Source organism: Pseudomonadota bacterium, from assembly GCA_039193195.1.
Lineage (GTDB): Bacteria > Pseudomonadota > Gammaproteobacteria > Steroidobacterales > JBCBZW01 > JBCBZW01.
This window is the reverse complement of record JBCCWS010000002.1, coordinates 286420-486572: the sequence shown is the minus strand read 5'-3', so window position 1 is coordinate 486572 and position 200153 is coordinate 286420. Positions and strand designations below refer to the sequence as shown.

The following is a 200153-nucleotide window of genomic DNA, read 5'->3' as shown; positions in this document are numbered from 1 at the left end:
TTTTTACCTCGGTGACTGATCTGAAGCGTAAGCTCATGCGCTACGTACGCCAGTACAACAAGTCGCCAAAGACCGTGAAGTGGAAGTACTTCGACCCAACGCGCCGAATCGCTACTGAATCAGCTGTTACAGGACACTAGTGCTGTTTTTCTACGTGTTGGCCTCGGCAAGCCCGCCGCAACACGCGTCAGAGGACGTTTTCACGCCCATGATCTTGTTGATTTTCTTGTTTTTTCCAATTTGGCTATTCACTTTCCTAGCGGGTGTTTGGCCACGGGCAGGAGTCTTCATCGTCATGTTGCTTGCGTCGACGCTCTGCGGTGCTGCAGTGGCCGGCATCGTCGTCCATGCGCGCATCGGTCAGCTTTTCGACAATGAAAACTTCGTGGGATTCACTCTGCTGCTTTGCTACGGCGCGAGCATCATTGCCGCAGCATCTCATTACCTGAACGCCGTGTTGGGTTCACGGCTTGCGACGACCAGATGATTCGGTCCAGGCTGCCACCGATACGGGTAGGTGCCCTGCTGGGGACGCTATTGGCCTTCGTGTTCTGTCTCGTGGTCTGGGCGTTCGCCGCCTGGTTGCTGTTCACGCAGCATTCAACGCTCTCGCTTCACGACTTGGCAATGATCACCGCAGTAACGGCTGCCATTGGTGGCTGCACAGGCTTCTTCGTAGGCGCGCTCTTCGCGCTGTCCTTCAACTACGCGCAGCGAGGCGTCTGGGAAGACGCTTGAGCCCCGCCCACCCTGCAGATGCCCAGAGATAGGGGCCCTCTCGTACAGCTAGTCTGAGGTTCTGGAGAGCCTTGAGGGACAGAGGACGACGAGATGAAGCGTGAGCAGATCCAACTGCTGCTGTCCTTCCTGACCGCTGCCATGCTCGCCGGCATCGCAGCACTTCACGGCAGCGGGTTCTTCTACGCATCGAGCACTATCGCAAAATGCGACCTGCCCGACTTTCTTCAGCGGGTGCTGCCAGCACTGTGGCTCTACCCTTCGGCCTTGATGGTCATCCTCGCCAGCGTGGTGCTGCTCACGCTGCGGCGCCTGTCGGGGCGCTCACTGGTACTACGCATGATCGCCGTCATCGTGGCCGCAAACGCCGTGCTGGGCTTCGTCCTCGGCGGTTGGGTCCCCGGGGGCGTCTTAGTGCTGGTCGCAGGCCTCGTCTGGGCACTGGCCATGCTCACCCATGCCTAACGGTGGCTAGGACGCACGCTTCGGAGCAGTATGTGGAGACCCAAACGCCCGTCTGGGATTCGCTCCATATGCTCTTCTTGGACACCGACCCTCGGACGCTACGAGGGCATGGCGAAAGGGTGTGCACAGCGTCGCCGAACAACTCGCACGAACTTGAGGCAATTCTCTACAACGAACTGCTTTTAGCGCTGCGCGCCAACCTATCTTCCGTTGCCGGCGCCTGGTGCGGCTTTGACCCTAGCGGATTGATCGAGCACGTACCTGGAGAATCACGAACTCAGCAAGCGCCGCCCACCCCTTGGACGCTGAACGGTCAGCGGATACTAGTCTACGGTGTGCGCGAGATGATTGCAGACCGATGGGACAGCACAGTCGCCGGTGGATCAGAGCACCACCTGATATCCGTATTCAGCACCCACATACGCACTCTTTAACACTCCGGCACATGACATACCCAATTCTATTCCTGCGGATCAAGGCGATGTTTACGGATTCGCTGATCCTAAGCATCCTGGTGATTTTCCTCGCCTTCCTACCAGGGAAGCTCGGCATCAATGCTCCCGCGCTGGGTTGGCTCATCCTCATCGGACCGCTGCTGCTGTTCGAGCCGTTGATGATCTGGCGCACCGGTGGCAGCGTAGGGCACCACTACGCCGGCATTCGGGCCGTCAGCGAGCGCTCGGGCGAGAGCCTGTTCGTTTTGAACGGCATCGCTCGCCGGGCGGTCAAGCTCTTGCTGGGAGTGCCGTCAGTCCGCACGATGGTAATCACTAAACGACATCGATCCCTGCACGATTTGCTAAACGGATCGGTCGTGGTGTTCAAGGGCGCGGCACGCGCCCCAGAGCGACACAAGTTGGCGCCGCGGGACGTCAACTACGTCGGTCGAAAGCCCTCTGTGCGGAGGCGCTTGGCGCCCAAGAGATAGTCATGATCGTGCGGTATGCGTGATTTCGTACTGGCCCAGCTGAACATCGCCGAGCTGCTCGCGCCGATCGACTCGCCGCGCCTAGCCGACTTCGTCGGCAATCTCGAGCGCATCAACGCCCTCGCCGAGCAATCACCAGGCTTCGTCTGGCGCCTGCAAACGGACGACGGTGACGCCACGGCCCTGCGCCCCTTTGGCGAGAACTGCATCGTGAACATGTCCGTCTGGCAGGACGTGGAGTCCCTGCATCACTACGTCTTCCACACCGCTCACCTAGAAATCATGAGGCGCCGGAAGGAGTGGTTCGGTCGACTCAAGCAGGCCACGACGGTGATGTGGTGGATTCAGGCAGACCACATCCCTACGGTCGTCGAGGCGAAGGAGAAGTTAGGCCACTTGCGCGCTCATGGACCAACGGCTGAAGCGTTTACCTTCAAGCGCTCGTACCCGATGCCTGGCTCTGACACGCAAGGGACGGACGCCTTCGAGGATGCCTGCCCGGCGCTCTGAAGGCGCCGACCACACTGCAGTAAGCCACCCACCACTTCTTGCCTAGGCGCTGCAACTATCGAAACTTAGATCCATCAACTAACTTTTTATTTAGCTCAAAGACAGCACGCACCAGACCCGAACTATCGCTGAGTTGCAATCGGTAACCTCGGTTCTCCAAATGATAGGTGCGGACCGCAGGCAGCATCCTGAGGTACCGCTGCTCCAGCATATCGTTCGCACAGCCCATGCGGGTGCCGGCGAAGTGCGGGCCGAGCAGCAGGTGCTCACCGGCGAGCACATCGTAGGGACCCGTGAATCGGTTGCAGTAGGCGCTACCGAACGCTCTGCCATCCGCCAACGTCAGGTCGATAGTGCGCGTCCCCTCCATCGCGATGACGGCGCCCTCAAGCTGCACTAAGCGCCACTCGATGCCCTCGATCCGTGGATCCACCACGCCCTTCGCCAGCCGGTATTGCTCGGCCGAGGCACCGGCGATTCGCACGCCAGCGCCGTTTAGCTGGAACAGCGCGCTCTCGCCAACCTGATACTCCAGGGCGGTGCCGTCGCCGCCTACGTCTCTAAGCATCACGCGATCGCCCTCGGGCGACCAGGTGAAGGTACCGATCTCTACGGACCGTGCGTCTTCTGGCTTGAGGAACTGGAGGGCGTATTCGTAAGTGCCGTCCTCACGCAGGGTGATCGCCGTGTCGAGCGCCTCACCATCGGCAGCGAGAATCAAGCCGCGGTAGCGCCCCGCCCAATCCAAGGCATCGCGACTGCTTTGTCCGCTCGTAACCGTGGGCGAAGCCTCATCGACACCTGATTCAGAGTCGACGCAGCCGCCTAGGGTCGCCACGGTAACTGCGGCAACCCACCAGCGCCGCATCGGCAACGTGGATATCATTTCTATTTCCTTAGAGGCCGCCAGCCTGCGGGGTGCATCGTGCGGTGGCGCAGCCGCTGCTCATCTGCGCCGCCGCCGAGCGCATGGTACAACGCGACGTACCAGCATCGCCTGAACGCCTCCGGGACCGGCACCCAGGCTACCCGCTCGCGTGCGGGAGAGACAGGGAGGGCGCAGCGACGAAAACTCTGAACACGATGGCAAGCACCGCCCGTCTTCCGAAAAGGATAGCGGCTGTGTGTTACAGAACTCGCGGTAACCAACAGGTGCTGCGCAGCGACAGTATAGTCATCGTCTCTGGACGTTCTGTGCATGGAGTCCAGGGCATGATGAGCAGGTTGGATGCTCTCGCTCACCGGGGACGACGCTAGAACTGACGCTGGGGTCCGCGACAGTGCTCGACACCAGCTGATGCGAAGACTAGGCGAACGCACTGGACCTGTCGATGACGCGACCGGCGATGAGGAGTTGAGCTGATGAACGGAATTTTGGCGGCACTCGATGTCATGGCGACCCTCCTGGTGGCCTTTGTTGGCCTTGCGATCGTGGCCATTGCGGTGGTGTTCGTGCTCGACGTCACCCAGCGCAAACACGCCATTCGGCGCAACTTCCCCGTGATCGGTCACCTGCGCTACCTCTTCGAACACCTCGGAGAGTTCTTCCGCCAGTATTTCTTCGCCATGGACCGAGAGGAGCTGCCTTTCAACCGCGCCATGCGCTCTTGGGTGTACCGGGCGGCCAAGGGCGCGGACAACACCGTGGCGTTCGGTTCCACCCGAGACTTACGCCCGACCGGCACCGCCATCTTCGTCAACTGCCCTTACCCGACGCTCGACCGCGACGCGAGCCCCATCGGCCCCATCACCATCGGCCCCCACGCGGCACAGCCCTACACCACCCGCGCCTTGTTCCACATCTCAGCCATGAGCTACGGCGCCATCTCGCGCCCCGCCGTGACCGCTCTATCGCACGGTGCCCAGATGGCCGGGGTGTGGATGAACACCGGGGAAGGCGGCCTGAGCCCCTACCACCTTGAGGGCGGCGCAGACATCGTGTTCCAGATCGGCACGGCGAAGTACGGCGTGCGCAACGACCAGGGCGGCCTTTGCGACGACAAGCTGCGTGAGATCTCCGCCCACCCCGCCGTAAAGATGTTCGAGCTGAAGCTAAGTCAGGGCGCCAAGCCTGGCAAGGGCGGCATCCTCCCAGGCGCAAAGGTGAACGCGGAGATCGCTGCCATCCGCGGCATCCCAGAGGGCCATGACTCGATCAGCCCCAATCGCCACCCAGACATCGACTCGGCGGAGGAACTACTCGATGCCATCGAGCACATCCGCGAGGTATCGGGTAAGCCCATCGGCTTCAAGATGGTGCTCGGCGCCTATGGCTGGTTGGACGATCTGTGCGCCGAGATCGCCCGCCGCGGCGAGCGCTCGGCACCGGATTTCATCACCGTGGACAGCGCCGACGGCGGCACCGGCGCCGCCCCCATGAGCCTGATCGACTACATGGGCTTGCCCCTGCGCGAATCCCTACCGATGGTGGTTGATAAGCTCGACGAGTACGGCCTGCGCCCGCGCGTGCGCGTGGTCGCCAGCGGCAAGCTGGTCACCCCGGCCGAGGTGGGCCTGGCCATTTGCGTGGGCGCGGACTTCATCGCCTCGGCCCGCGGCTACATGTTCGCCCTTGGCTGTATTCAGGCTCTGCAGTGCAACCGCAATACTTGCCCCACGGGCATCACCACTCACGATAAGCGCCTGCAAGCTGGCCTCGACGTGACCGACAAGGCCGAGCGCGTGAAGCGCTACGCCGACTCCATCCACAAGGAGATTGGCATCATCGCCCACTCCTGTGGGGTCAGCGAGCCTAGGCGCTTGCGCCGCTACCATTGCCGGGTGATCGGCGACGACGGCCGCTCACGCGCCCTCCATGAGCTGTACCCCCCGGTCAGCCAGAAGCCTCAACGCGTTGCGTAGGCCTCGGAAGACTCGGGGACTGGGTGTTGAGGGCGCTGCAAGAATGGCGCGCCCTAGTGCGCCGCCTGCGGCCCCAAGGGCACAGCGTCGCACTGGAGAATATCCACCAACGCGTCCTGCGGCACCGGCGGAGAGAATAGGAAGCCTTGATACTCCAAGCATCCCCGCTCGCGCACCCAATCCAGCTGCGCTGCCGTCTCGATACCTTCGGCGATGATGTCCATCTTCAGCAGCTGCGCCATGGAGACGATCAGCTCGGTCACTGGTCGCGCCGCGTTAAGGCCGTTGATGAAGGAACGATCGATCTTCAGGCAGTCCAGCGGATAGCGGTGCAGGTAGGCGAGGTTTGAGTAGCCGGTGCCGAAATCGTCGATGGCGATGCGGAAGCCAACCTCACGAAGCTCCTTTACGCGCTCGGCCGTAGGCGCGTCGTGACCGAGCAGCACCGATTCGGTGATCTCGAGCATGATGTCCTTCGGACGGCGGTCGTAGCGCTTCACAAGCGCCAACAGATCTTCGATCAGGTGGTCGGTGCCCAGCTGCAGCGGCGAGAGGTTCAGCGACAGTCCCAGTTGATAGCCCATTCGCTCCCATTCGGCCTGGGCCTGAAAGGAGCGCTCCACCACGAAATGGGCCAACTCATCGATGTATCCCATGCGCTCGCAGGTGCTAACGAAATCATCAGGTTCGACAAGGCCGCGGGTGGGATGATGCCAGCGAGCGAGTGCCTCGACGCCACAGATCTGGCCATCGCTGAGGCGCACCCTCGGCTGGTAGAACACCTCGAACTCAGCCCGCTCGAAGGCGCGCCGGAGGTCGCGTTCGAGCGTGAGGCGGGCGTTGACCACTGCGCTCAGCTGTGGAGTGAAAAACACCAGCGTGTTGCGGCCACGCGCCTTGGCCTCGTACACGGCAAGATCGGCGTGGCGCATGAGCGTCTCCAGGTCCTCGCCGTCATCGGGGAAGAGACTAACGCCTAAGGTAGGCGTTACGCTCACCTCGCGACCGTCCAGAACGACCGGTTCCGATAGGGCTTGTGTGACCCGCGCGGAGAGCGCCTTGAGGTGCTCGCGAATATCTCGCGCGGAGGCCAAAATCAAAAACTCATCACCGCCAAGGCGAGCGATGAGATCACCCTGGCGCACGACGGCGCGGAGGCGGTCTGCAGTCTCCATGAGCAGGCGATCGCCGGCCGCATGCCCGAGGGAGTCGTTCACATCCTTGAAGTTGTCGAGGTCGATGAACACGATCGCGCCCTGCTCGCCACGCTCACGCACCTCCGCGAGCCGCTCGCCAAAGCGCTCGTTGACGTAGTTGCGATTGGGGAGCTGGGTCAGGGTGTCGTGGTTGGCGAGGAACTGAGCACAGTGCTCGGCGCTCTTCAGGCTGCTGACATCCACTTCGCTGAGCAACCAGGCGGTCTGGCCGCTGATCGGATCGTGGCATCGGCGCGCCGAGATGTCGTGCCAGCGTACTTCGCCGAAGGCATTGACCTGGGCCGTGATATTACCGACCCCCGTGCTGCGCAGGGCGAGCGTCAGCGAGCGGTAGTCAGCCGGCGAGGAAAAGTGCTCCTCGAGGGCGCTCGGACCGTCCTTGAGCGCGGCGCGCGATGCTGGGTTTCGGTAGATGGCGACACCGGCCTGGTCGTAGAGGGTGATCATGACTGGCGTGTGCACCAGCGCTTCGACGCTGCGTAGGCCGTCGGCATCCAACGGGTGATCCTGCAGGCCTTCCACCAGCATGGCCATGCGGCCGTCGTCGAGGGGAAAGGCCGAGTGCACGACGTGCAAAGTGGCCGGCTGTCCGTTGGGGTATAGGGTCCAGACGTCGTTGAACACTGCGCTCGGGTCCTCGCGCAGGTCGGCCCGATACTGCTCTAGGCGCGTCGCGATTTCGGGCGACATGTCTGCGCCCATATCCCTTGAGGAGAGCTCCTCCAGACTCTGCGCCTGCCAAATGATTAAGCCCGCCTCGTTTGCCCAATGCACGCGCAGGTTGTCCGGATCGAACACCCAGACTGGCTGGCGTAGCTGGTCAAGCACGCGAAATTGATCATCATTTGCCATCGACGGCATCGCCCTTTGGAGCCCACCAAAGCCCGCTAAGTGTGCCCCACTCGTCGACCCTTGTGGGCAAAAGAATGTTGTTCGGCGCGGCAGCAAACGGGCCGAATTGCTTGGCGAGGGCAGTCCCCTCAGCCACCGCTTCACTTCTAGGGCATTCGCCTTAGAGGACGTGCGAAAAACCGGATGAGTGGCACCTACTGCGGTGCCCGGCGCGACTTCGCCCCGGAGCGAATGATCATCATCCGCATCAATCCCGGAAAGTGGCGCGCAAACCACACGCTGCTGCGACCGTGGCGGGTGAAGACCTGCTCCGCCTTGCGCGTCTCCACGGCTCGCAACATGATCTGCGCCGCCTTCGGTGTAGGCATAACGAGCCACGTGGGCACACTGTCCTCTGCCTGCGGGTTGAAGGTGCCCTCGTTGTCGACGCGACGAATCTCGCTGGCCACGAAACCTGGGGCGAGATGGGTCACGGATATCCCATCGCCTTTGACTTCGGCCCGTAGGGAATCACACAAGGCGCGCACAGCGAATTTGCTAATGGAGTATGCCGACGTGCCCGGCAAGGAGATGTAGCCTGCCACGCTCCCGACGATACCGATGCGACCCCGCGATGCCTGCAGCGCGGGTATCGCCGCCTGCACCGTGCGCAGCACGCCAAACAGGTTGACGTCCAGCTGGCGCTGCAGATCCTCCGGCGCCAGCTTGGCTACCTTGCCCACGACACCGAAGCCCGCATTGGCGATCACCGCGTCGAGGCGCCCAAAGCGCTCCAGAGCTGGCGCTAGGACAGGTGATAAATCATTGCGTACGTCGCCTGGACAGACCATGACTCGGTCGCTCCCAAGCTCTTCGCGCAGCTTCTCCAAGCGATCCGTGCGACGGGCCGTGAGCACCAGCTGCGAGTGCGTCAAGCGCCTAGCCATGGTTTCGCCGATTCCGGAGGATGCGCCGGTGATCCAGACCACGGCACTGTTCAGTTCACTCACCGCCAAGCGCCTCCCGACGCACTCGCCGCCTGCTCGCGCGACCGAATGGATTCACTCGTCGACTGCCCCGTTCGAGGTGGCACTCAGCTCGCCAGATGCTCGCCGAAGAACTCCAGCGTACGTGACCAGGCGAGTTCCGCCGCGGCTTCGTTGTAGCGACCGGTGGAATCGTTGTGAAATCCATGATTCACGTCCGGGTACTCATGCATCACGTATTCGGCACCGTTGACTTCCAACGCTTGCTCGTAGGGCGGCCAGGTCGCATTCACCCGCTTGTCTAGGCCTGCGAGCTGCACCATCAGCGGGCCCTTGACCCGGGCACGAATCTGCTCAGCGGCAGGGGTCCCGTAGAACGGCACACCCGCATCGAGTTGCTCCGGGATGGCCGCGGCGAGCATGTTCACGATGTAGCCGCCAAAGCAGAACCCGACCGCACCAAGCTTGCCGCTCGACCGGGAGTGGGCCTTGAGCCAACCGGCAGCGGCGATGAAGTCTTGTTCGATCTTTCGATGCTCGAGGGACCGTTGCAGCGTGCGTCCCTCATCATCGTTTCCGGGATAGCCACCCTTGGGGTAAAGCGCGTCGGGGGCGAACGCGACGAACCCGGCCTTCGCCAACCGGCGAGCTACGTCTTTGATGTAGGGGTTCAAGCCGCGGTTCTCGTGTACCACCAACACGGCGGCAGCTGACCCCGCCTCGCGCAGGGTATCGGGGAGGACCAGATAGCCGCGACCTTCCCCGTGGCCACGCGGGGAGGAGAAGGTCTCATAGGTGGCGAAGATCGCAGGGTCGTTAAAGGAGACCTGCTCGGCCTGAGCGTAGCTGGGCATGAGCGCGGCGGTCAGCGTACTCAGAGACAAACCGGCCACGGTCGCCAGAGCAGCTAAGCGGCTCATGAACTCTCGCCGGGTCATCAGCCCGTGAGCGTACTCGTCGTACCAATCAAAGGCCTCTTGGGGAATAGGCAAGGTCGCAGTATCTTGGGCGGCACGGGCCATGGCAGCACTCCTTTGACGCGATGGATGCCAACGCTCCAAGTGCGTTGGCGGCACTCAAGGGTCCCAGCATAGCGCTGGATGCCGCTCAAGAGGTGGCGGAAGGGCCTTCGCCTTCTTGGTTGCGCATGGCGTCCGCCTCGCGCACGCCCGGCACCATGCGCCCGGAAAGGAAGATTCCGGCTTCGTACAGGAGGTACATCGGCACGGCGAGCAGGGTCTGGGAGATCACATCGGGCGGCGTCAGCAGCATGCCGATCACGAACGCACCCACAAAGACGTAGGCGCGCCACTGCTTTAGCTGCGAAGGCATTACGAGGCCTACCGACACGAGCAAAACCGTGGCCACGGGCACCTCGAAGGCAAGGCCAAAGGCGAAGAAGATGGCGAGGACGAAGTCGAGGTAGGCATTGATGTCAGTCATCACCGACACGCCCTCGGGCGCTACAGCATTGAAAAAACCAAACATCAACGGGAAGACCGCGAAGTACGCGAAGGCCACACCTGAGTAGAACAGCAGCGTGCTCGACACCATGAGGGGCATCACCAAGCGACGCTCTTGGCTGTACAAGCCCGGTGCGACGAAGGCCCACAATTGATACAGCACCATCGGCATCGCCAGGAATAGGGCGACGAACAGGGTGAGCTTGAACGGCGTTAGGAACGGCGACGCGACCTGGGTGGCGATCATGCTCGTCCCCTCGGGCAGGTGCACCAGCAGTGGCTGAGCTAGGAGGGTGAACAGCTTGCCGCTGAATGGGGCCAGGGGCAGGAACAGCACCAGCACCGCAATCACGGCCCAGAGGATGCGATTGCGCAACTCCACCAGGTGGGAGATCAACGAGGAGGCAGGCTCTAGCTCAGCCCCCGGCCCAACCTCATCGCGGGGCGCCTGCTCGCCGCTCGTCTTGGCGCCCTCAGCCTTTGGCGACATCGGCTGCACCTGCGCTGTCACTGGTGTCAGAGGACTCTTCCGCTTGCGTGCTGTCACCGGTTACCATCGTGGTCGTCTGCTTGGGCGATGGCGGCTTCACTGCGTCTTCCACCGACTTCAGCTCATCGCGAAACTGCCGCTCGCTCTCGCGCATCTTCGCCTCACTCTCTTCCTTGAAGCGGCGGATCTCCTCTAGGGCGAGCTCACGTTCGATCTCGTTGTTCATGCGCGTGACCGCCCGCCGCGCTTGGCCTACCCAACGCCCGACGAAACGCGCCACCTTCGGCAGCCGCTCCGGCCCGAGCACGAGCAAGCCAAGGGTGAAGATCACCAGCATTTCGAACAGGCCAGCGTCGAACATGGCGGACTCTACCGTCAGCGGCTAGTCGATTTAGGGAAGGCGGCGCGCGCGACGCCGGGCGAGCTTAGCGGGTCTCGCTAGGTTGCTTCTCAGCTTCCTGCGTGGACGCTTCGCTCGCGAGCGGCGGGTCGGCCTCGAGCTTCGGCGCCACCTCCGCATCCTTCTTCGCGGCGGCCTCGCCGTCGTCCTCACTCATGGCCTTGCGAAAGCCCTTAAGGGCGCCGCCAAGGTCACCGCCAATGGTGCGCAGCCTGCCGGTCCCAAAGATCACTACAACGATCCCGAGGACGATGAGAAGCTGCCAGATGCCGATGCCGCCGATTCCCATGGATCCTCCCAGAAACGAGTGCAGGTCTGAAGATTAGGCGCGGAGTATATCAGTTCAAAAGCGACGCTCAGTTGACACAACCCTCAGGGAAAAGGTCACCGGACCATCATTCACGAGAGACACCTGCATGTCCGCACCAAACTTGCCGCATGCGACCCTACCCTGGTGATTAAGTCGTGCCTGCTCAACAAGATACGCAAATAGGGCTTCACCCTCGTCCGGCGGCGCAGCCGACGTGAAGCTCGCTCGCATGCCGCTGGTGGTGTCGGCAGCCAGGGTGAACTGGGGAACCAGCAACAGGCCACCGGCCAGCTGCGTGAGGCTTCGGTTCATGCGTCCTTGGTCATCGGCGAATACCCGGTAGCCGAGGAGGCGCTGGAGCAGACGGTCCGCCTGTGGCTTTGCATCGCCACGCTCAACGCCCACCAGCACGAGCAGGCCAGCGTCGATCTGAGCGATGCACGCTCCGGCCATCTCCACGCCCGCGCAACTCACGCGCTGAAGCAGACCAATCAATGCAATCCTCTCCGCCCTTTGGTCCAATGTCGGCCATCACACCGCATGGAAGGCCCCGATGCAAAGACGTGACTTCATCAGCGCGCTCGCCGGTGGCGCCGCTGCCGCCGGTCTCGCCGCGTGCGCCGACAGCCCCGAGAGCGCGGGCGCCCCCGCCGTCATCACCCGGAAGAAGTACCGCTGGAAGATGGTCACCACCTGGCCGCCCAACCTGCCCGGCCTCGCTACCGGCGGTGCCAACTTTGTGGCCAAGGCGATCGAGCAGATGAGCGGCGGGCGCATCGAGGTCAGCATCTACGGCGGGGGTGAGCTGGTGCCACCCTTTGAAGTATTCGATGCGGTCTCCAGTGGCACTGCGGAGCTAGGTCACGGCGCGTCCTACTACTGGAAGGACAAGTCCGAGGCCGCCCAGCTATTCACTTGCGTGCCCTTCGGAATGAACCCGCAAGAGATGAATGCCTGGCTCTTCTTCGGAGATGGCCTGGATCTTTGGCGCGAGCTCTACGCGCCCTTCGACGTGGTGCCACACCCAGCCGGCAATACTGGCGTGCAGGCCGGCGGTTGGTTCAACCGTGAGATCAACTCCGTGGGGGACCTGAAGGGCCTGAAGATGCGCATTCCGGGCCTTGGCGGCGAGGTGCTGCGCCGCGCCGGCGGCGTGCCGGTCAGCTTGCCCGGCGGAGAGATCTTCACCGCGCTGCAGACCGGCAACATCGACGCCACCGAATGGGTGAGCCCCTACAACGACCTCGCCTTTGGCCTACACAACGCGGCGAAGTACTACTACTACCCCGGCTGGCACGAACCTGGTCCAACCCTAGAGTGCATCGTCAACCGCCAGGTCTGGGAGGCACTCCCTGCAGACTTGCAGGCGGTGGTGCACTACGCCTCCCAAGCGGCCAACACGGCGATGATCTCCGAGTACACCGCGTTCAACGGCCCGGCCCTTGGCACCCTGAAGGACGAGCACGGCATCGACGTGCGCCCCTACCCCGACGATGTGATCGATCGCATGCGCACCCTGTCACGCGAGGTGCTAGAAGAGCTCGCCAGCAGCGACGATGAATTCGCCAAGGTGTATCGCTCCTACGCCGACTTCCAGGCCCGCGCCGCCCGCTGGATCGCCATCTCCGAACAGGCCTACGTGCGGTCGCGCGATGGCTGAGCGCAAGGCGCGGGTGGAGATGCTGGTCGCGACCCTCGCGATCGCGGTCAGCCTCGCCGCCCTGTTCGTGTCCGTGCTCGAGGTGAATGTGATGCGTTCGGAGGTGCGCCTGATGCGCGCCCAGGAACGCGCCGCCGTGTGGCCCTACCTCGACTTTGGCATCAGCTACGACAGCAGCGGCTTCGCCCTTGAAGTCGTTAACAAGGGCATTGGGCCGGCGCTCATCAAGCACGTTGCGGTCACCGACGCAGGCGGAGGTAGCTACACCACCTGGGGCGATATCATCGACGCGAGCCTGCCTGCCGGTCACGGACTCACCTGGTCAAACTACCTCACCAGCGCCCTGGCCAGTACCGTACTGTCGCCGCAAGAAGAAATGCGCGCCTTCCGCTATCCTGCGGGCGACCTGGACCCAGCACAGGGGTGGAATGAGACGGCGCGTACCCTGGCCAGCGCCATGGAAGCCCTGACATGGCAGGTGTGCTACTGCTCAGTCCTGGACGATTGCTGGGTCCGTCAGCGCGGTGAGGAGCCGCAGCCCACCGCAGGCGCCTGTGCCGAGATTTCAAAGACTGCCTTCGAGAATTGACGCGGCCATTGAGTAAAATCTGGAGCCCCAGCGGAGCGGTTCCCTTCGCACTCCGTAGAACTACGTAGTTGAGTGCGATCGCCCGCCGCGCGATCATGCGCTTTCGCCGGGGCACTCCCGGCTACGCAACGGGCGGGCGAGCACTTGAACAGTCCGGAGAGTTCACCACAGGACGAGGGTCCAGACACCCTCATCGACATCGTCAACGCCACCGTGTGGCGGGGCGAGAACTGCGTGTTCAAAGACTTCTCCCTGAGCGTCCCGCTCGGTGAGAGCGCGGTCGTGTTGGGCCCGAACGGCGCCGGCAAAAGCACCCTGCTGAAGTTGCTTACGCGCGAGGTGTACCCCACCGTGAAGGCGAGCAGCCACGTGCACGTGCTCGGCCAATCGCGCTGGGTGGTGCACGAGTTGCGGCGCCAACTTGGCATCGTCTCCCCGGACCTACAGGCGAACTTCCTGCCGGAGACAACCGGCCGCAGCGTCGTGCTCTCGGGTTTTGCTGCCAGCATCGGCACCCACGGCATCAACTACCGATTCACGCCGGAGCAGCTACATCAGACTGATTCCACGCTAGAACGCCTGGGCCTTGCGGACCTGCAGCACACGCGCTTCGCAGATCTGTCGACGGGCCAGCAGCGACGCCTCCTGTTGGCCCGCGCATTGGTGCATGAGCCGCGCGCCCTGGTGTTGGACGAGCCGTGCACAGGCCTAGACCTTGCCGGCATCATCTCCCTGCAGCACACGCTAAACGGACTCCTGCGCGACGGTGTCTCGATCGTGTTGGTCACCCATCAGGTCAGTGAGATCCCGCCGGCGATCGACCGCGTGGTGTTGCTGCAGGCGGGCGCGATCGTCGCGGACGGGTCGAAGCACCGCGTGCTGACAGGCCCCAACCTAAGCACTCTGTACGGCACGCCGATCGAGGTGCACGGCATCGGCGGGCACTTCGTCGCCCTACCGCATCAGCCGTAGATCAACTCCGGCAGCCAGGTCGCAAGGCTTGGGAACACGGCCAGAATCCCCAGCATCAGCAGCTGCAGCAGCACGAAGGGCAGCACGCCGCGGTAGATCTGCTCCGTCTGCACGCTCGCCGGCGCCACCCCACGCAGGTAGAACAAGGCAAAACCGAAGGGCGGCGTAAGAAAGCTGGTCTGTAGATTTAAAGCGATCATCACGCCGAGCCACACGGGGTCCACCCCCATGGCCAACAGCACAGGCCCCACGATCGGCACCACCACGAAGGTGATCTCGATGAAGTCGAGGACGAAGCCGAGCACGAACATGAGCAACATGACCGCCACCAGGGCGCCCACCGTGCCACCGGGAAGATCCGCCAGCAGCTCACGCACGAGCTCATCCCCACCAAAGCCGCGGAACACGAGGGAGAAGATCGAGGCGCCTATCAGAATCATAAACACCATGCTGGAGACGCGCGCCGTCGACTGCACCACTTCGCGCAGCGTAGCGAAGGATCGCTCACCGCGGAGCGCGGCGAGCACTAGGGCGCCGACCGCCCCCACCGCCGCGGCCTCCGTTGGTGTCGCGATGCCCGCCATGATCGACCCCAACACAGCGACGATCAGGAGTAGGGGCGGCAGCAACACGAAGAGCACCCGCAACGCCAATGGGCGTGGGTCGCCAGCTCCTTGCGTCGTCTCCGCCCTCCCGGGCGGCATACTCCCCGGGCGCACAACCGTCAGCACCAACAGCCAGGCAGCGTAGAGTCCCACCAGCAGTAGGCCCGGGACCAACGCGCCGAGGAACAGATCCCCCACGGAGACCGACTCAGGCGAGAAGATCCCCATGTCCCGTTGAGCCTGCGCGTATGCAGTGGAGAGCACATCGCCCAATAGAACGAGCACGATCGAGGGCGGAATGATCTGCCCAAGCGTGCCCGACGCGCAGATCGTGCCCGCGGCCACCTCCGCGCTGTAGCCACGCTTGAGCATGGTCGGCAGGGCCAGCAGCCCCATGGTTACCACCGTGGCGCCAACGATGCCCGTGCTTGCCGCCAGCAGCATGCCCACGAGCGTCACCGCCAGGCCAAGACCGCCGCGAAGGCGACCGAAGCAATCCGATAGGGTGCCGAGGAGATCCTCCGCGATGCGCGCCCGTTCCAGCATCACGCCCATGAATACGAATAGGGGCACGGCCACGAGAATCTCGCTGCTCATCACGCCGCCATAGATGCGGTTTGGCGTGGCGCCCAGGAAGGTGGGATCGAAGGTGCCCGTGAGCGTGCCGATCAGGGCAAAGATCAGCGCCGTGCCTGCCAGAGAGAAGGCGACCGGGAAGCCAGCCAGCAGCACCAACACCACAGCGGCGAACAGCGCTAGGGCCATGCCTTCGCCTCGCCGGCGCAGCGCGCAAGCGCGTCACGACAGCACATGGGTGAGCACCGTCGGCGCCGCTTTGGGCCGTTCTAGGGGCCGCCCCTGCAAGGTCGCTACGGCCCGCAGGGCGAGCGCTAGGCCCTGAAAGATGACCAAAATCGCCATCAGCACGAGTGCGCTCTTCGCCAAGGGCACAAAGGGAAAGGGCAGTCCGTCCGTCGCCCGCGAACTCTCCTGGCGCACCCAGGAGGCCACCGCGTAGGGCCAGGTGCTCCACAGAACAAAGCCTGCGACGGGCAACAGCAGGGCGAAGACCCCGGAGAGATCCACCAGCGCCCGCTGGCGCTCGCTCATGCGCCGATAGAACAGATCCACGCGCACGTGCTCATCGAGCTGCAGCGTGTAGGCCGCCGCCAGCAGGAACACCAGGCCGTGCATCCAGGTGGAGAGCTCCTGCAACCAGATGCGACCGAACTCGAACTGATAGCGCAGCACCACCACGACGAAGGTGAGCAGCACCATCGCCAAGGTACACCAGGCCACTACCTGCCCAACGCCGGCGCACACTCCCTCGATCGCGCGCACGCTCCGAGCCAGCAGGTCCGATCGGCGCGCCGCCGACACCTCGTCCATCTCGTTATCGCCTCCAGAAGGTGGGCGTGAGTAGGACCAGCAGTGTAAAGATCTCGAGCCGCCCGAGCAGCATCGCGCCCACGGAAATCCACTTCGCCGCGTCGGGCACGGTGGCAAAGCTGCCCGCAACATCGCCCAGACCCGGGCCCAAGTTGTTGAGCGTGGCTGCCACGGCGCCGAAGGCGGAGAGGGGATCGAGGCCCGTGACCATCATCATCAACAGGAAGCTTCCGAATACCACCAGGTACACGGAGAAGAAGCCCCAGACGGACTCCACCACGCGCAAGGGGACAGCGCGATTGCCCAGCTTGACCGGCACTTCAGAGTGCGGGTGGACGAGGCGGAACACCTCGCGCATGCCTTGCTTGTAGATGAGGACCCAGCGCACCACCTTCATACCGCCGGCAGTAGAACCCGCGCAACCGCCGATAAAGCTCGCCAACACCAGCAGCACCGGCAACGCACCGGGCCATGCCGTGTAGTTGTCCGTAGCGAATCCGGTGGTGGTCGCGATTGAGACCGCGTGGAACACCGCCTGAATGATCGATTCCGTATTGGAGTCGTAGTACTCGGTGATGGCGAGGTAGGCCACGCAAATCAAGGCGAGCACCACCATGAAGCCGAAGTAGTAACGAAACTCCGGATCTCGGATATAGGTCCGCAGCTGCCCGCCGCTACGCACGGCGGCAAAGTGAAGGGAGAAGTTCACCCCAGCCAAAAACATAAAGACGATGCCGAGCACCTCGACCACCGGATTCTCGAACCAACCGAAGCTGGCATCGTGGGTGGAAAAACCGCCGATGGCCACGGTGGAGAAGCTGTGCCCCACCGCATCGAACACATTCATCCCGGCAGACCAGTAGCCGAGGAAACAGGCCAGGGTCATCCCCAGGTAGACTAGCCACAGGTATTTTGCCGTCTCGGTGATACGCGGCGTAAGCTTGCTATCTTTCATCGGGCCGGGCGTCTCCGCCCGGTATAGCTGCATGCCGCCCACGCCGAGCATCGGCAGCACCGCTACCGCCAACACGATAATGCCCATACCTCCGAGCCACTGCAGCTGCTGGCGGTAGTACAAGACCGACGGCGCTTGCGCCTCGATGTTGGTCAGCACCGTGGCGCCGGTGGTGGTGAGCCCTGACATGGACTCGAACACGGCGTCGGGAAGACTCATCACCGGCGTGACCAGCAGCAGCAGCGGTATCGCGCCGAACAAACCCAGCACGATCCAGAACCCGGCCACCACGACGAACCCATCGCGCAAGCGCAGGTTCTCTCGCTGGGCCGCGGACAAGCGCCGTACGGGCACGAACATGAGCAAGCCCGACAGCGCCGTTAGACCGAGGGCACGAGCGAAGCCGAGCGCGTTGCCGTCATGGTAGGCGACGGCGATTAGGGCCGGGGGCAGCATAGTGATGCTAAACAGCATCAGCAGCACCCCGAGGATCCACTGCACGACGCGGGTATTCATGCCGGCGGAGATTCGCTCACACGAAGGTCACACCCACTTGGAAAAGCTTCTCCACGGCCGCTGCCTTGGCTCGGTCGGTCAAGAAGATGATGACATGATCATCGGCCTCGATCACCGTGTCGTGGTGGGCCATGAGCACCTCGTCACCGCGCACGAGGGCCGCAATGCGCGCGCCCTGCGGCAGGCGAATCTCCTCGATGCGCCGCCCCACCACGCGGGAATTCTCGCGATCACCGTGGGCGATGGCCTCGATCGCCTCCGCCGCACCGCGGCGCAAGGAGTGCACCTTGACCACGTCGCCGCGACGCACGTAGCGCAGCAGCGAGCCGATGGTGATCTGCTGCGGCGAGAGCGCTACGTCGATAGAGCTCGCCTCCACTAGATCCACGTAGGCCGGCCGGTTGATCAACGCCATCACCTTGTTTGCTCCCATGCGCTTGGCCAGCATGGAGGAGAGGATGTTGGCCTCCTCCGCGTTGGTCACGGCGGCGAACACGTCGGCGCTATCGATGTTCTCCTCGAGCAGCAGCTCGCGATCAGCAGCATCTCCAGTCAGTACGATCGTTCGTTCAAGCTTCTCGGAGATCTCCCGGGCGCGGTCGCGATTGCGTTCGATCAGCTTCACCTGGTTGGTGCGTTCGAGTTTCTTCGCCAAGCGGAAACCGATATTGCCTCCGCCAGCGATAAAGACGCGACGCACGGGGCTATCCAGCTTGCGCATCTCCCCCATGACCACCCGAATGTCCTTGCGCGCGGCAATGAAGAACACCTCATCGCCTTTCTCCACAATCGTCTCGCCCTCGGGCGGGATGCTCTCGCCCTTGCGATAGATGGCGGCAACGCGAGTCTCAACATCGGGGATGTGGCTAGGCAGTTCCTTAAGAGGCAGACCGGTGAGCAATCCGTCGGCGTGGGCGCGGGCACCGACCAGCCGCACACGCCCTTCGGCGAAGTCCAGCACCTGCAGGGCGCCGGGATAGCGAATCAGCTGTTCGATGTACTCGGTGACCAACTGCTCGGGGCTAATGCGCACGTCCACGGGCAAGGCCTCGGGCCCGAACAGGCGATCTTCCACCATGTAGGAGTTGGCGCGGATGCGCGCGATCTTGGTGGGCGTGCGGAAGAGTGAGAAGGCGATCTGACAGGCGACCATGTTGGTCTCGTCACTGTCGGTGAGGGCGATCATCATGTCTGCATCCTGGGCGCCGGCCTTAGCCAGGATGGTGGGGTGGGCGGCGTGACCATGCACCGTGCGGATGTCCAGGCGGTCCTGCAGCTCCTGCAGGGTGTCGGCGTTTAGGTCGACCACCGTGACATCGTTGGTCTGCTCCTGCGCCAGGTGGCGCGCCGCCGTGGTGCCCACCTGGCCTGCGCCGAGGACGATGATCTTCATGCCCGCGCCCTGGTCCTACTACCGTGCATTGCTCGCAACACCCAGCACGATAGCTCGGTGCTCAGCCGAGCACCTCGAGGTTCGCATACGCCATCACCAACCACTTGGTACCTGCCTGCTCGAAGTTGACCTGAAGGCGGGCGTGAGGCCCGTCACCCTCGAAATTCAGTACCACACCTTCGCCGAACTTGCCGTGACGTACGCGCTGTCCTAGTTGAACGCCGGGCGTATCCTCCGCCAAGCGGGCTGGCGCGGGCCGCCCGTAGGGACGCGAGGCCTGAAAGGGCCGCGCCACACGCACCCGAGGTCTCACCTCTTCGATCAGCTCGCGCGGGATCTCGCGCAGGAACTGGCTGGGCGCGGCGCGGTGCTCGGCGCCGTGCAGCCTGCGCGCTTCTGCGTGCGTGAGGTAAAGCTCCTGCATGGCGCGGGTCATGCCCACGTAGCACAGGCGTCGCTCCTCCTCCAAGCCGTCCACATCTTCCATAGAACGCTTGTGCGGGAACAGGCCCGCCTCTAAGCCGACCATGAACACGAGCGGGAACTCCAAGCCCTTCGCTGTGTGCAGGGTCATCAGCTGCACGCAATCATCCCATTCGCTGGCCTGCTCGCCACCGGACTCCAGGGCCGCATGCACCAGAAACGCCTCGAGGGGCGGCAGTTCGTCCTGTTCATCAGGTTGGAAGGCCTGCGCGGCGGTGACCAATTCGTCCAAGTTCTCGATGCGTTGCTCGCCGCGCTCGCCTTTCTCCTGACGGTAGTGCTCGACCAGACCGCTGGCCCGGATCACCACGTCCACCTGCTCGTGGAGGTCGAGATCGGTGACCTGGTGTGCCAGCTGCTCTATCAGGGTCATGAACTCACGCAAGGCCCGGGCGATACGCGCCGACAGGCCCTCCTCTAGCAGCGTCAGGCAGGCTTGCCACAGGCTGCTGCCGTCGCCTCGGGCCCGCTCGCGAATGACTTCCATGCTGCGCGCACCGATGCCTCGCGTGGGCAAGTTCACCACGCGCTCGAAGGACGAGTCATCATCTCGGTTGTTCACCAGGCGCAAGTACGCGAGGGCGTCCTTGATCTCCTGGCGCTCGAAGAAGCGCAGGCCGCCGTACACGCGGTAAGGCATGCCGGCGTTCATGAGACCTTCTTCAAAGACGCGGGACTGAGCATTGGAGCGATACAGCACCGCCACTTCTTGGCGCTGACCGCCCTGCTCGTGCCAGGTGCGAATGCGGTTGATCACGAACTCCACTTCGTCGCGATCATTGAAGGCGCAGTAGAGGCGCAACATGGCGCCATCGCCGGAGTCCGTCCACAGGTTCTTACCGAGGCGTGAACTGTTGTGGCTGATGAGGCCGTTCGCGGCCGAGAGAATGTTGCCGGAGGAGCGGTAGTTCTGCTCCAGGCGGAACACCTCGGCGGTGGGAAAGTCGCGCGAGTAGTTCTGAATGTGCTCGACGCGGGCGCCACGCCAGCGATAGATGGACTGATCGTCATCACCAACCACAAAGGGCATGGCGCCCTTGCCGCAGAGCATTCGCAGCCAGGCGTATTGGATGGCATTGGTGTCCTGGAACTCATCTACCAGCACGCTCGCGAAGCGCTCCTGGTAGTGACCGAGCACCTGATCGTTGTCACGCAGCAGCTCGTGGGCGCGCAGCAGCAGCTCGGCGAAATCGACCACATTGCCGCGGGCGCAGGCTATCTCGTACTCGGCGTAGACACTGCGCATGGTCTGCCTGATGTCGTCGCCTTCCACGCTCAGGTGTTGCGGGCGCTGGCCGTCATCCTTGCACTTGTTGATGAACCAACGCACATCGCGCGGAGCCCAGCGCGAGTCCTCCAACCCCATCTCGCGCAGCGTACGCTTGATCAGGCGAAGCTGATCATCGGCATCGAGGATTTGGAAGTCTGGCTTCAAGTGCGCCTCCGCCGCATGGCGTCGCAGCAGGCGGTGGGCAAGGCTGTGGAAGGTGCCGATCCAGAAGGGCCCGGAAGGCTCGCCGAGCATCGATTCGATGCGCCCCCGCATCTCCGCGGCCGCCTTGTTGGTGAAGGTCACGGCGAGCAAGTGGTAGGTGGGGGTGTTCTCCACCTGCACCAGCCAAGAGACCCGGTGGGTCAGCACACGGGTCTTGCCGCTGCCGGCGCCGGCTAGCACAAGCGCCGGTTGCATGGGCGCGGTGACCGCCGCGCGCTGCGCGTCGTTCAGGGAATCGATGATGGAGGTGACGTCCATGGCCTCGCCGCTTAGCTGCCTACGTGCGCCGTCGCGCGTGCGGTTGCCGATCTCTCATCATCTCACAGCACGCCAAGGTGATCGGGGTGACTCTCTTAGGCGAAGGCAAGCATGGCGTAGTGATCCACCAGCAACAGCCCGAACAGCAGCGATAGATAGCTGATCGAGTACTTGAAGGTCTGCATGGGCAGAGCGCGCCGCGCCGGCTCGCGGTACATGGTCCACGCCAGGCGCATGAACTGAGCATTCAACAGTAGGGCCCCAATCAGGTATACCGGGCCGCTCATACCCGTCAGGTAGGGCAGCAACGTCACCAGCATGAGCAAGACCGTGTAGTACAACACGTGCAAACGCGTGAAGGCCTCGCCGTGGGTCACCGGCAGCATCGGGATATCTACCCTGGCGTACTCTTCGCGCCTGGCAATCGCAAGGGCCCAGAAGTGCGGGGGCGTCCAGATGAAGATGATCAGGAACAGGATCAGTGCGTGAGCGTGCACCTCGCCGGTCACTGCCGCCCACCCGAGGACAGGAGGTGCGGCGCCGGCCGCGCCGCCGATGACGATGTTCTGCGGTGTGGCACGCTTCAGCCAGACGGTGTAGATCACTGCGTAGCCAATCAGGCTGGCGAAGGTGAGCACAGCCGTTAAGGTATTCACGCCGATGGTCAGGATCAGCATCGACGCGATGCCGAGGCTGATCGCAAAGGTGAGCGCCTGACGTTCGTTGAGGGACCCCGTGGGCAAGGGCCGCCGCTCTGTACGCGCCATAAGCGCGTCGATACGGCTGTCGAGGACGTGGTTGAGCGCGGCGGCGCAGCTCGCCGCAAGGGCGATACCGAGGTTGCCGAGGATCAGAGGTTCCCAGCCGATCAGGCCCGGCGTAGACAGCAACATGCCGACGAAGGCCGTGAACACGATAAGGAATACGACGCGCGGCTTACACAGCTCGTAGTAGTCAGCGAGGCGCAGGGTGGCACGTCCATGCTCTCCGGCAGTCTCGTCAATCGTCTCGCTCTGCGGCCTCATGAAACGGCTCCCCTGCTCGCCAGGGCACCCATCGTCGCCAGCTCGTCAACCGTATGGGCTTGCTCGACGGCCAGGGCTGGGGCATGAACACGGACTCGCCACGTATGATGGGCCAGCGTGACCACGCTTAAGAAGAGCAGCGCCGCGGTGAGGTTGTGGCCTACCGCGAGCCCCAGAGGCAGCATCTTGAGGACGATGACGATGCCGAGCGAGAGCTGAGCTGCGAGCACCCCCAGGGTCAGCGCCGCGCTCGCTCGCACGGCGTGTGCGCGACCTCGCAGGAATAGGAACAGCGCGATCCCGCCCACGCTTAGCAGCGTAATCACCGCGCCGATCCGGTGAGCGAGGTGGATGGCGGTGCGGGCCGGGCCGTCCAGCACACCTCCCTCGTAGTTCACGCCGAGTCCGCGCCAGAGCACAAAGCCTTCACCAAAGTCCGCGTCGGGCCACCATTGGGCCTGGCAGGTGGGGAAGTCGGGGCAGGCCATGGCCGCGTAGTTGGTGCTGGTCCAGCCTCCCAGGGCGATCTGCATGAACACGACGGCCACGGCCACCAGCGATAGCTTGCGCAGCATGGGTGCCAAGGGCATACCGCTGCTCGCCTCCCTGGCGGGCGGCGCGCTGCGCAGGGCGAGCAGCCACAGGAGCACGAGAGTACTCATGCCGCCAAGCAGATGCCCCATCACCACTACCGGTTTGAGCAGCAGGGTCACTGTGAGCATGCCGAGGATGCCCTGGGCGATCACCAAAGCCACCAACGCCAGTGGCAGCAGGAGCGGATGCTGCGGATCGTGCCGGCGATGAGATACCGCCATGGCGGCGAGCGTGAGCACCAGCAGACCTAACGTCGAGGCCAGGTAGCGATGAATCATCTCACGCCAGGCCTTGCCCTGCTCCACCGGTCGCTCGGGGAACGCGGCGTTCGCCTGAGCCACCTCGTGCTCTGCCGTGGGCACGCCTATGAGGCCGTAGCAACCGGGCCAATCCGGGCAGCCTAGGCCCGCATCGGTCAGACGTACCCAAGCACCTAGCACCACCACTAGAAGGGCGAGGGCTGCGGCCAACTGGCTCAAGCGATGAAACAGCATACGAGCCCCCTCAGCCGATGCGCGACAGCTTCAGCAGTCGCTTCAGGTCGTGGAACAGGGCTATTCGGTCCTGCTCGGGCGGGTAGCGTAGCACCAGGTTGGTGAGTGGGTCGGTCACGTGGGCTACGCCCTCCGTACCATCCCAGGTCAGACGCGCGAGGGCGTCCGCCTGTGCTCCGAGGGCGCGGGCGTCCAGCACCACCAGGTCCGGATGCTGCGCGGAAAGCGAAGCCAGGTCGGGCAAGGTGTCACCGGTCACGATGAGCACGCGGCTCACGCGGTCGAGATACTTCGACAGCAGCGAGCGGGCGCGAGCGCTGCCCTCGAGGGCTTCGACACAGCCCACCGTGCAGCCGTTGCCAGTCACCTGGACCACGTTCCAGAACCGACGCAGGGGCTCCTCCGTCTGCAGGCGACCCTCCTGCAGCACAGGTAGCGCCGCTAGCGAAGGCATCGGGGCGGTCGGCTGGATCAGCTCCCCGTGGCTGACGTCACCGCCCGCGAGCTTCTCGCCGATGCCGCCGTAGTACATCACGAAGGCCAACACCACGGGCCCAAAGAACAGGGCCGCCAGGGCCGACAACTTCAGCTGGCCACTGCGCACGGCAGGATCCGGTGCTTGGCTCATCGAGGAGACCTCTGAAACGCTCATGTCGATTACCCCGCCGCGCGGCGAACGGCAGCGCTTTGCGCCGCCCGATCCGCGGGCTTGAAGTTAAGAATCAGATAGAGGACCAGCAAGGTACCGGCGAAGGAGAACCACTGCACGGCGTAGCCCATGTGTTTTTGCGGTCCATCGATCCGTGGCTGCCACTCCCGGACGAAGCCGTCCGGCGCCGCCGGATCGAGCAACACCATGCCGTCGTAGACTGGCTCACCGAGAACCTGCTGCAGATCGCCCGCACGGGGGTACAGCATAGCTAATGGGAAAGCTAGGTTAGCCTGGGAGGGCAAGGCTGAGGCAACGCGCAGCCCCGGCACGGGTAGGTCCTTCAAGAGGCCGCGCAGATCACGCGGCTCATCGTCCAGGGCCGGCAAGCTGGGCAGCGCGTCGTTGGCGTAGTCTCGCTCCACCCAGCCGCGATTGATCATCACCCAATGCGCGGGCTCGTCGGCGAGCCGCAGCGGCGTGAGCACGTAGAAGCCCGCTTTGCCCCCGTGATTCATCTGTTCCAACAGAATGTGGCGCGCGCCGGAGTCGTACGCGCCTTCGGCTGTCACGTGGCGCACACCGACACCGCTGCCCGCATCGTATTGCTCTTTAAGCACTTGCGACATGGATAGCACGTCACTGGGCTCCGGCGCTTCGAAGGCCGCCAGGCGCTCACGCTTGAAGGCCGCGCGATCGAGCTGCCAGCTGCCCAACCACAGGAAGGCGGGGAGCACCACAACGACGGCAAGCGTAGGCCACAAGCCGGGCGCGAAGCGTCGATTGCCGAGCTTCACCCCCACGCTATACTGCCTCGCCTTGTTTGTCGGAGACCGTCGCCATGCGCTTACTTGTCCTTATCATTCTGCTGGGCATCGTCGGCAGCTTGGGATCAGCGCTGTTCTCCCTTGCGCGGGACGCCGGCAAAACCGACGCCACCCTGAAGGCGCTGAAGATCCGCATCAGCCTGTCCGTTGGGCTGTTCGCACTGCTGTTTTTGCTCTACTGGGCCGGGATCATCCAACCCAATGCCAACGCGCTCGGTTAGTCGCGAGACGAGTTGCCGCTAGGGCAGATGGCAAGCGGCGGCCGACCCGCCTCGAAGGTCGCCGCCGCCTCGTCTCGAGGGGTCCCGAGGACCCCTCGAGTAAAAGTGGCTACCCGCCCGATCAGAGCCAGTAGACGAAGACGTAAAGGCCAAGCCACACCACGTCCACGAAATGCCAATACCAGGCCGCCGCCTCGAAGGCGAAGTGGTTCTCCGCCGAGAAGTGGCCCTTGAAGCAACGCAGAAGCACCACCAACAGCATGATCGCGCCGAGCGTCACGTGCAGGCCGTGGAAACCTGTGAGCATGTAGAAGGTGGATCCGTAGATGCCGCTGCCCAAGGTCAGGTTCATGTGCCCGTAGGCTTCCTTGTACTCGGAGATCTGCAGCGCTACGAAGATGAAGCCCAGGGCGACGGTGGCCGCCAAGGTCAGGTTCAATAGCTGGCGTTGACCGTGCTTCAGCGCGTGGTGTGCGATGGTCACGGTGACGCCGCTGGTGAGCAGGATCAGCGTGTTTATCGCCGGCAGACCGGTGCCGGCCATGGCCTCAAACTCACCGCCGACCACGCCTGGGCCGTTACTCGGCCATGCGTTCTCAAAGCCCGGCCAGAGCAACAGATTGGTGAAGAGGTTGTTGGCCTCGCCGGAGAGCCAGGGCAGCGACATCTGCCGCGCATACAACAGGGCGCCGAAGAAGGCCGCGAAGAAGAACACCTCCGACGCAATGAACCAGATCATCCCCTGACGGAAGGAACGGTCCACCTGCGCATTATAGAAATTGTTCACGCTCTCGTGGATCACGGTACCGAACCAACCGAACAGCATGCAGATAATGGTGGCGGCACCGAGATAGGCGAGCAGCGCACCTCCCGCGGCGTTGTTCAAGGCCATCGCCGAGCCGATGGCGAGGGAGAACAGTCCTAGGGACCCCACGATCGGCCAATGGCTGCCGTGGGGCACGTAGTATTTTTCCTGGTTAGCGGTGGCCATAGCTTTTTCCAAGTTAGCGGTTTTCTCTTGGGTGAGCGGGACTCTCTTATGTGGCCCGTCTCACAGCGAATTCAATGACTCGACGCCACCCGCGTCACGTCGAAGAACGTGTACGAGAGGCTTAGCGTATCCACGTAGTCCGGCAGTGCCGGATCGATGATGAAGCGAACGGGCATGACGAGCTCCTCGCCCGCCTGGAACTCCTGCTGTTCGAAGCAGAAGCACTCGGTCTTGCGCAGGTAGCGCGCCGCATGACCTGGCGAGACGCTGGGCACGGCTTGGCCGATGCGCTCCACGCCGGTGAGGTTCTCGGCGATGAAGTCTGCCGTGTACAGCTTGCCGGGATGGACCTGGATCTTGGCTTTCACTGGCTTAAAGCGCCACGGCGCCGACTGGTTGACGGACGCAACGAACTCCAAGGTAATCACGCGATTGAGGTCAGGCGCCTCGACCACCTGCTCGGCACGGTCGCCGGTCTTGCCGCCTAGACCCGTGATGTCGCAGAACACACTGTAGATCGGCACCAACAGATAGCCGAACGCGAACATGGAAACGACCATGAGCGCGAGCTTCGCCGTGAGCACGCGAGCGCTGCTAGCGTTCACGCGCGCGTCCTGTTGCTGGCTTCGCGGGTCCACGACGTTCGCTCAGCCGCCCGTGCGCAGCACGACGGCGGTGATGTAGGTGCCGTAGATCAGCAGCGCCACCACCCCGAGCGCCGCGGCGCTCAGGGCGATCTTCTTGCTGTCCGGCTGCGCCGGCGTGCGCTGACCAGCGCCGTCGTCGCCCGAACTGTGCTCCGTCGTTTCCACGCTCACCGGATTTCCGGCGCTTCTTCAAAGGAGTGGTAGGGAGGCGGCGAGGACAAGGTCCACTCGAGACTGGTCGCACCCTCCCACACCTGACTCGTCGCCTTCTCGCCACCACGGATGCAGCTGATCACGATGTAGGCGAACAGCAGCTGCGACAGGCCGAAGCCGAAGGCACCGATGGAGGAGATCACATTCCAGTCGGTGAACTCCGTCGGGTAGTCCGGAATACGTCGCGGCATGCCGGCGAGCCCCAGGAAGTGCTGCGGGAAGAAAAGCACGTTGACGAAGATCGCCGACAGCCAGAAATGCAGCTTGCCGAGTTTCTCGTTATACATGTTACCCGTCCACTTCGGCAGCCAGTAGTAGGCCGCCGCCATGATCGAGAACACGGCCCCTGGCACCAGTACGTAGTGGAAGTGGGCAACCACAAAGTAAGTATCGTGGTACTGGAAGTCGACCGGGGCGATGGCCAGCATCAGGCCCGAGAAACCGCCGATGGTGAACAGGAAGAGGAACGCCAAGGCGAAGAGCATCGGCGTCTCGAAGGTGAGCGAGCCCTTCCACATGGTGGAGATCCAGTTGAATACCTTCACGCCCGTCGGCACGGCGATCATCATCGTGGTCAGCATGAAAAACAGCTGGCCGGAGAGCGGCATGCCCACCGTGAACATGTGGTGCGCCCACACGATGAACGACAGGAAGGCGATGGACGCGGTGGCGTACACCATCGACTCGTAGCCGAACAGCTTCTTGCGCGAGAACGTGGGGATGATCTCGGACACGATGCCGAAGGCCGGCAGGATCATGATGTACACCTCGGGGTGCCCGAAGAACCAGAAGATGTGCTGGAACATAACCGGGTCACCGCCGCCAGCGGCGTTGAAGAAGCGCGTGCCGAAGTACTGATCCGTGAGCAGCATGGTCACGGCACCGGCCAGCACCGGCATGGCCAGCACGAGCAGGTAGGCGGTGATCAGCCAAGCCCAAACGAAGAGCGGCATCTTCAACAGCGCCATGCCCGGGGCACGCATGTTCATGATGGTCACGATGATGTTGATCGCGCCCATGATCGAGGAGAAACCGGCCAGGTGAACGGCGAAGATCAGGAACGGGAAGGCGTCACCGGTCTGCAGCACGAGCGGCGGGTACATGGTCCAACCGCCAGCCGGACCACCGCCGGGCATCAGCAGCGTGAGCAGGAGCGTGGAGAACGCGAAGGGCAGGATCCAAAAACTCCAGTTGTTCATGCGCGGTAGGGCCATGTCCGGCGCGCCGATCATCATCGGGATCATCCAGTTGGCAAGGCCCACGAAGGCCGGCATCACCGCGCCGAAGATCATAATGAGCGCGTGCATGGTGGTCATCTGGTTGAAGAAACCAGGGTCGACCAGCTGAATGCCCGGCTGGAACAGCTCGGCGCGAATGACCATGGCCATGGCGCCGCCGACGAAGAACATGACGAGGCTGAACAGCAGGTACAGCGTGCCAATGTCCTTGTGGTTGGTGGTGGTCACCCAACGCATGATCCCCTTGGCGGGGCCATGGTCATCGTGGTGATCGTGCTCGTGTGCGCCGTCGATGACGCCCGGGTTGCTGCTCATGGGAAGGACTCCTCGAACGTAATCGTTTATTCGGACGCAGCCGCCACGGTGGCGTCAGACGTGGGACGGGGCGGCAGGCCGGCGAGCACGCGGCGCTCGTTCACCCACTCGAGGTAGTCCTCGGGGGCGCGCGCGTCGACCACCACGGGCATGAAGCCGTGGTCGCGGCCGCACAGTTCGGCGCACTGGCCCCGGTAAACACCGGGCTGCTCCACGCGAAACCAAAACTCGTTGATGAAGCCAGGGATGGCGTCCTTCTTGCGCGCGATCTCCGGCACCCACCAGGCGTGGATGACATCGCTCGCGGTGATCAGCACGCGAACCTTGGCGCCAACGGGAACCACCATCGGCTCATCTACGTCGCGCAGGTAGTGCTCGTGCTGGCTCGGATCCATACCGGAGTCGAGCTGACGGATCTGGTTCGACAGGGCGTCGATGTTGCTGAAGTACTGAAACTCGTCATCGAGGTACTCGTAGGCCCACTTCCACTGATAGCCAGTGACCTTCACCGTCAGATCGGGGTCACGGGTGTCTTCCATCTTCACCAGCATGCGCGCCGACGGGATGGCCATGGCGACGAGGATGATGACCGGAACGGCGGTCCAGACGATCTCGAGCGTAGTGCTGTGGTTGAAGTTGCCGGGCACGGCGCCTTTGGCTTTCTGGAATTTGAAGATCGAGTAGAACATGGCGCCGAAGACGACCACGGCGATGGCGACGCACACCCAGAAGATCAGCATGTGCAGGTTCCAGATGTCGTCGCTGAGCTCCGTCACGCCCTTGGGCATGTTCAGGTCCCAGGCCGCAAAGGCCGCTGGCGCGACGAACAGAGCGGCCAGCGCGGCGAGCCCGGCGAGTAGACGAGCCAGGTGGCTCTTGGCGTGTGACATGCCGACTTCCTCGATCAACAGTTAGTAGATTCTTTAGCTGGGATGACTTCGTCAGGGCCCAGTGTTGTTGTGGCAGCTTCCGAGCGTGCTTGCGCCAGCAGCTCGCGAAGGCGTTTGTGCAGCGCGCGGCGCTCTTGCTCGGTGATCATTGCGGCGATCTCCGTTCGCTTGCCGGAAGACACGATGAGCAGCTGCGAGCGTCGCCGACTGCCCGGCGCGGATGCCGCCGCGAGTTCGACGCGCGTCCAAGGGCTCGGCCACTCGAGCACCTCGCGATCGCGGGGACGACCGCGTTCCAAGCGCACTTCCTGGGGCGAGATCACCACCAGCTCGCGGTAGCTGGCGCGCCGATGCATCAGGAACAGGGCGCTGCCGAGCAGGGCGAGCTCGAAGCCGGCGAAGGGCAGCACGGGCCAGTAACCCAGCAATGCCCAACCACCCGAAATTAAGGTCGTCATTCCCAAAACACTGCCGTAGAACAGGAGACTGTCACGGGCGGTCAAGGAGTTGTTGCCACTGATCACCAGCGAGGTGGTAGACGGCGGCGACGGACGGTCGGTCATTGCGGGCTCAGCTAACTTCCGAGGCCGAATGGTATGCCAAGAAGCGCCGCCACAGCAACAAACCAAGTCTTAGTAAACAGCTGAAATTACGTGATTTGCGCGGACGATCGACAGCTGCGCGGATCGCGTCTCGCGATGCACGCCGACGGCGGCCCGACGGTCTTCTGGGAGCAACTGATTACGTTGCGATTTTGGCCAGCTGAGGACGTCATTCTCACGATCGACGGGTGATATTGGCCAGCGGTATCGCGACTGCAGTATCCCCACTTGGAGCGACGCCCGAAGGCCCAGCGGGTGGGGGGACAGGGGATGCCCAGGCGTGGCCGAACACCAACTCCGCAGTGATGCGCAGGCGAGCGCTATCGTCCAAGCGCTCAGCGCAATGCGCGCGCAGGGCGCGCCAACGTCCTGCGCCAGTAAGCGACCGTCGGCGCGCCGCTAGGGCACAGGCAGCGCCCGCTCGCCGCAGTTCCTGGCCCAGCGCATCGATGGATGAATAGGTGAGTTGGAGACGGTCGACGTCGAGCACCGGGTCGCACAGGCCGGCACGCCCGAGCGCCTCACCCAAGTCGTGCATATCGACGAAGTCGTGCACGTGGGCGTCGCACGCGGGGTCGACGGCGCGCCAAGCCTCGCGCAGTTCGGTCAGGGTGGCGGGCCCCAGGGTAGCGAAGGTCAGCAGGCCGCGGCCCGGGCGCAACACGCGACGACACTCGCGCAGGGCAGCGTCCGGGGACGTGCAGTCCTGCAGCACCAGATTCGCGAAGATCAGATCCACGCTGCCGTCGGCAAACGGCAGCGCGTGCAGATCCCCACGCACCACCTGGTAGCGCCGCCGCCATCCACGAGCTCGCCGGGCTCTCGTGCAACGACCGGCGGCATGGTCCAGAGCGACCACCTGGGCCTTTGGATAGCGCCGCGCCAGCACCCGCGCCGCCTCCCCATCACCAGCCCCGAGGTCTAACACCCGCGAGGGCTCCAGGGTGATCAGCTCCAGCCGTTCGATCAGGTCTTCCCGTGTCCGCGCGCTAAGGGGATCGGCGCAGGCCGCTGTATCCGCATGGCGCTCGTGAAACTGGCGCTGGGCGCGCCGATCCACGGCTGCGGGCATTGGGGATTGGGTAGGGGCAGTCATCGGCCGCGCAGTATGCCGTGTTCTGCGCCGGTTCCAAATCCAGGCCTCCAGCGCAGAAAGTCGGGTCGTGAGCCGGCATTGCCCCCTGCAGGCTAGCCGAATGCCATCCCACCTCGATCGCTGCCGCAGGCTGCTCGAGCACGTGCTTGACGCTGTCCTGCCACGCAGCTGCCTGGTGTGCGGTCTGCCGCTGCCATCTGACTACAAGCCCGAGCGCACCGCATACGAGGCGGTCTGCGCGCCCTGCGCCGAGGAGCTGCCCTGGAACGCGCTGGCGTGCGCTCAATGCGCCGCACCGATTGATACTCGGGTGCCCACTGAGACCTGCGTGGCCTGCGAACTTGCGCCGCCTGCGTGGGACCGCGCGATCACCTCCCTGCGCTACGCGCCTCCGGTCGATGCAATGATCCATCGACTGAAGTTCGGGGGAAGCCTGAGCGACGGGAAGTTCTTGGCGAGCGCCTTGGCCCTCAGCCTGCGCGCGACGCGTCCCGCCCGCGAAGACTGGCCAGATCTGATCACCGCTGTGCCCATGCACCCCCTTCGACGCGCGCAGCGCGGCTTCAACCATGCGGCCTTTCTCGCGCACGCCCTGAGCCGAGAGCTACCCTGCGTCATCGACACCGACTTGCGCGCCCTGCGCCGTGCACGCTGGACCCCCGCCCAGGCCAAGCTGGACGCCGCTGCCCGCCTGCACAACCTCATCGACGTCATGCGCTGGCACGGCAGTGCACCCCCATCCCACGTCGCGGTCGTCGATGATGTGCTCACGACGGGGGCCACGTCCGCCGCGGTCACCGCAGCCCTTTACCAGGCGGGTGCCCAGCACGTAGAGATTTGGGCATGCGCACGAGCCGGTCGCTTCAGGCCTGGCGCCAAGTGACCGACACTTCAGGTAAAGAGGTAGTCCAAGGCCAGCCCGATGAACACGAAACGGCCGAAGGCATCGTTGGACAGAAAGGCCTTGAAACACCGGGCGGGCTCTCGTGTGCGAATCAGCTGCACTTGGCATAGGGCCTGACCGGCTGCGACCGCCACGCCGCCGTAAAACCACAAGCCGCGCCCGGCCAATCCGCCAGCGGCTAACAGCAAAGCGACCACCGCTACCAGTAAGGCGCTGACGATGGTCACATCGAAACGCCCGAACAGCACGGCAGTAGACTTCACACCGATCGCCAGATCGTCCTCCCGGTCGACCATCGCGTACACAGTGTCGTAGGCAGCCGCCCACAGCACGACGGCCGCGAATACGACCCACGCCAGGGAGGGCACCTGCCCCGTCTGTGCGGCGAACGCCATCGGCACGGCCCAGCCGAAGGCCACCCCGAGGTAGAACTGCGGGTAGTGCGTGATGCGCTTCGTGAAAGGATAGCTTGCAGCGAGAAATGCAGCGACTACGGACAGAGCAATAGTCAGTGAATTCATTAGCAAGACTAAGGCGAAGGCGACCAGGGTTAGCAGCACCGCGGTCCACAGCGCCGTCGCCGGCGTCAGCTCCCCCGTTGCGAGGGGCCGCCCTTGCGTACGGCTCACGTAACCGTCTATGCGGCGGTCAGCGAAGTCGTTGATCGCACAGCCAGCCGAGCGCATCAGAAAGACCCCAGCCATGAAAACGGCGAACACCAGCGGTTGCGGCTCGCCCTCACTCGCAAACCAGAGGCCCCACAAGGTGGGCCATAGCACCAACAGGGTGCCGATGGGCCTGTCGAAGCGGATCAGTCGCAGCCATGCTTGCCACCAGTTGCTGGAACCCGCGGGCGGAGGCGCGGCAGGCGCTACCATCGATCAGCGAGCAGCGCCCAAGGTGGGCGTTGACTGCACCAGGGCCGCGGCGGGCGGCAGAAACACCTCCATCACAAGCAGTGGGTGTTGGCCGACCTGGAAGCGCGAGCGACGGGCCCAGAGCGTGGGCTGCTCAGACGTCTGGACCGCCAGCGCTTGCGGCGAGAGGGACAGAATCCGCTGCACCACATCACCCTGGTAGGTGCAGGGAGCAAACTCGAAGGGCGAACGGCGCACATCATTCCTTTCGAAAAGAGCATGCCCGAGGGAGCGGCCTCCTAGCTCGCCGAGCCACCCCTGCGCGTGCGCCGTTGTGTCAGGAACAAGCGTGCGCGCGGCGACGGCCGCCAGGCCCGCCACGTACATCATTACCTCGCGACACAAACCAGGCAGCCAGCATTCAGCATCCTCATGGGTGAGAAGCGCGTCCTTGGCTTGCTCGGAAAACCTCTCCTGGGCGGTCAGCTGGAGATGGAAATCCCCATCTCCGAGACGCGTGAGCTCCTCCGTAAGGGAGCCCTCGAAGGTCAGCAGTTCGCCAAGGGGGCCGCCCGGAAAGCCTGTATGCTCCTGGGCCAATCGCCAGGGTGATGGAAGCTCGCTCGCCAAGGGGGTCTCCACGGTTGTCTGCGCCCATGATATCTCGCCGCCGCGCTCCAGAGGGATCAGACGGCCCCGTAGCGCGCGTCCTTCCCTACCCAGCGGTCAGTGAGCAGGGCGACCGTGCGCCGTGCCTCGCCATCGCCCGCCAGCAGTGTGTCCGCCAGTGCTCTGGCGTCGGGCAGCAGGTCCGCATCGCGTACCAGCTCGGCGACGCGAAAACTCTCCACGCCGGTCTGACGCGTACCGAGCACCTCGCCCGGGCCGCGAAGCTCCAGGTCCTTCTCCGCGATCTCGAAGCCGTCGTTGGAGCGGCGCATGATGTCTAGGCGCGCCCGAGACAGCTGGCCCAGGGGCGGTTCGTAGAGCAGCACGCAGCTCGACTGGGCCGTGCCACGCCCGACCCGACCGCGCAGCTGGTGCAGCTGCGCGAGCCCCAGCCGCTCGGCGTTCTCGATGATCATGAGACTTGCGTTCGGCACGTCCACGCCCACTTCGATCACCGTAGTCGCCACCAGTATGTCGCCACGACCCGCCTTAAAATCCGCCATAGTGGCCGTGCGCTCGGCGCTCGCCATCCGTCCGTGCAGCAGCATCACACGCAGCTCCGGCAAGGCCTGCGCAAGCGATTCGGCGCGGACCTGGGCCGCGCTCACGTTGAGGTGCTCGGACTCTTCGATCAGCGGACAGACCCAATACACCTGTGCCCCGCTGCGACACTGCTGCGCGATACGGGCCACCAGCTCGGCCCGGCGCGACGTAGGGACGGCAGCCGTGCGCACCGGGGTACGCCCCGGAGGCAGCTCATCGATTATCGAGGTGTCGAGATCCGCGTAGGCACTCATGGCGAGCGTGCGCGGGATCGGGGTCGCCGTCATCACCAGCTGGTGCGGGGCCAACCCTTGGCTGTCGAGACCCTTCTCGCGTAGCGCGAGGCGTTGGTGAACGCCGAAGCGGTGCTGCTCATCGATCACTACTAACCCCAAGCGTGCGAAGGACACCTGCTCCTGAAACAGGGCGTGGGTGCCCACCACCACCTGACCTTCCCCGCTGTCGAGGGCGGCGAGCGCCGATCGGCGCTCTGCGGCCTTGAGTCGCCCCGTAAGCCGCAGAGACAGTACGCCCAAGGGTCGTAACCAATGCTCAAAGCTGATCGCATGCTGCTCGGCGAGCAGCTCCGTGGGCGCCATCAAGGCCACCTGAAAGCCCGCTTCGACGGCGACCAGGCTGGCGGCGACGCCGACCAGGGTCTTGCCCGACCCCACATCGCCCTGCACCAACCGCAACATGGCCTGGCCATCGCCCAGATCCGTCACGATCTCCTCGATCACGCGCCGCTGGGCCTGCGTGGGGCTGAAGCTCAGGCTGGCGATAAAGCGATCGAACAGCGCACCATCGGCTCGAATTACGGGTGCCGGATCCGTGCGCAAGCTGGCCCTCAGCAAACGCTGGCTGAGCTGGTGGGCGAGCAACTCCTCGAAGACCAGCCGTCGCTGCGCGGGATGGCGCCCAGCCTCTAGGGCCTCCAAGTCAGCCTGCGCGGGCGGCAGATGCAGGAGACGAATAGCTTCATTAAGTGACGGCAGACCGACGAGCGTCCCCACCTGGGCGAGAGGATCGGGCAGCGGATGGCGCGCCAGTATGCGCAGGGCCTGTTCCACCAAGGATCGTAGGCGAGGAGCACCGAGACCGTCGGTCACCGGATACATCGCCGTCAGGTGCTCGGGCGCCTCTGGAACGGCATCTCCACGCAGCAGCTGATACTCCGGATGCACCATCTCCACGCCGCCACTGCCACTGCGCACGTCACCGAAGGCCCGCAGGCGCTGACCTCGGCTCAGACTTGCCTGCTGGGCGCGGGAGAAGTGAAAGAAGCGCAAGGTGAGGCGGACGCCGCTGCCATCGTCGAGCGCCACCAGCAGCGTGCGACGGCGTCGAAAGGTACTCTCCACACGTTGCACTTCGCCGTCCACCACCGCTCGCGCACCTGGCCTTAGGGAAGCGATAGGTACGACGCGCGTGCGATCTTCGTAGCGCGTCGGGAGGTGCAGTAGAAGGTCGATCAGGCGCTCTATGCCAAGGCGTGCCAAGCGTTCGGCCAGGGTAGGGCCAACGCCACGCAGGATCGTCACGGATTGCGCCGTGGCGTGGTTGGCATCGGGCGCTTTCATAGGACTACCGGCACCCTCGACCTAGATCGGACGGACTAGCGATCTCAAAGCGCCAGGATGGCGTCCATCTCCACCTGCGCCCCCTTAGGCAGAGCACTCACGCCCACGGCCGCGCGCGCCGGATAGGGTGCCGTAAAGAACTCCTCCATCAGTGCGTTGACGCGAGCGAAGTTGCTAAGGTCGATCAGGTACACGGTGACCCGCACCAGGTGATCCAAGCTCCCTCCGCTGGCACGAGCGACAGCGGAGAGGTTCTCCAGCACCTGGCGAATCTGCTGATCGATGTCGCCCTCCACCATCTCCATGGATGTGGGATCTAGGGGAATCTGACCGGAGAGAAACACCAGATCGCCGGTGCGAACGGCCTGTGAGTACGGCCCGATAGCGGCGGGGGCTTGATCGGTGTGAATGGGCTGACGACTGGTGGTCATGGCGCTGCGCTCCGCAAAGGGTGGAGAGTGGTTGGCGCAAGCGTAACCGGCGCGCGCACGCGCCGCCATGGCCCCTTTGGCGCAGGTCTCAGGGCATTTCCGGGGTGTCCCCAAGGCGCTGCTCGCGGGCGGCCTTCTCGCAAGAACGCGTCACCTTCAGCACCTCGGACATGGCGTGCACCCCTCGCATGACGCGCGCCAGCTGGCGCCGGTCGGTCACGTGGAGCAAGAAGACGAGCGAGGAGTTTTGCCCCTCCTGCTGAACCACGGCCACCTTCTCGATGTTCGAACCGTAGTCAGCGATGCGGGTAGCGACCTTGGCGAGTACGCCCGTGCGATTCGCGGCCTCGACCTGAATCTCAACGGCGAAGGTCACGCCGGATTCGGTCTCCCACTGGAGGGGTATCCATTTTTGCGGATCGCGTCGATAGCCAGCGACGCGACGACAACACTCCCGATGTACGACCACGCCGCGGCCGGCGCTCACATAGCCCAGGATGGGATCATCGGGGATGGGGAAGCAGCAGCGCGCGTACTCGACGACCAACCCCTCGGTGCCGTGAATTGCCAAGGTGCCTCGGCGAGCGTTCGCCACGGCCACAGGCACTCCGTCCGACAAACCCTCGTCGCTGCCCGCAACTGCCAAGCGGCTCGCCACCAGCGGCGCCAGCTGGCCGCCGATGCCGATCTGCTCGAATAGGGTGTCGCGATCGTCGAGTTCGAGCTCTTCCAGGACCTCGATCATTCGATCTTCAGGCACGCGACGCAAGGACAGGTCGATGTCAACCAAGGCCGCCTCGAGCAGGCGTCTTCCCAGGTTGATCGCCTCGCCGCGCTTCATGTCGCGCAGGAACATGCGTATGCCCGTACGCGCCTTCGCCGTCACCACGAAGTTGAGCCAGGACGCATTCGGCTTCGCGTTGCGTGAGGTGATCACCTCCACCGTCTGCCCACTCTGCAGCTCCGTGCGCAGCGGCACCAGACGACGGTCCACCTTCACTGCCGCGCATCGATTGCCTACGTCAGTGTGCACGGCGTAGGCGAAATCGACGGCGCTGGAACCCCGGGGCAAGCGCTTGATGTCGCCACGGGGAGTGAACACCAGCACCTTGTCCGGAAACAGGTCGAGCTTGACGCTCTCAAGAAACTCCTCCGAATCGCTGCGTTGCTGCAGCTCCATCAAGCCCTTCAGCCACTCTCGGGCCTTCGACTCACTGCCGAGATCACTGCCCTCACCTGTCTTGTAGAGCCAATGGGAGGCAACTCCAGACTCCGCCACCTTCTCCATGTCGCCCGTACGCACCTGAATCTCCAGCGGCTCGCTCTTGGGGCCGAACAAGGTGGTGTGCAGGGACTGGTATCCGTTTTCCTTAGGCAGCGCGATGTAGTCTTTGAAGTTACCCGGTACGGGTTTGTAAGTCTGGTGCAGCACGCCTAGGGCGCGATAGCAGTCATCGACCGTATCGACCACCACGCGGAATCCGATCACATCGGTAATGTCGCGCAGGGATCGGCTCTTCTTGCGCATCTTCTGATAGACGCTGTAGGGCGACTTCACGCGCCAGGTCACGGCAGCGGCGAGCCCGCTGCTCTTCAGCGCTTTCTTGAGGTCACCGGCAACGCTTCGCACGAGCTGCGTACGCTTGCTCGTGCGCTTATCCAGGTGGCGGGCAATCACCTCGTAGCGATACGGACTCAAGTGGCGAAAGCCCAGGTCCTCAAGCTCCTCGCGCACCGTGTTGATGCCGAGGCGATTCGCCATCGGTGCGTAGATCTCGAGCGTCTCCCGGGCAATGCGCCTTCGCTTCTCGGGCTTTAGCGCGCCTAGCGTTCGCATGTTGTGCAGGCGATCGGCGAGTTTGACCACGATCACGCGAATGTCGTCGGTCACCGCGAACAGCATCTTGCGCAGGCTCTCCGCCTGTTGCTCGGCCTTGGACTGGAAGCGGATCTGTTCGAGTTTGCTAACGCCGTCGACGAGGTGGCCGACCTGGCCACCAAAGCGCTCTTCGATCTGTGCCCGCGCGGTGCCCGTGTCCTCCATTGTGTCGTGCAGGAGGGCGGCGACCACGCTCGGCTGGTCTAGGTGCAGGTCTGCCAGGATGCGCGCGACGGCGACCGGGTGGGTGATGTACGGTTCGCCCGTGCGCCGGGTTTGGCCCCGGTGGGCGCTCGCCGCGAAGTGATAGGCATCGAGGACCGTCGCCACTTGGCTGGCGGAGAGGTACTTGCGGGTGGCCGCCAGCAGCTCGCGCAGACCGGCAGACTCGCGCCCACGCGGGATGGCGGTCAGCGGAGGCCTCCCCCGCGCGGCGGATGAGGCAGGGCGCGACCGCCGACGCCCCGCTGGCGCTGGGCGCCTGCAGGGCCTGGGGCACCGAAAGGTGCGGAGCTACGCCTCGGGGTCTGGCTGCTGGGCCGGGACATCGGCGGATTCCTGCGCGGCGAGCGCTTCGGCTTCCACCGGATCGGGCTCCACCACCTCTTGCTCGGCCAGAATCTCTGGCCCCACGTAGCCAAGTGCGATCTCACGCAAGGCGACCACCGTGGGTTTGTCGTTCTCGATCTCGACGAACGGCTCGGCGCCATTAGCGAGCTTGCGGGCGCGCTTTGACGCCACGAGCACGAGTTCGAAGCGGTTGTCGACGCTTCCCAGGCAATCCTCGACGGTTATTCTGGCCATGCAGTCCTCAGTCCAAGGTGGGATCCGATTCAGATGTGCTCACCATTCGAGCACCCGACCGCATAGCGTACCCGAATCAGCCAGCTTTGTGGCCCGCAGGTGACGGCGGTTGGGAAGGATCCGTGCGCAGCGAACTGCCCCTGCCGTCCAGCACGTCACAAAGCTCCGTCACCGCACGCTCGAAATCGTCGTTGACAATGACGTAGTCGAACTCGGCCCAGTGCCCCATGTCGCCCTCCGCCTCGCTCAGGCGACGGGCGATCACCGACTCATCGTCGGTCGCTCGGCTGCGCAGGCGCCGCTCCAGCTCCTCCCGCGACGGGGGCAAGATGAACACGAGACGACTCTCCGGCATCTGCTGGCGCACTTGGCGCGCGCCCTGCCAGTCGATCTCCAGGATGACGCGATGCCCCTCGCGCACCAACGACTCCACCTGCGTGCGGCTGGTGCCATAGTGATTGCCGAACACCTCGGCCCATTCCAAAAACTCGTTGGCCTGGCGCAGCTGGGAGAACTCATCCGCGGAGACGAAAAAGTAATCCCTGCCATGCACCTCACGAGGACGTTGCGCTCGTGTGGTGTAGGAAACAGCCGCGCAGGCGTTTGGATGGCGCTCGATCAGCGCCTTCACCAAGCTGGTCTTGCCCGCACCTGACGGCGCCGAGATCACGAACAAGGCACCTGGCGGCGCCGCGGAATCACTCAAGGTTCTGCACCTGCTCACGCATTTGCTCGATCAAAACCTTCAACTCCACAGCGGCGCGTGTGCCGTGCGTGTCTTGGGCTTTGGAGCCAAGGGTGTTCGCTTCACGGTTGAACTCCTGCATGAGAAAGTCCAGGCGTCGCCCTACGGGGCCCCCTTCGGCCAACACGTGACGTAAATCCTCGAGGTGGCCCTGCAGGCGATCGAGCTCCTCGTCCACGTCGATACGGGTCAGCCCCAACGCCAACTCCTGCTCCAAGCGGCCGTCGTCGAACTCGATGTTCAGGTTCACCAAACGTCGCTCCAGGCGCGCGCGCAGAGCATGGCGGACAGCTGGTGCTTGTTCGCGCACCGCAGCGGCCTGCTCACCGATAGCACCCGCCCGCTCCTCCAGCAGTTCACGAATCCGTTCACCCTCGCGCTGGCGCGCCGCGAGCAAATCGCCGAGCGTGTCGCGCAGCAAGCCCTCGGCCTTGGCCACCAGCGGTGCCAGATCGGGCGCAGGACTCGCGAGCACGCCTGGCCAAGCGAGCACGTTCATGGGGTCTACTGCGCCGGGATCGGCGACCTGGCGACGCACCTCACCGACAGCCCCCAGCAACTGCTTGAGCAGGTGCTGGTCGAGCTCCAGACGCTGCGCGCCGGCAGCGTCGACCGAGATCAGGCGCAGGGACGCCTCGACCTTGCCACGATGCAGCGACTCGCCGAGGAGCGCCCTGGTCTTCGCCTCTAGGGAGCGAAACTCCTCGGGCATGCGCAAAGAGAGATCGAGGTAGCGGTGGTTTAGCGAACGGAGCTCCCAGGCGATACCCAGCCCCTCGCCACGGAGTTCCCGTCGCGCGTAGCCGGTCATGCCACGAAGGGGCTTGGGAGCGGGTTTACTGGTCACAGAAAACGGGTCTTTCGCGGTGTGTGAACTGCGTTCGCATTGTTGCAGGAAATGAAGACGCCGTGCAGGATGTGACTCGCAAGTTAGCGCTAGACTCTGAGTTGAGCAGCGGTGTTCACAAGAGGTGACATGCCGCCGGTCAGCGTATCGCCCGCCGAGGGCCGCCTATCGATCGCTCGTTGAGCGGCGGCCGACAACCGAGCCAAAGCACCCGTTGCGAATTCAATCCGCGAAGACCAGCCACCCCGGTGAGCGCGAGACCAACCAGGACCGCGTCGCCATCGTCGCGGAGCAGGATTGCGTCCTGCTCGCCGTGCTCGACGGCATGGGGGGTCACGCGGACGGCGAGAAGGCGGCTCAGGTCGCCATCGATACGATCGTCGATGCCTTTCGTTCCAGCCCACGTCCCCTGGTCGACCCCATGGGCTTTCTGCGCCTCGCCATCAACGATGCACACGATGCGGTGGTCACCCTGGGCAAGTCGCTGCCCATGGCGTCCAAGCCGCGTGCTACCTGCGCCGCCTGCCTGATCCAAGAGGGCGAAGCGTGCTGGGCCCACGTGGGCGATAGTCGCATTTACCTGTTGCGTGGCGATCGTGTACTCCAGCGCACGCGCGACCACAGCCACGTGGAGCTGCTGCGCCGCGAGGGCTTGATCTCCGAAGAAGACATGCATACCCATCCCATGCGCAACTACGTCGAATTCTGCCTAGGGGGAGAACCTGAGTATCCAGGCATGGACGTCTCGCCCGTGCGCAAGCTGGAACCCGGCGACCGGATCCTGCTCTGTTCCGATGGCCTGTGGGGTGGACTGAAGGAGACCGAGGTGGCTGCGCTTGGAGCGAAGGAGTCTGATGACCTGCAGCAGCAGCTAGAGGCGCTGGCGACGATCGCCGTCGCTGCCAACTCTCCATACGCCGACAACACGACCGCGGCAGTGGTACGTTTGCTCTCTAGCTAGACTTCCTACACGCCACGGACGGATATCGAACGGATGCGCCCAAGCGGCCGAGCGCTGGATCAACTTCGCGAAGTCACTTTCGAACGCGGCTTCACCCGACACGCCGAGGGTTCGGTGCGGGTGCGCTTCGGCGATACGCACGTGCTCTGCACCGCTAGCGTGGAAGAGCGCGTGCCGCCCTTCCGTCGGGGTAGCGGCAGCGGATGGCTGACTGCCGAGTACGCCATGCTGCCCCGCGCCACTACGACCCGCAGCGCTCGCGAGACACGTGGCCAGGGCGGGCGCACCAAGGAGATACAACGCCTCATCGGTCGCTCCTTGCGCGCGGCCTGTGATCTAAGCGCCCTGGGCGAGCGTACGATCACTGTCGACTGCGACGTCCTGCAGGCCGATGGTGGCACCCGCTGCGCCTCCATCTGCGGCGGCTACGTGGCCCTCGCGGATGCCATCGACGGCCTGATCCGCGCCGGCGCCCTGAAGGAAAGCCCGCTGCATGGCAATCTGGCGGCGGTTTCCGTAGGCATCTACCAGGGTCAGGCCGTGCTCGATCTCGACTACGCAGAAGACAGCCAAGCCGAGACCGATATGAACGTGGTCATGAACGACGCCGGCGCCTTCATAGAAGTACAGGGCACGGCCGAGGGGCACGCGTTTCGGCGCGAGGAACTCGATCAAATGCTCAACTTGGCGTCCTTCGGCTGCCAAGTACTGATAGGTCTTCAGCGCACGGCGCTGGCGACCGACTGACGGCAGGCACGATCATGGAGCGCCTCGTACTCGCCTCCGGAAATGCCGGCAAGCTGCGAGAACTCACTGCGGTGCTTGCGCCGCTACAGATCGAAGTGGTGCCCCAATCGCACTTCGACGTGCCGACCGCTGACGAGACGGGCACGACCTTCGTCGAGAACGCCATCATCAAAGCACGCCATGCCGCACGCCTCTGCGGACTGCCCGCACTGGCTGACGACTCAGGGCTTCTGGTGGACGCACTCGGCGGCGCACCCGGCGTGCACTCGGCGCGCTACGCTGGCCCCTACGCTGGCGATGCGGATAACGTGGCACGCTTACTCGGAGCCCTAACAGACCTTCCCGCCGGCGAGCGCACGGCGAGCTTCTACTGCGTGCTGGTACTGATGCGCTCAGAAACTGACCCAATGCCCTTATTGGCTGACGGCAGGTGGCCGGGGCGGATCACGACCACTCCCAGCGGAGACGGCGGGTTTGGCTACGATCCTGTGTTCGTGCCCGATGGCTACGAGCAGACGGCCGCCCAACTCGGCGCAGAGCAGAAGAATCGTGTCAGTCATCGTGCCCAAGCACTCGCCAGCCTGGCCGAGCGAATGCGGGCAAGGCCAGGCGGCTGACAGACCCGTGGCATCACCGCCGCACGCAGGCATCGCGCCCGAGGGCTCGCGCCCTCAGCGCCCACAAGCGCCACCTGCGCACCTACCAACGACCCTGTACGTGCACATCCCATGGTGCGTGCGCAAATGCCCGTACTGCGACTTCAACTCCCACCATCTGCGCGGCGAACTACCCGCCACGGAGTACGTCGATGCACTCCTCGACGACCTTCGACTCGACCTAGAGCAGGCTCCCTGGCCAGGGGGAAACCTAACGAGTATCTTCATCGGTGGTGGAACACCGAGCCTGCTGCCCGCAAACGAGCTCGGCCGCCTTTTGGACGGCATCGCGCGCACGTTGCCCTGCCCCGAGCAAATGGAGATCACCCTAGAGGTCAATCCGGGGACCGTTGAACGCGGCACCTTTTCCGAGTTGCGTGCGGCAGGCATCAATCGCGTATCACTAGGAATTCAGTCTTTCCACGAAGGACACCTGCGCGACCTAGGGCGCATTCACGACGCGCAACAGGCCGATCGCGCGATTCGCGAGGCACAGGCTCACTTCGACCGCATCAATCTCGACGTGATGTACGCACTCCCCAGGCAAACTCTCGACGGCTGTCTAGAAGACCTTGCGCGAGCAATCGACTACGGGACTGAACACCTATCGCACTATGAGCTAACGATCGAGCCGAATACGGTGTTCGCACGCTACGAGCCAGCCGGGCTGCCCGAAGAAGACCTCGCAGGCGATATGCGTGAGGCCAGCGAAGCACGACTCGAGCGCGCCGGATTGCGCGCCTACGAGGTATCCGCCTACGCATGCCGAGACGACGCCCGCGCGCGCCACAACCTCAACTACTGGAGCTTCGGTGATTACCTGGCCATAGGCGCGGGCGCCCACAGCAAGCGCTCCAACCTCGATGAGCACTCCCATCGAGTCAGCAGTATCACCCGCACGCGCAAGGCGCGAAGCCCCCGCAGCTACCTGACGGCGGCGAAAACACCGCAGCGAGTGGCGCATTCAGAGACCATCCTGGGGCAAGCGCTCGCCGGAGAATTCATGCTCAACGCCCTTCGCTTGGTAGGCGGTTTCTCCGAGGAGATCTTCGAGAAGCGCGTCGGCGTTTCCCGGGAGCTGATCCGTCCGCGTCTGGAAGCCGCCGCGGTGGATGGCCTAATGCGTCAACCGGTTGACGGCCACTGGCAGCCAACCAGCCGCGGGCGCGCCTTCTTGAACGACCTACAAAGCCGATTTATCGATTGAGCCACCAGCCTAACTCGTCGTTATTCACACTAAGCAGCACAGAGGTGACATCGCGGGTTGACATCAGACTGTCATCTTCACGGATTTTTGCTGCACTCATAACTCACTGAAAAGAAAAGCTGTCAAGCTTTCGTCTAGAAAATTCCGCTGGGCTGTCTATAAATCTGAGACAAGCTGGTGAAGTTCTGACCAGTCGCGTAATCCACACAGTTATCCACAGCCCCCAGAAGCGGCGTAAAAGCCGTCACATTACCGTCACTTACGGCGATCACCGGAGTCGGTATGAGAAGACGGTGAGGATCGGATTGACGCGCGAGACTGGACGCTTGTTGAGCTGGCTGCGAGCATAGGGGGCTCGGTTCAAAGCCGCTAACTTCCCCATCCTCAAGGGATCGCCCCGCCATTTAAGTCTGGCGCCGAGCCGACGCAAGACAGCCGCACGCGTCGATAAGGTCCGCAGAAAATACACGGTTGAGGAAGAGCGCCTAGTCGGCCACAGGCAGGTCGGCAGGAGGCTCCGGTGGCTTGGCCACTAGAGCTTCCACCTCGCTTAGGCTCGCGCGACGCTCGGGCCGTCCATCCACCGGACTGGCGGGCGCCTCGCGAATCGCATCCACCGCCAACACCAAGACCTCATAGTCGAGACCATCAACCGAGAACTGGTGGCGTGGGCAACGTTGCGTTCGATCGCTGAGGTAGCGCAGGTGTACGTCCGAGGTGTCAAAGCTCATGTCGGCGTCGAGCAGACGCCGGGGCACGTCTTCCGCGGTGTCCGTGTGCAGATGCAGGGTGATCGGCGTGTGCTCGGACACGGCTCCGCTCAGTACGGCGCCAACCAGGCGAGGCGCATAGGCGGAGAAAAACCGCATAGCCTCTAGCGCGCCCTTGCGCAGCTCATGAAGCTGATCGAGCGCGGCACTCCCGCCGAACAAGCGACGGTGTTCGAGTACGGCTTGCTCGACCTCGCGGTTGCTCGGCAGCAATGCGGCCGACACTGCACCCAGGCGTTCCGCGGCCTTGCGCTTGGCCACTCCGTAATCGCGGATACCCTGATCGAGCACCAGGCGCGCTGCCTGCTGGGCGATCACCGTACGTTGCTGATCCGCCGCCTGCTGGCCGTGGGCCGACGCCCGGCGCGCGCTACCGCGGGCACCGCGCCCCCTAGAAGATCGGTTCGTCTTCCGCGTCGCCATCGCCTGTATCGTTAAAGAAGGAGGGAACTTGCTCATCCAGGGCCGCCTCCGGCGCGTTGCCCTGGCGGAAGATCTCCTGGACCCAGCCGCTCTCTCCAGCTCGGGCTAACTCGCCCGTGTCCGGACGGATCTTGACCCGCACTAACCCGTAGGGCTCGGATAGCGAATGCTCTGCCCGCCCTGTCAGCACGGACTCCATGTAGTCCGTCCACGCCGGCAGGGCCGCACGGCCGCCCACCTCGCCGCGCCCGAGGCGCGTGAACTCATCGAAGCCCACCCAGACCGTCGCCGTAAGGTCAGCGTTGAAACCGCTGAACCACGCGTCACGCTGCTCGTTGGTGGTTCCCGTCTTGCCTGCCAGATCGTTGCGCTGCAGGCGGCGGTAGGCCGCACGCCCAGTGCCCCGGCGCACCACGTCGCGCATCATGTCGGTGATGATGTAGACGTTTTGCGGGGACACAACGCGCGGCGCCATGCTAGCGATGGGATAGCCACCGGTGAAACCTTCTACGCGGCTGCAGGCCACATCGGCGCTCGGCCACTCGGCCGGAAGCATGTCACTCGCCGAGGTCGTCGCCGTTGCCACATCGGAGTCCAAGGACGCCAGGCGAGCGACTACGCCACGGTCGGCGTCGGCAGCCGCCGAAGCGCCGTCCGCCGCATCGAGGGCTCCCAGCTCCAGGGCACGCTCGCAAGGCAAGCATGCGATCCTCGGAGTCGCCTCGAACAGCACCTCGCCATTGGCACTTTCTACCCGGTCGACCAGATAGGGGCTCACCGCAAAGCCTCCGTTAGCCAACACGGCGTAACCGGTGGCCACCTGCAGAGGCGTGAGGCTCGCGCTACCAAGCGCTAGGGAAAGGCTCGCCGGCAGCTCCTTGGGATCGAAACCGAACTCGCCGATGTGGGCGATGGCCTGGCGAATCCCGACCTCGCGGAGCAGGCGAATCGACACCAAGTTCCGCGAGGCTACCAGCGCCTCACGCAGGCGCATGGGGCCGCGGAACTCTCGCTCGTAGTTCTCCGGGCGCCAAGCCTCTTCCATGCCCGGGTCGTCGTAGACCACCGGCGCGTCCGGCAGCACGCTGGCGGCAGTGAAGCCGTTTTCCAGGGCGGCCGAGTAGACGAAGGGTTTGAATGATGATCCCGGCTGGCGCTTGGCCTGACTCACGCGGTTAAACTTGCTCAGACGGAAGTCGTAACCGCCAACCATGGCCGACACCGCACCGTCGCGAGGATCGAGGGAAACAAGGGCACCTTGAACCGCCGGCGCTTGACCGAGCTTCCACAGCACGGGTACCGGCGCTAATCCAGGGTCGTCGGGCGTTGGGGAGTCCGCCTGCGTGGCTTGCCCAGCGTCGGCGGCCTCCATCGGTTGCACGTAGATGACCTGGCCGACGGCGAGCACGTCCCCTACACGGGCCGGCGTGCCGCCCGCGCGAGACTCATCGATGTAATCACGGGCCCACTTTACGCCGTCGAGCGGCACCTGCCCCGGCGACCGCGCAATCACGTGCACGAGTGCCCGGGCCTCGTCGACATCCGTCACCACGGCGAGCTCGTGCAAGGGCAGGTCAGGGTATTCGCCGAGCATCGCGTCGAGCTGCTCAGGCGTCCGACCGACCTCTTCCAGGTCGCGCAGATCCACCGGACCGCGGTACCCGTGGCGACGGTCGTACTGCAACAACGCGTCGCGAACGGCTGCCACCGCCGCTTCCTGGCGCTCGGAATCTAAGGTGGTGACGACGCGCAGGCCACTGCCGTACACACGCTCGCCGTACCGCTCCACCATCTCCGCCCGGGCCAGCTCTGCCAGGTAGGCCGCCTCGCCTTCTACCCGCGGCCCGTGGATGGACGCGCTAATCGGCTGCGCCAGCGCCAGCTCGTGCGCTTGCGCACCGATGTAGCCCAGCTCGCGCATCCGGCGCAGCACGTAGTCGCGCCGGCTCCTAGAGCGATCGGGATTGCTGACCGGGTTCAGGTCGGAGGGCGCTTTGGGGATGCCAGCCAGAATGGCGATCTCATCGAGTCGCAGCTCGTGCAGCTGCTTGCCGAAGTACACCTCGGCGGCTGCCGCCACGCCGTAGGCTCGCTGGCCGAAGAAGATCTTGTTCAGGTAGAGCGTGAGGATCTCTTGCTTGCTGAGCACGCGTTCCATGTTCAGAGCGATGAAAATCTCGCGCACTTTGCGCACGTAGGAGTGGCGAAGGGTCAGCAGATAGTTGCGCGCCACCTGCATCGTAATGGTGCTGCCGCCCTGGCTGCCCCGCCCCGTGCGCGCCAGCACCAGCACCGCCCGCGCGAGCCCCTGGTAGTCAACCCCGGGGTGTTCGAAAAAGCGGTCGTCCTCCGCCGCCACGAAGGCGTCGATCACCTGCTGAGGCAGCTGCTCGTAGGACACCGGAATGCGCCGCTTTTCGCCGAATTCGCCGATCAGCAGGCCGTCGCGGGAGTAGACCCGCATCGGCGCCTCCAGCTGCACGCTCTTCAGCGTATCCACGTCCGGCAGCGACTCGGCCACAAACATGTAGGCCGCCGCCGCGGCCAGCAGGGCGAAGGCGCCGCCAGCGAAGGTGAGGGAGAGCAGGACGGAGAGGAGCTTTACGACAGGCTTCATCGGCTACCGAACGGGCGTCAGCGGGTGTGGTGATGGGCATAGAACGCGTGCAATTCGCGTCCCCGTACGCGGAGATCGGGAGTATATCGTGACCGCTCGTCCCGATTCGCCGCTTTGTGTGAAATGCTTCACGAAGGTTGACAAGAACGGCTGCTATAAATCGCGGCTGGTGCGGCACGCTATTGTCGCGCGCGGGCTGCCGACCCCTCCAGGACGACCGTGGGCAGCGCGCCCGGCGCCGGAGCGTCGACAAGGTCCTGCTGGTTGCAAGGGCATCCCCGGCGGGTTGAACATATGTCCCGCCTTGCGCCCTCCAGCGTTTGGTATATAGTCAACGAAAGCTCGTGTGACTGCACACATTTTTGAGCCAACTCCCTATTCCACATGGCAAAACTGACGCTGTTCGGCAACACAGTAAGGCCTCTTCTGGGCCTTGACATAACGACCTCCTCCGTGAAGCTCCTTGAGCTGTCGGACGCTGGGGGCACCTATCGCGTTGACGCGTACGCCGCCGAGCCGACGCCCGTCAACGCGGTGAACGAGAAAAGCGTGATCGACGTTGACGCGGTCGGCGAGGCGATTAGACGAGCGGTCCGCCGCGCTGGCGCGAAGGCCAAGGAGGCAGCCGTCGCGATCAGCGGCGATGCTGCTATTACCAAGGTCATCCAGATGCCTGCGTCCTTGAGCGAGGCCGACCTCGAGGACCAGATCAGCTTGCAAGCCGATCAGTACATCCCGTTCCCCTTGGAAGAGGTTAGCTTCGATTTCGAAGTGTTGGGCAGGAATGAGGACACCGGCATGTCCGACGTGCTCCTCGTGGCTACACGCTCTGAGAACGTGGAGCAGCGCCAAGCCGCGGTGGAGGCTGCTGGCTTGAAGGCTCGCCTCGTCGACGTGGAAGCCTTCGCGCTCGAAAACGCTTGCCAGCTGATGCGTCACCAGATGCCCGATGAGGGCGTCGGTAAGTCCGTCGCGGTAGTCGACTTCGGCGCCAGCAGCACCACCTTCAGCGTGCTCACTAACCTCAGCGTGGACTACACACGCGACTTCGCCTTCGGCGGCCAACAGCTCACCGAAGAGATCATGCGAACCTACGGCGTATCGATGGGCGAAGCCGGCCGCCTCAAGAAAGAAGGCGGATTGCCGAGCAACTACGGGCCGGAAGTCCTTGAGCCGTTCATCGACGACATGTCCCAGCAGGTAAGCCGCTCACTACAGTTTTATCTGGCGTCCGGCTCGAACCGCGAGCAACCTGATCAAATCGTCGTCTGCGGCGGCTGCGCCAACATCCCCGGGGCGGCAGAACTGATTCAGAGCAAGGTGGGCATCCCTACGGTGAAGGGCGACCCGCTCGGTACCCTGAAGGTGTCCTCGCGCGCCAAAGCCGCGGGCGTGACCACCGACGCCACGGCCCTACTCACGGCGTGCGGCCTGGCCCTGCGCAGCTTCGACTAACGGAGTAACCGATGCCTCGCATTAACCTACTGCCCTGGCGCGAAGAGCTCCGACAAGAACGGCAGAAGAACTTCGGCATCGCCGCTGGCGTGGCCGTGGCGCTAGGCGCCTTCGTGGTGTGGTACGCCGCCACCACCTACCAGGCTCGCATCGACCACCAGCGCGACCGAAACAAGTACCTCAACACCCAGATCGCCGAGCTGGACAAGCAAATCGAGGAAATCCGCGCCCTGGAGGACCTCCGCGATCGGCTAATCGCCCGCATGGGCATCATCGATGAGCTGCAGCGCAGCCGCCCCGTGATGGTGCACTTGTTCGATGAGCTAGTGCGCACGCTACCCGAAGGGGTCTACCTGGAGAGCGTGCAGCAGAACAGCAAGCGAATCTTGATCAAGGGCGTCGCCCAGTCCTCTACGCGCGTATCCAACTACATGCGCGACCTGGACACCTCTCCGTGGTTCAAGGACGCCGGTCTGAACATCCTGGAGAAGCGCGGCGAGTCGATTGAGTTCACGATCTTCGTGAGCCAGGGCGCCCCCGAGACGGAAACGCCCGACGAGGCAGCCTCATGAATTTCTTGGAGCAGCTTCGCAACCTAGACATCAACGACATCGGCCGCTGGCCCCTCGTCTTCCGTGGCATCTTCATCATCTTGATCTTCGTCGGCGTCACCGCCGGCGGCATGTACTACTTCGTGGTCAAGTCGAAGGTGGAAGAACTTGAGAAGGTGCAGGGCCGAGAGCAGTCCCTACGTCAACGCTTCGAAGCCAAGCAGCGCCTGGCGGCCAACTTCGATGCCTACAAGGTACAGCTCGGCCAGATGGAGCAGGAGTTCGGCACCATGCTGCGCCAGCTCCCAGGGCAGACCGAGGTGCCGAACCTACTGACAGACATCTCGCAGACCGGCCTCGCCGCTGGCCTGGAGGAAGAGCTCTTCCAGCCGAGCCAGGAGATCGAGCGAGACTTCTACGCAGAGCTGCCGATCCGCATCCGACTAAACGGTAGCTACCACGAGTTCGGTCAGTTCGTGAGCGGCATCGCTTCGTTGCCGCGCATCGTGACCTTGCACAACATCACGATCAAACCTACTGGATCCGGTAGGGGCAGTCGACGCAACGACGACCTGCCCGCGTCGGTGATCGGAAACAGCCTTGAGCTCGACATCACCGCCAAGACCTATCGCTATCTGGACGACGAAGATGAGAGTACGGGCCAGTGAGTAAACCCAACGCTATCGACCCGTTACGACGATCAAGTCCCGTGTGGCGAACACTCATCACGCTGGCGCCCCTGGGCGCCATTTTACTCCTCGGTGGCTGCGTGAACCGGGATATGTCCGATCTGCAGCGTTACACGCAGTCGATCAAGGGGCGTCCGGGTGGGCGCATCGAACCGCTGCCCGAGATCAAGAGTTACGAAAGTTTCGAGTATTCAGCCACGAAGCTCCGCTCGCCCTTCAAGCCGGACACGGAGTTGGCGCAGCGCGCCCCCGCGGCTAGCGATGGGCCGCGGCCCGATCCAAATCGACGCAAGGAGTATCTCGAGAGCTTCTCCCTCGACTCCCTGCGCATGGTTGGCACGCTGGAGATCGAAGGGAGTTACTACGGGCTCGTGCGCGATGCGGACGGGTTGGTCCACCAGGTGCTGCCAGGGCAGTACATGGGCGAGTACGACGGCCGGGTAAACGCGGTGACCGATGCCGCCATTGAGCTGACTGAGCTAGTACCGAACGGTATCGATGGCTTCATCGAGCGCGAGGCGGCCGTTGCGCTGGATTGATCGGTGCCGTCGTAGCGACCCGTTGGATGTTGGATTAGCGATGGACACCGGGAATCCGAAGGGAGATCCCGGTGGCCTGAATGCAATTGTCGAGGCTTAAGCATGAACCGTGAAGTTCTGGGTGTCTGCGCCATGGGGCGGTGGTTGAGGCCGCCTAACGCGGCGATGTGGCTGTCTGCCATTACGCTGCTGGCGGCGCTGCTGCTGGGATCGACGGGCCCCGCCCTGGCCCAGAACGAGTTCTCCAACTATCTCGACGACATCGAGGTGGTAACCTTGCCCGGCCAACAGGTGCAGCTGGTATTGCGCATGCGCGGTCCGGCACCCGAGCCGAACACGTTCAGCATCGACAATCCCGCCCGCATCTCCATCGACCTGGCCGACACGGGCGTGGCGCTGAGCAGCCGTCGCCGCGATGTAGGCATCGGCCTGCTGAACAGCGTGGTGGCCGCCGAGGCCGCCGGTCGTACGCGCGTGGTGCTGAACCTCGACAACCCCGTCACCTACACCGCCGCCGCCCAGGGCAACACCGTTACCATCACCCTTGCCTCGGAGGCGGAGATGGCGGCTGCCTCTACCGCCCCGCTCGGCTCCGGTGGCATTAACGCCCCGTCGCCAGCGTCACGCACGGGTACCTTCAGCGCTAGCGAGCTACGCAACGTCGACTTTCGACGCAGCGAAGAAGGCGCCGGACGCGTAGTCCTCCAACTATCCGATCCCTCCACCGTCGTCGATCTGCAGCAGGAGGGAGACCAAGTCATTGTGGTGCTGAAGAACACCACCGTGCCGTCGGAGCTGATGCAGCGCCTCGACGTGCTCGATTTCGCCACCCCTGTGAAGACCATCGACACCATGCAGGTGAACCGGGATACGCGGGTCATCGTGACCGGATTTGGTGCCTTCGATCAGCTCGCCTATCAGTCCGATGAGCGCGTCACCGTCGAGCTGAAGCCGCTGACCCCGGAGGAGCTGAGAATCCGCGAGGAGGAGGAGCGCGAGCGCTACACGGGGGAGCGGCTCACGCTTAACTTCCAAGACATCGAAGCGCGCGCCGTGTTGCAGCTGCTCGCCGACGTGAGTGGCCAGAACATCGTGGTCAGCGACACGGTCGCGGGCAACGTCACCTTGCGCCTGCAGAACGTACCTTGGGACCAGGCCCTCGATATCGTGCTCCAAACCAAGGGACTCGATAAGCGCCAGAAGGACAATGTTATCCTCGTGGCACCGGCGGAGGAGATTGCCAACCGCGAGCGTCGCGAACTCGAGGCCGCCAGCCAGATCCGACAGCTCGCGCCCCTGCGCAGCGAATTCATTCAGGTGAACTACGCCAAGGCCCAAGACCTAGCGCTGCTGATCCAGGGCGCAGCCCTGCAGGGCGCGACCGGAGGCATTCCCGGGGGTGGGGCTCGACGCACGCTTCTTTCGGAGCGCGGCAGCGTCACCCTAGATGAGCGCACCAACACGCTGCTCGTGCAGGACACGGCGGAGAAGCTCGCGGAGATCCGTCGCCTCGTGCGCACCCTCGACGTGCCCGTACGCCAGGTGCTGATCGAATCGCGCATCGTCATAGTGAACGATGACTTTAGCCGCGATATTGGAATCCGCTCGGGCATCACCGCCGTGGAGGAAAACGGCAGCGACGGCCTCATCGCCATTACCGGTGGTGCGGCGGGCGCCGATACGATAGTCAACTCGGGACTGAACAACCTGAACACCACGGGCAGCCCGTTCCCCACGGCAGTTCCCGCGCTTAACGATCGCCTCAATGTCAATGTGCCGATCGCGACGCCTGCGGGCCGCCTAGGTCTGGCTATCCTCGACTCAAACTACCTGCTCGACCTGGAGCTGGCGGCCCTACAGGCCGAGGGCCGAGGGGAAATCATCTCCACCCCGCGCGTGATCACGGCCAACCAGCAAGAAGCCACCATTAAGCAGGGTGTCGAGATTCCCTTCCAGGAGGCCTCCGCCAGCGGCGCCACCACTACGCGCTTCAAGGAGGCAGTGCTGAGCCTAGTGGTCGTGCCTCTCATCACACCTGATAACCGCATCATCATGGACCTGCAGGTAAGCCAGGACAGCATCGGCGAGCAGGTGCCGAGCGCCACCGGTGGTTTCGTACCCAGTATCGACACGCGCGAAGTGGTCACTCAGGTGCTGGTGAACAACGGCGAGACGGTCGTCCTCGGCGGCATCTACGAGACGACCAAGACGGAGACCTTGAGCAAGGTACCCGTACTCGGTGATATCCCAGGGCTCGGCCGTCTGTTCCAAAGCAGCACACGAAGCTCCAACAAGGCCGAGCTGTTGATCTTCGTCACGCCGAAGATTCTGCGCGAAGGCTCGAATGTCTTTTAGGCGCTTCGACGACGCGCGACATCAGGCTTTAGCGATTTGACTCGAGGAACATCCAACATGCGCAAGGCAGGCAGTTTCCTACTGCTCCTCATAGCCGCCCTTTTCATCATGGGCTGCTCGAGTGACCAAACACTGGTCGTCCCCCCGGACCCGCAGCCCCCCGACGAGGGGGAGAATCCCGAGACTCCGCAGGTTGTCCTGTCCGAAGTAACGGTAGTCTCATCGAGCAACATCCTGCAGTCCGACGGCGCCCTGCCAGTCACCATTACGGCGCGCGTGATAGACGAGAGCAACATCGCCGTCGAGGGCATCGCGGTGAGCTTTGCGGCAGATTCAGGGGTGCTGACAGTGGCCAGCGACACCACGGACGCGTCCGGACGAGCCACAGCCACCTTGAGCACCGAGGAGGATCCCACCAACAGGACCATCACCGTGACTGCCTCCGCCTCAGGCATCGATGGGTTAACCCTGACGGGAGCTGCCACCGTGCAAGTCATCGGCACGGAGTTCTCCCCAATCGCTGGGCCTGGGTCCATCGTGATTGGCGCTGTTCAGGAGTATTCCACCGTGCTGGTAGACGGTAACGGTAACGGCATTGCAGGCGTCCCAATCACCGTGACGTCGTCGCTTGGCAATCCGATCACGCCCGACGCGCTAGAAACCAACTTTGAGGGCAACGTCACCTTCTCCCTCACGGCGCAGAATGGTGGGACGGATCAGATCCTGGTGAGCGGCCTTGGTATCGAGCGCGCACTCCCGCTCGAAATCTCTACCGATTCCTTCGTTTTCGTTACCCCTACGCCCCCCAACGCCAACCAGGATCCCCCGCGGGTCCCCTTGAACACGATGCAGACCGTGCAGGTGCGGTGGGAGACTTCCGGCGCGCCGGTCGATGGGCAGCCCGTGCAGTTCTCCACGACCCGCGGCACGCTCGCAGACAACGGGCAGGTCATCACGGTCAACGGCGTGGCGACGAACACGATTACCTCGTCCAACGCGGGGCGCGCGGTAATCACCGCCACGGCTGCGGTCGGTGACGGCCCGTCTGCGCAACTTCCGATCGACTTCATCGCCACGCAACCGGCGAGCATCGAAGTGCAGGCAGATCCGTTCAATATTGGCCCGAACGAGCAGTCCGCTATTCGAGCGACCGTCCGTGACCCACAGAACAACCTCGTCACGGACCAGACGGTGATCTTCGAGCTGGACGACGTGACCAACGGCAGCCTCACGGTCGGTACGGCAATCACCAACACGCAGGGCGAGGCGCAGACCTTCTACGTGGCTAGCAGCTCCACTAGTGCGAGCGAAGGCGTGCGCATCACGGCACGCGTCCAGAATACGAATATCACCGACGTGGCAGCTATTACCGTTGCTCGACGTGAGGTGTTCTTCACGTTCGGGACCGGTAACACGATCACCGAAGTGGACGATGCGACCTACGAGCTTCCCCTCCTCGTTCAGGCCAGTGACGCAGACGGTAACGGTGTCGCCGGTGTGGACATCCAGCTGTCCGTACTCACTGAACGCTACATCAAGGGCTACTGGGCGGGCGACGCCGTCGCCAACCGCTGGTTCGTGATCTCCAACGTGGTCTGCGATGAAGAAGATCGCAACCGCAACGGATTCCTCGATCCGGGCGAGGACGACAACAACAACGGTGAGATCGACGTTGGTAACAACGCCAATATCCCAGGCACGGTGACCACCGACGCGGCGGGTGAGGCGCTAACGGCCATTAGCTACGCTCAGCAATTCGGCAGCTGGCTTCAGGTGATCGTCGAGGCGCGCACCGATGTGGAAGGGTCAAGCTTCAGCGAAACGGCCTCCTTCATCCTTCCGACGGCAGCTTCGGACATAAACAGCATTCAGGTGACTCCCCCGGGAGTCGGCGTCGCACTCGACCCAGCGAACGGCTATCCGAACGCAGCGTCGGACGGACTCGCTACCGGGCCGGTAAGCCCCTTCGGCTACGGTTTCTCCTGCTTCATCGACATCTAGCAAGCAGCAGCTGGGGTTGGCGGCAGCAGTGCCGCCGGCCCTGGGCCCATCACTGCTCCACATTGGTGCCGGGCCCCGCCCTTGGGGCACACTTCCCCTCATGGGCGACAGACAAAGCACCCGCAACGCTAGTAGCGCACTCCCCCAGGATCGCTTGTTCATCGTCGGGCCGATGGCGGCCGGTAAATCGGCGGTCGGCCGGCGCTTAGCAGCACGCCTACAAATGCCGTTCTTCGACACGGACGACGAAATCGAGCAGCGCACGGGCGTGGACATCGACTACATCTTCGAGCGTGAGGGTGAGGCGGGATTTCGCCGCCGAGAGTGCGCAGTGATTGCCGAACTAACGGCGAAACAGCCAGTTATCTTGTCCACCGGTGGCGGCGCCGTGCTGGCCGATGAAAACCGCACCCTGCTCAGCAAACGGGGCCTGGTGGTGTACTTGGCCACCAGCGTGCGCACGCAGCTCGCTCGCACGCGCCACAGCAACCATCGCCCACTGCTGCAGACCGAAGACCGCGGACGCACGCTTGAGGCGTTGGCCACCGTCCGAAACGCCCTGTACGAGTCCGTGGCTGACCTTACCCTTCCCACGGACGGCTGCACGGTAGACGCTGTGGTCGGCCAGCTCATAACCCGCCTCAAGCAACGTGAAGGCCTCGACACAAGTACTCCTCCGGACGCACAGGAACCTTCCCCTTGAGGTCGCTAGAAGTCGCCCTGGGCAACCGGAGCTACCCCATCTACATCGGAGAAAACCTGCTCGCCGATAGCGGCGCGCTACTGGGGCAACTCATCGATGCGCGGCAGGCTCTCATCGTCACCAACGACGTCGTTGCCCCACTCTACGCCGATCGCTTGCGCGCAGGATTGCTAGACCATTGCGCCCGCCTTGAGGGCTTAGTCCTTCGCGACGGCGAAGAGCACAAGAGCCTGGACACCATGGCATTGATACTCGATGCGCTGGTCGAGCAACGCATGGGACGCGACGGCTGCCTCATCGCGCTCGGCGGCGGTGTGACCGGAGATGTCGCTGGCTTTGCTGCCGCCACCTACCAGCGCGGCATCAGCTTTATCCAGGTACCCACTACACTGCTCGCCCAGGTCGACTCCTCCGTCGGCGGCAAGACTGGGGTCAACCACCCGGCGGGCAAAAACCTCATCGGCGCCTTCCACCAACCCAGTGCCGTCCTCGCCGATCTGGACACGCTCACCACCCTCGATGAACGCCAGTATCGCGCCGGCCTTGCCGAGGTAGTGAAGTACGGCCTCATCATCGATGCTCCCTTCTTCGGCTGGCTGGAGCAAGCGAGCACGGCCCTTAACGCACGCGACCCTGCAGTGCTGGCCCAGGCCATCGAGCGTTGCTGCATGATCAAATCCGATGTGGTAGCGCAGGACGAACAGGAGCGCAGCGGTCTGCGCGTCTTGCTCAACTTAGGCCACACCTTCGGCCACGGCATCGAGCGCGCAATGGGCTTCGGCGGCTGGCTACACGGCGAGGCGGTCGCTGCAGGCATGGTGATGGCTGCGCAGATGTCAGCGCGGCTGGGTTGGCTAGAGGAGGCCGAAGTGAGCCGAATCGTTCGGCTCCTGCAGTTCCTAGGCTTGCCGATCGCCCCGCCTCCGGTAGGTGCTGCAAAGCTGCTCGATCACATGCGCCTGGATAAGAAGAACCGCCACGGCCAACTTGTGTTGGTACTGCTTCAGGAGATCGGAAGCGCCATCGTCACGCAGGACTTCGATGAGGGCGCACTCATGCAAACCCTGGCGGCAGCAGAGCCTTGAGCGCCCACACCTCGGCACCCTACGCCACGAGCACGGAGCACTCTCGCGGTAGACGCTTTGACGAACCACCACCGCGCCTGCGCAGCGAGTTCCAGCGCGATCGGGATCGCATCATTCACTCGGTTGCGTTCCGTCGACTGGTCTACAAGACGCAGGTCTTCGTGAATCACGAGGGGGACCTGTATCGCACCCGCCTGACCCACTCACTGGAGGTCGCCCAGATCGGGCGGAGCGTGGCCCGCACCCTGAGCCTAAACGAGGATCTTACGGAGGCCATCTGCTTGGCCCATGACCTCGGCCACACGCCCTTCGGGCACGCTGGCCAGGATGCGCTCAATGACTGTATGCGGCCCTTCGGCGGCTTCGAGCACAACCTCCAATCCCTGCGTGTGGTGGACACTCTCGAACAGCGCTACGCCCTCTTTGACGGCCTGAACCTGTGCTACGAAACCCGCGAAGGAGTGCTCAAGCACTGCGCGCCCGATGTAGCTCGCACCCTTGGCGAACTCGGTCAGCGCTTCCTCACTGGCCACCAGCCTAGCCTGGAGGCACAGCTCGCCAACATCGCGGACGAGATCGCCTACAACAACCACGACGTGGACGATGGCATTCGCGCGGGCCTCCTCGATGTCGACACCCTTGCGCAGGAAGTAGACCTCGTCGGCCGCTTTGTCCGTGAAGTACGCGCGGAGCACGCCGAGCTCTCCGATCGGCGCATGATCTACGAGGTAATTCGGAGGATGATCGGTGCTCTGGTCAACGACCTGGTAGATACGAGTCGCGAGCGGCTGGCCGACGCGAACCCGCGCAGCCTTGAGGATGTGCGTGCGCTGAAGATCCCGCTGATCAGCTTCAGCGACACGATGCGACCTCGTGTGCTAACCCTAAAGCAGTACCTGATGGCGAACCTGTACCAACATCCGCGCGTGCGCGAGATGACGGACCAGGCACAACGGGTGATCCGGCGCCTCTTCGAACACTACCGCGACGCGGCCTACGCCGACATCACGGGGGGTGTACCGCCCAACCTACCCGTGACGCGCATCCGCCAAACGCCGGCACCGGAAGACCGCGAAGCCCTGGCCGCCCGAGCTGTCGCCGACTACGTCGCTGGCATGACCGACCGCTTCGCCCTGGCTGAATACGATGCCCTGTTGGCGGCGGAGCAGGCCCGCCGCCAACGTTAGGGCAGCCCGACTCGCTCAGAAGCGTCCGCGCAGGCCGATCGAGTAGTTGCGCCCTGGCAGCGGGGCCAGGTCTTTGATGAAGGACGTGTGGCGACGAGCTTCCTCATCGAGAAGGTTCGTGGCACGCACGAACACTTCAACCGGCACCAGCCCATCCTCGGAGAGGACGAGACTAACGTCTGCATTCAGCATCGTGTAGCCATCGGTCTGCGTTTCGAACGGGGCGACGTTGTCCTGATCGAAGATGTGCGCTATATCCAGACCCGTGGTCAGGCGACGATCATGATACTCGAGGCGTCCGCCCACCCGCGCGGGGGAAATGCGCGGCAGGTCTTCACCGCCCGACAGCTCACCCGACACCGCATCAGCGAACAACGACAAGTCAAAGTCACCGCCCTGAGAGAACTCGGCAAGCGTCGCTGTGAACTCCGCTTCGAAGCCCACGAATTCGGCATCCGCTTGAGTCCACACGAAGACCGGCAGGCCGTCCTCCGTGTCGCCCCGCTCGCGAAGGAAAATGAAGTCCTCGAAATCCGTCAGGTAGGCCGTGGCGGCGAAGCCGATACGCTCCCCACCGTAGCGCCAAGACAGTTCCACGTGGTTGGAAGTCTCTACATCGAGGTCGGGATCACCGATCTCGAAGGTGCTGGTGGCCAGGTGAGGACCGTCGGAGAACAGCTCTTCGGCGCTGGGCAAACGCTGGGAACGGCTCAGGGTCAGGCCGATGCGGTGATCCTCAGCAATCGTGCGGATGGCCGAGACTGAGGCGCTGAAGGCCGTATCATCGACGCTGCCGCCGGCGACGGGTTCCTGATCTTGGGTCTCGAAGCGACCGCCGATAGAGAAGAACCAATCATTGACGTCGAGCTCTTCCACCAGGTAAACGCCCACGTTAGTGGTCTCGACGGGGGGCACGAAGGCCTCCGCACCGACGGCGGAGAACTCGCGTAAATCGAGCTGCACGCCGAAGGAGCCTACCCAGTTGCCGATCGGCTGATGGGCGATGTCAACCCGCCCCTCGAAGGCCTCATTGGCGAAAGTTGTGCCGATCTCGTCGCCCTCGAGCTCCACGTGATCGTAGTCGTTGTAGGCGCCGCGCAGTTCGACCTTGCTGATGAACCCGTCAGCCGGCTCAATCTCGCCCTTGAAGTCGATGCGGGTCTGCTCGAGGTCGATGCTGATGCCTTCTTCCTCCTCCTCTTCCTCGCCCTCTTCACCTTCTTCGCCTTCCTCCTCCTCAATGGTCTGCACCCCATAGGTAGTGTTGAAGGTGCTCACATTGACGCCAAAGTAGGCCCGCTCACCAATCCAGCTCAGTCCACCGCCGAAGGCGTGGGACTCCAGAGCACTGTTGGCGACGGTGCCGCGCTCTTGCTCTTCCTCGAAGTCATCGAGGGTGATAGCAAAGCCGGGGATATCGTAGTCGTCCTGGTCCCGCACAGAGGCATCTACTTGCAAGACGATCTGGCCAATGCCGCCGCGCAACGCCAGGGCGCCGGAGGTTTCATTAGCTACAGTGTTGCCGCCGAGGCGGAAGCGACCTTCGAGACCCTCGGGCACCTCATCCGGCAGGCGCATGGTGATCGTGTTGACGATGCCACCTACAGCCCCGCTGCCATAGGCGAGGGTAGCCGGGCCGCGCAGCACTTCCACGCGGTCCATCAGCAGCGGTTCGAGGGCCACCGCGTGGTCGACGCTAATGGTGGAGACGTCGAGGGTGGAGATGCCGTCTTCCTGCACGCGCACGCGCGCCCCCCCGAGGCCACGGATCACCGGTCGGCTCGCACCGGCACCGAAGTCACTCGACGTGACACCGGGCGTCAGGGCCAGAACTTCACCGATCGTATTCGACATCAGGCGCTCGAGATCGTCACCCTGGAGCACGGTCACGCCCTGGGCAATCTCATCGATCGTATTGTCGAGCAGCGTCGCGACGACCTCGACTTCATCGATTGGGCGGTCCTCGTCATCCTCATCCTGAGCCATCGCGGCTGCGTGGGTGAGGATTAAGGCAGCGCCGACCGCGGCGCTGAGGCAGGTGGCGTAGGGCCTACGCCTTGGGGTGCGTGGTAGGGAGTGGATTTGCTGCATAGCATGTTTCCTGAAACTAGGAAGCAGGTGCGCGCGAGCTGAGTGCACGCTCTGCATGAACCAGAGGGCCCGCGACGCGACGCAGGGCCAGCCAACGATTGGATCGGGACGCCCAACGGGGCGATCCGAGGTCAGCGAAGGCTTGGTGGAGCGCGCGGCTGGATCGAAGTGAACCGCAGCCCGCTAGGAGCGGCGCGCGCAACGACCCTGCTCGGTATGCCGACCGCAAGGGTCGGGATCGGCGATGGTAGTGCCGGCGAGGACATCGCACTGTCCCGATCCGCCAACAGGCAAAGGCCGCAACTGTGCTCTTCCTCGTGCTCGCTCGAGTGCTCATGTGAGGCAAGCGCCAAGCTCGATAGCAACAGGGCGGCGATAAGCACCCAGGCGGCGGGTGCTAGTAACCGCGGAGACGCGTTGACGAGCTGCAGAGGGCGCGAAAGCATGTCGGCGGAACAGGGTACCGGCGAGGGGTTAGGCGAGCTGTGGAGCTCGCGCAGGCGCGCACCCTACACGAATCGCTTGCCAATACAAGCCAAGGCAGATGGATGCGACGAAAATACGGACGGCCGCGTCAAAAACACCGGAAAACGTTGACGTATGGTTAGAATAGGCAATGGCTGAAGAGTTGCACCCGCCGGCGGAAACCCAAGCGCTTCCGGCCGAGGAACGGCTGATCTTTGCCCTCGACGTGCACGGCGACGAGGCCGCGAGAGCCCTAGTCGAGACACTGGGTGACGCCGTCCAGTTCTACAAGCTAGGGCTCGGGCTGCTCACGAGCGGAAACTACTTCGACCTCGTTCAATGGCTGGCCGAAGAGCGTGGACATCGCCTGTTCGCCGACCTTAAGTTCCACGACATCCCGGCCACGGTAGCGAGCGCTGTACGTGGCCTGCGGGGCCGCGGGATTCGCTACGTCACCGTGCACAGCGATCCGCGGGTCATGGAGGCCGCCGTGGTGGCGGCGGGCGAGGAGATCGGCGTGCTCGCCGTGACCGTACTCACCAGCCTGGATCTTCAAGACCTTCAGCGCCTCGGCCACGAGGTGCCCAGCGTCCAGGTCTTGGTGCTACAGCGCGCTCTTCTGGCCCATGCTTGCGGCTGCGCCGGTGTTATCGCATCGGGCCAGGAGGCGGCTGCGATCCGCGCCGCCCTGCCCGCCAGCGATTCGCCCTTTCGAGTCGTTACGCCGGGGATCCGCCCCATCGGCCAGGGCGAGCAGGCCGCCGACCAAAAGCGCATCGTTACCCCCGCCGACGCTTTCGCGCGCGGCGCGGATCACATAGTGGTGGGGCGGCCGATCCGCGACGCGGCAGACCCGCGCGCCGCCGCCCTCGCCATCCAACGCACCATTGCGGAATTCTTCCAGACATGACCGACAGCAACACCGACTTTGCCCCGCTTGCCAACGACCTTTTCCTGCGCGCCCTCCTGCGTCAGCCGATCGAGCGAACGCCCGTGTGGATGATGCGCCAGGCCGGTCGCTACCTGCCCGAGTACCGCGAAGTGCGCCGCCAGGCGGGCGACTTCCTCTCCCTGTGCATGGCGCCTGAACTCGCCTGCGAGGTCACCCTGCAGCCCCTGCGCCGCTACCCACTGGACGCGGCCATCCTGTTTTCGGACATCCTCACGGTGCCCCACGCGATGGGCCTCGGTCTACACTTCGTGACAGGCGAAGGGCCCGTGTTCAGCTCGCCAGTGCGTAGCCAAGCGGACGTGGACAAGATCGGCATCCCAGATCCAGAGCGCGAGCTACGCTACGTCATGGAGGCGGTGCGCCTGATCCGTCGCGAACTCGCCGGCAGTGTGCCGCTTATCGGTTTCGCGGGCAGTCCCTGGACTGTTGGTACCTACATGGTCGAGGGCGGCTCGAGCAAGAACTTCGCGCTTATCAAGGGCCTTATTTACTCCGATCCGAAGCTCGCTCATCAGCTGCTCAATACCGTGGCGCAGGCCACAGCGGCTTACCTAAACGCCCAGATCGTCGCTGGCGCCCAGGCGGTGATGGTGTTCGATACCTGGGGCGGTGCCCTCAGTCCGAGCGACTACCGCGAGTTCTCCCTGCGCTACATGGCCCAGGTGGTCGAATCCCTGCATCGCGAGCACGACGGTCAGCGCATTCCCGTGGTGCTGTTCACCAAGGGCGGTGGCGCCTGGTTAGCGGACATGGCGAATACCGGCTGCGACGCCCTCGGTGTCGACTGGACCACGGATCTCGCGGATGCGCGGGCGAAGGTGGGCGACCGGGTGGCCCTTCAGGGCAACCTCGACCCGTGCGTACTCTACGCCTCACCGGAGCGTATTCGCGAACAGGTCGGCAAGGTTCTCGCAAGCTACGGCAAGGGCTCCAGCGGCCACGTATTCAACCTCGGTCACGGCATTCACCCGAACGTCGATCCGGAGCACGCTGGCGCCATGATCGCGGCCGTCCACGAGATGAGCCCGGCTTACCACAAGACCTAAGAAATACGTTCGGTATGGCAAGCAGGCGGTGAACGGGGAGCGCGAGTCACCCACTGAGGCCTGGCAACGTCGGCGCTTGCATCGGATGCAGGCGGTCGCCGGCGGGCTCTTAGCGATGATGGCGCTGGTGTTCGCGATCACCTTACGCCTAGACACGAGCACCACATGGGTAGGTTACCTGCGGGCCTTTACGGAGGCCGCCATGGTGGGCGCCCTGGCAGATTGGTTCGCCGTGACTGCTCTGTTCCGCCATCCCCTCGGCATTCCCATTCCACACACCGCTATCGTCCCTCAGCGCAAAGACCAGCTGGGCGAGGCCCTGGCCCGCTTCGTGCGGGAGAACTTCCTCAGCACCGAGACCTTGACCGCACGGCTAGCGCACATCGACTTCGCAGACGCCGGCGCTACCTGGGTGGCCAAGCCGGACAACGCCGCGCGCGTGGGTCGCGAGGCCGCACGCATCCTCGATCGGGTCCTCGAGGCACTCGACGACGAAGAACTGCGCGAGCTTCTGCAGACCAACCTGAACGTCGGCCTGCGGCGCCTGCGCATCGCGCCGGTTCTCGGCGAGGGAATACAGATGCTGCTGCGCTCTGACCGCGAGCGCGAACTGATGGACGCCGGCATCGGCCTCGCCTATGACTACTTGCACGAGAATAAGGCGTCTATTCACCGGCGGATCGTCGAGGAGACTCCCTGGTGGTTACCGAACATTGTCGATAGGGAGATCTACCGGCGACTGGTGACGGAGCTGGAGCGCTTTCTCCTGCGCGTACGTCACGATCCGAACGATCCGGACCGCACGCGCTTCAATCGGGGCATTCGGGACTTGGTCGTGCGCCTACAGGAAGACCCGGAACTCAACGCCACCGCCGAACGCATCAAACGCAACCTCATCGATGACCCTGCCGTGCAAGAGTTTCTGACGAATTTGCTAACGCAGATCCGCCTCTACGTGCGGCGGGAGACCGAGCGCCCGAACTCACGCCTGGCGCGGCGCATCGCCGAGGCCCTCGCCACCCTAGCCGGGTCTCTGCGCGAGCGCGACGAGGCGAGGCGGGAGATCAACGAATGGCTAGGCGAGGCCGTGTTGCACACGGTGAGCCACTTCCGCGGGGACATGGCGCGAGTGATCTCAGAAACCGTGCGCGAGTGGGACGCGGACCTCACCGCAGAACGCGTAGAGCTCTACGTTGGTCGTGATCTGCAGTTCATCCGCATCAACGGCACCCTCATCGGCGGGCTCGTGGGTCTGACGATCCATCTCATCACCCAGCTCCTGGGACTGCACTGACTCCTCGCGCTCAGGCGCCGGGTGGCGGTAGTTCGGCCAGCGTGCGCAAGCGCTCTGGAAACGCGCGGCGCATCGCCCGGACTTGGCCCGCCGAGTACATCTGCTCGAGGGTGGTGGTCGACGCAATGAAGTAATTGATTGCACCGAGCACCTGATAGGTGTGGGTGGCGACTAGCGCTGCTGGCACGCGCTGCCACCCGGGAGTACGTCTCAGCAGGAAGTGGAGACGATCTAAGAAAGCACGTAGGTACCAGGTACCCGCCTCAGGCGCACGTACACGGTTGTCGAGAAGCTCACGCATCAGCAGCTGCATGTCCGCTGGCGTTCGCTGAGCACGGCGGAAAAGGCATAGCACTGCGTTGGCGAAGTCGGATTCTCGATCGATCTCCGCTTGCAGGCGGGCCGCGATATCACTCAATACCGCACCGTAGAGCTTCTCTTTGCTGCCGAAGTGGTGAATCAGTGCCTGCTTGGTCAGACCCACCTCGCGCGCAATCAGATCCATGCTCGCGCCGTAAAACCCTTTCTCTGCGAAAAGCGTTGAGGCCGCCGCTACGAAACGCTCACGTGTGTCCGGCCGCGCGGTCGTGTCTGCCATGAGGCGAGTATAGCTTGACGGCTTACCATTTGGTAGGTGATGATGGAACTTACCAAGTGGTAAGGAGCTGGTCCTGAGACAGTCAGAGCAAATCGAACTGCTCCAGGAGCTGCTCGGACTCAAAGAAGCCAAGCGGTGCTTCCTGGATGAGCAGATGTCGTCCTCTCCGGTCGCAGACTACACGGACCCGCAACGTTTCCAGCAAGAGCAGACTGCCATCTTCGAGGCCTCGCCACAGATCCTGGCCCACAGCAGCGAATTGGTAGAACCGAACAGCTTCCTGAGACGCGAGCTAAATGGCCGTCCGCTGCTTCTCACGCGCGCAGAAGATGGGCAAGCGCGCCTGTTCCTCAATGTCTGCCGACATCGCGGTACTCGCTTGGTGGATGATAGTGAGGGCTGTCGACAACGCTTCTCTTGCCCTTACCATGCATGGACGTGGAACAACCGAGGGGACTTCATCGGTGCGCCGCACTTCGAGGTGGGTTTCCCTGATCTCGATCGCACCACCCTGGGCTTGAGGCGGATCGGCGCCGTGGAGGCGTACGGATTCATCTGGGCCATGCCGTCCAGCGGTGCCACAACGCTCATCGACTACCTCGCGCCCTTGGAAAGGGACCTGGACTGGCTCGGCGCACAGGGTCTCACTCTGCATGCCACCGAAGCACGCACCTGGCAGTGCAACTGGAAGCTACTTGTGGAAGGCGGCCTCGAGGCTTACCACTTCCGCGTCGCACACCGAAAGACCATCGCCGCCCTGTTCAACGACAACCTCTCTAGCTATCAGGGTTTCGGCCCCCACGTTCGCTCCGTGCTACCCCGGTCGACGATCTGCGAGCTGAAGCAACAGGCCCATGAGACCTGGCGAATCCGTGACCACGCCAACGTGCTCTACACGGTGTTCCCCACATCCATGCTGCTGGTGCAATCGGACCACCTCATTTGGATCGGCCTAGACGCCCAGGGCCCCGAGCGCACGCACGTGCGCGTGTCGACGCTGAAGCCGACGAAAGCCAAAGCCGGCGATGAAAGCTACTGGGATCGCAACCACGCCTTGACCGTGCAGACGCTGCGAGAAGACTTCGCGCTCGCCGAGAGCATGCAGGCGGGGATGGCGAGCGGCGCGAATGCCGCCCTGCGCTTCGGGCGCTTCGAAGGCGCTCTGCACCGCTTCAACGAGACAATTCGGGCGCATCTCCACAGGCAGTAGCAGGCCTGGAGGCTACGGCTCCTCGGTCTGCGCTGCGCCCTGTGTGGTCATGGCCTCGTACTTGGCGAGTAGTTGTTCGCGCGTCTCGATGCGGTCCGGGTCCAAAGGAATGCACTCGACCGGGCACACAACTTGACACTGGGGCTTATCGAAGTGCCCGACGCACTCGGTGCAGCGCGTTGGATCGATGTGATAGATCTCCGGCCCCATGTAGATCGCCTCGTTCGGACACTCGGGCTCACACACATCGCAGTTGATGCACTCGTCGGTGATCTTCAGGGCCATGGGCGTAGGGTCGCCTAGGTGCGCCGTTCGGACGCGCGCTTGGCCAGGCGCTCGGCCACCAGGGGATGAACGAACTCGCTCACATCGCCACCGAGGATGCCGATCTCCCGGACCATGCTTGAGGAGATGAAGCTCAAGGATGCGGAAGGGGTGAGAAACACCGTTTCGACGTCGGGCGAGAGCTGCCGACTCATGGTGGCTAGCTGGAACTCGAACTCGAAGTCTGACACGGCACGCAGGCCACGCAGCATCACAGGGGTGGCGTTCTGGGCGGCGAACTCGATCGTGAGGCCCGAGTAACCCATCACCCGCACCCGCCCGAGCCCCGTTAGCACCTCTTCAGCCATCTCCACACGCTCGTCCAAGGTGAACATGGGTGCCTTGTTCGGGTTGGCGGCCACCGCGACGATCACCTCATCGAAGATACGCAGCGCACGTCGGACCAGGTCCGCATGACCATTGGTCACGGGATCGAAGGTGCCGGGATACATGGCTGAGGTCATCAGTTTGCTTCACTCCGTAGTGGCCGTGACGGTCCGCGCCAGGCGAAACCCCACGCGCCCCGCCCGCGAGCTTTTGAGCAACTGCCACCCAGGGGGTAAGGTCGGCTCGAGCTGCACAGGGTGCTCCAGGTAGACCAGCGCGATGGCGCCCGCCAGCGATTCGTCCAGGAGTGTACACAAACGGTCCCAGTGATTGCCGTGAAAGGGAGGGTCGACGAAGTACAGGTCCATCGGCGGCAAGGCGCCCTGGCGCAGGATGTCCTCGACATCGCCGCAACTGCACGTTGCTCGCATGCCGTCCGCAAGGCCCAGCACCTGCAGATGCGCCTCGATGGCCTCGATGGCCTGCGGTGCCTGATCGATGAATCGGCAGCTGACCGCCCCTCGCGAGAGAGCTTCTAGGCCGAGCGCCCCGGATCCCGCGAACACATCGGCGCAGCGAGCTCCGACGATCGACGGTCCCAGCCAATTGAAGAGCGTCTCCCGCACCCGATCGGGGGACGGACGCAATGACGGCAAGTCCGGAAAGCTGAGGCGCCGTCCGCGGTGGTGACCGCCGATGATGCGGAAGCGGTTGTCCCGACCGCCTGCGCGGCCACGCGCCTGTCTGCTCACCGCATCTCCCGATCGATCCGCCGTACCGCCACCACGGCCCCTGCGCTACCATACCGGCGCCGTGTTTGGACGTAAGAAAAAGAAAGGCGACGCCGAGGCGACGCCCGAGGAACCCACCGTAGCAGGGAACACCGAAGCGGGCGCTGAGGTCAGCGCTGCTGCTGCGTCCACCGCCGAGGACGGCCACCGCAAGGGGTTTTTCTCGCGCATGCGGCAGAAGCTCGGGCGCAAGGACCCTTGGCTGAAGGTGGGCAACCTCCTGCCCGGCCGCAAGATCGACGACGAGGTGCTCGAGGAACTCGAGACCAATCTCCTCATGGCGGACGTGGGTCTCGGGGTCACCGAGCAGATAATGAGCGGTCTGCACAAGCGCGTGGCACGCGCTGAACTCGCGGATTACGACGCGTTGAGCGCGGCCTTGCGCGAGGAGATCGTGCGCCTGCTAGAGCCAGTGAGCGCCCCGCTCAAGCTGCCGAGCAATGTGGCGCCGTTCATGATCCTCATGGTAGGTGTCAACGGCGCCGGCAAGACCACCACCGCAGGCAAGCTGGCGCGCCACTTCACGAGCCAAGGCAAGCGGGTGATGATGGCGGCGGGCGATACCTTTCGTGCCGCGGCCGTCGATCAGCTCAAGGTGTGGGGCGAGCGCAATCAGATCGATGTCATCGCGCAGACCGATGGGGCTGACCCGGCCGCAGTGGTATTCGATGCGATGGAAGCTGCCCGGGCCCGCAAGGTAGACGTGTTGATCGCCGATACGGCCGGTCGCCTGCACACGCAGGGCGGCCTGATGGATGAGTTGGCCAAGGTGAAGCGCGTCGTGTCACGTCACGATCCGGTGGCCCCCCACGAGGTGATGCTGGTGCTCGACGGGGGGATGGGCCAAAACGCCGTTCAGCAGGCCAGGGCCTTCCACGAGGCCATCGGGGTGACCGGCATTACCATCACCAAGCTCGACGGGACGGCCCGTGGCGGTACCCTATTGGCGATCGCTGGCGAGCTCGGGCTGCCGATCCGCTACATCGGCGTCGGCGAAGGGCTGGAGGACCTCGGCCCCTTCGATGCGAGGCAGTACGCCGAGGCCCTGCTTGCCGTCGAGGATGGTGAGGCAGACTGAGGTGGGGCGACGCGATGCGTCGTTGGGGCGCCCTCGGGCCGAAGGCTCACACCAATGATCCAGTTCGACAACGTCACCAAGCGCTACGCGCAAGGCGGCCGCGACGCGCTGCGCGAACTGAGCTTCACCGTCGACGACGGCGAGATGGTGTTCCTCACCGGTCGGTCCGGCGCCGGCAAGAGCACGCTGCTGCGGCTGATCGCCCTGGTGGATCGCCCAACCCGTGGCCAAGTGTTCGTGGGCGGCACCAACACCTCGCGCTTGTCGCGTCGAGCAGTGCCAGCCTTTCGACGTAGCATCGGCATCGTGTTCCAAGATCACAAGCTGCTGGCCGACCGCACAGTGTTCGACAACGTTGCCCTGCCGCTTGTGATCGCCGGCGCCAGCACGCGCGAGATCGGCAAGCGCGTTCGCGCCGCCCTCGATCAGGTGGGGCTGTCGCAGTACGAACGTTCTTCGCCTGACGCCTTGTCCAGCGGCGAGCAGCAGCGGGTAGGCATCGCCCGCGCTGTGGTAAGCCGCCCGCGGCTGCTCATCGCGGACGAACCGACGGGAAACCTCGACCCCCTGCTGTCCTACGAGATCATGAAGCTGTTCCTGCGCTTCAACGAGGTGGGGGTGACGGTGCTCATCGCCAGCCACGATGTACAGCTAATTCGATTGATGGGTAGTCGGGTACTGACCCTCGATCAGGGTCAACTCCTCGCCAACCGCCAAGCCACCTCTACCGGACCCAGCGATGCCGACTCGGCGTGAAGGCTCGCGCAATGCCGGCACCGATGCCGGCCCAGACCGTCAAGCCGCGGCCGAGCGACGCCGGCGCCGGGCACGACGCGAGCGGGAAGCCGCGAGCGAGCACGCCGCGCAGCGCGAGGAGAAACGCCCGCCTCGTCGCGACGGCGAAGGACAGCGCTTCATCACTCGCCTACGCACCTATGGGCTGCGGCAGGCGCAGATGCTCATTGGGGCGCTCGGCCGTCTGGTGCGTACCCCCACCACGGCGGCGCTCACGGTGGCCGTCATCGGCGTCTCACTTGCCTTGCCTCTCGCACTCCAGTTGCTCACCGATAACGCGAAGCGAGCGACCTCGGCGTGGCGCTACCGGGCGGAGATCTCCGCCTACCTGACACCCGGTCTTCCCGAGTCGACCCTACAAGAGCTGGCCGTGCGATACCGATCGGACGCGCGAATCGCCACGGCGGTGGCAATCCCGGCTAAGGATGGGCTGGCGTGGTTCCGCGAGAACAGCGGTATGGCGGAGCTGCTCGAGACACTCACAGATGAGCGGGGCGAGCCGACCAACCCAATCCCTCACGCGCTGGTGCTCGTGCCGGCGGAAGGTCGCGATGACGATGCATCCATCCGAGCACTGGTCGGCGAACTCAATGACCTTGGCCAGGTGGATACGGTCACGGAAGATCTCGCCTGGCTACGGCGCCTGCGCGCCACGCTGACGTTGCTTGGCCAAGTGAGCTTGCTCAGTACGGTACTCCTCGGCATCGCGGCCCTACTTGTGATCGCGAATGCGATTCGCGGCGATGTAAGCGCACGAAGAGAAGAGATCGTGATTTCGCGCCTGATCGGTGCCAGCGACAGTTTCGTTCGACAGCCTTTCGTGTTCAGCGGCCTGTGGTACGGCCTCGGTGGCGGCCTCGTCGCGGTCTCGCTGGTCGGTCTGGCGCTCCTCGCCCTGGGCGGGCCAGTAGCACGATTGGCCGAGGTTTATGGCACATCGTTCACGCTTAGGGGCCTCGGGCCGGTCACCGCCCTAGCGGTTATCAGCGGAGCGGCATTTCTTGGGGCGATCAGTGCCTGGATGGCGGCCGATCGGGTGTTGCGATCGATGGAACCAAATTGACCGGTCGGTACACTAATAGGGTGATAGCGAACACGCGTGCTCCGATTGCGCCCCCGGTCACAGCTCGACGGCACTGACCCCACCGTTATTCACGGTAATGCGTCACAGGAACGCCGCTGGTGTTAGCACTCCCCAAGGTTGAGTGCTAAATTTGAGGTAATGACATCCATGCTTGGAAGGAGGGCGATCTCATGAGTACTGCCCTGACTATCAACAATCAGAACAACCTGCTGGCCGTCGGCCCCGTCGGTAACCTCGACGCTTACATCAGCGCCGTGCAGACCGTGCCCGTGCTCGAGGTGGAAGAGGAGCGCTCCCTGGCGGCGCGTTTCCGCGAAGATAACGACGTGGAGGCGGCACGTTCACTGGTGATCGCGCACCTTCGCTTTGTCGTGCACATCGCCCGCGGCTACATGGGCTACGGCCTGCCGCTCGGCGATCTGGTGCAGGAAGGCAACGTGGGCCTGATGAAGGCCGTGAAGCGCTTCGACCCTGAGGTGGGCGTACGCCTGGTGTCCTTCGCGGTGCACTGGATCCGCGCTGAGATCCACGAGTTCGTCCTGCGCAACTGGCGCGTGGTCAAAGTCGCGACCACCAAGGCCCAGCGTAAGTTGTTCTTCAACTTGCGAAAAGCAAAAAAGCACCTAGGCTGGCTCTCGGCCGACGAGACCAAGGCCGTGGCCGAAGACCTCGGCGTGTCGCCGGCGGAGGTGACGGAGATGGAGCGGCGCCTCGCGGCTCGCGACCAGTCCTTCGATCCCCTGCCCGGTGAGGACGACGAGGACGGCGGCTACTCGCCCCAGACCTATCTGCCGGCTGCCGAGGAGGATCCCGCCGTGGCCCTCGAGGCGGACGACTGGGAGGCGGCGAACCACGCCAGCCTGAACGCGGGCCTGGATGCGCTCGATGAGCGCAGCCGGGACATCGTGCAGTCGCGCTGGCTGACCGAGAACAAGTCGACCCTGCACCAGCTCGCCGATCGCTATGGAGTGTCTGCGGAACGCATCCGCCAGATCGAAGCCGCCGCGATCAAGAAGCTCGGCAAACTGGTCGCCGCCGCCTAAGGCCACAGGCGCCTCCCGGCGCTGATTCACGACTAGCGTCGACCCGTGCGGGCCCCCGCCCGCACGGGTATCATTGCGCCCCCAAAGAAAAGCCCGCCCACGGAGCTGACGCTATGTCTACCGCAGCCCAAGATCCCGCTGTCGCCCCGGCGCCAGCCGCCTCCTCGCGCCGCCGCCTCGATCCCATGGATCTCTACGACGTGCGCGGCGAACTCAACGATGAAGAACGCATGGTGCAGGACACCGTCGCCCGCTTCGTCGACGAGGTGGCCCTGCCGCTGATCCCCAAGGCCTTCGACGATCACACCTTCCCCATGGAACTGGTGCCGCAGATCGCCGAGTTGGGCCTGTTTGGCAGCTCCATCGAGGGCTACGACTGCGCCGGCCTTAACTCCATCTGCTACGGCCTGATCTGCCAGGAGCTCGAGCGCGGCGACTCCGGCCTGCGCAGCTTCGTCTCCGTGCAGTCGAGCCTGGTGATGTACCCGATCTACGCCTTCGGCAGCGAAGAGCAGCGCCAACGCTGGCTGCCGGCAATGGCCCGCGGTGAGGCGATCGGCTGCTTCGGCCTCACGGAGCCCCACGGCGGTTCCGACCCCGCCAACATGAAGACCCACGCCCGCCGCGACGGCGATGACTGGATCTTGACCGGCGCCAAGATGTGGATCACCAACGGCGCCATCGCCGATGTGGCCGTGGTCTGGGCCCAGACCGACGACGGCATCCGCGGCTTCCTGGTGGAGAAGGGCACGCCGGGCTTCGAAGCCACCGTGATCGAACGCAAGTTTTCCCTGCGCGCGTCCATCACCTCGGGCCTGTTCTTCGACGACGTGCGCGTGCCGGCCTCGGCCATGCTGCCGGGCGTGAAAGGCCTGAAGGGCCCCTTGAGCTGCCTCACCCAGGCCCGCTACGGCATCACCTGGGGCGTCATCGGCGCCGCCCAGGCCTGCCTGCGCGAAGTGCTCGATTACACCAAGTCACGCGAACTGTTCGGTCGCCCCCTCGATCACACGCAAACCGTACAGCGCCGTGCGGCCGACATGGCTCGTCGCGTCACCACCGCCCAGCTGCTCTCGCTGCAGCTCGGCCGCCTGAAAGAGCGCGGTGCGATGACGCCGAGCCAGGTGTCCGTGGCGAAGTGGAACAACGTACGCATGGCCATCGATATCGCCCGTGATGCGCGCGACCTGCTCGGCGGCGCCGGCATCAGCACCGAGTACTGCCCCATTCGCCACATGCTCAACCTCGAGAGTGTCATCACCTACGAGGGCACCGAGACAGTGCACGAACTGATCGTCGGTCAGGAACTCACCGGCACCAACGCCTTTTAGCAAATCCCGTCGCCGGCCAGCGTAGGGCGTCTTCGATCATGGCGACGTCCTGATGCTTGCGCTGCGCAACGGAGCTACACTCCTCGCTCGCCAATCACGGACTAGGGACAGGCCGTAACGCATGGCTGCCACGCCCACGCCTCCGCCGCCGCCTGCGCGCGCCACGAAAGCCGCCACGCGCAGCGTCAACCGCGCCGAGATCATCGACCGCAACTTCCTGGCCTTGCTCGCCGATATCGAGGCGACGCCCGAACAGATGTTGCCGAGCGTCACCCGCGCCGATTTCGAAACAGCGGGACTCGCAAGCGACGACGCCCTGCAGATTCTTGAAGCGCAGCTGATGTCCCGCCACCTGGACTACGCCGCGCGCCGGATGCGCTCGCGCAACGAGGGCTTTTACACGATCGGCAGCGCCGGCCATGAAGCCAACGCCGTACTGGGCTGGCTAACCCGCGTAACTGATCCCGCCTTCCTCCACTACCGCAGCGGCGCCTTCGTGATGGCGCGCGGGATGAAAGTGCCGGGCCTCGACCCGGTGCTGGACACGGCGCACGGTATCGCCGCCAGCGCCGAAGATCCAATCTCAGGCGGGCGCCACAAGGTGTGGGGCAGCCGCCCCCTGTGGATTCCCCCTCAAACCTCCACGATCGCGAGCCAGCTACCGAAAGCAGTAGGTGCCGCGGTAGCACTCGCGCAGGCCGCTCGCGTGGAAGGGGCTCTCCCGGTACCCGACGACAGCATCGTCTACTGCAGCTTCGGCGATGCGAGCACGAACCACGCCACGGCGCTCAGCGCGTTCAACTCGGCGGCATGGACTGCCTACCAGCGCTTGCCCGTGCCCATCCTGTTCGTATGCGAAGACAACGGCCTCGGTATCTCCGTGCGCACGCCAGGCGGCTGGGTGAAGCAGAACTTCGCTCACCGGCAAGATCTGCGTTACCTGCACGCCGACGGCACGGACCTCCTGGACACTGTGCGCGTGGCGCGCGCGGCGATCGACTGGTGCCGACGCGAACGGCGCCCGGTCTTCCTCCACATCACCCATCCGCGCTTGCTCGCGCACGCAGGCACGGATGCAGAAGCGGAGTATCGCCCGGTAGCAGAGATCGAAGCTGACGAGGCTCGCGACCCGCTACTTAACTCGGCCCGCTCCATCGTGGCGGCGCGTCTTCTGAGCGTGATGGAGCTACGCCAACGCTACGAGGCCATCCGCGAACGCACGGAGATTGCTGCCCGCCGCGCCGCCAAGGCCCCCAAGCTGCGTACGGCCCAGGAGGTCATGCGGCCGCTTACGCGCGTCTCGCCGGCCGATCGCGTGCTGGAAGAGGCCACCCGAGCCGTGCCCGTGGAGGACCGTGAACGTGCCTTCGCCAAGGGCGGACTGCCGGAGCTAGCGGCCCCCCGCCACCTCGCCATCCAAATCAACCGAGCCCTAACGGACCTCATGGTCAAGTACCCGCAGATGACCCTGTTTGGGGAAGACGTGGCGCAGAAGGGCGGCGTGTATACGGTGACGACTGGCCTGGCGAATACCTTCGGTGGTCGCCGCGTCTTCAATACGCTGCTCGACGAGACCACCGTACTCGGCATCGCCCAGGGCGCCGCCCACATGGGCCTGCTGCCCTTCCCAGAGATCCAGTATCTGGCGTACTTCCACAACGCCGGCGATCAGATCCGCGGCGAAGCCTGCTCCCTGAAGTTCTTCTCCAACGGCCAATTCACCAACCCCATGGTGATGCGCATCGCCTCCCTCGGCTATCAGCGCGGCTTTGGCGGACACTTCCACAACGACAACTCGATCACGGCCCTACGCGACATCCCCGGCCTGATCATCGCCTGTCCTTCTCGGGGCGACGATGCCGCTGAGCTCCTTCGCACCTGCGCCGCATTGGCCCAGTTGGACGGACGCGTGGTCGCTTTCCTCGAGCCCATAGCCCTGTACATGACCAAAGACCTGCACGAGGAGCGGGACGGGAAGTGGGTGTTCCCCTACCCGGAGCCCGACAAGGCTGCGCCCTTCGGTGCACCCCGCGTATACGAGGAAGCCGAGGGCAGCTCGCGCGATCCCGTGCTCTTGATCGTGACCTACGGCAACGGTGTGCGCATGTCCTTGCGTGTCGCACGTCAGCTGGAGCAAGAGCATGGAGCACGGGCGCGGGTGCTGGACCTGCGGTGGTTGAAGCCCCTGAACGCGCCGGTGATCGCCAACCACGCACGCGATGCGGGGCGAGTGTTGGTGGTCGACGAGGGGCGGCGCACGGGCGGGATCTCCGAGGAGATCTTCACGCTCCTCGACGAACACGCCCCTTCGGTGCATAAGCGACGGGTGACCGGAGAAGATAGCTACATTCCCCTCGGCGATGCGGCCAACCTCGTGCTGGTCAGCGAAGGGCAGATTCGCGACGCTGCGCAGCGGCTGCTGCGCTGACGCGCACGGCAGCCCCGACCACACCTGCCACCACCAACACCGGGAGCGAGCGGCGATGTCGGATCCGACACTTTGGCTCGCCTTCACCGCAGCTTCCGCGCTACAGCTGATCATCCCGGGCACCGACGGTGCTGCTGGTGCTCACCTACGCCCTTTCGCAGGGTCGACGTATCGCCGTCGCCTGCGCCGTGGGCGTAGCCCTCGGCGATCTGGCTGCCATGAGCGTCTCCCTGCTCGGACTCGGTGCCCTGATGCAGGCCTGCGCAACGGCGTTCGCCACCCTGAAGTGGATCGGCGCGCCTAACCTCGTCTAGTTGGGGATCAGCATGTGGCGACAGGCACCGCGCGCCGATGACACCTGCGAGCAGCCCTCGACCGACGCCGTAAACGCCTGCCAGGTGCTCGGGCACTCAGCCCTGGTCACCGCCCTCAATCCGAAAAGCATCGGTTTTTGCATCGCTTTCGTGCCTCAGTTCATGACGCCGCAGGCACCCCTGGCGGGGCAGGCTGCGGTGCTCATCGCCACCTTCGTCAGCCTCGCGTTCCTGAATGCCCTCGCCTACGCCGTGCTGGCGGACCTGATCCGACAACAACTCACTAGTGCTGGGGCGCGGCGACGCCTCTCCCAGGGCGGCGGCCTCGCGCTCATCACCATGGGCGTGCTCACTGCCACCCTACGCCACCCCACGCCACGCCACGCCACGCCACGCCACGCCACGCCACGCCAGGTTGCGCTCGCGAGACGCTCGGCGGTTGTCAGGCCCCCGAGGGCTGGTAGGCTTCTCCCTCCTTCTCCACCGACCGTAGACCTTATGAGCCAAGCCCCCATGCGCTGGCGCGCTCTCCTCGTGTGCTTCCTCGGCCTGACCAGCCTCGCCTGCACCGCCGCCAAGGCCTGCCGCGCGCCCGAAGGCGGTGGCCCGACGGTAGCCCTCGTGCTCAGCGGCGGCGGCGCCCTCGCCAACACACAGATCGGCGCCATGGCCGTTATCGAGGAACTGAAGATCCCCATTCACTGCGTGGTCGGCACGAGCATGGGCGCAGTGGTGGCCGGCCTCTACGCCGCTGGCTACGACGTGGGCGAGATCCGTGAGATCTTCCGCACCGCGCCATGGCCCGCCCTCTTCGCCAACGTCCAGTCTCGCCGCGACACCACCTTCATCGCCAAGGAGCGCCGCGACGAGTTCTTCTCCGAGTACATCGCCGGCATTACCAGTGATGGGCTCGCCCTGCCGGGCGGCGTCGTCGGCATGGGCAGCATGCAGCAGTACTTCCGCGAGCTCACCCGGCACGTCCCCCTCGCCTCGGACTTCGACGACCTTCGCGTGCCAGTGCGCACGGTGGCTACAAATCTCTCCACGGGCGCCGCCTTCGTGTTCGAGCGCGGCGATCTCGTCGAGGCAATGCTCGCCAGCATGGCCGTGCCCGCCGTGTTCACGCCCCGCATCATCGACGGCGAGGTCTACGTGGACGGCGGCCTCATCCAAAACCTGCCGGTGGAAACTGCGTTGCTCATGGGCGCGGATATCGTGATCGGCATCGACCTCACGATCGAACCGCCGAAGATGGACCGCAGCGTGTCTCTGGCGGATATCAACCTGCAGCTAAACCGCATCACGGTCTGGAACAACTACCTGAAGCAGCTGGAGTTACTGAGCGAACTGGACGTGGTGATCAAGCCGGACTTCGAGGGCCTCAGCGTGAGCTCTTTCGCCCCCGCAGACGCAGATAGTGGCTACGCGCGGGGCCGTGAGGCCGCCGAAGAGTATCGTGAGGCACTCCTGCGCATTCGCGAACTCGCCGCCGCAAGGACGGAGAAAGCCCTCCCTCGCGAAGCACCGGAAGGGGTGCTCGCTGAAGTGCAGATCCGCAACGCCACCAAGATCAGCGACGATGCCCTGCGCGGCCGCCTCGCCTTCGAGCCCCAAGATCTCGGGGAGCCCGCCACGCTTCGCCGAAAGCTGCGTGACCTCGCCTCGTTCGGTGGCTTCGGCGAGGTCGACCTCGCCCTCGACGGCCTAACTCCGGTCGTGCGCACGCTCGAGCGCCCCCTCGGTACTACCCTGATCCAGGCGGGAGCCCGCGGCGCCACAGACTTAGACGGCGACAGCAATTTCGCCCTCCTCGCCCGCATCTCACGCCGCCCCTTTGGCCCCAAGGGCGGCGAGTTCGCCGTCTCCGGCGAGTTCGGCACCAACCTCGGCGTCACCGCCGAGCTATACCGCCCGGTCGGCGCGGAAGGACGATACTTCTTCCTGCCGGCCTTGTCCTACCGCGCCGAGGAGATCTTCTTCGATATCGGCGACGTGAGGCTCGGTGAGTTCTGGCAGCAGACCGCCAATGCGCAGCTGCGCGTTGGCCGAGAGCTCGGCCTGTGGGGCGTGCTCTCCTTCGATGCGCTAATCAACGAGGGGCGTGTCAGGCCTCAGGTCACCGTTGCCCCGGAGCTGTTCCCAGCGGAGGGCTTCAGTAACGCGGGCATCGGCGCCCGCTTCGCGGTGGACACGCTCGACTCCGCCACCTTCCCCCGCTCGGGCATCTCGCTAAACCTCACTGCCCAGCAGCTGGTCGATCTACGCGACGACGACGTCAACGCCAAGTACCGCTTCAGCTTGAGCAAGCCCGTGCCCTTCGGTCGAAACGTCCTTAACTTTCGCGCTCGAGCGGAGTCCATCGATGCTGAGGACAATGATGTTATCGAAATTCTTAGCCTCGGTGGCTTTCGCCGTCTAGGCGCCTTCTCACCAAACTCGATCCCCTCGACCGAGTACGCCCTCCTTGGCATCAGCTACTACCGCCGTCTCGACGCCCCCGAGAAGGTCGGCACGTTACCCGTCTATCTGGGCGCAGATCTCGAGTTTGCCAACGTGAGCTTCGACACCTTCGGCCAAGACGCCGAGGAGAACTTTGGCGCCCTATCCTTCTTTATTGGTGCCGATACCTTTGTCGGCCCTGCCTTCCTCGGCATCGGCTTCAGCGATGAGGGGCGCTACAACTTCTTCCTGAACCTAGGCAGGAACTTCCGCTAGGTGCCGCGTTCTAGGGTTTCCGGCACTAACCAGGACCATACGCCGGCGCCGGCGAGCCCGACGGCGCCGATCACCCACGCGGCGAGCCCAAGGCTGCCCACATGCGCCACCAGCGTCCCCACGAGCAAGGGGGCGCCCGCGCGGCCGGTGTCGCCGATCAGGCGCCAGACGCCGAGGAAGGTGGCCCTATCGTGCGCCGGCGCCAGGTCTGCGCCTAAGGTCAAGACGACCCCAGACCCCATACCGTTGGCCAACCCCATCGCCATCGCCACGGCCACTAAGCTATTGAAATTATTCACTAAGGGAAGCAACGCCAGGGTCGAGACAAGGCCGATCATGCACGGCACGGCAGACCACTTGCGACCGTAGCGATCCATCACCAGCCCTGCGGGTAGGAACAGCACGAGATCCGCGCAGGCCGCCAAGGTGGCCACGAGCGTAATCGTCACCACCTCCAAGCCAAGCGCGTGGCCCATCAGCGGCAGCAGGATGGCGCGGGCGGAGCGCATCAGTTGCAGGGAGATGGAGGCGAAGCCCGCCCGAGCGTAGATACCACCGTGCTCAGCGAGCAACTTGCTTAGGCGAGCTGCAGCCGGTTCCCGAGCGGCGGGTCGGTCTTGATCCAAGGGGCGCGCCTGAGTGGCAACGAACACGGCGGCCAGTGCGCACAGTGCCGCGGAGACGAGCAGAGCCGCGGGAAACCCGTGACGAGCTGCGATCAGGCCGGCAGCCAGGGGACCGGTCAGCGCGCCCACGCGCATCAGGCCGCCAAGCACAGCGATCGCGCGGCCCCGCTCAGCGCTCGCGCACGAGGCGGCGAGATAGGACTGGCGCCCGAGCATCCAGGCGGAGAACGCCGAGCCGGACAGCAACGCGGATAGAGCTAGACCGATCGGGGTGTTGGCGAGGGCAAAGCCGACCATCGCTACGGTAAGCCCGACGAGGCCACCGAGCATCACGGCGCGCTCCCCATGGCGGGCGGCGAGCAGACCGATGGGCAGATCCACGAGCAGCATGCCCAGACCGCGCGCTGCCGCCACAAAGGCGGCGGTGGCCGGCGAGTACCCGAGGGCTAGCACGTACAACGGCACGATGACCAGCATGCCCTCCTGCGCTAGCGACGTGCAGGAGGAAGGGGCGTAGATGGTGAACAGGAGGCGTCGGTACACGGCGAGCGGGCGATAGCGCGGGGCTGCGCAAGCTTATCAGCCCGGTGGGTCCGGCTGGGCGCGCGCCCATACCACGTAGCGCTGGGTCGGGTCGGCGCGCAGGGTGTCGAAGGGGTAGCACGTGATGAGCGCCAGATGCTGTTGCCCGTCCTCGCGCAGGGTGAGCAGCGGTGCGCGGCGAAGGTTATGCACTTCGGTGGCGGACACCCGGTAGGTCACGGTGGTGCCCTCGGCGGTCTGCACGTGCACCGAGTCGCCGACTGCCAGTCGCTCAAGGCCGCGGAAGTGCGTGTCGCGGTGCGCGGCGATCACCGTGGTTCCAACGGATCCGGGGGCGGCTGAAGCGGGCACCCACGCCGGGGCGAAGGCTAGCGCGCTGCCCTCCGTGCCCGCGAGGACGACGTGCGCGGCATCGGGCAACTGCAGGCGCGCCACCGGCCACGCGTCAGCCCAGGACCACGGCCTCGGCGCCAGCTCACCGGCCTGGGCCCGACGCCAGGCACTGCTCAGCAGCCGCTGGGCAAGCATTGCCTTGGCGGGGATAACCGCCGCCTTCAAGCCCAGCGTCGCTCCGCCCAGGAGCAACAGCAGAGCCACCCATGTAGTGGGCGCGAGGATGCGATCGCATCTCACACCGGACACCGGCGCTCGGCGGACGCTCGTGACAAGGTGAGCAGCAAGCCACCGAACAGCATCAGGAACAGGGCCATGGAGCTGAGCCAGGGCGCCGGCGTGGCCGTGGCCAGGTAGCCCACCCGGCGACCGCCCGCGGGCGCGAGGGCGGGCACCACCGCGTCCTCCAGGGAGGCGAACAGGGGACGGTCACGCTCGCGCTCCACGGCGACGAAGCTCGTATGGGGTGTGAGCAATCCGTGACGCAGACCGGTTTCCACCACCATCGCCCGCACGTCGTCCCCGCCGAAGCCGCTGCGCGTGCCATCGGCGAGCAGCGTCGCCACCTTGCGTTGAGCCCAGAGGACACCTACGCCATCCGCCCCGATCGCCCCAGCGAGGGGGATCTGCGCCTGCCAGGTGGCGCCGGAGCCACCGTAGCGACCCGCCAATTCGACGGTGCCTGCTGCGCTCGGCAGGCGTGCACTGACCAACAGCGGCTCGCCGGCGTACAGATCCGGCACTTCCTGCGGCCACACCTCGGCGCCCGCGGGCCACGCGATGGTGATGTCCGTCAGCACCGGGTGCTCGAGGCGGGCGAACAGCGCACTCATACGCTCCGCCACTTCCGTTAGGGTGACAATCTGCGTGTAGGTCCCTCGCCCCACCTCCGCTAAGCGTTGCATCAGGTGCGTGGCGGGAGCAGAGCCGATACCCACCGGGTACAGGCGCGCTTCACCGCGAAGGCGCCGCACCAGAGACTCGAGGGAGCCGTCGGACGACACGGCACCGTCGGTGACGAATACGACCTGACGCAGGTGATCCGCCGGCGGGCGCACGTCCAGGGCGCGGGTCAGGGCCTTGTGCATCTCCGTGCCCCCGTTCGCATCGAGGCCGCGCAGGAACTCGCGTGCCTTGCGGATCTGATGGCGGTCGGCAGGCACAGCGAAGGGGAACAAGGCGGTCGGCTCGTCGGAGAACGCGATCACATTCAGGCGATCCGTCGGCGTGAGCGCATCGAGGGCTAGCTGCGCTGCCCGACGGGCCTGGCGCATCGACTCACCTTGCATGCTGCCCGAGGTATCGACCACCACGATCATCTCTCGCGGGCGGCGCTGCACAGGCAGAGTGTTCGGCGGCACGATCATGGCCAGGGCGTAGTGGTAGCCATCACGCGCTTCCGAGTACACCCCAAAGCGCGGTTGGTCCTGCGCAGAGGGCGAAAAGCGCAAGACGAAATCTCGGTTCATAGCCACCTTACCGTCACGCAAGGTGAGCTGGTGGCCGTAGGCGTCGCTGCGCAACTCGAATCCATGGCTCGGGCTGATCATGGAGTCCGCCGCGATGCCCAGATCCAGGGTCACCTCGAGGGAAGCGAGGGCGCGGTAGTCCTCCGCATCATCAAGGATGGCGGTGCGCAACACGCTGGCGGGGGTGGGGCGGCGGTCGACCGCGCTCACCTTGGCCGGGGCGTAGCGTGGCGTGATCGTCATCGGGAAGCGGAACTCGAAGGCACCGGCTTCCAGGTGCAGCGGCTGCACGTACTTCAACACCACGTCGATGCGCTCGCCGGGCGGGATGTTGGCGACGTTGAGGCCGAAGATGTCGGCGTGCTGCTGTTCCAGCAATCCCACCTGCTGACCGGCTGCCTTCGCTGCTTCGTAGGTACGCCGCGCTTCTTCGCGTTCCTCGATCTGGCCGACGATCTCCCGGTTGGCCAGCACCAAGCGCATCTCTCGAATCGCCCCATCCGCTGGCAGGGGGAAGGTGTACTCACCCGCGACCCAATCCTCGGCCACGTTGATGAAGCCTTGGCGCAGGGTGACGTGGGCAATCACGCCCGAGATGCTCACCTGAACATCGCTGTCGACCCACGGGGCCAGGGCGGTGTTGCCTGACTTATCGTGCAGAAGGAGGCGGCCCGCACCGCTCGTATCCAGGAGCCGCGTGGCCACCTGTGCGGCACGTGCACTGGTGTTCGGAGCCGGCGCGGTCGGTGCGCCGCCGGCACTGCTGCTGCCCGCAGGGACGGCGGACCGCACAGCGGTCGAGGCGGGGCGCTCTGGTACGGGCTCCCCCGGTCCCTGCGCGTTGGCGATGCCAGCGGCGAGCAGCAGCAGGGCGAGGCCGATCGTGAGCGCGATCAGTCGGTACCAGTCACGCTCATCCTGCACCGATGCCAGCGGTGGGGCGAGGGAGCGACTTGGTTCGGCGCGGATCGAAGCGGATGGTTCGGGTTGAGGCGAGCTGGAGGGCGGGGTGCTGGCCATGGCTGGGGTCTCCGTGACGACGGTTGGGATGACCGCCATTGGAGCGCATGCGCCAGGAGGGTTAGGGGGCGGCTGAGGACGGCGCCGTGATCAATCCTGACGAATTGTGGCGCCCGCGGCGGCAATGGCCTCGAAGAGCGCCCCGCGCACGTTCTCGAGTAGGCGCGGCTGGGCGGCGGCCGTGGGGTGGATGCCGTCGGGCTGCATCAGGCTGAAGTCGAGGGCGACCCCTTTCAGCAGGAAGCGGACGAGGTGGACCCCGCCGGTCCCTTCGGCCGCGAGGTCCGTGAATACCGCCTCGAAGTCCGCGGCGTAGTCGGGGCCGTAGTTCGGCGGTATTCGAACACCCACCAGCACGACTTCGGCGCCGGCTTTACGTCCCTCGGCGATCATCGCCGCGAGGTTCGACCGGGTCACATTCACGGGCATGCCGCGTAGGCCGTCGTTGCCGCCAAGTTCCAGCACTAGCACGCGTGGGCGATGCTTCTCGAGCGCGCGCGCGAGACGCGTGCGCCCGCCCGCCGTGGTCTCGCCGCTCACGCTCGCGTTGACCACCCGCCACGCAGGGGTGCGTCGGTCGAGTTCGCGTGCCAACAGATCTGCCCAACCTTCGCCGGGCGCCAGGCCGTAGCCTGCGGTGAGGCTGTCCCCAAACAGGAGCACGGTGGGCGCAGGCGACGCATCGCGCTCCGCTTGCGCGGCGAATACGCGAGGGGAGATTACCAACGATGCGATGCCTACGAGCAGCGCAGTCAGGAGCAAGGCGACGATGCACGACGGCCAATCCGTACTCCGCGCCGAGGGCGTGGGCAAGCAGGTCGAAGGCCCAGAGGGCACGCTGGAGATACTGTCGGAGATCACGTTGCAGATTGCACCTTCAGAGTCGGTGGCTCTGGTCGGACCGTCTGGCGCCGGCAAATCGACGCTGTTGGCTGTGCTCGCGGGCTTGGATACGCCCACCGCCGGCGAAGTGTGGCTGGGCGATCAGGCGATCACAAGCCTGTCCGAGGATGCGCGCGCTCAGCTGCGCAACGCTCGCGTCGGGTTCGTGTTTCAGTCCTTCCATCTGCTGCCATCCCTGACCGCGGTGGAGAACGTGATGCTACCGGCAGAACTCGCCGGCTCGGCGGGCGCCCGCGAGCGGGCGCTGGATGCCCTAAAGGCAGTAGATCTCACCCATCGCGCTCGCCACTACCCCAAGCATCTCTCCGGCGGTGAACGCCAGCGCGTGGCGATCGCGCGCGCTTTCGTGACCGAGCCGCAGCTCCTGTTCGCGGACGAACCGACGGGAAATCTCGACACGCGGACCGGCCAGCGCGTCGCTGACCTGTTGTTTCGCCTGCAGCACGAGGCCGGCGTGACCTTGGTTCTCGTCACCCACGACGACCGTCTCGCCCAGCGCTGCGATCGCGTGCTGCGCCTGGCCGAGGGTCGCCTCACTGAGGCTGACACATGACGCGCCTGCTCACCCTTGCCCTGCGCCTGCTGGTGCGCGACCTACGCGCCGGACACCTGACGGTACTCCTTCTAGGCCTAGTGGTCGCCGTGGGTGCGCTCACGGCCGTGGGCGTGTTCACCGATCGCATTGCGCGCGGGGTCGAACGCCAGTCAGCATCTGTACTAGCCGCTGATCTCAGTGTCCGCAGTGCCCATCCGCCGCGGCCGGAGATCGTGCAGCTGGCAACCGCCACTGACACAGACACGGTGCAGACCGTTGGCTTCCCCACGGTCGTCTCTTGGGCGCAGGACGGCGACGTGCGTCGGGAGCTTGTGTCACTGAAGGCCGCCGAGGACGGCTACCCCCTACGCGGTGAGGTGCTAATCACCGATGGCGTTGGCCAGGAGGGCCGCATCGCCGAAGGACTCCCCGTGCCCGGGGAAGTGTGGGTGGACACGAACCTTCTTTTGCGCCTCGGCGGGAACGTCGGTACACAGATTAGCGTGGGCACCGCAAGCTTCCGCGTCGGTCGCGTATTGGTGAGCCGTCCCGACCAGGCCTTCGCCTTCGCCGAGATCGCGCCCAGCCTGCTGATGCGTCTCGACGACCTCGCCACCACTGGCCTGCTGCGTCCTGGCAGCCGCGTCGTCTACCGCCAGCTCTTCGCGGGCGACGCCGCATCCGTCGGCGCCCTGGAAACCGCCCTTGAGGGTGCGCTCGCGCCGAGTGAAACCCTCACCGACCCCGCCTCACTGCAAGGGCCGATCCGCGACGCCCTCAACAACCTGCGCCGCTTCCTCGGCCTCGCCGCCATGAGCGCGGTGATCCTGGCCGCGGCCGCGGTGGCCATCGCTGCATCCCGCTTCATGCGACGGCACCTGGACACGGCTGCCCTAATGAAGGTCTTGGGCCGTAGCCAGGGTGAGGTAGCCATCGTGTTCGCCGTGGAGCTCGGCGCCGTGGCCGTGGCGGGCGCGCTACTCGGCATGGCGCTGGGACTACTCGTGCAGACAGGACTCACAGGGATCGCCGCGCGGCTCATAGACGTCACGCTGCCGCCGGCGGCGGCGTGGCCTCTGGGGGTCGGCCTGGTAACCGCGCTGCTGGTGAGCGGCGGCTTCGCCTTACCGCAGCTACTCGCTCTCCAGCGTACGCCTGCGCTACGAGTCTTGCGCTCCGACCTACCCCCACCCGGCGCCGGCCAATGGATAAGTTACCTAAGTGCAACGATTGCATTAGGCGGACTACTATGGTTGATCGTGGATGACCCTCGCCTGGTGCTCTGGCTGCTTGGCGGACTCGCTGGGGCTGCCCTGCTTATGTTGCTGCTAGCGTACGCCGCGGTGCGCCTGGTGGGCGTGTCTCGCGCGGGCGTCGGCGTTGCATGGCGCTACGGCCTGGCAAACCTCGGGCGACGGGGCTGGGATAGCGCCACCCAGGTGGTCGCCTTCGGACTCGGCTTGGCGGTAATGATGCTGTTGGCCCTGCTTCGCGGCGATCTGCTGGAAGCCTGGCAACGCAGCCTACCGCCCGATGCGCCGAACTATTTTCTGCTCAACATCCAACCGCAAGAGCGCGAGGGCGTACGCGCGCTCTTCGAGGAGGCTGGCGTCGAAACGGCAGCTTACGCACCCCTTAGCCGAGGACGCCTGGTCTCGATCAACGACACCGCCATCGACAAGGTGGCGTTCCCACGCGATGAGGGCGGCGTGTTCGCCAGCCGGGAAGCCAACATTAGCTGGGCAGCCAACTTACCGCCGGCCAATCGCGTCGTCCGCGGGCAATGGTGGGAGGACGGCGACGCTGTGCGAGAGGTGTCCGTGGAGGAGGAGACCTTCGCCACGCTTGGCCTCGCCCTCGGCGATCGACTGATCTTCTCCGCCGGCGGAGAGGAGTTCGCAGTGTCAGTGACCAGCGTGCGCGAAGTGGACTGGGACTCCTTCGAGCCGAACTTCTTCCTGGTGTTCTCCCCAGGTGCCCTCGGCGACTTCCCAGCGAGCTACCTCACGAGCGCTCACGTGGATGACGATCAACGCAACGCCCTCGTCGCCCTCGGTCAGCGCTATCCTACGGTGACCGTCTACGACGTGAATGCCCTGCTCACGCAGGTGCGCTCCACCGTGTCGCGCGCGGTGGCAGCGGTGCAGTATGTGTTCGCCTTGAGCCTGATTGCTGCGGTACTCGTGCTGCTTGCAGCGGTGGAGTCGACGCGCGAGCCGCGGATGGTGGAGGCTGCCACCCTGCGTGCCTTGGGTGCGTCGCGTCGGCAGGTGTTGGCGGGGATCGCGGCCGAGTACTCGGCGATCGGGGCGCTGGCGGGGCTTGGCGGCGCGATCGGGGCAGGCGTCACGGGGTATTTCCTCGCCCGCGAGGCGTTCTCCTTCGACTACGTGCCAGCACCGTCACTGTTGCTGATCGGCGTGTTACTCGGATGGCTTCTCGTGGGGATCGCCGGGGTGGCCTCAGCGGGGCGCAGCGCGTCTGTACCGCCCGTGAGGGTATTGGCAGGTTAGGGGGTGGTTTCGCTAGCGCGTCTGGCTCCATTAAGCTCTAGCGCTTTGTGCTGATCACCGCTCGCCCATGCCACCACCCAATTCCCTCCGCCTCACTGTTGTGGCCTTGTGCGCCTTCGGCCTAAGCGCGTGCGGTGAACAGCCGCGAGCACCGGCGCCGGGGAGTGGGTCAGCCCCGCTCACCACGACGGCCCAGGGCGTGACAAGCGGACCGGCCCCCTTCGCCGACATCACCGACCGCAGCGGCATGCGCTTCGTGCACCAGAACGGCCGCTCGGACCAACGCTACATGCCCGAGATTATGGGCGCGGGCGCCGCCCTCTTCGACGCTGACGGCGACGGCGATCTCGACGTCTACCTGCTCCAAGGCGGCCCCTTGGACAACCCTGCCGTGCCCCGCCAGGACGTGCTCCTGCGCAACGACCTCAACGCCGACGGCGAGCTGCGCTTCACCGACATCACCACCGGCGCCGGCATCCCCGCCGACGGCTACGGCATGGGCGTGGCTACGGGCGATGTGAACAGCGACGGCCTCGCCGATCTCTACATCACCAACTGGGGTCCGAACCGCCTCCTGCTCAGCCGCGGCGACGGCACCTTCGAGGACATCACGGACGCGGCCGGCGCGGACGATCCCGCCTGGTCCGTGCCCGCCACCTTCCTAGACCTCGACGCCGACGGCTACCTCGACCTCTTCGTCGGCAACTACGTCGACTTCCGCCTCGCCAACCACCAGGACTGCTTCACCGCCACCGGCGCCTCGGACTACTGCAGCCCCCTGAGCTACGGCTCCACCCGCGATCGACTCCTGCGCAACACGGGCGAGGGCACCTTCGAGGACGTGAGCGCCGCCGCCGGTGTGCGCGGGATCGCCAGCAAGGCCCTAGGCGTGATCACCGGCGACTTCAACGACGACGGTCGCACCGACCTCTACGTCGCCAACGACGGCGTCGCCAACCAGCTCTGGATCAACCAGGGCGACGGCACCTTCCAGGAGGACGCCCTCTTCGCCGGCTGCGCCGTGAACTTCGAAGGCGCGCCCGAAGCAAGCATGGGCGTCGACGCCGCCGACGTGGACGGCGACGGTGACGAAGACATCTTCATGACCCACCTGCGCGGCGAGACCAACACGCTCTACCTCAACCGCGGCGACGCCGTCTTCGAAGATCGCACCCTACGCTTCGGCCTCGCCGCCAGCAGCCTCGCCGCCACCGGCTTCGGCACCGCCTGGCTCGACGTGGAAAACGACGGCCTATTGGATCTACTCGCCGTGAATGGCGCCGTAACCGTGGAGGAGAAGCTCGCCCTCGCCGGCGACGACTTCCCCTACCATCAGCCGAACCAACTGTTCCGCAACGTGAGCACAGGCGACACACTCGCCTTTGAGGCTTACACCCACGACGCGCAAGACCCCTTCGCCCGCTCCGAGGTGAGCCGCGGCGCCGCCTTCGGCGACCTCGACAACGACGGCGACACCGACGTCGTGATCACCAACAACGGCGGACCGGCGCGCGTGCTGGAGAACCGCGTCGGCCAGGACGGCGACTGGATCGGCCTGTCCTTACGGGTGGGAGCCGAACAAGGGCACGCCCTCGGCGCCGCCGCAACGGTGACCCTGACCAACGGACAGCGATGGCTTCGGCGCGTGCGCACCGCGGGCAGCTACGTCTCTACCAACGACCCTCGCCTACTCTTCGGTTTAGGTGCACGGGGCAGCAGCCCGCAGGACGTGACAGTTACCGTGCGTTGGGTGGACGGCACCCGCGAGCAGTTCGGCTCCCTTCCCTCGCAGCGTTACCACACGCTGGTGCGCGGCACGGGCAGCACGCGCCCATGATCCGCCGCGCACACATCCTCTCGCTCAGCGCCCTAGCGGCGCTGCTCGGCGCATGCGCGCCGGAGGCCCCCGACGCGCCCCCGGCGCCCCTGCGCACTCTGGAGGCGCCCGTCGCCGACGCGATGAGCGAGGACGTGGCGGCCTACATGGCGCAGCGCTGGGAGGAGTTCCAGACCAACCTCGATGCCGCCGACGGCGACACGGCCCGCGCCGAGGCCTACGCCGACTACGGGCTCGCGAGCTTCGGCAACGGCCTCGTCCTCCCCGCCCGGGTTGCCTTCGAGAACGCCGTCGCCCTCGATCTTGATGACGCCCGTTGGGTCTACTTCCTCGCCCTGCTCCACCAGTTCACGGGCGACTTCGACCAGGCCACCTCTGCCCTGGAACGCGTGCTCGACCAACGTCCCGGCGATGTCCCGACCCTCCTACGCCTCGGCGACGTACGCTTCGAGCAGGCACGCCTGGACGAGGCGAGCGACGCCTACAAACAGGTGTTGGCGAGCTCGCCTCGCGAAGCCGCCGCCCACTACGGCCTCGGCCAGATCGCAAGCACCCGCGGCGATGATCGCGCCGCCGTGCGCCACTTCGAAACAGTCCTCGCCGAACAACCCGGCGCGAACCGCGCCCACTACCTCCTCGGCCTCGCCTACCGCAACCTCGGCGAGAATGAGAAGGCTCGCGCGAGCCTCGCCCAACATGGCATGGTGGAACCGTCCTTCGAAGATCCGTTGTTCGATGCCATCAGCGGCGGCGAATCGCGCATCGGCGGCCTGTACACCTCGCTCACGCTCGGCTCCGAGGCGCTCATCGACGGCGACTACCGCCGCGCCGCCGAACAATTCCGTCAGGCCACCGAAGACCTACCGAACGACGCACGGGCCTGGGTAGGCCTCGCCCGCGCCCTCACCCGCCTGGGCCAGGGCGACGATGCCGCGGATGCCTACGAGCAAGCGCTCGCCATAGAAGAGAGCGCCGACGCCCATCTAGCGCTCGGGAAGCTGCAGCTTGCGAGCAAACGCTACGAGGATGCCGAACCGCACTTTCGCCACGCCCTGGCGCTCGACCCAGCCCTGGCGGACGCCCATCTCGGCTTGGCTGATCTGCTTATCGCCACCGAGCGACCGGAGAGCGCCATCGAAGCGTACGACGCCGCGCTCGCCCTGGCTCCCGAGGATCGCCAGCTACTGCTAACTCGCGCCGAGGCCTTGTTGCCTCTCGGTCGCAGCGAGCAGGCCCTGGCGCCGATCGCCGCGGCGACGCAGGCCAACCCGGGCGACGGGGTGTTGCGAGGTGCCTACGGCATCCTCCTGGCCCAGGCTGGGCGCGCAGATGAGGCGGCCGCCGAACTCAACGACGCACTCGTCCAGACCAGTGACGACGGCGGCCGCGCCCGCGTCTGGTACGCCATCGGGCGCCTGGAGCAGGAGGCGCAGAAGGTGCCGGAGGCGATCGAAGCCTTCGAGCAAGCCCTCAGCGCTGACCCAGATCACCAACCCTCACGCCTAGGCCTCGCACGCACCCAGGCCGGCGGTCGTCGCTACGCCTCCGCTGTCACCACCTATGAAGCTTACTTAGCTTACGCACCCAGCGATACCCAGGTGCGCATGGAGGCCACCATGAGCGCGGTGCTCGGCGGCAGCGGTCCCGACGCCCTGCGCCTGCTCGAGGCCGGCGCGGCGCTGCAGAGCCCCAGCCCCCGCGTGCTCTCCTCCCTGGCCCGCCTGTTGGTGCTCACCGGCGACCCGGCCGTGCGCGATGTGGACCGTGCCCTGGGGCTCGCCGAGCGGTCCCTGCGCCGCAGCGGCGCGATCGGCCATGCGGAGACCTTGGCCTTGGCCCTGGCAGCGGCGGGTCGCGCTGCCGATGCCATCGAGCTGCAGGAGCAGGTGCTGGGCCAGGCCCAGGGGCGCGCCAGCGAGGCCCAGCTCAATCGCATCCAGGACAACTTGGCCCGCTATCGCAGCGGCAGCCTCGGCCGCTTGCCCCTGGACGCCGGCTAGGACGATCCGCTGCGCAATTCCTCGCCCGATTTTCGGCGGCATCGCGGGACGCCGATGGTAGGGTGCGCCCATGCACGCCCTAATCGATCTGCCCAACGATGAGATGCTCTACGCCGCCCTCCTGTCACGCGACAGCGCCTACGAGGGTCGCGCCTACGTGTGCGTGGCCAGCACGGGCATCTTCTGCCGCCTGACCTGCCCTGCGCGCAAGCCCAAGCGCGAGAACTGTACCTTCTACAGCACCGTCGGTGAGTGCCTGGAGGCCGGCTATCGCGCCTGCAAGCGCTGCCAGCCCTTGGCGGACGCGGCGGCGATGGACCCGATGATCAGCGCCTTGCTCGACGCCCTGGAGGCAGACCCGACACGGCGCTGGCTGGAGGTCGACGTACAACGCCTCGGCTACGACCCATCCACCGTGCGCAAGCACTTCAAACACCAGTTCGGCATGACGTTCCTGGAGATGGCCCGCCAACGGCGCCTTAAGGCCGGCTTCGACACCTTGCGCGAGGGCGGCGCCGTGATCGATGCCCAGCTCGACGCGCGCTTCGACTCCCCCAGTGCCTTCCGCAGCGCCTTCGCTCAGCTGCTGGGCTGCGCGCCGGGCGCTCTCGATCCGAAGCCGACCCTGATGGTGAACTGGCTTACGACTCCACTAGGTGACATGATCAGCGTGACCTCGCGCACACACCTACACCTGCTGGAGTTCTTTGAGCGCAAGGCCTTGAAGACAGAACTGAACAAGCTCGCGGCAGCAGTGAAGGGCCGGATAGGCTTTGGTGCATGCTCGCCGGCCGAGCAGATCGACGCCGAGCTCCGGGCCTACTTCGCGGGCACCTCAGCGGCCTTCGAAACGCCCGTAGCCTTTGCAGGCACCGCCTTCCAACAGAGCGTCTGGCACGCTTTAGTGGAGATTCCTCCGAGCGAGACGCGCAGCTACGCCGACATCGCCCGGGCGATCGGCCAACCTACCGCCACCCGCGCCGTGGCCCGCGCCAACGGGGCCAATCAGCTGGCGTTGATCGTGCCCTGCCATCGAGTGATCGGCGCGGATGGGTCGCTGACCGGCTACGGCGGTGGCTTGTGGCGCAAGCAGAGACTGCTGGAGATCGAAGCGTGCTATCGCCCGACGACACGATGAACACCGCCGACGCCACCTTTCGATCGCTGCACGTGCCCGGTAGGCCGCTGGTGCTCTATGACGTCTAGGACGCGGGCAGCGCCACCGCCGTTGCGTCGGCGGGGGCGCCTGCGATCGCCACGGGAAGTTGGGCAGGGGCCGCCAGCACAGGGGTGCGAGGATGGGGAACAGATCCCCATCGATACCATGCTCAGAGTGGCCGAACTTATCGCCGCTACGGTCACCGCTCCCTTCGGCATCGACGTCGAAGGGGCGTACCGCCACCCGTGAAAACCCGATTGAGCCCACTGGCTACACCACGAGAGCGACGCGACGGCTTTGTGAACACGTCTCAACTTGTGGACCCGCCGCTGCGTTGCGCTTCAATGCGAGTGGCCCGCTCTCGGGGATCGGCGATCTCATAGGACATGAAGTAGCCCTGGTCATCAACAGGCTTCGCGATTGCCAGCCGCCCCCTACCGAACACCCTTATTGCTCGTATGGTCGAGTAGTCGTCCCGAATGACGACGGTTACGTGCATCAGGTTGTTTTCGCATTTTCCCGAGAGGAAAAGTCCGTTGGGAATGACTTCCGTTTTGGAGATGTTAGGGACGCAGGACAAATCCTCCGCTAGCGCAAAGGTGGTCGCGAGATACTCGCGCGGAGCGTGGCCGGCCACCCACCGCGCTAACTCGGCCTGGTTCGCCAAAAGCAGCTTATTGTGCTTCGTCTCAAAGCGCGCCGGTAAATGATTGGCCATCAGCGCGCGGGCTTAACGGTTCCGCTCGTCAGAAGTGTCGACAACACTTAGCGAAGCCAATGGCTGGTTGAGTTCTGGTTCAGTCGTAGCTGTCGCTCTCACCCCGACTCCGCCAACGAACACTGACTGTTATTAAAGATACACAAAGCCGTAGTGACATATCGTCCTTCGTGTATCGTTAGCGCGACATCTGGCCGCACAAGCACAAGACCTTACTAATAGGCTGCCGCCCCACCGTCGTTGCGTGGGTCACTCACCCCCAGCAGTGACCCATCCTCCAGTCGGCTCACGGAGTTCGCATCGCCCAACAGCCACTGGCCCGGTAGCGGGCGCATGTCGTGGCCGCGCAGGTTCAGCAGCATCAGCGTGTCAGGTGACAAGCCGAAGGGCTCGTAGATGACCCGCTCGGGCTTCCACTGGTGGTGGAAGCGCGGGCGACCGACCGCGTCGAGAAGCTTCATCTTGTGATCTACGGTGTTCACGACCACCTGGAACACCGTGGTGATGATTGTCGAGCCGCCTGGCGAGCCGGTCACCAGTACGGGCTTGTCGTCTTTTAGGAGGATCGTCGGCGTCATCGAGGAGAGCATGCGCTTGCCCGGCTGGATCTCGTTGGCCACGCGGCCGATGAGGCCGTAGGCGTTCGGCTCGTCTGCCTTCACCGAAAAGTCGTCCATCTCGTTGTTCATCAGAAACCCGGCTCCGGGGATCACATACTTGGCCCCGTAGGAGAGGTTGAGGGTGGTGGTGTAGGCCACAGCGTTACCGGCCTTGTCCATTACCGAGGCGTGCGTGGTGTCGACGGGCTCAGGTGCCACCTGGCCCGGCAAAATGTCATCGCTAAGTGAGGCGACGGACGGATCGTAGGTCTCCATGCGCATGCGGGCGTAGCCCTTGTCCGTGAGCATGGCCAGGGGTACCTCGTAGAAGTCGCTGTCGCCCAGGTGTTCGGCGCGGTCCGCGTAGGCGCGGCGCTCCGCCTCCACCATCAGGTGTACAGCGTTGGCGCTGCCGTAGCCCATCTCGCTAACGTCGTAGGCTTCCAGCATGTTGAGCATCTGGATGAGCAGCGTACCGCCAGACGAGGGCGGAGGCATGCTCATTACCTCATAGTCTCGGTAAGTGCCGAGCATCGGCTCGCGCCAGACGGACTCGTACTGGGCGAGGTCCTCGTGGCTGATGATGCCGCCGCCGCGCTCCATCTCCGCCACCAGCAGGTCTGCCGTCCGACCCGCATAGAAGCCTGCCTTGCCCTCGGCGGCGATGCGCTTGAGGGTGGCGGCAAGGTAGGGTTGGCGGAAGACGTCGCCCACCGCGTAGGGGCGACCCGTCGGGTGCGTGAACATGCGCAGGGTGGGTTCGTGACGCGCAAAGACCTCCTGGCGCCGATCGAACTGCCCCACCATGTCGTAGCCGAGGGCGAAGCCATCTTCGGCGAGGGCGATCGCGGGCGCCATCACCTGCGCGCGCGGTAGCGTGCCGTAGCGCTCGAGCACATCTAGAAGACCCGCGACTGTACCAGGCACGCCAGAGGCGAGGTGCGACTCGCGGGACAGGCCAGGGATGACTTTGCCTTCCTTGTCGAGGTACATGTCGCGGCTGGCTGCCAGGGGGGCGCGCTCGCGGTGGTCATTGGTCACTAGGGTGCCATCGGCGAGGTGGATGACCATGAAGCCGCCACCGCCTATGTTGCCGGCAGAAGGGTAGGTCACCGCCAGGGCGAAGCCCGTCGCCACCGCGGCGTCGATGGCGTTGCCACCCTGGCGCATGATAGCGACGCCGGCCTCGGAGGCCAGCGACGAGCGCGAAGACACCACGCCGTTCTCGCCGTGCACGCCATCGCTGCTAGCGCCGAGGGATACGGCCGTGGGCTCGAAGGTGTTCACCGCCTCGACTGCCTGGGCGGCAGCGATCCCGAGCAAGGCCAGGAGGACGAGCGCGGTTAGGCGGCGCAGGGCGCCGACGAGAAATGCGGGGGCGGCGTGACTCAAGCGATACTCCTTCAGGTGTTCACGGGTGCCGGGCGGGGTCGCGCCGGCCGGACACGAGCGGGAACTGGCCCGCCCGACCCCTGTCGCACGCTACTCTAGCAGGATAGTGATCCGCCGCTGATCCGCCGCCCAACGGAGCGCCATGAGCCGCCACATCGCCATCGTCGAGGACGAACCCGACATCCGCGCCAACTACTCGGCCGCCTTCACGCGCCTGGGCTACCGCGTGAGCACCTACGGCAATCGCGAGGATGCCCTGCGCGCCTTTCGCGATCGATTGCCGGAACTGGTGATCGTCGATGTGGGCCTCGGCGACGACGTGGAGGGCGGCTTCGAGCTGTGCCGCGAGCTGCGCAGCATGTCCCAGCGCCTACCGGTGATCTTCCTCACCGCCCGCGACTCGGAGCTCGACGTGATCTCCGGCCTGCGCCTGGGCGCCGACGACTACCTCACCAAGGACATCTCCATCGCCCACCTCACCACGCGCGTGGTCGCGCTCCTGCGACGGGTCGATGCACTGACCAGCCAGGAAGCAGCTGAAGATGTACTCGAGCGCGGCAAGCTGCGCCTGGACCTCGACCGGATGCACGTTAGCTGGGACGGGCAGGAGGTACCGCTCACGCTGACAGAGTTCTGGATCGTGCATGCCCTGGCCCGCTACCCCGGCCACGTGAAGAACCGCCAGCAGCTCATGGAGGCCGCCAACGTGGTCTTCGACGACAGCACGGTGACCTCCCAGGTGAAGCGCATCCGGCGAAAGTTCGTGGCCGCCGATACGGCCTTCGATGCGATCGAGACCGTGTACGGCATGGGCTACCGCTGGCTCGACGGGCGCTAGGGCGACGGGGGCATGCGCCTTCGCTGGCAACTGCTGCTGGTCAGCCTACTGACCCTGGCTCTGCCTTGGGCCGGCTGGCGCTACACAGTGGCCGTCGAGCGCGCTCAGCGAGCGGATCGCCAGACCGGGCTAGTGGAGAACGCGGCCCTAGTCGAACGCATCCTGTCGGCGCGCCTCGAACGCCTACCGGATCCTCTGTTGGAGACCCAGGGCCGCAACCCGGCGCGCGAACTTAGCGCGCGCCAGCTGACGCGAACCGTATTGATCGATGGCTTCGTCGATGAATGGGCGCCGGTCGCAAGCGGCGCCACGGGTACGAAGCGCACGCGCTGGCAAGCCGGTCTCGACGATCGCTTCATCTACCTCTACGTGGAGGCCGATGACAACAGCCCGCGCTACCGCTCTGCCCCTGGCGCCGGCGATGCGGATCATGACGCCCTAGTCCTCATCTTCGACGCGCCGAACGGCGAACGCACCTTCGCACGCATCGACACTCCCTCGCCCGGGCCGGTTAGCGCTCGGCACCTGCGCGACGACGACGTGCTGCCGCGGATCCGTGGGTTCTGGCGCGCCGCCCCTGGCGGGCACGCGATCGAAGTGCGCTTGCCGCTGGATATGGTCGGCGACCGCTTTGGTTTCGCCATTCTCGACGCGAATGATGATGGCCAATACACGCGACTGAGCGGAAGCCTTGAGGGCGACCTCGCCGAGATGCCTCGTCCGGCGACCGTCAGCAGCTGGCGTTCGGTCCAGCCAGGACTGTTGATCCGCCCTGCAGCACGCATCAATGAACTCCTTAGCCAACTACGTCGCCCTGGCCAGCGTCTCAGTGTGGTAGACAGCGCAGGATGGAGAGTGGCGAGCTCCGGTCGACTAAGCGACGTGGCGCTCCCCGATCGCTACGCCGCCGACGGCATCACCGAGGCGAGGAGCGTCCCCTTCACGGAAGCACTGCTTCGCTTCCTCCTGCGTCGTGAAGACGAAGCGATGCCCGTGGTGCGCACAGATTTGCCAAGACCCTCCCTCGTCAGCCTAGACGGTGCCCTAGGCGGCACGCCCGGCGGCATGCGTTATCGCGTGGCCGGTGACGTTGATGGCCCGGTCGTCCTCTCTGCTGCCCACCCGATGCGCGGGCGCGAGAACGAAGTGCTCGGGGCGGTGCTCATCGAGCAATCCACGGACAGGTTTCTCACCCTCAACACACCCGCGTTCTCAGGATTGATGCAAACCACCGTGCTAGCGAGCCTCATCGCTGCCTTGGGCTTGCTCGCCTACGCCACCGTGCTGTCCCTGCGCATCGCTCGCCTGCGCAACGCCGCTGAGCGGGCGGCGGACGGGGTGCTCCGACCGGGCGCCGCCTTGAGTACACACATGCCCCTGACCCGCTCCGGTGATGAACTCGGCGATCTGGCCCGGAGCTTTCAGGTGCTGCTCGAACGTCTGCGGGAGCAGACCGACTACCTGAAAACCCTGGCCCAGAAGCTCTCCCACGAGCTGCGCACGCCCCTGACCATCGTGCAATCGTCGCTGGAGAATCTCGACGGCGAGCACTCGGTGGAGACCCAAGAGTATCTGACCCGCGCCGCCGCAGGCACGCGGCGGTTGGGGGCCATCCTCAAAGCGATGAGCGAGGCGACGCGCCTAGAGCAAAGTCTGGAGACGGTTGAGTTCGAGCGCTTCGACCTGCGGACGCTTGTGATGGGCATGCACGCGGGGTATGGGACAGCCTACCCCGATGCCACTTTCGGGCTGCGTCTACCCGTGCATACCGCGACGAGCCCCCTAAACGGCGCGCCAGAGTTGATCGCCCAGCTGCTCGATAAGCTCGTGGACAACGCCGTCAGCTTTTCTCCCCAAGCCAAGCTGATCGAACTGGCGCTGGAAGAGACTGCGGATACGTATCGATTGATCGTGCGCAACGAAGGCCCACCGCTGCCAAGAGACATGCAGGCCCGCCTGTTCGACAGCATGGTGTCGGTGCGAGAGGGGGGATCTCGACGCATCGACGACGAGCGCGACGACGGCTCGCCCCACTTGGGGCTGGGCCTCTACGTGGTGAGGCTGGTCGCGCAGCTGCACGGCGGGCGAGTGGACGCCTCGAACGTGGATCAGCCCCTGGGCGCAGTTTTCCGCGTCAGCTTGCCAAAGGCAGCGCCGGGGTAGCCCCTTAGCGGCGCGACGCTGCCCCTCCACCCGACCGGGTAGCGCTCGGTCAGATTCAGCCCGCGTGTTGCGAACTCCGGAGTGAGTCCACATCGGGAGAGCACCATGCTCCGCGCCAACACCCTACTCACCAGCGTCTGCATCCCCCTGGCTGCTTCCTTGATCGCCAGCCAAGCGACAGCTCAGATCACGCCTCTGGATCGCCTATCCTTCGTCTCTGTTGACGAAGCCGGCCTTGGCAGCCCTCCAGGCGGTCCCGACTACTACGAGGAAAGCACCTCGCTGAACGGCACCTTCGACGCCACCCTCGAGGGCAACCCCGTCCATGAGCAATCCAACGGCGCTACCAACGTGGGCAACTGGACCGTCGATCAGTACAGCACCATCGACGAGGGACGTATCCACGCCACCGTCAGTCAAGTCACGACGGTCTCCACCGACTACGGCTCACCGGGCATCTTCAGCCGCAGCCGCTTCCTCCTCGCCTTTACCGTCGACAGCGCGATTAGCGCCGAGCTAACGGGTTCTTTCACAGGGAACACCAACTCCGGCGCCCTGGACTACGTGCAAGTGCTCCTCAAGCGCAACGGTGCTGCCCGCTTCAACACAGGATTCGGCGATACTCTCCCGTACGTCACGACCCTCGAACCGGGCTACACCTACGAGCTCGAAGTGGCCGTATCGGGAGAGGCGGAATTCAACGCCACCGTGTCATCCGCAGCATCGGCGACCCTAACGCTCGACCCCTATGCTCTGGACAGCGATAGTGATGGCCTCGTGAATGCACTGGACAACTGCACGCTGGTCGCCAATCCAGCGCAGATCGACGCCGATGGCGACGGGTACGGCAACAGCTGCGACCCGGACTTCGACGACTCGTGCGAGGTGGATGTGGCTGATGTCATGGCGCTGCGCGCAGGGGTCCCAGGCACAGACCCGGAACTGGACCTGAATGAAGACGGCCTGGTGAACTTAGGCGACTTCCGCGTACTGCGTCCTCTCCTATTCCAACCACCAGGCCCCAGCGGACTTACGGATCACTGCGATTAGTCGGAAACACCATATGCGCACAGGCATCAGCATCCGCCGGAATTCTCGTGAGAGCCATGCGGGCGCTGACCGCCAGGACGAGAGCGTCAGCAACATCGTCTGGGGCCACATCAGCCCGCCGCGTGGAGCGCAGTATCGCCTCTCGAACGATGTGAGCGGTCGCCAGGTGTTGCGTCAAGACGGCGTAGCGCTCCGCCTGGCCGGCATCGGTCTTCTTGCTCTGGGCCATGGCGACACCATCGGCCGCGAGCGCGGCGAAACACAGCTCTGGGTGCGCCTCCACGATGCGCTGGCGGCGTGACGGATCATCAGCGAGCAAGCGATCCAACTCGCGGATCTTCGGCGTGAGGTACCAGGCCTGTTTGCTGATCGCCACACCGAGGCGCTCGCGATTTCGCTCGCAGGCGCTTTCGTAGTTCGGCGCGTAGACGGCGGCTCGGCTAGGGACAGCAAAGACGGAGGAGGCACGACCACGGCCGAGGCGCTGGCGCGCCTCGCGCTCTACGGCGCGCGGCGCATCATCGGCCAAGCCGATAGGCATGTCGACGAGTATTCGACCTTCAGGCCAGCGAACTAGCACCTCCTCAAAGCCGGCAAACACGCCCCAGCTCGCCACGCCATCATCGCAAAGGCTGACCGCGAGCCAGCCGCAACGGCAACCATCTACGCCAATCGCGACGCCGATCGCCGGCTCGAGCGTCGGCAGGGTCACGATGGCGCGGGCGTCGCCGCGGTCGCCATCCACGGGCGCCGGCTCACCTGCCAAAGTCGATAGTTGAGCAGCACCGCGCACACCGTGAGCCCCACGACCAGTCCAATCCACACCGTACGTGGGCCCAGCTCGAGTACGATACCGAGCAGGTACGCGAGGGGAAAACCCACCACCCAGTACGAGAAGAGATTCATGAGGAACGGGATCCGCGTGTCCTTATAGCCGCGCAGAGCACCCGCTGCACCCACCTGAAGACCATCGGAAATCTGAAACAGGGCCGCCATGCCGAGCAGGCTAATCGCCACCGTGCGCACCTGTTCCGCCTCACCGGGGCGCAGGTAAAAGCCAACGATCTGCTCACCGAAGATCAGCATCACGACGGCAGATAGCACCATAAAGGCGCCGCACAGGCTCACCCCTAGCCACGCGCGAAAGCGCGCATCATCGGCTTGGCCCGCCCCGAGTGCATGCCCCACGCGTACGGTCACGGCGTTGTGCACCGATAGGGGCAGCATGAACATCATCGCCGCGTAATTGATCGCGATCTGATGCGCCCCAACCACGTGGGCTCCCAGCGTCCCCATCATCAGACCAACGCAGGTGAACAGGCTCGCCTCGGCGAGCACCGAGCCCCCGATCGGCAGCCCCAGGCCCACGATCTCGCGTAGGCGATCCAGGCGCGGCCACTCGAAGCGAGAGAAGAGATTCAGGCGCGCGTAGACCCGTCGCCGCACCAGCACGTAGACGAAAAGCACGACCAGCATGCTCCAATGCGCAAACGCCGAGGCCAGTCCACAGCCCACCGCACCGAGCGCCGGCAAACCGAAGTGCCCGAACATGAGCACGTAGTTCCCTAGCAGATTGATCGCAAAACCTATCACTGCCGTTAGCAGGATAGGTGCCGTATGACCGATGCCCTCGCTCGTGTAGCGCAAGGTGAGAAAGGCGAACAGGGCGGGCAAGCCCCAGGCGATAGCACCGATGTAACCCGCCGTTTCCGGCAGAACCGCCTCGTCGATACCGATCCAACGGAGAAACTCATCACTCCACTGGAGCGTCAACAGGAGCACGACGGCTAGCGCCAGCGCCAACCATAAGGCCTGGCGAAACAGGCGCCCCACGCGGCCCCGCTCGCCAGCCCCGACGCGATGCGCCGTGAGCGGGTTGACCGCCATCAGCAGGCCGAGGCCAAGGAGGTACGGCATCATGTAGAGCGCGTGGCCCACCGCCACGGCGGCGAGCGTGGTTGCGCCCAGGCGGCCGGACATCACCGTGTCGAAGAACCCCATACCGGTGGTCGCCAGGTTGTTGACGATGATCGGCGCCGCCAGGTGCAGCATGGCGCTCAATTCGCGGGTCAGACGACGGGAAGAAGATGGTGTCGGGGCGCTCATAGCGGACTCGCTGATCAGCTGATCGCGCCAGCAGTCGGCGCGACCCGGCGACGCTCACCGGGCCGGCGAGCCTAGCAGGGACGTGCGCTGCTTGCACCGCTGCCGGGGGCTCGCGATCATGGGCGCGATGCGGGCATGGGGCCCCTAGGTGCCGAACACTCGATGCAGCAACTGAACGATTTCATGGCCGCGATCAACGCGGTGCTGTGGCATGAGATCGTGCTGTTCGCCCTGCTCGGCACCGGCGTGTTGTTCACCCTGTGGAGCCGCTTCTCCCAATTTCGCGCCCTCTCCCACGGCACCGAGCTCCTGCGCGGACGCTACGACGCCAGCGACGCGCCCGGGGCGGTCAGCCACTTCCAGGCAATGACGGCCGCCCTGTCGGGCACGGTGGGCCTTGGCAACATCGGCGGCGTCGCGCTCGCAATTTCGCTCGGCGGCCCGGGGGCCGTGTTTTGGATGTGGCTCGTGGGTCTTGTCGGCATGGCCACCAAGCTCACGGAAGTGACCCTGGCGATGCTCTACCGCAACGTCGACGACCCCCGCAATCCCCACGGAGGCCCCATGTGGGTGGCCCGCAAGGGCTTCGCCGCCAAGCGCGCCGACCTCGCCGGCTTCGGCAAGGCCGTGGGCGTGCTCCTGTGCATCACCCTGCTAATCGCCACCACCACCGGTGGCAACATGTTCCAGGCTTGGAGCGTGGGTGACCTCACGGAAAGCTACTTCGGAGTGCCCAGCGTGATCACGGGCATCGTGCTCGCGCTCATCGTGGGTTCGGTGATCATCGGCGGCATCAGCCGCATCGGCGCCGTCACCTCCAAGCTGGTACCGGCGATGGTGGCTCTCTACCTGCTCGCAGGCAGCTTCGTGCTCCTCAGCAACGCAGGGGCTATCCCCCAGATGCTGATCCTCATCGTGACGTCAGCGTTTTCGCCCGCCGACGCGCAGGGCGCATTCATCGGCGGTAGCGTCGCCAGCGCGTTCCTCTTCGGCATGAAGCGCGCGCAATTCTCAAACGAGGCGGGCCAGGGCACGTCGCCCATCGTGCACGCAGCGGCGAGGACCCACGAACCCGTTCGCGAGGGGGTGGTCGCGGGCCTCGAGCCCTTCGTCGATACGGTGGTGGTGTGCACCTTTACCGCGCTGATCATCCTCAGCACAGGCGTGTGGAACCGGCCGCCGGGTGCCTACTTTGAGACGGCACCAACAGTGTTGCCCGTCTCCGCGTCCATGTGGACCGTGGAGACGATGGCGGCTCCGGCCCGTGTGGACGGGCGTGCCTGGAGTACGGCGGACGACGTCTTCCTCATCTATCAGGCGGACGCAAATCCAGCTTCTGGCAACGCGCTGCACCGACTGTACGGACACGTCGAGTTCGGGGCGTCCGGAGAGGCGACGCTAGTCTGGGGGGAGTTCACGAGCGGGGTCGTGCCACAGGTTCAGAACGCCGGAATCTACCTCGACTACACGGGCGCTACCCTAACGGCGCAGGCCTTCGACAGCGTGGCCCCGGGCCTTGGCCAGTGGTTGGTGACCTTCGCCGCCTGGCTGTTCGCCATCTCCACCATGGTGTCTTGGAGTTACTACGGCGAGCAGGGCATCGTGTACCTCGCCGGCCAACGAGCAGTCCTGCCCTACAAGGTCGCCTACTGTGCACTGATCGTCGTGGCCACCTTGGGCTTCATCCGCACCAGCACCGAGCTCGACAACCTCACCGGCATCGGCATGGGAGTCATGCTGGTAGCCAACCTGCCGATCATGTGGCTGTTCGGCCACCAGGCTATTGCTGCTTACCGCAACTACATTCGCCGCCTCGATTCGGGTGAGTTTGAAAAACAGCAATAATTGTCGCTGAGACAACTGCTTAGGATCCAACGAGGGGTCGCCTGGGACGAATCCGAAACGCTTGCCGCGAGCGAAACCTCGAGGTGAGTCACGCGTCACGCGCGAGCTAGCGTGCGTTGCGGTATCGTTCTGTTCAGTCCCTCGCGAGGTCATCCCCGCTTCATGCCCCGATTCGCCGGCCAACGCCAGTTCGACCACGGCAGTTCTGACCGCCTCGGTATCCTATTGAGCAATCTTGGCACGCCCGATGCGCCCACGCCGAAAGCACTTCGCCGCTATTTGAAGGAGTTCCTGTCAGATCCACGCGTGATCGAGCTCCCGCGCCCGATCTGGTGGCTGGTCCTGAACCTGATCATCCTGCGCACGCGTCCGGCCAGGTCAGCCGAGGCCTACGCCTCCGTGTGGACTGACGAGGGCTCGCCGCTGCTCGCCATCTGCAAGCGCCAGCGCGACGCGCTGCAAGTGATGATGGACGAGCGCTTCGAGAATCCACCACTCGTCGCCTTGGGCATGCGCTACGGCAATCCGTCGATCGAATCGGCCATGAAGCAGATGCTCGCTGGTGGCGTACGGCGCCTGCTGGTGCTGCCCCTCTACCCGCAGTACGGCTCGGCCATTACCGCCTCCACCTTCGACGAGGTGACCCGCGTACTGAACGGCCAGCGCTGGGTGCCTCAGTTTCGCTTCGTCAACAGCTACCACGACGACGCGGCCTACATTGAGGCCGTCGCCACGAGCCTGCGAGAGCACTGGCAAGCGAACGGTCGTGGAGATGTGCTGGTCTTCTCCTTCCACGGCATCCCGCGACAGAGCATGCTCGCTGGCGATCCCTACTATTGCCACTGCCTGAAGACCGCTCGCTTGGTAGCAGATCGGCTGCAACTCGCCGAGGGCAGCTTCCGCGTGACCTTCCAGTCCCGCCTCGGCCCCGCCGAGTGGCTGCAGCCCTACACGGCCGCCACCATGGAGGAGTTGGGCAAGGCCGGCACTAAGCGGGTGGACGTGGTCTGCCCGGGCTTCTCTGCCGACTGTGTGGAAACACTGGAGGAGATCCAGCTGGAGAATCGTGACATCTTCCAGGAAGCGGGCGGCGGAGAGTTCTCCTACGTGCCTGCACTTAACGATCGCGATGACCACATCGAGGCGTTGTATGATCTGGTCGTGCGCCACGCCAGTGGGTGGCCGGAAGTCACGCCCAGCCAAACGCCTTACAAGGACGAGAACACGGTTAAACGTGCGCTCGCCATGGGTGCTGCGCGCTAGGCGGGACCGACTGACCGACGGGGCGCGCATCGCCGCTTGCTGTCGGAGCCTGAGATGATCGGTCGCTTCCTCGAGTTCAGCGTACACGCACGGGATGTGCTCGCCGCCGTGCGCCACTACGAGCGCCTAGGCTTTCGCCAGCTGAGCGTGGGCGAGACCTGGTCACACCCCTACGCCGTCGTGTCGGACGGTCGTGCTGTCATCGGCCTGCACGCCTACGAATTCGATTCACCTGCGGTCACCTTCGTGCTCCAGTCGTTGCGCACGAAACTGCCGCGCCTGGCGGATCAAGGGATCGAATTCGCCTTCGCCAAGACCGGCGACGACCAGTTCAACGAGGCCGGATTTGTGACCCCCGCCGGGCAGATGATCACGCTCCTCGAGGCACGCACCTACTCGCCCGCTCCCTTCGACACGCTCGATGTGTCCCACCTCGGGCGCTTCGTGGAACTGATGGTCCCGTGTGCCGATGTGACGCGCGAGCTTCGCTACTGGGAAGCGATAGGCCTGCGCTCCTCGGGGCTTCGGGAAAGCCCCTACGAACACGCACATCTGGCCGCCGAAGACGTGACCATCGGCCTGCACGATGCCTCCGTGCTGCCTCGTCGCGCCCTGCGCTTCGCTTGCGCTGAGCCGGGGCGTATCGCGATGCTGCTTGACGACGTGGACATCCCATGGAAAACCCTGTCCACGCCTCCCGCTGGCGCGGAGATGGCCTTCAGCTTCACCGGTCCGGACTCGCTTTCGATCGTGGTGCACGAGGCCGCCTAGGCCCTCGAACACACCGCAAGCGCGCGGCCTACACTCGTCCCATGACCTGCGCACCACCATCTTCTGATGCTGACATCACTGCCTTGCGTGAGGCCGTCACCGCGCTGCGCGCGCAGCCAGCGACGCTAGCAGACATGCGGGCATTCGCCGCACTCGCGCGGGTCAGCCAGGCCCGCCTCGATCAGCTCTGCCGCGAGCACTACCACCTGAGCGCCCGGACGCTAGTGGATCGAGCTCGCGTAGAGTCGGCGCGCGCGTCCCTGGCAGCCGGCGTCAGTACAAGCGCCGCGGGCAGTGACGCGGGCTTCTCGAGCGAACGGAACTACACGCAGCAGTTTCTCCATGCCCACGGACTCACGCCGTCCGCGTATCGTGAACTGGCCAATGGCCGCATACAGCGCCGACCAATGCGCGCACTCATCCTGCGCCTACCGGCGGGTTTCGCGACGGTGCCCATACGCCATTTGATGGGCCGCGATCCCAGTGCGGCAAGTGAACGCGTGCTGCAGGCCGACGGCCACGCGCTCAGCCTGGAGCGTGGCTTCCAAAGCGCCGACACGAGGGAAGCGGGAGTGTTGCACCTTAGCGTGAGTGGACGCGAGGCCCACCTGTGCATCACCTCCCGCTCGGGCACCCCCTGTTCCCCGGCGCTGTGCCTGACGGCCCACGCCATCACGCGACGGCTCCTGGGCTTCGAGTCTCACCTACCCACCCTGCGCGCGCGAGCACGCGATCCTCAATGCGCCTGGTTCGCGCCACTGCTCGCGCACCAGCCAGGGCTCCGCGTGCCGCTGATGGGCAGTGAGTACGAAGCGCTGATCTGGGCCATCCTCGGCCAGCAGGTCAACCTCACCTTTGCCGCACAGCTGCGTGCCGAATTGATTCGTTTGGCACAACCAGGACTCGCCAGCAGCGACAACAAGCTGCTTCCTCACCCAACGCCGGCGCAGGTGGCGCAACTCGATCCGAAGACGCTTCAGGGGCGACGCTTCTCGCGCAGCAAGGCCCGCTGGGTAGTGGACCTCTCGGGCGCTATCGTGCAGGGTCAGCTGCGCCTTCGTGCGCTCGGCAGTGCACCTGCATGCGAAGCTTACGATGGGCTACTCGCTCAAAAGGGGATAGGCGACTGGACCGCACAGTACGTGATGCTGCGAGGCATGGGCCTGAACGATTGTGTGCCCGCCGCCGACGCGGGACTCATGCGCAACCTCCATGGGATACTGGGCACGCAGGAACGCCCGACGGCGCACGACGTGGCTCGTTGCCTAGCTCCGCTTGCTCCCGCTCGCAGCGTGGCGTGCCAGCACCTGTGGACGTGGCAAGCGTGAGGCCTGGCGCAACTTAACCGCCGGCGGTAGGAGGAGGGGCGGTCGAAAAATGAGCACAGAACCCATGGTGCCTGATCGCGCATCCGGCGCACCCACGGCGCCATACCCGGCCACGGCGCGTGCCGCCACCATGGAGTCCCCCGTGGGCGAGTTGGCGCTTGTCATCGATGCCTCGGGGTCGCTATTGCGTATCGCCTTCGAAGGCCGCGAGGATCCGTCCTCGACGATGGCATCAGCAGACCCGTCCTTCGCGCCGCTGCGCCGAGTGATCACACAGCTACGCGAGTACTTCGCCGGGGAGCGCAGAGAATTCGACGGGATAGCCCTGGCCCCAGCCGGCACCGCGTTCCAGCAGCGCGTGTGGGCGCTGCTGCAGCGGATCCCCTACGGCGAGACGTGGAGCTACGCCCAGATGGCAGATGCCTTGAGCCCAAAGGCCCACGCACGCCCCGTGGGCGGCGCCAACGGGCGCAATCCGATCCCGATCATCATTCCCTGCCATCGGGTGATCGGGGCAGACCGCCAGCTTACGGGTTTTGGGGGCGGGCTCTTACGCAAGCGCTGGTTGCTCGCGCACGAGGGGGCGGAGTTCATCGACCACGAACCGAGGGACCGGCAGCTGCCCATCTTCTAGGCACTGCGCAGCTACGACCTCACGCGGCGTCTGACCGATTGGTCAGACGCCGCCGAGCAAACGTTGGGTTGCCTTGAAGATCAACCCAATCGAGCGCGGAGTCGGCGACCCGAGTCCGACTGGCGAGCGCATGAACCGTGCGATTCCCGTTCGCGTATCGCACGCATTGTGCGAAGCCGAGCGACGCGACTCCCGAAGCCGCAAACCGATAGTATCAACTAGGTGAACCGACCGATTCCTGCATGGTCATGGCCAGTCCGCAGGTATCTATCCCTCGTTGCCTGACCGCCGGTGCAAGAGCGGGACTGCGATCGATATCGCATGATGCGACGATGACTTATGACCAACGCCAAACTAGCGTTGGGGGCGACCCGCGCACACTGTGGGTGGTAAATTCGAGAGTCTTGAAGCCGCATACTCTCACCGCTGACGGCGACGGCTTCGCCGATTTAACCGCACACGGAAGCGCAGCCCAATGCTCGACAGAATCACCGCCGCCCTAGCTTTCGCCGCCCTGATGCTCTTCGTCGTTCCTCTTGCCCGGGCGCAGTCGGAGGTAAGCGTCGATGCAGGCCGCGGGCTCGTCACCCTGCACTTGCCGCCCGCCTTCGATGGCAGCACGCCACTGCCGCTGATCCTCAATCTGCACGGCTACAGCGGTGACGCGGTGGGTCAACAAGCCTATTTTGGCCTGCTTCCACAGACCGACGCGCAGGGCGTGATGGTGGCGATTCCCGACGGCATGGAAGATCTGGCAGGCCTGCGCTACTGGAACGCCACCGACGCTTGCTGCGACTTCTTCGGCGTCGCCCCGGACGACTCCTCGTACCTGCGCGCCCTGATCGAGGTGATCGCCGAGGCGTACCCTACGGATGACCGTCGAGTCTACGTGGTGGGGCATTCGAACGGCGGCTTCATGAGCCACCGGATGGCGTGCGATCACGCGGATCGGGTGGCTGCAGTGTTCAGCTTCGCCGGGGCGCAGTGGGAGGACGTGGAGCGATGCCTGCCGAGCGAACCGGTGAGCGTCGTTCAGTTCCACGGCACCGCCGACTTCACGATTCCCTACGGCGGTGGGTGCATTCCGGGCCTCGCCTGCCACCCCTCCGCCCGCACCACCGCCGACACCTGGGCTTCCATCAACGGCTGCGACGCGCAAATCGGCGTGCGCTTGCCACTACTCGATATCGTGGAGCGTCGGCCGGGGCTGGATACGTTGCGACAGGTGTTCGAGGGCTGCACTGACTCTGCCGTCGAGCTCTGGTCGAGCCCGCGCACGGGTCACGTGCCTAGCTTCGAACCAGCCTTCGCTCAGAGTGTCGTCGAGTTTCTGCTGGCACATCCCAAGCCTTTACGATAGGCGAGTCTCACGCCGAATCGCTGGCCTTCGCCGCAGGTAAGCTCACCCCCAGCAGCTGATCCAGCGGCTGGGGACGGTGCACGCCGAAGCCCTGTGCGTAGTCGCTGCCAAGGCCTTGCACCATGGCAAGCACCTCGTCATCTTCAACGAACTCGGCCACCGCCTGCATATTGAGGGTGTGCGCGATATCGATGATGGACTTGACGAAAATCCGGTCCGTGGGATCGGTGGTGATGTCGCGCACGAACTGGCCATCGATCTTCACGCAGTCGACCTGTAGGCGCTTGAGATAGCCGAAGGAGGACAAGCCGCTGCCGAAGTCATCAAGGGCGAAGCTAGAGCCCATGCACCGCAGAGCTTCGATCAATGCCGTTGCACCGTCGATCTGGCGAATGACCGCCGTCTCCGTGATCTCGAAGTTCAGGCTACCCGACGGCAGCTCAGCCTCCTGCATTTGTGCTAGGAGCGCCCGTGAGAAGGCCTCCTCGCCAACGCTCGCGCCGGACAGGTTCACCCAGAGCTCGCAACCTCCCTCGGCGTCTAGTTCGGTCGCCGAGAGCATATCGATCACTTGGTTCACCACCCACTGATCGAGCCTCGATTGCAGCCCGTAGCGCTCCGCCGCCGGCAGGAAGGCGCCAGGCGGAATCAGTCGTCCCGTGGAGCGATCGATCATGCGCAGAAGCACTTCGATGCGCTCGGCACCGATGTCGTTCAAGGGTACGATACGCTGACCGTAAAGCACGAAGCTATCGGTATCGATCGCCTGGTTGAGGCGCTGCACCCAGCGCATCTCGCCGCGCCGCGCGTGTACTGCATCTTCGTTACCTGAGACCAGATGAATGCGATTTCGGCCTGCGTCTTTCGCCGCGTAGCACGCCGCGTCAGCGATCTGCTGCAGCTCGTCGATATCGTGCGTCGAACCGCCCAGTGGCACCAGCCCGACGCTTGCCCCAATGCGGAAGACATCTGACTCCCATAGAAACTCGAGATCCTGGATGGCCACCCGGATTTTCTCCGCGCGATCGAGCGCCACGTCCTCGGGGCAATCGACCAGAATCAAGGCGAATTCATCGCCGCCGAGGCGGGCCACGACATCCTCCTTGCGCACGCTGTCGGTGATGCGCTGCCCCACCATGCGCAGTAGTTCATCTCCTGCCGCGTGGCCGCACGTATCGTTCACCACCTTGAACTGATCGAGATCGAGAAAGACCAGGTAGGCGCGCTGCTCGGGTACCGTACAGTTGACCTCCGCAAGGCGCTCCTTGAAGGCGCGACGGTTGAGCAACCCCGTCAGCTCGTCGTAGCTAGCCTGGAACTCGAGCTGGCGAGTCATCGCCCGACTTTGCGTGACGTCCTGGGCCAGCACCACCACATACTGAATGACATCCTGTCCATTGCGCACCGGGGAAAGGAGAAAGTCGATGCGATGCAGGTCACCGGCGTGGGAGAGGCAATCTACCTCCATGCTGTCGAATCGACGCTCGCCGTCATTCAGCAGCGCATCGAAGCGTCGGATGAAGGCCGTGCGATCAGCCTCGACCACCACGCTAATCAGCGGTTCGACATCCTGCTCTGTGGCGTCCGGCCAGAATAAGGTCTTCATCTTAGGGTTCGCCTCGTAGGCGATGCCTTTCGTATCCACCAGCGCCATGCCGATCGGGGAGTTGCGATAGGCCTGGCGGAAGCGGGCTTCGATATCGGCGCGAGCCGCATCTGCGCGCTGGCGCTCCTCGATCTCTTGACTAAGGTGTCCGTTCGCTGCCTCGAGCGCGTGCCGCCCAGCATCGATCGAGGCGGTGCGCTGAGCGACCAGCAGGCGCAGGCGCTCGTTGGCACTCTGGATCGAGCGCAGGCGCAGCTGCACCGCCGCCCAGGCGATTCCCGCCGTAAGGATAGTCATCACGACAGCGAACCAATAGGTTCGCCAGAACGGCGTCGGCACGGTGAACGACCAACTCACAGGATCGCTCCACGCACTGCCGGGCGAGCGAGCGCGCACGGAAAATCGATACTCACCGGGCGCGAGACTCGAGTAGCCAATCGAGGTGGTGCGCGTGGGTTCGCTCCAGAGCTCATCTTGGCCATCGAGGTAGTAGCTGTACTCGATGCCCTCCGGGCGGCGCATCGAGATGGCGCTAAAGTCCACCAAAATGCTACCTCTGCTGGCTTTCGCGGTCCCATCGTCGCCGTGCAGTTCGCCGTCGAGGAGTCGGCGCAAAATCAAGGGCCGCGGCGAGATCGCGCGCCCTGGGGGCTTGCGCACATCCATCGCCGTCACCCCGGAGGTGGTGCCGATCCAGAGCGTGTGATCCCCATCGAAGTAGGTAGCATGTGCCTTTGCTTCGAGCGAGACGAAGCCGTCGAGGGCCGTGTAGTGATCCAACGCGCCCGTGTTTGGATCGAAGCGGTAGGCGCCACGACTGGTCGCGAGCACTACCGTGCCATCGGCAAGCGGGTGTAACGCGTACACCGTGTAGTCGCCTAGGGCCGCGTCGATCTTGAAGCGCTCCAGCCGGCCGTCCGTCCAACGGAACACGCCGCCCTCTACCGCCGCCACCCATACCGTGCGTGGCTCAGCGTGGGGATCGACCACCACTTGGGTAAAGAATTCGCGAGCGAAGTCCTCAGAAGTGACGATCAGCTCGGGCTCGTTATTGGCCTGTCGACTGTCGAGGCGATACAAACCCTGTTGATTGGCCGTGAACCACACTTCGCCGGCCTGGGAGCTGTCAATGCCGTAGACCGCAGCGCCTGCGCCAAGGGGGTAGCGCCGCAAGCTTCCCTCGCTCGGATCGTGGGCGATCAGAGCACCACGAAAGGACCCGATCCACACGCGACCCTGGGGATCGATGTCGAGGCCCGTACTTACCACAGAGTCCCCGGTGATGACCGGCGTCGCCGTTAGCGAGGGCAAGTCTATATGGTAGAACTCCTCTCCCACATGACCGGCCCAAAGCGATTGCCCGTCCGCCGACATGGCCACACCGCGAACCTCTGCGCGCTCGATTCCCAGGGTCTTCGAGATGTTCTCGATGCGCCCTTGCCGATCGACATGAATGAGACCGTCGTTGGTACCGAACCACACATCACCTTGCGTGCCGGGCTGGATAGCGAACACCTCAGGCCGCGCTCCCTCGAGTTCCAGCCCGTAGTGCCGAAAGCGATCACCTAGGTATCTCGCTAGGCCGTGCCGAGTCGGGATCCAAAGCACTTCTTCGTGATCGAACAACATGGTGCCATCGGCACCTTCCAAGGCGAAACTGTCAGCGGGATCCTGTGCATCCAGCCAAGTACGCTCATCGATGAGCACCCACCCGAGATCGCCGTGCTGATCGAAGCCGAACTCCGTCACTCGACCTGGATAGTGAGTCTCGTGCCACTGCACCTGCCCGTCGCGGAGGTGTCCGATGCGGCCATCCTCGTTTCCGACCAGCACCTCCCCAGGGCGATCGCTGCGCAGGCCGCTAGCCGTCTCGAGGAGCATCTCGAACCCGTCATTTGTATCGAGCCTGAGGCGATAGAGCCCATCGCGAGCAAGGGCGATGATCGTGTTGTCCACCTGGGCCAGGCGCAGCACCGAGGAGGGTGCGCTAGGCAGAGGGACAGGTTGGGCGCCAGGTTCACGCAGATCCAGGCTGGCGAGACCACCGGGATCCAAACCGTAGTACAGGATATCGCCGATCCGCAGGAGAGCTCGCACGACCCCTTGTCGTCCCTGAAGCGGCTCGACCGTACGAACGACTTGGCCATCTCGCAGAAGTGTGAGGCCGCCACCCACATCGCCGACCCAAAGATGCTTGCCCTCGTCCACTAGCAGAGACTGCACCTGATTCAGACGCATCCCTTGGCGCGTGGTGAGCGACTCGAGGCGCTGCCCGTCGAAGCGGTTCAGGCCACCGAAGGTGGTAATCCAGAGGTAGCCGTCCTGGTCCTGCGCCACCTCGAGCACCGTGCGTTGATTCAACCCATCCGCCACCGTGTAGACCCGGAAGGGTGGATCGGGCGCCAAGGCGAGATCCATGCTCCGCGCGGGCAGCCCCATGAGCAGGCAGAGCAAAGACATAAGTAGGGAGGCGTTAAGCGAGCGCAAGGGACTTGTCCGGACCGGCCTGTCATCCTAGTCGGCCGCTTTCCCCGGAACTGGAGCACAGCGGGCGCAGGGGGCCCCTGCGTGTGAACCGTGCCCGACTCAGGCCTCGAGGCAGTCCCGCAGGAGTCGCTGCGCGTGGGCCAGATAGCCGCCGCCGAAGAGGTTTAGGTGATTGAGTACGTGGTAGGCCTGGTAGAGGGCTTGGCGCGTCAGTGCGCCCTCACCGAGCGGCAAGACCTCTTCGTAGCTATCGAAGCAGCGTCGATCAAAACCGCCGAAGAGCGCCATCATCGCGAGGTCGCACTCGCGGTCGCCGTAGTGGACGGCCGGATCGAACAGCACGGGCCGACCCTGCTTATCCGCCGCGCAGTTGCCTGCCCACAAATCCCCGTGGAGCAGAGAAGGCGCAGGCTTATGGCCGGCGAAGAAGGCATCCAGACGGGTCAACAGTCGTTCACCGTCTACGTACAGTCGACCGCGATAGCCGTTGTCGTAGGCCAGGCGCAGCTGCGGCCCCAAGCGACAGTCCGCGAAGAACTCCGTCCAATCCCGATACCAGCTGTTGCGCTGCACGGTGGCGCCAAGGTAGTTCGGCTCGTGCCATCCGAAGCGATCACACTGCTTACGATGCAGCGCAACCAACGAATTACCTAGCTGGCGAGCACCGGACTTTTGCAGCTTGCCGAAGTCGATCCACTCCATCACTAGGTAGGCCGCCTCGCCCGCAACACCGCAACGCAAGGGGGTTGGCACTCGCACCACATCCGCATCGTGCAGGGCACGCAAACCCTGCGTTTCTGCGCGCAGTACCGGCAGTTGCTTTGCATCGTTGCGCTTCACGAAGTACCAACCCTGCTCCCCGCGCACGCGGAAGGTGCCGTGAATGCAGCCGCCTGACACGGGCGTGACATCTTCTGGAAAGAGAGCAGGCCCGCCGTCCTCACGCACCGTATCGGCGATGGCGTACCAGTCCGCTGGGCCGTCCGCGGTCACTGGGCGAAACAGCGGCAAGGTCGCCGGCGTGGACGCCGCCGCCGGCCGCCGCGCGGTCGGGATCTCATCGGTGATCGCGCAGGCTATGCTGGAGGCCTGTTTGCGCAGCACTTCCCCCACGCCGAGCGCGTCGTAGAACGCGCCGAGCCCTTCTAGATCAGGATGGCGGCGACGCAGGAGACTAGCGTCAGCTTCCACATCGGCATCCTCAGCGATCGTCGCCAGTTCGCGGGCGAGAAACGCCTGTTCCCTGTGCTCCGTTAAGAGACGTTGGACCCGCGCGGCGCCGCGCAGCTGAAGCCCGGCGATGCGATCTAGATCCGCGTAGATCTCCCCCAAATCGGCGAAGGCGCCAAGAAGGGAAATCGCGGTCTTGCGGCCGATGCCCGGAACGCCGGGAATGTTGTCCACCGCATCCCCCATTAGGGCCAGCAGATCGGCGATCTGCTCGGGACGCACTCCGTACTCGGCGGCAATGTCTCGATACCCGAGCCGTCGCTCACGCGCTGGGTCGAGCATCACATCGCCCTCACGAAGGAGCTGAGCCAGATCCTTATCCGCCGACACCACGGCCACGGGAGTCTGCTGCAACCGCGACCACGCGGCGAGCGTGCCGATGATGTCATCCGCCTCGTAGCGCGCGGACGCGAACTCCGCCACTCCCAGCAAGCGACACAGCTCACGGCACAGGGCGAACTGGTACTCGAGTTCAGGCGGTGGAAGCGGCCTATTCGCCTTGTAAGGTGGGTAAATCTCATTGCGAAAGGAGGTAGTGAGGGAGGTGTCGAAGGCCACACCGATACTCCCTGGCGCTTCCGTCGCCAGGAGCTCTCCGAGAAAGCGAGCGAAGCCGTAGAGGGCGTTGATCGGACGACCAGCAGGGTCGGTCATGGAATCGGGCAGGGAAAACCATGCACGGAACACGTAGATGCTGGCATCGACCAGATAGAGCATGAGCGCGGATCATCCTTGAGCTTGCGTTACCTGCCCATGATAGCGCGCAACACTCACATCCCGGGCCTCGCGGCAATGCCCTCACCGCTTATCGAATGCCGCTCATCTGGCCGTTTTGGGATTCCACGGTAAATACAACGAACCATTCCACGGTGCGAAGGGAACCTACGTCCCGAGAACAGCATGAGGGCAAGCGAGCCCTCCGCTCCTCTCAGTTGTTGTGTTGATCCTCCCTAGGTGCCCCTGCAGCGAACAGCAGTGGGGGCACCGACCCTCACAGAAAAACCAGGAGTCCCCCATGCGCAAGCACCCAATTCTCGCTATTGCCCTCGCGGCTGCCTTGTCTGCCAACGCTGGCTTTGCCGCTAACCTGCAGGGCCTAGGCGATGGCTGTGACGGCCGCCCCGACGTGCTCATCGGTCAGGACGATGACAACGTGAACAACCCGATCATCCAGATCGTGGAAGCACCGCCCAACCAGAGTCTCGACAACGCGGATATGCTCGATGGCCGCGGTGGCTGCGACGTGCTGATAGGTCTATCGGGCGATGATGTAATCGAAGGCGGGCCCGGCAACGATATCACCATCGGTGGCGTCGAGCAGTTCGACCCGGAAGGCTTCGGTAACCGCGACATCATCCGCGGCGGCCTGGGCAACGACACCAACATTTGGGCACCCGGCGATGGCAGCGATCTGTTCGTCGGCGGCGACGGCAAGCAGGACGCCCAAGTGTTTGGCGTGATCGATATCGACGAGTTCAACGTGCCCGTCCTAAGCCCCACGTTCGGTCAGTTCGTGCGCACCGGCATTCCCACCGCCGACGTCACCGGCTCTCCCGGTTTCTGCGTCCTTGAAGACGTCCGCAACACGGGCCTTGGCTTCGACTTCCTCGTGCGTTTTTTCGTGCGCTCGACAGATTCGCTGGCCGTGACCATTCGGCTCGTGGACGTGGAGCAGGTGTTCTGCACAAGCGAAGGCGGCGGCGCCGTGATTTACGCTGACCTGACCGCCGATGTACCGCAATTCATCGAAGTGTCGCTGCAGGAAGTCGAGGACCTGAACCGCACCGTGTCGCGCATCATCCGCTAGGCACGAATCCGGCAACGGCTTGCCAAATGGCGCAGGCCATTGGCTAGCTACTGCAAAGAAGAAGGGGGCCCGTAGCCCCCTTTTTCATATGCGATTTCGGTACCTTGGGCGTCGAGATGCCCTCGCAGGCGGGCGTGGAGCGGACTCGTGCGCGGGAAGTGTGCCAGAAGATACTTCATCTGGTCCGCGAGCACGCGCCGCCCCTTGAGGTAGATGTATTCCGCGTAGGTGGGCGTGAAGGGCACCGCGAGCAGCTGCAGGTTCGCCTGCTCCGGCGTTCGCCCGGCCTTGTGGTTGTTACAGCGCCGACAGGCCGTCACAACGTTTGTCCATCGGTCTTCCCCGCCCTGGCTAATGGGCTTCACATGGTCACGCGAAAGCTCGGACGCGAGGAAGCGATTACCGCAGTACAAGCAAACGTGGGCGTCGCGCTTGAAAAGGGTCTGGTTGTTGAGCGGCGGCGTGTACTCGTCCCGAATTCGGGGGCCTCGATAGCGCTCGCCATAGGTGGCGATGATCGAGTTCACCTCCACCATACTGCGTTCGCCGGAAGCGGCGTTGATACCACCGTGCAGGCAGTAGAGGAGGCTGCCGCAAGCGTAGGCGACCTGGCCAGTGTGATACAGGCGGACCGCGTCCCGGTAGTCGATCCACTCGAGTGGCATCCCGGAAACGTCGGTTCTCAACACCTGTTGGCCTAAGGAGATCACGACAGCAACACACATCATGTTCAGGGTCAGCCGGGTTATAGCGGCATCTCTGGGTGGAATGCAACCAGACCGCTATCACCTTCATGAGGACTTCACAAAGGGCCCACTGGAAAAAAGACAGGCGTGGTACGTGCTTAGTTCCCGTTGCGCTTGCGGCGCGGCCGACGTTCCTTCGCGTTTCCGCGACGCTGACCGCGACGCTCAGCTGCCTCTCCGCGACGTGCGCCATTCGCTGCAGCACCACCACCACGCCGATCGCGCACGGCCTGGCGCCGCTCCTCCGGGGACATGGTGCGGAAACGTTCACGCAGGGCCTGCCGGCGCTCGGGCGGCAGCTGACGGTAACGATCGTAGCTCTGGCGGACGCGCTGGCGATCTTCCGGGCTCAGGTTTCGAAAGCGCCGATACTGAGCGCGCACGCGCTCTTGCTGCTGGGGATTGAGCTCGCGCCAGCGTTGGAAGCGTTGCTGAGCAGCGTTTCGCTCGCCGCCGTCCATGTCGAGGAATCGCTGAGAACCGCGCGTGAGATTGTCGCGGCGCTCAGGAGGCAGATCGGCCCAACGATCACGATAGCTGCCGAGCAACTCCTGCTGCTGCGAACTCAGTTCGTCCCACGCAGGTGCACCCGCACCGGTGGTGCTCGGCACATCCTGAGCCCAGGTCTGACTCTCGGCACCTAGCAATAGGCAGAGGCCCGCAGCGAGACCGATCAGGCTCGCGCGCTGGCGCAATCGCGCCGGCGAGGTGCCGATGCTGCTGGCCTGCGATCTAAGAGCGCCCGTTCTCATCCCACGTGTCCTCGTTGCCGTCCGCCGGGCTCCGCGCATTACGCTCGTGCGGTGCCGGTAGTCTGATTTCACTTAAGCCCTCATCCGGGTGAAAGGCCTGCCATTCCTCGTCGGATTCTTCCCAGCTTCCCAAGTATTCGAGAAATGCAAGAAACTGCGCGTCGGACGCTTCCTCCGCCTCGTTCTCGGCAGGCCTGCTCGCGGCCCTCGCAGCCTCAGCCTCGCTGGAAGTGTCCTGTGCGTTGGCCGAACCCATCAGCACCACACACACGATTGCCAGCGTTAGACGTTGGCGCACCCGCGCAGACGAGTTGTCGACAGCGCCCTGCGCCATTAGCTAGCCCACCGGTTGGGTTGCCAACCATTCGAAGAACTCGAGGTCCTCCAGCATTTCGATATCCCCGGCGAGCACGATGTCGAGCTCATCGACCGTCCCGCCAGTGTCCGCGATGGCCGGTCCCGCCGGTTGGAAAGGATCGCTCGTCGACTGCAGCGCCCCCGGACCTAACACCATCAAGGGCGTCGCGACCAGCAGCGTTACCAGCGCCGTCGCCGCCATGCCCGACCCCAAGGCCGTTGTGGGCATGAGCTTGTGCGCCCAGGTCAGTAGCGGCTGTTGCTGTCGCCGGGCACGGGCGGCCATGGCGGCGGCACGCGCCTGCGTGAGGCGCGAGCGCGTATGCCCGTCGAGCCCCTCAGTCTGCTCGGTTAGCGACTGCCTAATCGCGTTCACTAGCGCGCTGTCGCGTTGCTCGACGGGCGACATTGGCTGGCGGCTATCTGGGGTCTTGGTGCTCATCGGTAGTGCGTTTCCAGGCGGGCCCGGAGGGCTCGGACCGCCCGTGAGTAGTGTGTCTTAACGCTCCCCTCGGAGCATCCCATGGCCTTGGCCGTGGCGGCCACATCGAGGCCTTCCCAAGCCCGCAGCAGAAAGGTCTGCTGCTGGCGACGGGGTAGGGCAGCGACCGCTTCTTCGATCGCGCCTTGCGCATCATCGAGCTCGAGCAGCCGGTCCGGCAGGACATCCGGTGCCAGGTCCGGGGCGGCCTCCACGGGGTCGAGGGGAGGCCCTTCCCGCTCGGGGTTCGCCTGCGGTGCCCAAGCCATCACCTTTTGCCGCACACCCTGACGACGCTGATGATCGCGGATGCGGTTTTGCAGGATGCGGAAAAACAGCGCTGGCCATTGCGCTTGCGGCTTGTCTGCATAGCGCGTTGCCAAGCGAATCATGGCGTCCTGGGTGATGTCGAGGGCTTCATCCGCATCGCCGATGGCAAAGCGCGCCATGCGGTAGGCGCGCTTCTCGACCTCAGCGAGAAAGGCGTCGAGCTTTGCGTCGCTCTTCAGGGTCGACTCCGTGCGCGCCGCTAGGGACGGGAACGCGGGTGATAACACAGCCTGCTCGCCGATCGCCATCGTCTTATCCGTTTACCTGCCTGTCGTGAATCGCTGCCACGGGGCCTTCGCTACCGTGACCTTCTGACGACAACAACGAAGCAGACCGGTGGCGGTTGACAGGAATAACGCCATGGTGGAACCTACGCACCCGCGTCGGTGTCCACCGGCCGCATCAGTTGTGCACAACCGCACGGCGCCTCTCGAGCACTTATCCCCAAGCCGTCCTGGTAGTCTCCCGTGGAGTCTACAAGTGGTTGATTTTTTTCGGAGGCTGGGGCGCGATTAATCTTTAACCAAACTGACGTAAGTGCCCACGATCACGGCATTCTGGGGCTGTCGACCCCGGGATGCTCACAGAGATATCCACAGATTTTGTGGACAACCCAGGCAAAGGCAGGCGACCGCTCGATGAAAGCTGAATAAATGCCATCCGAGGCCGGCCTTCATCGCCAGCGACCCCTGTTGCGAGTCGCGGTGCCTACGCCCCTGCGGCGCTACTTCGACTACCTCGCCCCATCCGACACCACGGTGCTGCCCGCTGCACCTGGCTATCGCGTAAGGGTTCCTTTCGGCCGGGGGCGAGACGGAGTGGTAGGGGTCGTCGTCGAGCATCCGTCGCAAACGGAGGTACCCGCTGCGCGCCTGAAGCCGGTGAGCGCAATCCTCGATGCGTCGCCGCTGCTGGACCACTCCTCCGTAGACCTGTTGCAATGGGCAGCGGATTACTACCATCACGCGCCCGGCGAGGTGTTCGCCGCCGCGCTCCCAGGGCCCTTGCGCCGGGGAGATCCAGCGCGCACACACCAACCAGGCTGGCGAATCACCGTCGCAGGCGCCACTCAGGACGTCGACGCACTAGGCCGTCGCGCCCCCCGGCAGGCGACTCTGTTGGCTTGGCTGCACGACTGCCCAGACCGGGCAGCGCCTCAGCAGGCCATCGATGACGCCCTGGCACCCGGATGGCGCGATGTGGCGCGACGGCTGCGCAGCCGCGGGTGGCTAGAGGCCATATCCATCGCGCCGGCGACGCCCGAGATGCCGGCTGCGCACACCCCACCCCCTGTACAGCTCAACGCCGAGCAGGCGAGCGCCGTGGAGCAGATCAGTGGCTGTCTTGGCGAGTTCCGCGCCTGGCTGCTGCACGGTGTGACCGGCAGTGGCAAGACCGAGGTCTACCTCCGCCTGATCCAGGAGATCCTGAACCAAGGTCGCCAGGCGCTGGTGCTCGTGCCGGAGATCGGCCTGACACCCCAACTCGTAGATCGCCTACGCGGACGCCTCGCGACACCGATCGCCGTGCTCCATTCGGGCCTGACCGACGGGGCTCGGGCGAGCGCCTGGCTCGGCGCACGGGAGGGTCAGGCAGGCGTTGTCCTGGGCACCCGATCAAGCGTCTTCACGCCCCTTGCCAATCCCGGCCTCATCGTGGTGGACGAGGAACACGATGCGTCCTTCAAGCAGCAAGACGGCTTTCGTTACCATGCCCGCGACCTCGCTGTCTTTCGAGCGCGCCAACTAGGGGTGCCAGTGGTCTTGGGCACGGCGACGCCGTCCTTCGAAACACTGCAAAACGTGCACCAGGGTCGCTACCAATCGGTGCGCCTCACGCAACGAGCGGGAGCCGGCGTGCCGCCGAGCGTGCGTCTGGTCGATCTACGCCGCGATGCGCCCGGTCCAGAAGCCGGCGGCCTCTCCAACACGTTGATCGCGCGCATGCGCAGCCACCTGGCCGAAGGCTCACAGGTGCTGCTGTTCCTAAACCGTCGCGGCTACGCCCCCTTGTGGATGTGCTTCGACTGCGGTTGGCAAGCCACCTGTGATCGATGCGACGCCAAACTCACGCTGCACCGTCGGCAGCAGCGCCTGATCTGCCACCACTGCGGCCATGAACGGCGCGTGCCTAACCACTGCCCAGACTGCAGTTCAAAGGACGGCCCTCGCCCCATCGGTACCGGGACGGAGCAGGTGGAGCAGGCCCTCGAGCGGGTCTTTCCCGGCGTGCCAGTGGCGCGCATCGATCGCGACAGCACGCGGCGCAAGGGGGAGCTGGAACAGCGCCTAGAGGCGATTCGGCGGGGCGAGACTCGCATCCTCATCGGAACACAGATGCTAACCAAGGGCCACGACTTCCCAGGCGTCACGTTAGTCGGGGTGCTCAACGCCGACGGCGGCCTCTACAGCAGCGACTTTCGCGCGCCCGAACGCCTTGCACAGCTTACGGTACAGGTGGCAGGTCGCGCCGGGCGCGCCCGCAGCGGCGGCGAGGTGCTGGTGCAGACAGCATTTCCCGACCACCCGCTGCTGGCCACCTTGCTACAGGAGGGCTACGACGGTTTCGCCCGCGACGCGGGTGAGGAGCGCGACGCGGCCGGGTGGCCCCCTTTTCAATCCCTGGCCCTGCTGCGAGCAGAAGCCGTCGAGGCAAGTCGCGCGATCCACTTCCTGCATGAGGTCGCGGCGCTCGCCCGTCCGCTACTGCGCCTCGATGCGAGCGTGACGTTTCTCGGCCCGGCCCCCGCAACGATGGAAAGGCGCGCCGGGCGCTACCGCGCGCAGCTGCTGCTGCGCGCACCCCAACGAGCCCCACTGCAAACGCTCCTCACCCGCCTACTCCCTCAGGTCGATGCGCTACCCGCCGCCAGGCGCGTACGCTGGTCCGTGGACGTGGACCCCGTAGACCTCGACTAGGCCGCGCGCTCGCGCCCTGCGAGCGATGCGCTTATCATCGATCTACACGTTGAATTAGCCCGCGCCGGTGCAAGCCGTCGACGAGCCGCACGCGGCTCTTCCGCCACCGACATATCACCTAGAACCACCCTCGGACCCCATGAAGGAACACCTGGCAGAACTGCTCGGCGCGTCGTTCGATACGCTCGCCGCAGACGGCACGCTCGATCGCGATGTCATCCCAAAGGTCATCGCCATCGAGACCACGCGTGACCCCAAGCACGGGGATTTCGCCTCCAATGCAGCCCTAGTCGTCGCCAAGGCGGCTTCCATGCAGCCCCGAGACCTGGCGCAGCGACTGATCGACCACCTGCCCGAGTCGGCGGCGGTCACCGCGGCGGAGATCGCCGGGCCTGGCTTCATCAACTTTCGCGTCAGCGACGATATGTTCCGACAGCTGCTGGCAGACATCCTGACCGAGGGCGAGCGCTACGCTTGCGCGGCACCGAACTCGTCGGGGCAAAGAGTCTTGCTCGAGTATGTCTCGGCAAACCCGACCGGCCCCCTGCACGTGGGACATGGGCGCCTGGCCGCCTACGGCGCCACCCTCGGCAATCTCCTGCAGACCCAGGGCCACGAGGTGCACCGCGAGTACTACGTGAATGACGCGGGACGGCAGATGCAGATCCTCGCCGCAAGCGTCTGGCTACGTTACCTCGAGCAGCGCGGCGAGGCCTTGCGCTTTCCGGCCAACGGCTACCAAGGCGACTACATCCTCACCATCGCGAGCGCCCTCGGTGAGGCGCACGGCGATGCCCTACGCCACCCGGCATCGGAGGTGCTCGGCGAGCTACCGCCGGACGAGGCGGATGGCGGTGACAAGGAGCGCTACATCGACGCGCTCATCGATCGCGCGCGCGCCCTGCTGGGCGCGGACACCTTCCAAGCCGTGCTGTCGCTGGCCCTAGATCACATCCTCGGCGACATCCGCGACGACTTAGGGAAGTTCGGCGTGCACTTTGACGAGTGGTTCTCCGAGAGGCGCCTGATGGAGGGGGAGCTCGTCGAACATGCGCTGGAGAAGCTCCAAGGCAGCGGCCAGGTGGTTGAGCGCGAGGGCGCACTCTGGTTCCGCGCTACGGCTTACGGCGACGATAAGGACCGCGTGGTTCGCCGCGACAACGGCGTCACCACCTACTTCGCCTCGGATATCGCCTATCACCTGAACAAGCGCGAACGGGGCTACGACCTGCTCCTCGACGTGCTCGGCGCAGACCACCACGGCTACGTCTCGCGGGTACGCGCCGGCCTCGAGGCAATGGGCGAGCCGCCCCAGTCGCTGGAGGTACAGCTGGTGCAGTTCGTGGCCCTCTATCGAGGCAAGGTCAAGCAGCAAATGTCCACACGCAGTGGGCAGTTCGTGACTCTGCGTGACCTACGGGATGAGGTAGGTGACGATGCCGCTCGGTTCTTCTACGTCAGCCGCGGCAACGATCAGCATCTCGATTTCGACCTCGATTTGGCGCGCGAGCGCTCCAATGAGAATCCCGTGTACTACCTGCAGTACGCGCACGCCCGTGTCTGCAGCATGGCACGCAAAGCCAGAGAAGCGGGCTACGCCTACACTGTGGAGGAGGGCTTGAAGCACACGCAGGCCCTGCAAGAGCCCGCCGAGCAGGCCATCATGCGCACGCTGGAGCGCTATCCCGAGACCCTCCGTTCGGCGGCGGAGAAACGCGCACCGCAACTGCTCGTGCACTACCTGCGCGAGCTTGCCAACGAATTCCACTCGTACTACAACGCGCACAAAGTGCTGGTGGAGGATGCCGCCGTGCGCAACGCACGTCTCACCTTGAGCCACGCGGCCCGCCAGGTGATCGCCAACGGGCTGCAGCTGCTCGGCGTGCAAGCGCCGCAGAGCATGTAGGCGCCGTGGCTCGCGATTACAAACCCCGCGGCACCAAGCAGCGCAAGGCCACTGCCGGGCGCAAGCGAGGCGGTGCCGGCGCCTCCAAGAAGGGTCGACGCGGGGGCAGTGGCAAAAGCGCGCACCGGCGCGACAGCGCACCGGGCTGGCAGTGGCTTTTAAGCGGACTCGGTGCCGGGTTGCTGGTCGCTGCCGGCGTATTCATCATCGATCGCCTGCCCGGTGGTGTCATCTACGAACGCGGTGGTCAGCCAGCACCAGCGCCAGCGGCGAGCAGCGCGGACGCCGGCGCAGAGCCTTCAAGCCCCGTCCCGAGATCCAATCCGACGCCGCCCGATAGGGACTCCCAGGCGCCGCGAGAGTACGCCTTCTACGATCTATTACCGCGCTTCGAGGTGGTGATCCCAGAGGCGCGCGAATCGGCCGTAGACACGCCGATCGAGGGTGCCACGGCAGTGCGCGAACCCGGCACCTACATCCTTCAGGCCGGCTCCTTTCGCCAACACGACGATGCTGACCGCATGCAAGCAACCCTCGCCCTACAGGGGATCGAGTCGCGCATCCAAATCGTGACGATCGACGATGTGTCCTACCACCGCGTGCGAGTCGGCCCAATTGCAGACCTCGTTCGCCTGGAGCAACTGCGCGACCAACTGCGCACGATCGACGTAGACCACCTGATCATCCGCGTAGCGAACGAAGAATGATACGAAGCCTATTAGGTGGCTTTGGGTGCTCCTTGGCAACGCTCGCCGCGCACGCCCTGACGGTAGCTGCCACGGGCGATATCATGCTGGGCACGGACTACCCGAAAAACACGCTCGACGATAGGGACGCCGCCGGCTACCTCGCTGCGGTCACGCCGAAACTGCGTACCGCCGACATCGCCTTCGGCAACTACGAGGGTGCCCTGCTGGACGGCGGCAAAGCGGAGAAACTCTGCAGCGGGCGTTGCTACTTCTTCCGCTCCCCCACACGCTACGCGCAGCTACTCGCCGATGCGGGCTACGATCTGATCAGTCTCGCCAACAACCACGCTCGAGACTTCGGTGACGACGGCCTCGCAAGCAGCCAAGCGAGCCTCGATGCGGTCTCGATCGGCCATTCCGGCCCGATCGACTCCTTCGCCATCATCGAGCGCGCAAGCCAGCGTGTCGGCATGATCGCCTACGCCCCGAACCACGAGCTCAATCCGATCCTCGATATCGCGCTGGCGCGGGAGCAGGTCAGCGCCCTGGCCGGTGAGGTGGATATCCTGATCGTGTCCTTTCATGGCGGTGGAGAGGGTCAGGACGCGCTACACGTCGCGCAGGGCATGGAAGAGTATCTGGGCGAGGAACGCGGCGATCTGCGAGCCTTCTCTCGCGCGGTCATCGATGCGGGCGCGGACCTGGTGTTGGGGCATGGCCCGCATGTTCCGCGCGGGTTGGAGCTGTATCGCGAACGACTCATCGCCTATAGCCTAGGCAACTTTGCCACCTACTACGGGATCAGCGTGAGTGGACTCAAGGGCGTAGCCCCCTTGCTGTGGGTGGAACTCGACGATGAAGGGCGCTTCGTCGCAGGCCGTATCCACTCCTACCGCCAGACCCGCCCGATCGGCCCACAGCCAGACCGCACACAAACCGCAGCCACGCTGATGCGGCGCCTGTCGACAGAGGACTTCCCGCAAAGCCCCCTACGGTGGCTAGGGGATGGGCGCATAGGGCCCTAGATCATCTAGCCATAGCTCGACCAACCGGCTCCAACGCACGCTCACTGTCTGAGGCGTGTGATCCCGTTCGCAAATCGCTCTCCTACCCTCCCAGGCGCTTTGCGGGCTGTGAAACGGGTATTGCGGCGCGCCTCGGCCCCCGTGGTGAACTGCGCCTCGCCGGTGCTGCGTCCGGCGCGGAGAACTTAGAAGACGTAACTCGATGAATGGGCGTGTGACAACACGAGCAAACTGCCTGCGGTCCGCTCGCACTGCGACGGCACTGTGGGTAACGCTCGGCCTGCTAGCGATGGGCCTCGGCGGCGCAGTGGCGGCGAAAGAGTATCCCCAAGCCACCGATATCCCGATCCGCTTCAAACACCTAACCATGGCTGATGGCCTGTCCATGAACCAGGTATACGCCACCTATCAGGACCAGACCGGCTACCTCTGGATCGCCACCGAGTATGGCTTGAACCGTTACGACGGCTATCGCTTCCGCACCTATCTGCGCGATCGTGAGGACGCAGGCTCCCTACAGGATCACTTCCTGCTCGATGTCACCGGCGATGACGCGGGCGACATATGGGTGGCGACGCGCAGCGGCGGCATAGCCCGTCTCAACCAGGACTCAGGCAAGTGGACCAGCGTCACCGCCGATGATGGCCTGCGCACGAACGACGTGCGCGCCCTGGAAGTAGCAGGAGACGGCACGGTGCTGGTGGGCCACAAGGGTGGTGGACTTGATCAGTACGAACCGCGCACCGGCAAGGTCATCCACCACTTCGACAACTTCGACGGCGACGCGGCGCAAGTCGACGACGACTTCGTCCACGCCATCCTCCCAGACCTCGACAACTCCGCCTGGGTAGGCACGGACAATGGCCTATATCGCGTTGATCTAGACTCCGGACGCATCGGGCGCGTTCCCCTCGCAAGCGCTCTTGAAACGGCCTTTGGCAAGAAGTCCTCTGTCACCACGATTCGTGTCCGCGCGATCATGCGCGACCGTCAGGGGCAGCTCTGGGTAGGCACGCGCGGAGCGGGCCTATTCGTGGTCGGCCGCGACGGCAAGGTAGCGGAGCACTTCTACGCCGCCGGCAAGACCCACGGTGGTCGTGGCAACCTGTCGCACAACTGGGTCGCCGCACTGCTACAGGATCGCGCTGGTCGAATTTGGGTCGCCACCAAAGGCGGCTTGAACCTCTATCGCCCGGCCCGAGCGTCATTCTCGAGCTACGTGCCCGACAGCGCAGATCCCACGAGCTTGTCGAACATCCGCCTACAGTCGCTGATGGAAGACCACACGGGACTGCTCTGGGTTGGGACGAAAACTAACGGCCTCAGCTACTTCAACCCCCGCTCGTGGGCTTTCGGTCACTATCAACCAGCCGCCAATGATCAGCGCAACTCGCGCGTTGTGACCTCCTTCGCCGAAGTCGGCGGCGATCTGTGGATGGGCACCTTTGGCGATGGTATCCATAAGCTAACCCGCGACATGGAAGGTGGCTATATCCGCCGCGACGAGGCCCTCGACCTTGACCTCGGCGACAGCTCCGTCATGACCCTCAGCAGCTCAGCTGACGGCAGCGTGTGGGTGGGTCTGATGCGCGGGGGCGTCAGCCGCGTGCAGCCGGGAACCGGTCAAGTGCAACGCTGGGTTCACGATCCGAAGAACCCTCAATCGATCAGTAGCAATGCCATCATGAGCGTCTTCGAGGACAGCCGCGGCGTGCTCTGGGCGGGCACCTTCGGCGAGGGCGTAAACCGCATCGGCCGCGACGGCAAGCTGCGTCGAATCACAACCGCAGAAGGCCTCTCGGACAACGTCGCGCAGGTCATTCGCGAGGACGGTGCCGGGCGCATTTGGGTGGGAACGGACAGCGGCGGCCTCAATATGCTGAACGCCAACGGCGATGTCCTCGGCGTCCTGCGCAGCAACCCCAATGCCGCCGACTCTCTTGCGAGTGATTCGATCTACACGATCTACGCAGACGGCGACGTGCTGTGGGTGGGGGGACGCAGCGGCCTGGATCGCGTGTCCGTGCGTGGCAAAGATCCCTCGACGTTCACCTATCGCAACTACGACAAGGACGATGGTCTGTCAAACAGCACCGTCTACGGTGTCCTGCGCGATCGCAGTGGCCAACTATGGCTAAGCACCAACTACGGCCTGAACCGCTTCAACCCCGAGACAGGTGCCGTGCGCAGCTTCCACCTCGAGCACGGCCTTCAGGGCGAGGACTTCAACCAAACCGCGTATCTACGCTTGCGCGACGGCACCCTAGTCTTCGGCGGTAACAACGGCTTCAACGCCTTCTTGCCCGAGCGGCTGCAGCTCAATCAGGTGCCGCCACGGACCGTGTTCACCAGCATCAGCAAGCTGAACATACCCATCGACACGCCGCCGAGTGCCCTGGAAAATCTCAGCCTCGGTTACCGCGATGACGTGCTAACGATTGAGTTCGCTGGCCTCGACTTCGCCGCCCCTGATCGCAACCAATACGCCTACCGCCTAGATGGCTTCGATGCCGATTGGGTGTCCAAGGGTGCCGTGCGCCGCGCCACTTACACGAACCTGGACAAGGGCCGATACGTCTTCCAAGTCCGCGCTCGAAACGCGGATGGCTTCTGGAGCGAGGATCCCCTGGAGCTGCCTATCGTCGTAGAGCCGGCACCCTGGGAGACCTGGTGGGCTTACCTCGCGTACGCCCTAGGGGCAGTCGGTGCCTTGTACCTACTGCTGCGCATCCAGCGTGAGAAGTTGAAGCGCGAGGAGCAGTACCGCATCCGCCTAGAGCACGAGGTGGACGAGCGAACGCACGAACTCGCTGAGCGTGCAGAAGAGCTGCGCTCGCTGAACGAGAAGCTCAAGGAGTCCTCGTTCACCGATCCGCTAACCGGCTTGAACAACCGCCGCTTCCTGTTCGACGGGATCTCAGGCGAGATCAAGTCCGTCGGGCGACAGTACGAGACCCAGCACGATCCGGAGCAGCCGGAGGGGTTGGTGTTCGTGATGATCGACCTCGATCACTTCAAGCCCGTCAACGACTCCTACGGCCACGCCGCTGGCGACAGCCTGCTCCTGCAGATAACGCAGGTACTCAAGGACACGGTGCGCGACGGGGATTGGATCATCCGTTGGGGCGGCGATGAATTCCTCGTCGTTGGCAAGCTGTTGCCGGGAGACCCGGTGCAACAGCTGCCTCAGCGTATCTCGAGCGCCGTCGCCAACTCCCTGTTCCCAGTCGGCAACGGGCGCGTCGCGCGCACCTCTACTTCGATCGGCTACGCGCGCTACCCGTTCGTGCAGGGCGCCCCAGGCCATTTATCCTGGGAGCAGGTGCTCAACGTCGCCGACCACGCGATGTACCAGGCGAAGGAACAGCGCAACACGCACGTGGGCTTCGAGGCCACCGACGCGACCCTAGAGTGCGAGGATCTGCTCGCCGCCATGAGCCGCGACCCCCTAGCCCTCGTGGAGCAGGGGATACTGAACGTGCTGCGCCCGCCTCCACCCGCCGAGACGAGCGATCAGCAGTCCGCCTAACCCTCGTCCGGGCTCTGGCGTAGATCGACTTCCAGGGACTTCAGCTTGCGGTACAGGTGCGTGCGCTCCATGCCCACACGCTTGGCCAGCAGCTGCACCTTACCGCCACACAGCTGCAGCTGTTGCTGTAGGTAGGCGCGCTCGAATTGCTCGCGCGCCTCGCGCAGTGGCAAGGCCAGCAAATCCTGCTTGACCAGCGGTTCGTTCTCGGGCCCATCCGTGGCCAGCTGCGCTTCCACCTCGTCCAAGGAGATAGTCTCTTCACCTCCAAGAATCAATAGGCGCTTGACGAGATTGTGAAGCTCCTGGATGTTACCCGGCCAGGGGTAGTTCCGCAGTCGATTCTGGGCTGCAACATTGAAGCGCCGGAAGGGTAAGCTCTCATGCTCCACAAGGAAATCCACGTGGTGACGCAGCAGCTCTGGCACGTCTTCCGCATAGTCGCGCAGGGGCGGCACGTGCACAGGCACCACGTTGAGGTGTGCTAACAGATCCGATCGGACACGATCGCGCTGCCGCTCGAACCCCTTGCCGATCGAGGTAACGATGCGCGCAGTGACGGCAACCGTGTCACGCGTGCCTAGGCGCTCGAAGCCACCGCGCTCCAACACCCCAAGCAAAAGGCGTTGCGCGGAGGGCGTGAGCTCCTGCAGCTCGTTGATAAATAAAACACCTTCGTTAGCTTGCTCGATTAAACCGGGTGCATCGCCTCCCCGGCCGAAGATCTGCTCCTCAGCGTTGCCATCGGTGATGGCACCGGCCGCCAGCTGTACGAAGGGCCCCTCGTTGCGCGCGCTGAGCGCATGGGCGTAACGCGCGAGCGATTCTCGACCGCTCCCCGGCTCCCCCACGATCATCAGCGGCGCATCGTGGCGAACGACTCGTTTGATCTGCTCGCGTAGCAAGGCCACGACTTGGCTCTTGCCCACCGGCCCGCTGGTGCGGTCGGGCATGATCGCGCGCGCGGGCTTACGCCGCGTGCGCCCGTCTTGCAAGGCGGCTTGCACCGTCGACAGCAAGCGATGCAGGGAGAGCGGTTTCTCCACGTAGTCGAACGCGCCGAGGCGCGTGGCTTCCACGGCGGTATCCACCGTGCCATGGCCAGACATCATCACTACAGGAAACTCGAGCAGACCTTCGTCGCGCCAAGCGCGCAGGAGACTGATGCCGTCCGTTTCCGGCATCCAGATATCCAGCAGCACAAGGTCGGGCGTGGCCTGATCGCGTGCGCTACGGGCCATCGTCGCGTCCCCAGCGACATCGACCTCGTAGCCCTCCTCCTCGAGGATCTCCTGCAGTGTCTCCCTGATGTCCGCCTCGTCGTCCACTACTAGAACGCGGGCAGCACTCATTTTTGACCTCTCATCGCGGGCGAGCGCCGGTTTCGCCCCTGTTCTACGTATTGATGGCTCTCACAGCCGAACGTGCGCTCCCCGATTCCCCCAGGGTTGGCGCGCGATAATCCTCGGCTCCGGCAGCGAGGCGAGCAGCGGCGTAGGCGCGGGCATCGGCGTCGCGGGGCAGCACGATGCTGACCCAGGCGCCTTCTCCCGACGGCATGTCGCCAAGTTCGATCCCCCCACCATGTTCTTCCACTATCTTGCGCACGATCGCAAGCCCGAGCCCAGTTCCCTTCTCCTTGGTCGTCACGTAGGGCTCGAAAACATGAGCCACGCTCGGCAGCTGAAACCCATGACCGTTGTCCTCTACGCGAAATTTTACGAAGTCGTGACCGTCTTCTTGCTGCAGCGCGGTGCGGAGGCGAATACACCCATCTGTGCGCTCCGATAGGGCCTCGACCGCATTGGTGATCAGATTGTGCAGGATCTGACGCAGACGGTCGCCGTCGGCCTCCGCCAGCGGTAGGCCAGGGTCGGTCATCACCTCCACCCGGACCGGCAGCTCACGATCCCGGTAGAGCTCCACTACCTCGGCCACGATTCGATTCACGTCGACGAGGCTGAGATTCAGCTCGGGCGCGCGAGCGTAGTCGCGGAACGCATCCACCATTCCGCGCATCGCATCGACCTGCTGGATAATCGTGTGCGTGGCGCGATCGAGCACGGCCATCTCGTCACCACCGTCGTCAGCCTGCAGATAGCGACGGCGCACCCGCTCGGCGGAAAGCTTGATCGGCGTCAGCGGGTTCTTGATCTCATGCGCGAGACGCCGCGCCACCTCACCCCAGGCCGCATCGCGCTGCGCGCGCATCAGGCGGGTCACCTCATCGAACACCCACACGGTGCCCTGGGCTTGGGGATCGTCGCCCGGTAGGGTCACGCTCGCACACATGAGGACGCGCGGCCCGCGCTCCCCGGTGAAAGCGATCTGCTCGCGCCAGGAGCGGCGCCCGGCGGAGAAGTGCTCTTGCGCCACTTGCAGCAAGCGCTCGAGGGCCACGGATGAGCCCGGCGGTGCCTTCAGGCGCTGCCCAGGCACGATCGTAATGCCGAGGATCGTCTCCGCTGCGGTGTTGGCCACTCGAACCCGTTGATCCGGCTCGAGGGCGATGACGCCGGTAGAGAGGCTCGCCAGGATGGTGCTGAGCTTACCGCGCTCGCTCTCCGCCGCTTGGCGCGAACGCTGGGCCAGGGCCTGGGCGTGGCCCAGGCGCTCGGTCATGTCGTTGAACGAGTTGACCAGAAAGCCTATGTCGTCACGCGTCGGCACAGGCAGCTTGCGCGAGAAGTCACCCTGGGCCACCGCCTGCGTTCCCGCTACGAGATCCTGAATCGGCGCCACCACCCGGCGCGCGGCGAAGATGGCGCCCCAAACCGCACTCAACGCCGACAGCAGCAGCACAAGGGTCAGGGTGAGGGCAAAGCTGAACTTCAGGGGTTGGCGCAGATAGTCGGAGCGCGCGTAGGCCGTGTAGGCCCCTTGCACCGTCTCTGCGAGTTCGGCGAAACGCTCGGGCACCGAGAACACCCCAACCAGCACGCGGTGTTCACCGGTCGTCGGGGCGTCCATATGCACGGCTGTGCGCACCAGCAGGCCGCCCGCGGCTTGCGGTTCCACCTCCACGAAAGCTTCACCCTCGCGCAGGGGCGGCAAGGATGGTGCGCTAAGGGGCACAGTCTGCTCCGCTAGATTGGGCAAGGCCGCGCTCAAAGCGAGAATGCGCCCGGAGGAACCGAGCACTGTGAGTTCCTGCGCGCCGAAACGCTCGCGCAGGCGATCCAGCTCGCCGTAGAGCTCTACGTCCTCAAGTCCAGCCAGGGTCTCGGCCATGTCCAAGGTGGTGGCCCGGAACTCGTCCTTTCGCGCATCCAGGGCCAAGCGTGCGAGCGCCAAAGCCTTACTGAGCCCCTGACCAACATCGTCGTCGAACCAGCTATCGATGCCCCGGGTGATGAACTGCAGAGAGAAGGCGAAGACGATGAGCACCGGCAGCAGAGATAGCACGGCGAAGATCGACACCATGCGCACCTTCAGGCGCGAGCCCGCCTCGCCACGGGCGTACTCGCGCGCCAATCGCACCAGCGCAAATAGAATGAGCAGGCACATGACGGCCACGCCCATCGCCGTACTGGCCAAGATTACGAGCTGGGTCTGTCCGAACTGGCCGCGGTTTTGGGTGCTTTCGGCAAGCAGGGCGAGGGAGCCGAGGAGCATAGCGACGCCGAACACCGCGCCGAGGGTCGTAAGGAGTCGTCTTAGTCTGCGGACGTTAGTCGCCATATGAACCAATTACTCGCCAGCCGCCAATCGTCGAACAGCGAGGCGAGGGTGCTGATCGGCACGGGCAGGCGTTGCCGATCGAGCACGGCGCGGATACGCATTTCGTACGCGGATCCGTCGCGCAGTAACCCGTCGTCGATCACCGGCAGATCGCGCAGATCGCCGAGTTCTTCGCGGGCGTCCTCCAGCGTGGCGAAGGAGCCCTGCTCCCCGCTGTTCACATTGCGAACCACGTAGCGGTCGCTAAGCGCATGGTAGGACAAGGTGTAGCGCTGGCGCAGGCTAGCCACGGTGCGATCGGGCAGGAAGCGTCGATTCCGCTCCACCTCAATCTGAATCACCAGGTCTAGGGTCACGCCGCTGCGCAGGGCGTCTTCAGCGCCGTCCGGTAGGTCGTAGTGGATCTGGGCGTTGAGAAAAACGACCCCGTCTCGCAAGGACGTGTAGGCCGAGCGCACCTCGAAGTTGCCAGCAGCCTCGGCGGTGCTGGCAACGCCGAGCAGGCCGAAGAGCAGCCACCCGAGAAGTCCGACCACCGCCCAACCGTAGCGCACACGCGACGGCCCGTGCGTCGATTGCGACGCCGCGGACTCAAGGCCGAGAGTGGTAGCGATTGCGTAAGCAGTGGTCATCGAACGCGATTCAGCTCAGGGTTTCAACAGCGAAGCATAATAGAAGCCGTCCATGTCGTCCTCTCCAGACATGATTTGACACCCGTAGGCTGTTTTTCGCGCCCCATAGAGGGTCAGACGCTCCACCTCAACATCGCTCATTTCCCTCAAGAAATCGCTGACCACCGCATCGTTTTCGCACTTCAGCACCGAACAGGTGATGTAAAGCAAGCGCCCGCCAGGGGCGAGCAAGGGCCACAGTTTGCGCAACAGCAAGGCCTGCATGTTCGCCAGCTGCGCAAGGTCGTCGTGACGACGCAACAACTTTATGTCCGGATGTCGCCGGATAACCCCGCTAGCCGAGCACGGCGCATCGAGCAAAATACGATCGAATGGACGGCCATCCCACCATGCCTGGGGGTCGCCAGCATCCGCCGCCAGACGGCGACTGCTTGCGCTCTGACACAACCTCAAGCGCGCCAACGTCTCGTCCACCTGCTCCAGCCTGTGAGCTGAGACATCGATGCTCAGCAATTCGACATCCGGCACGGTCTCCAGCAGGTGAGCGCTCTTGCCCCCGGGCGCCGCGCAGGCGTCGAGGACGCGCGCCCCAGGCGCCGCTTGCAGCGCGGGCGCGGCATACTGCGCAGCGGCGTCTTGCACCGACACCTCGCCCTCATCGAAGCCCGGCAGAGCGTGCACATCCACTGCCGACTCGAGGCATAACGCGTGGCTCAGGGTGGGGTGCACACGCGCCTTCAACCCCGCTCGCGCCAACCACTGCTCGCGGGTCGTTCGCCGGGCATTGACCCTCAGCCACATGGGCGCCTGCGTGCGCGACGCCAGGGCCAAAGCTGGCCAGTCCTCTGGCCAATCCTCACGCCAGCGCGCTAACCACCACTGCGCCAGCGCGTGGTGAGCGGGTGGATGTGCCGACACGGCGGCGTCTAGCGCGGCGCGTTCCCGGTCGTAGCGGCGCAGCACGGCGTTGACGAGTCCGGCAGGGCCCTTGCCAAGCTCAGCACGCGCGGCCGCGACCGTCTCCCCCACCGCGGCATGGGCGGGCACCGCCAGGTGCTCCAGCTGACACAATCCGACGCACAGGAGCGCCTCGAGCAGATCAGCGTCCTCGCGCAGGGGTTTGCCCAACAGTTTCGTCAACAGGAAGCGGTAGCGCTCCCAGTAGCGTATGGTGCTGAAGACTAAGGTTCGATAGAAAGCGCGATCGCGCGGAGCCTCGATGGCGGTCGCATACTCGGGAAGCAGGCGGCTTAGGGAGCGCCCGTCGCGGGACACACCCGTCACCGCTCGCGCCGCCAGCAGTCGCACGTGTGCAGCAGGTCCCAGCGTGGCCCCACCCTTAACGGGCCCACGCGTTCCGGTCTTGCGACGGCGCCGACTGGATCCCTTAGGTGGCTCGGGCGCGCTCACTTCAGGCGTCGGTGAAGCAGCGGCGTCGCATTGATGAACTCAGCGGCCGAGACGGGCTTTCGGCCCGGCGCCTGGAGCCTGGTGATCCTCAGAAGGCCATCACCGGTCACCACGTCGATACCCTCTCGGCCTTGCCTGCTGACCGTGCCCGGCACCAGCGACGGGGCATGGCCAGGGGATGAGATCGCACTCGCGGCCCAGATCCGCAGGGGCCCCACCTCCTCGTCCAGACCGGTTTGACACACGGGCCAGGGCACAAAGGCGCGCACGCGGCGCTCGAGGACGAGCGCTGGCTCCCTCCAGTTGATCACGGCTTCCGCCTTGCTCAGTTTGTGCGCATAGGTGACGTTGTCAACATCTTGCGCTTTCGGCTCCAACGCGTACTCAGATCGCCTCAGCGCCTGCACAGTCTCGACCAACAAGGGTGCGCCGAGCGCCGCGAGGCGATCGTGCAGACTCGCCGCTGTGTCCGTCGCCTCGATCGGTGTTTCGCCCACTCGATATACAGGACCCGCATCGAGTTCCAAGACCACGCGCATGATGGCAACGCCCGTCTGTGAGTCGCCAGCTTCGATCGCCCGTTGAATTGGGGCAGCCCCGCGCCAGCGTGGCAGGAGTGAAGCGTGGACGTTGAGGGTCTCGCGCTTGGGCACGTCGAGCACCGCCTGGGTGAGCAGCTGGCCGTAAGCGACCACCACCAGCACATCGGGCTCCAACGCGACCAGGGTCGACAGGTCGTCGCGGATCCGCGACGGCTGGTACACGGGCAAATCGTGCGCCTGGGCGCACTGCTTGACGGGCGGAGCCTGCAGCTTCTTGCCACGCCCAACGCGGCGGTCAGGTTGGGTGTACACGCCCACCACGGGCAAACCGGCCGCCACCAGCGCCTCCAGCGTCGGCACGGCGAAGTCGGGCGTCCCGGCGAAGACGATGCGAGGCACAGTCATGGGGGTGTGGCGCCGACCAAGCTCACGCTTGCACAGTAGCTCAGGGCGATCACCGGGAAGATGCTAGCCCCTAACCAGCGCTCGCAGCAGCGACCTTGCGTGACTTCTCCAAGCGCTTTCGAATGCGCGAGCGCTTGAGCTCCGAGAGGTAGTCCACGAAGAGTTTGCCTTCCAGGTGATCCATCTCGTGCTGAATGCAGACCGCAAGCAGGCCCTCAGCCTCCATCTCGAAGGTCTCACCGTCGCGATCTAGGGCTCGCACGCGAATGCGCTCGGCGCGCTCGACCGTCTCGTAAGATCCGGGCACTGACAGGCACCCCTCCTCGCCGGTACGTACACCGTCGCGCTCGATGATCTGCGGATTGATGAGCGTCACTGGCTGAGAGTGATCCTCGGTGACGTCGGCAACCAGCAGCCGCTTGTGGACATTCACCTGGGTGGCAGCGAGACCGATTCCCGGGGCCGCGTACATGGTCTCGAACATGTCGTCGATCAACCGACGGATGCCCTCGTCGACCTGCTCGATAGGCTGTGCTTTGGTTCGCAGCCGACTGTCGGGATATTCAAGTATCGTGAGGATTGCCATAATCGTGCCTGGATTGGACGTAATCGAACGGCGGCGGGTAGCTCTTGCACCGCTATCATCCTACCGCTTCGCTATGCGGAGGGTGGGTACGCCGACGCCAGCGTTCAAGAGTGTGCCGCCTGCAGGGATAGGCTGCCGCTGACTGGGTACATTGTATCAGTCGATCGGATCGTGACCGCAGCCCGAAGGGCCGCGCAGTAGGAGCTACGTATTAAGATGCGCCTGGTGTTGATCGCCGCCTCCGCGGCCGCCCTCGCTATCACCTCAGCATGCGGCACCTTCGGCGGTTCGTCCGGAGAGCCGGAAGAAGCGGCGCCGGTGGCACGCACCTACACGCCGCCGCCTGCCCCCCCGCGTAACCAACCGGCCCCGCCACCGGTGCGCCAGGCGACTAGCGGTGGCGGCGGTAGCCGTATTCCGCTCGCAGACGATGCACCGGATACCTACGTGGTGGTGCGCGGCGACACCCTGTGGGACATCTCCGAGAAATTTCTGGCAGAACCCTGGCGCTGGCCAGAGATTTGGTACGTCAACGAGCAAATCGAGAACCCGCACCTTATCTTTCCGGGTGATCGCCTGACGCTGATCTACGTCGACGGTGTGCCGCAGCTGCGCCTCGACCGCGGGGCACTTGCGCAATCGACGCTGAAATTGTCCCCCCAGATACGCCGTTCGTCGCTTGATGATGCGATCACGACCATCCCGTATGAAGTCATAGCCCCGTTCCTCACCCGACCGACGGTCCTCACCAAGAGTCAGATCAATCGAGCGCCCTACCTGCTGCAGCTCCAGGGCGAGCACCTGATCGGCGGCCAGGGGCTGCGTGCGTACGTCCGCGGAAAGGGCCTTTCCCGGGGAGCGACCTTCTCGCTCATGCACGTTGGGGACCGATACGTTGACCCAGACACGGGACGCACGCTCGGTCGCGAAGCCCTCTACGTCGGCCAAGCGCAAGTAGAGCGCGAGGGGGATCCGGCCACCGTGCTACTCACGGAAAGCACCCGCGAGGCGCTTGCCGGTGACATTTTGCTGCCCCTCGATACGGATATACCCCTGTACTTCTATCCGACGGTGCCCAACGAGCGCATCCAGGGGAGCATCGTAGATGTGGTCGACGGTGTATCGCTCATCGGTCAATACCAGGTGGTAGTGCTTAATCGCGGCGGCGATGATGGCTTGCAGCAGGGACACGTGCTCGAGGTCTTCCAGCGCGGCGAGAAGGTGCGCGATCGCTTCCGTGGCGGCCCCTTCAACAGCGTTCGCCTGCCTCAGGAGTACGCCGGGCGCGTCCTCGTGTTCCGGGTGTTGGACGAGATCAGCTACGCGCTGGTCATGAGCGCCACGAGCGAGATGCGCGTAGCAGATATCGTGCGTACGCCGGGCGAAGCCAGCGACGAGGAACTGCGCGAAGAGCGGCGGATGGCTCGCCGCAAGAAATCAGCCCGCTAGGGCATCGCCTCGAGAATCCGGCGAAGGCGCCTAGTAATGAGCGCCTCAGCTTTGAGGCTACGTGCTCCACACTGGGGAGCATGGACGCGAACGATCTTTCCGCGCGTGCGAGTGACCACATCACCGCTTGGCTGTTGCTGGCGGCAACACCGGGTATCACCCGCCGCTTGCCCGCCATTCGCCGTGAGCTCGACGATCCTCTCAGCCTGTGGACCCAACCGCGCAGCGTCTGGCAGGCCCTCGGGTTAGGCGCGAAGGCCTGCCGCTGGCTGGCGCGACCCGACCGCGCGTGCGCGGACAGCACCCTGCGCTGGCTCCGAGCAAACCCAGAGAAGCGCCGCGTACTGACCTGCATAGATGACGCCTACCCGCAGCTGCTGCTCGCCACCGCCGATCCGCCCCTCCTCCTCTTGAGCGAAGGCCCCAGCAGCGGCCTTGCTGAGCCCATGCTGGCCATGGTGGGTTCGCGCCAGGCATCGCCTCCCGGCGTGGAGCTCGCCAACAGCTTTGCGCACACACTAGCCGGGGCGGGGTTTACGATTATCAGCGGGCTTGCGCACGGCATCGACGGAGCCAGCCACCGCGGGGCACTGAGTGCAGGCGGCCGCACGGTGGCGGTACTCGCCACCGGCCCCGACCGCGTCTATCCGCCAGATCATCATGCGCTGTCTCAGGCGATCGCGAACCGAGGCCAGCTCCTGAGCGAATTCACTCCGGGCACTCCAGCCCTGCGGCACCACTTCCCGCAGCGCAACCGCATCATCGCCGGCGCGGCCGTGGGCACCCTCGTCGTTGAGGCCGCCGAACGGTCCGGCAGTCTGATCACCGCCCGCCTCGCCAACGAAGCGGGCCGCGAGGTGTTTGCGATCCCTGGATCGGTGCGTTGCCCGACCACTCGCGGCTGCCATCTTCTGCTTCGCGACGGGGCGGTCTTGGTGGAACGACCCGACGACGTGGTACACGCGCTACCAGCGCTCCTCGGGGCCCTATGTCCCGCGCCAGAACGCGCCGCAACAAGCGGCTCCTCAGGGCCAGAACTCGCTGACACGTTACCGCCACAAAGTGGAAAGGTTATCGACAACTTAGGCCACGATCCCGCCACCATCGAGCAGATCGCCGCCCGCAGCGGATTGACGACGGAGACCCTTTGCTCCATCCTGCCGGCATTAGAAGTCCGAGGCTTCGCCTGCCGCTTTGCGGACGGCCGTTACGCCCTGCTCTCTCGCCAGGAATAAGGTCGCGATGAAGGAAGACGTTCTCGACGTCCTGATGTATTTGTTCGAGGCCTATCTCGACGCTGATCCACAGCCCGAGCCAGACCGCGACGCACTGCGCGGAGAGCTGGAGAAAGCCGGCTTTGGCCGCCTAGAGATCGACCATGCCCTAGAGTGGTTGGATGGTCTCAGCGAAGAGACCGCCGATGACGGGGCGCACCCCGTCACTGATCGCGCCATTCGCGTTTTCAGCGACGAGGAATGCGAGCGTCTGGACGTTCAATGCCGCGGCTACTTACTCTACCTTGAGCACGTGGGCATTCTCTCCGCCGCCCAACGCGAACTCACGATTGACCGCATTATGGCCCTCGGTAGCGAGGTCGATGTGGAGCAAATCAAGTGGGTTGTGCTGCTCGTCCTCTTCACCCAGCCGGGCCAGGAAGTGGCCTATGCGCGGATGGAGGACTTGATTTTCGAAGAGGGAACGGCAATCGTCCATTGAGGAAGGCTGCTCGCCCCAAAGCATCGACCCTGAACCGCGGCACCTGCCGCGGTTTGCGTTTTAGTGGTCGGTAAACCCCTTTCATTCGAGAGCTGAATCGAAGCGATGCCAAAGCACCTGGTCGTCGTCGAGTCCCCGGCGAAAGCCAAGACCCTGAAGAAATTTCTGGGCAAGGACTACGACGTACTCGCCTCCTACGGTCACGTCCGTGACCTCGTGCCCAAGGAAGGTGCCGTCGATCCGGCGAATGACTTCGCTATGCGCTACGAGGTAATCGAGCGCAACCAGAAGCACGTGGACGCAATCGCACGTGCCCTGAAGAAGGCTGACGCCCTGTACCTCGCCACTGACCCGGACCGCGAAGGGGAAGCCATCTCCTGGCACCTTGCGGAACTGCTGGGCGAACGTGGCCTACTGGAAGACCGCGACGTCCAGCGCGTAGTTTTCCACGAGATCACCGAGCGCGCGATCCAAGACGCGGTGGCCAATCCCAAGGGTCTCTCCCTCGAGCTGGTAGACGCCTACAAGGCACGGCGCGCCCTGGACTACCTGGTCGGCTTCAACCTCTCGCCCCTGCTCTGGCGCAAGATTCGCGGCGGCTTGTCCGCCGGGCGCGTGCAGAGCCCGGCGCTGCGCATGATCGTAGAGCGCGAGCTCGAGATCGAGAAGTTCGTTTCGCGCGAGTACTGGTCGATCGAGTCGCGCCTCGACAAAAACTCAACCAATTTCATCGCCCGCCTAACGGAATTCAACGGTACTAAGGTGGAGCAGTTCACCTTCACCGATGCCGAAGGCACGATGAGGGCTGTAAAGGCGATTGAGGACGCCGCCGCCGGCGAAATGATGGTGGCCAACGTCACCAAGAAGCAGCGCCGCCGCAACCCCGCGCCGCCCTTCACAACCTCGACGATGCAGCAGGAGGCCTCGCGCAAGCTCGGCTTCGGCGCCCAGCGCACCATGCGCACGGCGCAAAAGCTGTACGAGGGCATCGACATCGGCCAGGGCTCTGTGGGTCTGATCACCTACATGCGTACGGACTCCGTCTCCCTCGCCCAGGAGGCGCTTACGGAGCTGCGCGAGGTGATCACCGGTCGCTACGGCGCCAGCGAGGTCCCCGAGTCGCCACGTGCCTTCAAGACGAAATCGAAGAATGCCCAGGAGGCGCACGAGGCCATTCGCCCAACCTCTTCGGCCAGAATTCCGGCAGACCTGCGCCAGTACCTAGACGACGATCAGTTCCGTCTCTACGAGCTGATCTGGAAGCGCACGGTGGCATGTCAGATGGAGCAGGCGCTCTACGACACGGTCAGCGTCGACCTCGCCGCCGGCCCGCACAAGCTTCGTGCCAGCGGCTCCACCCTGGTCAAACCCGGCTTCCTCGCCGTGTATCAGGAAGGCCAGGATGACATGGTGGAGGAGGGCGATCGCATCCTGCCGCCGCTCGAGAAGGGCGACGCGGTGAAGCTAATCGAGATGTTGCCGGAGCAACACTTCACCGAGCCACCGCCGCGCTACACGGAAGCCTCGCTAGTGAAGGCGCTGGAAGAGCACGGTATCGGCCGTCCCTCCACCTACGCGTCGATCATCTCCACTCTGGTCTCTCGCGAGTACGTGGAGCTGGAACGTCGCCGTTTCACGCCCACGGATGTGGGTCGGGTGGTCGCGCGATTCCTCACCGAGCACTTCGAGCGCTACGTGGATTACGACTTCACGGCACGGCTCGAAGACGAGCTCGACGATGTCTCCCGCGGCGAGCGCGACTGGGTGCCGCTCATGCACGCCTGGTGGAAGGCGTTCAAGGAGCAGGTGGACCAAGGCAAGGACATCGACCGCAGCCAGGCCATCCAAGCCCGCGAGATCGGCACGGATCCGAAGAGCGGTCGTCCCGTGAGCGTGCGCCTCGCCCGCTACGGACCAGTGGTGCAGATCGGCACCAAGGACGATGAGGAGAAGCCGAAGTTCGCCGGCCTGCGGCCGGGCCAGAAAATGGAGACGATCACCCTCGAGGAAGCACTCGAGCTGTTCAAGCTGCCGCGCAATCTAGGGGAGACTCCAGAGGGCGAGGCGGTCTCCACGAATATCGGGCGCTTCGGCCCCTACGTGAAGTACGGCAGCAAGTACGTCTCGATCAAGGAAGACGACGACCCCTACACGATCGAGCTTCCCCGGGCCCTCGAGCTCATCGCCCAGAAGAAGCACGAGGACGCGAACCGCACCATCGCCGACTTTGGTGTCGACAACATCAAGATCCTGCGTGGCCGCTACGGTCCCTACATCACCGACGGCAAGAAGAACGCCAAGGTGCCCAAGGACCGAGAGCCCGAGTCGCTGACGCTCGAGGAATGCCAGGAGCTCATCACGGCGGCTCCCGAACGCGGTAAGCGGCGCGGCGCCAGCAAGAAGACTAAGGCGGCGACCGCGGTGGCCGCCACCGCGGCGAATGACGACGACGCCGGTGGCCGTCAGCGCGAGGCCGCACGTCGCAAGACCACCACCACGCGCAAGAAGACGGCGACCAAGAAAAAGGCCGCTTCGAAGAAGAAGACGACCAGCAAGAAAAAGGCCGCGAGCAAGAAGAAGACCGCGGCGAAGAAAAAAACCGCCAAGTCGTCGAGCGACGGCGAGTGAAGGAGCCTTCGGGCGTGGCGCTCCAGGCGCTGCGCCCGTTCCACCTCGCCCTGCCCGTGCACGACCTAGCCGAGGCTCAGGCGTTCTACGGCGACCTCTTAGGTTGCTCCTGTGGCCGCACCGGCTTGCGGTGGATAGACTTCGACTTCTTTGGCCACCAGCTCACGGTGCACCTAACAGATACGCAAGTCGGCCCTGAGTCGACCAACCCCGTCGATGGCGAACAGGTACCGACGCGTCACTTTGGCGTAGTCCTCGCGATTCCCGCTTGGGATGCCCTCGCCGCGCGCCTGAGCGCCGCTCAAACGAGCTTCCTGATCGCTCCGACCACCCGCTTCGCCGGCACCGGTGCAGAGCAGCGAACGATGTTCTTTCGCGACCCCAGCGGCAACGCCCTGGAATTCAAAGCCTTCGCGGACGACAGGCAGATCTTCGCCACCGATTAAGCGGCCTAGCCGAGCCAGCCCCCGACCGCTTGCACGACGAGCGCGACGGCGATGACGGCCATCACGCCCCAGGTCACGGCCATCCCCAGGAAACGGCGTTGGGTCACGCCAGCGGAGCTGCTCAGTCCCGATGCGTGAGCGATCCGCGCGATCGTGAAGACCGCCCCAGCCGCGTGCACTGCCCACGCCGCCGCGCCGTTGAGCTCGAACAGCAGGAGTAAGAGCAGCGCCACGGGAATGGTCTCGACGGCGTTGCCATGGGCGCGGACGGCCAGCTCCAGGTCGCGGTTGCCACCCGTGCCCACGCCCACTTTGTGGCGCCGTCGGTTCATGCTCACGCGCGCGCCTAGCACCAGCATCAGGAGCGTGCAAAGGCCGGCGTAGAGACCGGTGATGAGCGGAATATGAATGGGCATGAGGCCGGTGGACTCCCTGTCAGCGGGCGCTGGATGTGCAGCATCTGGGCTGCATGATGCCCTGCCCTCGCGCCTCGGGGCCAGTCACACCTCACCGTAGCGGAAGCAGGACTGGAGGTGGTCTTTCACCATGCCGGTCGCCTGCATGTGGGCGTAGACCGTGGTGGTCCCAAGAAACGTAAATCCCTCCGCCTTGAGGGCCTTGGCGAACCGGTCGGACAGGGCGGTGCTGGCGGGCACTTGGCCGGTGTGTTTCCAGCTGTTGCGAATGGGTTCGCCATCGACGAAATCCCACTGCCAGTTGGCGAAGCTACCGTAACGCGCCTGCACGTCGAGGAAGGCGCGCGCGTTGCCGATAGCGGCTTCGATCTTGGCCCGGTGACGCACGATTGAGGCGTCCTGCAGGAGCTTCTCTACGCGCTTCGGCGTATAGCGCGCCACTTTCACCGGGTCGAAACCAGCGAAGGCGCGGCGATAGCCCTCACGCTTGCGCAGGATGGTGATCCAACTGAGCCCCGCTTGGGCGCTCTCTAGGGTCAGGCACTCGAATAGGCGGGCGTCATCGCGCACGGGCACTCCCCACTCCTCATCGTGGTAAGCCACGTAGCCCTCGCCCCCGAGACACCAGGGGCAACGCTCGCGCCCATCTTCTCCAGCTACTGCGCCTCGCTTCGCCATTGGCGACCTTCTTTCGACACTTCAACAACAAACGGGCCCGCGAATGATCACACTCGCGAGCCCGTTTACGGCGAGGCCTGTCGTGCGCAGCACCTGCGGGTGGACTGCGCCGGCCGTCTCCCCTTTTAGCTTAAGGGATTAGGCAGCGCCACACTTACCTTCGCCGCACTTGCCCTCTTCACCCTTGTCGCCGCCACAAGCGCCTTCTTCGCCCTTGTCGCCGCCACAGGCCCCTTCCTCACCCTTGTCGCCGCCGCAGGCCCCTTCCTCACCCTTGTCGCCGCCGCAGGCGCCTTCTTCGCCCTTCTCACCGCCGCACTTGCCTTCACCACACTTGCCCTCACCCAGCGTCTCGCCCATGTAGCCGCTGGAAAGATCCGCTGCAGAGAAGGGGTTGGCGCTGGCCGAAGCCGAGAATACCGAGGCACCGAAGCTGGTAACCAGCGCGGCACTAACGGCGAGGGTGATCGGCTTCAGGGCCTTGTCGGTCTTGTCGGACATCGTAGCTCTCCTTAGGAGTAAACGTATCGATCAATTGCTCGTAACACACGAACTTGAGCGTCTGGATCCGGTCGGCGGCGGGGCGTACTCGCGCCGTCGCGCTTCACCGGCCTGGCTTGGTGTTGGTGGTCAGCACTGGAAAAAAGGTTTCACTGCCTCCAGGTCTGCTCGATGAACGGAGTAGTCCTCGCGGCAAGTCGAATAGACACACGCTCGCTCGCCCGGGTTCCACAATCCGCGAGGCGTTCATCTGCTGCAGCGGCAGTGTAGTTCACCAAGTGGCGCGTCGCGACCGTGCGCGAAACAAAGAAACGACGCCAACGTCGCCAGGCGACCACGGCCTTTGAAATCGCGCTTTGTTGGCGAGGCGTGGTCGATTCGGCGAGACTTGGGGTCAGCCATGACATCCGCTTGCCAAAGGCGACTCCATGATCAATCCAAGCTACCCAGCCCGCCGGCCTCGCCGCCTACGTCGGGATGCCTTCTCCCGCGACCTGGTGCGCGAGAACATGCTCACGGCAGCGGACTTCATCTACCCAGTGTTCGTGCTGGAGACGGCGGACGCGCGTGAGCCGGTGCCGTCCATGCCAGGGGTCGAACGCCAGGGGCTGCACCAGCTGTACGAGACTGCCGAGCGAGCCCTTGAGCTCGGCGTGCCGGCGTTGGCCCTGTTCCCCGTGGTGCCCACCGAGAAGAAGTCCGATCTCGCGCAAGAGGCCTTCAACCCCGACGGCCTTGCCCAGCAAGCGACGGCCGCGCTCAAAGATCGCTTTCCCGAGCTCGGCATCATCACCGACGTGGCCCTCGATCCGTATACATCCCACGGCCAGGACGGCCTGATCGACGCCAGCGGCTACGTCATGAACGACGAGACCGTGGAAACCCTAGTACGCCAGGCCCGCTCCCACGCGGATGCAGGCGCCGACGTGGTGGCGCCCTCGGACATGATGGACGGCCGCATCGCTGCCATCCGCGCGGCCTTGGAGCAGGGCGGTCATCGAAACACGCGCATCCTCGCCTACGCCGCGAAGTACGCCTCGGCCTACTACGGTCCCTTTCGCGATGCCGTCGGATCCGCAGCGAACCTCGGTGCCGGTAGCAAGGACACCTATCAGATGGACCCGGCCAACTCGGACGAGGCGCTGCACGAAGTTGCCATGGACATCAATGAAGGCGCAGACATGGTGATGATCAAACCGGGCATGCCGTATCTGGACATCGTGCGCCGAGTGAAGGATGCCTTCGGCGTCCCGACCATGGTCTATCAGGTGAGCGGCGAGTACTCGATGCTCAAGGCAGCTGCTCAGCAGGGCTGGCTAGACGAGCGCAAGGTCGTGCTAGAGGCGCTGCTAGGCTGCAAGCGAGCCGGCGCCGATGCCGTACTCAGCTACTACGCGCTGCAAGCTGCCGAGTGGCTGGACGCCAACTGATCTGGACCTGCCCCTGTGGATCGCTACGCCGTCATCGGCTGGCCACTCGACTACACGCGCTCCCCGCAGATCCACAGGCTATTCGCCGACCACTGCGGCGAGGCCTTGAGCTACGAAGCACAACCCATCTCCCCCGAGAACCTCGCGAGCACGCTCGAGGCCTTCCTCAAGCAGCCTGAGATGTGTGGTTTCAACGTGACCGTGCCACACAAAGAATCGGTGATGGCACGCTGCGACGCGCTTTCCGACGAGGCCGACGAGGCGGGCGCCGTGAATACGGTCGTGATCGAACGCTCGGCCAGGGCGACACGCCTGATCGGCCACAACACGGACGGCGCCGGCTTAGTGCAGGACCTTACCCAACGCCACGGAGTCTCCCTTGACGGCGCCGAGATACTGATGGTGGGCGCTGGCGGCGCGGCACGCGGCACCTGCGGCCCCTTGCTCCGCGCCGGTTGCGCAAGTCTGCATGTCCTCAATCGAACCCCCGCCCGCGCCCAGGCATTGGTCGAGCACCTGCGCACGCGCGCGGACGCTCCACGGCTCGCAGCGATCACGCACGATGCAGTCGCGAGCCACGGACCCTACGACTTGGTAATCAACGCTACGTCGGCTGGCCTTGGGGACGACGTACCCGCTCTGCCGGAGGCGTCCGTTCGCGGCGCCTTCTGCTACGACATGCTCTACGGTAAGGAGACGCCCTTTGAGCGTTGGGCAGCTGGGGAAGGTGCTCACCGGGTGGCGACGGGCCTAGGCATGCTGGTCGAACAGGCAGCCGAGGCATTCCGCCTCTGGCGTGGTGTCCGGCCGCCAACGGACGCCGTGTTCGACCTACTTCGCTAGCGTGCCGTCCGCGTGGCGCTCGCGCAGCCACTGCACGATATCCCTCGACTCGGGCATCCACTGAACCTCGCCGGAGGCGTTGGTGATTGCGAGCACCGGCACCGTTTGCCGACCTCTAGCAGCGAGCAAGTCCTCGCGGTGTTGAGGATCCCCGTGTATATCGCGATAGTCGACATCGATGGCGAACTCGTCGAGCACGGCGCGCACCATCTCGCAGTAGGGACAGCCGCGGAAGTGGTATAGCGCGAGGGACTCGGGCGCTGCGGTAGCGGTCATTGAAGGCTCCTGCGGCCGCTAACGCGAACCGCGATGGTAGTTTGAATTCTGTTCCTAGACCGATGGGTCGCCTAAGAGAGCTGTAAGTCTTCGGCGCAATCGGCGAGGTAAGCGTCCTTCATCTTCACGTAGTGCCAGGCGGAGTAGGGCAGCGACTCGATCTCCTTCGCCGAGAGTGGGCGGATCTGTCGCGCGGGCATGCCAGCGTAGAGGTAGCCGGTCTCCAATCGCTTGCCCTGGGGCACCAACGCGCCGGCACCGAGCAGCACCTCACTCTCCACCACGGCCCCATCCATCACCACCGCACCCATTCCGATGAGAACGCGGTCACCGATCGTGCAGCCGTGGATCACCACCCGGTGACCGACGGTCACGTCCTCGCCCACGGTCAGGGTGAAGCCGCCCGGTGCGTACGGACCGTCGTGCGTCACGTGACACACGGCTCCATCTTGCACGTTGCTGCGGGCGCCGATCCGGATCTGGTTCACGTCGCCGCGCACCACCGTGCCGGGCCAGATCGAGGTGTCATCGGCCAGGGTGACCTGGCCGATGACGAGCGCCCTCTCATCCACGTAGACCCGCTCACCCAGCACCGGCCGATGAGACTTGAAACGGCGCAGGGTCATGCCGCTCGATCTCCTAGCGACTCGCGGGCACCAGCTCGAGCACGGGCTGGGGCTGCAGTTCGACCGGGCCGCTGCCATCGTCGATAGTGATCTTGAGGCTAACCTCACCGGCATCTTCACCCGCCACGATGGGCACGATGTAGATACCGTTGTTGCGGTCGACCACAGGCTGCACGGTGGCAGCTGCGTCACTGGCGGGATCGACGGACACATCCACCGTCGCGCCCCCGTTCGTGATACGTGCGCCACGAAGATCGCGGGCCACCAGCACCAAGCGAGTGATGCTGGCGCCATCTGCCGGCAGCGTGTCGGCGGTGAAGATTTTCAGGGTGCGGAAGTGGTCGGGCACACCGCTCTTTTGCGCGCGGAAGGCTTGGAACTCGGCGAACAGGGTGTCCACGGGGTCGGGGTCACTGGGCGCGGCGAAGGCCACATTTAGATCCATGTAGTACTCGCCTGTCGCGCAGCCATTGCTGCTGCAGGCGCCGTCCGAATCACCGACGCGCGCCACCAGCATGTAGCCCACGTCCGCGGACTTGTCGAAGTCCGGCGGTGGGGCGCCGCAGCCATCGGCATCGAAGGGCGAACACGAGCAGCGACCGTCACCGCCCTGGTCCCGGGCGGCGAGCATCGCGCGCATCAGGCGGGTAGGTAGGTCGCCCGGCTGAAGCAGGGCGGAAACGGCCTCATCGAGCACCGGCTGACCCGTGATCACGTTGCCCTGCACCGCGTAGGCGAGGGTGCCGGAGGTGCCGCTGACGTCGTTAGCGAAGGCGCCGTTGGAGCTGCCGCTAAAGCCCACGGCGCGGCCTTGCGTATCGGCGATGCCGTACTGGCGGGTCTGGTGGCCGCTGTCCTGAGCTTCGAGGATGTCCAAGATGGTCGCTGGCGCAGTGCCGTTGGCAAGCTCGTCGAAAATGATGCCGCGGTTGCGCCCGGTCGGCTCTACGAAGCTCTGCGCCGCACCGGCACCGCGACCGACACGCACCACGCTGGCCTCGCGCTTGAGATCGACGAAGGGCACACAGGTGGCCGAGCCGATCGCCACCTCACCGGTCGCGGAATCCGTGATGATGACGGACCAGGTGGCGGACGCGGGCAGAGCCGCGCTAAGTCCGAGGACCAGGGCCAGCGCCGCACTTCGGCGTAAGGTATTGAAAAACATAATGGACTCCTTTCCGTTGGTGCGACGCCCGAGGCTCAGGCGCCAGCTAGTTCACGCAGCATGGTAGCGGGCGCAGCGCCACGCTCCAGGCTTTCGACCAAGGCCGAACCCACAATCACCCCGTCGACATGGCTCGCCAGACGCTGCACGTCGGCGGCGCTGCGGATGCCGAAACCGGCACAGACAGGCAGTGGCGAGGCGGCGCGCACCCGATCCAGGTAGGCGCCGACGCTGTCCCCGAGACCACCCGCGCCACCGGTGACGCCCGTGGTCGTAACTGCGTAGACGAAGCCTCCGCTGGCCTCGCAGACCACAGCCAAGCGTTCATCGCTGGTCAGGGGAGAGACAAGCTGCACCAAGGCCAGGCCCTCGGCAGCTAGCGCCTCGCGCAGATCAGCGCTCTCCTCAAAGGGCAGGTCGGGCACGATAAAGCCAGCCACACCGACCTGTGCCGCTCGCGCGGCCAGCGCCTCATAACCAAAAGCTAACAGTGGATTTAGGTAGCTCATGAGCAGCAGGGGCGTGGACGGTCGACCCTCGAGAACCTCGATCTGCTCGAAGATCCAACTCAGGCTCACGCCCGCCTCCAACGCCGCATGGCTGGCCCGTTGAATGCTCATACCATCTGCCATGGGATCGGTGAAGGGCACGCCAATCTCCACAACGTCGGCAGCGCCTGCGATCTCGCGCAAGGTGTTTGCGAATGCACTTGGCGAGGGATAGCCCGCGGTGAAGAATGGTACTAGGGCGGGCCTGCCCGCCGTGCGCGCCGCCTCGATGGCCCGGGTGATGGTCTCGCTCAAGGTGCTCATACGCCCGCTCCTCCGGTCGGTGCGGCGGCGAGCGACGGCATCACCTTCGCTAGCGTATCCACGTCCTTGTCGCCGCGGCCCGAGCAACCGATGAGCAGTCGCTTGCCCGGGTTGACCTTGGCCCAGCGACGGGCGCCGGCGAAAGCGTGCGCCGTCTCGATCGCCGGCAGGATGCCCTCTGTGCGGCAACACTCGGCGAGCGCCTCCAGGGACTCCTCATCACTCGCCGCTTCGTAACGCACTCGCCCAATCTGTTGCAGCAGCGCGTGTTCCGGCCCCACCCCTGGGTAGTCCAAGCCCGCCGAAACCGAGTGCGTCTCTTGAATCTGCCCATGCCGGTCGAACAGGAGCATCGAGTAGCTGCCGTGGAGCACACCGGGTTTACCGCGTGCCAAGGTGGCTGAATGGTCACCTAGGGAAAGACCTCGTCCACCCGCCTCGACACCGTAGATGGCTACCTCTCGGTCGCCCAGGAATCCATGGAACAGGCCAATGGCATTGGATCCTCCGCCCACGCACGCGAACACCGCGTCGGGCAACCCACCCGCCTGCGCAAGCAGCTGCTCGCGCGACTCCCGTCCAATCACCGCGTGCAGGCGGCGCACGAGAAGCGGATAGGGGTGGGGACCGACCGCCGAGCCGAGCATGTAATAGGTGCCTTCAGGGTCGGAGACCCAGTCGCGTAGCGCCTCGTCGATCGCTGAACGCAAAGTGGCATCGCCACTGCCCACCGGGAAAACCTCGGCACCTAGCAGATGCATTCGGCGAACGTTTGGCGCCTGGCGCTCTGTATCGACCGCACCCATGTACACGCGACAGGGCATGCCTATTCGCGCGCAGGCGGCCGCCGTCGCAACGCCGTGCTGCCCAGCGCCGGTCTCGGCGACGATTCGCTTCGCCCCGAGCTGCTTTGCAAGCAGAGCCTGGCCAATGGCGTTATTGATCTTGTGCGCGCCCGTGTGCGCAAGATCCTCGCGCTTGAGCCAAACGTCCGCGCCCCAAGCCTCGCTGAGGTGAGGCGCATGGGTCATGGCCGTCGGGCGGCCGACCCAGGTGTGAAGCTCATGGCGGTAGGCTCGCTCGAAGGCCTCCGTAGACAGTATTTCGCTCACGCCTTGGTCAAGGCGCTGCAGGGCTGGGATCAGCGTCTCAGGGACGTAGCGACCACCGAACTCACCGTAGCGACCGCGATCGTCGGGGAGCTTACCCTCGAGCAAAGCCTTCAGCAGGGCTTCACCGTCGATCGCTGCATCTTTGACAGCGCTCATCGTCATCTCTCCTCCAAGTAGCGCTCCCCCCCGGGGTCGCGCAGTTCTCTGCTCAGCCGCCCACTCGCGTGGACAGGGTACTCGCGGCCTCGCGGGCTGCCGCGACGAAGGCCGCGATGCGTTCAGGGTCCTTCTCGCCCGGTGCTCGCTCCACGCCGCTGCTCACGTCGACGCCTGCAGGTTGCACCTGCCGCACGGCCTGCGCGACGTTGCTGGGGTGCAACCCGCCCGCCAACATGAGCCACGCGTCCTTAGCGAGCTCTGCGGCGGCGTTCCAGTCAGCGCGTACACCCTGGCCGCTTACCGGTGCCTCGTAGAGCAGCGGCGAGGGCACGCACCTCAGGGCCGCCACCTCCCCGTCGCGAAGCACCGGCATGGCACGCACGGTAGGCGGTAGTGACAGATGAGTGAGGCTAGACGCATCTGCTTGTATCCAGTCGGCTGGGAAGCTCGCCAGCACCTCGCTCACCGCATCCTGTGCCGCCTTCTTGAGCACGGCAACCCGCTCGATGTGTCGCGGCAATGCCATGGCGAGCTGCCTTGCCCGCATTGGGCTTACCTGTCGCGGTGAAGGCGCGAACACGAACCCCACGCGGTCGACACCTGCCGCGATCACCGCCTCGATCGCCTCGGCACTCGTCACACCACAGATCTTCACGACGAGCGCCATGATCCGATCAGCTCTCGCCGTTCACGACGCGCCGGCCAGCATCCAGCATTCGTCGCAAGATGCCTTCGGGGGACCGGTCGCGCATGAGCGCCGACCCTATCAGGGCCCATCGATAGCCGAGGGTGGCCACTCGTGCAACATCTTCTGGCGATTCCAGGCCGCTTTCGGCCACCGCTGGCACCTCGCGAGGCAATGCACCGATACATCTGGCAAAGCGATCACCATCGACGGCTAGGGTTCGCAGATCACGCGAGTTGACGCCCAGGAGCAAAGGCGCCGCACCGTTCGCTGCTCGTCCTACAAGCAAGGGCAATGCTCGCTCTAGGTCGCCCTCATCGAAGGCTTCGAGAAGCACGAACAACCCACACTCGGTGGCCACATCGAGTAGCTGCCGCAAGCGCTCGTCGTCCAGCATGCGCAGGATTAGCAAGACGCCGCCGGCACCCGCGAGGCGGGCCTCGTAGATTTGATAGGAATCGACCAGGAAGTCCTTGCGCATCGCCACCGTTGCCGTGCCGTTCAGCGCGACGGCGGCTTCACGCAGGTGGTCTAGGTGACCGTCAAAGCGCATCGGCTCGGTGAGCACGGAAACGGCAGCAGCGCCCGCCCGCGCGTACGCCAAGGCCCGTTCGCCGATCGCCGTGTCCCGGCTGGCAAGCACGCCCGCCGCAGGTGAGGTTAGCTTTACCTCAGCGATGATGTCGAACCCGCCGTCGTGCGCGCGCAGCACCGGTGGCACTGGAGTGCCCAAGGCGCGGTTGCGCAGGGTCGTCTCATCGAGCGACGCCCTGGCCTCGACTACCCTCGCGGCTGACGCTCGCGCCATCGTCTGCAGGAAATCCTCACTCACGCGCTGGTCCCCCACGCCTGCAGGCCCGCAAGCCAGGCCTTCGCTGCGCCGCTCTCAATCGCCTCCCGCGCGCGCTCGACACCCGCGCTCGGGCTTCCGACGCGTCCGCTCACCTCCAAGGCCAGCGCAGCGCCCAAGACCAGTGCGTCGATGTGCGGACCTTGTGCAGGATCACCGCCTAGGGCCGCGCGCAGGTGGGTCGCGTTCTCCTGAGCGTCGCCACCGGCCAACGCTTGGGGCGTGCAGCGTTCGATACCCAGCGAGGCAGGGTCGCGCACTTCGTGTCGCACCTCACCGTCCCTTACGTCGAACAGGTGAAAGGGCCCACAAGGGGTGGCCTCATCCCAACCTGGGGCGCCGTGCACAACGAAGCCGCGCGCGAGAGGCAGTCCGGCCAAGGCCTGCGCCATCAGCCGGGCCATGGGCTCGCTGAAGGCACCTAGCAGATAGTAGGGAGGCGACGCGGGATTGGTCAGCGGGCCGAGCACGTTAAAGATCGTGCGCGCCTTGAGCGCCTGGCGAACCGGGCCGATCGCCTTCATGGCCGGATGGAAGTGCGGAGCGAACAGAAACGTAAAGCCAGTAGCGTCTAGGCACTGCCCTGCCTCCACAGGCACTGGGGGTAGAGCCGCGTTCAAGGCGCCAAGCACGTCGGCACTCCCGGAGCGGCTGGAGACGGAGCGATTGCCATGCTTTACGACGCGCAGGCCACACGCGGCAGCAAGCAAGGAGACCCCGGTGGAAAGGTTCAAGCTTCCGGAGCCGTCGCCGCCCGTGCCCACGATGTCGATGCTGTCCTGCGCGTCGAGGGCCGGCGTCACCGCGAGGGCGCGCATGGCACGAGCGAATCCGCGAATTTCATCGGCGCTCTCACCCTTGGCGCGCAGGGCGCACAGCAATCCACCGGCCAGAGCGGGGTCTAGGGCGCCGCTAGCCAAAGCCTCGAGCAGGGCACCTGCCTGCGCCTCTTGCAGGTCATCGCCTTCTAGTAACTGGGCCAACCAACCCCGTGCTGTATCGCTCGATCCTTGCACGTCGCTCGTCATGGTCATTACCCCTCGCGCAGGGCGAGGAAGTTCCCGAGTAGCTGATTGCCCTGAGGTGTGAGGATACTCTCGGGATGGAACTGCACGCCGTGCACCTGGAGCTCGCGATGCTGCACCCCCATGATTTCGCCATCCTCCGTGCGCGCGGTCACCCGCAACACCTCCGGAAGGGAGTCCTCCTCCACCGCGAGAGAGTGGTAGCGGCCAGCGATAAAGGGATTGTCGAGCTCGGCAAACACACTCTTGCCATCGTGGGAGACGGCCGAGGACTTCCCGTGCATCAGCGTCACGGCAGCCGAAATGCGCCCGCCGAGGCTCTGGACGATGGACTGATGACCCAGGCACACCCCGAGCACAGGCACCTTGCCCGAGAACGCCGCGATGAAGTCCATGGAACAGCCCGCATCGTCCGGCGTGCCGGGGCCAGGGGAGATCACCAGGTGCGAAGGCGCGATCGACTTGGCCTGCTCAAGGCTGAGTACGTCGTTGCGGTACACATCTACCTGCGCGCCGAGCTCGCGAAAGGCCTGCAGCAAGTTGAAAGTGAAGGAATCGTAGTTGTCGATCAGCAGCACGCGCGCCGCGGTTGTCGTAACGCTCATGCCCACCCCTCCGCTGCCATCAGCAGAGCGCGCTCCAAGGCAGCCCCCTTCGCTAACACCTCGTCGTACTCACGGTGGGGAAGGCTGTCGGCAACGATGCCGGCGCCCGCCTGGTAGCGGTAGGCGCCGTCCTTGAACACGAGAGTGCGGATCGCGATCGCCTGGTCCATCCCGCCACCGGCACCGAAGTAGCCGACGGTCCCGCCGTACACCCCGCGGCGCTGCGGTTCCAGCTCATCGATAATCTCCATCGCCCGCACCTTGGGCGCGCCCACTAGCGTGCCGGCAGGAAAGGTCGCCGCGAACAAATCAAAGGCGTCACGATCGGCCTCCAGTCGGCCCCGCACGCCGCTAACCATGTGCATGACGTGGCTGTAGTGCTCGATGTGCCGGTACGGCGCCACTTCGATCGAGCCAGGCGCCGCTACGCGCCCCAGGTCGTTACGTGCCAGGTCCACCAGCATTACGTGCTCCGCGTTCTCCTTCGCGTCGGCGAGAAGCTCGTCTTTAAGCGCCTGGTCTTCACCTGCGGAGGCACCTCGTGGCCGGGTGCCTGCGATGGGGCGCAAGGAGGCGATACCTTGCTGTAGCCTAACGAGAGCCTCAGGCGATGAGCCGACGATCTGCATCCCGCCCACGTCCACGAAGTACATGTAGGGAGAAGGGTTAATCAGGCGTAGGGCGCGGTAGGTGGTAAACGGGTCGAGATCGCAATCACCGCCGAAGCTCACTGATAGGACCAGCTGAAACACGTCACCCGCCCGAATGTACTGCTTGACCCGGTCGACAGCGCTCAGGTAATCGCCCCGCGCCATGCTCTGCCGACCGGTCTCGAAGCGGCCCTGCGTCGGGTGCGCTGGCAGGGCGCTACGCAGCAAGCTCACTACCTGATCGCGCAGGGCCCGGCGCTCGCCCTCGGTGCCCTCGTGGAGCAAGGCGACGCGGCGGGTGAGGTGATCGAACACGAGCACGGAGCGGGTCGCGACGAAGGCAGCGAGGGGCTCGCCCAAAACCTCCGCGGCGTGATTCGGCAAACGCTCGAAGAACCGCACTAGGTCGTAAGACGCGCTGCCGACCAGACCGCCGGCGAATGGCAGCCCCTCCACCTGGGGCTTGGGACGGGGCGCGTGGGCGAGCAGCTCGCGCAGCGCATTCAACAGTTGCTCACGGTCCCGGGGCAGCGGCCTGTCGACACCGTCGACATCGAAGCGCTCCCCGGTCAAGGTGACCTCCGTCGCCTCGCCAAAGCCGAGCATGGAGTAGCGCGATACCTGCAGCCCGCTCTCCACGCTTTCCAGCAGATAGCGAGGCCGCAACGGGGCGAGCTTGAGAAACGCAGACACGGGCGTTTCCGTGTCGGCGATGATGTCGAAAGCGTCTTGCATCGGCTGCCTTGGGATGCGATCCGGGCCGCGAGACCCGGCCTACGCCGACAATAAAAAACCCATCACCCCGGCGCGGAGGAGATGGGTCTGAAGCGGACGACTCGTGGAACGCGTGCGAACAGTACCCCCTCGCTGTCAGCGGGGGCGCCACCACCGGAGATCGTTCGTCCACTCGATTTGCGTCGTCATGGAAGTGATAGTACCAACGCAACCTGGAGCGTCAAGCGCCGGCAGATGGAGGCCGTGCGGTGGATCACAAGCTACCAGATGACGAGCACGCAACGGATCACCGGGTGCTCGCCGCCATCGACGCGGAGCGGTGCCGACTGGCCAAAGAACTGCACGATGGCCTAGGCCAGGCCCTCACGGGAGTGCTGCTGATGAGCTCGGCAGGGCGAGAGGCGCGCGACGGCGACGCCAAGCGCCAGCTGGCGACCCTGCTGGCGGAGGCAGCAGAACGAACGCGCGGCCTCAGCCGGACGCTTGACCCAAGCGCTCAGACCAGTTCACTCGCCCGCCTGCTCGGCGATCTAGCAAGTGAGCTCAGCGAGCGCTTCCAGCGCCCCTTTGACGTTGCCCCCGGCCTGCCGGAGGCGAGCCTGACAGGCACCGAGCGTCAGCACCTCCATCACCTGATCGTCGACGCCGCGCGCTTTGCCATGCTGCATAAGGGGGTGAAAGACCTGACACTGTCGGCCGCCGCGAGCAACCAGCTGGCGGTGCAAGTGGACGCTCGCTTCGACAAGCGCGAAGTGGGTGTACCGCCTGGAGATGAAAAGCAGGTGCAGGCGTGCCTGGCCTTGCTGCGCGGCCGTTTGCAGGCGCTGGGCGGCAAGTTCAGCGCCGAGACCGGCACCGGGACGTTGTCTATGCGCCTGCGGTGGCCGCACTGACCCCGCGCTGCGGCTTACCCTAGACCCGAAGTAACACCAAGCGGGTCGGCGGCGTGCCCAGGGACTGCGCTAGTGCCTTACCGTAAGCCTGGAGCTGGATTGCATAGCGCTCCGCGAGCTCGCTCACCTCACGGTCGGTCTTGAAGTCCACCACGCACCAATCGCCTTCCGCGTCGCGAAATACCAGATCGATGACGCCTTCGACGATGGTTGGGCCGTCGGGCGTGGCTTTGGCTGAGACAGGCCACTCGCGATAGCAGGTGCCGCGCGCCTGGGCACCGGCGGCCTCCTGAACAAGGGGATGATTCAGGGCGCCGGCGCAGGTGACGATCGCTGCGGACACCTCCTCCGCGCTCGCTCCCAGGAGCCGCCCCTGGACGTTGGCGACGGTCCCTAGAGCGGGCTCGTCGGCGCCAAGTGCGGCGCTCGCCAGCACTGCGTGCACCAACGTGCCGAAGCGGCGACCGCTGGGACGCGCCGGGTCGATCGGTTCTACCGCCGAGACCTCGACCGCCGGCTCCGGGTCTACCTGGCCACGCTCCCGATCCGCCGCTAAGGCCGTGGCCGTCCGCACGCGGCAGCTCGCCTCGCTGCCGCGCACCAGCACCGCTTGCCGCTCCTCCTGCCACTGGCGATGGTGCGTCTGACTGGCCTCAGCCCTGCCTCCCTCGTCCACCTCGAGGATGCGCTGCTGGCGAAGTCCCACCTCGCGCGGCGGCTCGAGCGCCAACAGACCCGGATCCCACCAGACCACCTCCGCTTCGCCGTCGGCGGTACGGTGCTGACCTGGGATGACGGCAGCCACCTGCGTGCGCGCGTTGGGCGGCCGCTCCAACACCGTATCGCTGGCGAAGGGCGGGCAGCCGTTGGCGACCACGGCGAGCTGGCGCTCCTCTCGATTGGGGTACAGCGCCGGGTGCAGCACGTCGAGCCAGCCCGCCAGGGGGTCGTCGCCGATCGCCGGCACCACCAAGAGGTCGCGGGCACGGGTCGCCGCCACGTAAACCAGGCGCACGGACTCCTCGTCTTCCCGGGCTAGCTCCTGCGCCGCGACCGCGGCCAGATCCGGCGGCACGCAGTCGCAAAGGCGCTGGGCCCAAAGGCGTTTGCTCGCGTCCACGTGTCGGCTGGGACGGTCGCTCACGCGCGAGCACGTGGGATCGGCCAGGATCACGACCGGAAACTCCAGGCCCTTGGCCTTGTGCGTGTTCATGATACGCACGCCCTCCGTGCCCTCCTCCACAACCGTCGCTTCCTCGGCCTCGCGGGCCTGCGCGTCGCGCTCGAGTTGCTCCACGAAGGAGCGGAAGGAGATGGCGCCTCGCGCCTCGTGGCGGCGGGCGAGATCCACCGTGCGCAAGACATTTGCAAGGGCTTGCTCCCCCGTCGGCCAGATCGCGATTCCCGCGTGAGCGCGCACAGCGCGCAGCAGGCGTGTGACCGTCTCCGCTAGGGGGCGTCGATTGCGGCGAACGTGCAGCTCGCGCAGGAGCGTGAGCGCCTCGATGATCTGCCTATCGTCCTCGCTGACATCCTCGGCCAGCCGTCCGTCCTCGCCTTCGAAGCGAACGAGGGGATTCAGGGGCCTGCGAGCGATCGTGCCATCAGCTTGGGCCGCAAAGCGGAAGGCAAGAAGCGCCTCGTCGGAGAACGCGAAGAGGGGGCCGCGCAGGGTGGCGAAGACCCGAAGCTCATCGTCCGGCCACTCAATCGCAGCCAGGGCGTTACGCAAGGCGAGCACTTCTTCCCGGTCGTGGAAGGAGCGACCGCCCACCAACATGTGCGGGATGCGACGCGCTTCCAGCGCTCGCACATAAGGTCGAGTGACGTCTCGGTTGAAGGTCTTGAAGCGACGGAAGAGCACACACACGTGGCGCGGACGCAGGGGCACCCGTTGCCCATTCTCCTCCACCTTCCAGTCGCTTTCCTCCACCAACCACTGAATGTAGGCAGCGACGGCCTCCGGCAAGGAGGCGTCTACGCGGAAGTTCACCACCGTGCCGTAGTCACCGTAGGGACGCGGCACCGGCAGCGCCACGACCGCCGGCTGGGAGGTCTCCTCCTCACGCCAAGGGGCCAGTGCCTCGTAGCGCGCCTGTCGCTCACCGGCCATCGCGCGCCTAAAGGCTGCGTTGATAAAGCGCTGAATCGCCGGGCGACTGCGAAAGCTCGTATTCAGGTGCAGAACCCGTGCACCGGCGTCGGTTAGTTGGCGCTTGATATCTTCGTAGATGGCGATATCAGCGCGGCGAAAGCGGTAGATCGACTGCTTCGGATCACCCACGATGAACAGCTTTCCTGGCACGCCGCGGACCGCTGTCCAATCGCATTGCTGGGGGTCATCGGCTGCCAGCAGCAGCAATATCTCGGCCTGCAGGGGATCGGTGTCCTGGAACTCGTCGACGAAGAAATGGCTGTAGCGCCGCTGAAGTAGGGTGCGCACGGCACTGTCGCGCACCAGAAGGTCGCGCGTGCGGATCAGCAGATCGAGGAAATCGAGCTTGCCGACGCTGGCCTTTTGCTTCTCGTAGGCATCCACTACCGCGCGCAGCTCCTGCTGCAGCTGGGGTGCAAGGTCTGCCTCGCAGGCGGCTTTGAAGCGATCCAGCGCCGCCTTCAGGGCATCGCGACGCTCGAGTACGGTGTCCCGATCGAGCTCGCCGTATTGCGTTCGCTTCGACCCCTTCCAGTGCCAACACACGGGCTTCGGCCGCGCCAGAGCGCGTAGCTTCGCCTCAAGGCCGTCGTAGTCGCGCTGTCCCTGCGCCGCCTGCTCGCGCTGACGAACCTCGGCCAGTTCGCGGTCGAGGTTGCGCAGGCTCTGGGTGAGGTAATCGTCCGGCCATGAGGACAGCGCTGCCAGGGCGGCGACATCGTTCGCCTGCGTCATCAGCGCGTCGATCTGCGCATCGCGATCGAAGCTCTCTCGCGCCCAGGGCGCATCGAAGTCGCGAGTGTCGATCAGCGCGCGCGCGGCCGCGAACAGCTGCTGGCGCGGGCCGTTGTCCGCCTGGGCACTGGTGGCCTCACGGCGTAACACGCGGCGCACCCCAGGCGGAGGTTCCGCCACGGCGTGCTCGAACCAATTGTCGAAGGCCCGCGCAATCATTGCCTCCTCGTCGCTGGCAGCGATTTCGAACAGGGGATCGACCTGCGCTTCCACCGGGCGCTCGCGCAGCAGATCATTGCAAAAGGCGTGGATCGTCGTAATCGCCGCCAGCTCCAACTGCGATAGAGCATCGCGTAGGCGCTTCGCCTGCTCTTGCGAATTTTCCAGATCCCTTAGCTGGCGTTCGAGCGCGGCGCGCAAGCGCAGCTTCATTTCACCCGCCGCCTTGTCCGTGAACGTCAGGGCGACAAGCGTGTCGAGCTGGGCGCGACCGGAGCGGATCAAGGCCACCATGCGGCCGACTAGCGCCGTCGTCTTGCCCGTGCCTGCCGCCGCCTCGACGAACAGGGAGTGGTCCAATTCCTCGAGGATGGTGTGGCGGGCTGCCGCATCGGCGGGCACGCGCCGGGCGTTGCTCACGACAGTTGCCTCAGGAGCGCGAGGGCAGCCAGCTCTTGCGACGGCTTGCGCTGTACGCGCTCCTCCTCGTAGGGGCCACAGACAACTCGGTAATCACAGTACTCGCAGGTGGAGTAGCGCTTCTTGAGGGTCTTATCGGCGGAGGCTGGGGCGGCGGGCAGGAACTGCTGACTCAGGGCAGTGCCTATCGTATCCGCGACGCTCTGGGCGGCTTGGCGCGCCCGATCGTCGTAGGGCACCTCGTGTTCGCCGTAGTCGCCACGCGTGGTGCAGTACCAGAGCCTTCCAGAGGTTACGCTCGCCCCGTCCCCTGCGAACATCCGCTCCGCTGCCTGGGCGTAAAGTACGGGCTGCAGGTGCTCTCCACCGCCGACGATCTGATGCTTCTCGGCCACGTTCTTGCCGGTCTTGTAGTCGGTGACGCGCAATTCGCCGTTGCTCCGCCGCTCGACCAAGTCGATGGCCCCGCGAAGGCGGATGCCGCTCGCTAGCTCCACACCCTCGGCGACGGATCGGGCATCACGATCGTGCGCGTCCGGCAGGCCGAAGGCGAGTTCAAAGGCCCAGGGGACGAACCCAGACTCGTCCTCGCTCATTCGGGAGAGCCAGCCACGCAGATCTGCCCGGATGCCGGCGATCCCATCGTCCCAGACGCGCTCGATGGCTGGTGCCAAACGATCTTGATAGTCTCTCGCGATACGCGAAAGCACGATGTCCAGGCGATCCAAGACGGTGGCCAAGTTATCGGGTCGAACGGGCAAGCTGCCGTCTTCGCGCAGCTCCGTAAAGAGATGGAATTGCACGTCGTGCACGAGGGAACCGCGCTGCAGCGGGTCCATCTGATCGATCGCCGTCGGAACCTCGCGAAGACCCAGCTTGTGTACCGCGTAGAGCAGGAAACGGTAAGGGCACGCGGCGTAGTGCTGGAGTGCCGTCGGGGAGTAGGTACGCTGGTCTAGCGCATGGCTGGCTAGGGCTTGTTTGGCCGCATCGCCCAGAGGGCCGACCAAGCCATCGGCAGGCGTCCACCGGCGTAGCCAGCGCCGCGCGCGGAAGCGCAGTGCCCGCTGGAGGTAGCTGTTGGCGTCGAGGAGATAGCGCGCGGCGCCGGCTGCTCGCCCCTCATCGGCCTGTAACACACCCTGCAGCAAGGCCAAGTCGTGCTCCGCCTCGTCGATGGCCTCGCCCGGCGAATCGGGGGCTGGCCAACCGATACGTGCCTGCGTTTGGCGCTCGGCGCGCTTGGCCAAAGCTTCGAAATCCAGTAACTCGCCCTCGGCCGCACGAATCGCCTCTAGGCTGTAGAAGGACGCGACTCGAGGGCGCCCCTGCTCCATGTCCATCCGCGGGTAGGAAAGCACGACGTGCTCACGAGCAGCGCCCACCGCCAAGCGCAGAGCCAAGCGCTCCTGCTCCACGCGATCCCGATTAGTCTTTAGGGCAGGTTCAAGCTCAGCGCGCACGGCGTCTAGGAGGATCGGGTCCTCGCTGATTTTCTGCGGAAATAGCTTCTCCGCCAGACCGGGAACGAAGACACGATCGAAGGCCATCGCCCGCGCACTGGCCACCGGCGCAACGAAGACACGTCCGTAGCGACTGCGCGGGGGTGGTTCCGCCAGCTCACGAAGGCGCGGTCCCAAAACAGCGATGACTTCTGCTAGCTCAGTCGGCCCGACGCCAGCCATTGGGCGAAGCTCAGATAGCACGGCGAGAACCCTGCGCGGATCGCGCAAGGTCATGCTGGCGAGGGGCGCTAGGCGATCTAGCCACTCTCCCCAGGGCGACGCGCTCGGCAGCTGCGCTAAGCGCGCCATCACTGGCAGGGCGAAGTCCGTGAGGTGAGTCAGGTCGTCGAGATCGCGCTCGACCATCGCCTGACGCACGTCCTCGTCGGTCCCTGCCAACTCGTCGCGGGCCACCTCCAGTGCCTGCCTAAGTCCGTCCAAGCGGCGCTGCCAGCGCGCTTCGCCGCCGATCACGGCAGCTTCGTGCAGCAACTGCTCCCAGCGCCGAGGCGCGCGCAAGGTGCCACCCTGAACAGCCTGATTCGGGTCCCCGGGAACGGGATCGCCAAGGGCGCTATCGCCTCGTAGACCGTCCGCTTGATCGTCCTCCTGAACACCTAGGATCGGGGCGAGCTCGGGGTCCGGTGCAACCCACTCAGCGGCCGGCGCCTCGGCGGCCTCCGCCGGTGACGCGGCAGGCACCTCGCCCAGAGAAAGGTACTCGGCGAAGCGGTGAGCGGAGAGCCCCTCATCGCAGCAGTGGAGAAGCGCTAGGAACGCGCGACCGGCCGGATCCGGGCGGACAGCACCACGGGCGAAACACGCCGGAATCCCGGCTCGGGTGAAGGCCTCCTCGAGGTGGGGACGATATTGCTCTGGCGCACGCAGCAGTACTGCCATTCGGTCGAAGGCGACGCCCTCACGCGCCGCATCGCGGATGGCGCGAACGATCTCGACGCACTCTCGACTCTCCCCGGGGGCGGAGAAGACACTGAGGCTCGCGCGCGGTGCGGGCGTTTCCTCTACACCCGCCGGTGTGGAGAACAGGTCCAGCGTGAACGGATGCGCCGGCTCACCGGCGTCGCTCGGGGTAGGCGAAACCGCTCGGGGGGCGTCCTCGGTGCGGTCGGTCGCCCCAAACAGACCGTTCTGTAACCGCTCCAACAAGCGCTGCTCCGCGGAGGACGCGGGAGAGCGACTGCCCATACCCTCCACCTGTCGAGGACTTAAGCTCGCCAGAGAGGCCTCGCCCAGCACGTCGCTAGCGCTCTCCAACGCCGCAGGCAGGGTGACCAGCGCGGGCGTCGCCAAGCGCAGGACAGCCCGAAGCAGGCGACATTCAAGGGGCGATGCAAGCTCCGGATCGAGCAGCAGCGTGGGCAGCCCCAGGAGCGGGAACTGCTCGGACTCCGACAGCTGCTCCACGAGTTCGCATGCCGCCTGCAGCACGCTTGTCCGATCCGTTAGGCCCGCGTCGGCCAGCACGCCGTCGAGGGCAGCGGCGATCGCCGCGAGCGCGCCATCCGTTTCTCGCAGGCGCGCGAGCGACACGTCCGCCATGCGCAGTTCACCGAGTGTCCGATCCACCGCCCGTGCAAATCCGGGCGTGGAAGCCACCTGCTCATAGCGCCCCAAGGCGCCGGCCTCGCGCACCTGCTGGATTGCGCGGGCGATGGCAGCCTGAGTGCCGAGAGGCCCTACCGGCACCCGGTTATCGCGCATGATCAAGGCGGGAAGGGCGAGCTGCGAGGCAAGCTGATTGAGGGTTAGGCGATGCCAGCCGAAGACACCGCCCGTCGACCCCAAGTGCTGGTAGACGATTTCGTTAGCTGCTTGGACGGTCGGACCGACGATTAGCAGCGGTTCGCTGGCTTCGCGAGCGGCCAACCATCGCGCTGCTGCGTCGAGGCGAGCGGTGGCGGCGGCGGTGACACAGACCTCGACGCTCACGCGCGCTCATCCCCGCCGCGGCCCCGTGGATCGAGCAAGACCTTCAAGGCTCCCGGACGCTTGGCCGCGGCGAAGGCCTCCTCGAAGCGTTCCAGGGGAAATACGTCATCGAGCAACGGCGTTGGATCCACCTGGCCTGTCGCGAGGGCCTCAAGTGCCTGTTGAAAGGGCCCGCAGCGCGAGCCCACGACCGTGAGCTCATCGACCACCAAACGTTTGGGGTCTAGGGGCAGCTCACCGGCGAAGGTGCTCTTCACGACCAAGGTGCCACACGCCCTGATGGCGCGCATGGCAAGGGCCAAGCCAGAGGGGTGACCGCTGGTATCGATGACCAGATCGGCGCTGGCGGTGTCCACCTCGTCCTGTGTAATGCTCGCGACGCCCACCTGCTCGAGCAACTGGCGGTGGCGCGCGTGGCGGGTGACTGCGAGTAGGTCCACCGCGTGTAGCGCCAACACGCGAGCGACCAGCTGCCCCAAGCGACCGGCCCCGATCACCAACACGCGCATGCCGGGCAGCACCTCGACCTGATCCGGGATTTGCAGGGCGGCTGCCAGTGGCTCGACGAACACAGCCTGGTGTTCACTTACGTTAGCCGGCACACGATAGAGATTCGTTCGCGGCACGCTGACCGACTCGGCGAAGCCGCCCGGACGACCGCGCACACCGATCACCTGCCGCTCCAGGCAGTGGTTCTTCAGCCCTCGTGCGCAGAAGTCACAGCGGCCACACCCAACATTGATCTCACACACGACGAGCGCGCCGCGGGGAAACTGACTCGAGCCGGCATTACCCACGCGACCCACAAACTCGTGCCCGGGTATCCCCGCAAAGGGCAGGTAGCCTCTCAGGAGCTCAAGGTCCGTGCCGCATATGCCGGCTAGGGCTACGTCTACCACCACATCGCCGTCATTCACGGGGGAGGGTCTCGGCACATCGCGTAGCGAGAGGCTGCTCGCCTCGAGCATCAGCGCTCGCATCAGTGGTCGCTCTCCCGCGCAGGCTCTGGGCACCAGGGGATCAGGATCGCACACGAGTTGGACGCAGCGAAAACGCGGCGCCCCCTAGTGAGTGATCACTACCCACTCGGCCACCTGATCCGCCGCATCGGCCGAGGAGGGGGGCGAGGGCGGCGGCGGCGAGTCGATCACAGGCACCTCGTGACCCAAACGACTTGGAACACGCGGGCCCGGCAGCACGATACCGTGGAGATTGAGCGGATCAGCGGTGGCTACCCGAGCGCCCGCGGTCGCGGCGGATCGGCAGACTTCCCGCAGCGCAGTCGCCGCCTCCGGCAAAGCGAACTGCTCGCCGCTGAGGGCGCTGATGAAACGTCCACCATGTACCTGGCCAGCCGCCTCCAGTCGCCAGTAGACACGCATCAACTCACGCCACGGAGGCGCCATGCGTTCGCGCGCTAAGAGACAACGACTGATGATCCCGTAGCGGTTGAGCAGCGCCCAGGCCACCGTCTCCACTGCCTGCTCACGTTGCTCGCGGGCGCGGGCAGCCGCCTGCACGTCGTCGGCACGATCGCCGCCCGCCTCAGTAGGCCCCCCCGGATGGCGCAGCAAGGACCAGCGGCCCGCATCCACCAACGCACGCTGCGTGCGGCTCGCTTGGCGAGACACCCCCTGGCGGCCCGCCCGCGCGGCCCGCTCGCCGTTCGGGCGCGCCATGGGACGCAGCAACGCGCGTAGACCGGCGAAGGTATCCGAGCTTGCTAGCCCCCCAGCCACTAAGCGCGCCAGGGCCCGGTGCACCTTATGTGCGGGCAGTTCCGTAGCGTCTACCAAATCGTCGAAGAACAGAGCGCCTTCACAGCGCAGGGCCGCGTGCACGGCGCGCACTACGACCGCCGCTTCCTCATCGCCTGTCGGCAACGGCTCAGGCGTCGCCGCGAACAGACGCCAGGCGCGCAGGTGCTTGCGCGCGACCAGGGCGATAGCCGTATGGCGCACGGGTCGCCGCAGGGCCTCGCCCGCAGACCTCGGGGGACGCAACCAGGTGTAGCGCCCTGCCGCACAAAGCTGATCGAGTAGCTCCGGCTGATAGGCGTGAACGCGATCAGCTAACAGGCGTGGCTCCAGCGCGCCGGCGGGTGCCGCATAGCCCTCTAGGCGCGTCAGCACTGCCGCCACGCCGTCAACGCCGGTGCCGCCCCTACCCTCCACACCAGCCAAGCCATGCCAACGCATCAGGAACTGCATGAACTGCGCCGGGGATGCGGGCTCCACGCGCGCCCGCTGGGCCCGCGTACACTCTCGCTGCATGCGCGCCAGGGCTCTGCGCTCACACCACCGTTCCCCAGGTGCCGGCGGAAAGTGCCCCCGGATCACGAATCCCTCACCCTCCAGCGCAAGCAGGGGCAGGGCGATTGCCTCTACCGTGAGGCCTAACGCTTCCGCCAGCTCGCCGGCGGATACGGGACCCGCCAGTTCCAGCCGTCCACGGACGATCTCACGTAGGGCTCGCCCAGGATCGCTCAGTTCCTCATCGAGCAAAGACAGCGCCTCGATGGAAGGCGCAACGCACCCGGCAGAGAACACAGCTTGGAACTCGCCTAGGCGCTCCGCCGCCACCCACAGGTCATGCCCACCAGGCGGCGTAAAGCACGTGGCGCGGCCCGCTGCCATCAGTTCCCCCATCCATACCTCGACACGCGCCGCGTGCGCCGGACTCTCGCCGGCCGCGCCATCGCTCGGCACGAGGTACGCGTGCACCAGCAGGGCATCGTGCACCTCCTCCGCGTCGCGCAACCGCGGGGCCCGCTCATTCGCCACCCGCGCCACGATGGTCGCATCCAGCTGCGGCGGCACCGCGTTGGCGCCCAGGCCACGGGGGCGGGCGGACACCGCTCGTGTGCGCCGTTCCTCGGCCGGTGCGTCGTCGAGAAAAGCGTAGGGGCGGGCAGCGACCACGGCCTGCGCCATCGGCGAAGGGGCCGCCGTGTCGCGGGTGACGATTTCGAACTCGCCGTCGAACACCTCGCGCAACACGCCCTCCAGGCGGGTGATGTCCATGTGCTCGTGCAAGCAATCATCGACGGCCTGGGTGACGAGCGGGTGATCGGGGACGTCGCGTGGACCGGAGAGGTTCTCGAGGCACGCAAGCTGATCGGGGAACACCAAAGCGATGAGGTCTTCCGCCTCGTTGCGCTGCACTTGAGCGGGGACCCGCCGACCGTTGCTCGTACGCCGAATGGCGAGCGCCGTGGTGGCACACCAACGCCAACGCGCTGGGAACATCGGCGCATCGAGCAGCGCCTGCACGAGCACGCGGCGAGCCTCGTCTGGGTGGACGTAGCGCACTACCTCGTCCAGCGCGAAGCTGTGGGTCGGCCCGAGCGAGAGCACGAGCGACTCCTCGAGAGCCGCCGCCTGCAGCTCGAAGTTGAACTTGCGACAGAAGCGCTTGCGCAGCGCCAGCCCCCAGGCTCGGTTTAGACGGGCACCAAGCCCCGTGTGCAGCACTAGGTGCATGTCGCCAGAGTCGTCGAAAAAGCGTTCTAGCACAAGGCGCTTTGCCACAGGCAGGGCCCCCAGGGCAGCGTGCGTACCAGCCAGAAAATCTATTAGCTGCTGAGCAGCAGCGCGATCCAACGCCCAGAGGGCAGCTGCCTGCTCCACCGCTGCCGCTTCACTCCCGCCTAGTAACCAGCGCTCAACTTGGGCGCGCAAATCACCTACGTATTGCGATAGCTCATGGCTACGCGCAGGCGCTTCGCCAAACCAAAACGGAATACTGGGCGGGGCGCCGTGCGCATCTTCCACGTACACCTTGCCCTCGACGGATCGGATCACCCGGTAGGAGGCATTGCCGAGTTGAAACACATCGCCGGGCACGCTCTCGAAGGCGAAGTCCTCGCCGAGCGTGCCGATTCGAGTCTCCTCTGGTAGGAGCATGACATCGTAGTCGAACTGATCGGGGATGGTACCGCCGTTGGTCAGGGCGTAAAGGCGCGCACCGCGACGGGCCCGCAGGACGCCCCCCACCGCGTCGTGGTGCAGATGCGCACCACGACGACCACGACGGGTAATGAAGCCGCGGCCAAGCATGCGCACCACCGCATCGAAGTCCTCACGCCGCACCGTACGGAAGGGCCACGCAGCGCAGACACAAGCGTAGAGTTCGTCCTCCGTGCAATCGCCCGCCGCAACCTCGGCCACCACCTGCTGGGCGAGCACGTCGAGGGGCGGTGCCAGGGACTCGAGCGCATCAAGCTCCCCAGCACGTACGGCGTTGAGCAAAGCGACGCTCTCCACCAACTCATCGGTGGAGAGCGGGAACAGTCGCCCCTTCGGCGTTGCCCGCACGGCGTGACCGGAGCGCCCCACACGCTGCAGGAAGGTGGCGATACGCCGCGGCGAACCCAGCTGGCATACCAGGTCCACCTCGCCGACATCGATCCCGAGCTCGAGCGATGCAGTGGCCACCAGGGCTCGTAGTTCGCCCGCCTTCAAACGCTGCTCGGCGGCCAGGCGCTGGACCCGTGCCAGACTGCCGTGATGGGAGGTGACGGCCGGCTCACCGAGACGATCGGCGAGGTGGCGAGCGGCGCGTTCGCACAGGCGCCGCGTGTTGACGAAAATCAGGGTGGTGCGATGAGTTTGGATCAATTCGGCCAGACGGTCGTAGACCTCCTCGAACACCTCGTTGGCCATGATCGTCGCCAACGGCGAGGGCGGCAGCTCAAGAGCGAGGTCCATCGCCCGAGCGTGGCCCGCATCGACGATCGTGCAGGGTTCGCGCCGATTCCCCACCAGGTAGCGGGCGACCTCCTCGATCGGCTTCTGCGTAGCCGACAGGCCAATGCGGGTAAACGGCTGCGCCGTCACCCGTGCCAAACGCTCCAGGCTCACCGCGAGGTGGGCGCCGCGCTTGTTCGGCACCAGCGAGTGAATCTCATCGACGATGACCGTGCGCACGGGCCGCAGCAGACGGCGGCCTGACTCGCCGGTCAGTAAGAGGTACAGGGACTCCGGCGTGGTCACCAGAATATGCGGCGGTTGGCGGCTCATGCGCTGCCGGTCCGCCTGGGGCGTATCGCCCGTGCGCACCGCGGCGCGAATTCCCGCGCCTCCGGCGAGTTGCCCGGCCAGCTGCTCGTCGATGCCGAGCAGAGGATGCTGCAAGTTCTTGCGCACATCGTTGGATAAGGCCTTGAGCGGGGAGACGTAGAGCACCCGGCACTCATCCGGCAGATCCAGAGCTAGGGACTCACGCAAGAGCCCGTCGATGGCGCTCAGGAACGCCGCCAGCGTCTTACCTGAGCCCGTGGGCGCGGCCACCAGAAGATGGCGACGCTCGGCTCCCGCCAAGGCGTCCCAGGCCTGGGACTGCACCTGCGTGGGGGGACCAAGCGCCTGCTTGAACCAAGCGGCGATGGCCGGATGAAAGCGCTCCAATGCCATGACAGGGCGACGCACGAGTCCTGTGCAAATATCCAGTGAGCGAGTGTAGCGCTAGCGGACGGAAGTGCAACGACTGGCCGCTGCCGACGGACGACGGGTGGGCAAGGCCACCGCCGCTGATGGTACATTGCAGGATCGAGCATGCCCGTGCGGGGCGCCGACAGCAGTGCGCTGCGCGTGCGCGGGTGCAGCGCGACGGGAAATACACGCGAATCCGGCCGACAAGGAGAGAGCCCAGATGTCCAGTTCATTCACCGTGATCACGACGGCGAGCCATCACTTCGGCGATCACGAGGGGATGTTCGAGAAGGAAGATCCCACCGCCGCCTTCGTGGGCAATGCCCACAGCACCGAGTTCGAGGTGAGTGGGATCGATGCGGGCGCGCAGGCGCTGCTGATGTTCCGCAGCTTCAACGTGAACTTCCGCACCAACGTCCTCGCCATCAACGGCCAGGTGGTCGAGCGCGCCATCGCCCGCAGCGTCGAGCGCGAGTGGAAGACTCAGCTGGTGATCCTTCCCGCGGGTTTGATCAAGGACGGCACCAACACGATCAGCATTGAGAGTCGCACCCGCACCGGCGAGACCGACGGCAACCTCGACGACTTCCTGGTCACCGATCTGGTGCTCCAGTACCAGGGAAGCTAAGTCGCGCCGGGCGCGGGTTCGCCACGGAGCCCGCGCCTCGCCATCCCGCCACCCGGTTCCCTAGGTCATCGTGACCAGCTCTTCCGCGGCTGTCGGGTGGATGGCTACCGTATCGTCGAAGTCCCGCTTGGTCGCCCCCATGCGCACGGCCACGGCAAACCCCTGCATCATCTCGTCGGCTCCCGGCCCGATCACATGCACGCCCACCACCCTCTCTTGCTCACCGACGGTAACGAGCTTCATCGCGGTCTTCGGCTTGGTGTCCGTGAGGTGGTTGAACATAGGCGTGAACACAGCCTTGTAGACCTTCACATTCTCCTCTCCACAGCGCGCGTGCGCTTCCACCTCGGTCAAGCCGACGGTGCCGATCGGTGGGTGCGAGAAGACGACGGTGGCGATGTTTTCGTAGTCGAGCTTGCGCTCCGGCATGTTGCCGAAAACCCTGTCCGCCAAGCGACGGCCCGCGGCAATCGCCACCGGCGTAAGCTCCACCCGACCGCTCACGTCACCGATCGCGTAGATGCCCTCGACGTTGGTGTTCTGGTAGGCGTCAGTGAGGATCACCCCTGCCTCGCCAGTCTCGATACCGGCCGCCTCCAGACCGAGGCCATCAACTAGCGGTTCGCGGCCGATGGCCCATAGCAGGCAATCGACACCCTCCACCTGACTGCCGTCGGAGACCGTGACCGTTCGTTTGCCGTTCGCGTCAGCGCTCACCCGTTGGACAGCGCTGTGGGTGCATAGCTCGACCCCCGCGCGGCGCAACTCATCCGCCAGGTGCTCGCGGATCAACGGGTCGAATTCGCGCAGTACACCGTCGTAGCGCACCATCAAGCTCACCTGGCTACCGAGGCCCGCGAGCACCCCGGCAAGTTCCACGGCGATGTAGCCGGAGCCCGCGACCACGACGCGCTGAGGGCGTTCGGTCAGCTCGAAGAATCCGTCGGACGTAATGCCCAACTCGGCCCCCGGGATCGTCGGCACGCGCGGCCGTCCACCGGTGGCCAATACAATGTGCGGCGCGGTGAAGGTCCGGCCTGCGGCCTCCACCGTGCGCGCATCGATCAGCCGTCCCCAACCGTTGACCGTCTCAATCTCCAACTTCGCCAAATTGTTGGCGTAGATGCCGTTGAGGCGCGTCACGTAGGCGTCACGACCAGTCTTCAGCGCAGCCCAATCGTGGGTCAGACTGTCGACGGAAAAGCCGTAGCCGGCAGATTCGTGTAGCTGATGAGCGAGGTCGGATGCGTGCCACATGACTTTTTTCGGCACGCAGCCAACGTTGACGCAGGTACCGCCGAGCCGCCCACCCTCGATGGCCACAACGCGAGCACCTCGGCGCGCCGCGCGCTGGGCACAGGCCAGACCCCCGCTGCCGCCGCCAATAACGATCAGATCGTAGGTTTCCGCCGTCATGAATTTGTTCTCCGAGAATGTTTTGCCGACACCTAGGCGCCAAGCGATAGGTGGCGCGCTACACTGCGTGGGTTAGGTCGGACCAATCGAAGGCGCAACAGCCTACACCCATCCCCGCGTGCGCGCGTGATCACAACGATAGGCGCAGAGCATGACCACCAGTCCCCAAGCGAACCCGCTGCTGCAAATCGACGCCTTGCCCGACTTTCAGCGTATCGAGGCGGAGCACGCGATTCCGGCAGTAGATCACCAACTTCAGCGCAACCGTTCGCTGATTGCTGAACTTGAAACCTTGAACCCGACGGGCGATGACGCGCGCACGCTGTTCGCGCGGGTAGTAGTGCCCCTGGAGAGGGCGCGGCAACAGCTCGGCCGCGTCTGGTCGCCGATAAGCCACCTGAACGCGGTGATGAACACCTCCGCCATGCGCGCAGCCTACAACGCATGCCTCGCAAAGCTCACGGCCTACGAGACCGAGCTGCAGCAGAACGTAGCGCTCTGCACGCTCTACAAGGAGGTGCTGGAGCGTGATCGCGCCGAGGGCGGTGTTCTAGCCAGCGATCAACATCGCTTAGTGGAGGACGCGGTGCGCGATTTCCACCTGAGCGGCGTGGACCTGCCCGCGGCCAGCAAAGCCCGCTTCAGCGATCTGATGCGGGATCTCACCGCTGCCCAGTCGCGCTTCGAAGAAAACGTGCTGGACGCCACCAACACGTTCTTCCACGTGGTCACTGACGAGCGTGAGCTAGACGGTCTACCGGCACACGCAATCACCCGCGCAGCGGAGCAGGCAGCGGCCGCCAGTGACGGACCCGGGTGGCGCTTCGTACTCGACCTGCCCACCTACCAGACTATCGTCAAACACGCCAATAGCGAGGCGCTGCGCAAGCTCTTCTACGAAGCCTGGTCGACACGAGCTTCGGACGCGGGTCCGCACGCTGGTCAGTGGGACAACACTCCACTTATGGGGAAGATCCTCCGCCTGCGTAGCGAGATCGCATCGATCACCGGCTTCGACACCTTTGCCGATTACTCCCTCGCTACCAAAATGGCCGACACGGTTGATCAGGTCATCGACTTCCTTGAGGACCTGGCCGCCCGAAGCCTGCCTGCCGGGCGCAGCGAGTTCCGCTCTCTGGAAACCCACGCCGGGCGCACACTCGAGGCTTGGGACGTCGCCTGGGTGGCGGAACAGGTGCGTCGTCAACGATTCGACATCAGCGATGAAATCCTGCGCCCCTACTTCCCGCTGGAGAGGGTGGTGCAGGGTATGTTCGATCTGGTCGGCAAGCTGTTCGACATACGCATACGCCACGATCCGAGGGTGCGCTGCTGGCACGAGGACGCCCGCTACTACGTGCTGGAAGATGCCGACGGCAAGGCGCGGGGCGGTTTCTACGTCGACCTATTCGTGCGCCCCGACAAGCGCAGCGGCGCCTGGATGGACACCTGCGTGGTGCGCGCGGAGCTGGAGGGCCACACGGAGCTACCCGTCGCCTACCTCGTCTGCAACTTCACCCCGCCGAACGGCGACCAGCCAGCGCAGCTGTCCCACAGCGAAGTGCTCACCCTATTCCACGAGTTCGGCCACTCCCTGCACCACATGATGACCCGGGTCGCCTACCCCAGCCACTCCGGCATCAACGGCGTGCCGTGGGATGCTGTGGAGCTACCGAGTCAGTTTCTCGAGAACTTCGTGTGGGATCGCGAGGTGATTGGGATGATCAGTGGACACGTCGAGACCGGAGAGCCCTTGACCGAGGAGTTGCTCGATCGTCTGATCGCCTCACGCACCTTCAATGCCGGCATGGCGATGCTTCGCCAGCTAGAGTTCGCCCTGTTCGACATGCGCTTGCATGCGCAGGCAGCGCCCAACAATGGCGAAGAGGAGCGCTCTATCGGCCGCACCTTGAGCGCTGTACGCGATGCCGTTTCGGTTGTGCCCGTACCGGATTTCAACCGCTTCCCCTGCAGCTTCTCCCATATCTTCGCGGGCGGCTACGCAGCCGGCTACTACAGCTACAAATGGGCCGAAGTACTCTCCGCCGACGCCTACTCGGCCTTCGAGGAGGAAGGGGTGTTAAACGTGCCCACGGGTCAACGCTGGCTGGAAAACGTGCTAGAGGTTGGCGGTACCCGCGACGCGATGGAGGCCTTTGTCGGCTTTCGTGGACGACCGCCTACGGCTGATGCCTTGCTGCGCCACAGCGGGCTCGCCAACTAGGGAAAGGCCTGTATTTGAGCCGAACCACACTTGCGCACCATCCCCCAGGTGCGGTGAAACTGTGACAGAGCACACAGTTTCACCAGAAAGCGGATCGTAGGCTTCGTGGTTACATAGACTTTCGCGCCGAACGGGTCCACCTCAGCGCAGCGGCACACCTCAGGACTCTCGTTGGATACACCCAGGCAATTCGGCAACGAAATGGACGTGACCGGCACCGTCAAGGTGAGTTCGGCCCCAGCCGTTCGTACGGCCGTCAGCCAGATCCTCCAAGAGCTCTATCCGCACAGCGATCTGAGCTTGCTCACGCGAGCCTTCGACGACTTCGAACAGATCTTCCGCGGCGAGGTCGCCGGCTACCGGGGCTGCAAGACCGTCTACCACGACATGCAGCATACGCTCGACATGACCCTCGCCATGGCGCGGCTCATCGGTGGACACGATCGCACGCACAAAGGGGAGGAGTGCTTCGGCAGTCGTCTGGCGATGGTCGGGGTCACCTGCGCCCTGTTCCATGACTCAGGCTACATCCTGCGCGCCGGTGACCGCGGCACCTCAGGGGCCGAGTACACCACCACCCACGTCTCACGCGGCGCCCAGTTCGTCGAGGGCTATCTGGTGGGGGTCGGCCTCGCCGAGTACGCCGTGGCCGCCAACTACATCGTTCACATGACGGGCTACGAGGCGACACCGGACGATGATGCGTTCACCGATCCCCGATTCCGAGTGGTCGGCAATCTCCTGGGCACCGCGGATCTCATGGCGCAGATGGCTGACCGCTGCTACCTAGAGAAGTGTCGTGATCGCCTGTTCCCAGAGTTTGTCCTCGGCGGCCTAGTCGGCGATGGTAAGGACGGCGCGGCCATGCAGTTCCGCTCTGGCCACGACCTGCTCAAGGAAACTCCGAAGTTCTTCGAGCAGATCTTCCGCGATCGCTTGAATAGCGAGTTCAACCGCTCCTACCACCTGTTCGAGGCGTGGTTCGACGGTGAGAATCCCTATCTCGATGCTATCGTGAAGAACGCGCGCTTCCTGCAGAAGGTCCTGCAAAACGACAGCTGGGAGCTGCTGCGTCGTAAGCCACCGTTGGTCACCTCCGATGAGGAATCACTGGAGGAGACTAATCGCTTAGCCGTGAAGCGCCTGCGCGAGATGCTCACCAGCGATGCCGAACACAACAAGCGCGCAGCCACCTAGAACGTTCGCTAAGCGACATTCCTCAGCACTCGGACGTCCGCATCGACTTTCTCCCCAACGGCACGACTTTCGTGGACTCGAGTCGCCGAGCCCCTCACGCAAACTGACATTTACCCGATCACCACCCATGGAGTTCGCCCATGTCAGTCAACAGCCGTTGGATCGCACCCTCTTTGCTCTCGCCAGTGCTCGGCCTTCTGGCCAGCGGCGCAACCGCCGCCAGTTTGCCCTTCATCAACGAGCTGCATTACGACAACGCCGGCGGCGACGAAGGCGAGGGCGTGGAGCTGCTCGCCGCCGCCGGCACATCCCTCGCGGACTGGACCCTCGCCCTCTACAACGGCAGCAACGGGGCGGTATACGAGACCATCGTCCTCGAAGGCGTCGTCGAGGCGCAGAGTGACGGCGTCGGAACCGTGTTCTTCGCAGTTTCAGGTCTGCAGAACGGCCCCGATGGGATCGCCCTCGTGGCCCCGGACGCCACGGTGGTGCAGTTTCTGAGCTACGAAGGGAGTTTCAGCGCCACGGACGGCCCGGCGGCAACGATGCTGAGCGTGGATATCGGCGTCGCCGAGGGCACTGACGCAGCGATCGGCACCTCCTTGCAGCTGGTGGGTCGCGGACGTGCACCCGCGGACTTTGAATGGATCGGCGGCGCGACAGCTAGCTACGGCGCCTTGAACGTGGGTCAGGAGATCGCCGCTGTGCCCCTACCGGGCAATCTGGCCCTGCTCGGCAGCGCCTTCGCAGGGCTGCTCGGTCTGCGGCGCGCACAGACCTATCGGCGCAGAGGCATGAAGCTCCAACACAAGGCACGCCAGGCGATCCAAAGCAGCACGATAGGAATGAGCACCGTCTCCAACAGGAAGCTCGCCGTCAGCGTGACCACCTGAGCGGCAGCCCCCCCGAGGACCGCTCGGGCGCGCTCGATCCGTTGCCCCACGTCGAGCGATGCAAAGCGCTCACCCACGTAATTGCCGAGGCGTTCGAGGAGAGACTCGTCCCGCGGTGTCGGTGGATGGGCCTGGGCTTCCACCTCCTGAGCCAGCACAGCCACCTCGTCTGCCGTATCCATCAGAACTTGCGTCGCCTGTTCCTGCTCTGCCTGCAGGAACAGGCCGGAGATACCGCTGGTGACCAACAGCAATGCAGGAACGACCAGGCGAGTAAAGAGCAACGTGAGGGCGATCCGCTGCACGACGGCTCGAGTCCGTTGGGCGCCCAGGCTCGGTTTCCACACGCCCAGGAGCAACAGGGCGATGGCGAACCCTACCGTTAGGTCGAAGGGCCACCACGCGGCCATGCGCAACAGCGCCGACTCGATGCCGAGGGCTACGCCGCTCGCGAGCATCACCCAGGAGAATCGCTCGATGAGATCATTGACTGGATCGAGCAACTGACCCGGTGCCAGGGTCACCCCCACCCCCGCTGGCTGCAAGGCCACCTCCGTCTCTTGCACCACGGAGATCACGCCATTCAGACTCCTCGCCACGCCGTAGGTCACCATCGCGCGCGCCAGCGCAGCCTCCGCGTAGCGCCCTGCGGGGCGATCGAGTACACCCGAAATCGATAGGGCCAGCACGGCGAGCAGGGCAGCACTGAGTAGCCCACGCCTGAGCAGCGGTGCGGTCGGTTCCAATGCCGTAGGTTCTCGCGTCAAGACCGTGGTCCTCTCCATGTCGAAGCACAGGTGTCAGCCGGATGCCTTGCAACGGTACCGCGATGCGCCCTGGCGTGCTTGTTCGCCATCCGCGCATTGATTAACCTGCTCCTAATTCTCGCCTTGTAACGAGTTGCATGCCTGCCGACACCACCCTTGGGCAGTCCCCACGGTCCGCCTGGGGCCGACGCCGCCGAGTCACCGTGCTGGCTGCACTTGCGGTCGCCTGCGCATGGCTCGGTGCCTGTAGCGAAGCGCCAACAGAGAGTGATCTGCGGATCTACCGTCACGCGCTCGACAACAAGGTCGACAATGTCGATCCGGCCCGCGCCGCAACGGTTTATGCCAACCATCTGGTTCTCAACCTCTTCGACACGCTCTACGCCTATCGCTATCTGGCGCGCCCTTACCAGCTGAAGCCGAACCTGGCGACGGCAATGCCTGAGGTCTCCGACGATGGCCTGACCTACACGATTCGTATTCGCGAGGGCGTGCACTTCATCGACGACCCTGCCTTCGCCGACGGCAAGGGGCGCGAAGTCACCGCCGCAGACGTGGTCTACTCAATCGAGCGCCAACTAGACCCCGACACGAACTCCCAGGGCGATTGGCTCTGGCGCGGTCGTGTTGACCGCTTAGAGTCAGTCGATCGCTACACGTTGCGCATCCACCTAAGCAAACGATTCCCTCAGCTCACGCACACGCTTGCTCAGGGGTTCTCCGCCGTGATGGCGCGGGAGGCCGTGAACTACTACGGCGAGCAAATCGGCGTGCACCCTGTGGGTTCCGGGCCCTTCACACTGGAATCCATCGACGCTCAGCGAGCCGTACTCCTCGCCAACCCTACCTACCGTGAAGAACCCGTCCATCTGGACACCGAGGGGTATGACGAGACGCTGCACAGCGCGTACGGGTTAGAGGCGATCGAGGGGCTGGCGCCACCGTTCATCGACCGACTAGAGATCTGGTTCATCGCCGAAGACCAGGCCCGCTGGAACTCATTCCGAAAGGGCAACGAGGTGCACTACGCGCGCGCGTCGCGTGACGCTATCGAAGAGGCTTATCGCGACGGCGAGATCATCGACGGCCGCCTGCTGGAGTACCGGGCGCTAAATACGCCAGCACCGGAGGTCATTTACCACACCTTCAACTTCGATTTTGACGAGATCGGCTATCACGCGGATCCTGCACGTGAGGCACGCAACCGCCTACTTCGCTGTGCGTTAGTGAATGCGTACGATTGGCAAGCGCGCAATGAAGCGTACTTCGATGGCACGGCGGAGATTTTCTCGGGCGTGTTGCCACCCACTGTTCCAGAGTTCGACCCGACTGCGAGCCTCGCCTACGCGACGCGAGACTCGGAACGCGCCGGCGAGTATCTTCGCCAAGGTGATTGGCACGAGGACAATCTCCCAGAGATCGTCTACGGCTTCAACGGCACCAGCACACAGCAGCAATACTTCGAGCAGTTTCGTGCTTGGGTGGCCGAGATCGGCTTCCCGCTAAGCAAGGTATTACCTAAGAGATTCGGGAGCTTCGCGGACTTTGCGAATGCCATTCGCAGCGGCGAGCTAATGATGTCCTTCAAGTCCTGGTCCCTGGACTACCCGGACGCTGAGAACATGCTGCAAGCCTACTACGGCCCGAACCGGGCGCCAGGCTCCAACGACGCGAACTACGCTAACGATCACTACGACGCACTCTACGAACTTGCCTCCACGATGGAAGCTGGGCCTCAACGCACTGCCATCTTTCGCGAGATGAATCAGATGCTGATGGACGACTGCGCTGTCATCGCCGGCGTTGCACGCACGCAACTACTCATGTGGCATGACGAGGTGATCTACTTTCCTGACCGCAACATCGTTGGCGGCTTCTCCCTCAAGTATGTGAGCCTCGGTACCCCGCGCCCGCGCGCTGCACTCGGCGAATGAGTACGTGAGGCTAGGAGTCTTTCTCCTGCGTCGGCTGATTGCGAGCGTTCCCCTGTTGGTGGGGGTGACGTTCCTGAGCTTCCTCCTCATGGTGTTCTTTGGACCCGACATGTCGCTCGTGCTAGCGGGAAAGAACCCTACGGTTGAGGAAATTGAGGCGCTGCGCCACTCGCTCGGCTACGACCGGCCTCTATTCACCCGCTATGCCAGCTACCTTGGGGATCTGGTGCGCCTAGATCTCGGTACCTCGATTCACGGCGAGCCGGTAGCTGCCATTCTCAGGCGCACGGTGCCCGTGTCGGTCGAGCTGGTACTGCCGGGGTTTCTTGTGGGCAATCTGCTAGGCCTAGGTGTAGCGTTAGTCGCAGCGCGATATCGCGGTCGGTGGCCCGATCGTGCACTCATGGGGGCTGCGGTCGGCGCCATGAGCGTGAGCTTTCTGATCGTAGTGATCTTCGCTCAGCTGGTCTTCTCCTCTCGGCAAGGTCTTAACCTGTTCCCCGTCCAAGGGTGGATCGTGGATAGCATTGGCGACTATTTGTATTACGTCACTGTCCCCACGCTAGCACTCGTGTTCGTCACTGTGGGTTACAACGCGCGATTCTATCGAGCCGTGTTGGTGGAGGAGCTCTCTCGAGACTACGTGCGTACGGCCCGGGCCTACGGCGCCAGCCCCAGCCGCGTGCTCACCGCCGACGCCCTGCGCAACTGCGCTATCCCGATCGTCACCCGCGTCGTGTTCTCGATCCCGCTGGTAGTGATCAGCGGCAGTCTCGTGCTGGAGCAGTACTTCGGCATACCCGGGATCGGCGAGGCCACCCACGACGCGATCCATAGCGGCGATCAGCCCGTGCTCAATGCGGTGGTCGCGCTGACCGCCGTTGCCTTCGTGTTGGTGCAGACGCTAGCCGACGCGGCCTACGCCACCTTCGACCCACGCGTGACCCTTCGGTGAGCGACGCCCAGGCCATCGCAGGTAGCACCTCCCCGTGGACGACACTTCGGCGGGACCCGCTGGCAATGGGCAGCCTCTCGGTGGTGGTGGCGTACGCCGTGGTGGCCTTGCTCGTGGGCCTCGGCGCGTTGGGCGAGAGTTGGGCCCTGATCACGGGATCGCCCTTTGAAGGTCCGAGCGCCGCGCATCCAGCAGGCACGAATCGAAATGGCTTCGATATCTTCGCCCGAGGTCTCTACGCGACACGCACGGCGTTCGAAATAGGTCTAGTGGTGACCGCCGCAACGATGACACTTGGCGCCCTTTTGGGGGGAATCGCCGGCTTTGCGGCGGGCAGCTGGATCGACGAGAGCGTCCTGTGGCTGAAGGGCGTAATCGACTCCGTACCCTTCTATCTGCTGGTGGTCGCCGTGGCCTGGGCCTTGCCCGATGACTTCACCTACGCGATGCACGTGGCCATGATCAGCACCTTCTGGACCACCGGCGCTCGCTATGTTCGCGCAGAGGCGCTCAGGCTGCGCGAACTCGAGTACGTGAGCGCAGCGCGCGCCCTGGGTGCCGGCACGACACGACTCGTGCTTCGCCACATTCTGCCGAACACCGTTCACCTGATCTTAGTGCAGGCGACGCTGGTGTTCGTCGCCGCCATCAAATCCGAGGTGATCCTCAGCTTCCTGGGGCTTGGCGTGCGCGACGGCATGAGCTGGGGCTTGATGCTCGGTGAAGCAGCCAGCGAGGTCGGCCGCGGCCACTACGGTAACCTGCTCACTGCCTCCCTGCTAATGTTCGGGCTGGTGCTGGCCGTGAGCCTGCTCGCTGATGCGTTGCAGGACGCGTTAGATCCGCGTCGGGCGCAGGGCGGCCAGTGATTACTGTGGCTAGGCGACGGATCTCACACCCCGCGACCTTACAACTTTGCTCGTTCTGGGGTAACCGTGTTGAATTGCGTTGCAAATGGGGGCAAGTAGTCCGCTACCTAGGTTCGCCTGGTATCTCGCGCCGCCTAGGTATCTTGAGCCACAAATTGGCAGCTGCTAGCGTCAATCCCGAAAGACGCTTCTAAGCGAGACCGCAGTGAGAGACGCTCTTCTGATTCTACTGGTAGGTATCGGCAGTTATGCCGCGAATGGCGTGTGCAACGAGCAGGACGCACGGGACAAACCGAGAGCGCGCGATCTCGGCATCCCCTTCGACGGACAGCCCGGCCCGTTTAATGCCATTACTGACGTCGCTGGGGTGCGCGTCGGCCATCGGACCATCGTCGACGGTGAAGGCGCCCTGATAGCGGGCACGGGCCCTGTGCGGACAGGCGTAACGGCGATCCTCCCGTTCGGAGAAGACCCAGCGGCAGTCGCTTACGCTGCGTATCACGCATTGAATGGGAACGGTGAGATGACCGGCACGATCTGGATCGAGGAGAGCGGCACGCTCTCTGGGCCGATCATGATCACCAACACGCACAGTGTCGGCGTCGTGCGCGATGCAGTCACCGAGTGGTCGCTCGAGAAGACCGGGGGACAGTTGGCATGGTCGCTGCCGGTAGTCGCCGAAACGTGGGACGGCCCTTGGCCTCCCTACGGGGGCTTGAATGACATCAATGGATTTCACTTGACCAAGGAGCACGCTTTCGCAGCGCTAGAGGCCGCCACAGGCGGACCGGTAGCAGAAGGCAACGTCGGCGGCGGCACGGGCATGATCTGCAACGAGTTCAAGGGAGGAATCGGGACCGCGTCGCGCCAATTCCTCGTTGGTGCTGGGCGTTACACGCTCGGGGTACTCGTCCAGTGCAATTACGGGCGTCGCGACTGGCTGCGAGTAGCCGGCATCCCGGTCGGCCGCGAGATCCGAGGCGCCGATATCTGCTACGAGGGTGATGCGCCCCAAGGACGGGTCGAGCCGCCTTGCGAATCAGAGGAGCCCGCCTCAAGCCGCCCCGAGCTCGGGTCGATTATTGTGGTCGTTGCCACAGATGCTCCGTTGCTGCCGCACCAACTCGAGCGAGTTGCTAAGCGAGTCACACTTGGGCTGGGACGACTGGGCAGCAGCGCGAGCGACTCGTCCGGCGACATCTTCATCGCCTTCTCCACAGCGAACAAGGTCGCGTTCGATGAGCAGCCAGCGACCGTCCGGACCCTCGCCAACCCACACTTGACTGCGGTGTTTGTGGCCACCGTCGAAGCCACTGAAGAGGCTGTCGTCAACGCGCTGGTGGCTGCGGAAACGATGACCGGGGCCGATCGGTATCGCGTTCCGCGTTTGCCCCATGACGAACTTGTTCGGGTGCTTACCAGATATGGCAGGGTCAAGTAACCCAACTCCAATACACTGCGCTCCCTGCATGGCAAGCGTTGCTGCCCGTCGACCAGCTTCAACCGGGTTACTAGCGCCGGTAACTCGGTGACCATCGATTGTCGGATGCTGTAGAAGGAACACAGGGGCACCGTTATGAATACCTTGAATTAGCTAATCGATGAGATCTCCGCAAGTCGGCTCTAGGTGCGTAGGCGGGTCACGTTACGTTCTTGACACGGGTAGCGCGCGGAAGCGTCAGCAGCATTCCGCAAGTCTCCAGGCATTGAACGGGTAAGCTGGAGTTGTGCGCCTTCGCTAGGAAGCCGCTGGTTTCCTCATAGGTATGCATTTCGCGATGCCTAGGCTGAAGTAGGCGAGCAAAGCAAGGAGTACGTGCCATCCAGCGCCATTCGCGCTCGGACTCGCACCAATGCAGGCCCCAGTGATCGCGCAAATCGTCAACTGTGGCAAACGGACCGACGCGGCCGGTCGGTACGTTCGAGCAAATTCACAGTGATCGATTTCGCTAGGTCATACGGTTGATCAACATCTGTATCGGACAGCAGCGCCACGTCAACGCGTGGACTCATCGTCGACGAGCTCCTAGCCCCCTCCGGCTGCCCCGCGACCAAAGGGCGGGAATGGGTTGAAGTCTGTGCACGAGGTGAATCCGCAGTGCTGCGGGAACCGGGACCAAGCTTCTGAAAAAAGGAGCAGAATACTAGGTCCGAATTTGACAGTTAGAGTATGCTAAGGGGTCTTCATGTGGGAGATCAAAGATAAGGTCATGGAATTCACTTATTTGATAGACAAGATCAAAGATGCGGAATTCGAAGAGCACCCCTTTAAGCACATCTACATCGAGAATTTCTTCGAGCACTCAGACTTCAAGTCCATCACGGGTGCCCCAGAGATCTCATTGGGGGAGTGCAAAACCGACGAAGACCTGTTTGCGCGGTTGTTCGAGAACGACTACAAGGTCATCTCTTTTCCTGGGTGCACAACCGATTACAAGGAGTACATCCGCAAGCACTCCCACGGTGAGCCGCTTACTTCGCACACTGCATGTGAAAGCTCGGGAATAGCGCTGCGATTGAGTCCAAAGGACGAAATGCTCGTTGCTCTGGACAGGTTTCTAGCGTCGGATTCATTCAATGAGGCAATCGCTGAGAAATTTGGCATCGAGTACGCGTCCTGCAATGTCGATGGCGGTATCCAGAAGTACTTAGACGGATATGAGATCTCACCGCACCCCGATATTCGCCGCAAGGCGGCCACCTTCATGGTGAACATCAATCCGCACCAAGACAGTGAGAAGCATGATCACCACACCCACTATCTGAAGTTGAATTCGGATTACCAGTACGTTAGAGAGTTTTGGGAATCAACCCCGAAAGCGGAAAGGCAGTGGGTGCCCTGGGAGTGGTGCACGACCGAGTTTCTGCAGACCAAAAACAACTCCATCGTTCTGTTCTCCCCTGCGGACGACACGATGCACGGAGTGAAAGCAAACTACAATCACCTAGTCACTCAGAGAACTCAGCTGTACGGAAATCTCTGGTACAAGAGCGACAACACGTCATTTGCACCGACGTGGGAAGAATTAAGAGCTAGGGACTTCTCCGCCCCGCCGACAAGCAGAAACCCGCTTAGTGAGCCACTTAGATCAGTGAAGGGGATTGCTAAAAAGCTCATTAAGCCGCTTATCCCCAAAGATCCGAACATTGGTGATCGCGAGCACTAGCAGCCTGTTGGAGAAGGCTCAGTCGATTTCCAACAGCGGATCGTGCCGCCTGAGGCCTTGGACAATAGCCTGACAGTCTTCGGGAACTGCCCGCTTATACCGTTCAACCGATCGCCTCAGGAAAGGGAGACGCTACCGCTATTCCACGGTGACCGACTTCGCAAGGTTACGAGGCTGGTCCACATCGGTGCCCTTGAGCACAGCCACGTGGTAGGCGAGCAGCTGCAAAGGAATCGTGTACACCATCGGCGCCTGCGAGTTCGTTACCCCTTCAGGCAGAGTGATGACCGTCGTTTGCTCATCGTCTTCCAGACCCGAGGTGGGATCGGCGAACACGTAGAGGCGACCGCCCCGCGCACGAACTTCCATCAGATTCGACTTCACCTTTTCCAATAGCGCGTTGTCCGGAGCCACGGCGATGACCGGCATATCTGCGTCCACCAGCGCGAGAGGGCCGTGCTTGAGTTCACCCGCTGCGTAGGCCTCCGCGTGGATGTAGGAGATCTCCTTGAGTTTGAGCGCACCCTCCATGGCGACCGGGAACTGGGTGCCGCGACCTAGGAAAAGCGCATGGTGCTTTTCAGCGAATTCTTCCGCCAGCAGTCGGATGCGGTCGTCGAGGGCGAGGGTGTTCTCGATTTGCCGCGGGACGTGCTGCAAGAGATGGGTCAAGCGACGCTCGTCTTCCTCGCCTATGTTGCCGGTACGGCGAGCGAGGACCAGAGAGAGCATGTGTAGGGCGGCTAGCTGAGTAGTGAAGGCCTTGGTGGAGGCCACACCGATCTCTGGACCTGCGCGGGTCATCAGGGACAGGTCTGACTCACGCACGAGAGCGCTCTCCGGCGAGTTGCAGATGGCGACCGAGCCCACGTAGCCAAGCTCTTTGCTCATGCGTAGGGCGGCTAGCGTGTCCGCCGTCTCACCAGACTGGGAGATGCTGACGAACAGGGTCCCGGGGCTGACGACCGGCCCGCGGTAGCGGTACTCACTGGCGATCTCTACAACGCAGGGTAGCCCGGCAATTTTCTCCAGATTGTAGCGAGCGATAAGCCCTGCGTGGTAACTGGTGCCGCACGCAACGATGTGCACCTGGCGCACGCGCGAAAGTACCTCCTCGGCGTTCGGACCGAAGATGCCGTCGAGCACGCGGTCGTCGTGGATGCGACCATCGAGGGTGTTCGCAATCGCCAACGGCTGCTCATAAATCTCTTTGAGCATGTAGTGGCGGTACTCACCCTTCTCCGCCGCATCAGCGCTTAGGGCGCTCTCGTGGGAGGCGCGCTCGGCCGCCTCACCGCGCGCATCGGTAACCTGAATCTCAGTCTGCGTAATCCGCGCGACATCGCCCTCCTCCAGGAACACAAACTGGCGGGTCACGGGGAGCAAGGCCGCCACGTCGGAAGCAACGAAGTTCTCGCCGATCCCTACGCCGATCACCACAGGGCAGCCCGAGCGTGCCACGATCAGGCAGTCAGGATCTTCGGGACACATCACAGCGAGAGCGTAAGCTCCCTCAAGGCGGCTGACGGTAGCGCGCACAGCGGCGAAGAGATCCTGTTCCTGGGACATCTGGTGGTTGACGCAGTGCGCGACCACTTCCGTATCCGTTTCCGAACTAAATTCATAACCTAGCGTACGCAGCTCTTCACGCAAGGCCTCATGATTCTCGATGATCCCGTTGTGAACGATTGCCACCGCCTGGCGAGAGAGGTGAGGGTGTGCGTTCGGCTCACTGGGAGCACCATGTGTCGCCCACCGTGTGTGGGCGATTCCGCGCGTCCCCGTGATCGGGTCGCGGTCGATCGCATCCTGCAGCGCCTGCACCTTCCCTACCGTGCGATGACGAGCGATCGCACTGTGTTCATCGAGCACAGCGAGGCCCGCCGAGTCATAGCCACGATACTCGAGGCGGCGCAGGCCCTCGACCAGGACGGGGATGACGTTGCGCTCCGCAACCGCTCCTACGATTCCACACATACGGTGCCCTAATCCTCTGTTGAGCCCGGGGGCGTCCAGTGTTCTACAGTCGTTTGGCGAGCTCGGCCGACGGTGAGCGTGCCCGGCACGGTGTCGCGGGTAATGGTGGAGCCGGAGCCGATATAGCTTTTGGCGCCCACCTTCACAGGGGCGACGAGCATGGTGCCCGAGCCGACGAAGGCGCCGTCCTCGATCACCGTCTTATGCTTGGCACGACCATCGTAGTTACAGGTCACCGTGCCGCAGCCCACGTTTACGCCAGCGCCGATCCGCGCGTCGCCGATGTAGGTCAGGTGATTCACCTTCGAGCCGGCGCCAATCAGTGATTTTTTCACTTCCACAAAGTTGCCTACCCTGGCACCGTGCGAAAGCACTGCGCCTGGACGTAAACGCGCCATCGGGCCCACGGTGCACTCACCTGCAACCTCCGCGCCCTCGAGTACGCTGTTGGCGGCGATCACGCTGTCTGCGGCGATCGTGCAGTCCTTGATCACAGCGCCTGGGCCCACCTTTACCCGATCGCCGAGGGTGACCTCACCTTCGAAGACGCAATTCACATCAATTTGAACGTCTCGTCCGCAACGCAGGCTGCCGCGGACGTCCAGGCGGGCGGGATCCGCCAGCGTCACGCCGTCTCGCATCAGGGTGTGGGCGGTACGGCGGCGAAGGGCGGTTTCGGCGGCAGCCAGTTGGATCCGGTCGTTGATGCCCAGCACTTCATCTTCGTCGTGCACCATCTGCGCGTTGACCGGGATGCCGTCGGCCACCGCCATCTCGATGACGTCCGTCAGGTAGTACTCGCCCTGGGCGTTGGCGTTGTCCAGGTGGCCCAGCCAGCGCCTGAGCAGTCCGGTGCGACAGGCCAGGACGCCCGTGTTGACCTCTTGCAGGCGTCGTTGGCTATCATCCGCATCCTTTTCTTCGACGATTCGCTGCACGCGGTCGCCCCGGTCGCGAACGATTCGACCATAGCCCGTCGGATCCGCTGCATGAAGCGTGAGCAGAGCAACAGCGTCCGTGAGTACGGGAAACTCCGAGGCGGCGGAATCGTGATCGTCCGGAGAGGCATGGCCAGCGACTCGGGGCTCGGTTTGCTCGATCAGTCGCTCCAGCGTCGGCCCTGTGACCAGGGGGACGTCACCGTAGAGAACCAGGACCAACGAATTGTTATCGGTGAGCGTGCTCATGGCGCAACCCACCGCGTGACCCGTGCCCAATTGCTCCGCCTGGAGGTGCCAGTGGAGGCTCTTCTCATCGCTGAATGCAGCGCGAACGGCATCGCCTCCGTGGCCATAGACCACGTGAACCCTCGCTTCCGGCAGCTGGTTGCACGTGGCGATGACGTGGGCGAGCAGTGGGCGGCCAGCAAGTGGCTGCAGCACCTTCGGCAGATCGGAGTTCATTCGTCTGCCCTTGCCGGCGGCGAGGATCACAATGTCGAGTTTCACGTGAACTCCTTGGCGATACGCCCACGGGTTTGGGCGAGCCTGACCAGTTCTTTTCCCTCGGTCCAGTGACTGGTGCTCAAGGCACTACATTCCGACCAAAAACATCTGAAAACAGCATCAAATAGCCGTGTGAAAATTCTAGTAATTCTCCACTATTTGGCGTTAGGGGAGCGTACGCAGGCGGCAGCTTCTCTCATTGCGTACGCCGACGCGATCGGCGCATCGAGTGTTAGGGAAGCGCGAAACTTGCTAGTAATGCCGTTCTAGAAACTAAATACTTTTTTATCCTGAGGCCAGGTTGCGCGCGGGCCGCCATCCCATCGCATCGTGGACCTGATAGGGGGAACCACCTCCTTGCCTGCGTCCACCCAAGATAAGGAAAAGGAATTTCTAGAACATTAGTTCTCTTAACAGTTCAGCTTAAGCACGCTGTTTATCAAGGAGCTAACAAGGTGTGCCGAGGCATCGGAGCGTCAGTCAAGAGGCTGGTCTACCACCACGTGAAGGGCTCGATTCCGCTCCAACATCTCCTTTCGCATCTCACGGCGCATGCGACCGGCCTCGAACAGGGCCTTCTCAACATCCGTCTGTGGTTCGAGCTGGGGCACCTCGCGAGAGTTGCCCTGGTCATCCTTGGCCACCATGGTGAAGTAGCAGCTACAGGCGTGGCGCTGCTCGTCAGTGTGCAGATCCTGGGTCATGATCTTCACGCCGACCTCCATGGAGGTCTTCCCTGTGAAGTTCACATGCGCCAAAAACGTGACCAGTTCGCCCACCTTGATCGGCGCCTTGAAGGCTAAGTGATCGAGGGAGGCAGTCACGACGTAGGACTTGCAATACTGAGCCGCGCACGCGTACGCCACCTGATCGAGGAGCTTGAGCAGGGAGCCCCCGTGAACATTGCCAGAGAAGTTGGCCGTGTCCGGGGTCATGAGCACTGTCATGGTGAGGGACTTGCGGGGTCGATCGCTCATGGTGGTGGTGCGCTCCCCCGTTCGGGTGCTTTAGCGTCGAGGAGCATGGCATCCGCTTCCAGCGACAACGGGCCGCGGCGTGATGCCGCAGCCTCCAGCGGTATCAGCCTTGCTTGCGCAGGCGTCGGATCGCGCGCAGACGGGCAGCCGCTTCGGCCAGTTCGGCCTGGGCGCGCGCCCAATCGATGGTGGCGGCCTGGTCGTTCAAGGCGTCCTGAGCGCGGCGCATAGCCTCCTCGGCCTCCGCTTCGTCCAGATCCGCCGCGCGCACTACCGTATCCGCCAGCACTGTTATCAAGTGCGGCTGGATCTCCAGAGATCCGCCGGAGACGTAAAAGTGCAGCTCCTCACCGCCCTCGGGCAGCTGCACGCGGACATCGCCCGGGCGCAGGTCTGTGAGTAGCGGGGCGTGGCGGGGCGCGATGCCCACATCGCCCTCACGGGCGGACGCGAACACCATGGCCGCCAGACCTGAGAAGATCTCTCCCTCGGCGCTGACGATGTCGACCTGAATCGTGCTCATGCTTGAGGCTCCTTCGTAGAAGAACTAAGCCGCGAGGCTCAGCTCATCTCCCGTGCCTTCTCCACGGCCATCTCGATCTTGCCGCACATGTAGAAGGCCTGCTCGGGCAGGTCGTCATGGTCGCCGTCGACGATGGACTGGAAGCCGCGGATCGTGTCCTTCAGGGACACGTACTCACCCGGCGTGCCGGTGAACTGCTCGGCCACGTGGAAGGGCTGGGACAGGAAGCGCTGGATCTTACGCGCGCGGCTCACGGTGAGCTTGTCCTCAGGGGAGAGCTCGTCCATGCCGAGGATCGCGATGATGTCCTGCAGCTCCTTGTAGCGCTGGAGCACGCCCTGCACGGCGCGGGCCGTGTCGTAGTGCTCCTGGCCGATGACCAGCGGATCCAGCTGGCGGGAGGTGGAGTCGAGCGGGTCCACGGCGGGGTAGATGCCGAGCTCAGCGATCTGACGCGACAGCACGAGGGTGGCGTCCAAGTGCGCGAAGGTCGTCGCTGGGGACGGGTCGGTCAGGTCATCCGCAGGCACGTATACGGCCTGGAAGGAGGTGATCGAGCCGGTCTTGGTGGAGGTGATGCGCTCCTGGAGCACACCCATCTCCTCGGCCAGGGTCGGCTGGTAACCCACGGCGGAGGGCATACGGCCGAGCAGGGCGGACACCTCGGTACCGGCCAGCGTGTAGCGGTAGATGTTGTCCACGAACATGAGGACGTCACGGCCCTCGTCGCGGAAGAACTCCGCCATGGTCAGACCCGACAGGGCCACGCGCAGGCGGTTGCCCGGGGGCTCGTTCATCTGACCGTAGACCAGGGCCACCTTGTCGATGACCTTGGAGTCGGTCATCTCGTGGTAGAAATCGTTACCCTCACGGGTTCGCTCACCCACGCCGGCGAACACGGAGTAACCACCGTGCTCCTTGGCGATGTTGTTGATGAGCTCCATCAGCGTCACGGTCTTGCCCACACCGGCACCGCCGAACAGGCCGACCTTACCGCCCTTGGCGATCGGCATGATCAGGTCGACGACCTTGATGCCGGTCTCCAGAATTTCGGTAGCGGGTGCCTGGTCTTCGTAGGCGGGGGGCGAGCGGTGGATCGGACGGCTCTCGTCCGCGCCGATGTCACCCTTCTCGTCGATGGGATCGCCGAGCACGTCCATGATCCGGCCCAGGGTTTTCAGACCCACGGGCACGGAGATCGGGGCGCCCGTGTTGGACACGTCCATGCCGCGCTGAAGGCCGTCACTGGCGCCCATGGCGATGCAGCGCACGATGCCGTCGCCGAGCTGCTGCTGCACCTCGAGGGTCAGACCGCGCTCTTCCAGGCGCAGGGCGTCGTAAACCTTGGGCACGGCATCGCGCGGGAACTCCACGTCCACCACGGCCCCGATGATCTGCACCGTCTTGCCAACGCTCATACTTCTCGCCTCTGTCTTGTCAGTTCCGCCGGCCGCGCCGGCTGATGATTTCGATTAATGAATTCGATAGTTCGTTGCGTCGCCCGCAGCCTTAGACGGCCTCGGCGCCGCTCACGATCTCCGAGATCTCCTGGGTGATCGCCGCCTGGCGCGCCTTGTTGTAGATGAGCTGCAGATCGTTGATCAGCGTTCCCGCGTTCTCCGATGCGCTCTTCATGGCGACCATTCGTGCGGCCATCTCGCAAGCCACGTTCTCCACCGCCCCGCGGTACACCTGCGCTTCGATGTAGCGCATGACCAGGCCGTCGAGGAGGGCTTCGGCGGAGGGCTCGAAGATGTAGTCCCAGTTGTCCTGAAGGTCTTCGGAGTCTTCCGCTTCGATCGGCAGCAACTGCTTCACCATGGGCTTCTGGCTCATGGTGTTCACGAACTCGGCGTGCACCAGCTTCAGCTGATCGAGCTTGCCTTCCGCGTAGGCGTCCAGCATCACCTTCACGGTGCCGATCAGGTCGCTCAGCTTCGGCGCGTCACCCAGCTGCGAGGTGCTCGACATGATGTCCATGCCGAGGCGGCGGAAGAAGGTGATGCCCTTGGTGCCGATGAGGCAGACGGACACCTCGCGCCCGGCCTCGCGGTCCTTTTCGATCGCCTCCATCGCGGTACGGAAGGAGTTGACGTTCAGGGCACCGCAAAGACCACGGTCGGTGGACACGATGATGTAGCCGACCTTCTTGATCTCGGGGTGGCCGACCAGGAACGGATGGCGCGGATCCGGGTTGGCCTCGGCCACGTGACCGATCACCGTGCGGATCTTCTCGGCGTAAGGCACGGACGCCTGCATGCGCTGCTGAGCCTTACGCATCTTGCTGGCGGCCACCATTTCCATGGCCTTGGTGATCTTCTGAGTGTTCTTCACACTCTTGATCTTGGTCCGGATTTCCTTAGCTGCTGGCATCGATCAACCTCGTTACGAGCGGTACGCTTCGCCTGAGAGCCTTAGTAGGCGCCCGTGGTGGCGAAGGCTTCGACGGCGGCCTTCATACCGGCCTTGATGTCGTCGTCGTACTTGCCCGTGCTGTTGATCTTGTCCAGCAGCTCGCCGGCGTTGCTGCGCGCGTGGGCGTGCATGGCGGCCTCGAAGTCCACCACCTTCTCCACCGGCACTTCGTCGAGGAAGCCCTCGTTGACGGCGAAGAGGGACAGGGCCATCTCGGCCACGCTCAGGGGCGCGTACTGCTTCTGCTTCATCAGCTCCATGACGCGCTTACCGCGCTCAAGCTGCTTACGCGTGGCTGCGTCCAGGTCTGAGGCGAACTGGGAGAAGGCTGCCAGCTCGCGGTACTGGGCCAGGGCCAGACGCACACCGCCGCCGAGCTTCTTGATGATCTTGGTCTGCGCCGAACCACCCACACGCGACACGGAGAGGCCGGCGTTGATGGCAGGGCGGATGCCGGAGTTGAACAGGTCCGACTCCAGGAAGATCTGACCGTCGGTGATGGAGATCACGTTGGTCGGCACGAAGGCGGACACGTCACCGGCCTGGGTCTCGATGATCGGCAGGGCGGTCAGGGAACCGGTCTTGCCCTTCACCTCACCGTTGGTGATCTTCTCCACGTAGTCGGCGTTCACCCGTGCAGCGCGCTCGAGCAGGCGCGAGTGCAGGTAGAACACGTCACCGGGATAAGCTTCGCGACCCGGCGGACGACGCAGGAGCAGGGACACCTGACGGTAGGCGACGGCCTGCTTGGACAGATCGTCGTAAATGATCAGGGCGTCTTCACCGCGGTCGCGGAAGTACTCACCCATGGTGCAGCCCGCGTAGGGCGCGATGTACTGCAGGGCGGCGGACTCGGCAGCGGAGGCAGCGACCACGATGGTGTTCTCCATCGCGCCGTGCTCTTCCAGCTTGCGCACCACGCCGGCGATGGAAGAGGCCTTCTGGCCCACCGCGACGTAGATACAGAAGATGCCCGAGTCCTTCTGGTTGATGATGGCGTCGACGGCGACGGCGGTCTTACCGGTCTGACGGTCGCCGATGATCAGCTCACGCTGGCCGCGGCCGACGGGCACCATGGCGTCGATGGCCTTGAGGCCGGTCTGCACGGGCTGATCCACCGACTGACGGGCGATCACGCCCGGGGCCACCTTTTCGATCGGCGAGTAGCCGTCGTAGCTGATCTCACCTTTGCCGTCGATGGGACGGCCCAGGGCATCCACCACGCGGCCGAGCAGGCCCTTGCCGACGGGCACTTCGAGGATGCGCCCGGTGGTCTTGGCCGTGTCGCCTTCGGAGAGGTGCTTGTAGTCGCCGAGGACCACGGCGCCGACCGAGTCCTGCTCCAGGTTGAGCGCGAGACCGAAGGTGTCGCCCGGGAACTCGATCATCTCACCGTACTGCACGTCGGCGAGGCCGTGGATGCGCACGATGCCGTCCGTGAGCAGCGTGATGGTGCCGACGTTGCGCGCTTCCGCAGCAGCGTCGAAGTTCTTGATGCGCTCCTTGATGAGCTCGCTGATCTCAGATGCCTTCAACGACATGGTCCAGACCTCCTTTCAAATTCCCTTCGTGTATTCGGTGCTATGCGCGCAGCGTGCTGGCCAGGCGGTCCAGGCGCGCGCGCGCGGAGCCATCGATCACCAGGTCACCGGCCTTCACCACCACGCCGCCGATGATCTCGGGATCCAGCGTGTTGTTGAGCTGCACCTCGCGACCCAGGCGGGCGCGCAGGGCGTTGGCCAGGGCGGTGCGGGCCTGCTCGTCGATCGGCTCGACGGAGACGACCTCCACCTCGAGCGTGTGCTCGGCAGCGGCCTTCATCTCGGCGAACTGCGTGGCGACGTCCGGCAGCGCCTCAAGGCGCTCGTTGTCCGCCAGCAGGCGCAGGAAGTTGCCGGCCTCGGAGCCGGGCGCCTCGGGAAACAGGCCGAGCAGCAACTCGGCCTGGGCCGCAGGGTCGCGCGACGGATCATCGAGCAGCGCCTGCACGGTAGGATCGGCGACCGCGGCGGCGGCGATGTTCAGCACATCGGCCCAGACGCCGAGTTGACCGGCACCGTTGGCCACATCGAAGGCAGCGCGGGCGTAGGGGCGAGCGATGGTGGCGTGATCTGCCATGGCTTAGATCTTCGCGACCAGCTCGTCGAGCAGGTCCTTGTGTGCTGCCGCGTCGATCTCGCGGCGCACGATCTGCTCGGCGCTGGTCAGGGCCAGGCCAGCCACTTCGGCACGCAGCTCGTCGCGGGCACGGTTGCGCTCCTGCAGGATCTCGTCCTGCGCGGCCGCCAGCTGACGCTCGCGTTCGCCGCGGGCATCCGTACGTGCCTGCTCCATGATCTCGTTGTAGCGAGATTCGGCCTCGGAGATGATCTTGGAGGCCTTGTCGCGCGCGTCACGCTCGACGCTGCCGGCGGTAGCGCTGGCGGCTTCCAAATCCTTCTGCCCCTGTTCGGCCGCTGCCAGACCGTCGGCGATCGTCTTGCGACGGGCCTCGATGGCATCGATGAGCGGTGGCCAGATGTACTTCGTGCAGAACCACACGAAGATGATCATCGCGATGGTCTGACCGATTAGGGTGCTGTTGAAATCCACGTTGTGTTCTCCACTGCGCAATGACCCGAAGGACGCGACGGCGAGATCGCTAGGACCTCAGTCGCGGCTCCCTCCGGAGCGATGCCCTCGACCCTCCCGGGTCAGGCGCAGGCCCTCTCGGATCCTGCAGCCCTCAAGCGCGCTCGCCCCGGCCAAAAGTGCCGCGGGCTTAGCCCTGAAGCACGGCCACCAGCGGGTTGGCGAACAGCATGATCAGGCCGATGGCCACACCGATAATTGCCACGGCGTCGAGCAGGGCGACGATCACGAACAGGTTGGTGCGCAGCATCGGCATCAGCTCGGGCTGGCGCGCAGCGCTCTCGAGGAAGCGGCCACCGAGCAGACCCATGCCGAGGCCGACGCCCAGGGCGCCAAGACCGATCACGATTGCAACGGCGAGTGCGGTGAAGCCGAGTACGGTTTCCATCGAAGTTCTCCTACTGGATCAGATCAAGTTATACGGTCGATGCGAGCCTCGTTTCGCCGAGGATCGCGGGAAATGAAGCTAGTGATCGTCTGCCTCCGCCAAGCTCAGATACACGATGGTCAACATCATGAAGATGAAGGCTTGCAGCACGATCACAAGGATATGGAAGACAGCCCACGCGAAGTGGGGGCCGAGCACCTGCCAGAAGCCCAGCAGGCCGATCAGGATGAAGATCAGCTCGCCGGCAAAGAGGTTGCCGAACAGGCGCAGCGAGTGCGACAGGGGTTTGGCCAGCATGGCAGGTACTTCCAGCGCCATGTTGAAGGGGATGGCTGCCGGATGGTTGAACGGATGCATGGTGAAGCTCTTCACCCAACCCATCACGCCCTTCTTGCGTACCGCGAACCAGATGCTCAGAAGGAACACGCTGATCGACAGGGAGAAGGTGACGTTGAGGTCGGCGGTCGGCACCACCTTGAGGTATTCGATGCCCGCGCCGTGGGCAATCCACGGCAGCCAGTCGACAGGGATCAGGTCCATGGTGTTCATCAGAAACACCCAGACGAAGATGGTCAGGGCTAGCGGCGCGACCAGCTTGCTGTCGCCATGGTAGATGTCCTTCACCGAGCTCTCGACGAACTCGACGAGGATCTCCACGAAGGCCTGGAACCGGCCTGGCACACCGGTGGTGGCGTTTTTCGCAACACGACCGAAGAGGAAGCAGAACAGGCCGCCGAGGAGGACGGCGAAGAACATGGAATCGACGTTCAGGGCCCAGAAGTTGCCCGAGCAGTGATTCCAAACGATGCCGGTCTCATCCGTGCAGACGGTGAGGTTCTGCAAGTGATGGGTGATGTACTCGTTGACGGTCTTGCCGGCTTCGCCAGCGTGTTCACCGCCGTGGGCGGCAGCCTCCGTCGCACCGTGCGTCTCTTCGGCCATGTTGTCGCTCATGCCCCTCGTTTATCCGACGGCAGCAGCAGGCCCGAGAAGGTGCCCAACTGTGCCACGATGTACCCAAGCAGCAGCCACAGCGGTGGCGGCTGCAGCGTTGCGAGCGCGCCCCCGAAGAGGACCACCGTCAACGCGATTTTTCCGATCTCGCCCAGCCACAGCGCTCGCAGCAGTCGCGCGTCTGGGCTCAGCAGCAGCCTCGCGGCCAAAAAGCCGTGGGAAAGCACGCAGACCCCCGTTCCGAGCAGCGCAGCGGCGGCAGCGTCGCCACCCACCGTCAGCCAGACGATGGCGGCGAGCGCACAGCCGAGGGCGCTCTGGATCAGCAGGATGGCGAGGATGTCTCTCACGGCGTGCTGCTGAGAACTGTTGGCTGCGAGGCGCCTCCCTGGCGCGGGAACCGACGGCAAGCCGTTCGGGACGCATCGCGCGAAACCGAAATGGGCTCGTCTGCCGCAGGAAGCGTCATTTTTATCGCATCATCGCAGCCGTTCCGGTACGTAGGCGGAGCGAAATGGCTCCAGACCCCTACCGGGGCGACGGCATTATAGAGAGCGGTCTGGACTCCCACAACAGCAATTCGTCGCGGTGCGTCACCGCGCTGTAGGTGTTTGCCGCAAGCCGCTCAGCGGCGCCGGAATGAGCGCTAGAGCTCGCTCATGGCCGTCACCCGGTGTCCCTCAGATTTCCAGGGTCTTACGAAGGTCGAACGCGCTCGGCGGGTGACAGAACTCGCCCGCATGGCCCGGCCCACACCGCGCTGGGGCAGACACATCGCATGCGCAAAGACCGGGTTCCCGGACCGGCGGCAGCAGTGTTGTGCGCAACAACGGTCTGCACGCAACGCAACTCGCCCGGCGCAGCCTGCTGCGAGCCGCAGACCGGCCGTAAACCCCGCCGCCAGCTATCGCGACACGGAGATCAGCGCGGAGATAGGGGTGTGCCACTCCCGACGAGCCACTATCCTTGCCGCTCCCAATTCTCCCTGGAGCCTCGCATGTACGCGTCACGCGCTGCCCTTGTCGTCCTCACGCTGCCCGCCCTGAGCCTCGCCGACGAAGGCATGTGGACCTTGGACAACTTCCCGAGTCAGGCCGTAGCCGAGCGCTACGGGGTGCAGATCGACGATGCCTGGCTGCGCGATGCGCGCCTGGCCACCGCGCGCCTCGAGAACGGCTGCACCGGCTCCTTCGCCTCCGGCGACGGTCTGGTGCTGACCAATAACCACTGCGTGTGGGGCTGTGTGCGCAATCTCTCCAGCGCAGAGCGGAATCTCTCCGACGAGGGCTTTCTCGCCGCCAGCCGCGAGGAGGAGCTGCGCTGCCCAGGCCAGCAGGTGTCCGTTCTGGTGAACTACGAGAACGTCACCGAGCAGATCCGCGCGGCCGCCGCCGACCTTCCGGACGCTCAGGCGAACGACGCACGAAAGGCCAAGCTAACGGCGCTGGAGAGCGCATGCAGTGACGATGCCAGCAACCTTCGCTGCGAGGCCGTGACCCTCTACAACGGCGGCCAGTACTTCATCTACAGCTACCAGCGCTATGACGATGTGCGCTTGGCCTTCGCGCCGGAACTCGACATCGGTGCCTTCGGAGGCGACCCGGACAACTTCAACTTCCCCCGCTGGTGCCTGGACATGTCCTTCCTACGGGTCTACGACGCCGACGGCAACCCAGCCAAAACACCTAATTATCTCGCTTGGCGTGCGACCGGTCCCGAAGGCGGTGACCCGGTGATCATCACCGGCCACCCGGGCAGCACCTCCAGGTCCCTCACCGTCGCGGAGCTCGCGATGCTGCGCGAGGTGGAATACCCCGCATTTATCGAGCGCTATTCGGAGCTGCGCGGGCGCATGCTGGAGTGGGCTCTGACGAGCGATGAGGCCGCCCGCACGGTGCAGCAGCGCATCCTCGGCATCGAAAACGGCTTGAAGGTGCGTCGCAACGCTCTGCGCGCCCTTCTCGACAGCGAGAACATGGCGCGCAAGGTCGATGCCGAAAACGCTCTGCGCAAGGCCGTCGACGACGACCCCAAACTGCGCGAAGCCTACGGTGAGGCCTGGACGCTCATCGAGGAGGCGATTACCGCGTACCGCAACATTCATGATGAGCATCTGTACATCGAATATGCGGCAGGCCTGCAGGGTGATTTGTACGGCTATGCCCGCACGCTGGTCCGCGCCTCCATCGAACGGGAGAAACCCAACACCGAACGCTATCGCGAATTCACCGAGGCCGCCCTGCCTCAAAGGGAGCAACGCCTGCTGGCGGCGCGGCCAATCAATACCGACTACGAGAAGCTCCGCCTACGATTTTCCCTAGCTAAGCTACGGGAGAGTCTTGGCCCCGACAGCGAGTACGTGAAGCTCATTCTGGGGAGCGCCTCGCCCGAGTCCTTAGCGCAGTCCCTCGTCGACGGTTCCAAGCTCGGTGATCCCGAGGTGCGAAAGGCACTGTGGGTGGACGGTCGAGAGGCCATCGACGCGAGCGACGATCCGATGATCGCGCTGGCGCGGCGCATCGAACCCAAGGCACGCGCCCTGCGCGAGCGCTACGAGACCGACGTAGAGGCGCCCCAGGTACGCGGTACGGAGATGCTGGCCGACGCGCGCTTCGCCGCATACGGCACGGACACCTACCCTGACGCAACCTTCACCCTGCGCGCGACGTACGGCGCGGTGCAGAGCTGGGAGGAACGCGGCGAGACGATCGGCCCTTTCACTCGCACGGCACGGCTCTTCGAGCGCGCCACGGGGGAGCGGCCCTTCCTACTACCCGCCTCCTGGGAGGGTGCCCGCGAGCGATTAGCCGACGACACGCGCTTTAACTTCGTGGCAACCACCGACATCACCGGGGGCAACTCGGGCAGTCCGATCATCGCGGCCGACGGCCGCCTAGTGGGCCTCGCCTTCGACGGCAACATCCACTCCATCGCGGGCGATTTCTGGTTCGATGAGACGACCAACCGCACCGTGGGCGTGGACACGGCAATCATGCTCGAGGCCTTGGAGAAAGTGTACGGCGCCGAGCACCTACTGAAGGAGCTCACGGTCGTCCCTTAGGCGTGGGGCGGTCTACTTGATGTGGTCGAGGATGCCTTCGAGCTCGTCGAGGCTGTTGTAGGCGATGCTGAGTGAGCCTCGGCCCTTTGCCGAGTGACGAATCTTGACGGCGGCGCCAAGCTGCTCGCTCAACTCTTCCTCTAGGCGGGCGATGTCACGATCGCCCTCGTGCTCGTTCGCCTTGGCGCCCGCCTCGGCGGCGGCTGCCGCCTTCTGCACCTGGCGCACCAACTGCTCCGCTTGCCGCACGGAGAGACGGCCTTCCACCACCTGCGCCGCCACCCGCGCCTGCTCGCGCCCCGACAGGGGCAGTAGGGCGCGGGCGTGGCCCATCTCGAGCTCGCGCCGTTCCAAGCGCTCCTTCACCGCGTCGTCTAAATCTAACAGGCGCAAGAGATTGGAGACGGCGGCGCGAGAGCGGCTAACGGCCTCGGCAGCTTCCGCGTGGGTGAGACCAAACTCATCCACTAAGCGGATAAGCGCGCGTGCTTCTTCGAGCGGATTGAGGTTCTCGCGCTGGATGTTCTCGATCAGTGCCATCGCGAGGGCCGTTTCGTCCGGCACCTGGCGGATGATCACAGGCACCTTGGACAAACCGGCGAGCTGGGCGGCGCGCCAGCGGCGCTCGCCAGCGATGATCTCGTAGCGCGCGTTCGCGCCCTTGCCGCTGATCGGGCGCGCGACGATCGGCTGCATGATGCCCTGCTTGGCGATCGAGGCAGCCAGCTCCTCCAGGGACTCCTTGCGCATATCCGAGCGAGGCTGGTACTCGCCGCGCTGCAAACGCTCTACGCCGAGCTGCTCGACACGCTCGCCCTGATCGGACTGTGTCGCTGCAGGCGCGGGCGCCGGCGCGTCACCGGCGTCGCTCACGGGTGGCGCCTTGCGCGTGGCGGAATCGCCGAGCAGGGCGTCCAAGCCGCGGCCGAGACCTCGTCGCTTGGCACTCATGGCTGGCTCCCCCCGGATTGAACGTCGGCCGGCGTCGGCTCAGGGCTCGCCGCGGCCGCCGTCGGCATCGCTTGCAAGCCAGCCTGCTGCAACACCTCGTCAGCCAGGGCGCGGTAGGCTAGGGCGCCGCGGGACTGGGGATCGTAGAAGAGCACCGGACGGCCAAAACTTGGCGCCTCGGCCAGGCGCACGTTGCGCGGGATCGCGGTGCTGTAGAGGCGATCGCCGAAATGCAGGGCCAGCTGCCCGGAAACGTCGTTGGCCAGGTTGTTACGTGGGTCGAACATGGTGCGAAGAATGCCCTGGATCCGCAGCTGCGGATTCACCGCCTGGCGGATCCGCTCGATGGAATTGATCAGGGCCGTGAGCCCTTCGAGCGCATAGTACTCGCACTGCATCGGGATGATCACGCCGGTGGCCGCCGAGAGGGCGTTCACCGTGAGCATGCTCAGGGCCGGCGGGCAGTCGATCAGCATGAAGTCATAGCGCTCGCTGACCTCGGCCAGGGCCTTGGCCAGGGTGTCCTCGCCCCCACCCTCGCGCAGGAGCGAGACATCGGCGAGGGTGAGATCGTCGTTGGACGGCATGACGTCGAAGCCGAACTCTTCTACGCGCTGGATCGCTTGTGCTGCCGCGGCCTCGCGGGTCAGCACGTCGGTCACTGAATGGTCGAGGTCGTGCTTGTCGATGCCGCAGCCCATGGTAGCGTTGCCCTGGGCGTCCAGGTCGATCAACAGCACGCGTGCGCCCACGTCCGCCAGGCTCGCGGCGAGGTTGACCGAGGTGGTGGTTTTCCCGACCCCGCCCTTCTGGTTGGCGATGGCGACGATTCTGCTCATAGCGCATCAGTGTCGCATGCTTCGCCGTGCCGTGGCGCCCGTCACCGCATCAGGTCACCGAGGCTGGCATCGCCAAGCGCACCAGGTAGCGCTGGGCCGCCAGCCCGGGCACATCGAGCGCGATCACCTCGGCTCGCTCGCGCCAAGGCGGGGACAACGCAGCGATTTCCTCAGCGGCGCGCTCACCCTTCATCGCCAGCAGGCACCCGTCGCTCGCCACCAGATGCGCACTGGACGTGACGAACTGGGCGAGGCTGCTAAACGCGCGGCAGGTGACCGTACCGAAGGTGCCGGGCGCCAGCTCAGCCTCCTCGACCCGCGCGCGGACCAGCGCCACGTTAAGCGGTTTGAGGCGAAGCTGCACCTCGTGCAGGAAGCGGATGCGCTTAGCGGCGGGATCCAGCAGGGTCGCGTGCAGCGAGTCGGGGAACGCCAAGGCCAGGATCATGCCCGGCATGCCCGCCCCCGTGCCGACGTCCAAGATGCGCTCGCCGGTAAGGTGCGGCTGGATCGCCAGGCTGTCCAGCAGGTGGCGACTGACCATCTCCCGGGGGCCGCGCACGCCAGTGAGGTTGTAAGCGCGATTCCAGCGATGCAGTAGCGCCAGGTAGTCGATCAGCGCATCCGTCGCTGGCTTGATCGCGGTGAGGCCGAGCGCGGCAATCCCTTCACTCAATGAATCTCTTATCTCACAGCGGTCGACATCACCGATCTTCTGCATCCCGGCTGCCTCATTCACAGCGCTACTTGGGGATCTCGCGCATCTTCACGAAAGCGTCGCGGATCGCCATGGACCACGCGTCGCTCAGGGCGCGGAAGCTCGGGTCGTCGCTCTCGATGCGGCGATGGATGGAAAACTCAAAGGCTCCGTTAGGTAATACGGCGAGGTCCAGAGGCATCCCGACGGTCAAGTCCGAACGCAAGGTGGAGTCCATGCTCAAGAGCGCCGCCGTAATGCCGTCATTCAAGGTGGTTTCCGGCTCGATCACCCGGTCTAGAATGGGCTTGCCATACCTGTGCGATCCGATCTGGAAGAACGGCGTGTCCTCGGTCGCCTCGATGAAGTTCCCCGCGGCGTAGATCATGAACAGGCGTGGCTCCCCGCCCTCGATTTGCCCTGCGAGGACGATGGAGGCGAGCGTCGACTCGTTCATCGCTCGCAAGCCCGGTCCAAACCGTTCCTGCACCTCGCGCATAGCATCGCCGATCAGCTCTGCCATGCGATACACACTGCGAGCACTGTAGAGATGGCCGTTGCCGTCGTCGTTGTCGATACGCTCCTGCAGCAGGGAGATCACCGACTGGGTGATCGCCAGGTTGCCCGCCGTCATTAAGACGAAGGCGCGCTCGCCCGGCACGTTCCAGGCGAACATCTTGCGGAACTTGGCGATGTCATCCACGCCGGCGTTGGTGCGCGTGTCGGATAGCATTACCAGGCCGGCGTTCAGGCGCAGCGCTACGCAATACGTCATGGTCCCAGGGTCCTCGCTGGCGTCGGTTCCAGGTCGACGCGGACAGTCTAGCCCGCTGCCGTGGCGGCCCGCCTCAGCGGGGGCGAGAAATGGTAGTCGAGGGCGATCTGATTGGACAGGGCGTTGTTGCGCGCGATGAAGTCCGAGAGGAAGCCGTGGAGGTTGTCGGTGAGCTCGCCGGCCAGGCCGTCGCCGCGGAGCTCGTCCAGTAGGCCGCGACTCAAGGTGTGGCACTCGAGGCGGCGCGCGTAGATGCGTGCTAGGCGCTCCAGGCGCTCGCTGGCCGCTTCTAGGCAGTGACCCAGCGAGCGGGAGCAGTAGGCGTTAAGCACCAGGAGATCCACGATATGGTCAGGGCGGTAGTCGCTGCGGTAGGCCCAGTGATAGGCGCGCACGGAACTTGAGGCGCGCAGGATGGCGATCCAATGGTGGCGAGCGCCTGCCTCCACCGTGCGCAGCGAGTCGCCGTCAGCCCCCAGACTACTGTCCAAGGCTGTGTGCCGTACGTCGAGGATGCGCGCCGTGCAGTCGGCCCGTTCCAGGTAGGTGCCGAGGTTGAGAAAGTCGTAGCCCTCGTGGCGCAGCACCGTAGACTCGGTAACCCCGCGAAACAGCGCACAGCGGCGCTTGATCCAACTTAAGGTTGCGCGCAGCTCTTCGCTGCGGCGGCGCTGGTGATCCCAGCGTTGCACCGTGCGCCAGGCACCATCGATCACTTCCCACATCTCGGCCGTGAGCGAGGTGCGCACGACGCGCGCGTTGTTGCGCGCCAGGCTCAGGCAGCTTCGGATACTGCAGTCGCTGTCATCGGCATAGAGCAGAAACTGGACGACCGTATCGCGGTTTGCCTGGTCGTAGCGCGCGAAGAAGGGCTCGGCGCAGCCAGAGGAACGAATGATGTCTTCCCAGTCGCTCGCTTGCGGGCTTGGTGCCACCGCCGTGCGACGCCCGACGTCGATCAGGCGCGCGAGATTGTCGGCTCGCTCCACGTAGCGACCCATCCAGTACAAGGCATCGGCCGCTCTACCTAACATTTCTTATTAGCTATGGAGAATCCGCTCATTCTCGCAGCACCCACGTATCCTTCACGCCGCCTCCCGTGCGGGTATTCACGATCAACGATCTATCGTCCTGGGCGACGCGGGTGAGGCCGCCGGGCAACACGTCGATGGTGCTGGACGAACACAGGACATAGCCGCGGAAGTCTACGTGACGTGACTCGAACTGAGGTTGCTCATCGGGCTTGCCGCCCAGGGGCAAGGCGATATCCGCGTCTGTCTCGTGCGCCTCATTGCGCACCGGTGCCAGCAGTCGCGGGCAACGCGATAGGGGCAAGGTCTCTTGTGCAATGTACGCCGCTGGCGCCGCGCGCAGGCGCGACCCGACGGTGTCGAGCAGCAGCTCGTCGGCCTGGGGCCCTACCACCACTCCTTCGGCACCGGCACCGTCGACCGGTTTGATCACAAGCTCGGCGAGGTGGTCAAGCACGTAGGCGAGCGCGTCCGGCTCAGAGCACCGCCAGGTCGCGGCGCTCTCCAGCAGCGGCTCTTCTCCCAGGTAAAAGCGAATCATCTCGGGGACAAAGGGAAAGACGGACTTGTCGTCCGCCAGGCCACAGCCTGGCGCGTTGACGATGCTCACCCGCCCCTCGCGGTAGGCCTGCATCAGACCGGGTACGCCAATCAGGGAATCGCGTTTCCCTGCGAGCGGATCCAAGTAGTCGTCGCCGATACGGCGATAGATGACGTCAACCGCTTGCGGG

The 200153-nt window shown here is 64.6% G+C and carries 171 protein-coding genes and 2 pseudogenes (1 of these 173 running past the window's edge); 76 read left to right on the top strand and 97 right to left on the bottom strand.

All coding sequences use genetic code 11. The annotated features are described in order from the left end of the window. From AAGA68_04360 to AAGA68_04335, 6 genes are all read left to right on the top strand, one after another. Nucleotides 1–140, top strand: a 140-nt coding sequence (locus AAGA68_04360; protein MEM9384269.1) for an IS630 family transposase, incomplete at its 5' end; no start/stop codon positions are given. Then, a complete protein-coding gene (locus AAGA68_04355; protein MEM9384268.1) occupies nt 140–487 on the top strand; it encodes a hypothetical protein in 348 nt (115 codons plus the stop codon). The genes AAGA68_04360 and AAGA68_04355, both read left to right, overlap by 1 nt. Then, entirely contained in the window at nt 484–738 is a 255-nt protein-coding gene (locus AAGA68_04350) for a hypothetical protein (protein ID MEM9384267.1), read from the top strand. Before AAGA68_04355 ends, AAGA68_04350 begins: the two co-directional genes overlap by 4 nt. 93 nt (nt 739–831) lie before the next feature. Continuing rightward, nucleotides 832–1203: a hypothetical protein gene (locus tag AAGA68_04345; protein ID MEM9384266.1), complete on the top strand. Its 372-nt coding sequence runs from the start codon at nt 832–834 to the stop codon at nt 1201–1203. A gap of 358 nt (nt 1204–1561) precedes the next feature. Next, nucleotides 1562–2131: an RDD family protein gene (locus AAGA68_04340; protein MEM9384265.1), complete on the top strand. Its 570-nt coding sequence runs from the start codon at nt 1562–1564 to the stop codon at nt 2129–2131. Between the two features lie 15 nt (nt 2132–2146). Continuing rightward, nucleotides 2147–2641, top strand: a complete 495-nt coding sequence (locus AAGA68_04335; protein MEM9384264.1) for a DUF3291 domain-containing protein — start codon at nt 2147–2149, stop codon at nt 2639–2641. A 55-nt stretch (nt 2642–2696) separates the two neighbouring features. On the opposite strand, the gene AAGA68_04330 is transcribed toward AAGA68_04335, so the two are convergent. Next, a complete protein-coding gene (locus tag AAGA68_04330) occupies nt 2697–3527 on the bottom strand; it encodes an META domain-containing protein (GenBank protein ID MEM9384263.1) in 831 nt (276 codons plus the stop codon). A 476-nt stretch (nt 3528–4003) separates the two neighbouring features. Here AAGA68_04330 and AAGA68_04325 point away from each other — a divergent pair, with 476 nt between their 5' ends. Next, the gene (locus AAGA68_04325; GenBank protein ID MEM9384262.1) at nt 4004–5503 is read left to right on the top strand and encodes an FMN-binding glutamate synthase family protein; all 1500 of its coding nucleotides are present in this window, start codon (nt 4004–4006) and stop codon (nt 5501–5503) included. Nucleotides 5504–5556: 53 nt separating this feature from the next. Here AAGA68_04325 and AAGA68_04320 read toward each other — a convergent pair whose 3' ends face one another. The 7 genes from AAGA68_04320 to dtd all read right to left on the bottom strand — a co-directional run bounded on the left by AAGA68_04320 (nt 5557) and on the right by dtd (nt 11695). Continuing rightward, the gene (locus tag AAGA68_04320) at nt 5557–7572 is read right to left on the bottom strand and encodes an EAL domain-containing protein (protein ID MEM9384261.1); all 2016 of its coding nucleotides are present in this window, start codon (nt 7570–7572) and stop codon (nt 5557–5559) included. 194 nt (nt 7573–7766) lie between these two features. Further along, the gene (locus AAGA68_04315; GenBank protein ID MEM9384260.1) at nt 7767–8561 is read right to left on the bottom strand and encodes an SDR family NAD(P)-dependent oxidoreductase; all 795 of its coding nucleotides are present in this window, start codon (nt 8559–8561) and stop codon (nt 7767–7769) included. A gap of 83 nt (nt 8562–8644) precedes the next feature. Next, nucleotides 8645–9559 (bottom strand): dienelactone hydrolase family protein, encoded by a 915-nt coding sequence (locus AAGA68_04310; protein MEM9384259.1) that lies wholly within the window; start codon nt 9557–9559, stop codon nt 8645–8647. An 85-nt stretch (nt 9560–9644) separates the two neighbouring features. Further along, nucleotides 9645–10490: a twin-arginine translocase subunit TatC gene (gene tatC, locus AAGA68_04305; GenBank protein ID MEM9384258.1), complete on the bottom strand. Its 846-nt coding sequence runs from the start codon at nt 10488–10490 to the stop codon at nt 9645–9647. Continuing rightward, entirely contained in the window at nt 10474–10851 is a 378-nt protein-coding gene (tatB, locus tag AAGA68_04300) for a Sec-independent protein translocase protein TatB (protein ID MEM9384257.1), read from the bottom strand. The genes tatC and tatB overlap by 17 nt, the downstream gene beginning before the upstream one ends. Before the next feature lie 64 nt (nt 10852–10915). Further along, nucleotides 10916–11173: a twin-arginine translocase TatA/TatE family subunit gene (gene tatA, locus AAGA68_04295; protein ID MEM9384256.1), complete on the bottom strand. Its 258-nt coding sequence runs from the start codon at nt 11171–11173 to the stop codon at nt 10916–10918. A 60-nt stretch (nt 11174–11233) separates the two neighbouring features. Next, nucleotides 11234–11695 carry a D-aminoacyl-tRNA deacylase gene (dtd, locus tag AAGA68_04290; GenBank protein MEM9384255.1) on the bottom strand — a complete coding sequence of 154 codons (462 nt, stop codon included), beginning with the start codon at nt 11693–11695 and terminating at the stop codon, nt 11234–11236. 58 nt (nt 11696–11753) lie between these two features. On the opposite strand from dtd, the gene dctP reads away from it, so the two are divergent. From dctP to AAGA68_04275, 3 genes are all read left to right on the top strand, one after another. Then, nucleotides 11754–12860 (top strand): TRAP transporter substrate-binding protein DctP, encoded by a 1107-nt coding sequence (gene dctP, locus AAGA68_04285; GenBank protein MEM9384254.1) that lies wholly within the window; start codon nt 11754–11756, stop codon nt 12858–12860. Beyond that, entirely contained in the window at nt 12853–13449 is a 597-nt protein-coding gene (locus AAGA68_04280) for a hypothetical protein (protein MEM9384253.1), read from the top strand. The genes dctP and AAGA68_04280 overlap by 8 nt, the downstream gene beginning before the upstream one ends. Before the next feature lie 144 nt (nt 13450–13593). Next, complete coding sequence (locus tag AAGA68_04275) at nt 13594–14421, top strand: ATP-binding cassette domain-containing protein (protein MEM9384252.1); 828 nt, start codon at nt 13594–13596, stop codon at nt 14419–14421. Here AAGA68_04275 and AAGA68_04270 read toward each other — a convergent pair. From AAGA68_04270 to AAGA68_04230, 9 genes are all read right to left on the bottom strand, one after another. Further along, nucleotides 14412–15791, bottom strand: a complete 1380-nt coding sequence (locus AAGA68_04270) for a TRAP transporter large permease subunit (protein ID MEM9384251.1) — start codon at nt 15789–15791, stop codon at nt 14412–14414. The two genes, AAGA68_04275 and AAGA68_04270, sit on opposite strands and share 10 nt — an antisense overlap. Nucleotides 15792–15824: 33 nt before the next feature. After that, on the bottom strand, nt 15825–16415 hold the full coding sequence (locus AAGA68_04265; GenBank protein ID MEM9384250.1) for a TRAP transporter small permease subunit: 591 nt from the start codon (nt 16413–16415) through the stop codon (nt 15825–15827). 4 nt (nt 16416–16419) lie between these two features. Next, on the bottom strand, nt 16420–17886 hold the full coding sequence (locus AAGA68_04260; protein ID MEM9384249.1) for a TrkH family potassium uptake protein: 1467 nt from the start codon (nt 17884–17886) through the stop codon (nt 16420–16422). 16 nt (nt 17887–17902) lie between these two features. After that, nucleotides 17903–19279 (bottom strand): Trk system potassium transporter TrkA, encoded by a 1377-nt coding sequence (gene trkA / locus AAGA68_04255; protein MEM9384248.1) that lies wholly within the window; start codon nt 19277–19279, stop codon nt 17903–17905. Between the two features lie 61 nt (nt 19280–19340). Further along, nucleotides 19341–21515, bottom strand: a complete 2175-nt coding sequence (gene uvrD / locus AAGA68_04250; protein MEM9384247.1) for a DNA helicase II — start codon at nt 21513–21515, stop codon at nt 19341–19343. A 95-nt stretch (nt 21516–21610) separates the two neighbouring features. Continuing rightward, a complete protein-coding gene (gene cyoE, locus AAGA68_04245) occupies nt 21611–22540 on the bottom strand; it encodes a heme o synthase (protein ID MEM9384246.1) in 930 nt (309 codons plus the stop codon). Further along, nucleotides 22537–23628: a COX15/CtaA family protein gene (locus AAGA68_04240; GenBank protein MEM9384245.1), complete on the bottom strand. Its 1092-nt coding sequence runs from the start codon at nt 23626–23628 to the stop codon at nt 22537–22539. Before AAGA68_04240 ends, cyoE begins: the two co-directional genes overlap by 4 nt. Nucleotides 23629–23638: 10 nt before the next feature. Continuing rightward, nucleotides 23639–24280 carry a hypothetical protein gene (locus tag AAGA68_04235; GenBank protein ID MEM9384244.1) on the bottom strand — a complete coding sequence of 214 codons (642 nt, stop codon included), beginning with the start codon at nt 24278–24280 and terminating at the stop codon, nt 23639–23641. Nucleotides 24281–24285: 5 nt separating this feature from the next. Then, nucleotides 24286–25080, bottom strand: a complete 795-nt coding sequence (locus AAGA68_04230) for an SURF1 family protein (protein MEM9384243.1) — start codon at nt 25078–25080, stop codon at nt 24286–24288. A gap of 38 nt (nt 25081–25118) precedes the next feature. On the opposite strand from AAGA68_04230, the gene AAGA68_04225 reads away from it, so the two are divergent. Then, nucleotides 25119–25325, top strand: coding sequence for a twin transmembrane helix small protein (locus AAGA68_04225; GenBank protein MEM9384242.1), 207 nt, complete (start codon nt 25119–25121; stop codon nt 25323–25325). Nucleotides 25326–25446: 121 nt separating this feature from the next. On the opposite strand, the gene AAGA68_04220 is transcribed toward AAGA68_04225, so the two are convergent. The 7 genes from AAGA68_04220 to AAGA68_04190 form a co-directional block, all read right to left on the bottom strand. Continuing rightward, nucleotides 25447–26316 carry a cytochrome c oxidase subunit 3 gene (locus AAGA68_04220; protein MEM9384241.1) on the bottom strand — a complete coding sequence of 290 codons (870 nt, stop codon included), beginning with the start codon at nt 26314–26316 and terminating at the stop codon, nt 25447–25449. A 71-nt stretch (nt 26317–26387) separates the two neighbouring features. Continuing rightward, entirely contained in the window at nt 26388–26921 is a 534-nt protein-coding gene (locus tag AAGA68_04215; GenBank protein ID MEM9384240.1) for a cytochrome c oxidase assembly protein, read from the bottom strand. Between the two features lie 42 nt (nt 26922–26963). Beyond that, nucleotides 26964–27134 carry a hypothetical protein gene (locus AAGA68_04210; protein ID MEM9384239.1) on the bottom strand — a complete coding sequence of 57 codons (171 nt, stop codon included), beginning with the start codon at nt 27132–27134 and terminating at the stop codon, nt 26964–26966. Further along, on the bottom strand, nt 27131–28729 hold the full coding sequence (ctaD, locus tag AAGA68_04205; protein MEM9384238.1) for a cytochrome c oxidase subunit I: 1599 nt from the start codon (nt 28727–28729) through the stop codon (nt 27131–27133). Before ctaD ends, AAGA68_04210 begins: the two co-directional genes overlap by 4 nt. 26 nt (nt 28730–28755) lie before the next feature. After that, the gene (gene coxB, locus AAGA68_04200; GenBank protein MEM9384237.1) at nt 28756–29619 is read right to left on the bottom strand and encodes a cytochrome c oxidase subunit II; all 864 of its coding nucleotides are present in this window, start codon (nt 29617–29619) and stop codon (nt 28756–28758) included. A 14-nt stretch (nt 29620–29633) separates the two neighbouring features. Continuing rightward, entirely contained in the window at nt 29634–30182 is a 549-nt protein-coding gene (locus tag AAGA68_04195; protein MEM9384236.1) for a DUF2244 domain-containing protein, read from the bottom strand. Between the two features lie 214 nt (nt 30183–30396). After that, the gene (locus AAGA68_04190; protein MEM9384235.1) at nt 30397–31317 is read right to left on the bottom strand and encodes a methyltransferase domain-containing protein; all 921 of its coding nucleotides are present in this window, start codon (nt 31315–31317) and stop codon (nt 30397–30399) included. 100 nt (nt 31318–31417) lie between these two features. Here AAGA68_04190 and AAGA68_04185 point away from each other — a divergent pair, with 100 nt between their 5' ends. Beyond that, entirely contained in the window at nt 31418–32200 is a 783-nt protein-coding gene (locus tag AAGA68_04185; protein ID MEM9384234.1) for a ComF family protein, read from the top strand. Between the two features lie 8 nt (nt 32201–32208). On the opposite strand, the gene ubiA is transcribed toward AAGA68_04185, so the two are convergent. The 8 genes from ubiA to AAGA68_04145 all read right to left on the bottom strand — a co-directional run bounded on the left by ubiA (nt 32209) and on the right by AAGA68_04145 (nt 40576). After that, nucleotides 32209–33099, bottom strand: a complete 891-nt coding sequence (ubiA, locus tag AAGA68_04180; protein MEM9384233.1) for a 4-hydroxybenzoate octaprenyltransferase — start codon at nt 33097–33099, stop codon at nt 32209–32211. A 3-nt stretch (nt 33100–33102) separates the two neighbouring features. After that, nucleotides 33103–33708 carry a chorismate lyase gene (locus AAGA68_04175; GenBank protein MEM9384232.1) on the bottom strand — a complete coding sequence of 202 codons (606 nt, stop codon included), beginning with the start codon at nt 33706–33708 and terminating at the stop codon, nt 33103–33105. A gap of 56 nt (nt 33709–33764) precedes the next feature. Further along, entirely contained in the window at nt 33765–35870 is a 2106-nt protein-coding gene (recG, locus tag AAGA68_04170) for an ATP-dependent DNA helicase RecG (protein ID MEM9384231.1), read from the bottom strand. Between the two features lie 44 nt (nt 35871–35914). Next, nucleotides 35915–36301: a RidA family protein gene (locus AAGA68_04165; protein ID MEM9384230.1), complete on the bottom strand. Its 387-nt coding sequence runs from the start codon at nt 36299–36301 to the stop codon at nt 35915–35917. 88 nt (nt 36302–36389) lie between these two features. Next, complete coding sequence (locus AAGA68_04160; protein MEM9384229.1) at nt 36390–38510, bottom strand: bifunctional (p)ppGpp synthetase/guanosine-3',5'-bis(diphosphate) 3'-pyrophosphohydrolase; 2121 nt, start codon at nt 38508–38510, stop codon at nt 36390–36392. Nucleotides 38511–38693: 183 nt separating this feature from the next. Further along, nucleotides 38694–38984 (bottom strand): DNA-directed RNA polymerase subunit omega, encoded by a 291-nt coding sequence (gene rpoZ, locus AAGA68_04155; GenBank protein MEM9384228.1) that lies wholly within the window; start codon nt 38982–38984, stop codon nt 38694–38696. Between the two features lie 76 nt (nt 38985–39060). Further along, a complete protein-coding gene (gene gmk / locus AAGA68_04150) occupies nt 39061–39690 on the bottom strand; it encodes a guanylate kinase (GenBank protein MEM9384227.1) in 630 nt (209 codons plus the stop codon). Beyond that, the gene (locus tag AAGA68_04145) at nt 39683–40576 is read right to left on the bottom strand and encodes a YicC/YloC family endoribonuclease (protein MEM9384226.1); all 894 of its coding nucleotides are present in this window, start codon (nt 40574–40576) and stop codon (nt 39683–39685) included. Before AAGA68_04145 ends, gmk begins: the two co-directional genes overlap by 8 nt. 214 nt (nt 40577–40790) lie before the next feature. On the opposite strand from AAGA68_04145, the gene AAGA68_04140 reads away from it, so the two are divergent. From AAGA68_04140 to hemW, 4 genes are all read left to right on the top strand, one after another. Then, the gene (locus AAGA68_04140) at nt 40791–41537 is read left to right on the top strand and encodes a protein phosphatase 2C domain-containing protein (GenBank protein MEM9384225.1); all 747 of its coding nucleotides are present in this window, start codon (nt 40791–40793) and stop codon (nt 41535–41537) included. A 33-nt stretch (nt 41538–41570) separates the two neighbouring features. Further along, nucleotides 41571–42284 (top strand): ribonuclease PH, encoded by a 714-nt coding sequence (gene rph / locus AAGA68_04135; GenBank protein MEM9384224.1) that lies wholly within the window; start codon nt 41571–41573, stop codon nt 42282–42284. Between the two features lie 14 nt (nt 42285–42298). Beyond that, a complete protein-coding gene (rdgB, locus tag AAGA68_04130) occupies nt 42299–42901 on the top strand; it encodes an RdgB/HAM1 family non-canonical purine NTP pyrophosphatase (GenBank protein MEM9384223.1) in 603 nt (200 codons plus the stop codon). A 100-nt stretch (nt 42902–43001) separates the two neighbouring features. Then, nucleotides 43002–44147, top strand: a complete 1146-nt coding sequence (hemW, locus tag AAGA68_04125) for a radical SAM family heme chaperone HemW (protein MEM9384222.1) — start codon at nt 43002–43004, stop codon at nt 44145–44147. A gap of 485 nt (nt 44148–44632) precedes the next feature. Here hemW and AAGA68_04120 read toward each other — a convergent pair whose 3' ends face one another. Next, on the bottom strand, nt 44633–45340 hold the full coding sequence (locus AAGA68_04120) for a hypothetical protein (protein MEM9384221.1): 708 nt from the start codon (nt 45338–45340) through the stop codon (nt 44633–44635). Next, nucleotides 45309–47957, bottom strand: coding sequence for a penicillin-binding protein 1A (locus AAGA68_04115; protein ID MEM9384220.1), 2649 nt, complete (start codon nt 47955–47957; stop codon nt 45309–45311). The genes AAGA68_04120 and AAGA68_04115 overlap by 32 nt, the downstream gene beginning before the upstream one ends. A gap of 384 nt (nt 47958–48341) precedes the next feature. Between AAGA68_04115 and AAGA68_04110 the strand changes: the two genes are divergently transcribed. The 9 genes from AAGA68_04110 (at nt 48342) to AAGA68_04070 (ending at nt 58522) form a co-directional block, all read left to right on the top strand. Continuing rightward, nucleotides 48342–49412 (top strand): pilus assembly protein PilM, encoded by a 1071-nt coding sequence (locus AAGA68_04110; GenBank protein ID MEM9384219.1) that lies wholly within the window; start codon nt 48342–48344, stop codon nt 49410–49412. 11 nt (nt 49413–49423) lie between these two features. Continuing rightward, nucleotides 49424–49984 (top strand): PilN domain-containing protein, encoded by a 561-nt coding sequence (locus AAGA68_04105; protein ID MEM9384218.1) that lies wholly within the window; start codon nt 49424–49426, stop codon nt 49982–49984. Then, nucleotides 49981–50631, top strand: a complete 651-nt coding sequence (locus AAGA68_04100) for a type 4a pilus biogenesis protein PilO (GenBank protein ID MEM9384217.1) — start codon at nt 49981–49983, stop codon at nt 50629–50631. The genes AAGA68_04105 and AAGA68_04100 overlap by 4 nt, the downstream gene beginning before the upstream one ends. 41 nt (nt 50632–50672) lie before the next feature. Further along, complete coding sequence (locus tag AAGA68_04095; protein ID MEM9384216.1) at nt 50673–51191, top strand: pilus assembly protein PilP; 519 nt, start codon at nt 50673–50675, stop codon at nt 51189–51191. Nucleotides 51192–51293: 102 nt separating this feature from the next. Beyond that, nucleotides 51294–53546 carry a type IV pilus secretin PilQ gene (locus AAGA68_04090; GenBank protein MEM9384215.1) on the top strand — a complete coding sequence of 751 codons (2253 nt, stop codon included), beginning with the start codon at nt 51294–51296 and terminating at the stop codon, nt 53544–53546. A gap of 57 nt (nt 53547–53603) precedes the next feature. Then, nucleotides 53604–55547 (top strand): Ig-like domain-containing protein, encoded by a 1944-nt coding sequence (locus AAGA68_04085; protein ID MEM9384214.1) that lies wholly within the window; start codon nt 53604–53606, stop codon nt 55545–55547. Between the two features lie 100 nt (nt 55548–55647). Beyond that, on the top strand, nt 55648–56250 hold the full coding sequence (gene aroK / locus AAGA68_04080; GenBank protein MEM9384213.1) for a shikimate kinase AroK: 603 nt from the start codon (nt 55648–55650) through the stop codon (nt 56248–56250). Further along, nucleotides 56247–57335 (top strand): 3-dehydroquinate synthase, encoded by a 1089-nt coding sequence (gene aroB / locus AAGA68_04075; GenBank protein MEM9384212.1) that lies wholly within the window; start codon nt 56247–56249, stop codon nt 57333–57335. Before aroK ends, aroB begins: the two co-directional genes overlap by 4 nt. Further along, nucleotides 57332–58522, top strand: coding sequence for a deoxyguanosinetriphosphate triphosphohydrolase (locus AAGA68_04070; protein ID MEM9384211.1), 1191 nt, complete (start codon nt 57332–57334; stop codon nt 58520–58522). The genes aroB and AAGA68_04070 overlap by 4 nt, the downstream gene beginning before the upstream one ends. 15 nt (nt 58523–58537) lie before the next feature. Here the strand turns inward: AAGA68_04070 and AAGA68_04065 are convergent, their stop codons facing one another. Further along, the gene (locus AAGA68_04065; GenBank protein ID MEM9384210.1) at nt 58538–60613 is read right to left on the bottom strand and encodes a TonB-dependent receptor; all 2076 of its coding nucleotides are present in this window, start codon (nt 60611–60613) and stop codon (nt 58538–58540) included. A gap of 616 nt (nt 60614–61229) precedes the next feature. Here AAGA68_04065 and pyrF point away from each other — a divergent pair. From pyrF to AAGA68_04050, 3 genes are read left to right on the top strand one after another with little or no spacing between them, the layout of a single operon-like run. Continuing rightward, nucleotides 61230–61988, top strand: coding sequence for an orotidine-5'-phosphate decarboxylase (gene pyrF / locus AAGA68_04060; GenBank protein MEM9384209.1), 759 nt, complete (start codon nt 61230–61232; stop codon nt 61986–61988). After that, the gene (hemE, locus tag AAGA68_04055; GenBank protein MEM9384208.1) at nt 61985–63076 is read left to right on the top strand and encodes a uroporphyrinogen decarboxylase; all 1092 of its coding nucleotides are present in this window, start codon (nt 61985–61987) and stop codon (nt 63074–63076) included. Before pyrF ends, hemE begins: the two co-directional genes overlap by 4 nt. Nucleotides 63077–63104: 28 nt before the next feature. After that, nucleotides 63105–64370 carry a DUF445 domain-containing protein gene (locus tag AAGA68_04050; protein ID MEM9384207.1) on the top strand — a complete coding sequence of 422 codons (1266 nt, stop codon included), beginning with the start codon at nt 63105–63107 and terminating at the stop codon, nt 64368–64370. 10 nt (nt 64371–64380) lie between these two features. Here AAGA68_04050 and AAGA68_04045 read toward each other — a convergent pair whose 3' ends face one another. Then, nucleotides 64381–64968, bottom strand: coding sequence for a helix-turn-helix domain-containing protein (locus AAGA68_04045; GenBank protein ID MEM9384206.1), 588 nt, complete (start codon nt 64966–64968; stop codon nt 64381–64383). Nucleotides 64969–65122: 154 nt separating this feature from the next. Here AAGA68_04045 and AAGA68_04040 point away from each other — a divergent pair, with 154 nt between their 5' ends. Next, on the top strand, nt 65123–66178 hold the full coding sequence (locus tag AAGA68_04040) for an SRPBCC family protein (protein MEM9384205.1): 1056 nt from the start codon (nt 65123–65125) through the stop codon (nt 66176–66178). A 12-nt stretch (nt 66179–66190) separates the two neighbouring features. Here the strand turns inward: AAGA68_04040 and AAGA68_04035 are convergent, their stop codons facing one another. The 3 genes from AAGA68_04035 to rsmD are packed head-to-tail and all read right to left on the bottom strand — an operon-like array spanning nt 66191 to nt 67581. Then, complete coding sequence (locus tag AAGA68_04035; GenBank protein MEM9384204.1) at nt 66191–66463, bottom strand: YfhL family 4Fe-4S dicluster ferredoxin; 273 nt, start codon at nt 66461–66463, stop codon at nt 66191–66193. Nucleotides 66464–66477: 14 nt separating this feature from the next. Then, on the bottom strand, nt 66478–66966 hold the full coding sequence (coaD, locus tag AAGA68_04030; protein MEM9384203.1) for a pantetheine-phosphate adenylyltransferase: 489 nt from the start codon (nt 66964–66966) through the stop codon (nt 66478–66480). Nucleotides 66967–66975: 9 nt separating this feature from the next. Further along, complete coding sequence (gene rsmD / locus AAGA68_04025; GenBank protein ID MEM9384202.1) at nt 66976–67581, bottom strand: 16S rRNA (guanine(966)-N(2))-methyltransferase RsmD; 606 nt, start codon at nt 67579–67581, stop codon at nt 66976–66978. A gap of 61 nt (nt 67582–67642) precedes the next feature. Between rsmD and ftsY the strand changes: the two genes are divergently transcribed. The 8 genes and pseudogenes from ftsY to AAGA68_03985 all read left to right on the top strand — a co-directional run bounded on the left by ftsY (nt 67643) and on the right by AAGA68_03985 (nt 78408). Continuing rightward, entirely contained in the window at nt 67643–68698 is a 1056-nt protein-coding gene (gene ftsY, locus AAGA68_04020; GenBank protein ID MEM9384201.1) for a signal recognition particle-docking protein FtsY, read from the top strand. Between the two features lie 54 nt (nt 68699–68752). Continuing rightward, the gene (ftsE, locus tag AAGA68_04015) at nt 68753–69454 is read left to right on the top strand and encodes a cell division ATP-binding protein FtsE (GenBank protein MEM9384200.1); all 702 of its coding nucleotides are present in this window, start codon (nt 68753–68755) and stop codon (nt 69452–69454) included. After that, nucleotides 69438–70556: a permease-like cell division protein FtsX gene (ftsX, locus tag AAGA68_04010; GenBank protein ID MEM9384199.1), complete on the top strand. Its 1119-nt coding sequence runs from the start codon at nt 69438–69440 to the stop codon at nt 70554–70556. Before ftsE ends, ftsX begins: the two co-directional genes overlap by 17 nt. 191 nt (nt 70557–70747) lie before the next feature. Continuing rightward, nucleotides 70748–71620 (top strand): RNA polymerase sigma factor RpoH, encoded by an 873-nt coding sequence (gene rpoH, locus AAGA68_04005; GenBank protein ID MEM9384198.1) that lies wholly within the window; start codon nt 70748–70750, stop codon nt 71618–71620. Nucleotides 71621–71805: 185 nt separating this feature from the next. Beyond that, nucleotides 71806–72951 carry an acyl-CoA dehydrogenase family protein gene (locus AAGA68_04000; protein MEM9384197.1) on the top strand — a complete coding sequence of 382 codons (1146 nt, stop codon included), beginning with the start codon at nt 71806–71808 and terminating at the stop codon, nt 72949–72951. Nucleotides 72952–73072: 121 nt separating this feature from the next. Further along, on the top strand, nt 73073–75379 hold the full coding sequence (locus AAGA68_03995) for a thiamine pyrophosphate-dependent enzyme (GenBank protein ID MEM9384196.1): 2307 nt from the start codon (nt 73073–73075) through the stop codon (nt 75377–75379). 128 nt (nt 75380–75507) lie between these two features. Then, nucleotides 75508–75987: pseudogene (locus AAGA68_03990) on the top strand (LysE family translocator). A gap of 45 nt (nt 75988–76032) precedes the next feature. Continuing rightward, nucleotides 76033–78408 carry a patatin-like phospholipase family protein gene (locus AAGA68_03985; protein ID MEM9384195.1) on the top strand — a complete coding sequence of 792 codons (2376 nt, stop codon included), beginning with the start codon at nt 76033–76035 and terminating at the stop codon, nt 78406–78408. Here the strand turns inward: AAGA68_03985 and AAGA68_03980 are convergent. From AAGA68_03980 to AAGA68_03965, 4 genes are all read right to left on the bottom strand, one after another. Beyond that, entirely contained in the window at nt 78405–79577 is a 1173-nt protein-coding gene (locus AAGA68_03980) for an MFS transporter (protein ID MEM9384194.1), read from the bottom strand. The genes AAGA68_03985 and AAGA68_03980 overlap by 4 nt on opposite strands. A 36-nt stretch (nt 79578–79613) precedes the next feature. Next, the gene (locus tag AAGA68_03975) at nt 79614–80219 is read right to left on the bottom strand and encodes a class GN sortase (protein MEM9384193.1); all 606 of its coding nucleotides are present in this window, start codon (nt 80217–80219) and stop codon (nt 79614–79616) included. Further along, a complete protein-coding gene (locus tag AAGA68_03970) occupies nt 80207–82459 on the bottom strand; it encodes a marine proteobacterial sortase target protein (protein ID MEM9384192.1) in 2253 nt (750 codons plus the stop codon). Before AAGA68_03970 ends, AAGA68_03975 begins: the two co-directional genes overlap by 13 nt. 90 nt (nt 82460–82549) lie before the next feature. Then, a complete protein-coding gene (locus tag AAGA68_03965; protein MEM9384191.1) occupies nt 82550–83221 on the bottom strand; it encodes an arylesterase in 672 nt (223 codons plus the stop codon). Between the two features lie 7 nt (nt 83222–83228). On the opposite strand from AAGA68_03965, the gene AAGA68_03960 reads away from it, so the two are divergent. The 6 genes and pseudogenes from AAGA68_03960 to AAGA68_03935 all read left to right on the top strand — a co-directional run bounded on the left by AAGA68_03960 (nt 83229) and on the right by AAGA68_03935 (nt 91562). Beyond that, entirely contained in the window at nt 83229–83915 is a 687-nt protein-coding gene (locus tag AAGA68_03960; protein MEM9384190.1) for an ABC transporter ATP-binding protein, read from the top strand. Next, a complete protein-coding gene (locus AAGA68_03955; GenBank protein MEM9384189.1) occupies nt 83912–86410 on the top strand; it encodes an FtsX-like permease family protein in 2499 nt (832 codons plus the stop codon). Before AAGA68_03960 ends, AAGA68_03955 begins: the two co-directional genes overlap by 4 nt. A 199-nt stretch (nt 86411–86609) precedes the next feature. Continuing rightward, nucleotides 86610–88247: a CRTAC1 family protein gene (locus AAGA68_03950; protein MEM9384188.1), complete on the top strand. Its 1638-nt coding sequence runs from the start codon at nt 86610–86612 to the stop codon at nt 88245–88247. Next, nucleotides 88244–90247: a tetratricopeptide repeat protein gene (locus tag AAGA68_03945; GenBank protein MEM9384187.1), complete on the top strand. Its 2004-nt coding sequence runs from the start codon at nt 88244–88246 to the stop codon at nt 90245–90247. Before AAGA68_03950 ends, AAGA68_03945 begins: the two co-directional genes overlap by 4 nt. A 70-nt stretch (nt 90248–90317) precedes the next feature. After that, a complete protein-coding gene (locus AAGA68_03940; GenBank protein ID MEM9384186.1) occupies nt 90318–91385 on the top strand; it encodes a trifunctional transcriptional activator/DNA repair protein Ada/methylated-DNA--[protein]-cysteine S-methyltransferase in 1068 nt (355 codons plus the stop codon). Then, nucleotides 91382–91562, top strand: a pseudogene (locus tag AAGA68_03935) (isocitrate lyase/phosphoenolpyruvate mutase family protein). The gene AAGA68_03940 and the pseudogene AAGA68_03935 overlap by 4 nt, the downstream one beginning before the upstream one ends. A 154-nt stretch (nt 91563–91716) precedes the next feature. Here the strand turns inward: AAGA68_03935 and AAGA68_03930 are convergent. Further along, nucleotides 91717–92124, bottom strand: a complete 408-nt coding sequence (locus AAGA68_03930) for a hypothetical protein (protein ID MEM9384185.1) — start codon at nt 92122–92124, stop codon at nt 91717–91719. A gap of 215 nt (nt 92125–92339) precedes the next feature. Then, the gene (ggt, locus tag AAGA68_03925) at nt 92340–94115 is read right to left on the bottom strand and encodes a gamma-glutamyltransferase (protein MEM9384184.1); all 1776 of its coding nucleotides are present in this window, start codon (nt 94113–94115) and stop codon (nt 92340–92342) included. Between the two features lie 142 nt (nt 94116–94257). Between ggt and pdsR the strand changes: the two genes are divergently transcribed. From pdsR to AAGA68_03910, 3 genes are all read left to right on the top strand, one after another. After that, on the top strand, nt 94258–94953 hold the full coding sequence (gene pdsR, locus AAGA68_03920) for a proteobacterial dedicated sortase system response regulator (protein MEM9384183.1): 696 nt from the start codon (nt 94258–94260) through the stop codon (nt 94951–94953). A 12-nt stretch (nt 94954–94965) separates the two neighbouring features. Next, nucleotides 94966–97116 (top strand): ATP-binding protein, encoded by a 2151-nt coding sequence (locus AAGA68_03915; protein MEM9384182.1) that lies wholly within the window; start codon nt 94966–94968, stop codon nt 97114–97116. Nucleotides 97117–97221: 105 nt separating this feature from the next. After that, the gene (locus tag AAGA68_03910; GenBank protein ID MEM9384181.1) at nt 97222–98166 is read left to right on the top strand and encodes a hypothetical protein; all 945 of its coding nucleotides are present in this window, start codon (nt 97222–97224) and stop codon (nt 98164–98166) included. Here AAGA68_03910 and AAGA68_03905 read toward each other — a convergent pair. Both AAGA68_03905 and AAGA68_03900 read right to left on the bottom strand, forming a co-directional pair. Then, on the bottom strand, nt 98147–98911 hold the full coding sequence (locus AAGA68_03905) for a DUF429 domain-containing protein (protein ID MEM9384180.1): 765 nt from the start codon (nt 98909–98911) through the stop codon (nt 98147–98149). The two genes, AAGA68_03910 and AAGA68_03905, sit on opposite strands and share 20 nt — an antisense overlap. Further along, nucleotides 98875–100272, bottom strand: a complete 1398-nt coding sequence (locus tag AAGA68_03900; protein ID MEM9384179.1) for an MATE family efflux transporter — start codon at nt 100270–100272, stop codon at nt 98875–98877. The genes AAGA68_03905 and AAGA68_03900 overlap by 37 nt, the downstream gene beginning before the upstream one ends. A 162-nt stretch (nt 100273–100434) precedes the next feature. Here AAGA68_03900 and AAGA68_03895 point away from each other — a divergent pair, with 162 nt between their 5' ends. The 6 genes from AAGA68_03895 (at nt 100435) to AAGA68_03870 (ending at nt 107473) form a co-directional block, all read left to right on the top strand. Further along, nucleotides 100435–102117, top strand: a complete 1683-nt coding sequence (locus AAGA68_03895; GenBank protein MEM9384178.1) for an amino acid carrier protein — start codon at nt 100435–100437, stop codon at nt 102115–102117. Between the two features lie 162 nt (nt 102118–102279). After that, nucleotides 102280–103380, top strand: a complete 1101-nt coding sequence (gene hemH, locus AAGA68_03890; protein MEM9384177.1) for a ferrochelatase — start codon at nt 102280–102282, stop codon at nt 103378–103380. Between the two features lie 54 nt (nt 103381–103434). Then, entirely contained in the window at nt 103435–104151 is a 717-nt protein-coding gene (locus AAGA68_03885; protein ID MEM9384176.1) for a hypothetical protein, read from the top strand. A gap of 41 nt (nt 104152–104192) precedes the next feature. Continuing rightward, nucleotides 104193–105479: a helix-turn-helix domain-containing protein gene (locus tag AAGA68_03880; GenBank protein MEM9384175.1), complete on the top strand. Its 1287-nt coding sequence runs from the start codon at nt 104193–104195 to the stop codon at nt 105477–105479. 49 nt (nt 105480–105528) lie between these two features. After that, nucleotides 105529–106113 (top strand): methylated-DNA--[protein]-cysteine S-methyltransferase, encoded by a 585-nt coding sequence (locus AAGA68_03875; protein MEM9384174.1) that lies wholly within the window; start codon nt 105529–105531, stop codon nt 106111–106113. Nucleotides 106114–106588: 475 nt separating this feature from the next. Next, nucleotides 106589–107473, top strand: a complete 885-nt coding sequence (locus AAGA68_03870; GenBank protein ID MEM9384173.1) for an alpha/beta fold hydrolase — start codon at nt 106589–106591, stop codon at nt 107471–107473. Nucleotides 107474–107480: 7 nt separating this feature from the next. Here AAGA68_03870 and AAGA68_03865 read toward each other — a convergent pair whose 3' ends face one another. Both AAGA68_03865 and AAGA68_03860 read right to left on the bottom strand, forming a co-directional pair. Beyond that, nucleotides 107481–111566: an EAL domain-containing protein gene (locus AAGA68_03865; protein MEM9384172.1), complete on the bottom strand. Its 4086-nt coding sequence runs from the start codon at nt 111564–111566 to the stop codon at nt 107481–107483. A 99-nt stretch (nt 111567–111665) separates the two neighbouring features. Continuing rightward, on the bottom strand, nt 111666–113513 hold the full coding sequence (locus AAGA68_03860; protein MEM9384171.1) for a fructosamine kinase family protein: 1848 nt from the start codon (nt 113511–113513) through the stop codon (nt 111666–111668). Between the two features lie 298 nt (nt 113514–113811). Here AAGA68_03860 and AAGA68_03855 point away from each other — a divergent pair, with 298 nt between their 5' ends. Then, nucleotides 113812–114603: a hypothetical protein gene (locus AAGA68_03855; GenBank protein ID MEM9384170.1), complete on the top strand. Its 792-nt coding sequence runs from the start codon at nt 113812–113814 to the stop codon at nt 114601–114603. A gap of 47 nt (nt 114604–114650) precedes the next feature. Here AAGA68_03855 and AAGA68_03850 read toward each other — a convergent pair whose 3' ends face one another. From AAGA68_03850 to AAGA68_03830, 5 genes are all read right to left on the bottom strand, one after another. Then, the gene (locus AAGA68_03850; GenBank protein MEM9384169.1) at nt 114651–115328 is read right to left on the bottom strand and encodes an HNH endonuclease; all 678 of its coding nucleotides are present in this window, start codon (nt 115326–115328) and stop codon (nt 114651–114653) included. 119 nt (nt 115329–115447) lie between these two features. Continuing rightward, nucleotides 115448–116101 (bottom strand): DUF3106 domain-containing protein, encoded by a 654-nt coding sequence (locus AAGA68_03845; protein ID MEM9384168.1) that lies wholly within the window; start codon nt 116099–116101, stop codon nt 115448–115450. Beyond that, nucleotides 116082–116435, bottom strand: a complete 354-nt coding sequence (locus tag AAGA68_03840) for a hypothetical protein (protein ID MEM9384167.1) — start codon at nt 116433–116435, stop codon at nt 116082–116084. Before AAGA68_03840 ends, AAGA68_03845 begins: the two co-directional genes overlap by 20 nt. 3 nt (nt 116436–116438) lie before the next feature. Next, nucleotides 116439–116900, bottom strand: a complete 462-nt coding sequence (locus AAGA68_03835) for a DUF3619 family protein (GenBank protein MEM9384166.1) — start codon at nt 116898–116900, stop codon at nt 116439–116441. Then, nucleotides 116897–117517, bottom strand: a complete 621-nt coding sequence (locus AAGA68_03830; GenBank protein MEM9384165.1) for an RNA polymerase sigma factor — start codon at nt 117515–117517, stop codon at nt 116897–116899. The genes AAGA68_03835 and AAGA68_03830 overlap by 4 nt, the downstream gene beginning before the upstream one ends. Before the next feature lie 405 nt (nt 117518–117922). Here AAGA68_03830 and AAGA68_03825 point away from each other — a divergent pair, with 405 nt between their 5' ends. From AAGA68_03825 to AAGA68_03805, 5 genes are all read left to right on the top strand, one after another. Continuing rightward, nucleotides 117923–120187, top strand: coding sequence for a primosomal protein N' (locus tag AAGA68_03825; protein MEM9384164.1), 2265 nt, complete (start codon nt 117923–117925; stop codon nt 120185–120187). Between the two features lie 139 nt (nt 120188–120326). Then, complete coding sequence (gene argS / locus AAGA68_03820) at nt 120327–122093, top strand: arginine--tRNA ligase (GenBank protein MEM9384163.1); 1767 nt, start codon at nt 120327–120329, stop codon at nt 122091–122093. Nucleotides 122094–122098: 5 nt separating this feature from the next. Beyond that, nucleotides 122099–122800 carry an SPOR domain-containing protein gene (locus tag AAGA68_03815; protein ID MEM9384162.1) on the top strand — a complete coding sequence of 234 codons (702 nt, stop codon included), beginning with the start codon at nt 122099–122101 and terminating at the stop codon, nt 122798–122800. Beyond that, a complete protein-coding gene (locus tag AAGA68_03810; protein MEM9384161.1) occupies nt 122797–123807 on the top strand; it encodes a CapA family protein in 1011 nt (336 codons plus the stop codon). The genes AAGA68_03815 and AAGA68_03810 overlap by 4 nt, the downstream gene beginning before the upstream one ends. A gap of 214 nt (nt 123808–124021) precedes the next feature. Next, nucleotides 124022–127336, top strand: a complete 3315-nt coding sequence (locus AAGA68_03805) for a two-component regulator propeller domain-containing protein (protein MEM9384160.1) — start codon at nt 124022–124024, stop codon at nt 127334–127336. On the opposite strand, the gene AAGA68_03800 is transcribed toward AAGA68_03805, so the two are convergent. From AAGA68_03800 to def, 6 genes are all read right to left on the bottom strand, one after another. Then, nucleotides 127333–128688 (bottom strand): sigma-54 dependent transcriptional regulator, encoded by a 1356-nt coding sequence (locus tag AAGA68_03800; GenBank protein MEM9384159.1) that lies wholly within the window; start codon nt 128686–128688, stop codon nt 127333–127335. The two genes, AAGA68_03805 and AAGA68_03800, sit on opposite strands and share 4 nt — an antisense overlap. Before the next feature lie 43 nt (nt 128689–128731). Further along, nucleotides 128732–131017 carry an ATP-binding protein gene (locus tag AAGA68_03795; GenBank protein MEM9384158.1) on the bottom strand — a complete coding sequence of 762 codons (2286 nt, stop codon included), beginning with the start codon at nt 131015–131017 and terminating at the stop codon, nt 128732–128734. Further along, entirely contained in the window at nt 130993–131649 is a 657-nt protein-coding gene (locus AAGA68_03790) for a DUF4390 domain-containing protein (protein ID MEM9384157.1), read from the bottom strand. The genes AAGA68_03795 and AAGA68_03790 overlap by 25 nt, the downstream gene beginning before the upstream one ends. Before the next feature lie 15 nt (nt 131650–131664). Beyond that, on the bottom strand, nt 131665–132957 hold the full coding sequence (gene rsmB / locus AAGA68_03785) for a 16S rRNA (cytosine(967)-C(5))-methyltransferase RsmB (protein ID MEM9384156.1): 1293 nt from the start codon (nt 132955–132957) through the stop codon (nt 131665–131667). Between the two features lie 98 nt (nt 132958–133055). Continuing rightward, entirely contained in the window at nt 133056–134006 is a 951-nt protein-coding gene (gene fmt / locus AAGA68_03780; protein ID MEM9384155.1) for a methionyl-tRNA formyltransferase, read from the bottom strand. A gap of 70 nt (nt 134007–134076) precedes the next feature. Continuing rightward, nucleotides 134077–134592 carry a peptide deformylase gene (gene def / locus AAGA68_03775; protein ID MEM9384154.1) on the bottom strand — a complete coding sequence of 172 codons (516 nt, stop codon included), beginning with the start codon at nt 134590–134592 and terminating at the stop codon, nt 134077–134079. Between the two features lie 216 nt (nt 134593–134808). On the opposite strand from def, the gene AAGA68_03770 reads away from it, so the two are divergent. The 5 genes from AAGA68_03770 (at nt 134809) to AAGA68_03750 (ending at nt 140831) form a co-directional block, all read left to right on the top strand. Then, complete coding sequence (locus AAGA68_03770) at nt 134809–136041, top strand: LysM domain-containing protein (GenBank protein MEM9384153.1); 1233 nt, start codon at nt 134809–134811, stop codon at nt 136039–136041. 80 nt (nt 136042–136121) lie between these two features. Continuing rightward, entirely contained in the window at nt 136122–137276 is a 1155-nt protein-coding gene (gene dprA, locus AAGA68_03765) for a DNA-processing protein DprA (GenBank protein MEM9384152.1), read from the top strand. Nucleotides 137277–137283: 7 nt separating this feature from the next. Beyond that, entirely contained in the window at nt 137284–137757 is a 474-nt protein-coding gene (locus AAGA68_03760) for a DUF494 domain-containing protein (GenBank protein MEM9384151.1), read from the top strand. Between the two features lie 105 nt (nt 137758–137862). Then, the gene (locus AAGA68_03755) at nt 137863–140385 is read left to right on the top strand and encodes a DNA topoisomerase I (protein MEM9384150.1); all 2523 of its coding nucleotides are present in this window, start codon (nt 137863–137865) and stop codon (nt 140383–140385) included. After that, on the top strand, nt 140382–140831 hold the full coding sequence (locus AAGA68_03750; GenBank protein ID MEM9384149.1) for a VOC family protein: 450 nt from the start codon (nt 140382–140384) through the stop codon (nt 140829–140831). The genes AAGA68_03755 and AAGA68_03750 overlap by 4 nt, the downstream gene beginning before the upstream one ends. A gap of 5 nt (nt 140832–140836) precedes the next feature. Here the strand turns inward: AAGA68_03750 and AAGA68_03745 are convergent, their stop codons facing one another. The 3 genes from AAGA68_03745 to AAGA68_03735 all read right to left on the bottom strand — a co-directional run bounded on the left by AAGA68_03745 (nt 140837) and on the right by AAGA68_03735 (nt 142426). Further along, the gene (locus AAGA68_03745) at nt 140837–141247 is read right to left on the bottom strand and encodes an MAPEG family protein (protein MEM9384148.1); all 411 of its coding nucleotides are present in this window, start codon (nt 141245–141247) and stop codon (nt 140837–140839) included. 84 nt (nt 141248–141331) lie between these two features. Beyond that, nucleotides 141332–141925: a DNA-3-methyladenine glycosylase I gene (locus tag AAGA68_03740; GenBank protein MEM9384147.1), complete on the bottom strand. Its 594-nt coding sequence runs from the start codon at nt 141923–141925 to the stop codon at nt 141332–141334. A 138-nt stretch (nt 141926–142063) separates the two neighbouring features. Next, on the bottom strand, nt 142064–142426 hold the full coding sequence (locus tag AAGA68_03735; protein MEM9384146.1) for a hypothetical protein: 363 nt from the start codon (nt 142424–142426) through the stop codon (nt 142064–142066). 428 nt (nt 142427–142854) lie between these two features. Between AAGA68_03735 and hemB the strand changes: the two genes are divergently transcribed. Both hemB and aroE read left to right on the top strand, forming a co-directional pair. Then, the gene (gene hemB / locus AAGA68_03730; GenBank protein ID MEM9384145.1) at nt 142855–143856 is read left to right on the top strand and encodes a porphobilinogen synthase; all 1002 of its coding nucleotides are present in this window, start codon (nt 142855–142857) and stop codon (nt 143854–143856) included. A gap of 15 nt (nt 143857–143871) precedes the next feature. Further along, nucleotides 143872–144699: a shikimate dehydrogenase gene (gene aroE, locus AAGA68_03725; GenBank protein ID MEM9384144.1), complete on the top strand. Its 828-nt coding sequence runs from the start codon at nt 143872–143874 to the stop codon at nt 144697–144699. Here aroE and AAGA68_03720 read toward each other — a convergent pair. The 10 genes from AAGA68_03720 to AAGA68_03675 form a co-directional block, all read right to left on the bottom strand. After that, nucleotides 144688–144975, bottom strand: a complete 288-nt coding sequence (locus AAGA68_03720) for a glutathione S-transferase N-terminal domain-containing protein (protein ID MEM9384143.1) — start codon at nt 144973–144975, stop codon at nt 144688–144690. The genes aroE and AAGA68_03720 overlap by 12 nt on opposite strands. A gap of 71 nt (nt 144976–145046) precedes the next feature. Beyond that, complete coding sequence (locus AAGA68_03715; protein ID MEM9384142.1) at nt 145047–145601, bottom strand: gamma carbonic anhydrase family protein; 555 nt, start codon at nt 145599–145601, stop codon at nt 145047–145049. A gap of 13 nt (nt 145602–145614) precedes the next feature. Beyond that, nucleotides 145615–146766, bottom strand: a complete 1152-nt coding sequence (locus tag AAGA68_03710) for a DUF1028 domain-containing protein (GenBank protein ID MEM9384141.1) — start codon at nt 146764–146766, stop codon at nt 145615–145617. A 35-nt stretch (nt 146767–146801) separates the two neighbouring features. Further along, on the bottom strand, nt 146802–147578 hold the full coding sequence (trpA, locus tag AAGA68_03705; protein ID MEM9384140.1) for a tryptophan synthase subunit alpha: 777 nt from the start codon (nt 147576–147578) through the stop codon (nt 146802–146804). Next, entirely contained in the window at nt 147575–148846 is a 1272-nt protein-coding gene (gene trpB, locus AAGA68_03700) for a tryptophan synthase subunit beta (GenBank protein ID MEM9384139.1), read from the bottom strand. Before trpB ends, trpA begins: the two co-directional genes overlap by 4 nt. Before the next feature lie 52 nt (nt 148847–148898). Then, entirely contained in the window at nt 148899–149516 is a 618-nt protein-coding gene (locus tag AAGA68_03695; protein MEM9384138.1) for a phosphoribosylanthranilate isomerase, read from the bottom strand. A 7-nt stretch (nt 149517–149523) separates the two neighbouring features. Beyond that, the gene (locus tag AAGA68_03690; protein MEM9384137.1) at nt 149524–150366 is read right to left on the bottom strand and encodes an indole-3-glycerol-phosphate synthase; all 843 of its coding nucleotides are present in this window, start codon (nt 150364–150366) and stop codon (nt 149524–149526) included. Next, entirely contained in the window at nt 150363–151418 is a 1056-nt protein-coding gene (gene trpD, locus AAGA68_03685) for an anthranilate phosphoribosyltransferase (GenBank protein MEM9384136.1), read from the bottom strand. Before trpD ends, AAGA68_03690 begins: the two co-directional genes overlap by 4 nt. Further along, a complete protein-coding gene (locus AAGA68_03680; GenBank protein ID MEM9384135.1) occupies nt 151418–152014 on the bottom strand; it encodes an aminodeoxychorismate/anthranilate synthase component II in 597 nt (198 codons plus the stop codon). The genes trpD and AAGA68_03680 overlap by 1 nt, the downstream gene beginning before the upstream one ends. Beyond that, nucleotides 152011–153399, bottom strand: coding sequence for an anthranilate synthase component I family protein (locus AAGA68_03675; GenBank protein ID MEM9384134.1), 1389 nt, complete (start codon nt 153397–153399; stop codon nt 152011–152013). Before AAGA68_03675 ends, AAGA68_03680 begins: the two co-directional genes overlap by 4 nt. Nucleotides 153400–153647: 248 nt before the next feature. Between AAGA68_03675 and AAGA68_03670 the strand changes: the two genes are divergently transcribed. Then, on the top strand, nt 153648–154292 hold the full coding sequence (locus AAGA68_03670; protein MEM9384133.1) for a histidine kinase: 645 nt from the start codon (nt 153648–153650) through the stop codon (nt 154290–154292). Between the two features lie 19 nt (nt 154293–154311). On the opposite strand, the gene AAGA68_03665 is transcribed toward AAGA68_03670, so the two are convergent. The 4 genes from AAGA68_03665 to AAGA68_03650 all read right to left on the bottom strand — a co-directional run bounded on the left by AAGA68_03665 (nt 154312) and on the right by AAGA68_03650 (nt 166690). Next, nucleotides 154312–157821, bottom strand: a complete 3510-nt coding sequence (locus AAGA68_03665; GenBank protein ID MEM9384132.1) for a UvrD-helicase domain-containing protein — start codon at nt 157819–157821, stop codon at nt 154312–154314. Next, on the bottom strand, nt 157818–161276 hold the full coding sequence (locus AAGA68_03660; protein ID MEM9384131.1) for a PD-(D/E)XK nuclease family protein: 3459 nt from the start codon (nt 161274–161276) through the stop codon (nt 157818–157820). Before AAGA68_03660 ends, AAGA68_03665 begins: the two co-directional genes overlap by 4 nt. Then, nucleotides 161273–162256, bottom strand: a complete 984-nt coding sequence (locus tag AAGA68_03655) for an alcohol dehydrogenase catalytic domain-containing protein (GenBank protein MEM9384130.1) — start codon at nt 162254–162256, stop codon at nt 161273–161275. Before AAGA68_03655 ends, AAGA68_03660 begins: the two co-directional genes overlap by 4 nt. Nucleotides 162257–162340: 84 nt before the next feature. Beyond that, the gene (locus AAGA68_03650; protein MEM9384129.1) at nt 162341–166690 is read right to left on the bottom strand and encodes a DEAD/DEAH box helicase; all 4350 of its coding nucleotides are present in this window, start codon (nt 166688–166690) and stop codon (nt 162341–162343) included. 238 nt (nt 166691–166928) lie between these two features. Between AAGA68_03650 and AAGA68_03645 the strand changes: the two genes are divergently transcribed. Continuing rightward, entirely contained in the window at nt 166929–167336 is a 408-nt protein-coding gene (locus AAGA68_03645; GenBank protein MEM9384128.1) for a hypothetical protein, read from the top strand. Between the two features lie 60 nt (nt 167337–167396). Here AAGA68_03645 and gorA read toward each other — a convergent pair whose 3' ends face one another. Then, nucleotides 167397–168752 (bottom strand): glutathione-disulfide reductase, encoded by a 1356-nt coding sequence (gene gorA, locus AAGA68_03640; GenBank protein ID MEM9384127.1) that lies wholly within the window; start codon nt 168750–168752, stop codon nt 167397–167399. A gap of 151 nt (nt 168753–168903) precedes the next feature. Between gorA and AAGA68_03635 the strand changes: the two genes are divergently transcribed. The 3 genes from AAGA68_03635 (at nt 168904) to AAGA68_03625 (ending at nt 173066) form a co-directional block, all read left to right on the top strand. Next, nucleotides 168904–170976 (top strand): M3 family metallopeptidase, encoded by a 2073-nt coding sequence (locus AAGA68_03635; protein MEM9384126.1) that lies wholly within the window; start codon nt 168904–168906, stop codon nt 170974–170976. Nucleotides 170977–171147: 171 nt separating this feature from the next. Further along, complete coding sequence (locus tag AAGA68_03630; GenBank protein ID MEM9384125.1) at nt 171148–172173, top strand: hypothetical protein; 1026 nt, start codon at nt 171148–171150, stop codon at nt 172171–172173. A 140-nt stretch (nt 172174–172313) separates the two neighbouring features. After that, on the top strand, nt 172314–173066 hold the full coding sequence (locus tag AAGA68_03625) for a hypothetical protein (protein MEM9384124.1): 753 nt from the start codon (nt 172314–172316) through the stop codon (nt 173064–173066). On the opposite strand, the gene AAGA68_03620 is transcribed toward AAGA68_03625, so the two are convergent. Continuing rightward, nucleotides 172952–173833, bottom strand: a complete 882-nt coding sequence (locus AAGA68_03620; GenBank protein ID MEM9384123.1) for a hypothetical protein — start codon at nt 173831–173833, stop codon at nt 172952–172954. The genes AAGA68_03625 and AAGA68_03620 overlap by 115 nt on opposite strands. Before the next feature lie 137 nt (nt 173834–173970). Between AAGA68_03620 and AAGA68_03615 the strand changes: the two genes are divergently transcribed. The 5 genes from AAGA68_03615 to AAGA68_03595 all read left to right on the top strand — a co-directional run bounded on the left by AAGA68_03615 (nt 173971) and on the right by AAGA68_03595 (nt 180758). Further along, the gene (locus tag AAGA68_03615) at nt 173971–175767 is read left to right on the top strand and encodes an ABC transporter substrate-binding protein (protein ID MEM9384122.1); all 1797 of its coding nucleotides are present in this window, start codon (nt 173971–173973) and stop codon (nt 175765–175767) included. Nucleotides 175768–175771: 4 nt separating this feature from the next. Then, entirely contained in the window at nt 175772–176722 is a 951-nt protein-coding gene (locus AAGA68_03610) for an ABC transporter permease (protein ID MEM9384121.1), read from the top strand. A gap of 65 nt (nt 176723–176787) precedes the next feature. Then, nucleotides 176788–177591 carry an ABC transporter permease gene (locus AAGA68_03605; GenBank protein ID MEM9384120.1) on the top strand — a complete coding sequence of 268 codons (804 nt, stop codon included), beginning with the start codon at nt 176788–176790 and terminating at the stop codon, nt 177589–177591. Between the two features lie 205 nt (nt 177592–177796). Then, the gene (locus AAGA68_03600) at nt 177797–179032 is read left to right on the top strand and encodes a P1 family peptidase (GenBank protein ID MEM9384119.1); all 1236 of its coding nucleotides are present in this window, start codon (nt 177797–177799) and stop codon (nt 179030–179032) included. A 745-nt stretch (nt 179033–179777) separates the two neighbouring features. Then, nucleotides 179778–180758 carry a hypothetical protein gene (locus tag AAGA68_03595; protein ID MEM9384118.1) on the top strand — a complete coding sequence of 327 codons (981 nt, stop codon included), beginning with the start codon at nt 179778–179780 and terminating at the stop codon, nt 180756–180758. Nucleotides 180759–180896: 138 nt separating this feature from the next. On the opposite strand, the gene glmS is transcribed toward AAGA68_03595, so the two are convergent. The 12 genes from glmS to AAGA68_03535 form a co-directional block, all read right to left on the bottom strand. Continuing rightward, nucleotides 180897–182735, bottom strand: a complete 1839-nt coding sequence (gene glmS, locus AAGA68_03590) for a glutamine--fructose-6-phosphate transaminase (isomerizing) (protein MEM9384117.1) — start codon at nt 182733–182735, stop codon at nt 180897–180899. Between the two features lie 8 nt (nt 182736–182743). Continuing rightward, complete coding sequence (glmU, locus tag AAGA68_03585) at nt 182744–184183, bottom strand: bifunctional UDP-N-acetylglucosamine diphosphorylase/glucosamine-1-phosphate N-acetyltransferase GlmU (GenBank protein ID MEM9384116.1); 1440 nt, start codon at nt 184181–184183, stop codon at nt 182744–182746. A gap of 473 nt (nt 184184–184656) precedes the next feature. After that, on the bottom strand, nt 184657–185157 hold the full coding sequence (locus AAGA68_03580) for an acyl-CoA thioesterase (protein ID MEM9384115.1): 501 nt from the start codon (nt 185155–185157) through the stop codon (nt 184657–184659). A 103-nt stretch (nt 185158–185260) separates the two neighbouring features. Beyond that, the gene (locus AAGA68_03575) at nt 185261–185680 is read right to left on the bottom strand and encodes a F0F1 ATP synthase subunit epsilon (GenBank protein MEM9384114.1); all 420 of its coding nucleotides are present in this window, start codon (nt 185678–185680) and stop codon (nt 185261–185263) included. A gap of 38 nt (nt 185681–185718) precedes the next feature. Then, complete coding sequence (gene atpD, locus AAGA68_03570; protein ID MEM9384113.1) at nt 185719–187098, bottom strand: F0F1 ATP synthase subunit beta; 1380 nt, start codon at nt 187096–187098, stop codon at nt 185719–185721. Nucleotides 187099–187189: 91 nt separating this feature from the next. Further along, complete coding sequence (atpG, locus tag AAGA68_03565; GenBank protein ID MEM9384112.1) at nt 187190–188053, bottom strand: F0F1 ATP synthase subunit gamma; 864 nt, start codon at nt 188051–188053, stop codon at nt 187190–187192. Nucleotides 188054–188094: 41 nt separating this feature from the next. After that, nucleotides 188095–189636: a F0F1 ATP synthase subunit alpha gene (atpA, locus tag AAGA68_03560; GenBank protein MEM9384111.1), complete on the bottom strand. Its 1542-nt coding sequence runs from the start codon at nt 189634–189636 to the stop codon at nt 188095–188097. Between the two features lie 40 nt (nt 189637–189676). Continuing rightward, the gene (locus AAGA68_03555) at nt 189677–190213 is read right to left on the bottom strand and encodes a F0F1 ATP synthase subunit delta (protein MEM9384110.1); all 537 of its coding nucleotides are present in this window, start codon (nt 190211–190213) and stop codon (nt 189677–189679) included. Between the two features lie 3 nt (nt 190214–190216). Then, nucleotides 190217–190687: a F0F1 ATP synthase subunit B gene (locus tag AAGA68_03550; protein MEM9384109.1), complete on the bottom strand. Its 471-nt coding sequence runs from the start codon at nt 190685–190687 to the stop codon at nt 190217–190219. A gap of 169 nt (nt 190688–190856) precedes the next feature. After that, nucleotides 190857–191114, bottom strand: coding sequence for a F0F1 ATP synthase subunit C (gene atpE, locus AAGA68_03545; GenBank protein MEM9384108.1), 258 nt, complete (start codon nt 191112–191114; stop codon nt 190857–190859). A gap of 78 nt (nt 191115–191192) precedes the next feature. After that, the gene (gene atpB, locus AAGA68_03540) at nt 191193–192056 is read right to left on the bottom strand and encodes a F0F1 ATP synthase subunit A (protein MEM9384107.1); all 864 of its coding nucleotides are present in this window, start codon (nt 192054–192056) and stop codon (nt 191193–191195) included. An 8-nt stretch (nt 192057–192064) separates the two neighbouring features. Further along, complete coding sequence (locus tag AAGA68_03535) at nt 192065–192418, bottom strand: ATP synthase subunit I (GenBank protein ID MEM9384106.1); 354 nt, start codon at nt 192416–192418, stop codon at nt 192065–192067. 647 nt (nt 192419–193065) lie between these two features. On the opposite strand from AAGA68_03535, the gene AAGA68_03530 reads away from it, so the two are divergent. Further along, nucleotides 193066–195129, top strand: a complete 2064-nt coding sequence (locus AAGA68_03530) for a S46 family peptidase (protein ID MEM9384105.1) — start codon at nt 193066–193068, stop codon at nt 195127–195129. A 12-nt stretch (nt 195130–195141) separates the two neighbouring features. Here AAGA68_03530 and AAGA68_03525 read toward each other — a convergent pair whose 3' ends face one another. The 6 genes in view from AAGA68_03525 to AAGA68_03500 are tightly spaced (at most 49 nt apart) and all read right to left on the bottom strand, a layout consistent with a single transcriptional unit that may run on beyond the window. Continuing rightward, nucleotides 195142–196080: a ParB/RepB/Spo0J family partition protein gene (locus tag AAGA68_03525; GenBank protein MEM9384104.1), complete on the bottom strand. Its 939-nt coding sequence runs from the start codon at nt 196078–196080 to the stop codon at nt 195142–195144. After that, nucleotides 196077–196919: a ParA family protein gene (locus AAGA68_03520; protein MEM9384103.1), complete on the bottom strand. Its 843-nt coding sequence runs from the start codon at nt 196917–196919 to the stop codon at nt 196077–196079. The genes AAGA68_03525 and AAGA68_03520 overlap by 4 nt, the downstream gene beginning before the upstream one ends. Nucleotides 196920–196968: 49 nt before the next feature. Then, a complete protein-coding gene (gene rsmG, locus AAGA68_03515; protein MEM9384102.1) occupies nt 196969–197640 on the bottom strand; it encodes a 16S rRNA (guanine(527)-N(7))-methyltransferase RsmG in 672 nt (223 codons plus the stop codon). A gap of 22 nt (nt 197641–197662) precedes the next feature. After that, nucleotides 197663–198391, bottom strand: coding sequence for a proteasome-type protease (locus tag AAGA68_03510; protein MEM9384101.1), 729 nt, complete (start codon nt 198389–198391; stop codon nt 197663–197665). 47 nt (nt 198392–198438) lie between these two features. Continuing rightward, nucleotides 198439–199425, bottom strand: coding sequence for an alpha-E domain-containing protein (locus AAGA68_03505; GenBank protein ID MEM9384100.1), 987 nt, complete (start codon nt 199423–199425; stop codon nt 198439–198441). Nucleotides 199426–199450: 25 nt separating this feature from the next. Beyond that, nucleotides 199451–200153, bottom strand: the final stretch of a protein-coding gene (locus AAGA68_03500) for a circularly permuted type 2 ATP-grasp protein (GenBank protein ID MEM9384099.1). The gene runs 791 nt beyond the window's last position; 703 of the gene's 1494 nt are visible here — the last part of the coding sequence; the start codon falls outside the window, past its right edge — the gene reads right to left on this strand; the stop codon is at nt 199451–199453.

What these genes read in the sequence shown, in the direction of transcription:
- pdsR (MEM9384183.1), top strand. Translation starts at nt 94,258, where the DNA reads ATGAGCCGCCACATCGCCATCGTCGAGGACGAACCCGACATCCGCGCC.
- atpB (MEM9384107.1), bottom strand. Translation starts at nt 192,056, where the DNA reads ATGGCCGAAGAGACGCACGGTGCGACGGAGGCTGCCGCCCACGGCGGT.
- AAGA68_03695 (MEM9384138.1), bottom strand. Translation starts at nt 149,516, where the DNA reads ATGGCGCTCGTCGTGAAGATCTGTGGTGTGACGAGTGCCGAGGCGATC.
- fmt (MEM9384155.1), bottom strand. Translation starts at nt 134,006, where the DNA reads ATGACTGTGCCTCGCATCGTCTTCGCCGGGACGCCCGACTTCGCCGTG.
- ftsE (MEM9384200.1), top strand. Translation starts at nt 68,753, where the DNA reads ATGATCCAGTTCGACAACGTCACCAAGCGCTACGCGCAAGGCGGCCGC.
- AAGA68_03645 (MEM9384128.1), top strand. Translation starts at nt 166,929, where the DNA reads ATGTCCAGTTCATTCACCGTGATCACGACGGCGAGCCATCACTTCGGC.
- AAGA68_03875 (MEM9384174.1), top strand. Translation starts at nt 105,529, where the DNA reads ATGAGCACAGAACCCATGGTGCCTGATCGCGCATCCGGCGCACCCACG.
- AAGA68_04110 (MEM9384219.1), top strand. Translation starts at nt 48,342, where the DNA reads ATGGCAAAACTGACGCTGTTCGGCAACACAGTAAGGCCTCTTCTGGGC.
- AAGA68_03910 (MEM9384181.1), top strand. Translation starts at nt 97,222, where the DNA reads ATGCTCCGCGCCAACACCCTACTCACCAGCGTCTGCATCCCCCTGGCT.
- AAGA68_03850 (MEM9384169.1), bottom strand. Translation starts at nt 115,328, where the DNA reads ATGTGTGTTGCTGTCGTGATCTCCTTAGGCCAACAGGTGTTGAGAACC.
- AAGA68_03555 (MEM9384110.1), bottom strand. Translation starts at nt 190,213, where the DNA reads ATGGCAGATCACGCCACCATCGCTCGCCCCTACGCCCGCGCTGCCTTC.
- AAGA68_04330 (MEM9384263.1), bottom strand. Translation starts at nt 3,527, where the DNA reads ATGATATCCACGTTGCCGATGCGGCGCTGGTGGGTTGCCGCAGTTACC.
- AAGA68_03760 (MEM9384151.1), top strand. Translation starts at nt 137,284, where the DNA reads ATGAAGGAAGACGTTCTCGACGTCCTGATGTATTTGTTCGAGGCCTAT.
- AAGA68_03790 (MEM9384157.1), bottom strand. Translation starts at nt 131,649, where the DNA reads ATGACCACTGCTTACGCAATCGCTACCACTCTCGGCCTTGAGTCCGCG.
- AAGA68_03855 (MEM9384170.1), top strand. Translation starts at nt 113,812, where the DNA reads ATGCGCAAGCACCCAATTCTCGCTATTGCCCTCGCGGCTGCCTTGTCT.
- tatC (MEM9384258.1), bottom strand. Translation starts at nt 10,490, where the DNA reads ATGTCGCCAAAGGCTGAGGGCGCCAAGACGAGCGGCGAGCAGGCGCCC.
- def (MEM9384154.1), bottom strand. Translation starts at nt 134,592, where the DNA reads ATGGCAATCCTCACGATACTTGAATATCCCGACAGTCGGCTGCGAACC.
- trpB (MEM9384139.1), bottom strand. Translation starts at nt 148,846, where the DNA reads ATGAGCGCTGTCAAAGATGCAGCGATCGACGGTGAAGCCCTGCTGAAG.
- AAGA68_03880 (MEM9384175.1), top strand. Translation starts at nt 104,193, where the DNA reads ATGACCTGCGCACCACCATCTTCTGATGCTGACATCACTGCCTTGCGT.
- AAGA68_04115 (MEM9384220.1), bottom strand. Translation starts at nt 47,957, where the DNA reads ATGAAGCCTGTCGTAAAGCTCCTCTCCGTCCTGCTCTCCCTCACCTTC.
- AAGA68_04105 (MEM9384218.1), top strand. Translation starts at nt 49,424, where the DNA reads ATGCCTCGCATTAACCTACTGCCCTGGCGCGAAGAGCTCCGACAAGAA.
- ubiA (MEM9384233.1), bottom strand. Translation starts at nt 33,099, where the DNA reads ATGGTAGCGCCTGCCGCGCCTCCGCCCGCGGGTTCCAGCAACTGGTGG.
- AAGA68_03955 (MEM9384189.1), top strand. Translation starts at nt 83,912, where the DNA reads ATGACGCGCCTGCTCACCCTTGCCCTGCGCCTGCTGGTGCGCGACCTA.
- ctaD (MEM9384238.1), bottom strand. Translation starts at nt 28,729, where the DNA reads ATGAGCAGCAACCCGGGCGTCATCGACGGCGCACACGAGCACGATCAC.
- AAGA68_03770 (MEM9384153.1), top strand. Translation starts at nt 134,809, where the DNA reads ATGCGCCTGGTGTTGATCGCCGCCTCCGCGGCCGCCCTCGCTATCACC.
- AAGA68_04260 (MEM9384249.1), bottom strand. Translation starts at nt 17,886, where the DNA reads ATGAATACCCGCGTCGTGCAGTGGATCCTCGGGGTGCTGCTGATGCTG.
- AAGA68_04240 (MEM9384245.1), bottom strand. Translation starts at nt 23,628, where the DNA reads ATGCTGTTTCATCGCTTGAGCCAGTTGGCCGCAGCCCTCGCCCTTCTA.
- AAGA68_03930 (MEM9384185.1), bottom strand. Translation starts at nt 92,124, where the DNA reads ATGGCCAATCATTTACCGGCGCGCTTTGAGACGAAGCACAATAAGCTG.
- AAGA68_03810 (MEM9384161.1), top strand. Translation starts at nt 122,797, where the DNA reads ATGATACGAAGCCTATTAGGTGGCTTTGGGTGCTCCTTGGCAACGCTC.
- AAGA68_04065 (MEM9384210.1), bottom strand. Translation starts at nt 60,613, where the DNA reads ATGCAGCAAATCCACTCCCTACCACGCACCCCAAGGCGTAGGCCCTAC.
- ftsX (MEM9384199.1), top strand. Translation starts at nt 69,438, where the DNA reads ATGCCGACTCGGCGTGAAGGCTCGCGCAATGCCGGCACCGATGCCGGC.
- AAGA68_03845 (MEM9384168.1), bottom strand. Translation starts at nt 116,101, where the DNA reads ATGAGAACGGGCGCTCTTAGATCGCAGGCCAGCAGCATCGGCACCTCG.
- pyrF (MEM9384209.1), top strand. Translation starts at nt 61,230, where the DNA reads ATGGCTGAAGAGTTGCACCCGCCGGCGGAAACCCAAGCGCTTCCGGCC.
- AAGA68_03575 (MEM9384114.1), bottom strand. Translation starts at nt 185,680, where the DNA reads ATGAGCACGATTCAGGTCGACATCGTCAGCGCCGAGGGAGAGATCTTC.
- atpD (MEM9384113.1), bottom strand. Translation starts at nt 187,098, where the DNA reads ATGAGCGTTGGCAAGACGGTGCAGATCATCGGGGCCGTGGTGGACGTG.
- AAGA68_03710 (MEM9384141.1), bottom strand. Translation starts at nt 146,766, where the DNA reads ATGTTTTTCAATACCTTACGCCGAAGTGCGGCGCTGGCCCTGGTCCTC.
- rdgB (MEM9384223.1), top strand. Translation starts at nt 42,299, where the DNA reads ATGGAGCGCCTCGTACTCGCCTCCGGAAATGCCGGCAAGCTGCGAGAA.
- AAGA68_03625 (MEM9384124.1), top strand. Translation starts at nt 172,314, where the DNA reads ATGTCAGTCAACAGCCGTTGGATCGCACCCTCTTTGCTCTCGCCAGTG.
- AAGA68_03615 (MEM9384122.1), top strand. Translation starts at nt 173,971, where the DNA reads ATGCCTGCCGACACCACCCTTGGGCAGTCCCCACGGTCCGCCTGGGGC.
- AAGA68_03995 (MEM9384196.1), top strand. Translation starts at nt 73,073, where the DNA reads ATGGCTGCCACGCCCACGCCTCCGCCGCCGCCTGCGCGCGCCACGAAA.
- AAGA68_04340 (MEM9384265.1), top strand. Translation starts at nt 1,562, where the DNA reads ATGGGACAGCACAGTCGCCGGTGGATCAGAGCACCACCTGATATCCGT.
- atpE (MEM9384108.1), bottom strand. Translation starts at nt 191,114, where the DNA reads ATGGAAACCGTACTCGGCTTCACCGCACTCGCCGTTGCAATCGTGATC.
- AAGA68_03655 (MEM9384130.1), bottom strand. Translation starts at nt 162,256, where the DNA reads ATGCGAGCGCTGATGCTCGAGGCGAGCAGCCTCTCGCTACGCGATGTG.
- trpA (MEM9384140.1), bottom strand. Translation starts at nt 147,578, where the DNA reads ATGAGCACCTTGAGCGAGACCATCACCCGGGCCATCGAGGCGGCGCGC.
- trpD (MEM9384136.1), bottom strand. Translation starts at nt 151,418, where the DNA reads ATGACCATGACGAGCGACGTGCAAGGATCGAGCGATACAGCACGGGGT.
- AAGA68_03650 (MEM9384129.1), bottom strand. Translation starts at nt 166,690, where the DNA reads ATGGCATTGGAGCGCTTTCATCCGGCCATCGCCGCTTGGTTCAAGCAG.
- AAGA68_04185 (MEM9384234.1), top strand. Translation starts at nt 31,418, where the DNA reads ATGCCATCCCACCTCGATCGCTGCCGCAGGCTGCTCGAGCACGTGCTT.
- AAGA68_04190 (MEM9384235.1), bottom strand. Translation starts at nt 31,317, where the DNA reads ATGACTGCCCCTACCCAATCCCCAATGCCCGCAGCCGTGGATCGGCGC.
- AAGA68_03840 (MEM9384167.1), bottom strand. Translation starts at nt 116,435, where the DNA reads ATGGCGCAGGGCGCTGTCGACAACTCGTCTGCGCGGGTGCGCCAACGT.
- AAGA68_03945 (MEM9384187.1), top strand. Translation starts at nt 88,244, where the DNA reads ATGATCCGCCGCGCACACATCCTCTCGCTCAGCGCCCTAGCGGCGCTG.
- AAGA68_04035 (MEM9384204.1), bottom strand. Translation starts at nt 66,463, where the DNA reads ATGGCCCTGAAGATCACCGACGAGTGCATCAACTGCGATGTGTGTGAG.
- AAGA68_03675 (MEM9384134.1), bottom strand. Translation starts at nt 153,399, where the DNA reads ATGCAAGACGCTTTCGACATCATCGCCGACACGGAAACGCCCGTGTCT.
- AAGA68_04100 (MEM9384217.1), top strand. Translation starts at nt 49,981, where the DNA reads ATGAATTTCTTGGAGCAGCTTCGCAACCTAGACATCAACGACATCGGC.
- AAGA68_04195 (MEM9384236.1), bottom strand. Translation starts at nt 30,182, where the DNA reads ATGACCGACCGTCCGTCGCCGCCGTCTACCACCTCGCTGGTGATCAGT.
- AAGA68_03885 (MEM9384176.1), top strand. Translation starts at nt 103,435, where the DNA reads ATGATCGGTCGCTTCCTCGAGTTCAGCGTACACGCACGGGATGTGCTC.
- AAGA68_04310 (MEM9384259.1), bottom strand. Translation starts at nt 9,559, where the DNA reads ATGGCCCGTGCCGCCCAAGATACTGCGACCTTGCCTATTCCCCAAGAG.
- AAGA68_04280 (MEM9384253.1), top strand. Translation starts at nt 12,853, where the DNA reads ATGGCTGAGCGCAAGGCGCGGGTGGAGATGCTGGTCGCGACCCTCGCG.
- hemH (MEM9384177.1), top strand. Translation starts at nt 102,280, where the DNA reads ATGCCCCGATTCGCCGGCCAACGCCAGTTCGACCACGGCAGTTCTGAC.
- AAGA68_04345 (MEM9384266.1), top strand. Translation starts at nt 832, where the DNA reads ATGAAGCGTGAGCAGATCCAACTGCTGCTGTCCTTCCTGACCGCTGCC.
- glmS (MEM9384117.1), bottom strand. Translation starts at nt 182,735, where the DNA reads ATGTGTGGAATCGTAGGAGCGGTTGCGGAGCGCAACGTCATCCCCGTC.
- AAGA68_03605 (MEM9384120.1), top strand. Translation starts at nt 176,788, where the DNA reads ATGGGCAGCCTCTCGGTGGTGGTGGCGTACGCCGTGGTGGCCTTGCTC.
- atpG (MEM9384112.1), bottom strand. Translation starts at nt 188,053, where the DNA reads ATGCCAGCAGCTAAGGAAATCCGGACCAAGATCAAGAGTGTGAAGAAC.
- AAGA68_03635 (MEM9384126.1), top strand. Translation starts at nt 168,904, where the DNA reads ATGACCACCAGTCCCCAAGCGAACCCGCTGCTGCAAATCGACGCCTTG.
- AAGA68_04220 (MEM9384241.1), bottom strand. Translation starts at nt 26,316, where the DNA reads ATGGCCACCGCTAACCAGGAAAAATACTACGTGCCCCACGGCAGCCAT.
- AAGA68_04335 (MEM9384264.1), top strand. Translation starts at nt 2,147, where the DNA reads ATGCGTGATTTCGTACTGGCCCAGCTGAACATCGCCGAGCTGCTCGCG.
- AAGA68_03800 (MEM9384159.1), bottom strand. Translation starts at nt 128,688, where the DNA reads ATGAGTGCTGCCCGCGTTCTAGTAGTGGACGACGAGGCGGACATCAGG.
- AAGA68_03795 (MEM9384158.1), bottom strand. Translation starts at nt 131,017, where the DNA reads ATGGCGACTAACGTCCGCAGACTAAGACGACTCCTTACGACCCTCGGC.
- AAGA68_03520 (MEM9384103.1), bottom strand. Translation starts at nt 196,919, where the DNA reads ATGAGCAGAATCGTCGCCATCGCCAACCAGAAGGGCGGGGTCGGGAAA.
- AAGA68_03745 (MEM9384148.1), bottom strand. Translation starts at nt 141,247, where the DNA reads ATGCCCATTCATATTCCGCTCATCACCGGTCTCTACGCCGGCCTTTGC.
- AAGA68_04235 (MEM9384244.1), bottom strand. Translation starts at nt 24,280, where the DNA reads ATGAGCGTTTCAGAGGTCTCCTCGATGAGCCAAGCACCGGATCCTGCC.
- rpoH (MEM9384198.1), top strand. Translation starts at nt 70,748, where the DNA reads ATGAGTACTGCCCTGACTATCAACAATCAGAACAACCTGCTGGCCGTC.
- AAGA68_03940 (MEM9384186.1), top strand. Translation starts at nt 90,318, where the DNA reads ATGCACGCCCTAATCGATCTGCCCAACGATGAGATGCTCTACGCCGCC.
- atpA (MEM9384111.1), bottom strand. Translation starts at nt 189,636, where the DNA reads ATGTCGTTGAAGGCATCTGAGATCAGCGAGCTCATCAAGGAGCGCATC.
- tatB (MEM9384257.1), bottom strand. Translation starts at nt 10,851, where the DNA reads ATGTTCGACGCTGGCCTGTTCGAAATGCTGGTGATCTTCACCCTTGGC.
- AAGA68_03860 (MEM9384171.1), bottom strand. Translation starts at nt 113,513, where the DNA reads ATGCTCTATCTGGTCGATGCCAGCATCTACGTGTTCCGTGCATGGTTT.
- AAGA68_04045 (MEM9384206.1), bottom strand. Translation starts at nt 64,968, where the DNA reads ATGGCAGACACGACCGCGCGGCCGGACACACGTGAGCGTTTCGTAGCG.
- uvrD (MEM9384247.1), bottom strand. Translation starts at nt 21,515, where the DNA reads ATGGACGTCACCTCCATCATCGATTCCCTGAACGACGCGCAGCGCGCG.
- hemB (MEM9384145.1), top strand. Translation starts at nt 142,855, where the DNA reads ATGATCAATCCAAGCTACCCAGCCCGCCGGCCTCGCCGCCTACGTCGG.
- AAGA68_03735 (MEM9384146.1), bottom strand. Translation starts at nt 142,426, where the DNA reads ATGTCCGACAAGACCGACAAGGCCCTGAAGCCGATCACCCTCGCCGTT.
- AAGA68_04165 (MEM9384230.1), bottom strand. Translation starts at nt 36,301, where the DNA reads ATGACCACCAGTCGTCAGCCCATTCACACCGATCAAGCCCCCGCCGCT.
- cyoE (MEM9384246.1), bottom strand. Translation starts at nt 22,540, where the DNA reads ATGAGGCCGCAGAGCGAGACGATTGACGAGACTGCCGGAGAGCATGGA.
- AAGA68_04225 (MEM9384242.1), top strand. Translation starts at nt 25,119, where the DNA reads ATGCGCTTACTTGTCCTTATCATTCTGCTGGGCATCGTCGGCAGCTTG.
- gorA (MEM9384127.1), bottom strand. Translation starts at nt 168,752, where the DNA reads ATGACGGCGGAAACCTACGATCTGATCGTTATTGGCGGCGGCAGCGGG.
- hemE (MEM9384208.1), top strand. Translation starts at nt 61,985, where the DNA reads ATGACCGACAGCAACACCGACTTTGCCCCGCTTGCCAACGACCTTTTC.
- rsmG (MEM9384102.1), bottom strand. Translation starts at nt 197,640, where the DNA reads ATGCAGAAGATCGGTGATGTCGACCGCTGTGAGATAAGAGATTCATTG.
- AAGA68_04120 (MEM9384221.1), bottom strand. Translation starts at nt 45,340, where the DNA reads ATGGCGACGCGGAAGACGAACCGATCTTCTAGGGGGCGCGGTGCCCGC.
- AAGA68_03970 (MEM9384192.1), bottom strand. Translation starts at nt 82,459, where the DNA reads ATGGCCAGCACCCCGCCCTCCAGCTCGCCTCAACCCGAACCATCCGCT.
- AAGA68_03915 (MEM9384182.1), top strand. Translation starts at nt 94,966, where the DNA reads ATGCGCCTTCGCTGGCAACTGCTGCTGGTCAGCCTACTGACCCTGGCT.
- AAGA68_04320 (MEM9384261.1), bottom strand. Translation starts at nt 7,572, where the DNA reads ATGGCAAATGATGATCAATTTCGCGTGCTTGACCAGCTACGCCAGCCA.
- AAGA68_03755 (MEM9384150.1), top strand. Translation starts at nt 137,863, where the DNA reads ATGCCAAAGCACCTGGTCGTCGTCGAGTCCCCGGCGAAAGCCAAGACC.
- AAGA68_03680 (MEM9384135.1), bottom strand. Translation starts at nt 152,014, where the DNA reads ATGAGCGTTACGACAACCGCGGCGCGCGTGCTGCTGATCGACAACTAC.
- AAGA68_04040 (MEM9384205.1), top strand. Translation starts at nt 65,123, where the DNA reads ATGTCGTCCTCTCCGGTCGCAGACTACACGGACCCGCAACGTTTCCAG.
- rpoZ (MEM9384228.1), bottom strand. Translation starts at nt 38,984, where the DNA reads ATGGCCAGAATAACCGTCGAGGATTGCCTGGGAAGCGTCGACAACCGC.
- coxB (MEM9384237.1), bottom strand. Translation starts at nt 29,619, where the DNA reads ATGTCACACGCCAAGAGCCACCTGGCTCGTCTACTCGCCGGGCTCGCC.
- AAGA68_03580 (MEM9384115.1), bottom strand. Translation starts at nt 185,157, where the DNA reads ATGAGCGATCGACCCCGCAAGTCCCTCACCATGACAGTGCTCATGACC.
- AAGA68_04000 (MEM9384197.1), top strand. Translation starts at nt 71,806, where the DNA reads ATGGATCTCTACGACGTGCGCGGCGAACTCAACGATGAAGAACGCATG.
- AAGA68_04085 (MEM9384214.1), top strand. Translation starts at nt 53,604, where the DNA reads ATGCGCAAGGCAGGCAGTTTCCTACTGCTCCTCATAGCCGCCCTTTTC.
- AAGA68_04325 (MEM9384262.1), top strand. Translation starts at nt 4,004, where the DNA reads ATGAACGGAATTTTGGCGGCACTCGATGTCATGGCGACCCTCCTGGTG.
- AAGA68_03870 (MEM9384173.1), top strand. Translation starts at nt 106,589, where the DNA reads ATGCTCGACAGAATCACCGCCGCCCTAGCTTTCGCCGCCCTGATGCTC.
- trkA (MEM9384248.1), bottom strand. Translation starts at nt 19,279, where the DNA reads ATGAAGATCATCGTCCTCGGCGCAGGCCAGGTGGGCACCACGGCGGCG.
- AAGA68_03985 (MEM9384195.1), top strand. Translation starts at nt 76,033, where the DNA reads ATGGGCGTGCTCACTGCCACCCTACGCCACCCCACGCCACGCCACGCC.
- AAGA68_03505 (MEM9384100.1), bottom strand. Translation starts at nt 199,425, where the DNA reads ATGTTAGGTAGAGCGGCCGATGCCTTGTACTGGATGGGTCGCTACGTG.
- dctP (MEM9384254.1), top strand. Translation starts at nt 11,754, where the DNA reads ATGCAAAGACGTGACTTCATCAGCGCGCTCGCCGGTGGCGCCGCTGCC.
- AAGA68_03825 (MEM9384164.1), top strand. Translation starts at nt 117,923, where the DNA reads ATGCCATCCGAGGCCGGCCTTCATCGCCAGCGACCCCTGTTGCGAGTC.
- AAGA68_04090 (MEM9384215.1), top strand. Translation starts at nt 51,294, where the DNA reads ATGAACCGTGAAGTTCTGGGTGTCTGCGCCATGGGGCGGTGGTTGAGG.
- AAGA68_03595 (MEM9384118.1), top strand. Translation starts at nt 179,778, where the DNA reads ATGTGGGAGATCAAAGATAAGGTCATGGAATTCACTTATTTGATAGAC.
- AAGA68_03530 (MEM9384105.1), top strand. Translation starts at nt 193,066, where the DNA reads ATGTACGCGTCACGCGCTGCCCTTGTCGTCCTCACGCTGCCCGCCCTG.
- AAGA68_03510 (MEM9384101.1), bottom strand. Translation starts at nt 198,391, where the DNA reads ATGACGTATTGCGTAGCGCTGCGCCTGAACGCCGGCCTGGTAATGCTA.
- AAGA68_03715 (MEM9384142.1), bottom strand. Translation starts at nt 145,601, where the DNA reads ATGACCCTGCGCCGTTTCAAGTCTCATCGGCCGGTGCTGGGTGAGCGG.
- AAGA68_04350 (MEM9384267.1), top strand. Translation starts at nt 484, where the DNA reads ATGATTCGGTCCAGGCTGCCACCGATACGGGTAGGTGCCCTGCTGGGG.
- AAGA68_03895 (MEM9384178.1), top strand. Translation starts at nt 100,435, where the DNA reads ATGCAGCAACTGAACGATTTCATGGCCGCGATCAACGCGGTGCTGTGG.
- recG (MEM9384231.1), bottom strand. Translation starts at nt 35,870, where the DNA reads ATGAAAGCGCCCGATGCCAACCACGCCACGGCGCAATCCGTGACGATC.
- AAGA68_03900 (MEM9384179.1), bottom strand. Translation starts at nt 100,272, where the DNA reads ATGAGCGCCCCGACACCATCTTCTTCCCGTCGTCTGACCCGCGAATTG.
- AAGA68_03960 (MEM9384190.1), top strand. Translation starts at nt 83,229, where the DNA reads ATGCACGACGGCCAATCCGTACTCCGCGCCGAGGGCGTGGGCAAGCAG.
- AAGA68_03740 (MEM9384147.1), bottom strand. Translation starts at nt 141,925, where the DNA reads ATGGCGAAGCGAGGCGCAGTAGCTGGAGAAGATGGGCGCGAGCGTTGC.
- AAGA68_04270 (MEM9384251.1), bottom strand. Translation starts at nt 15,791, where the DNA reads ATGGCCCTAGCGCTGTTCGCCGCTGTGGTGTTGGTGCTGCTGGCTGGC.
- aroK (MEM9384213.1), top strand. Translation starts at nt 55,648, where the DNA reads ATGGGCGACAGACAAAGCACCCGCAACGCTAGTAGCGCACTCCCCCAG.
- AAGA68_04265 (MEM9384250.1), bottom strand. Translation starts at nt 16,415, where the DNA reads ATGGACGAGGTGTCGGCGGCGCGCCGATCGGACCTGCTGGCTCGGAGC.
- AAGA68_03830 (MEM9384165.1), bottom strand. Translation starts at nt 117,517, where the DNA reads ATGGCGATCGGCGAGCAGGCTGTGTTATCACCCGCGTTCCCGTCCCTA.
- AAGA68_03835 (MEM9384166.1), bottom strand. Translation starts at nt 116,900, where the DNA reads ATGAGCACCAAGACCCCAGATAGCCGCCAGCCAATGTCGCCCGTCGAG.
- argS (MEM9384163.1), top strand. Translation starts at nt 120,327, where the DNA reads ATGAAGGAACACCTGGCAGAACTGCTCGGCGCGTCGTTCGATACGCTC.
- coaD (MEM9384203.1), bottom strand. Translation starts at nt 66,966, where the DNA reads ATGACCTCAGCCATGTATCCCGGCACCTTCGATCCCGTGACCAATGGT.
- dprA (MEM9384152.1), top strand. Translation starts at nt 136,122, where the DNA reads ATGGACGCGAACGATCTTTCCGCGCGTGCGAGTGACCACATCACCGCT.
- rph (MEM9384224.1), top strand. Translation starts at nt 41,571, where the DNA reads ATGCGCCCAAGCGGCCGAGCGCTGGATCAACTTCGCGAAGTCACTTTC.
- AAGA68_03525 (MEM9384104.1), bottom strand. Translation starts at nt 196,080, where the DNA reads ATGAGTGCCAAGCGACGAGGTCTCGGCCGCGGCTTGGACGCCCTGCTC.
- AAGA68_03720 (MEM9384143.1), bottom strand. Translation starts at nt 144,975, where the DNA reads ATGACCGCTACCGCAGCGCCCGAGTCCCTCGCGCTATACCACTTCCGC.